The organism is Streptomyces sp. NPDC007901 (genome assembly GCF_042959465.1).
GTDB lineage: Bacteria > Actinomycetota > Actinomycetes > Streptomycetales > Streptomycetaceae > Streptomyces.
The window spans coordinates 1-216,547 of sequence record NZ_JBIBKW010000010.1; the positions used below are offsets into that span (position 1 = coordinate 1).

At 71.1% G+C, this 216,547-nt stretch carries 182 protein-coding genes, 4 tRNA genes and 4 pseudogenes; 100 read left to right on the forward strand and 90 right to left on the reverse strand.

All coding sequences use genetic code 11. From position 1 onward, the window contains the following. The 8 genes and pseudogenes from ACFZDK_RS29725 to ACFZDK_RS29760 form a co-directional block, all read left to right on the forward strand. Positions 1-190, forward strand: a pseudogene (locus tag ACFZDK_RS29725) (transposase); the annotation flags it as partial. A 6-nt stretch (positions 191-196) separates the two neighbouring features. Further along, positions 197-610, forward strand: a pseudogene (locus tag ACFZDK_RS29730) (hypothetical protein); the annotation flags it as partial. Positions 611-751: 141 nt separating this feature from the next. Further along, positions 752-1,048 (forward strand): hypothetical protein, encoded by a 297-nt coding sequence (locus ACFZDK_RS29735; protein WP_390976998.1) that lies wholly within the window; start codon positions 752-754, stop codon positions 1,046-1,048. Further along, on the forward strand, positions 1,041-1,649 hold the full coding sequence (locus ACFZDK_RS29740) for a DUF6879 family protein (protein WP_390976999.1): 609 nt from the start codon (positions 1,041-1,043) through the stop codon (positions 1,647-1,649). Before ACFZDK_RS29735 ends, ACFZDK_RS29740 begins: the two co-directional genes overlap by 8 nt. Further along, positions 1,649-4,117 (forward strand): tetratricopeptide repeat protein, encoded by a 2,469-nt coding sequence (locus tag ACFZDK_RS29745; protein ID WP_390977000.1) that lies wholly within the window; start codon positions 1,649-1,651, stop codon positions 4,115-4,117. Before ACFZDK_RS29740 ends, ACFZDK_RS29745 begins: the two co-directional genes overlap by 1 nt. Further along, positions 4,114-5,028 carry a GNAT family N-acetyltransferase gene (locus ACFZDK_RS29750; RefSeq protein WP_390977001.1) on the forward strand — a complete coding sequence of 305 codons (915 nt, stop codon included), beginning with the start codon at positions 4,114-4,116 and terminating at the stop codon, positions 5,026-5,028. Before ACFZDK_RS29745 ends, ACFZDK_RS29750 begins: the two co-directional genes overlap by 4 nt. Before the next feature lie 13 nt (positions 5,029-5,041). Continuing rightward, positions 5,042-5,500 (forward strand): hypothetical protein, encoded by a 459-nt coding sequence (locus ACFZDK_RS29755; RefSeq protein WP_390977002.1) that lies wholly within the window; start codon positions 5,042-5,044, stop codon positions 5,498-5,500. 103 nt (positions 5,501-5,603) lie between these two features. Then, the gene (locus ACFZDK_RS29760; protein ID WP_390977003.1) at positions 5,604-6,461 is read left to right on the forward strand and encodes a fumarylacetoacetate hydrolase family protein; all 858 of its coding nucleotides are present in this window, start codon (positions 5,604-5,606) and stop codon (positions 6,459-6,461) included. A gap of 124 nt (positions 6,462-6,585) precedes the next feature. Here the strand turns inward: ACFZDK_RS29760 and ACFZDK_RS29765 are convergent, their stop codons facing one another. Together ACFZDK_RS29765 and ACFZDK_RS29770 are read right to left on the reverse strand one after the other, a co-directional pair. Then, positions 6,586-7,086: a heme-degrading domain-containing protein gene (locus ACFZDK_RS29765; protein ID WP_390977004.1), complete on the reverse strand. Its 501-nt coding sequence runs from the start codon at positions 7,084-7,086 to the stop codon at positions 6,586-6,588. Further along, entirely contained in the window at positions 7,086-8,171 is a 1,086-nt protein-coding gene (locus ACFZDK_RS29770; RefSeq protein WP_390977005.1) for a Gfo/Idh/MocA family oxidoreductase, read from the reverse strand. Before ACFZDK_RS29770 ends, ACFZDK_RS29765 begins: the two co-directional genes overlap by 1 nt. Before the next feature lie 48 nt (positions 8,172-8,219). Here ACFZDK_RS29770 and ACFZDK_RS29775 point away from each other — a divergent pair, with 48 nt between their 5' ends. The 6 genes from ACFZDK_RS29775 (at position 8,220) to ACFZDK_RS29800 (ending at position 14,418) form a co-directional block, all read left to right on the forward strand. Next, positions 8,220-9,362 carry an ROK family protein gene (locus tag ACFZDK_RS29775; protein WP_390977006.1) on the forward strand — a complete coding sequence of 381 codons (1,143 nt, stop codon included), beginning with the start codon at positions 8,220-8,222 and terminating at the stop codon, positions 9,360-9,362. Between the two features lie 222 nt (positions 9,363-9,584). Then, positions 9,585-10,568: a hypothetical protein gene (locus ACFZDK_RS29780; RefSeq protein ID WP_390977007.1), complete on the forward strand. Its 984-nt coding sequence runs from the start codon at positions 9,585-9,587 to the stop codon at positions 10,566-10,568. 360 nt (positions 10,569-10,928) lie between these two features. After that, entirely contained in the window at positions 10,929-11,708 is a 780-nt protein-coding gene (locus ACFZDK_RS29785; RefSeq protein ID WP_359215686.1) for an HAD-IIA family hydrolase, read from the forward strand. Between the two features lie 117 nt (positions 11,709-11,825). Continuing rightward, positions 11,826-12,374: a hypothetical protein gene (locus ACFZDK_RS29790; protein WP_390977008.1), complete on the forward strand. Its 549-nt coding sequence runs from the start codon at positions 11,826-11,828 to the stop codon at positions 12,372-12,374. Between the two features lie 12 nt (positions 12,375-12,386). Beyond that, positions 12,387-13,052: a class F sortase gene (locus tag ACFZDK_RS29795; RefSeq protein ID WP_390977009.1), complete on the forward strand. Its 666-nt coding sequence runs from the start codon at positions 12,387-12,389 to the stop codon at positions 13,050-13,052. Between the two features lie 346 nt (positions 13,053-13,398). Continuing rightward, on the forward strand, positions 13,399-14,418 hold the full coding sequence (locus tag ACFZDK_RS29800; RefSeq protein WP_390977010.1) for a glycoside hydrolase family 6 protein: 1,020 nt from the start codon (positions 13,399-13,401) through the stop codon (positions 14,416-14,418). Here the strand turns inward: ACFZDK_RS29800 and ACFZDK_RS29805 are convergent. Beyond that, a complete protein-coding gene (locus tag ACFZDK_RS29805) occupies positions 14,321-15,268 on the reverse strand; it encodes an EamA family transporter (RefSeq protein ID WP_390977011.1) in 948 nt (315 codons plus the stop codon). The two genes, ACFZDK_RS29800 and ACFZDK_RS29805, sit on opposite strands and share 98 nt — an antisense overlap. A gap of 40 nt (positions 15,269-15,308) precedes the next feature. On the opposite strand from ACFZDK_RS29805, the gene ACFZDK_RS29810 reads away from it, so the two are divergent. Then, the gene (locus ACFZDK_RS29810) at positions 15,309-15,815 is read left to right on the forward strand and encodes a MarR family transcriptional regulator (protein WP_390977012.1); all 507 of its coding nucleotides are present in this window, start codon (positions 15,309-15,311) and stop codon (positions 15,813-15,815) included. A gap of 6 nt (positions 15,816-15,821) precedes the next feature. On the opposite strand, the gene ACFZDK_RS29815 is transcribed toward ACFZDK_RS29810, so the two are convergent. The 3 genes from ACFZDK_RS29815 to ACFZDK_RS29825 all read right to left on the reverse strand — a co-directional run bounded on the left by ACFZDK_RS29815 (position 15,822) and on the right by ACFZDK_RS29825 (position 20,256). Beyond that, on the reverse strand, positions 15,822-17,756 hold the full coding sequence (locus ACFZDK_RS29815) for a galactose oxidase-like domain-containing protein (RefSeq protein WP_390977013.1): 1,935 nt from the start codon (positions 17,754-17,756) through the stop codon (positions 15,822-15,824). Beyond that, positions 17,753-19,723, reverse strand: a complete 1,971-nt coding sequence (locus ACFZDK_RS29820) for a glycosyltransferase family 2 protein (RefSeq protein ID WP_390977014.1) — start codon at positions 19,721-19,723, stop codon at positions 17,753-17,755. The genes ACFZDK_RS29815 and ACFZDK_RS29820 overlap by 4 nt, the downstream gene beginning before the upstream one ends. Positions 19,724-20,182: 459 nt before the next feature. Beyond that, positions 20,183-20,256: transfer RNA gene (locus tag ACFZDK_RS29825), tRNA-Lys, on the reverse strand. A gap of 197 nt (positions 20,257-20,453) precedes the next feature. Between ACFZDK_RS29825 and ACFZDK_RS29830 the strand changes: the two genes are divergently transcribed. The 5 genes from ACFZDK_RS29830 (at position 20,454) to ACFZDK_RS29850 (ending at position 25,944) form a co-directional block, all read left to right on the forward strand. Beyond that, on the forward strand, positions 20,454-21,755 hold the full coding sequence (locus tag ACFZDK_RS29830) for a peptidoglycan-binding protein (RefSeq protein WP_390977015.1): 1,302 nt from the start codon (positions 20,454-20,456) through the stop codon (positions 21,753-21,755). Between the two features lie 53 nt (positions 21,756-21,808). Continuing rightward, complete coding sequence (locus tag ACFZDK_RS29835) at positions 21,809-22,939, forward strand: SPFH domain-containing protein (RefSeq protein WP_390977016.1); 1,131 nt, start codon at positions 21,809-21,811, stop codon at positions 22,937-22,939. Between the two features lie 115 nt (positions 22,940-23,054). Beyond that, complete coding sequence (locus tag ACFZDK_RS29840) at positions 23,055-23,660, forward strand: lytic polysaccharide monooxygenase (RefSeq protein ID WP_390977017.1); 606 nt, start codon at positions 23,055-23,057, stop codon at positions 23,658-23,660. Between the two features lie 129 nt (positions 23,661-23,789). Continuing rightward, positions 23,790-24,263 (forward strand): DUF3592 domain-containing protein, encoded by a 474-nt coding sequence (locus tag ACFZDK_RS29845; protein ID WP_390977018.1) that lies wholly within the window; start codon positions 23,790-23,792, stop codon positions 24,261-24,263. Between the two features lie 61 nt (positions 24,264-24,324). Further along, on the forward strand, positions 24,325-25,944 hold the full coding sequence (locus ACFZDK_RS29850) for an AMP-binding protein (RefSeq protein ID WP_390977019.1): 1,620 nt from the start codon (positions 24,325-24,327) through the stop codon (positions 25,942-25,944). Positions 25,945-26,052: 108 nt separating this feature from the next. Here the strand turns inward: ACFZDK_RS29850 and ACFZDK_RS29855 are convergent. The 6 genes from ACFZDK_RS29855 to ehuB form a co-directional block, all read right to left on the reverse strand. After that, positions 26,053-26,126, reverse strand: a tRNA-Lys gene (locus tag ACFZDK_RS29855). 87 nt (positions 26,127-26,213) lie between these two features. Continuing rightward, positions 26,214-26,972 carry an IclR family transcriptional regulator C-terminal domain-containing protein gene (locus ACFZDK_RS29860; RefSeq protein ID WP_390977020.1) on the reverse strand — a complete coding sequence of 253 codons (759 nt, stop codon included), beginning with the start codon at positions 26,970-26,972 and terminating at the stop codon, positions 26,214-26,216. 268 nt (positions 26,973-27,240) lie between these two features. Next, positions 27,241-28,023, reverse strand: coding sequence for an ectoine/hydroxyectoine ABC transporter ATP-binding protein EhuA (gene ehuA, locus ACFZDK_RS29865; RefSeq protein ID WP_390977021.1), 783 nt, complete (start codon positions 28,021-28,023; stop codon positions 27,241-27,243). After that, entirely contained in the window at positions 28,013-28,663 is a 651-nt protein-coding gene (ehuD, locus tag ACFZDK_RS29870; RefSeq protein WP_390977022.1) for an ectoine/hydroxyectoine ABC transporter permease subunit EhuD, read from the reverse strand. The genes ehuA and ehuD overlap by 11 nt, the downstream gene beginning before the upstream one ends. Then, positions 28,660-29,376 (reverse strand): ectoine/hydroxyectoine ABC transporter permease subunit EhuC, encoded by a 717-nt coding sequence (ehuC, locus tag ACFZDK_RS29875; RefSeq protein ID WP_390977023.1) that lies wholly within the window; start codon positions 29,374-29,376, stop codon positions 28,660-28,662. The genes ehuD and ehuC overlap by 4 nt, the downstream gene beginning before the upstream one ends. Continuing rightward, positions 29,373-30,302 carry an ectoine/hydroxyectoine ABC transporter substrate-binding protein EhuB gene (gene ehuB / locus ACFZDK_RS29880; RefSeq protein ID WP_390977024.1) on the reverse strand — a complete coding sequence of 310 codons (930 nt, stop codon included), beginning with the start codon at positions 30,300-30,302 and terminating at the stop codon, positions 29,373-29,375. The genes ehuC and ehuB overlap by 4 nt, the downstream gene beginning before the upstream one ends. Positions 30,303-30,349: 47 nt before the next feature. On the opposite strand from ehuB, the gene ACFZDK_RS29885 reads away from it, so the two are divergent. Then, a complete protein-coding gene (locus ACFZDK_RS29885; RefSeq protein ID WP_390977025.1) occupies positions 30,350-30,844 on the forward strand; it encodes a DUF3830 family protein in 495 nt (164 codons plus the stop codon). A gap of 1 nt (position 30,845) precedes the next feature. Here ACFZDK_RS29885 and ACFZDK_RS29890 read toward each other — a convergent pair whose 3' ends face one another. Together ACFZDK_RS29890 and ACFZDK_RS29895 are read right to left on the reverse strand one after the other, a co-directional pair. Continuing rightward, positions 30,846-32,252 carry an amidase gene (locus ACFZDK_RS29890; protein ID WP_390977026.1) on the reverse strand — a complete coding sequence of 469 codons (1,407 nt, stop codon included), beginning with the start codon at positions 32,250-32,252 and terminating at the stop codon, positions 30,846-30,848. Positions 32,253-32,268: 16 nt separating this feature from the next. Then, on the reverse strand, positions 32,269-33,222 hold the full coding sequence (locus tag ACFZDK_RS29895) for an NAD(P)-dependent oxidoreductase (RefSeq protein ID WP_390977027.1): 954 nt from the start codon (positions 33,220-33,222) through the stop codon (positions 32,269-32,271). A gap of 161 nt (positions 33,223-33,383) precedes the next feature. Here ACFZDK_RS29895 and ACFZDK_RS29900 point away from each other — a divergent pair, with 161 nt between their 5' ends. The 3 genes from ACFZDK_RS29900 (at position 33,384) to ACFZDK_RS29910 (ending at position 36,110) form a co-directional block, all read left to right on the forward strand. Further along, positions 33,384-34,196, forward strand: coding sequence for an aspartate/glutamate racemase family protein (locus ACFZDK_RS29900; protein WP_390977028.1), 813 nt, complete (start codon positions 33,384-33,386; stop codon positions 34,194-34,196). Beyond that, on the forward strand, positions 34,193-34,924 hold the full coding sequence (locus tag ACFZDK_RS29905) for an aspartate/glutamate racemase family protein (protein WP_390977029.1): 732 nt from the start codon (positions 34,193-34,195) through the stop codon (positions 34,922-34,924). Before ACFZDK_RS29900 ends, ACFZDK_RS29905 begins: the two co-directional genes overlap by 4 nt. 88 nt (positions 34,925-35,012) lie before the next feature. Further along, on the forward strand, positions 35,013-36,110 hold the full coding sequence (locus ACFZDK_RS29910; protein ID WP_390977030.1) for an MsnO8 family LLM class oxidoreductase: 1,098 nt from the start codon (positions 35,013-35,015) through the stop codon (positions 36,108-36,110). Here ACFZDK_RS29910 and ACFZDK_RS29915 read toward each other — a convergent pair. Continuing rightward, positions 36,080-37,924, reverse strand: coding sequence for an EAL domain-containing protein (locus tag ACFZDK_RS29915; protein ID WP_390977031.1), 1,845 nt, complete (start codon positions 37,922-37,924; stop codon positions 36,080-36,082). The two genes, ACFZDK_RS29910 and ACFZDK_RS29915, sit on opposite strands and share 31 nt — an antisense overlap. A 372-nt stretch (positions 37,925-38,296) precedes the next feature. Here ACFZDK_RS29915 and ACFZDK_RS29920 point away from each other — a divergent pair, with 372 nt between their 5' ends. After that, the gene (locus tag ACFZDK_RS29920) at positions 38,297-39,520 is read left to right on the forward strand and encodes a M6 family metalloprotease domain-containing protein (RefSeq protein ID WP_390977307.1); all 1,224 of its coding nucleotides are present in this window, start codon (positions 38,297-38,299) and stop codon (positions 39,518-39,520) included. Between the two features lie 92 nt (positions 39,521-39,612). Here ACFZDK_RS29920 and ACFZDK_RS29925 read toward each other — a convergent pair. From ACFZDK_RS29925 to ACFZDK_RS29955, 7 genes and pseudogenes are all read right to left on the reverse strand, one after another. Continuing rightward, positions 39,613-39,686: transfer RNA gene (locus tag ACFZDK_RS29925), tRNA-Lys, on the reverse strand. Continuing rightward, positions 39,677-40,330: pseudogene (locus tag ACFZDK_RS29930) on the reverse strand (bifunctional DNA primase/polymerase); the annotation flags it as partial. The pseudogene ACFZDK_RS29930 and the gene ACFZDK_RS29925, both read right to left, overlap by 10 nt. 73 nt (positions 40,331-40,403) lie before the next feature. After that, on the reverse strand, positions 40,404-40,769 hold the full coding sequence (locus ACFZDK_RS29935; RefSeq protein ID WP_390977032.1) for a hypothetical protein: 366 nt from the start codon (positions 40,767-40,769) through the stop codon (positions 40,404-40,406). A 225-nt stretch (positions 40,770-40,994) separates the two neighbouring features. Then, positions 40,995-42,332 carry an AAA domain-containing protein gene (locus ACFZDK_RS29940; RefSeq protein ID WP_390977033.1) on the reverse strand — a complete coding sequence of 446 codons (1,338 nt, stop codon included), beginning with the start codon at positions 42,330-42,332 and terminating at the stop codon, positions 40,995-40,997. Continuing rightward, positions 42,329-43,918, reverse strand: coding sequence for a hypothetical protein (locus ACFZDK_RS29945; protein WP_390977034.1), 1,590 nt, complete (start codon positions 43,916-43,918; stop codon positions 42,329-42,331). The genes ACFZDK_RS29940 and ACFZDK_RS29945 overlap by 4 nt, the downstream gene beginning before the upstream one ends. After that, complete coding sequence (locus ACFZDK_RS29950) at positions 43,909-45,072, reverse strand: hypothetical protein (protein WP_390977308.1); 1,164 nt, start codon at positions 45,070-45,072, stop codon at positions 43,909-43,911. The genes ACFZDK_RS29945 and ACFZDK_RS29950 overlap by 10 nt, the downstream gene beginning before the upstream one ends. Beyond that, a complete protein-coding gene (locus ACFZDK_RS29955) occupies positions 45,026-45,979 on the reverse strand; it encodes a phosphatase PAP2 family protein (RefSeq protein WP_390977035.1) in 954 nt (317 codons plus the stop codon). Before ACFZDK_RS29955 ends, ACFZDK_RS29950 begins: the two co-directional genes overlap by 47 nt. Before the next feature lie 211 nt (positions 45,980-46,190). On the opposite strand from ACFZDK_RS29955, the gene ACFZDK_RS29960 reads away from it, so the two are divergent. Further along, a complete protein-coding gene (locus ACFZDK_RS29960; RefSeq protein ID WP_390977036.1) occupies positions 46,191-46,787 on the forward strand; it encodes a histidine phosphatase family protein in 597 nt (198 codons plus the stop codon). 143 nt (positions 46,788-46,930) lie between these two features. On the opposite strand, the gene ACFZDK_RS29965 is transcribed toward ACFZDK_RS29960, so the two are convergent. Beyond that, a complete protein-coding gene (locus ACFZDK_RS29965; RefSeq protein WP_390977037.1) occupies positions 46,931-48,355 on the reverse strand; it encodes a hypothetical protein in 1,425 nt (474 codons plus the stop codon). 255 nt (positions 48,356-48,610) lie between these two features. On the opposite strand from ACFZDK_RS29965, the gene ACFZDK_RS29970 reads away from it, so the two are divergent. Both ACFZDK_RS29970 and ACFZDK_RS29975 read left to right on the forward strand, forming a co-directional pair. Further along, positions 48,611-49,027: a hypothetical protein gene (locus ACFZDK_RS29970; protein WP_390977038.1), complete on the forward strand. Its 417-nt coding sequence runs from the start codon at positions 48,611-48,613 to the stop codon at positions 49,025-49,027. Between the two features lie 36 nt (positions 49,028-49,063). Then, positions 49,064-49,930, forward strand: coding sequence for a fused MFS/spermidine synthase (locus tag ACFZDK_RS29975; protein ID WP_390977039.1), 867 nt, complete (start codon positions 49,064-49,066; stop codon positions 49,928-49,930). A gap of 3 nt (positions 49,931-49,933) precedes the next feature. Here ACFZDK_RS29975 and ACFZDK_RS29980 read toward each other — a convergent pair whose 3' ends face one another. Beyond that, positions 49,934-50,464, reverse strand: a complete 531-nt coding sequence (locus ACFZDK_RS29980; RefSeq protein WP_390977040.1) for a hypothetical protein — start codon at positions 50,462-50,464, stop codon at positions 49,934-49,936. Between the two features lie 98 nt (positions 50,465-50,562). On the opposite strand from ACFZDK_RS29980, the gene ACFZDK_RS29985 reads away from it, so the two are divergent. From ACFZDK_RS29985 to ACFZDK_RS30000, 4 genes are all read left to right on the forward strand, one after another. Then, positions 50,563-51,273 carry a response regulator transcription factor gene (locus ACFZDK_RS29985; protein WP_355711391.1) on the forward strand — a complete coding sequence of 237 codons (711 nt, stop codon included), beginning with the start codon at positions 50,563-50,565 and terminating at the stop codon, positions 51,271-51,273. Further along, positions 51,270-52,670, forward strand: coding sequence for an ATP-binding protein (locus ACFZDK_RS29990; RefSeq protein WP_390977041.1), 1,401 nt, complete (start codon positions 51,270-51,272; stop codon positions 52,668-52,670). The genes ACFZDK_RS29985 and ACFZDK_RS29990 overlap by 4 nt, the downstream gene beginning before the upstream one ends. Before the next feature lie 109 nt (positions 52,671-52,779). Further along, positions 52,780-54,258, forward strand: coding sequence for a cellulose binding domain-containing protein (locus ACFZDK_RS29995; protein WP_390977042.1), 1,479 nt, complete (start codon positions 52,780-52,782; stop codon positions 54,256-54,258). Positions 54,259-54,354: 96 nt separating this feature from the next. Then, positions 54,355-54,936, forward strand: a complete 582-nt coding sequence (locus tag ACFZDK_RS30000; protein WP_390977043.1) for an NAD(P)H-dependent oxidoreductase — start codon at positions 54,355-54,357, stop codon at positions 54,934-54,936. A gap of 96 nt (positions 54,937-55,032) precedes the next feature. Here ACFZDK_RS30000 and ACFZDK_RS30005 read toward each other — a convergent pair whose 3' ends face one another. Together ACFZDK_RS30005 and ACFZDK_RS30010 are read right to left on the reverse strand one after the other, a co-directional pair. Then, positions 55,033-55,716 carry a hypothetical protein gene (locus tag ACFZDK_RS30005; protein ID WP_390977044.1) on the reverse strand — a complete coding sequence of 228 codons (684 nt, stop codon included), beginning with the start codon at positions 55,714-55,716 and terminating at the stop codon, positions 55,033-55,035. A 209-nt stretch (positions 55,717-55,925) separates the two neighbouring features. Next, positions 55,926-57,353: a GH1 family beta-glucosidase gene (locus ACFZDK_RS30010; RefSeq protein WP_390977045.1), complete on the reverse strand. Its 1,428-nt coding sequence runs from the start codon at positions 57,351-57,353 to the stop codon at positions 55,926-55,928. Positions 57,354-57,981: 628 nt separating this feature from the next. On the opposite strand from ACFZDK_RS30010, the gene ACFZDK_RS30015 reads away from it, so the two are divergent. From ACFZDK_RS30015 to ACFZDK_RS30035, 5 genes are all read left to right on the forward strand, one after another. Further along, positions 57,982-59,298 carry an extracellular solute-binding protein gene (locus tag ACFZDK_RS30015; RefSeq protein WP_390977046.1) on the forward strand — a complete coding sequence of 439 codons (1,317 nt, stop codon included), beginning with the start codon at positions 57,982-57,984 and terminating at the stop codon, positions 59,296-59,298. A gap of 214 nt (positions 59,299-59,512) precedes the next feature. Then, the gene (locus ACFZDK_RS30020; RefSeq protein WP_355710650.1) at positions 59,513-60,505 is read left to right on the forward strand and encodes a sugar ABC transporter permease; all 993 of its coding nucleotides are present in this window, start codon (positions 59,513-59,515) and stop codon (positions 60,503-60,505) included. 14 nt (positions 60,506-60,519) lie between these two features. Next, positions 60,520-61,440 carry an ABC transporter permease subunit gene (locus ACFZDK_RS30025; protein WP_390977047.1) on the forward strand — a complete coding sequence of 307 codons (921 nt, stop codon included), beginning with the start codon at positions 60,520-60,522 and terminating at the stop codon, positions 61,438-61,440. A 249-nt stretch (positions 61,441-61,689) separates the two neighbouring features. Continuing rightward, a complete protein-coding gene (locus tag ACFZDK_RS30030; protein WP_390977048.1) occupies positions 61,690-63,147 on the forward strand; it encodes a GH1 family beta-glucosidase in 1,458 nt (485 codons plus the stop codon). Between the two features lie 96 nt (positions 63,148-63,243). Then, complete coding sequence (locus ACFZDK_RS30035; RefSeq protein ID WP_390977049.1) at positions 63,244-64,299, forward strand: substrate-binding domain-containing protein; 1,056 nt, start codon at positions 63,244-63,246, stop codon at positions 64,297-64,299. 43 nt (positions 64,300-64,342) lie between these two features. Here the strand turns inward: ACFZDK_RS30035 and ACFZDK_RS30040 are convergent, their stop codons facing one another. The 3 genes from ACFZDK_RS30040 to ACFZDK_RS30050 all read right to left on the reverse strand — a co-directional run bounded on the left by ACFZDK_RS30040 (position 64,343) and on the right by ACFZDK_RS30050 (position 66,447). Beyond that, positions 64,343-64,942, reverse strand: coding sequence for a methyltransferase (locus ACFZDK_RS30040; protein WP_390977050.1), 600 nt, complete (start codon positions 64,940-64,942; stop codon positions 64,343-64,345). Between the two features lie 44 nt (positions 64,943-64,986). After that, complete coding sequence (locus ACFZDK_RS30045; RefSeq protein WP_390977051.1) at positions 64,987-65,781, reverse strand: oxidoreductase; 795 nt, start codon at positions 65,779-65,781, stop codon at positions 64,987-64,989. Between the two features lie 90 nt (positions 65,782-65,871). Further along, a complete protein-coding gene (locus ACFZDK_RS30050) occupies positions 65,872-66,447 on the reverse strand; it encodes a TetR family transcriptional regulator C-terminal domain-containing protein (protein ID WP_390977052.1) in 576 nt (191 codons plus the stop codon). Between the two features lie 199 nt (positions 66,448-66,646). On the opposite strand from ACFZDK_RS30050, the gene ACFZDK_RS30055 reads away from it, so the two are divergent. Continuing rightward, the gene (locus tag ACFZDK_RS30055; RefSeq protein WP_390977053.1) at positions 66,647-68,458 is read left to right on the forward strand and encodes an AAA family ATPase; all 1,812 of its coding nucleotides are present in this window, start codon (positions 66,647-66,649) and stop codon (positions 68,456-68,458) included. A gap of 52 nt (positions 68,459-68,510) precedes the next feature. Here the strand turns inward: ACFZDK_RS30055 and ACFZDK_RS30060 are convergent, their stop codons facing one another. After that, the gene (locus ACFZDK_RS30060) at positions 68,511-69,260 is read right to left on the reverse strand and encodes an alpha/beta fold hydrolase (RefSeq protein WP_390977054.1); all 750 of its coding nucleotides are present in this window, start codon (positions 69,258-69,260) and stop codon (positions 68,511-68,513) included. A gap of 349 nt (positions 69,261-69,609) precedes the next feature. On the opposite strand from ACFZDK_RS30060, the gene ACFZDK_RS30065 reads away from it, so the two are divergent. Then, on the forward strand, positions 69,610-69,819 hold the full coding sequence (locus ACFZDK_RS30065) for an MbtH family NRPS accessory protein (protein ID WP_390977055.1): 210 nt from the start codon (positions 69,610-69,612) through the stop codon (positions 69,817-69,819). Then, entirely contained in the window at positions 69,816-70,490 is a 675-nt protein-coding gene (locus tag ACFZDK_RS30070) for a LuxR C-terminal-related transcriptional regulator (RefSeq protein WP_390977056.1), read from the forward strand. The genes ACFZDK_RS30065 and ACFZDK_RS30070 overlap by 4 nt, the downstream gene beginning before the upstream one ends. Before the next feature lie 112 nt (positions 70,491-70,602). Here the strand turns inward: ACFZDK_RS30070 and ACFZDK_RS30075 are convergent, their stop codons facing one another. The 5 genes from ACFZDK_RS30075 to leuC are packed head-to-tail and all read right to left on the reverse strand — an operon-like array spanning position 70,603 to position 76,035. Then, on the reverse strand, positions 70,603-71,778 hold the full coding sequence (locus ACFZDK_RS30075; protein ID WP_390977057.1) for a LeuA family protein: 1,176 nt from the start codon (positions 71,776-71,778) through the stop codon (positions 70,603-70,605). A gap of 18 nt (positions 71,779-71,796) precedes the next feature. Further along, on the reverse strand, positions 71,797-72,804 hold the full coding sequence (locus tag ACFZDK_RS30080; RefSeq protein ID WP_390977058.1) for a taurine catabolism dioxygenase TauD: 1,008 nt from the start codon (positions 72,802-72,804) through the stop codon (positions 71,797-71,799). A gap of 1 nt (position 72,805) precedes the next feature. Then, complete coding sequence (locus tag ACFZDK_RS30085; protein ID WP_390977059.1) at positions 72,806-74,014, reverse strand: aminotransferase class I/II-fold pyridoxal phosphate-dependent enzyme; 1,209 nt, start codon at positions 74,012-74,014, stop codon at positions 72,806-72,808. Further along, positions 74,011-74,607: a 3-isopropylmalate dehydratase small subunit gene (leuD, locus tag ACFZDK_RS30090; RefSeq protein WP_390977309.1), complete on the reverse strand. Its 597-nt coding sequence runs from the start codon at positions 74,605-74,607 to the stop codon at positions 74,011-74,013. The genes ACFZDK_RS30085 and leuD overlap by 4 nt, the downstream gene beginning before the upstream one ends. 33 nt (positions 74,608-74,640) lie before the next feature. Then, positions 74,641-76,035 (reverse strand): 3-isopropylmalate dehydratase large subunit, encoded by a 1,395-nt coding sequence (gene leuC / locus ACFZDK_RS30095; protein ID WP_390977060.1) that lies wholly within the window; start codon positions 76,033-76,035, stop codon positions 74,641-74,643. Positions 76,036-76,284: 249 nt separating this feature from the next. Between leuC and ACFZDK_RS30100 the strand changes: the two genes are divergently transcribed. From ACFZDK_RS30100 to ACFZDK_RS30135, 8 genes are all read left to right on the forward strand, one after another. Beyond that, positions 76,285-82,050, forward strand: coding sequence for an amino acid adenylation domain-containing protein (locus ACFZDK_RS30100; protein ID WP_390977061.1), 5,766 nt, complete (start codon positions 76,285-76,287; stop codon positions 82,048-82,050). Next, a complete protein-coding gene (locus tag ACFZDK_RS30105; protein WP_390977062.1) occupies positions 82,047-83,285 on the forward strand; it encodes an MFS transporter in 1,239 nt (412 codons plus the stop codon). Before ACFZDK_RS30100 ends, ACFZDK_RS30105 begins: the two co-directional genes overlap by 4 nt. Beyond that, complete coding sequence (locus ACFZDK_RS30110) at positions 83,282-84,010, forward strand: thioesterase domain-containing protein (protein WP_390977063.1); 729 nt, start codon at positions 83,282-83,284, stop codon at positions 84,008-84,010. The genes ACFZDK_RS30105 and ACFZDK_RS30110 overlap by 4 nt, the downstream gene beginning before the upstream one ends. 3 nt (positions 84,011-84,013) lie before the next feature. Then, a complete protein-coding gene (locus tag ACFZDK_RS30115) occupies positions 84,014-85,765 on the forward strand; it encodes an amino acid adenylation domain-containing protein (RefSeq protein WP_390977064.1) in 1,752 nt (583 codons plus the stop codon). Further along, on the forward strand, positions 85,762-86,991 hold the full coding sequence (locus tag ACFZDK_RS30120) for a cytochrome P450 (protein WP_390977065.1): 1,230 nt from the start codon (positions 85,762-85,764) through the stop codon (positions 86,989-86,991). The genes ACFZDK_RS30115 and ACFZDK_RS30120 overlap by 4 nt, the downstream gene beginning before the upstream one ends. 73 nt (positions 86,992-87,064) lie before the next feature. After that, positions 87,065-88,555 carry a condensation domain-containing protein gene (locus tag ACFZDK_RS30125; protein ID WP_390977066.1) on the forward strand — a complete coding sequence of 497 codons (1,491 nt, stop codon included), beginning with the start codon at positions 87,065-87,067 and terminating at the stop codon, positions 88,553-88,555. Beyond that, positions 88,552-89,886 carry an acetyl-CoA carboxylase biotin carboxylase subunit family protein gene (locus ACFZDK_RS30130; RefSeq protein ID WP_390977067.1) on the forward strand — a complete coding sequence of 445 codons (1,335 nt, stop codon included), beginning with the start codon at positions 88,552-88,554 and terminating at the stop codon, positions 89,884-89,886. Before ACFZDK_RS30125 ends, ACFZDK_RS30130 begins: the two co-directional genes overlap by 4 nt. Positions 89,887-89,934: 48 nt before the next feature. Then, a complete protein-coding gene (locus tag ACFZDK_RS30135; protein WP_390977068.1) occupies positions 89,935-90,282 on the forward strand; it encodes a nuclear transport factor 2 family protein in 348 nt (115 codons plus the stop codon). 918 nt (positions 90,283-91,200) lie between these two features. Here the strand turns inward: ACFZDK_RS30135 and ACFZDK_RS30140 are convergent. The 4 genes from ACFZDK_RS30140 to ACFZDK_RS30155 form a co-directional block, all read right to left on the reverse strand. Next, positions 91,201-94,101, reverse strand: a complete 2,901-nt coding sequence (locus tag ACFZDK_RS30140; RefSeq protein ID WP_390977069.1) for a M48 family metalloprotease — start codon at positions 94,099-94,101, stop codon at positions 91,201-91,203. Beyond that, on the reverse strand, positions 94,098-94,709 hold the full coding sequence (locus ACFZDK_RS30145; protein WP_390977070.1) for a hypothetical protein: 612 nt from the start codon (positions 94,707-94,709) through the stop codon (positions 94,098-94,100). The genes ACFZDK_RS30140 and ACFZDK_RS30145 overlap by 4 nt, the downstream gene beginning before the upstream one ends. A 137-nt stretch (positions 94,710-94,846) precedes the next feature. Then, entirely contained in the window at positions 94,847-95,848 is a 1,002-nt protein-coding gene (locus tag ACFZDK_RS30150; protein WP_390977071.1) for a peptidoglycan-binding protein, read from the reverse strand. An 8-nt stretch (positions 95,849-95,856) separates the two neighbouring features. Next, positions 95,857-96,003, reverse strand: a complete 147-nt coding sequence (locus ACFZDK_RS30155; RefSeq protein ID WP_390977072.1) for a hypothetical protein — start codon at positions 96,001-96,003, stop codon at positions 95,857-95,859. A 315-nt stretch (positions 96,004-96,318) separates the two neighbouring features. On the opposite strand from ACFZDK_RS30155, the gene ACFZDK_RS30160 reads away from it, so the two are divergent. Next, positions 96,319-100,065, forward strand: a complete 3,747-nt coding sequence (locus ACFZDK_RS30160) for a hypothetical protein (protein ID WP_390977073.1) — start codon at positions 96,319-96,321, stop codon at positions 100,063-100,065. Positions 100,066-100,320: 255 nt separating this feature from the next. Next, positions 100,321-100,548, forward strand: a complete 228-nt coding sequence (locus tag ACFZDK_RS30165; protein ID WP_390977074.1) for a hypothetical protein — start codon at positions 100,321-100,323, stop codon at positions 100,546-100,548. A 470-nt stretch (positions 100,549-101,018) separates the two neighbouring features. On the opposite strand, the gene ACFZDK_RS30170 is transcribed toward ACFZDK_RS30165, so the two are convergent. Further along, positions 101,019-101,333 carry a hypothetical protein gene (locus ACFZDK_RS30170; protein WP_390977075.1) on the reverse strand — a complete coding sequence of 105 codons (315 nt, stop codon included), beginning with the start codon at positions 101,331-101,333 and terminating at the stop codon, positions 101,019-101,021. On the opposite strand from ACFZDK_RS30170, the pseudogene ACFZDK_RS30175 reads away from it, so the two are divergent. Beyond that, positions 101,319-101,420, forward strand: a pseudogene (locus ACFZDK_RS30175) (phosphate transport system regulatory protein PhoU); the annotation flags it as partial. The gene ACFZDK_RS30170 and the pseudogene ACFZDK_RS30175 overlap by 15 nt on opposite strands. Positions 101,421-101,775: 355 nt before the next feature. Then, positions 101,776-104,796, forward strand: coding sequence for a protease pro-enzyme activation domain-containing protein (locus ACFZDK_RS30180; RefSeq protein ID WP_390977076.1), 3,021 nt, complete (start codon positions 101,776-101,778; stop codon positions 104,794-104,796). 353 nt (positions 104,797-105,149) lie between these two features. On the opposite strand, the gene ACFZDK_RS30185 is transcribed toward ACFZDK_RS30180, so the two are convergent. From ACFZDK_RS30185 to ACFZDK_RS30205, 5 genes are all read right to left on the reverse strand, one after another. Beyond that, entirely contained in the window at positions 105,150-106,493 is a 1,344-nt protein-coding gene (locus ACFZDK_RS30185; RefSeq protein ID WP_390977077.1) for an endonuclease domain-containing protein, read from the reverse strand. A gap of 339 nt (positions 106,494-106,832) precedes the next feature. After that, a tRNA-His gene (locus ACFZDK_RS30190) sits at positions 106,833-106,905 on the reverse strand. 114 nt (positions 106,906-107,019) lie between these two features. Beyond that, entirely contained in the window at positions 107,020-107,622 is a 603-nt protein-coding gene (gene orn, locus ACFZDK_RS30195) for an oligoribonuclease (RefSeq protein WP_351497616.1), read from the reverse strand. Between the two features lie 142 nt (positions 107,623-107,764). Continuing rightward, positions 107,765-108,937 carry a helix-turn-helix domain-containing protein gene (locus ACFZDK_RS30200; RefSeq protein WP_390977078.1) on the reverse strand — a complete coding sequence of 391 codons (1,173 nt, stop codon included), beginning with the start codon at positions 108,935-108,937 and terminating at the stop codon, positions 107,765-107,767. Positions 108,938-109,314: 377 nt separating this feature from the next. Further along, positions 109,315-109,578: a hypothetical protein gene (locus ACFZDK_RS30205; RefSeq protein WP_390977079.1), complete on the reverse strand. Its 264-nt coding sequence runs from the start codon at positions 109,576-109,578 to the stop codon at positions 109,315-109,317. 342 nt (positions 109,579-109,920) lie between these two features. On the opposite strand from ACFZDK_RS30205, the gene ACFZDK_RS30210 reads away from it, so the two are divergent. Together ACFZDK_RS30210 and ACFZDK_RS30215 are read left to right on the forward strand one after the other, a co-directional pair. Further along, positions 109,921-110,448, forward strand: a complete 528-nt coding sequence (locus ACFZDK_RS30210) for a universal stress protein (protein ID WP_355710608.1) — start codon at positions 109,921-109,923, stop codon at positions 110,446-110,448. 154 nt (positions 110,449-110,602) lie between these two features. Then, on the forward strand, positions 110,603-111,169 hold the full coding sequence (locus ACFZDK_RS30215) for a GPR1/FUN34/YaaH family transporter (protein WP_390977080.1): 567 nt from the start codon (positions 110,603-110,605) through the stop codon (positions 111,167-111,169). A 238-nt stretch (positions 111,170-111,407) separates the two neighbouring features. On the opposite strand, the gene glmS is transcribed toward ACFZDK_RS30215, so the two are convergent. Continuing rightward, the gene (gene glmS, locus ACFZDK_RS30220; RefSeq protein ID WP_390977081.1) at positions 111,408-113,225 is read right to left on the reverse strand and encodes a glutamine--fructose-6-phosphate transaminase (isomerizing); all 1,818 of its coding nucleotides are present in this window, start codon (positions 113,223-113,225) and stop codon (positions 111,408-111,410) included. Between the two features lie 20 nt (positions 113,226-113,245). After that, entirely contained in the window at positions 113,246-113,503 is a 258-nt protein-coding gene (locus ACFZDK_RS30225) for a hypothetical protein (protein ID WP_390977082.1), read from the reverse strand. A gap of 165 nt (positions 113,504-113,668) precedes the next feature. Between ACFZDK_RS30225 and ACFZDK_RS30230 the strand changes: the two genes are divergently transcribed. After that, positions 113,669-115,231, forward strand: coding sequence for a fibronectin type III domain-containing protein (locus tag ACFZDK_RS30230; RefSeq protein WP_390977083.1), 1,563 nt, complete (start codon positions 113,669-113,671; stop codon positions 115,229-115,231). A gap of 24 nt (positions 115,232-115,255) precedes the next feature. Here ACFZDK_RS30230 and ACFZDK_RS30235 read toward each other — a convergent pair whose 3' ends face one another. Beyond that, positions 115,256-116,137 (reverse strand): DUF4429 domain-containing protein, encoded by an 882-nt coding sequence (locus ACFZDK_RS30235; RefSeq protein WP_390977084.1) that lies wholly within the window; start codon positions 116,135-116,137, stop codon positions 115,256-115,258. 111 nt (positions 116,138-116,248) lie between these two features. Here ACFZDK_RS30235 and ACFZDK_RS30240 point away from each other — a divergent pair, with 111 nt between their 5' ends. Continuing rightward, positions 116,249-117,832 carry a family 20 glycosylhydrolase gene (locus ACFZDK_RS30240; RefSeq protein ID WP_390977085.1) on the forward strand — a complete coding sequence of 528 codons (1,584 nt, stop codon included), beginning with the start codon at positions 116,249-116,251 and terminating at the stop codon, positions 117,830-117,832. 63 nt (positions 117,833-117,895) lie between these two features. Here ACFZDK_RS30240 and ACFZDK_RS30245 read toward each other — a convergent pair whose 3' ends face one another. The 7 genes from ACFZDK_RS30245 to ACFZDK_RS30275 form a co-directional block, all read right to left on the reverse strand. Beyond that, complete coding sequence (locus ACFZDK_RS30245; protein ID WP_390977086.1) at positions 117,896-119,665, reverse strand: IucA/IucC family protein; 1,770 nt, start codon at positions 119,663-119,665, stop codon at positions 117,896-117,898. Continuing rightward, positions 119,662-120,210, reverse strand: coding sequence for a GNAT family N-acetyltransferase (locus tag ACFZDK_RS30250; RefSeq protein ID WP_390977087.1), 549 nt, complete (start codon positions 120,208-120,210; stop codon positions 119,662-119,664). Before ACFZDK_RS30250 ends, ACFZDK_RS30245 begins: the two co-directional genes overlap by 4 nt. After that, on the reverse strand, positions 120,207-121,484 hold the full coding sequence (locus ACFZDK_RS30255; protein ID WP_390977088.1) for a SidA/IucD/PvdA family monooxygenase: 1,278 nt from the start codon (positions 121,482-121,484) through the stop codon (positions 120,207-120,209). Before ACFZDK_RS30255 ends, ACFZDK_RS30250 begins: the two co-directional genes overlap by 4 nt. Further along, the gene (gene desA / locus ACFZDK_RS30260) at positions 121,468-122,910 is read right to left on the reverse strand and encodes a lysine decarboxylase DesA (RefSeq protein WP_390977089.1); all 1,443 of its coding nucleotides are present in this window, start codon (positions 122,908-122,910) and stop codon (positions 121,468-121,470) included. Before desA ends, ACFZDK_RS30255 begins: the two co-directional genes overlap by 17 nt. Before the next feature lie 127 nt (positions 122,911-123,037). Beyond that, positions 123,038-123,874: a siderophore-interacting protein gene (locus ACFZDK_RS30265; RefSeq protein ID WP_390977090.1), complete on the reverse strand. Its 837-nt coding sequence runs from the start codon at positions 123,872-123,874 to the stop codon at positions 123,038-123,040. A 47-nt stretch (positions 123,875-123,921) separates the two neighbouring features. Then, complete coding sequence (locus ACFZDK_RS30270) at positions 123,922-124,971, reverse strand: ABC transporter substrate-binding protein (RefSeq protein WP_390977091.1); 1,050 nt, start codon at positions 124,969-124,971, stop codon at positions 123,922-123,924. A 163-nt stretch (positions 124,972-125,134) separates the two neighbouring features. Next, positions 125,135-125,986, reverse strand: coding sequence for a putative RNA methyltransferase (locus tag ACFZDK_RS30275; RefSeq protein ID WP_390977092.1), 852 nt, complete (start codon positions 125,984-125,986; stop codon positions 125,135-125,137). 200 nt (positions 125,987-126,186) lie between these two features. Here ACFZDK_RS30275 and ACFZDK_RS30280 point away from each other — a divergent pair, with 200 nt between their 5' ends. Then, complete coding sequence (locus ACFZDK_RS30280; RefSeq protein ID WP_390977093.1) at positions 126,187-126,756, forward strand: hypothetical protein; 570 nt, start codon at positions 126,187-126,189, stop codon at positions 126,754-126,756. A gap of 33 nt (positions 126,757-126,789) precedes the next feature. On the opposite strand, the gene ACFZDK_RS30285 is transcribed toward ACFZDK_RS30280, so the two are convergent. The 4 genes from ACFZDK_RS30285 to ACFZDK_RS30300 are packed head-to-tail and all read right to left on the reverse strand — an operon-like array spanning position 126,790 to position 132,426. Further along, on the reverse strand, positions 126,790-127,950 hold the full coding sequence (locus ACFZDK_RS30285) for an acyl-CoA dehydrogenase family protein (protein ID WP_390977094.1): 1,161 nt from the start codon (positions 127,948-127,950) through the stop codon (positions 126,790-126,792). 5 nt (positions 127,951-127,955) lie between these two features. Continuing rightward, entirely contained in the window at positions 127,956-128,888 is a 933-nt protein-coding gene (locus ACFZDK_RS30290) for a hydroxymethylglutaryl-CoA lyase (RefSeq protein ID WP_390977095.1), read from the reverse strand. Continuing rightward, on the reverse strand, positions 128,885-130,798 hold the full coding sequence (locus tag ACFZDK_RS30295; protein WP_390977096.1) for a biotin carboxylase N-terminal domain-containing protein: 1,914 nt from the start codon (positions 130,796-130,798) through the stop codon (positions 128,885-128,887). The genes ACFZDK_RS30290 and ACFZDK_RS30295 overlap by 4 nt, the downstream gene beginning before the upstream one ends. A gap of 11 nt (positions 130,799-130,809) precedes the next feature. Continuing rightward, complete coding sequence (locus ACFZDK_RS30300) at positions 130,810-132,426, reverse strand: carboxyl transferase domain-containing protein (RefSeq protein ID WP_390977097.1); 1,617 nt, start codon at positions 132,424-132,426, stop codon at positions 130,810-130,812. Positions 132,427-132,513: 87 nt separating this feature from the next. On the opposite strand from ACFZDK_RS30300, the gene ACFZDK_RS30305 reads away from it, so the two are divergent. The 5 genes from ACFZDK_RS30305 to ACFZDK_RS30325 all read left to right on the forward strand — a co-directional run bounded on the left by ACFZDK_RS30305 (position 132,514) and on the right by ACFZDK_RS30325 (position 136,792). Next, positions 132,514-133,107: a TetR family transcriptional regulator gene (locus ACFZDK_RS30305; protein ID WP_390977098.1), complete on the forward strand. Its 594-nt coding sequence runs from the start codon at positions 132,514-132,516 to the stop codon at positions 133,105-133,107. 131 nt (positions 133,108-133,238) lie between these two features. After that, positions 133,239-134,396, forward strand: coding sequence for an acyl-CoA dehydrogenase family protein (locus ACFZDK_RS30310; RefSeq protein ID WP_355710556.1), 1,158 nt, complete (start codon positions 133,239-133,241; stop codon positions 134,394-134,396). Between the two features lie 35 nt (positions 134,397-134,431). After that, the gene (locus tag ACFZDK_RS30315; RefSeq protein ID WP_390977099.1) at positions 134,432-135,331 is read left to right on the forward strand and encodes an acyl-CoA thioesterase domain-containing protein; all 900 of its coding nucleotides are present in this window, start codon (positions 134,432-134,434) and stop codon (positions 135,329-135,331) included. A 9-nt stretch (positions 135,332-135,340) separates the two neighbouring features. Further along, entirely contained in the window at positions 135,341-136,345 is a 1,005-nt protein-coding gene (locus ACFZDK_RS30320; protein ID WP_390977100.1) for a cation diffusion facilitator family transporter, read from the forward strand. 123 nt (positions 136,346-136,468) lie between these two features. Continuing rightward, positions 136,469-136,792, forward strand: a complete 324-nt coding sequence (locus ACFZDK_RS30325; RefSeq protein WP_390977101.1) for a hypothetical protein — start codon at positions 136,469-136,471, stop codon at positions 136,790-136,792. Between the two features lie 106 nt (positions 136,793-136,898). Here ACFZDK_RS30325 and ACFZDK_RS30330 read toward each other — a convergent pair whose 3' ends face one another. Both ACFZDK_RS30330 and ACFZDK_RS30335 read right to left on the reverse strand, forming a co-directional pair. Continuing rightward, entirely contained in the window at positions 136,899-137,687 is a 789-nt protein-coding gene (locus tag ACFZDK_RS30330; RefSeq protein WP_390977102.1) for a phosphatase, read from the reverse strand. Positions 137,688-137,763: 76 nt separating this feature from the next. Next, on the reverse strand, positions 137,764-139,308 hold the full coding sequence (locus tag ACFZDK_RS30335; RefSeq protein ID WP_390977103.1) for a PucR family transcriptional regulator ligand-binding domain-containing protein: 1,545 nt from the start codon (positions 139,306-139,308) through the stop codon (positions 137,764-137,766). A 124-nt stretch (positions 139,309-139,432) separates the two neighbouring features. Between ACFZDK_RS30335 and ACFZDK_RS30340 the strand changes: the two genes are divergently transcribed. The 3 genes from ACFZDK_RS30340 to ACFZDK_RS30350 all read left to right on the forward strand — a co-directional run bounded on the left by ACFZDK_RS30340 (position 139,433) and on the right by ACFZDK_RS30350 (position 143,608). Further along, on the forward strand, positions 139,433-140,890 hold the full coding sequence (locus ACFZDK_RS30340) for a sodium:solute symporter (RefSeq protein WP_390977104.1): 1,458 nt from the start codon (positions 139,433-139,435) through the stop codon (positions 140,888-140,890). 67 nt (positions 140,891-140,957) lie between these two features. Then, positions 140,958-141,926, forward strand: a complete 969-nt coding sequence (gene speB, locus ACFZDK_RS30345) for an agmatinase (RefSeq protein ID WP_390977105.1) — start codon at positions 140,958-140,960, stop codon at positions 141,924-141,926. Next, positions 141,923-143,608, forward strand: a complete 1,686-nt coding sequence (locus ACFZDK_RS30350) for a thiamine pyrophosphate-dependent enzyme (protein WP_390977106.1) — start codon at positions 141,923-141,925, stop codon at positions 143,606-143,608. The genes speB and ACFZDK_RS30350 overlap by 4 nt, the downstream gene beginning before the upstream one ends. 389 nt (positions 143,609-143,997) lie before the next feature. Here ACFZDK_RS30350 and ACFZDK_RS30355 read toward each other — a convergent pair whose 3' ends face one another. Both ACFZDK_RS30355 and ACFZDK_RS30360 read right to left on the reverse strand, forming a co-directional pair. Further along, on the reverse strand, positions 143,998-144,804 hold the full coding sequence (locus ACFZDK_RS30355; protein ID WP_390977107.1) for an endonuclease: 807 nt from the start codon (positions 144,802-144,804) through the stop codon (positions 143,998-144,000). A gap of 133 nt (positions 144,805-144,937) precedes the next feature. Beyond that, on the reverse strand, positions 144,938-147,259 hold the full coding sequence (locus ACFZDK_RS30360) for a glycosyltransferase family 39 protein (protein ID WP_390977108.1): 2,322 nt from the start codon (positions 147,257-147,259) through the stop codon (positions 144,938-144,940). Between the two features lie 194 nt (positions 147,260-147,453). Here ACFZDK_RS30360 and ACFZDK_RS30365 point away from each other — a divergent pair, with 194 nt between their 5' ends. Beyond that, the gene (locus tag ACFZDK_RS30365; RefSeq protein ID WP_390977109.1) at positions 147,454-148,239 is read left to right on the forward strand and encodes a calcium-binding protein; all 786 of its coding nucleotides are present in this window, start codon (positions 147,454-147,456) and stop codon (positions 148,237-148,239) included. Positions 148,240-148,314: 75 nt separating this feature from the next. On the opposite strand, the gene ACFZDK_RS30370 is transcribed toward ACFZDK_RS30365, so the two are convergent. Further along, the gene (locus ACFZDK_RS30370) at positions 148,315-149,340 is read right to left on the reverse strand and encodes an esterase-like activity of phytase family protein (protein ID WP_390977110.1); all 1,026 of its coding nucleotides are present in this window, start codon (positions 149,338-149,340) and stop codon (positions 148,315-148,317) included. 77 nt (positions 149,341-149,417) lie between these two features. Then, a complete protein-coding gene (locus ACFZDK_RS30375) occupies positions 149,418-150,263 on the reverse strand; it encodes a serine hydrolase (protein ID WP_390977111.1) in 846 nt (281 codons plus the stop codon). A 104-nt stretch (positions 150,264-150,367) separates the two neighbouring features. Between ACFZDK_RS30375 and ACFZDK_RS30380 the strand changes: the two genes are divergently transcribed. Beyond that, the gene (locus ACFZDK_RS30380) at positions 150,368-150,853 is read left to right on the forward strand and encodes a hypothetical protein (RefSeq protein ID WP_390977112.1); all 486 of its coding nucleotides are present in this window, start codon (positions 150,368-150,370) and stop codon (positions 150,851-150,853) included. 52 nt (positions 150,854-150,905) lie between these two features. Continuing rightward, positions 150,906-152,048: a pentapeptide repeat-containing protein gene (locus ACFZDK_RS30385; protein ID WP_390977113.1), complete on the forward strand. Its 1,143-nt coding sequence runs from the start codon at positions 150,906-150,908 to the stop codon at positions 152,046-152,048. 277 nt (positions 152,049-152,325) lie between these two features. Here ACFZDK_RS30385 and ACFZDK_RS30390 read toward each other — a convergent pair whose 3' ends face one another. Further along, positions 152,326-154,044: an MOSC domain-containing protein gene (locus ACFZDK_RS30390; RefSeq protein ID WP_390977114.1), complete on the reverse strand. Its 1,719-nt coding sequence runs from the start codon at positions 154,042-154,044 to the stop codon at positions 152,326-152,328. A gap of 190 nt (positions 154,045-154,234) precedes the next feature. Here ACFZDK_RS30390 and ACFZDK_RS30395 point away from each other — a divergent pair, with 190 nt between their 5' ends. Both ACFZDK_RS30395 and ACFZDK_RS30400 read left to right on the forward strand, forming a co-directional pair. Then, entirely contained in the window at positions 154,235-158,035 is a 3,801-nt protein-coding gene (locus ACFZDK_RS30395) for an ABC transporter transmembrane domain-containing protein (protein WP_390977115.1), read from the forward strand. 114 nt (positions 158,036-158,149) lie between these two features. Further along, positions 158,150-158,542 (forward strand): hypothetical protein, encoded by a 393-nt coding sequence (locus ACFZDK_RS30400; protein ID WP_390977116.1) that lies wholly within the window; start codon positions 158,150-158,152, stop codon positions 158,540-158,542. A gap of 1 nt (position 158,543) precedes the next feature. On the opposite strand, the gene ACFZDK_RS30405 is transcribed toward ACFZDK_RS30400, so the two are convergent. Together ACFZDK_RS30405 and ACFZDK_RS30410 are read right to left on the reverse strand one after the other, a co-directional pair. Beyond that, positions 158,544-159,164: a hypothetical protein gene (locus ACFZDK_RS30405; protein WP_390977117.1), complete on the reverse strand. Its 621-nt coding sequence runs from the start codon at positions 159,162-159,164 to the stop codon at positions 158,544-158,546. A gap of 102 nt (positions 159,165-159,266) precedes the next feature. After that, on the reverse strand, positions 159,267-161,060 hold the full coding sequence (locus ACFZDK_RS30410) for a glycoside hydrolase family 3 N-terminal domain-containing protein (RefSeq protein WP_390977118.1): 1,794 nt from the start codon (positions 161,058-161,060) through the stop codon (positions 159,267-159,269). A 480-nt stretch (positions 161,061-161,540) separates the two neighbouring features. Here ACFZDK_RS30410 and aroA point away from each other — a divergent pair, with 480 nt between their 5' ends. Then, positions 161,541-162,791: a 3-phosphoshikimate 1-carboxyvinyltransferase gene (aroA, locus tag ACFZDK_RS30415; RefSeq protein ID WP_390977119.1), complete on the forward strand. Its 1,251-nt coding sequence runs from the start codon at positions 161,541-161,543 to the stop codon at positions 162,789-162,791. 51 nt (positions 162,792-162,842) lie between these two features. Here the strand turns inward: aroA and ACFZDK_RS30420 are convergent, their stop codons facing one another. Together ACFZDK_RS30420 and ACFZDK_RS30425 are read right to left on the reverse strand one after the other, a co-directional pair. Continuing rightward, entirely contained in the window at positions 162,843-163,643 is an 801-nt protein-coding gene (locus ACFZDK_RS30420) for a TIM barrel protein (RefSeq protein WP_390977120.1), read from the reverse strand. Between the two features lie 17 nt (positions 163,644-163,660). Then, entirely contained in the window at positions 163,661-164,596 is a 936-nt protein-coding gene (locus ACFZDK_RS30425; protein ID WP_390977121.1) for a GNAT family N-acetyltransferase, read from the reverse strand. Positions 164,597-164,982: 386 nt separating this feature from the next. On the opposite strand from ACFZDK_RS30425, the gene ACFZDK_RS30430 reads away from it, so the two are divergent. Together ACFZDK_RS30430 and ACFZDK_RS30435 are read left to right on the forward strand one after the other, a co-directional pair. Further along, positions 164,983-165,372, forward strand: coding sequence for a hypothetical protein (locus ACFZDK_RS30430; RefSeq protein WP_390977122.1), 390 nt, complete (start codon positions 164,983-164,985; stop codon positions 165,370-165,372). Between the two features lie 125 nt (positions 165,373-165,497). After that, on the forward strand, positions 165,498-166,733 hold the full coding sequence (locus tag ACFZDK_RS30435) for an FAD-dependent monooxygenase (RefSeq protein WP_390977123.1): 1,236 nt from the start codon (positions 165,498-165,500) through the stop codon (positions 166,731-166,733). 334 nt (positions 166,734-167,067) lie between these two features. Here the strand turns inward: ACFZDK_RS30435 and ACFZDK_RS30440 are convergent, their stop codons facing one another. Then, the gene (locus ACFZDK_RS30440) at positions 167,068-168,114 is read right to left on the reverse strand and encodes a substrate-binding domain-containing protein (protein WP_390977124.1); all 1,047 of its coding nucleotides are present in this window, start codon (positions 168,112-168,114) and stop codon (positions 167,068-167,070) included. A gap of 227 nt (positions 168,115-168,341) precedes the next feature. Here ACFZDK_RS30440 and ACFZDK_RS30445 point away from each other — a divergent pair, with 227 nt between their 5' ends. The 5 genes from ACFZDK_RS30445 (at position 168,342) to ACFZDK_RS30465 (ending at position 172,228) form a co-directional block, all read left to right on the forward strand. Then, positions 168,342-169,499: a Gfo/Idh/MocA family oxidoreductase gene (locus ACFZDK_RS30445; protein ID WP_390977125.1), complete on the forward strand. Its 1,158-nt coding sequence runs from the start codon at positions 168,342-168,344 to the stop codon at positions 169,497-169,499. After that, on the forward strand, positions 169,496-170,647 hold the full coding sequence (locus tag ACFZDK_RS30450; protein ID WP_390977126.1) for a DUF993 family protein: 1,152 nt from the start codon (positions 169,496-169,498) through the stop codon (positions 170,645-170,647). Before ACFZDK_RS30445 ends, ACFZDK_RS30450 begins: the two co-directional genes overlap by 4 nt. Positions 170,648-170,679: 32 nt before the next feature. Continuing rightward, a complete protein-coding gene (locus tag ACFZDK_RS30455; protein WP_390977310.1) occupies positions 170,680-171,477 on the forward strand; it encodes a TIM barrel protein in 798 nt (265 codons plus the stop codon). Positions 171,478-171,557: 80 nt separating this feature from the next. Continuing rightward, on the forward strand, positions 171,558-171,839 hold the full coding sequence (locus ACFZDK_RS30460) for an Arc family DNA-binding protein (protein ID WP_390977127.1): 282 nt from the start codon (positions 171,558-171,560) through the stop codon (positions 171,837-171,839). Further along, the gene (locus ACFZDK_RS30465; protein ID WP_390977128.1) at positions 171,836-172,228 is read left to right on the forward strand and encodes a hypothetical protein; all 393 of its coding nucleotides are present in this window, start codon (positions 171,836-171,838) and stop codon (positions 172,226-172,228) included. Before ACFZDK_RS30460 ends, ACFZDK_RS30465 begins: the two co-directional genes overlap by 4 nt. An 8-nt stretch (positions 172,229-172,236) precedes the next feature. On the opposite strand, the gene ACFZDK_RS30470 is transcribed toward ACFZDK_RS30465, so the two are convergent. After that, positions 172,237-172,530, reverse strand: a complete 294-nt coding sequence (locus tag ACFZDK_RS30470) for a DUF397 domain-containing protein (RefSeq protein WP_390977129.1) — start codon at positions 172,528-172,530, stop codon at positions 172,237-172,239. A gap of 2 nt (positions 172,531-172,532) precedes the next feature. Between ACFZDK_RS30470 and ACFZDK_RS30475 the strand changes: the two genes are divergently transcribed. From ACFZDK_RS30475 to ACFZDK_RS30490, 4 genes are all read left to right on the forward strand, one after another. Further along, entirely contained in the window at positions 172,533-172,802 is a 270-nt protein-coding gene (locus tag ACFZDK_RS30475) for a hypothetical protein (RefSeq protein WP_390977130.1), read from the forward strand. 46 nt (positions 172,803-172,848) lie between these two features. Continuing rightward, positions 172,849-173,928: a MerR family transcriptional regulator gene (locus tag ACFZDK_RS30480; RefSeq protein WP_390977131.1), complete on the forward strand. Its 1,080-nt coding sequence runs from the start codon at positions 172,849-172,851 to the stop codon at positions 173,926-173,928. A gap of 233 nt (positions 173,929-174,161) precedes the next feature. Further along, entirely contained in the window at positions 174,162-174,512 is a 351-nt protein-coding gene (locus ACFZDK_RS30485; protein WP_390977132.1) for a hypothetical protein, read from the forward strand. Positions 174,513-174,989: 477 nt separating this feature from the next. Then, complete coding sequence (locus ACFZDK_RS30490; protein WP_390977133.1) at positions 174,990-175,964, forward strand: helix-turn-helix domain-containing protein; 975 nt, start codon at positions 174,990-174,992, stop codon at positions 175,962-175,964. 14 nt (positions 175,965-175,978) lie between these two features. Here ACFZDK_RS30490 and ACFZDK_RS30495 read toward each other — a convergent pair whose 3' ends face one another. From ACFZDK_RS30495 to ACFZDK_RS30530, 8 genes are all read right to left on the reverse strand, one after another. Continuing rightward, on the reverse strand, positions 175,979-176,944 hold the full coding sequence (locus ACFZDK_RS30495) for a hypothetical protein (protein WP_390977134.1): 966 nt from the start codon (positions 176,942-176,944) through the stop codon (positions 175,979-175,981). Between the two features lie 39 nt (positions 176,945-176,983). Beyond that, entirely contained in the window at positions 176,984-177,499 is a 516-nt protein-coding gene (locus ACFZDK_RS30500; RefSeq protein ID WP_390977135.1) for a peptidase inhibitor family I36 protein, read from the reverse strand. 198 nt (positions 177,500-177,697) lie between these two features. Next, on the reverse strand, positions 177,698-178,087 hold the full coding sequence (gene rbsD / locus ACFZDK_RS30505) for a D-ribose pyranase (RefSeq protein ID WP_390977136.1): 390 nt from the start codon (positions 178,085-178,087) through the stop codon (positions 177,698-177,700). Continuing rightward, positions 178,084-178,986, reverse strand: a complete 903-nt coding sequence (locus ACFZDK_RS30510) for a PfkB family carbohydrate kinase (RefSeq protein ID WP_390977137.1) — start codon at positions 178,984-178,986, stop codon at positions 178,084-178,086. Before ACFZDK_RS30510 ends, rbsD begins: the two co-directional genes overlap by 4 nt. Positions 178,987-179,077: 91 nt before the next feature. After that, on the reverse strand, positions 179,078-181,033 hold the full coding sequence (locus ACFZDK_RS30515) for a substrate-binding domain-containing protein (RefSeq protein ID WP_390977138.1): 1,956 nt from the start codon (positions 181,031-181,033) through the stop codon (positions 179,078-179,080). Next, the gene (locus tag ACFZDK_RS30520) at positions 181,023-182,564 is read right to left on the reverse strand and encodes an ATP-binding cassette domain-containing protein (RefSeq protein ID WP_390977139.1); all 1,542 of its coding nucleotides are present in this window, start codon (positions 182,562-182,564) and stop codon (positions 181,023-181,025) included. Before ACFZDK_RS30520 ends, ACFZDK_RS30515 begins: the two co-directional genes overlap by 11 nt. Next, on the reverse strand, positions 182,561-183,598 hold the full coding sequence (locus ACFZDK_RS30525; RefSeq protein WP_390977140.1) for a substrate-binding domain-containing protein: 1,038 nt from the start codon (positions 183,596-183,598) through the stop codon (positions 182,561-182,563). The genes ACFZDK_RS30520 and ACFZDK_RS30525 overlap by 4 nt, the downstream gene beginning before the upstream one ends. A 124-nt stretch (positions 183,599-183,722) precedes the next feature. Then, the gene (locus tag ACFZDK_RS30530) at positions 183,723-184,334 is read right to left on the reverse strand and encodes a helix-turn-helix domain-containing protein (RefSeq protein WP_390977141.1); all 612 of its coding nucleotides are present in this window, start codon (positions 184,332-184,334) and stop codon (positions 183,723-183,725) included. A gap of 81 nt (positions 184,335-184,415) precedes the next feature. Here ACFZDK_RS30530 and ACFZDK_RS30535 point away from each other — a divergent pair, with 81 nt between their 5' ends. Genes ACFZDK_RS30535 through ACFZDK_RS30545 form a run of 3 tightly spaced genes read left to right on the forward strand, consistent with a single transcriptional unit; the run spans position 184,416 to position 185,785 of the window. After that, positions 184,416-184,988 carry a dienelactone hydrolase family protein gene (locus tag ACFZDK_RS30535; RefSeq protein ID WP_390977142.1) on the forward strand — a complete coding sequence of 191 codons (573 nt, stop codon included), beginning with the start codon at positions 184,416-184,418 and terminating at the stop codon, positions 184,986-184,988. Then, on the forward strand, positions 184,985-185,155 hold the full coding sequence (locus ACFZDK_RS30540) for a hypothetical protein (protein WP_390977143.1): 171 nt from the start codon (positions 184,985-184,987) through the stop codon (positions 185,153-185,155). Before ACFZDK_RS30535 ends, ACFZDK_RS30540 begins: the two co-directional genes overlap by 4 nt. 48 nt (positions 185,156-185,203) lie before the next feature. Next, on the forward strand, positions 185,204-185,785 hold the full coding sequence (locus ACFZDK_RS30545; RefSeq protein WP_390977144.1) for a GNAT family N-acetyltransferase: 582 nt from the start codon (positions 185,204-185,206) through the stop codon (positions 185,783-185,785). Here ACFZDK_RS30545 and ACFZDK_RS30550 read toward each other — a convergent pair. After that, the gene (locus ACFZDK_RS30550) at positions 185,756-186,652 is read right to left on the reverse strand and encodes a 4Fe-4S domain-containing protein (RefSeq protein WP_390977145.1); all 897 of its coding nucleotides are present in this window, start codon (positions 186,650-186,652) and stop codon (positions 185,756-185,758) included. The two genes, ACFZDK_RS30545 and ACFZDK_RS30550, sit on opposite strands and share 30 nt — an antisense overlap. Positions 186,653-186,774: 122 nt before the next feature. After that, the gene (locus tag ACFZDK_RS30555) at positions 186,775-187,557 is read right to left on the reverse strand and encodes a VOC family protein (protein WP_390977146.1); all 783 of its coding nucleotides are present in this window, start codon (positions 187,555-187,557) and stop codon (positions 186,775-186,777) included. A 223-nt stretch (positions 187,558-187,780) separates the two neighbouring features. Between ACFZDK_RS30555 and ACFZDK_RS30560 the strand changes: the two genes are divergently transcribed. Genes ACFZDK_RS30560 through ACFZDK_RS30570 form a run of 3 tightly spaced genes read left to right on the forward strand, consistent with a single transcriptional unit; the run spans position 187,781 to position 191,620 of the window. Further along, a complete protein-coding gene (locus ACFZDK_RS30560; protein ID WP_390977147.1) occupies positions 187,781-190,255 on the forward strand; it encodes a DNRLRE domain-containing protein in 2,475 nt (824 codons plus the stop codon). Then, entirely contained in the window at positions 190,252-190,818 is a 567-nt protein-coding gene (locus ACFZDK_RS30565; RefSeq protein WP_390977148.1) for a hypothetical protein, read from the forward strand. Before ACFZDK_RS30560 ends, ACFZDK_RS30565 begins: the two co-directional genes overlap by 4 nt. Positions 190,819-190,840: 22 nt before the next feature. Continuing rightward, on the forward strand, positions 190,841-191,620 hold the full coding sequence (locus tag ACFZDK_RS30570) for a trypsin-like serine protease (RefSeq protein WP_390977149.1): 780 nt from the start codon (positions 190,841-190,843) through the stop codon (positions 191,618-191,620). Between the two features lie 16 nt (positions 191,621-191,636). Here ACFZDK_RS30570 and ACFZDK_RS30575 read toward each other — a convergent pair whose 3' ends face one another. After that, positions 191,637-192,041 (reverse strand): ATP-binding protein, encoded by a 405-nt coding sequence (locus ACFZDK_RS30575; protein WP_390977150.1) that lies wholly within the window; start codon positions 192,039-192,041, stop codon positions 191,637-191,639. A 180-nt stretch (positions 192,042-192,221) separates the two neighbouring features. Between ACFZDK_RS30575 and ACFZDK_RS30580 the strand changes: the two genes are divergently transcribed. The 4 genes from ACFZDK_RS30580 to ACFZDK_RS30595 all read left to right on the forward strand — a co-directional run bounded on the left by ACFZDK_RS30580 (position 192,222) and on the right by ACFZDK_RS30595 (position 197,038). After that, complete coding sequence (locus tag ACFZDK_RS30580) at positions 192,222-193,058, forward strand: Scr1 family TA system antitoxin-like transcriptional regulator (protein WP_390977311.1); 837 nt, start codon at positions 192,222-192,224, stop codon at positions 193,056-193,058. 8 nt (positions 193,059-193,066) lie between these two features. Continuing rightward, positions 193,067-193,252, forward strand: coding sequence for a DUF397 domain-containing protein (locus ACFZDK_RS30585; protein WP_390977151.1), 186 nt, complete (start codon positions 193,067-193,069; stop codon positions 193,250-193,252). Between the two features lie 29 nt (positions 193,253-193,281). Beyond that, entirely contained in the window at positions 193,282-195,570 is a 2,289-nt protein-coding gene (locus ACFZDK_RS30590) for an ATP-dependent RecD-like DNA helicase (protein WP_390977152.1), read from the forward strand. Between the two features lie 178 nt (positions 195,571-195,748). Next, the gene (locus tag ACFZDK_RS30595; RefSeq protein ID WP_365682336.1) at positions 195,749-197,038 is read left to right on the forward strand and encodes a citrate synthase; all 1,290 of its coding nucleotides are present in this window, start codon (positions 195,749-195,751) and stop codon (positions 197,036-197,038) included. Between the two features lie 556 nt (positions 197,039-197,594). On the opposite strand, the gene ACFZDK_RS30600 is transcribed toward ACFZDK_RS30595, so the two are convergent. The 4 genes from ACFZDK_RS30600 to ACFZDK_RS30615 form a co-directional block, all read right to left on the reverse strand. Beyond that, on the reverse strand, positions 197,595-199,865 hold the full coding sequence (locus ACFZDK_RS30600) for a heavy metal translocating P-type ATPase (RefSeq protein ID WP_390977153.1): 2,271 nt from the start codon (positions 199,863-199,865) through the stop codon (positions 197,595-197,597). 132 nt (positions 199,866-199,997) lie between these two features. Then, positions 199,998-200,237: a cation transporter gene (locus ACFZDK_RS30605; protein ID WP_390977154.1), complete on the reverse strand. Its 240-nt coding sequence runs from the start codon at positions 200,235-200,237 to the stop codon at positions 199,998-200,000. A 73-nt stretch (positions 200,238-200,310) separates the two neighbouring features. Next, the gene (locus tag ACFZDK_RS30610) at positions 200,311-201,261 is read right to left on the reverse strand and encodes a PrsW family glutamic-type intramembrane protease (protein WP_390977155.1); all 951 of its coding nucleotides are present in this window, start codon (positions 201,259-201,261) and stop codon (positions 200,311-200,313) included. A 121-nt stretch (positions 201,262-201,382) separates the two neighbouring features. Continuing rightward, the gene (locus ACFZDK_RS30615) at positions 201,383-202,030 is read right to left on the reverse strand and encodes a TetR family transcriptional regulator (protein ID WP_390977312.1); all 648 of its coding nucleotides are present in this window, start codon (positions 202,028-202,030) and stop codon (positions 201,383-201,385) included. A 264-nt stretch (positions 202,031-202,294) separates the two neighbouring features. Here ACFZDK_RS30615 and ACFZDK_RS30620 point away from each other — a divergent pair, with 264 nt between their 5' ends. Beyond that, positions 202,295-204,529 (forward strand): MMPL family transporter, encoded by a 2,235-nt coding sequence (locus ACFZDK_RS30620; protein ID WP_390977156.1) that lies wholly within the window; start codon positions 202,295-202,297, stop codon positions 204,527-204,529. A 54-nt stretch (positions 204,530-204,583) separates the two neighbouring features. Next, positions 204,584-205,627 carry a zinc-binding dehydrogenase gene (locus ACFZDK_RS30625; protein ID WP_390977157.1) on the forward strand — a complete coding sequence of 348 codons (1,044 nt, stop codon included), beginning with the start codon at positions 204,584-204,586 and terminating at the stop codon, positions 205,625-205,627. 10 nt (positions 205,628-205,637) lie between these two features. Here ACFZDK_RS30625 and ACFZDK_RS30630 read toward each other — a convergent pair whose 3' ends face one another. The 3 genes from ACFZDK_RS30630 to ACFZDK_RS30640 all read right to left on the reverse strand — a co-directional run bounded on the left by ACFZDK_RS30630 (position 205,638) and on the right by ACFZDK_RS30640 (position 208,215). Beyond that, the gene (locus ACFZDK_RS30630) at positions 205,638-205,838 is read right to left on the reverse strand and encodes a MerR family transcriptional regulator (RefSeq protein ID WP_390977158.1); all 201 of its coding nucleotides are present in this window, start codon (positions 205,836-205,838) and stop codon (positions 205,638-205,640) included. A gap of 339 nt (positions 205,839-206,177) precedes the next feature. Continuing rightward, the gene (locus ACFZDK_RS30635) at positions 206,178-207,050 is read right to left on the reverse strand and encodes a helix-turn-helix domain-containing protein (protein ID WP_390977313.1); all 873 of its coding nucleotides are present in this window, start codon (positions 207,048-207,050) and stop codon (positions 206,178-206,180) included. Between the two features lie 238 nt (positions 207,051-207,288). After that, on the reverse strand, positions 207,289-208,215 hold the full coding sequence (locus ACFZDK_RS30640; RefSeq protein ID WP_390977159.1) for a TIM barrel protein: 927 nt from the start codon (positions 208,213-208,215) through the stop codon (positions 207,289-207,291). A gap of 124 nt (positions 208,216-208,339) precedes the next feature. Between ACFZDK_RS30640 and iolC the strand changes: the two genes are divergently transcribed. The 6 genes from iolC to ACFZDK_RS30670 all read left to right on the forward strand — a co-directional run bounded on the left by iolC (position 208,340) and on the right by ACFZDK_RS30670 (position 216,172). Further along, complete coding sequence (iolC, locus tag ACFZDK_RS30645; RefSeq protein WP_390977160.1) at positions 208,340-209,290, forward strand: 5-dehydro-2-deoxygluconokinase; 951 nt, start codon at positions 208,340-208,342, stop codon at positions 209,288-209,290. Then, positions 209,287-210,231, forward strand: a complete 945-nt coding sequence (locus tag ACFZDK_RS30650) for a deoxyribose-phosphate aldolase (RefSeq protein ID WP_390977161.1) — start codon at positions 209,287-209,289, stop codon at positions 210,229-210,231. The genes iolC and ACFZDK_RS30650 overlap by 4 nt, the downstream gene beginning before the upstream one ends. Positions 210,232-210,238: 7 nt before the next feature. Next, positions 210,239-211,054: a 5-deoxy-glucuronate isomerase gene (iolB, locus tag ACFZDK_RS30655; RefSeq protein WP_390977162.1), complete on the forward strand. Its 816-nt coding sequence runs from the start codon at positions 210,239-210,241 to the stop codon at positions 211,052-211,054. Continuing rightward, the gene (iolD, locus tag ACFZDK_RS30660) at positions 211,051-212,928 is read left to right on the forward strand and encodes a 3D-(3,5/4)-trihydroxycyclohexane-1,2-dione acylhydrolase (decyclizing) (protein WP_390977163.1); all 1,878 of its coding nucleotides are present in this window, start codon (positions 211,051-211,053) and stop codon (positions 212,926-212,928) included. The genes iolB and iolD overlap by 4 nt, the downstream gene beginning before the upstream one ends. A 14-nt stretch (positions 212,929-212,942) precedes the next feature. Beyond that, positions 212,943-214,445, forward strand: coding sequence for a CoA-acylating methylmalonate-semialdehyde dehydrogenase (gene mmsA, locus ACFZDK_RS30665; protein ID WP_390977164.1), 1,503 nt, complete (start codon positions 212,943-212,945; stop codon positions 214,443-214,445). Between the two features lie 329 nt (positions 214,446-214,774). After that, complete coding sequence (locus ACFZDK_RS30670; RefSeq protein ID WP_390977165.1) at positions 214,775-216,172, forward strand: amino acid permease; 1,398 nt, start codon at positions 214,775-214,777, stop codon at positions 216,170-216,172. The last annotated feature ends 375 nt before the right edge of the window (positions 216,173-216,547 follow it).

Genomic DNA, 216,547 nt, shown 5'->3' on the forward strand with positions numbered 1-216,547 from the left:
TCGGACCGTCCAGGCCGAACCGGGCACCCCAGGACGTGAGGGACACCGCCCCCGCATCCCCGGACCACGGACACGATCCGTCGGCGCCGGACGCGGCAGGAACGCGGTCGACCAGAACGCCCAACACCGTCCGGGGCGTTCGGCTGAGCACGAATCCTGGCAACAGGACTCACTCCCGCTCAGTCTCTAGGAACGGCTGCTGCAACTGCCCGCGTTCTTCCTCCTCTACCACCTCTTCTCCAACGCGACGATCGGCGGTCGCGGCAACGATCTGCTGTCCCATGTCCTGTGGGGCGCCCCGCTCGGCGGACGGTGGAGCGATGTCCTCGCCGACGGCGGCGCCTTCGGGAGCGGCGGGCTGGTCTATCTGGCGCTGTTCGCGGTGGTCGCCGCCGTTGCCACCTTCAACTTCCTTCGCGCGCGGCGAACGGCGGCGGCGGTGGGCGAGGGGGAGCAGCAGGTGCCGGGGGTCGGCGCGGTCACCAAGGTGATGCCGTTCCTGTCGTACTTCACGCTGTTCACCGTGGCCGTGGTGCCGCTGGCCGCCGCGCTGTACGTGGTGACCAGTACGACGTGGAGCGCGGTGGAGCGGGTTGTGCTGTACAGGTGAGAGGAAAGGAGTGGGGGGCCTGGGGTAAGTGGCCGAAGTACCTTGGAGCTCGCGCCGGCTGACGGTGAATCCATCGACAGTGCGGCGGCGCTTACGCTAAGTTGATACCTCCTGGTATACCGGCGAATACGGAGAGTCGGCATGGGAACCAATGTCTGGCAGCCTGATCCGCAAGCGCCCTTCGCACGCCGGCTCGGCATCGCGCCCACCGATCCAGGCAGCGGTCGCGAAGCCGACGAGACCGGCAGCGGCGGTGAGAGCGGCTGCCCGGAACTCTGGGAACTGGCCAACGGTGACGTCGCCGTGATCGGACGGGACCTCACCGAGAACTACGCCGGAAAACTGCCGCAGGGCGTCAGTGTCAGTGAAGGTGAACGTCTCGTGGTGATCCCCCGGGGAATGGCACGGGCGGCGAAGGCGGACATCCCGGATGCTTGACATGCTGGCGGGCGCCTCGGGTGAACGGCTGCTCGGGGATGCCTATTTGGCCGACTTCGAGGAGCACTTCTGGAAGATCGGCCCATCGGGGTTCTGGAAGCTGGAACGGCTTCAGGGGTTCCTGGAACCCAAGGACGACAGTTGGGTCGCATCCTCCCAGGGCGACTGGCGCACCTCTTTCACCCTGCTGGAGCAGCGCCGTGAGTCGCTCAGCAGGCACTACGACAAGATCCGGGCCCATGGATTCGAGACCTGGCGCATCCGGGTGGTCGAGCCTCCGCTGACCGACTACATGCGCTGGGAGCTGCGCCTTCTACTACTGAGAGACGAACTGGGCGGCTATACGAGGGTCATCGACTCCGGGCGAGTCAAGCAGTTCGAAGCGCATGGGGTGCTCCCCGAGCTGATCACGCTTGGTGACGACGTGATGTACGAACTCCTTTACGACGACAACGGGCTCCAGCAGGGTGGAATCCGTTACTCGCAGCGCGAACTGATCGTCCGTTGCCGGGAGTTCATCCAGCGGTTGTACGGAGAAGGCGAAGACATTCGCGGTTACTTCACTCGCGAAGGGCTTTTGGCCGATTCAGAACAGCATTGATGGAGAATTCACCAGATCCACTGAACGAAGGCTCGAACGAAGACCCGAACGAAGGCCCGCGCGACATCCCGGACAACATTCCTAATAACGTTGAGACCCACTCCGAGTTGTCCGGGTCCGCGCATGACGTGGTGCAGGCCGGGAGTGTGTACGGCGGAATTCACTTCCATGACAGCCCCGGCTCGCAGCGAGTGGTTCCCCGTCAGTTGCCCGGTGACATAGGGGGGTTCGTCAACCGCGGAAGTGAACTCCGTGTGCTTGATGCCATCCTGGACCGGGAGCCGGGTGCTTCGGTCACCACGGGGATCTACGTCATCACCGGGACCGCCGGGGTGGGCAAGACGTCGCTCGCGTTGCACTGGGCGCACAGCGTCCGTGCCCGTTTCCCCGATGGCCAGCTCTATGCGAACCTCCGAGGGTACGACCCGGGCGAACCGGTGAGCGCGGAGCAGGTGCTTGACCACTTCCTGAGGGCATTGGGCGTCACCGCTTCAGCGATTCCGGTGCGGCTGGAGGCGCGTTCCGCGCTCTTCAGGTCGCTGCTGGCCGACCGGCGCGTGCTCGTGGTGCTGGACAACGCCGCGACTGTCAGTCAGGTACGACCGCTGCTGCCGGGAAACCCGAACTGCCTGGTCCTCGTCACCAGCCGGCATCGATTCTCGGGGCTGGTCGCCAGGGACGGCGCACACAGGCTGGTGCTGGACATCTTCGCTGAGCGGGACGCGGTCGAACTTCTGCGCACCGTGACGGCGGGATACCGGACTCCCGACGACGAAGCGGCACTGTCCGAGTTGGCCCACCTGTGCGCTCGACTGCCTCTGGCCCTGAGGATCGCCGCCGAGCGTGCCTCCAGCAGACCGCTGATGCCCCTTGACGAGCTGATTGCCGATCTGCGCGACGAGTCGGCGCTGTGGGGTGCTCTGACCGCCGAAGAAGACGACGAATCCGACGCCGTGCGGACCGTCTTCGCCTGGTCGTACCGTGCGCTGTCCGAGGACGCGGCAAAACTGTTCCGCCTGTTGGGACTGCATCCTGGTCCCGATATCGGGGTGTCTGCGGCGGCCGCGCTCGGCGCCACCACGGTCTCGGCGGCCCGCCGGGTACTTGACGTTCTCGTCGGGGCGCACGTACTCGAACAGCCCGCGCACGGACGCTTCCAGTTCCATGATTTATTACGGATCTACGCCGCCCAGCAAGCGATCCAGCACGAGAGCGCGGAAGCCAGGGACGCCGCGCTGATGCGAGTGCTGAACTACTACACGCTCTCCCTGACCCATGCGATTGCCCGTATCGCCCCACTGGACCGCCTGAGCCCGCATCCCGATCGTCGTGCAGACGCGGTTGTGGAGGAATTCCCCGGCCGTGCCGCGGCATTGCAGTGGTTCGAACAGGAACAGGCCAATCTTGTGTCCGCCGTCCGTGCGGCTGCGGCAACCGGCCACCATGACCTGGCATGGCGTATCGCGGCTCTGCTGCGCAGTGTCTATGTGAGCCGCAACCCGTTCCAGGACTGGATCACCACGGCAGAGATCGGTCTAGCTTCCGCGACGGCCATAGGCGACCGCCGTGGACAGGCGGAGATGCACGACAGCCTGGGCAAGGCGTACCTGCAGTCACAACGACTCGACCAGGCCGAGAGGCACCACATCGAAGCGCTGCGACTGCGTCGGGAGACCGGCGATCGCTACGGTGAAGGGGTCGCCGTCAACGCCCTCGGTCTGCTCGACTGGCGGCGACGGAGGCTGAGCGCGGCCGAGCAGCGTTTCCGAGAAGGACGGGAAATCTTCCGCAGCCTGAACGACCGCCGCTGGGAAGCCCTGGTCCTGACCAACCTGGGAATCGCCCGATACGACGGGCTCGATCTGGACACTGCGGTGCTGGACCTCACCGAGGCGGTCCGTCTCTGCAGGGAGGCGGAGGACCGGGCCTACGAAGGCAACGCGCTGTTCTACCTCGCGATGACGCAACGAGAACTCGCCGAGACCGATGCCGCATCGTCCACCATCAGAAAAGCCCTCGCCATTGCCGAAACCGACAGGCTCACCGCGTGGGGAGCGTTCTGGCTGCTCGAACTCGCCCGAATCCAGTGTGCTCTCGGCGAACCCGGCGAAGCCCTGGTGTCCTGCCAGCAGTCCGCCGTCATTCAGCGGCAGATCGGCGATCGGAACAGGGAGGCCGCGGCGCACGACGGCACGGGCGAGGCTTATCGGAACCTTGGCCGCCCCCTCGATGCGGCCAAGTTCCACCGCATGGCGATCGCCATCTATCGCGAGGTTCAGGACCGCTGGGCGCTGGCGGGCGCACTGGTGAACCTGGCGCTGGTGCTGTCCGGAGAGGACGGCGAGGGCGCGAGGGATGCCGAGGACGAGGCCCGTACCCATGCGACGGAGGCCGCGACGATCCTGGCCGAGTTCGATGATCCCCGCGCACTGCGCCTTCGCGAGACGATTGATGAGCTGAGCCTGTGAACGAGAAAACGGAACTCGACAGAATCGCCGCCCGGCTGACCGCGGACCACAATCTCAGGATGCGCCGGATCGATCCTCGCATTGCCCCTGCTCCAGTGATGCCGGAGCACCACGTAATAGGGACTCTCGCGATCGGGAGAATCCAGGAGCAGCGCTACGACGAGAACGCCTATGCATCCCTCTGGGGTGCGCTGTGCCGCTACATCCTGCACATCCGTGTCGCAGGGCCCGACCCAGGCCCGGCCTTCGATCAGGTGATGGTCGGGCTGCTCGACCGGATCGATGCCGACCCCGACCGGGGCGCCGACCAGGCCGTGACGCTGACCTGGCCCAGCCTCGACACCGCGTGTGCCGCACCGCTGGTGCGGCACGGCTTCGCGCCGCTGACCTCTTTGGTCGTCAAGAAACTGCACCGGCCGGACGATCTCCCCGGCGGCACGATCGTGCGGCCGGCCCAGCGGGACGACCTGGAGTGGCTGGCGGATCAGGCGCACCGGTTGCATCGATTCGAGAACCAGCTGGGGGTGTTGCCGGACCGCCCGGCGTTGCGCGCCCGGCTGCACACGGAACTCGCCGAAGCCATGGCCGACGAAAACTGCTTCATCCTGGTGGCATCGACCGACAAGACCCCGGTCGGATTCATCCAGGGGCAGGTGCCGAGCGGGGCGTGGATCGAACAGCAGATCACCATGAAACCCGCAGGGTACTTGTCCCGGCTGTTCATCGAACCGGCAGCGAGGCGGAAATCGGTCGGCCGCAGTCTGGTCGCTGCGGCACACGACATCCTCCGCGGACACGGAGCAACGGCCGTCATGCTCCACCACAGCCTGCACAACCCGTTCGCCGCCCCCTTCTGGGCGGAGTCGGGATACCGGCCGACCCTGACCACGTGGTCGAAAAGGGTCCACTGAGAAAGGGGGATTCATGGATGCGGAGCTGACGGCTCTGGCCGCCGCGGGTGCTACGACGTTCGTCCAGCAGATGGCAGCGGACACGTGGGCGCAGTCGCGTGATCACATCGTTTCGTTCTTCTCGCGTCGCGGTGTCGACGGGGGCGAAGCAGGCGAAGGAAACATGATCGGCAGCGAGCTGGAGGCCTCACGGCGTGAACTCGCCGTGGCGACGGAGACCGGTGACGAGCAGACCGCGTCGGACGTGGAGGCGGAGTGGCGCATGCGCCTGCGGCGCGTTCTGGCGGCCGACCCGGCTGCCGCCTCCGCACTGACGGCAGTCCTCGCAGTGCTCAGGCCCGACAGCAGCGACCGAAGAACTCAAAAGACCGTGAACGTCCACAACGTCATCAGTGGTGGTGTGCAAAACGAGACCGTGATTCAAGCCGGCAATGTTGATTCGATCAACTTCGGGTCGCAGTCCAGTACGTGAACAGGCTCTTGCCCGCTGCATGCTCTCATTGGAGGATCGACCAGTCCTCCGATGGCTGCACCCATCGGTCGGGCGCCCGCTATCAAGGGAGATGGTGACGACCATGAAGCTGCTGCGAGTCGGTACGGCGGGGTCGGAGCGGCCGGCGCTGCTCGACGCCGAGGGTGTGCTGCGGGACCTGTCGGGGATCGTCGACGACATCGACGGGGCGCTGCTCGCCGACGACGTGGCGCTGGGGCGCGTCCGGGCCGCCGCCGGCGCGGGGGAGCTGCCCGTGCTCGACGCGGCCGGGCTGCGGATCGGGCCGCCGGTGGCGCGGATCGGCAAGATCGTGTGCATCGGGCTCAACTACCACGACCACGCGCGCGAGACGGGCGCCGAGCCGCCGGCCGAGCCGGTCATCTTCTTCAAGGCCGCGGACACGGTCGTCGGGCCGAACGACACCGTGCTGGTGCCGCGCCGGTCCGTGAAGACCGACTGGGAGGTCGAGCTCGCCGTCGTCATCGGGCGGACCGCCCGTTATGTGGCCGACGACGAGGATCCGCTGTCCTATGTCGCCGGGTACGCCGTCGCGCACGACGTGTCCGAGCGGGAGTTCCAGATCGAGCGGGGCGGGACCTGGGACAAGGGGAAGAACTGCGAGACGTTCAACCCGCTGGGGCCGTGGCTGGTGACCGCGGACGAGGTCGGGGATCCGCAGGGGCTGTCGCTGAAGCTCTGGGTGAACGGGGAGCTGAAGCAGGACGGGACGACGGCCGAGCAGATCTTCTCGGTGGCCGAAGTCGTGCGGTACGTCAGCCAGTTCATGGTGCTGTACCCCGGGGACGTCATCAACACGGGGACTCCGGCGGGGGTGGCGCTGGGAGCGCCGGAGCCGAAGCCGTTCCTGCGGGGCGGGGACGTGGTGGAGCTGGAGATCGGCGGGCTCGGTCGTCAGCGGCAGGAGTTCAAGGACGCCTGAGGGGCGGGGGGTTGAGCTGTGCGGGCGGGTGCGGCTGTGTTGTGGTTGCTCGCGCGGTTCCTCCCCCAGCCTTCGGCCGGGGGTACCCCCAGCGCCCCTGGCGGGGCGCTCCGGCTGACGTGCGTTACAGCTTCAGGAAGGTCTCCAGCGCCTCCACCACGAAGCGGTGGTCCTGGAGCTGGGGGAGGCCGGAGACCGTCACCGAGCCGATGACGCCGACGTTCTCGACGTTGATCGGGAACGAGCCGCCGTGGGCCGCGTACGCGTCGGGGTCGAGGCGGGAGGACTCCTCAAAGGTCGTGCCCTTGGCGCGGAAGCGGGCGCCGACCAGGTAGGACGCGGCGCCGTAGCGCTCCACCACCCGGCGTTTGCGGATGATCCAGGCGTCGTTGTCGGGGGCGGAGCCGGGCAGGGCCGCGTGGAAGAGCTGCTGGCCGGCGCGGTGGATGTCGATGGCCACGGGGGCCTGGCGCTCCCGGGCCATCTCCACCAGCAGGGAGCCCAGCTCCCACGCGTCGTCGTTCGTGAACTGCCGGAATACCAGGCGGTGTTCCTGCTTCTCCAGCTCCTCCACCGACGGGGTGAGTTCGGGAGCGGACCTCGGGGTGATCTGCGGGTGGTGCATCAGAGGGTCACCGTCACCTTGTCCCGCGCCGAGCGGCGCGCTGCTTCCAGTACGTCCAGGGCGGCGGCCGCCTCCAGGGCGGTCACCGGGTTGGGGCCCTCGCCCCGCAGGGCCGCGGCCACCCCCGCGTAGTACGCGGGGTAGTCGCCGGGGACAGTGGGGACGATACGGCCGCCGCCGGTGACCGGGGACTCTCCCGCGCCGATACGGCCGTACAGCGAGTCCGGTTCCAGGCCCCAGCTGTCCTCGGTGCCCGGGCGCTCGCCCTCGCGGAGCGCCGCCTCCTGCGGGTCCAGGCCGTACTTGACGTAGCCGGCCTTCGAGCCGAGGACCCGGAAGCGGGGGCCGAGTTGGGCCGCCGTCGCCGAGACGTGGAGGTGGGAGCGGACGCCGCTCGCGTGGGTGAGGGCGATGAACGTGTCGTCGTCGGTCTCGGCGCCTGCCCGGCGGATGACCGACTCGGCGTACACCTCGGTGGCCGGGCCGAAGAGGACCAGGGCCTGGTCGACGACGTGGCTGCCGAGGTCGTAGAGGAGACCTCCGATCTCTTCCGGGTCGCCGGACTCGCGCCAGCCGCCCTTGGGCTGCGGGCGCCAGCGCTCGAAGCGGGACTCGAAGCGCCAGGCGTCGCCCAGTTCGCCGTCCGCGAGCAGCTTCCGCAGGGTCAGGAAGTCGTTGTCCCAGCGGCGGTTCTGGAAGACCGAGAGCAGCAGGCCGCGCTCGTCGGCGAGGGCGGCCAGATCGCGGGCCTCGGCGGCGGTGCCGGCGATCGGCTTGTCGATCACGACCGGGAGGCCCGCCCTGAGGGCGGTCGTCGCCAGCGGCACGTGCGTCTTGTTCGGCGACGCGATGACGAGGAGGTCGAGCTCGGCGGACCGGTCGAACAGCTCGTCGGGCGTGCCGACGGTCCGGACGTCCGGGAACTCGGCCTTCGCCTGCGCCTGCCGCTCGGGGTTCGAGGTGACCACCGTGTCCAGGGCCAGGCCCCCGGTGGCGGCGATCAGGGGGGCGTGGAAGACGGATCCGGCGAGTCCGTAGCCGATGAGGCCGACGCGGAGGGGAGGGGCAGCTGTCATGCGGGTCATGGGTCCCACTTTCGCAACGCTGTTGCCAAAGTGCAAGTGGCGGGGAGAATGGATGGCGTGAACAGGACGAGGAGCGGACCGGGCGGCGCGGCCGGAGCGAATCTGCTGGCCGTACGCAGTCACAACACCGCGCTGGTGCTGGATCTGCTGCGGACGGCGGGCGGGGCCGGCATCAGCCGGCTCGAACTGGCCGAGCGGACCGGGCTCACTCCCCAGGCGGTCAGCAAGATCACCGCCCGGCTGCGGGAGGAGGGCTTCGCCGCGGAGGCCGGACGGCGCGCGTCGACGGGGGGCAAACCGGCCACCGTGCTGCGGCTGGTGCCGGACGCCGGGCACGCGGTGGGCATCCAGCTCGACCGGGACGAGCTGCGGGTCGTACTGGTGGACCTGGAGGGCACGGTCGTCGCCGAGCGGCACACGGCGGTGGACCTGGGCGCCGGGGCGGAGGCCGTGCTGGCGGCGGTCGCGGAACCGGCCGGGGAGCTGATCGGACTGGGGGGCGACTCGGTGCTCGGGGCCGGGGTCGCGGCGCCGGGTCCGCTCGACCACATCCACGGGGTGCTGCACCGGGTCACCGGGTTCCCCGAGTGGGACGGCTTTCCGCTGCGGGACGCGCTCGCGGAGCGGCTCGGGGTGCCGGTCGTAGTCGACAAGGACAGCAACGCGGCCGCCCTCGGACTCGCCGTCGGCGGCGAGCACGGCTCCTTCGCCTGCCTGCTCCTCGGTACGGGGCTGGGCGCCGGCCTGGTGATCGGCGACAGCGTGCACCGGGGGGCGCGCACCGGTGCCGGGGAGTTCGGGCACCAGGTCGTCCAGCTCGACGGGCCGCCGTGCCACTGCGGCAACCGGGGCTGTATCGAGGCGCTGTGCCTGGCGGCGATGGCCCGCGGCGAGACCGGCGAGGCGGCGCGGATCCTCGGCGTCGGGGCCGCGAACCTGGCCGGGCTGCTCGACATCGACCTCGTGCTGCTCGGCGGCCGGACGATCGCGGCCGACCCGGAGACCTTCGTCCACGGCGTCGCCGCCGTCCTCGACGAACACGCCCGCCGCGAGAGCGGCCTCGGCACGACCGTCCCCGTACGCCTCGCCCCCGGCGGGGACCGGGGCGTCGCGGTGGGCGCGGCCCACCTGCTGCTCGCCCCGCTGTTCGGGCGGGCGGAGGGAGGGGCGGGGGAGGTGGCGGCGGGCTGACCGTGAGGGCCGACCGTGGTGGTGGGCCAGCTGGCGGTGGGGGGCGACGGTGGTAGTGGGAGAGCCGACGGCGGCGGGGTGACGGTTGTGGTGAGAGAGCTGACAGCGGCCGAGTGACAGTGGTGGGGAAGCTGTCGGTAGGGGCTGATCGGGCGGAGTTGGTCCCGCTGTGCGGAGTGGCGGCCGGTCGGCCGCGGCCGGGCGCGGCAGGATCACCTGATCATGCGACTGAGCACGTCCCTGTCCCTCCGCGTGGCCGCAGCCGCCGTTCTCGCCCCCGTGTCGTCGGCGGTCGCCGTCCCCGCGGCCTTGGCCATGCCCGCCATGCCCGCCGCGCCCGCTGCCCTCTCCGCCCCCGCCGTCACCGACGCGTCCTGCGCGGGCGCCGACGAGCAGGGCTTCCCCCTCACCGCCCGGATCCATGACGGCCCCTCGACCTACGAGGCCGGTGGCGGATTCGGCGTCTGGTATCTCGACCTCACGAACACCACGCCCCGCACCTGCACCGACGTCCACCCGGTCGTCGTCCTCGCCGACGACAAGAGGGCCCTCAAGCCCGCCCAGACCGAGCTGGAGTTCTACGACGGTCCGAGCACCCGGCCGGTCATGCTGACGGAGACGGACGAGTCGGAGCTGGTCGGCGTGTTCGACGGGAACGACTTCCCGGGGTTCACCATCGCGTCCGGCGCGACCGTCTCGGTCAAGGTCAGACTCGCCGTCGCCTCCGACGCCGTGACGAACGCGGTCACGGTCAACGCGGCCGCCGTCCAGCGGCAGGGGTCGGACGGGCAGTGGGTGGGGGAGTCGAACGACTACCGCTTCGGTATCGGCGAGGACCCCCCGCCCCCTCCTCCGCCACCTCCCACGGGCCCCGCGCCCGCCACCCCGGCCACCCCCGCGACTCCCGCCGACCCCGCCACTCCAGCGACCCCCGCCGACCCCACCGGCCCGGAGGCCTCCGCCACCGCCTCCGCCGTCACCCAGCCCAGCCCCGGGACCGGGACCGGCACCACCCCGGGGACCCCCACCCCCACCGCCGCCCCGGGCAGCGCCCTGCCCTTCGTCGACGAGGCCGCGAAAGCCGGGGAACGCTCCCGCGAACTGGCTCGCACCGGCCTGGGCCTGGCCCACGGGCTGCTCGCGGCCACCGTCGCGCTGCTCGTCGTAGGAGGGAGCGCGGTCCTGCTGGCGCGCGGACGGCGGTGACCCGGGGCCGACACGGAACGCGCCGTCTGCGACCGGGCCACCCGTCCCGGCGCAGCGTGAGGAAACAGGAAGCCGCGGATCACCGCGCGGCCGGTCTGCTCACGGGCGCCCCGCACGGCGAGAACGGCAGCGATCGCGCTCACCAGGCTGATGGACGGCGTCGACGTCTTCCCGCCCGACCGGAACGACATCGACAACAACCTCACGTCGAGACCTGGAAGTCCGCCATCGGCGCCTGACCGGCGCCGGACCGCGGCCGAGCAGGGCATTCCCGTGTGATCGGAGCTGTGTCTAGGCTGGGGGCGCCGGTACGCCGTGGTTCCGGCGCCCTCGCCGTACGCACGCCAGGAGACGCACGACATGGCAGACCGCAAGCCCATCGAGTCATGGCTCACCGACATGGACGGGGTCCTCATCCACGAGGGTGTCCCGATCCCCGGAGCGGACGCCTTCCTGAAGAAGCTGCGGGACTCCGAGAAGCCGTTCCTGGTGCTCACCAACAACTCCATCTACACCGCCCGTGACCTGCACGCACGGCTGCGCCGGATGGGCCTGGACGTGCCGGTGGACAACATCTGGACGTCGGCGCTGGCCACCGCCCAGTTCCTGGACGACCAGCGGCCCGGCGGCAGCGCGTACGTCATCGGCGAGGCCGGACTGACCACCGCGCTGCACGACATCGGGTACGTCCTCACCGACCACGAGCCCGACTTCGTGATCCTCGGCGAGACCCGCACCTACTCCTTCGAGGCGCTCACCAGGGCGGTGCGCCTGATCAACGACGGTGCCCGGTTCATCGCCACCAATCCCGACAACGTCGGCCCGTCCACCGAGGGCGACCTGCCCGCCACCGGCTCGGTGGCCGCGCTGATCACCGCCGCCACCGGCAAGGAGCCGTACTTCGTCGGCAAGCCCAACCCGCTGATGATGCGGGCCGGTCTGAACGCGATCGGCGGGCACTCGGAGACCTCCGCGATGATCGGCGACCGGATGGACACCGACGTCCTCGCGGGCCTGGAGGCCGGGATGCGCACCTTCCTGGTGCTGTCCGGCGTCACCCAGCCGGACGACATCGACCGCTACCCGTTCCGGCCGTCGCAGGTCGTGGACTCGATCGCGGACCTCGTCGAACGGATCTGAGCCCGTCCGACCGGCCGGGCAGGAAACCCGATCTCACTCGTACGGAGCAAGAAGGCGCCCCCCGAGGATGCGGGGGCGCCCGGTGCGGGGGAGCCTCCAGATATCTGGAGGTTCACGATGGGCTCACTACGCCTCACTCTCTGTACCGGACTACTGGCCTGCGTCGCCGGCCTCTCCCCGGCGACCGCCCATGCGGCGGACGGCCAGGGCGTCACCGTGAGCCCGGCCTCCCCGGCCCCCGGCTCCGTCGTGGCGCTGCGGGTGAGCGGCTGCTCGGGTACGACCGGCAGCGCCGCCTCGACGGCCTTCGTCTCGGACGCCCGCCTGGCCGGCTTCGACGGCGCCCTGACCGGCGAGGCCCAGGTCCGCTCCACGACCGGCGCCGGCACCTACACCGTGAAGGTCAGCTGCGCCGGCTCCGTGCTCACCGGCAGCGTCACCGTCGTAGGGCAGCCGTCCCTGTCCTCGCAGGGCGGGCAGCAGAGTCTGCCCTCGCCCATGGCGCCCGTGCGCGCGGGCGGCGGGGGGACCGCCCCGCTCGCCTCGGTGGACTCCCGCTCGGCCGGTCCCGACACCGCGCAGGCGGTCGTCGGACTCGTCCTCGCCGCGCTGGCCGCGATCGCCGTCGGGCTGCTGGGCGCCCGCCGGGGCCGTGGCTCGCGCTGAGGGCGGTACCGCATGGACGACTCCGAACGATCCGCCGGCACCGGACGGCTGCTGACCGGCGTGGCCTGGGCGATCCTGCTGCTCGGGCTCTGGCTGTGGGGCCGCGGGGTGACCGAGGTGCCCGACGGCATGACGGGGGCCACCACGGGCGACGTGGCCGCCGTCGGCCGCCCCGTCGGCGCCGAACTCCCGCCCGCCGCCAAGCCGTTGACCTCGGCCGCGCCCCAGCGCATCGACATCCCGGACCTGGGCGTGCAGGCCCCCGTGGTCGCCCGCGGCCTCGACCCGGAGGGCGGGGTGGACCCGCCGCCCTTCGACCAGCCCGGTGTGGTCGGCTGGTACGGCTCCGGCACCGAACCCGGGGCGGCCGGCACCGCGGTCCTGGTCGGGCACGTCGACACCGAGACCCGGCCCGCCGTCTTCTACAAGATCAGCGCCCTGCACCCCGGCGAGACGGTCCGCGTGGTCCGCGCCGACGGCACGGTCGCCGAGTTCACCGTCGACGACATCAGGGTCCTGCCCCGCGACCACTTCGACGCCCAACAGGCGTACGGAACGCGGGAGTCGGGGCGCGCCGAACTCCGGCTGATCACCTGCGGCGGCACCTTCGACCGGACGACCCACAGCTACACGGCGAACGTGGTCGTCTCGGCGTACCTCACCGGAACCGCCGCATAGCACTCCGCCACGGCACCCCACCTGGCCCGGTCGACGACCCGCTCCCCTGAGACCGCCGACCGGGCCGGTCCTCGACCGCGCGCGCTCGGGCTGCGGGAGTAACCCGGCGTCAGGCGCGGGAGGTCGCAAAGGCAGACCGGAGGCCGGGGCCGCCTGGAATCGACTCTAGAGGGGAACGGACGCCGGGGCCCAGCTCCCCGCCCGTCAACCGTCGAGCGGTGCGGCGCCGGTGCCGCCGTCTCCGCGGGCTGTAACAGCTCGTGGACAACTCTTGGGCGATCTCGTGGCGAGTGCAGCGGTTATGTCACGATTGGGGCCTGGCCAAGTGCACCCAGGGGGGAATTGGATGTACGACAGCAGGGGGGCCCGCTCGTCGGCCTGGGCGTGGGCGCTGGGGGCGGTGCTGCTGCTCGCCGGCTGTTCCTCGGGCGGCGGTGACGACGAGAAGGAGACCGCCGACCCGGGCGCGGCGATCGCCCAACAGCCCAAGGGAGCGGACCCGTTCTGGGTGAACCCCGACTCCAACGCGGCCCGCCAGGTCAAGGCCTACGCGAAGGCCGGCAAGGATTCCGACGCCGAGCAGATCCGCAAGATAGCGGCACAGCCGACCGGGGAGTGGATCGGCCCGGAGAACCCGGAGCAGGAGGCCCGCGGCTTCACCGAGGCCGCGCAGAAGACCGACCGTACGGCCTTACTGGTCCTCTACAACATCCCGCACCGCGACTGCGGCCAGTACAGCCAGGGCGGCGCGGCCGACGGCGACACCTACCGGGCATGGATCGACGGGGTCGCCCGGGGCATCCAGGACCGCCCCGCGACCGTCGTCCTCGAACCCGACGCCGTGCTGCACCTGGTCGACGGCTGCACCCGGGCCCAGTTCGCCGAGGAACGCTACGACCTGCTGCGCGGCGCGATCACCACGCTCAAGTCGCTGAAGAACACCAAGGTCTACCTGGACGCGGGCAACGCCGGCTGGGGCCACCCCGACCAGATCTACCAGCCGCTGAAGCGGGCGGGCGTCGACCTGGCGGACGGCTTCGCGGTCAACGTCTCCAACTTCTACTCCACCGAGGACTCCATCGCCTATGGCAAGCAGCTGTCGCAGAAGGTGGGCGGCAAGCACTTCGTGATCGACACCAGCAGGAACGGCAACGGGCCGTACGCGGGCGGGAATCCGGACGAGCGGTGGTGCAACCCGCCGGGGCGGGCGCTGGGGGAGCCGCCGACGACGAAGACGTCGGATCCGCTGGTGGACGCCTACCTGTGGGTCAAGCGCCCGGGGGAGTCGGACGGGACGTGCAAGGGCGGGCCGCAGGCGGGGGACTGGTGGCCGGCCTATGCCTTGAAGCTGGCGTCGGCTTCCTGACTTCTGTGCGTGCGGGCCGGCCCAGGACGACGCCGGCCAGGACGAGGACCAGCCCGCACAGCTGCCGGCCGGTCAGCACCTCGCCGGCGACCGCGGTGCCGAGGAGTACGCCGGTGAGGGGGTTGAGGAGTCCGATCAGTCCGACCGTGCCCGCGGGCAGGTGTCGTAGGCCGGTGAACCAGGCGACGAAGGCCAGGGCGGTGGCGACCAGGGTGACGTAGCCGAACGCGAGCAGTGCCGTCGGGGAGAGCGCGGGAGGCGGCCCTTCCGCCGCTGCGGCGACCGGGAGCAGGAACAGGCCGCCGGCGGTGAGCTGCCAGGCGGTCGAGGCGAGCACGTCGGTGCCGGCGCTCCACCGCTTGGTCAGGATGTGTCCGAAGGACGACACGAGCATGGCCGCGGCCGAGGCGAGGACGCCCGGCACGCTGACGCCGTCGGCCCCCGTGAGCAGCATGAGGCAGACTCCCGCGAGCCCGATCGCGGCGCCCGCCAGGTGCGCGGTGCCCGGCCGCTCGGACACCAGGGCCCAGGCGATGAGCATCATCGCCAGCGGGGACAGCGCCATGACCGTCGAGGCGATGCTCGTCGGCAGCAGCTGGGACGCGGCGTAGACGAGCACGAAGAACACGCTCACGTTGAGCAGGCCGAGCACCGCGGACCGCCACCACCAGGCACCGCGCGGCCGTTGCCGGCACACGGCCAGCAGGACGAGACCGGCGGGCAGCGCCCGCAGGGCGGCCCCGTAGAGGGGGCGGTCCGCCGGCAGGAACTGGTGGGTGACGTAGTAGTTGGCGCCCCAGGCCACCGGCGCGACCGCGGTCAGCGCCCGCCGGCGCAGAGTAGCTTCCATGGAAGGCAATATAGCTTCCCGGGAAGCTATTATGGAATGCATGGACGAAACGAACGCGCCGGACCGCGTCTCCCTCATCCAGGCCGACTGGCGCCGCGAGCGGCCCGACGTCGATGTCGCCCCGCAGGCGGTGATCGGCCGACTGCACCGGCTGGCCGACCGGCTCACCGAGGAGCTCTGCCTCGTCTACGGCCGCTACGGCCTCGGCGAGGGGGAGTTCGACGTGCTGTGCGCCCTGCGCCGGGCCGGTGCTCCCTACGAACGGGCGCCCGGGGAACTCGCCGCGCACACCATGGTCACCACCGGCGCGATGACGAAGCGGATCAACCGCCTGGAGCAGGCCGGACTCGTCACCCGCCGCCGTTCCGAGGACGACCAGCGCGGCCGGATCGTCGCCCTCACCCGACCCGGCCGCGAACTGATCGACCGCGCGTTCACCGACCACATGCGCAACGAGCGCCGGCTGCTCGACCTGCTGACGCCCGCCGAGGCCGAGACCCTCGAAACGCTGCTCACGACCTGGCTGTCCCGCGTGGAGGAGGGCTAGGGCGCGCTAGGGCACCTTCACCCACTGCGCCTTGCTCGGTGTCCCCTGGTCGTCGTCCACGAACAGCATGTACCACCCCGACTGCACCAGGTTCCGGTCCTTCGGCACGGTCACCGTGATGCTGTTCCCGGAGGTCCTGAAGTCGAGGGCGATCGACCTCTGGTCCACGTCCGTCACATGGGTGGTGGCGCTGGGCCGGATCAGCCGGACCTTCCTGATGGTCGAGGCGTGCGGTGAGGTGAACGTGCCCGTGCCGCCCCGGGCGATGGTCTGCGGACCGCCGCTCAGCGAGGGCCGGGAGTCCCGGTACAGGTAGGGCGGTGTGTAGATCTCGATCCGCTGCTCGAAGACGCCCGGCTTGGTGTTCGCCTTGTCCGCGTACAGCGGGTTGGACCCGAAGAACATGACCCGGCCGTCCGGCAGCAGGATCGAGCCGGAGTGGTAGTTCCGGCCCACCAGCGGATCGGCCACCCGCCTGAACGAGTTGGTGGCCGTGTCGTAGATCCGCGCCTGCTTGATGTCGGAGTCGCCGCGCCCCCGGTAGTCCTCGGAGCCGCCCGACACCAGCACGCTGTCGTCCGGGAGCAACGAGATCTGCGGGTACCGCGTCCCCTTCTCCAGGGAAGGCCCGTCCACGAACTTCGGGTCGGGGTCCTTCAGGTCGATCAGCCGGGTCTTGTCGGTGGACAGCGCGGACTCGCCGACCCCGCCGCCGCCGACCACCATGTACTTCTCGTCCTGGGCCGGCGGCAGCAGCACGGTTCCGGACGTCTCCAGCATGTTCGGGTCGCTCAGCCCGGGCAGTTTGGTGAACGCGTTGGTGTCCACGTCCCAGATCCCGGGGTCGCGGCCCACGTTGTCCGGCCCGTACCCGGCGTTGGAGCCGGAGTAGAAGAGCTTGCCGTTCTCCAGCAGGAACAGCGCGGGGTAGGTCGGGAACTGGCGCTTGTACCTGGTGTACGTCCAGGTCTTCGTCTTCGGGTCGAAGACCTCGTTCTTGCCCGGCACCAGCTGCCCGATGTCGTCGAGCCCGGAGACGCTCAGGATCTTCCCGTCGGACAGGGTCGTGAGCGTCGGATACCAGCGGGCCTCGTTCATCGGGTCGACCTTGATGTACTTCTCGGCGACCGGGTCGAACTCGTAGGCGTTCTTGATGCCCTCGAAGTCCCGCTTGTCCATGCCGAGTTTGTTGGCGATGCCGTAGGTGTTGCGGGCGTCGGCGCCGGTCAGCCCCTGGATGCTGTAGTTGTCCTGGGTGCCGGTCTCGTACCGGGTGCCCTGCTTCGGGGCCTCCACGACGACCCGCGCGTAACCGGGGTTGTTCCGCAGGAACTTCCCGGTCTTGTCGAAGACCTTGGTCGCGCGCGGGATCAGCACCGAGTCGTCGGAGACGAACGTCCTGCCGTTCTGCTTGCCGGTGAACCGGGTGCCCTTGGGCAGGGTCATCGGCTTGTCCGGGTTCTCGTTGTAGAGGATCATGACGCCGCCGGCCTTCTTGACGTCGCCCTTGAGCTTCTCGTACTGCTTGGTGCCGCCCGCGATCAGGATGTTGCCGTCGGCGAGCTGGGTGTGCCCGGTGCAGAACAGGTCGGCCGGGGTGGGCACCTTCTTGATCGTGCCCTTGACCGGGTCCCAGATCCGGCTGTCGTAGATCTTCGCGTCGAAGTTGTCCTGGTTGTTGCCCGAGCCCGCGACGAGCAGCACCTTCCCGGTGTGCAGGAGCACCGCGTGGATCGTGTCCTGGCGGTACTCCTTCGGGAACTCGATGACGTCCCAGTGGCCGTTCTCGGCCTTGTACTCGGGTCTGTTGATCTTGTACTGGTGGTACTGCTCGGTCCCGAAGCGGTACACCCACGGCCCGTTCATCCCGGCCAGGGCGAGAACCACCGCCGTGCCGATCGCGAGACGACGAGCCCGGCGGCGGCCGGCACTGTCGTTCATTCCTTACGTCCCCCCAGTCCGCCGAGCGCGATCCGCATGGTCTGTTCGGTGCCGCCGCCTGGGGGCGGCGCCCAGGCCGGCCGCTGCTGCGGCGCGTGTCCCGCGGGCACGTACCCGGCCGGCACCGCGTCCTCCGGCTCGGCCGGCGCCACGGCCGCCCCGCGCTCCTTGCGCAGCGTGTACTGCCAGGCGAAGATCGGCGAGGCCGTGATCAGCAGCGCCAGCGAGGCCCAGGTGAGCATCGCCGGGTGCGCGTGGCCCTCGACGAAGCCGGCGCCGAGCGAGCCGCCGAAGACGAGGATGAAGAACCAGTGGATGCGGAACGTCCCGAACAGGGTGTCCGGGCTGGCCGACTCGCCCTTCGGCGTGACCACGAACTTGCTCTTGCGGCGCAGCACCGCGTCCATCAGCGAGCGGGCGTAGATCGGCGCGGAGAGGGCCGACATCACCATGCCGGCCACGCCGCCGGAGCCCTCCGGCTCGTGCGGGGAGACGTTGTGCCGGCGGTTCCAGATGTAGAGGCCGATCTGGAGCGCGGAGGCGTTGCCGTAGAGCATCAGCCACACGGTCGGGTCGATGTTCACACCGGAGGCGCCCAGGCCCAGGAACAGCGCGCAGCTCAGTGCCGCCAGGATCCAGTTGAGGGCCGACATCGGGTAGAAGATGATCATCATCGTGTAGTTGAGGAGCCTGCCGGGACCCAGGCTGAACAGGCCCTTCCAGTACTGCTTGAGGATCGTCTCGTACGTCCCCCGGGACCAGCGCAGCTGCTGGGTGAAGAAGTCGGTCCAGGCGTTCGGGCCCTCGCCGACCGCGAGCACGTCCGGGGTGTACACCGAGCGCCACTTCCTCCCCGTCGCGGGGTTCTTGGCGCGGTGCATCTCGAAGCCGGTGGCCATGTCCTCGGTGATCGAGTCGTACAGGCCGCCGATCTGCTGGAGCGCCCGGATCCGTACGGCGTTGGAGGTGCCCACGAACATCGGGGCGCCGTAGCGGTTGCCGGCGCGCTGGATCAGGGCGTGGAAGAGGAACTGCTGGGACTCGGCGGCCTTGGTGACGAAGGTGTCGTAGTTGCCGTAGACCTGCGGGCCGATGACGAAGCCGACGTCCGGGTCGCGGAAGTAGCCCAGCATCCGCTCCAGGTAGTTCGGCAGCGGCACGTGGTCGGTGTCGACGGAGGCGAAGAAGTCGTACTCGTCGCCGTGCGCCTCCAGCCAGGCGTTGTAGTTGCCGTGCTTGGTCTTCGCGCGGTGCGGGCCCTTGGCCTGGTTCCACTTGCCGACGCCCTTGCGGGTGAAGTGGTGCACGCCCAGGCGCGCGCAGACCTCCTTCACCTCCGGATCGTCGCCCTCGTCGAGCAGCCACACGTGCAGCAGGCCCCGGTGGCGCAGCCGGACGGCCGCCTCCAGGGTGCGGGTGACCATGTCGAGGGGTTCCTTGCCGGGCACGAACGTGGTGATGAAGGCGACCCGGGTGCCGGTCTCCGGGACCACCGGGACCGGGTCGCGGGCGACCAGGGTCGCGTGCGCGTTCGACAGCACGTTCATGCAGCGGAAGAACTCGATCAGGCCGATCGACACCAGCATCACGATGTCGAGGGCCGGGAGGAAGTCGTACGCCGGATAGTCCCGCTGGGTCCAGTGCTCGGGCTGCAACAGCCAGGTCAGCAGCACCAGCGAGAGCAGCGGGGCCGCGCCCAGCATCAGCGCGGCGCGCAGGCGGTGCGGCTCCTGGGAGAGCAGTGAGCGGTACTGCACCCGGTACGGCGTGCCCGGATCGGGCTGGGTGAGGGGGCCCGCGAGCCGGCTGTAGTGCTCGTAGTCGTATCTGGGCAGTGTCTTCTTGATCCGGCGCAGGGCGCCGGTCCGGTGTGCGGGCACCCGGAGCTGTGTGGTCTGTGACGGGTCGTACGTCCGCGACGGATCGTGTTCCTGTTCCTGCCGGGCGCCGGTCGGCGTCGACGTCATGAGTCATCCCCCCACACGCAGGTCAGCGCGTGTTTGTCGGTCCCACCGCCCGATCCGGTCCCCCTCGACCCTCGCGGGCGCGTCAATGGCGGGGCACAGTCGCTCCACAGACAATGGACACGGACCGTGACCGTCCGGTTGCATGGTGCCCCCCTCGGCACCGATTCATGACCGGGGCCCCTCACCCCGCAGATCTGGCAACCGGTTACCTACCCCCCAAGTGCCGTGAATCATCCGCACTTTGGACAACCAGGGTTCTACGGTGCTCAGCATGATCGCAAGAGCGAAACACGGTGTTTACCGGTCATACGCGTTCATTGTGGAGCGTGTGGTGATTCTGTGGACCGACCGTGTCGGTTGTTGACAGACAGGGGCAGACGGTACCGAAGTGGCCTGACGCGACCGGTGGGGTGTACGCCAGAAGGCCCCCCGCTGCTGCGGAGGGCCTTCTGCTGTCTGTGCGCCGCCAGGGACTCGAACCCCGGACCCGCTGATTAAGAGTCAGCTGCTCTAACCAACTGAGCTAGCGGCGCTTGCCGACATCGAGAACTCTACCCGACCAGGGAGGGTGCTCCCGACCGCGGAGAGGGCGTAGGCCACCGGGGCGACCCCCGTCGGCCCCCTGCCGTACATCATTCGGACCGTCAGCATGCGCACCGGGAAGACAGTTGGGAAACTGATCAACGTGCACAGTTCCGGACATATCCACCCGAAGTGTGAGGGGAATCGCATGCCGGCCCCGGTATTCGAGGAATTCGACCCCGCGAACGACTGCGAATGCCCCGGATGCGTTCACTGGCGGCGGGTGGGCGCGGCCCCGCTGCCCGGCCGCTTCGGCGGGCATCCGGCCGCCCGGAGCGTCCTGGTCGTGGCCGCCGCCGCGTCCGCCGCCCTCGCCGCAGGCGCCCCCACGGCCGTGGCCCACAGCACCCCGCCCGCCCCCCACCGGCCCGCCGTCCCCGACGACGGCGAGCCCGACACCCCGCAGGGCGCCAAGTCCCCCCTGCACGGCCCGGCCGGAAAGCCCGTCCAGGGCCCGGTCACGACACCGCCCATCACCCGCACGGAGATCATCAACCGCGCCAAGACCTGGGTCACCGCCCAGGTGCCGTACAGCATGACCCTCTACTGGACGGACGGGTACCGGCAGGACTGCTCCGGCTATGTCTCGATGGCCTGGGGCCTGACCGGGAACGAGTGGACCGGCAGCCTCGACCAGTTCGGCGTGAAGATCACCAAGGAGGAGCTCGAACCCGGCGACATGCTGCTCTTCCACAACCCGGACAACCCCGAGAAGGGCTCGCACGTCGTGCTCTTCGGCGGCTGGACGGACTACACGCACACCGCCTACACCGCGTACGAGCAGACACCCCCGCACGCCCGCCGCCAGTCCACGCCCTACGCCTACTGGAGCAACTCCGCCAAGTACGTCCCCTACCGCTACAAGGGCGTGGTCGCGGACCCGGGCGCCTCGGGCGCCGAGGCCGGGAAGGCGGCCGGGCCGTTCCCGGGGGCGGTCTACTTCGGGCCCGGCGCCGACAACAAGTACGTCACCCTGCTCGGCCGGATGCTGATCGCCCGGGGTGCCGGCAGCCACTACACCAAGGGCCCGACCTCGGTCTGGGGCCCGGCCGACCAGGGGGCCACCCGGGCCTTCCAGCTGGCCCAGGGCTGGACCGGCGCCGCCGCCGACGGCCTGCCCGGGCCACGCACCTGGGAACTCCTCGCCACCGGCAGGGGCAGGAACATCAAACCCGCCACCACGGCCACGCCCGCTCCCGCCTCGCACGGGGTCCCGGGCTACCCGGGCAAGAACTACTTCCGCCCGGGCGCGAGCAACGACCACGTCACCCGGCTCGGCAGGCAGCTGGCCGCGAAGGGCTACGGCCGCTTCTACCCCAAGGGCCCGGGGCCGGCCTGGGACGAGGCCGACCGGCGCGCCGTCGAGGCCTTCCAGCGCGCCCAGGGCTGGCGCGGTGGCGCGGCCGACGGCTACCCGGGGCCGGAGACCTGGCGCCGCCTGTTCCTGTGACGAACCCGACGACCACCTGAATGAAGCATCTGGCGCGGAGGCTGGAGGCAGGCATGAGTACGACCACCGAGCACACCCCTGATTCGGACGACCCCCTGGACGACGGGACGCCCGCCCGTCCGGCCCCCCGGCTGATCCAGAACGAGGTCACCACCGAGATCCCCGTCCACCTGCTGTTCCGCGACGACCCCGACCCGGTGTCGGTGCCGCTGCGGCCCGCCGTGGTCGGCCGCCGGCAGGGCACCGGCGAACAGCCCCGGCTGCGCCGCCCGGCCATGACCAAACCCCGGCCGGCCGCCGCCGTCGACCCCGACCTGGTGGAACGCCCCGCCCGGGTGCTGCCCGGCTCGGCCGGGGTGTGCACCGGGCTCGGCGGCGTGGCCGGCGGCCTCGCCACCTCCTGGTGGGCGGGGGTGCTGCCCCCGCTCGCGGTGCACGCGCTGCGCCTTCCGGCGTACGCGGGCGCGGGACTCGGCCCGGCGCAGTGGGCCGCGTACGCCGGAGCCGGCGCACTCGGCCTGTTCGGCTTCGCGGGGCTCACGCGCGGGGTGACCGGCCGCGCCTGGGTGCTCGGCCTCTACGGCCGCTACCGGGGGACGGTGCGGCGCACCGGCCTGCTCTGGGTCAACCCGCTGCTGCTGCGCCGCCGGGTCGACGTCCGGCTGCGGCACTGGCGCAGCGAGGAGATGCCGGCCGCGGACGGCAACGGGGTCGCGCTGCGGGTCGTCGTCCTGGTGGTGTGGCGGGTGCGGGACACCGCGCGGGCCGTGCTCGGGGTCGAGGACCACGAGACGTATCTGCGCGAGTGCGTGGAGGCCGCGCTGGCCCGGGTGCCGGTGGAGCTGCCGGGCACCGCCCGGGGCTCGGTCGAGGTGGCGGGCGACGCGCTGACCCGGCTGGTCTCGGCGGACGCGGCGGGGATCGGCCTGGAGGTGTTCTCCGTACGGCCGGTCCGGGTGGAGTACGCCCCGGAGGTGGCCGGGGCCATGCAGCGCCGCCGGATCGCCGCGCTCGACGCCCGGCAGCGGGCCACCATGCTCACCTCGGTCGTGGACTCGGTCGAGGACACGGTGACCCGGCTGACCATGCGTGGACTGGTCGACCTCGACGACTACGAGCGCAAGGTGCTGGTGCGGGACCTGACGGTGGCGTTCTGCTCGGGGCGCGCGGAGTCCGCGCCGTGATGGGGATGGACACGTCTTCGATATGGACACAGTCAAGTGACGGCAATAATCTGGGACTTGGTCTAGACCTGCACGGCTCGTCAGAACCTCCCCCACGTTCTCCAGGAGCGGCAGCATGCGTAAACGGACCAAGATCTCGGCCGTCGTGCTCGGCGTGGCGACCGCCGGAGCCTTCGCACTCTCCACCGGCGGCGCCAGCGGGCACGGCTACACCGACCTCCCCATCAGCCGGCAGAAGCTCTGCGCCAACGGCACGGTGACCAACTGCGGCGACATCCAGTGGGAGCCGCAGAGCGTCGAGGGCCCCAAGGGCTTCCCGGCGTCCGGCCCGGCCGACGGGCAGATCTGCAACGGCGGGCTGAGCAGGTTCGCCCAGCTCAGCTCGCCGACCACACCGTCGGGCGGCGCCTGGCCGACGACCAGGGTGACGGGTGGTCAGTCGTACACCTTCCGCTGGCAGTTCACGGCGATGCACGCGACCACCGACTTCAAGTACTACGTCACCAAGCAGGGCTGGAACCAGAACCACGCCCTCGCCCGTTCGGACCTCAACACCACCCCGTTCCTCACCGTCCCCTACAACGGCCAGCGCCCGCCGGCCACCCTCAGCCACAGCGGCACCCTGCCGTCGGGGCTGAGCGGTCACCACGTGATCGTGGCGGTCTGGACGATCGCCGACACGGGCAACGCGTTCTATGCCTGCTCGGACGTCACGTTCTGACCGGCGTCGTTCGACGACTGGGTAACACCCGGCTGATCTGAGCTTCGCTTGAGGACCTGCCACTGGTCAGAGGGGTACGTTCCCGCCACACCGGTCAGTCGGACCGGTGTTCGGAAGCGGGGGACTCTCATGGGCCTGATGGAAGCGCTCTTCTACATCCTTCCCGGCATCTTCGTCGTCGTCGGTGTCCTCGGGTTGGTCAAGACGCTGCGACGGTCGAGCGAGATCAGCCGGACGTGGCGTCACGGGCGTACCGCCGAGGCGCGCTGTCTGCGGTCCTACACGAGGACCAGCGGCGGCGGCGGGGACACGTCCGTGACGACCACGCTGCACCACGTCTACGAGTTCACCACGGCCGAGGGGCGGGTCGTCCGCTTCGACGAGGCGCGCGGACGGTCGACCGTGATCGAGGGCGACTTCGTGACCGTGTACTACCTGCCGGAGAACCCCGAGGGCGCGACGTCGCAGCCGCCCGCGCCGGGGAAGCTGGCGGTGGGGACCGGGTGCACGGTGGCGTTCTTCGGGGTGTTCATCGGGTTCGCGCTGGTCTTCATGGGGGTGGCGCACTTCATGTTTTCGGCGGTGGGTGAGTTCGGGCCGTGAGGCCGTCGGCCGGCTGCGGGGCGCTGCACTTCTGACGAGGTGTCAGTTACGCTGCCTCTCCATGGACTCCGAGATACGCACGATCGCTGAAGCAGTGGCCGCGCGATGGGGTGATCAGCGGCCGGGGTTGTGGTGCGGGGAGCGGGTGCTCACCCATCACGAGGTGGCTGGGGGTGCTGCGGCGCGGGCGGCGCTGTTCGCGGATCTGTTGCCGGCCGGTGCCGTGCCGCACGTCGGTGTGCTGCTGGAGAACACGCCCGAGTTCCCGCTGTGGCTGGGGGCCGCCGCGCTCGCCGGTGCCGCCGTTGCCGGGATCAATCCGACCCGGCGGGGGTCCGAGCTCGCGCGGGACATCCTGCACACCGAGTGCCCGGTGCTGGTGACCGAGCGGGCGTGGTTGCCGCTGCTGGCCGGGCTGGAGCTGCCCGGGGTGCGGGTCCTGGTCACGGACGAACCGGAGTACGGTGCGCTGCTCGCCCCCTACCTGGGCGCGTTCCCCGACGCCTCCCGGGCCGTCCCGGCCGATCGGATCCTGCTCTACTTCACCTCCGGTTCCACGGGGGCTCCGAAGGCCGCGCTCTGTTCGCAGGGGCGGCTGGCGGCGGCGGGGCGGTCGCTTGCCGGGCAGTTCGGGGTCGGGGCGGACGACGTGCACTACGTCTGCATGCCGATGTTCCACGGGAACGCGGTGATCGCCGACTGGGCACCGGCGCTGGTGGCGGGCGCCGGGGTGGCGTTGCGGCGGCGGTTCTCGGCGTCGGGGTTCCTGGCGGACGTGCGGCGGTACCGGGCGACCTACTTCACCTATGTCGGGCGTGCGGTGCAGTACATCCTCGCCACCGAGCCGCGCGCCGACGACCGGGACAACCCGCTGCGGCTCGGGTTCGGGACGGAGGCCGGGGCGGTGGACGCGGCGGCCTTCGAGGAGCGGTTCGGGGTGCGGCTGGTGGAGGGGTACGGGTCGTCCGAGGGCGGGGCGGCCGTGCAGTGGTCGGCGGGGACGCCGGCGGGGGCGGTGGGGCGGGCGGCGGCCGGGCTCGTCGTACTCGATCAGGAGACGGGGGAGGAGTGCCCGACGGCCGTCTTCGACTCCGGGGGGCGGCTGCTCAACGGGGAGGAGGCGATCGGGGAGCTGGTGAACCGGGCGCCGAACCCCTTCGAGGGGTACTGGCGGAACCTGGCGGCGGAGGCCGAGCGGCGGCGGGGAGGGTGGTACTGGACCGGGGACCTGTTCTACCGGGACGGGGAGGGCTACCTGTACTTCGCCGGGCGCACCGACGACCGGATCCGGGTCGACGGGGAGAACCTGGCCGCCGCGATGATCGAGAACATCGTGGCGCGGTACGAGGGGGCGGACGCCGTCGCCGTGTACGGGGTGCCGGACCCGGTGACCGGGGACCAGGTGATGGCGACGATCGCCGGTCGGTTCGAGCCGCTGGACTTCGCCGAGTTCCTGCTGGCCCAGCCCGATCTGGGGACGAAGATGGCGCCCCGGTTCGTCCGGGTGGTGGAGCGGATGCCGGTGACGGCGACCAACAAGATCCAGCGGGCGGCGCTGCGGCGGGAGGGGGTGCGGTGCGCCGACCCGGTGTGGTGGCGGCCGCCGGGGGAGCAGACGTACCGCAGACTGACCCCGGAGGACGCCGAAGGGCCCCTCGTGTCCACGAGAGGCCCTTCTTGACGGGGGTGTGGGTGGCGGAGCCCCCACCGCGCGCGGCGCAGCCGCGCAAAAACAGAGATGGCGAGCCAGGTCCGCGCTTTCTGCGGACATGCCTCGCCATCGTCATCGTGCGCCGCCAGGGACTCGAACCCCGGACCCGCTGATTAAGAGTCAGCTGCTCTAACCAACTGAGCTAGCGGCGCATGACTCCCGCCGACCGTGTGAATCTCTTCTCGCGGCTGGCGACGAAGAAAATACTACCTGGTCCGCAGGGGTGCTTTCGACCGGGTTCAGATCGCGAGGGAGAGCAGCACCGGGGCCGCGCTGCGGTTCAGGGCGTCGGCGGCCTGGCGGAGCCGGTGGGCGTGCTCCACCGGCAGGGAGAGGGCCAGGCAGCCCACGGACGAGCCCGCGGTGATCGGCACCGCCGCGCACACCGTGCCGATCGCGTACTCCTGGAGGTCCAGGACCGGGACCGTCGGCGGCTGGGCCGCCAGCCGGGAGAGCAGCAGCTTGTCGCTGGTGATGGTGCGCGAGGTGAGGCGGGCCATCTTGTGCCGGGAGAGGTGGTCGCGGCGGGCGTTGTGGTCGAGCTGGGTGAGCAGGCTCTTGCCGATCGCGGTGGCGTGCGCGGAGGAGCGGAAGTCCACCCACTCGTTGACCGCGGGGGTGGCCGGGCCGGCCGCGTACTGGCCGATCCGCACCTCGCCGTCGACGTACCGGCTGAGGTAGATCGCGGCGCCGACCGAGTCGCGCAGCCGGTCGAGGGTCTGCTGGAGCTGCTCGCCGAGGGCCTGCTCCCGCTCGTGCGCGGAGCCGAGGCGGCGCAGGGTCTCGCCGGTGACGTACGCGCCGTCGGCGACCTGCTCGACGTAGCCCTCGCGGCGCAGCATGCGCAGCAGCGCCGTCAGCCGGTCGGGGTCCAGGCGGGTGAGACGGGCCAGTTCGGTGTCGGTGACGCCGGTGGAGTGCCCGGCCACCGCCTCCAGGACACGGAGAGCGTCCTGGGCGGAGTGGTACGGGGCGGTCGGCTCGTGCTTCAGCGGCACGGTGGTCCCCCTGCGCTCGCTCGGCGATGCTGCTTCGTCAGCACTGCTTGGGCCGCGATCCGGACTGCGGATCCTCTCCACGATAACCGGCAAGAGCCGGAAACGGAGGGGGTGTTGGCGAGATTCCAGCCCTCCCGCCTGCGGCAAAGACCCTCTGGCATATGCCAGGGGAATGCCCCGGCCGCTGGACCTCGGGTGATCGAGCGTTCACTTCCTGTAGTCACGGAGCCACGCGGGGAAACTTTTACGGCGCCGTACCGGGATATATCTACAGCACCGCGCCGAGGAACTCCCGCGTCCGCTCGTGCTCGGGCTCGCTGAAGATCCGCTCCGGCGGGCCCGCCTCGATGATCCGGCCCGCGTCGAACATCAGGACCTGGTCGGAGATGTCCCGGGCGAAGTTCATCTCGTGGGTCACGACCAGCATCGTGATGTCGGTGGTGCGGGCGATGTCCCTGAGCAGGTCCAGGACGCCCGCGACCAGTTCGGGGTCGAGCGCCGAGGTCACCTCGTCGAGGAGCAGCACCTTCGGCCGCATGGCCAGGGCGCGGGCGATCGCGACGCGCTGCTGCTGGCCGCCGGAGAGCTGGGTCGGCTTGGCGTCGGCCTTGTCGGCGAGGCCCACCAGGTCCAGGAGCTCCCGGGCGCGCGCCTCCGCCTCGTCCTTCGGCAGGCCGAGCACGGTCACCGGGGCCTCGGTGATGTTGCGCAGCACGGTCATGTTCGGGAACAGGTTGAACTGCTGGAAGACCATCCCGATCTTCTTGCGGACCTCCCGCAGCTCCTTCTCCGACGCGGGGAAGAGCCGCTGCCCGTCCACGGTGACGGTGCCGGAGTCCGGCTCGGTCAGGGTCATCAGCAGGCGCAGGATCGTGGTCTTGCCGGAGCCCGAGGGCCCGATCAGGGTGACGTGCCGGCCCGCCTGCACGCTGAGGTCGAGCCCGTCGAGGACGGTGTTGTCCCCGAACCGCTTGGTCACCCCTTCCAGGCGGATCAGCTCGGTGGATGTCGTACCGGTGGTACTCGGCTGCTTGCTGGTCTCAACGGACAAGGCGACGCTCCAGGGTGCGCAGGAGAAGGGAGGCGAGGTAGGAGATGACGATGAAGGCGACGCCGATCACCGTCACCGGCTCGGTGAACTGGAAGTGCTGCTGGGAGAAGAGCCGCGCCTGCCCCAGCATCTCCAGCACGGTGATCGACATCAGGATCGGCGTGTCCTTGAGCATCGAGATCACGTAGTTGCCGAGCGGCGGCACGACCCGGCGCAGCGCCTGCGGCAGGATGACCGCGAACCAGGTCCGCCGCGCGGGCAGGCTGAGCGCCGTCGCCGCCTCCCACTGGCCGGCCGGGACCGCCTCGATGCCGGCCCGGTAGACCTGCATGGTGTACGTCGAGTAGTGCAGGCCGATCGCGAGGACACCGGTGGTCAGCGCGGAGAAGGTCAGCCCCCACTCGGGCAGCACGTAGAACAGGAAGAACAGCTGCACCAGCAGCGGGGTGTTGCGCACGAACTCGGTGACCGCCCCGACCGGCCAGCGCACCCACCGGGTCGGCGTCCGCATCAGCAGCGTCCACACCAGCCCCAGCGAGAACGAGATCAGCGAGCCGAGGACCAGCGCCTGCAGGGTGACCGCCAGGCCGTCCCAGAAGTGCGGCATGAACTCGCGTACGGCACTCCAGTCCCATGTCATACGACACCACCGACCCCGGTCGTCTCCCTGCGCTTCACCGCACGCGCCTCACGTTCGTTCCCCGGGTCCTTGCCGATGCCGGCCTTCAGCCGCTTCTCCAGACCGCGCATCAGCCGGGTGATGACGAACGCGATCACGAAGTAGATGAGGAGCAGATACGTGTAGATGTGCGCGCTCTCCTGCAGCGCCAGCCGCACCAGGTTCCCGCTGAACGCCAGGTCGCCCATGCCGGTGATGGACACCAGCGCGGTGCCCTTGAGGAGTTCGACGAGCAGGTTGCAGTAGGAGGGGATCATCTCCGGCACCGCCTGCGGCAGCAGGATCAGCCGCAGCCGCTGCCAGGGCGTGAAGCTGAGCGCGATCCCGCCCTCCTTCTGCGCCGGGTCGACCGCGTTCAGCGCCCCGCGCACGATCTCCGCGCCGTACGCGCCGTACGTCAGCCCGAGCGCGAGGGTGCCCGCCCACAGCGGCACCAGCTGCCAGCCGAAGGCGACCGGCAGCACGAAGAACACCCAGAAGATCATCACCAGCGCCGAGGTGCCGCGGAACACCTCGGTGTAGAGGCCGGCGAGGAAGCGCACGATCCAGTGCCGGTTCGTCCGCGCCACACCCACGACCAGGGCGACGGCCGTCATCAGCAGCCCGCTGAGCACGAGCAGCTGGACGGTGGTCCACACGCCCTTGAGTACGAGTTCCCACAGTCCCGAGGTCATCCGCTCTTGCCTCCCCCGCACAGCTCCTTCGCCGTCAGGTCGGTCATCTCGGCCTTGGTGAAGCCGAACGGCCGCAGGATCCGCAGCAGTTCACCGCTCTGCTTCAGCTTGCGCAGCTCCCCGTTGAAGGCGTCCCGCAGCCGCGTCTCCGCCGACCGGAACGCGAACGCGCCCCCGTCGACCTGCGGTTTGCCGCCCACGAGCGGGGCGAACGGCTCGGTCGCCTCGGCCTTGGCGGACTTCTTGACGACCGCGCGGACGGTGACCGCGGTCCCGGCGAACACGTCGACCCGGCCCGCCTCCACGGCGTTCAGCCCGGCGACCTGGTCCGGCACGATCAGGATGTCGCTCTGTTTGTACCCGGCCTCGACCGCGTGCTGGATCTGGGCGTAGCCCGTCCCCGTGGCGAACTTGGCCTTCTTCGCGACGACGTCCTTGTAGTCGTGCAGTCCCTTGGGATTGCCCTTGCGCACGACGAACGAGTCGAGCATCTGGTAGTCCGGGTCGGCGAAGATCACCTGCTGGCAGCGCTCCGGGGTGACGTACATCCCGGCGGCCACGACATCGAACTGCTGCGAATTCAGTCCGGGAATCAGCGAACCGAACTCGGTCGGCACCGGCTGCACCCTGTCGACCCCGAGCCGCTTGAAGACCGCCTTCGCCAACTCCGGTGCCTCACCGGTCAGATGGCCGTTCTTGTCGATGTACCCGAAGGGGATCTCACCGGCGATACCGAGCCGCACGACCCCCTGGGCGCGCAGCCGTTGCAGCAGGTCACCGCCGTTGTCGGTGGAGGCGGTGGCCACCCGTGTGCACCCGGCGGCGGCGAGTGCGCCGACGGCGGCGACACCCGCGAGCACGGCACGCCTACTTTGTCTGGATTCATACCCAGATGTGTCTATGTCGTTCTCATGTGGTGGAGCCATGGCGGCGCGGCTACCCGGACCCAACCCACTTATGCACCATGGATTGCATGGGCAATCGACACATCGAAGTCTCGCTGGTCGGCCGTGGCGTCACGGCCACCGCCCGCCTCCTCGACGACCGCGCCCCGCTCACCTGCGCCGCCGTCTGGGACGCCCTGCCGCTGGCCGGGGACGTCTACCACGCCAAGTACGCCCGCAACGAGATCTACGCGCTTTTCCCGCCATTCGCCGCGACGGAACCGCCCCTGGAGAACCCGACCGTCACCCCCATCCCCGGCGATCTCTGCTACTTCTCCTTCGCCGGCACCGAGTTGGGCACGAAGGCCTACGGCTACGACCGCGAGGTGCGCGCCGGTACGACGGTGGTCGACCTGGCCCTCTTCTACGAGCGCAACAACCTGCTGCTCAACGGGGACGTGGGATGGGTGCCGGGGATCGTGTGGGGGCAGGTGGTGAACGGCCTGGAGGAGATGGCCGAGGCGTGCAACGACCTGTGGCGCACGGGCGCGGCGGGAGAGACGCTGGCGTTCCGCAGGACATAGCTCACGCCCGCTGCCGCCACCTTTCTTTCTGTGCGGCCACCCCCGCCTCGTACAGGGCGTGGGCGGCCCGCAGGACCAGGTCGTCGCGGTGGCGGGCGGCCACGATCTGCAGGCCGATCGGCAGGCCGTCGGGGTCCGTCCCGACGGGGACCGTCGCCGCCGGCTGCTGGGTCAGGTTGAACGGGTAGGTGAACGGCGTCCAGCCGGTCCACCTGTGGTAGCCCGCGCCCTTCGGTACCTCCGCCCCCGCCTCGAACGCCGTGAGCGGCAGGGTCGGCGTCACCAGCAGGTCGTACCGCTCGTGGAAGAGACCCATCCGGCGGCCCAGGTCCATCCGGACGTCCACCGCCGCGAGATAGTCGAGTGCGCTCAGCCGGGCGCCCCGGCCGCAGATCTCCCGCAGCCCCGGGTCGAGCTGAGCCCGCTGATCGGGGGAGAGGCGCTGGGTCACCCGGGCCGCGCCCGCGAACCACAGCGCGTGGAACGCCTCCACCGGGTCGCTGAAGTCCGGGTCGGCCTCCTCGACGTACGCGCCGAGCCCGGCCAGCTCCGCCACCGCCCGCCGTACCGCCGCCGCGACCGCCGGACGGACCGCCACCTGCCCGCCCAGCGAGGGGGAGAAGGCCACGCGCAGCCCGCGCACCCCCTCACCGAGGGCCGCGGAGAAGGACCCCGGCGCCGGTCCCAGGGCCGACCAGTCCCGGGCGTCCGGAGTTCCGATCACGTCCAGGAGCAGCGCCGCGTCGGCCGCGTCCCGGGTCATCGGGCCCACGTGCGACAACGTGCCGAAGGCACTCGCCGGGTAGAGCGGCACCCGGCCGTACGTCGGCTTCAGGCCGAAGATCCCGCAGAACGCGGCCGGGATACGGACGCTGCCACCGCCGTCCGTACCGAGGGACAGCGCCCCGGCCCCCAGCGCGACGGCCGCCGCGCTGCCGCCGCTCGATCCGCCGGCGGTGCGCGAGGGGTCGTACGGGTTGCGGGTGATCCCCGAGAGCGGGGAGTCCGTCACGCCCTTCCAGCCGAACTCCGGAGTGGTGGTCTTCCCCACGAACACCGCGCCGTGCTCGCGCAGCCGGGCGACCGAGGGCGCGTCCTCGTCCCAGGGCCCGGCCGCGGGGATCGTCCGGGAGCCGCGCAGGGTCGGGTGGCCGCGCAGCAGAAGGATGTCCTTGACGGTGACCGGCACCCCGTCGAGCAGACCCTTCGGCTCACCCCGCCGCCACCGTTCCTCCGCCGCCCGCGCCTGCGCCGGCGCGTCCTCCTCCAGGAGGCGGACGAAGGCGTTGACCTCCGGCTGGATCCGCGCCGCCCGTTCCAGGGCCGCCCGGGCCGCCTCCACCGGGCCGAACTCGCCCGTGCGGTAGCCGTCGAGGAGTCGTCGGGCGGTGAGGTCGGTGAGCTCCATGGGTCCCTCCCGAGAGTCAGTGACCGGGTACGTATCCGCGTTGCTTGTCGACCACGTTCAGCAGAGATCTGCCCGCCGCCCACCGCTCGTACAACTCCACGAACTGGCTGCCCAGTTCGTCCCGCCAGCCGACCGTGTCCCCGCTCATGTGCGGGGAGACGATCAGGCCGGGCACATCCCACAGCGGGCTGTCGGCGGGCAGCGGCTCGGTCGCGAAGACGTCCAGGGCCGCGGCGGAGATCCAGCGCCGGGTCAGCGCCCGCACCAGCGCCTCCTCGTCGACCAGCTGCCCCCGGCCGACGTTGATGAAGCAGGCCGACGGCTGCATCACGCCGAAGCGGTGCTCGTCGAACATGCCGTACGTCTGCTCGGTCAGCGGCGCGGCCGAGATCACCCAGTCCGCGCGGGACATCAGCCGGTCCAGGTCGGCGGGGCCGTGGATGCCGGTGCGCGGGACGCGGCCGACGAGGGCCGTGGTGATGTCGAGGGCCTTGAGCGTGCGGACGATCGCCCGGCCGATCGGCCCGGAGCCGACCACGCACGCGCGCGTGCCGCCCACCCGGCGCGCCTCCCGGTGCCGCCAGGTCCGCTCCCGCTGGAGGCCCAGGGTCCCCGGCAGGTCCTTGGCGACGGCCAGCACCAGCGCGGCCACGTACTCGGCGATCGGCTGGTCGAAGATCCCGCGCGCGTTGGTGACGACCGTGTCGGACGCGGCCAGCTCGGGGCACATCAGATGGTCCACGCCCGCGCTCGCCGTGTGCACCCAGCGCGGCCTGGGGCCCGCGCCGGGCCAGGCCTCACGGACGGCGTGCGAGGCGAAGTCCCAGACCAGCAGCACATCGGCCGACGGCAGCCGGGCCGCCAGGCCCGCCGCGTCCGTGCGGACGATCCGGGCACGGCCGGTGAGCCGCCCCAGCCGCGGCGGCGGGTCGGCGTCGAGGACCAGCAGGGTGGGCACGGGCGGCGTCATTCGGGGTGGTCTCCCGGTGTCCGACGGCGTCTGACATGGGCGGATGGAACGTCTCAGATGCGCGGATTGACCACGCTGGCACCCGAACCTACCTTCGTCAACACGGGCGTATCCGTCGACCGTTACCTCCTCGATCTCCCACGTGAGGCCGGTGACTTCCCATGGATGTCTCCTTTCTGGGCGGACCTCGTCCTCAGCGCGGCGTGGGCGTCGTGGCGCCCTTCGACTTCGCGCTCGACCGCGAGCTGTGGCGCTGGGTGCCGGGCGACGTCTCCCTGCACCTGACCAGGACACCCTTCGTGCCGGTCGAGGTCAGTCTCGACCTGGCCCGGCTGGTCAGCGAGCACGAGACCCTCGGCGAGGCGGTCCGCGCGCTGATGGCCGTCGCCCCCGAGGTGGTCGCCTACGCCTGCACCTCCGGCAGCTTCGTCGGCGGGATCGCCGGGGAGCGCGCGATGTGCGAGGCGATGACCCGGTCCGGCGCGGTGCCGTCCGTGACCACCTCCGGGGCCCTCCTCGACGCGCTGACCGAGCTGGGCGTACGACGGCTCGCGCTGGTCACGCCCTACACCGTCTCGGTGACCCGGGTCCTGGAGGAGTACGTCGCGGAGGCGGGCATACGGGTCGCCGGCTGCGCGTTCATGGGACTGACCCGGCACATCTGGCAGGTGCCGTACCGGGACGTGGTGACGATGGCCCGGCGCGCGGTACGGCCCGGGGCCGCCGACGCCCTGTTCATCTCCTGCACCAACCTCCCCACCTACGACGTCATCCCCCAGCTGGAGGCCGAACTGCGCATCCCCGTCCTGTCGGCCAACCAGGTCACGATGTGGGCGGCGCTGCGCAGGCTGGGTACCCGAGCCGTGGGGCCGTACCAGGCGCTGATCCGTCACGGTGACGACCACCGGGACGCGTCGGCGGCGTCGCCTGACTGGCCCGCACTGCCGGAAGAACAGCAGGAAGGGTGGACATGACAGCGCTCGGACTCCTCTACCCGGGGCACTCCGCCGAGGACGACTACCCCCGGATCGAACAGCTCCTCGGCAGCGACGTCCGGGTGGACGTCGTCCACACCGACATCGGCGAGGACGCGCACCGGGTGGACGCGCTGCGCGAGATGGGCGCCGAGGGACGGCTGGCGGCCGGCGTGGCACAGCTGCGGCTCGCGGGCGCGGACGCGGTGATGTGGGCCTGCACCAGCGGCAGCTTCGTGTACGGCTGGGAGGGCGCCCAGCAGCAGGTCCGCGCCCTCGCCGCGGCCGCCGGGATGCCCGCCTCCTCCACGTCCTTCGCCTTCGTGCGCGCGGCACGGGAGCTCGGGGTACGGCGGGTGGCGGTCGGCGCGACCTACCCGGACGACGTGGCCGCCCTCTTCGCCGACTTCCTGCGGGCCGCGGGCCTGGAGGTGACCGGGGTCCGCTCCTCGGGGATCGTCACGGCGGCGGAGGTGGGCACGTGGGGGGAGGAGGAGGTCCTCACCCTCGCGCGTTCCGCGGACGCGGAGGGCGTCGAGGCGGTGTTGCTTCCGGACACCGCCCTGCACACGGCGGCGCATCTGTCCCTCCTGGAGAAGGCGCTGTCGAAGCCGGTGCTCACGGCGAACCAGGTGACCGTCTGGGAGGGGCTGCGGCTGGCGGACCGGCGAGTGAACGCGCCGGCGCTGGGGGTGCTGTTCACGCGCGAACCGATCGTGCAGGTCTGACCCGGTGGCCGTACCAGGAATAAGCGGAGCCCTCCTCCTGTTATCGCCCCTCAGTACAGTTCACGGCCGCGATCAGGAGGCTCTCACCGTGTCGGCAGACGAGATCCGGGGCATCACGCACGGGACCGCCCCCGTCCCCCTCTCCGTACTGGACCTGGTGACCGTGGGCACCGGCGGTACCGCCACCGACGCCCTGCGCACCAGCGCGGCGCTCGCGCGGCTCACCGAGGCGCGCGGATTCCACCGGTACTGGGTCGCCGAGCACCACTCGATGCCCGGGGTGGCGTCCTCCTCACCGGCCGTGATCCTCGCCCACCTCGCCGCCCACACGGAGCGGATCCGGCTCGGCTCGGGCGGCGTCATGCTGCCCAACCACGCCCCGCTCGTCATCGCCGAGCAGTTCGGCACGCTGGAGGCGCTGGCGCCGGGCCGGGTCGACCTCGGACTCGGGCGGGCGCCGGGCACGGACGGGGCCACCGCCGCCGCGCTGCGCCGCACCCAGACCCTGGGCGAGGGCGCCGACGACTTCCCGCAGCAGCTCGCCGAGCTCACCCGGTTCCTCGACGACGACTTCCCGGACGGGCACCCGTACCGGAGGATCCACGCGATCCCCGGGCCGATCCAGGCCACCACCCCCGGCGGGGTGCAGTCGCCGCACCGGCCGCCGATCTGGCTGCTCGGCTCCTCCGGCTTCAGCGCCCGGCTCGCCGGCATCCTCGGGCTGCCGTTCGCCTTCGCGCACCACTTCTCCGCGCAGAACACCGTCCCGGCCCTCGACCTGTACCGCGAGTCCTTCAGCCCGTCCGCGGTCCTCGACGAGCCCTACGCCCTCATCGGCGTCTCCGTGCTCGCGATGGACGACGAGCGCGAGGCCCGGCGGCAGGTGCGGGCGGGCGCGCTGAACATGCTGCGGCTGCGCACCGGCCGGCCGGGGCTGTTCCCCGACCCGGACGAGGCCGAGCAGCACGAGTTCTCCCCGATGGAGGAGGAGTTCGTGCACTCCTGGACCTCCAACATCGTGCACGGCACCGCCGACGAGGTCCGCGCCGGTCTCGACGACCTGCAGAAGCGCACCGGCGCCGACGAGTTGATGCTCACCTCGCACGCCCACCGCGGCGAGCTGCGGCTGCGCTCCTACGAACTGGTCGCCGACGCCTACGGTTTGCCGACCGGGGTGTCCGCGTAGCTCCGTGTGCCCAGCAGCTCGGAGATACGATCCGGCGCCACCGGCCGGGAGTAGAGCCACCCCTGGCCGGTGTCGCAGCCGATGTGCCGCAGGCGGGAGGCCTGCGCCGAGGTCTCCACGCACTCGGCGGTGACGGTGAGGCCGAGGCGGTGGGCCAGCTGGATCATCGCCTCGACCACGACCTCGTCCGCCGGGTTCGGGCGGTCGCCCGGATCGTCGTACTGGAAGCCCCGGACGAAGGAGCCGTCCAGCTTGAGGACGGAGACCGGGAGACGGCTGAGGTAGGCGAGGTTCGAGTAGCCGGTGCCGAAGTCGTCGATGGCGATCCGGACACCCATGTCGCTGAGGGCCTGCAGGGCCTGGAGCGGCCGGCCGGCCGAGCCCATGACCGCCGACTCCGTCAGCTCCAGCTGGAGCAGGTGCGGGGCCAGGCCGGTCTCGGCCAGGGTCTCGGCCACGTCCGCGACCAGGTCGGAGTCCCAGACCTGGCGGACGGCGACGTTGACGCTGACGAAGATAGGCGGCTCGCCGGGGTGGTCCAGCTGCCAGCGGCGGGCCTGCCGGCAGGCGGTGGTCAGGGCCCAGCGGCCTAGCGGGACGATCGAGCCGTCCTCCTCGGCAATTCCGATGAACCGATTCGGCGTTAGTGTGCCGAACTGCGGATGGTTCCATCGGATCAGCGCCTCGACACCGCGCAGCCGGCCGTCCTCCATGCCCACCAGCGGCTGGTACTCCAGGGTGAACTCACCGCGCTCGATGGCCGGGCGGAGCGTGGAGGAGAGCGCCTGGCGGGTCACGAGGTGGGCGTTGCGCTCCGGGTCGAACAGCGTCCAGCGGGACTTGCCGTCGGCCTTCGCCCAGTACAGCGTCGTGTCGGCGGCCTGCATCAGGCCGGTGGCGGTGGTGCCGGCCGCGTGGCGTTCCACCACCCCGATCGACGCCGACAGCGACAGCCGCTGGCCGGCCAGGTCGAACGGCGCCTGGAGGGCCGCCAGCGCCGACTCGGCCAGGTCGGCCAACTGCTCGGTGCCCGTGGAGTCCTCGACCAGCAGGGCGAACTCGTCGCCGCCGAGCCGGGCCACCAGCGGTGCCCCGGCCCGCGCGAAGCCGGCCTCGTCGGCGACCCGGGTCAGCCGTTCGGCGACGCCGGCCAGCAGCCGGTCGCCGATCCGGTGGCCGAGGGTGTCGTTGACCGCCTTGAAGCCGTCCAGGTCCAGGTAGCACAGGCCGATCCGGCCGGTGCCGCTCTGCTCGTACGACTCCGCCTCCAGCGCGGCCGACAGCCGCTCGAAGAACAACGTCCGGTTGGGCAGCCGGGTCACCGGGTCGTGCATCTGCAAGTGGCGCAGCCGGGCCTGGAGTTCACGGCGCTCGCTGATGTCGGAGACCGAGAGCAGGACGCCCGGTTGTGTCTTCGACAGCGGGGCGATGCTCACCTGGACCCACAGCGAGTGCCCGTCGGGGTGCTTCAGCCGGCGGGTGCAGCGCAGCTTGGCCTGCCGCCCGCGCAGCACCTCGCGGTACGCGTGCCAGGTCCGGGCGTCGGAGGCCAGGTCCACCACATCCGCGGCGACCCGCCCGGTCAGCCCGGCCGGGTCGGCACCGATCAGGGTGCCGAACGCCTCGTTGGCGGTGGTGACATGGCCTTCGCGGTCGACGACGGCCATGGGTAGCGCGGCGGCCGTGAAGGCGTGCTCGTAGGTATTCGGGTCGGTCGTCTCGTCGTACGACTTCTGATAGCTCTTGTCACTCTCTGTGACGGCGGACCGGTCGAGGTCTGCCGCGGGCGTCGGCCCTTCGGAGGTTCCGCTCACCGCTCGCTCCCGCAGTGCACTCGATCTCTGTCCGTGCAGGAAAGTGTGCCGATCATAGAGGCTGGCCCGAGGGCCTTCCAGCCACTGTCCAGTGTCCACGATGAAGCACCGGTTCTGACAGATCGTTTCTGCCCGCACCTGGACGGGTTCTTGAGGCGCCCGGCCACTTGTGACGTTCCGTGAGTGCGTCGGGGTGTCGGCCGTTCGGGTCTCCCCGTGGTGAGCAAGGGGTTCCTCACCCTTCTGGTGCAGATAAACAGGTCATAACGCGACAAACTCACACAGGCTGGGTGGCGGTGTCCCGCGAACCGCCCCGGAGGTCCTTCCGTGCCGCGTCTCCCGCTGCGCAGCACCGCCGCCGTGTCCACCACGATGGCGGCGCTCGTCGCGACGACGATCCTCACCGGACCGTCGGCCGCCGAGCCGTTCTCCACCGCCCCCTGCGCCCTGCCCCGCACCGACGCGCACCACTCCGAGGGCGTCGACACCTGGAACGCGGCCTACACTCGTCCGACCCAGCCGCTTTCGGCCGTGATGGTGTTCCTGTCCTTCCCGGACTCGCCGCCCCGCACCACCCCGGCCGAGCTCGCCGCCGACCACTTCCCGGCCACCAGCCGGTACTACGAGCAGGCCTCCTACGGGAAGTTCACCATCCGGCCGCACCCGCTGACGCACTGGCTGAGGATGCCCCGGCCGTCGGTCGCGTACGGGATACAGCGGGACTGGAGCGTCGCGCTCCGGGCCGCCTACCTGCGGGACGCGTTCGCGGCGGCGGACCCCGAGGTCGACTTCAAGCACTACGACATCGTGTACTTCGTCGCCGACCCGGACGCGCCCGGCGTGGACTCCGACGCCACGAAGGTCGTCAATCTGACCACCCCGGTCCAGGTGGACGGCACGGACGTCCGCCGGGTCGTCACCGTCTTCGAGAAGCATCCGCCGGACCGGCTGGTTCTCGCCCATGAGACCGGTCATGTCTTCGACCTCCCCGACCTCTACCACCGTCCGGTGGACGGCAAGGGCGACTGGGACACCTATGTCGGCGACTGGGATCTGATGGGCAGCCAGTTCGGGCTCGCGCCGGATCTGTTCGGCTGGCACAAGTGGAAGCTGGGATGGCTGGATCCGCGCCAGGTGGCGTGCGTCCGGGGGACCGGGCCGACCCGGCTCACCCTGGAACCGCTGTCCGCCGGGCCGGGCGTGCCGGGCGTGCCGGCGCAGGGCGCGGCGGGCGCACCGGCCTTCGGGCTCGGCAGCGGCACCAAGCTGGCGGTGGTCCGCACCGGGCCGGACAGCGCGCTGGCCTTCGAGGCGCGCGGCACCTCCGGCAACGACAGCGCGGCCTGCCGGGAGGGCATCCTCGTCTACCGGGTCCGTGACGAGACGGCGTCCGGCGGCGGCCCCGTCGAGGTGATCGACGCCCACCCGCACACGGAGGCGTGCTGGGAGAACTCGGTCTACCCGCCGCTGGCCGACGCCCCGGTCTCCCTCGGTGAGACCTTCACGGTGCCGGGCGACGGGGTGAAGGTGGAGGTGGAGGGGCGGACGGCGTCCGGGTCCTGGAACGTGCGGATCACGCCGGGGCCGCTGGAGTGATCCTTGTGGAGTGAGTCCTGGGAGGCGGGTTCGGAGCGCGGAAATGTCGGAAGGCCAAGCTCGCAGGGGCTTGGCCTTCCGGCTACTTCGCGTGCGCCGCCAGGGACTCGAACCCCGGACCCGCTGATTAAGAGTCAGCTGCTCTAACCAACTGAGCTAGCGGCGCCTGCTGACGTCGTAGACCTTAGCATCCTGATCGGCGGGAGGAAAAATCGATATCCGCACGGCCGAGCGGGCCGCCCGGACGGCCGCCCAGAGCAGGATCTCCGGCCCGGGGAGCCACGGGTGCCGGGTGTCCGGGGCGACCAGCCAGCGGGTGTCGGCGGGGACGGGGGACCGGTCCGCGTTCAGCGCCGGGACGGTCACCGCGTCGCCGGTGCCGTGGCACAGCAGCGGCGGTACGGCTTGGCCGCGGCCGCCCCACTCCTCCCAGCCCAGCAGCGAGGGCAGCCGGGCGGCGGTGCCGGGGGCGGCGAACAGGAGCATGCGGCTCCGGAACACCGCGACCGGCCCGGAGCCGGGCCCCTCGTCCCACAGTCGGTCCAGCATGCGGCGGCCGAACAGCGCCGGGGTGTTCACCACGTCGAACGCCGTACCGCAGGGCAGCACGACCGGGGCGTCCGGCCGCTCCTCCCAGAGGGTGAGCGTGCTCCGCGGGTACGTTCCTGCGGAGGCGAGCCAGGCGGCTCCGTCGGGGGTAACCCCGGCCGCGTCGGAGCGGTCGCCGGGGCCACGGAGGGGCGTCTCGTGCGGTGTGCTGCTCGTCGGACTGCTCATGGGGCATTGATACCCATCGTGAGCTGCAGCTCGCCGTGAGTTGCGGAAAACCGGGACGGGATCGGGCGCAGGGGGGTATCTTGCCCGCCTGGCATATGCCTCGCCGCTATACGGGCTCCGCCGACTCGGCCCCCTCCGCCCCCCGCAGCAGGTCCCGGCCGAACTCGACCATCTTCTTCGCGTAGTCCTCGGTCCACTCGGCCCGCTCGGCGATGTCGGCCGGGGTCAGACGGTCGAACCGGCGCGGGTCGGCGAGCTGGGCGGCGGCCATCGCCTGGAACTCCACCGCGCGGTCGGTGGCCACCCGGAACGCCTGGGTCAGCTCCGTCGCACGCGTCAGCAGCGCCCCGGGGTCGTCCAGCGACTCCAGGCCGAAGAAGTGCTCCGGATCGGCGACCGCCTCCACAGGCTCGAAGAGCAGGGGCGCGGGGCGTCGCCGCGGTTCGTTCCGACGCGGCGTGGGCTCCGCCATGTCTGGTCCTCCTCGTACGGTTCGGTGCCAACGGTTCGATGGGCCACCGTCCATTGTCTCGCGCCCGCGCAAGGGGACCCTAGGGCCGATGGATGACTCTGTGCTCGGCCAGATGCGCGAGGACCGCGTGGTTCGCCTCCCAGCCGTCAGGGCTGTGTTCATCGGCCGCCTCCGGCGGCGTGCCGGCCTCCGGCCTGCGAGGGGGCGGGGGCGGTCCGGCGTTCGTCATGGCCGCCAGGCCACCCGATGCTCGGCCAAGTGCGCGAGGACCGCGTGGTTCGCCTCCCAGCCGTCCGGGAACTTCACGAGGGTTCCCAGCTGGACCGGTTCCGTGGAGGGGTAGTCGTCCAGGAGGTCGGTGACGCCGGCTCGGCAGACGACGATGCAGGAGTGGCGGTGGCGGGAGGCGAGGACGCAGAGGCGGCCGGTCTCCAGGTGGAAGGCGGTGGCGTCGGGGCGGCCGGAGAGCGGGTGGAGGACGACCGTGACGTCGTACTCGCGGCCCTGGAGACGGTTGGCCGTGTCGACCGTGACGTCGCTCACGCCCAGCTCCGCCAGGGCCGCGCGGACCGCCGCCGCCTGGTCCCGGTGGGCCGTGCCGACCGCGATCCGGTCGGCGGTGAGGGGCGTGGCGTCCGGGGAGCGCTCGGAGAGGGCCGCGCCGCCCCGGTCGAGCAGCCGTCGTACGACCGTGGCCACCGCCCGGACCGCCTCCGGGTCGGTGCGCGGGGTGTGCCGGGCGGGCAGCTCCAGCAGGCCCCAGCCGGACTCCGCCGCCTCGTCGATCACCCGGTCGGGTCCTGAGCCGTCGGAGGGAACGGCGAACGCGAGGCGGCGGTCGCCGTGGCCGGTGCCGCTGCGGAACGGGGTGTACGGGTAGAACGCGCCGGAGACCAGCGGGGCTGCGGAGGCAGGCAGGCGCCAGGAGACCGGGAGGCGGTGCTGGGGGAGGCCCGGGTTGTGGGCGAGGAGGGTGGAGACGGCGGAGGCCGAGGGGTCGTACGACAGGCCCGCCCACTGCTCGCTGCCCACGATCGCGAACGGGTCCAACTGGCCGGGGTCGCCCACGAACAGCGCCCGTTCGAACAGTCCGGCCACGGCGAGCAGCGAGTCCGAGCGCATCTGGTACGCCTCGTCGACGATCGCGTGCCGCCAGGGCTCGTCCACCTGGACGTGCGCCCACTTCGCGGCGGTGGACAGCACGACCGGCGCCTCCCTGAGGTCGGCCGCCTTCGCCGACTTGCGGACGTTCGGCAGGTCGTCCAGCGCCTTGTCGTACGGGTCGGCGTCACTGCTGTGCAGGCGGCCGACGGGCAGCTCCGGGTTCTTCTCGGCGAGCCGCAGGACGAGGTCGTCGACCTGGGCGTTGGTCTGCGCGACCACCATCAACGGGCGGCCCGCGTCGGCGAGTTCCAGCGCCGCGCGGACCACCAGCGTGGACTTGCCGGCGCCCGGCGGGGAGTCCACGACCACGCCCCGGTCGGTGCCGTTCAGGGTGTCGTGGAGGATCGCGGCGGTGGCGCGGGCGGCTTCGGCGCCCGGGTCGAAGGCGGTGGTCGTCACAGGACGTCCTCCCGGGTCGTCGCGTCGGGGGCCTCCGGCGGGGCCTCGCCGGGCGGCCCGCCGTGTGTCCACGGGGTCGCCTCCGGGTCGGGCAGCTTCGCCCCGCCGCGCTGCTCGTGTTCGAACAGGGTGAAGGTGAGCCGGTCGCCCTTCTCCGGCACGGACCCTTCCTCCGGCTCCTTGCCGCGGCCCATCTTGTCCAGGACGCGCAGCACCAGGATCCCCTCGCCCCCGGACCCGACGAACTCCATGGACTGCGGCTTGCCGCCCAGCGAGCGGTAGGTCTTCGCACGCTCGCCGAGGTGCGGCCGGTCCTCGGTGCGCACGGTCACCAGCGGGCGCGGGCTGGGCCGCTTGCCCTCGCTGTACGCCATGACGACATCGAGGACCTCGCCCGCGAACGCCTCCCCGGCCAGCCGCCGCCCCGCCATCACCAGCGGGTCGTCGAGCGCCTCCTGGGCCTCCAGCCGGGCCTGTTCGCGCTCGCGCGTGGCCAGCTTGTTGGCGGCGGTGACCGCGTCGTCGCGGCGCGGCTGCGGGGGCTCGCCCGCCAGGACGCGGTCCCGGTGGCCGGTGAACGACCAGCGGTCGCGCGTCCACCGCTCCTCGACCCGGGCGCCCTCGGGCAGCCCGCGCAACAGGTCGAGGCCGCGCCAGACCGCGTCCCAGGTGGGCCGGGTGCGGCTCGCGACGAGGTCGCGGATCTCCCGCTCGGCGGCGGTGAGGATCGCCAGCCGGTCGTCGGCCTGCAGACCGTCCTCGGCGGTGGCCAGGGCGGTGCGGGCGCGGTCGTAGCGCTCGAAGGCGGGGGCCAGCAGCTTGTTGTCGAAGGCGGGGTCGGTCGCGGGCCCGGCCGGCGGGCACACCAACTGGCCGTCGCCGTCGCGTGCGAGTTCGGCGTGGCGCGCGGCCGCCGCTCCCGTGCTGCCGGCCGGAGGGTCGAGCCAGGCGAGCAGCGCGCCCAGGTGCTGGTCCTCGATGCCGGACTGGCCGGTCGCCCAGTGCCGGGACAGCAGGTCCGTCATGGCGAGCAGCAGCGAGGAGCCGGGGACGCGGGCGCGCTCGCCGAAGTGGGTGAGCCAGCGGCCGAGCAACGGCACCCGGGGCGGGGCCGGGTAGGGCGCCTCGGGGTCCTGCTCCGCCGTGCGCCGGAACCGCATCGAGCGACCCAGCAGCCGTACGTACTCGATGCCCGCGCGGGCCGGGACGATCAACTGGGGCGCGTCCGCGCACAGTTCGACCTCGACCTTGACCCGCTTGCCGGTCTCCGGATCGGTCTCGGTGCGCTCGGCGGCCTCGACGGCCTCGGCGTAGGAGTCCAGGTACGGCAGGACGACGTCGGCGAGTTCGGCGAGGAAGGCGAACCGCAGGTCGCGGTCGCGCGGCTGGGGTACGACCAGCAGGCGCGGGGCGTCCCGGTCGGTGCCGACGAGCGCGCCGAGCGGGGCCCCGGCCTCACCGGCCGTGGTGAGCGGCACGAAGACGAGGGGGTGCTCGGACACATGCCGGTGGCGGACGGTGGCCGCGGCCTGGGCGGTGCCGGTACTGACGGCTTCGAGGCGGGCCAGGGTGGTGATCAGGGACACGGGACCCCCAGGGCCTCCGCCCGCAGCGCCGCCGCCCTGCGCAGCGCCGCGACCGCCGGGTCGTCGGCGTCGCCGCTCTCGCCCCGGGCCGCCGACAGCACGTCCTCGACCGTGGCCAGGCCGCCCAGTTCGGCGCGGACCGCGCGGCCGAGCGTGGTCACCTCGTCGGCCGCGCGGGACCGCTGCCGGCAGTGGAAGGCCAGTTCGCAGGCGGACAGGCACTCGGGGGCGTAGGTCGCCGGGACCGCCTCGACGGCCGCCGTGAGCTGCTCGGCGGGCAGGTCGGGGGCGAAACAGGTGCCCTCGGGGAGGGCGTCGGCGATGTCCTGGACGCGGGTGAGGCGGGCCAGTTGGCGGGCGGTGACCGCGCGCTGCTTGCGGACGTCCACCGCGGAGGCGGTGGGCAGGTTGGAGAAGTCCTTGGGGCAGACCAGCAGCACGTCGTGGCGCACGCGCGGGGCCGGGTCGAGCCGGGCCGCGACCTCCTCGAGGGCCAGGACGTACACCGCCGCCTGCCGGGCGGCCGCGCCCACCTTCGACGGGTCCGCGGAACCGTCCAGCATCGGGAACGACTTGATCTCCACGACCGTCCAGCTGCCGTCCGGGTGCACCACCACCGCGTCCGGCTCCAGGAAGGCGGGGGAGCCGGCCACCTCCAGCGCCAGCATCGGATGGTCGAGCAGCACCCAGCCGCCGCCCTCGCCACCTTCACCGTCCTCGCCGTGCCCGGCGGCCTCCGCGGCCTCGCGCAGTGCCAGGGCGGTGCGGGCCGTACGGCCCTCGGGGCCGATCGCGGAGAGATCGGGTACGGCGGCGACCTCGGCGGCCCGCCCGGCCGGCTCGGCCCCCGGATCGAGGTGCTCGCGCACCAGCCGCAGCAACTCCACCCCGCCGTCCGCCTTCACCTTCGCCTCGAAGGCGTTGCCCCGGGTCAGCGCGAACTGCGACTGGCCGAAGGCCGACGGCGCGCCGAGGGCGCCCGCCAGCGCGGTCTTGTCCACCCCGGCGCCGTCCAGGATCGCGCGCCGTCTGCACCCCGGGTTCGCGGCGAGCGCGGCGAGGGCGCGCGCGTCGAGGGCCTTGGCGGGGACGTCGGGGCCGCGCAGCTCAGCGAGCCGGTGCCGGAGCGCCGTCCCCCGCGTCCGTGGGGGCAGCGTCCGGTTCGGCTCCGGAGGCGAGCCGGGGCTCGCGCTGCGATGGAATTCGCTCACCCGCCGAAGTCTGGCATCCGGCACTGACAATCGGGGAGCCTGAGCCTTCCGAGCGCGCTGCGACGAGGGAGGCGCGCGGGGTGATCCACCGCCGGACGAGATCGGCGACCCGCATCACGTACGGCGCGAGCAGGAAGCCGGCGCCCATGACGACGGCGCCCGCGACCGCGTCCAGGAAGTAGTGGTTGGCGGTGCCCATGACCACCAGCGCGGTCAGCACCGGGTAGGCCACACCGAGCACCTTGGTCAGCCGGGTGTTGCCGTACCGCCACAGCATCACCCCGCACCACAGCGCCCAGCCGCAGTGCAGGCTCGGCATCGCCGCGTACTGGTTGGTCATGCCGCCCAGACCGCGCGGGGCGCTGGCGTCGCCGCCCCACCAGCCGTAGGAGCTGTACTGGGCCATCGTGTCGACGAACCCGTACTTCGCGTCCAGCAGCCGGGGCGGGCAGGTGGGCAGCAGGGTGAAGCCGATCAGGCCGATGAACGTGGACGTCATCAGCCAGGTGCGGGCCCGGCGGTAGGCCTCGGCGCGCCGGTGGAACAGCCAGACCAGGATCACCGGGGTGACCAGGTAGTGCAGCGAGGCGTACCAGAAGTCGGCCGGTACACCGAGCCACGCCTCGTGCGTGAAGAGCCGGTTGAGCGGATGCTCGGCGTTGAGGCGCAGGTCCTTCTCGATGCGCAGGATCGCCAGACCGTGGTCGACGGCGGTCGCGGTGTCCCCGCGCGCGAGCAGGCGGCCGGCCGAGTAGCAGCCGTACACCAGCAGGATCAACGGCAGCTCGGTCCACCAGCGCAGCCGGGTTCTCGGAGTCACCTCGGTGCCCGGTTTCTCGGTCTGCGGCATCCGACTGCCTCCCCCTTCTCGTCCCTGTCTGCGCGGCGACCGGCGGGCCGACCGTGACACTTTACGTTGCGCGTGTTCCCGCCCATGCGGGGTGCTCAGCCCTCAAAGACGCGGAGAACGCCCACCGGGTTGCCCGTTCCCGGCGCGTTCCCAGCGTGGGTGATGATGGAGGTGTCCCGCTTCCGAATTTCTCCCGAAGGGTTCGTCCTCCATGGCACCGCGCATCCTGCTGGCCCGGCACGGACAGACGCAGTGGTCGCTGTCCGGCAAGCACACCGGCAGGACCGACGTACCGCTCCTGGAGGAGGGGCGCCGGGGCGCCAAGCTGCTGGGCGAGCGCCTGCACCGGCCGCCGCTCGACGGCCTGGCCCACGCCGAGGTCCGCACCAGCCCACTGGTACGCGCGCGTGAGACCTGCGAACTCGCGGGCTTCGGCGACCGCGCGGCCCCCTGGGACACCCTGATGGAGTGGGACTACGGCGCGTACGAGGGCCTGACCCCCGCGGAGATCCAGTCGGCCCGGCCGGGCTGGCTGATCTGGCGCGACGGCGTCCCCGACGGGGAGTCCCTGGCCGAGGTCACCGCGCGGGCCGACGAGGTGGTGTCCTGGGCCCGATCGGCCGACCGTGACGTCCTGGTCTTCGCCCACGGCCACATCCTGCGCTCGATCGGCGCACGCTGGCTGGGCCTCCCCCTGGACTTCGCGGCGCGGATCAGATTGAACCCGACGTCGTTGTCGGTGCTGGGTTGGGCTTACGGGGAGCCGGCCATCGAGAGCTGGAACGATCTGGGGCACTTGGCCGGGTGACCCTGGGTGAGGGGCTGGGGCAGGGCTCGCTTTCAGGCGCCGGCCGGCTGCAGCGCCCCTTCAGGGGCGCGGGGCTGTGTCCATGTGCGGCTCCGCCGCGTGGGCGCGACCAGCCCCCGCTCACCCGCAGTCGAAGCCCGGCCCTACACAACCCTCGGCGTGGACGTGTGGCGGTCCAGGAACTCCTGGACGCCGCTGGCCCGCCGGTGCGGCAACAGCACCCGTGCCGTCCCCGCCAGCATCCCCTGGATCCGCGACGACTGCACCTGGTCCAGAAGGTCGAGCACCCGCATCCCCGCCGTCGCCGCCTCGTCCGGGCGGCCGCCCCGCGCGAGGTCGTCGGCGAGTTCCGCCGTGTACAGCGCGATGTTCCGCGTGAAGTGCGGGTCCTGCAACTCGGCGGCCCGGCGCGCGTGCCGCGCGGCACGCGGCCAGTCGCCCAGCATGGACCAGCACTGCGCCTCCAGCCCCTCCAGCTCGGCCTCCCCGTAGAAGCTCATCCACTCGGGGTCGGACTCCGAGTGGCCCCGCTCGAAGAGGGCCTGGGCGCGGGCCAGCGCCTGCTCGCAGCCGGTGCGGTCGGCGAGCCCCGCCCAGCCGCCCGCCTCGCGCAGCGCGAGGAGCGACATCAGACGGGCCGAGCCCAGCGGGCGCCCGACGCGCTGCGCGGCCTGGGCGGCGCGGACCGCCTCCCGGGGGCGCCCGGCGTCCCGCGCCAGGAACGCCGTGTTGCAGAAGGCGTGCGCCTCCAGCCCCGGGTCCCCGGTCATCCGCGCCGTCGCCAGCGCCTCCGCGTAGTGCGAGCGGGCGTCGTCGAAGCGGCCCGAGTCATGGGCCAGCCAGCCCACCGAGATGGCCAGTTCACCGGCGCCCGAGTGCAATCGCTCGGCGGTCGTCTGCCGGGTCGCGCCCGCGTCAAGGAGCGCGTACGCCGCGCGCAGCGGAGCCGCCGCGCGCCGGTACAGCCCGTCCGCGCCGTGCCGGTCGTCCAGCAGCCGGATCCGGCGTACGGCCTCCTCCAGGGCGACCGCGTGCGAGGACCCGGCGCGGCGCACCGGCCGGTCCGCCGCCACGGCGTCGATCGTGGACCCCAGGGGTCCCAGCGTGGCGGCGGCCACGGTGGCGCCCCCGCCGGTCATGAATAGGCGACGCAGCACGTCGCTCTCCTCGTAGTTGTCGTGCGTCTCGTACGGGTCCCGCGGGTCATACGGCTCGACGGCCCCTTGCGTCTCACCTCCCGTGAGGGAGAGGGGCACGTCCTCCGGCGACCGTGCCCCGCGTCCGCGGACGGACGAACGGGGCGCGAAGCCGAGGTCGGCGAGCGTGCGGCCGGGGAACATGTGGAGGAACACCCGTTCGTACGCGTAGTTCGGGCAGCGGATCTCACCCGCCTCGACCCGGCCGATGTAGCGCGCGTCACAGCTCACCCGCTCGCCGATCTCGCGGGCGGCACGCCGTACCAGCGCGGCGAACTCGGCCGGCGAGTGCCGGCCGCGCACCTGCCGGAAGGCGAGGTTCGGCCGTACCGGCCGATCGGGCTGCGACGAGGTCGCGGTTGACGACGCCATGGCCGGGTCCTCTCGTGCGAACCGTCGAACCATGCCGGACTCATGGTGAGTTGTCCGTGTGGACCCTTGATTCCGGCGGGCAAGAACGTACCTGCTGTGTTGGACCCGTGACGCAGGGTTTAGCTACAAACCGGATATCTCATCCACGATCTGCCATGAACTGCCATCCTTTGCGGCTGACTTCCGCCGTAGCCGTTGACGCCGTGGCGCGTTGGACGTCATGGACTGCAAGAGGGCTGCGTGGTGGAGGCCGGGATGGAGACCAGCCAGAGCAACGATCCTTGTATGCCGCCGCTGACGTCGTCGACGGCGGTGGCGGTGGACGACGCGGGATGCGACCTCGTGACGGTGCCGGCCCGGCAGGGCCTGGAGGCGGTCGACATCCTGCGCCGGGGGGCCGGGGACGCGGTGGGGCCCGTCCTCCACGACGACGGGGGCGACACCCTCGGCTTCGTGGTGCCGGCCGGTACGGCGGAGGGCTGGGACGTCCCCGGCAGCACGTGCACCGAGACCGACGGGCGCGGGCTGCGGCTCAACCCCGAACCGCCGGTCGAGGGCTCCGACTGGTTGCTGCCGCCCGGCGAGGCCGACCTCGCGACGGATCCCGCGGTGCTGCGCCGGGCCCTCGGGGAGGCGGCCCGGATGATCGAGGCCGCGGACAGCTGCCGCTGAATTTCCCGTACGGCCGACGCCTGGGAAAATGACGGAATGGGCAGGACCAGGAACTCACGGCGCGCGGCCAGCGCCGCCGCCGTCGTCGAGGCCGTCGACGGCGGCCTCGCCGAGCTGATACCCGACCCCGACCGGGGCCGGGCTTGGACGCTGCTCATCGACGGCGCCCCGCAGTCCCACGTCGACCTCGACGACCCGGCGTACCTCGACTTCGAGTACCAGCGCCGCCTCGGCCATGTGATCGACCTGCTCGCACCGCCGGGCCGGCCGGTGCAGGTCGTGCACCTCGGCGGCGGGGCGTTCACGCTCGCCCGGTACGTCGCGGCGACCCGGCCCCGGTCCACCCAGCAGGTCGTGGAGCGGGACGCGGCACTGGTCCGACTGGTCCGGCGAGAGCTGCCGTTGGATCCCGGCGCGCGGATCCGGGTGCGGTCCGTGGACGCCCGGGAGGGGCTGCGCAAGGTCCCGGAGGCGTGGGCGGACCTGGTCATCGCCGATGTGTTCAGCGGGGCGCGCACGCCCGCGCACCTGACGTCCACGGAGTTCCTCGACGAGGTGCGCAGGGTGCTGCGGCCGGGGGGTGTCTACGCGGCCAACCTGGCGGACGGGCCGCCGCTGGCGCACCTGAGAGGGCAGATCGCCACGGTGGGGGCGCGGTTCGCCGAGGTGGCGGTGGTGGCGGACGCCGGGGTGTGGCGGGGGAAGCGGTTCGGCAACGCGGTGCTGATGGCGGCCGACGTCCAGCTGCCGGTGCCGGAACTGACCCGGCGCTGCGCTTCCGACCCGCACCCGGGACGCGTCGAACACGGGCGGGCGCTGCGGGACTTCACGGGTGGGGCCGGTGCGGTGACGGACGATATGGCTGTGGCTTCGCCTGCGCCGCCGCCTTCTGTCTTCCGTTAGCGGTCAGTACGTCTCCACCTGCACATGCGGCGGGCCGTCGTGCCACGTGCAGAACACCGAGACGCGGTCCGTGCTTCTGCTGAACTCGATGCGGATCCAGGACTCCGTCTTCCACACCTGCATCGACCAGCCCGTGCCCGGGGTCGCCGAGACGAGCGTCGCGCTGGTCTCGCCGAGGTCGAAGACGGCCCGGCCGCCGTCCGTGTCGTAGGCCTTGACCTGGCCCGAAGCGGAGGCGGAGGCCGTGGCGGAGGGGCTGGGGGCCGTGGTCGGGGTGCGGGAGGCCGTCGGGGCGGGAGTCGCCGACGGGCGGGGCGCGGCGGTCCGTGAGGGACTCGGCGCGCGGGAGGTGGAGGACGCCAGCGGCTTGGAACCCTGGGTCGTCGGGTCGTCGTCCGCCGCCGTGACGGGCAGGGCGCGGGGCGGGTCGTAGGCCGTGCCCGCCATCACCGTGTGGACACCCCACCACGACAGCGTGACCGCCGCGCCCGTGGCGAGCAGCCAAGCCAGTATGTGTACGAGTCCTCTGCGCATCGCGGGCCATACTGCCTCAGCGGTACCGCCGCGCGCACTCGTCCCGAGTTATCCACAGGCCCAGACCAGCGTCCGCCCCATGGCGTACGGTGCGGCGCATGGCAAGTGTGCTCGTGGTCGAGGACGACCAGTTCGTACGCTCGGCGCTCATCCGGCAGCTCGCCGACGCCTCGCACACCGTGCGCAGCGTCGGCACGGCACTGGAGGCGCTGCGCGAGGTCGCCCATTTCCGCTTCGACGTGGTCATCCTGGACCTCGGACTGCCGGACCTGGACGGCTCCGAGGCCCTGAAGATGCTGCGCGGCATCACCGACGTGCCCGTCATCATCGCCACCGCGCGCGACGACGAGACGGAGATCGTCCGGCTGCTCAACGCCGGTGCGGACGACTACCTGACCAAGCCGTTCTCCGTCGAACACCTGTCGGCGCGGATGGCCGCCGTGCTGCGTCGGGCCCGATCCGGCGGAGGTGAGCCGGCGCCGTCCAGTGTGCTGCGGGTCGGCGGCCTGACCGTCGATCCGCTGCGCCGGCAGGCCGAGTTGGACGGAACGCGGCTCGATCTCACCCGGCGCGAGTTCGACCTGCTGGCCTTCCTGGCCGGGCGGCCCGGGGTCGTCGTACCGCGCAAGGAGCTGCTGGCGGAGGTCTGGCAGCAGTCGTACGGGGACGACCAGACCATCGACGTCCATCTGTCGTGGCTGCGGCGGAAGCTGGGGGAGACCGCGGCCCGGCCGCGGTATCTGCACACCCTGCGCGGGGTCGGCGTGAAGCTGGAGCCGCCGGGTGCGGAGAGGGGGCCGGTCCGATGAGATGGGCACTGGTCAAGGTCGCGCTGGCGGTCACCGCGATGGTCGTGGTCGCCTTCGCGGTCCCGCTCGGCCTGGTCGTCAAGGAACTGGCCCGCGACCGCGCCTTCTCCAACGCGGAGCGGGAGGCGGCCGCCGTCGCCCCGGCCCTGTCCATCACCACCGACCGGGACCAGCTGGAGCGGGTGGTGGCCGCGGCCGGGCTGGACGCGGGCATGGCCGTGCACATACCGGCGACGGACGGCGGCGCCGCCGTCGACATCGGGCGGCAGCGCGCCGCCGGCCGGGACATCGCGACCGTGCGGAAGCTGGGGCGGGCCTCCACCACGGAGGTGGCCGGCGGGTCGACCCTGCTGCAGCCCGTCGCGCTGAGCTCCGGGGCCATCGCGGTCGTCGAGGTGTACGTGCCCGAGTCCGAGGTGACCAACGGTGTCTCCACGGCCTGGGCGGTGCTCGCCGCCGTCGGGCTGGCGCTGGTCGTCGGCTCGGTCGCGGTCGCCGACCGGCTTGGTGTGCGGATGGTGCGACCCGCCCGGCGGCTGGTCGAGGGCGCGCACGAGCTGGGCGAGGGCAAGCTCGGATCGCGGGTGCCCGAGGAGGGGCCGACCGAACTGCGGCTGGCGGCCGTCGCGTTCAACTCGATGGCCGATCAGGTCGTCCAACTGCTGGCGAACGAGCGGGAGCTGGCCGCCGATCTGTCGCACCGGCTGCGGACCCCGCTCACCGTGCTGCGGCTGAACGCCGCCTCGCTCGGGGACGGGACCGCCGCCGAGCAGACCCGGGCCGCCGTCGCGCAGCTGGAGCGGGAGGTCGACACCATCATCCGTACCGCCCGGGAGGCCAAGCCGCAGACGGCGGCGATCGGGCCGGGAGCCGGGTGCGACGCGGCCGAGGTGGTGCGGGAGCGGATGGGGTTCTGGTCGGCGCTCGCCGAGGACGAGGGCCGCAAGTGGCGGGTGGCCGGCGTGGACCGGCCGGTGCGCATACCCGTGGCCCGCGCCGACCTGGCCGCCGCGCTCGACGCGCTGCTCGGCAACGTCTTCCGGCACACCGCCGAGGGCACCGCCTTCGCGGTCGACGTGCACAACGCGGAGGACGCGGTGATCGTGCTGGTCTCCGACGCCGGACAGGGCATCCGGGACCCCGAGTCGGCGATGGCCCGGGGGCGGGGGTCCGGGGCGGCCGGGTCGACCGGCCTCGGCCTGGACATCGTGCGCCGGCTCGCCGAGTCGACGGGCGGGGACGTGCGGATCGGCTCGTCGGTGCTGGGCGGCACCGAGGTGCGGATCTGGCTCCAGCTGGACGGCGGGAAGCCGGAGCGCAGTGGCAGGGGGCACCGGGGGTCGATGCGCCGGCGGAGAATGGTCTCGACCTTTAATCGGTCCCGATCCCTTCCTTAAGCGCACCCTAAGATCCCCAACGGCCGCCCCTATCAGGCCGTTTGTCCGAATCCCGGTCGCTAGCGTGCTGCCGCACCCCCCAATTCGGCAGGCGAAGGCAGGCACGCGCATGAGCACACACCGGCGCAGGATCAGTGGCAGAAACAAGGCGATAGGCGGTCTGGTCGCGGCGGCCGTGGTCGGTGGCGGGGCGATCCTGTTCACCGGTATCGCGCAGGCCGCCGGGGTCGGCGCCGCGTACACGAAGACCAGCGACTGGTCGACCGGGTACACCGCGCAGTACGTCGTCACGAACAACAGCGGTGCCAGGGAGAAGGACTGGACGCTGGAGTTCGACCTGCCGGCCGGCGCGAAGCTCAGCTCGCTGTGGAACGCCGAGTACACCGTCAGCGGTCAGCACGTCACCGTGAAGCCGCCGAAGTGGGACACGGACGGTCTGGCGGCCGGCGAGGCGGACACCGTCGGCTTCGTGGTCAACGGCAGCGGGGACCCGACCGGCTGCCGGATCGACAACGCGAGCTGTTCGGCGGACGGCACGGCCACCCCCGAGCCCAGCGGCCGCCCGACGCAGTCCGCCACCCCGACCCCGACCCCGACCAAGACGGCCACCCCCACGGCCACGGCCTCCGCCACCCCCACCGCGACGGCCACCCCCACCGCCTCCCCCACCCAGAGCACCGGTACCGGCACCACCGCCTCCGCCGGCTTCGCCCCGTACGTCGACACCTCCCTCTACCCGGCGTTCGACCTCCTCGCGGCGGCGAACGCGACCGGCGTGAAGAACTACAACCTCGCCTTCGTCACCGACGGCGGCGGCTGCACGCCGAAGTGGGGCGGGGTGACGGACCTGGCGAGCGACGGCGTGGCGTCCCAGATCGGCGCCCTGCGTGCCAAGGGCGGTGACGTCCGGGTCTCCTTCGGCGGCGCGTCCGGCTCCGAACTCGCCACCACCTGCTCCTCGGCGGACGCGCTGGCGACGGCGTACGGCAAGGTGGTGGACGCCTACAACCTGACCAAGGTCGACTTCGACGTGGAGGGCGGCGCGCTGCCCAACACCACGGCCAACACCAACCGCGCCAAGGCCATCGCCAAGCTCCAGGCCCAGCACCCGAACCTGGACGTGTCGTTCACCCTCCCCGTGATGCCCGAGGGCCTCACCCAGGACGGCGTGAACCTGCTCTCCGACGCCAAGGCCAACGGCGTGAAGATCAGCGCCGTCAACATCATGGCGATGGACTACGGCCCGGCGTACAACGGCGACATGGGCACCTACGCCATCCAGGCGGCCACCGCCACCCAAGCCCAGATCAAGAGCGTCCTCGGCCTCTCCGACTCCGCCGCCTGGAAGGCCGTCGCGGTCACCCCGATGATCGGCGTCAACGACGTCTCCGCCGAGGTCTTCAAGGTCGACGACGCCACCCAGCTGGTCGACTTCGCCAAGTCCAAGGGGATCGGCTGGCTCTCCATGTGGTCGGCCACCCGCGACCAGCAGTGCGCCGGCGGTGCCAAGTCCACCGCGGACGCCACCTGCAGCTCGGTCGTCCAGGACAAGAACGCCTTCTCGAAGGCGTTCGCCGCGATCGGCTGACCGTGCCGTGTGGGACGGGTGCCGCGATGTCACAACCGGCGGGGCTGTCTCGTCCCAGGTCCCGGAGACAGACTCCGGGACCGGCAGGAGACGGACATGACCAGGATCGGCATCATCATCGGCAGCACCCGCCCCGGACGCAACGGCGAACAGGTCGCGCGGTGGGTGCGCGACCGGGCGGCCGAACACGTGGGCGACGGAGCGGACTTCGAGCTCGTGGACGTGCAGGAGTACGCGCTGCCGCTGCTGGACGAACCCGTGCCGGCGATGCGGACACCGGGCGCCAGGCCGCACACCCGGCGCTGGGCCGAGCGGATCGGCGGGTGCGACGCCTTCGTCGTCGTCACCCCCGAGTACAACACCGCCCCGCCCGCCGCCCTGACCAACGCCATCGACTACCTCTACGAGGAGTGGGGCGGCAAGCCGGTCGGATACGTGGGCTACGGCGTCTTCGGCGCGGTCATGGCCGTACAGAAGCTGCGCGCGCAGGCGGGGCCGCTGCGGATGGCGGACATCGGGCCGCAGGTGGCGCTGACGCTGCGCGAGGACTTCGTCGACTTCACCGAGTTCCGGCCGCGGGAGGCGCAGGTGGCCGGGGTGCACGGGCTGGTCGACGAACTGCTGGCCTGGGAGCGGGCGCTCGGAACACTGCGCACGCCCGCGCGGGCGGCCGCCTGAACCGGCCTGCACGGACACGACACAACAGGGCAGGGCACGACACGGCGCGGCGTACGCGGAACCACCGCGTACGCCGCGCCGTCGGCACCGGACCGCTCAGAAGATCCCCGGCCCGCCGAAGCCCCCGAACCCGCCCGGGCCGCCGGGGCCGCCCATCGGCGGACCGTGGTGGTGGAAGCCGTCGAAGATCGCGTCGGCCAGGAGCATGCCGCCCACCCCCGCCGCGCCCGCGACCAGGGCCGTCTTCCACCACGGCGTGCTGTACCAGCCGCCGGGGACGGTACGGCCGCCGACCGAACCGCCCGGGTAGTAGTACGGCGTCCCGGCACCCGGGCGGTCCGAGGAGGTGTACGTCTGGCCGCCCACCGTCACCTGCTGCCCCGCCGTCGCCGCGCCCATCGGCGGCAGCGCCGGGCCCGGGTCGAGGCCGAGGGCGGTGCGGGCCGCCCGCATGTAGTGCAGGCCCTCCACCGCGGTCTGGGTCACCAGCGCGTACTGCGCCGGGGTGTACGCCGTCGCCAGCTGGTTCTGTGCCGCGCGATGACGCTCCGCCGCGTCCGCCAGCGCCTGGCGCGCCGCGCGTTCGTCGCCCGCGTCGAGGGTCGCGATGCCCCCGCCCAGCCGGTCCACCCAGCGGGTGGCCTCGGCGCCGGCGTCGGCGGTGAAGTCCTGCTGCGCCGTCCGCCCGGCACCGACCGCGGCCCGCTGCCGGTTCCGGCCGGCGAAGGCCACCACTGACCCGATGACCAGCGCCAGCAGCACCAGCGCGATGAATCCCATGACGTCCTCCGGTGTCCACGAGGATCACTCCATCACCTCGTACCACCCATGAGACGCCCGGGAATGGAGAGCCCGCTGATCGACGCCTGAGCACTCCCTGTGAGCCGGGCACGGCACTCCCCTCCGGCCCCGCGCGGAAGCGCCCCAAAGAGGCGCTGGGGGAGGAACTGCGCGACCGGCCACAACGGCGCCGCAGCCGGACGACGGCGTCAGGCGGCCGCCCTCGCCGGCGGCAGCGTTCCCGTACGGGCCGCCTCCCCGTACCAGCGCGCGCTCGACTTCGGCGTCCGGGCGAGCGTCGTGTAGTCGACGTACACCGCCCCGAACCGCTTCTCGTAGCCGTACGCCCACTCGAAGTTGTCCATCAGGGACCACAGGTAGTAGCCGCGCACGTCCGCGCCGTCGGTGAGGGCGCGGCGGACCGCCGAGAGGTGGCCGTGCAGGTAGGCGATGCGCTCCGGGTCGTGGACGTTGCCGTCGGGGTCGGGCTTGTCGTCGTAGGCGGCGCCGTTCTCGGTGACGTAGAGCGGCAGGCCCGGCGCCTCCCGCGTGTAGCGCATGATCAGCTCGTGCAGGCCCGTCGGGTCGATCGTCCAGCCCATCTCCGTGCGCTCGCCCGGGGTCTGGTGGAAAGTGACGTCGTCGGCGCCCGGCCACGGTGAGTGGGCGCCGGCGCCGTGGCCGTCCGCGCGGGGACCGACGCCGGCGTCGGCCGCCGCCGACACCAGCGTCGGCGTGTAGTAGTTCAGCCCCAGCGCGTCCAGCGGCTGGTGGATCGCGTCGAGGTCGCCGTCCTGGACGTACGACCAGTCCGTCACCGACGCCGTCGCCGCGAACAGCGACGGGGGGTACACGCCGTGCAGGATCGGGCCGTGGAAGACCCCGTTGGCCAGGTCGTCGATGGTGCGGACCGCCACCAGGTCGGCCGGGTCCTGCGTGAGCGGCCGTACCACCGAGGAGTTGAGGCTGATCGCGACCTGGTTGCGGGCCGGCATCACCGACCGCAGGGCCGAAGTGCCCAGCCCGTGCGCGAGGTTGAGGTGGTGCGCGGCGCGCAGGGTGGCCGCCGGGTCGGTACGGCCGGGGGCGTGCACGCCGGAGCCGTAGCCGAGGAAGGCGCTGCACCAGGGCTCGTTGAGGGTGATCCACTGCTCCACCCGGTCGCCGAGCGCCTCGCCGACGATCTGCGCGTACTCGGCGAACCGGTACGCCGTGTCCCGCTCCGGCCAGCCGCCCGCGTCCTCCAGTTCCTGGGGGAGGTCCCAGTGGTAGAGGGTGATCGCGGGCCTGATGCCCTTCGCCAGCAGCTCGTCCACCAGGCGGCGGTAGAAGTCCAGGCCCACCTGGACCGCCGGACCCCGGCCGGTCGGCTGGACGCGCGACCAGGAGACCGAGAAGCGGTAGGCGTTCAGGCCCAGGTCCGCCATGAGCGCCACGTCGTCGCGGTAGCGGTGGTAGTGGTCGACAGCGATGTCACCGGTCTCGCCGCCGGCCGTCTTGCCCGGCGTATGACTGAAGGTGTCCCAGATGGAGGGCGTGCGGCCGTCCTCCCGCACCGCCCCCTCGATCTGGTACGCGGAGGTCGCGGCGCCCCAGAGGAAGGCGGGAGGAAAGGCCTCGGTCGGCGAATCGGGCATGGAAGCGCTCCCATGGTCGGCTTGTCGCCATTATGCATGGGAGCGCTCCCATGGCAAAGAGGTGCCGCCTGGCTCCCGCGGCCCCGCCGGCGGCCCGGGACGTCCGGTCCCCGGTAGGCGCTCCGGAAAGCTCATTGTTCACCTCTCGGCGTCCGGTCCGAGCGTGCCGTGTTCTGGTCCCGGAAACCCCGAGCGCGCGGTGGTGAGCGGCGCAACTCCTGGGGCGTCGATCGCCGTCGCGTCTGTGACCTGCGTGATTCCTGGATGAGGCGGGCTGATGTCGGGCCGGTGAAACCCCCCGGCGCGACACGTTCCCGTGACGTCCGGAACACGCTTGGGCAACAACGCCGTTTTCAAGTCTTGACAGTCGGCCCGACAGGAACCAGTCTTCCGGCATGCCGCGTGGGAGCGGTCCCACGGGTAGCCGGGGAATCTCTCCCGTGTGGAGCGAACCACCCCATGGCCTTTCCCTCTGTCGTCACCGCACCTCGTTGACCAGCACCTTTTCACCGCACGTTGAGTGCTGTGGGCCGGCCGCTGCTCGCACCGAGAGGGCAGGTCCGGATCGCCGGTCCCCGGCGGTCTGTTTCCTGAGATCCCGTTCCCCACTGGAACAAGGAGTAGTGGAATGCGTATCACCCGTACCGGTCGTCGCGGCCGCAGAGCGGCGGCCCTGACCACAACGGTCCTGACCGCCTCGGCGCTGCTGCTGACCGGTTGCAGCAGCGACGGCGACTCGGACGCCTCGGACTCCAACGGGAACATCACTCTCACGGTGGCGGACTTCGGGCAGTTCGGCTACAAGGAGGCCGACCTGTTCGCGAAGTACCACAAGCTGCACCCGAAGATCACGGTGAAGGAACAGACCACCGCCAACGAGCAGGACTACTACCCCAAGCTCCTTCAGCAGCTGAACACGGGAAGTGGCCTGGCGGACGTCACCGGCATCGAGGTGGGCCGCATCAAGGAGGTCGTCGACACCCAGGCGGCCAAGTTCACCGACCTGAGCAAGACGATCAACGTGGACGACTGGGTCTCCTGGAAGGAGAAGCAGGCCACCGCCTCGGACGGCACGGTCATCGGCGCCGGCACCGACATCGGCCCGATGTCCCTGTGCTACCGCAAGGACCTCTTCGACAAGGCGGGTCTGCCCTCCGACCGCGACGCGGTCGCCAAGGCCGTCGCGGGCGGCTGGGAGGACTACCTCAAGCTCGGCGAGCAGTACAAGAAGAAGGCCCCGTCCGGCACCTACTTCATGGACTCCGCGAGCGCCATGTACAACGCGGTCGTCAGCTCCTCCGCGCAGCAGTACTACGACGCCTCCGGCAAGCCGATCTACAAGGACAGCGCCTCCGTGCAGCAGGGCTGGAACCTGGCCGCCGAGGCCGCGTCGAAGAAGCTGACCCACGGTCTGGCGCAGTTCACCGACGCCTGGACGGCGGCGCTGCGCAAGGGCAGCGTGGCGACCGTGGCCTGCCCCGCGTGGATGGCCGGGCAGATCTCCACCAACTCCGGTGACGCCTTCAAGGGCAAGTGGGACATAGCCAAGGCCCCCGGTTCGACCGCGGCCAACTGGGGTGGCTCCTTCCTGGCCGTGCCCAAGAGCGGCAAGCACGCCAAGGAGGCCGCCGAGCTCGTCAAGTGGCTGACCGCCCCGGAGCAGCAGGCCGAGGTCTTCAAGGCGATCGGTGTCTTCCCGTCGAACAAGGGCGCCTATGACCTGCCCGGCGTGAAGAACGCGACGCTCCCGTACTTCAACAACGCGCCGATCGGCCAGATCTACGCGGACGAGGCCAAGACCATCCCCGAGGCGGTGCTCGGCCCGAAGGACGCGACGATCAAGGACACCATCTCCACGCAGATCAACAACATGGAGCAGCGGGGCACCAAGCCCGCCGACGCGTGGAAGGCCGCGACCGAGGCGATCGACAAGGTGATCGGCTGACGACCCGCGGTGCGGGCGGCCCCGCCGGCCGCCCGCACCGCGCGCCGTGCCGTACGAGGTTCCGGTGCCCGGCGCGTGGGTAGGGCGCGCCGGACACCGGCGCGCCGCGTCCCCCGGCCGGGCCCGGTGCGGTGGGAGACCCCGACGTCGCCGTCCGGCCCCGCCCTGTCCCGCCCCCGTTCCCCGGCCGAATCCCCCAGGAAGGAAATCCCCCGTGGCAACGACGACACCCACACGGGGTGCCCCCACCCCGCCCGCCGGCGGCTCCGGTGCCGTGCCGAACGGACGCGGCACCTGGCGCAGCCGGCTGTGGCGCTTCGACGACCTCGCGTCCCCGTACGCGTACATCGCTCCGTTCTTCCTCGTCTTCGGTGCCTTCGGGCTCTACCCGCTCCTCTACACGGGCTGGATAGCCCTGCACCGGGTGGAGATGACGAGCCTCAGTACGTCGGAGTGGGTCGGCTTCGACAACTTCACCAAGATCCTCCAGGACTCGGAGTTCTGGACGGCCGTCACGAACACCTTCCTGATCGGCGTCATCTCGACCGTCCCGCAGCTGCTCGTGGCCCTCGGCCTCGCCCACCTGCTCAACTACAAGCTGCGCGCCAGCACGTTCTGGCGGACGGTCGTGCTCACCCCGTACGCCACCTCGGTGGCGACCGCGGCCCTGGTCTTCGCCCTGGTGTTCCGGGCCGACGGCGGCATCCTCAACTGGGTGCTGCACTTCGTCGGCATCGGCAACACCGACTGGGGCAACGGCGAGTGGACGTCCAAGATCGCCATCTCGGTCATCGTGATCTGGCGCTGGACCGGCTACAACGCGCTGATCTACCTGGCGGCCATGCAGGCCGTGCCGACCGACCTGTACGAGGCCGCCTCCATCGACGGGGCGACCCGCTGGCAGCAGTTCCGCAAGGTGACCATTCCCTCGCTGCGGCCGACGATCCTGTTCACCATCGTCATCTCGACGATCGGCTCCATGCAGCTGTTCGGCGAGCCGCTGCTGCTCCAGGGCGGCACGCTCGGCTCCACCGGCGGCAACGAGCACCAGTACGAAACCCTCAGCATCTACCTCTACAACTACGGCTGGAAGCTGGGGCATCTGGGCCCGGCCGCGGCGGTGGCCTGGGCCATGCTCGCCCTGCTGCTGCTCATCGCCCTGATCAACTTGATCGTCGGCCGGTTCCTGCGCAAGAGCGCGGCCTGACGGGAGCGATATCGATGACCACGACCAGCCCCACCAACACCGCACCGAGCCTCGACCCGGTGCCGCCGGTCGCCTCCCCGGGCAGGAACCGCGTACGCCTCAAGCTCGGCGCGGGGCAGCAGCTCAAGGGCGGCCCCCTCACCTACCTCGCCCTGGTCGTCGTCGGCCTGGGCTCGGTCTTCCCGCTGTACTGGACGCTGGTGGCCGCCTCGCACGACCAGCAGCGGGTCCTCGACAGCCCGCCGCCGCTGCTGCCGGGCGGCAGGCTGTGGAGCAACCTCCAGACCGCCTGGGAACAGGCCCATCTGGGCAAGGCCATCGTCAACAGCGTGATCGTGGCGGGCTGCATCACCGCGGCCACCCTGTTCTTCTGCACCCTGGCCGGCTACGCCTTCGCCAAGATGCGGTTCCGCGGCCGGGGCGCCCTGATGACCGCGGTCATCGCCACCCTGACGATCCCGCCGCAGCTCAGCGTGGTCCCGCTGTTCATGATGATGGCGGACATCGGCTGGGGCGGAAAGCTGGAGTCGGTGATCTTCCCGACCCTGGTCGGCGCCTTCGGTGTCTTCTTCATGCGCCAGTACCTGCTGGAGGCCCTGCCCTACGAACTCATCGAGGCGGCCAAGGTGGACGGCGCGACCAACATCCGCATCGTGTGGAACGTGGTCCTGCCCGCGGCCCGCCCCGCGATGATGGTGCTCGGGATGCTCACCTTCGTGCAGGCGTGGAACGACTTCTTCTGGCCCTTCCTCGCCCTGAACCAGGACAACCCCACCCTCCAGGTCGCGCTCGGCCAGCTCAGCGCCTCCTACACCCCCGACCAGAGCATCGTCATGGCCGGCGCGCTGATCAGCACCCTGCCGCTGCTGCTCGTCTTCGTGATCTTCGGCAAGCAGATCGTCGGAGGCATCATGGCGGGCGCCGTCAAGGGCTGACGCCGGGCGGGCCGCCCGATCCGTTTCCGCCGGTCCGCCCACCGCGTTCCGGCGGTCCGCCCCCGGGCTTCGGGGCGTCCCGCACCGTCCGCCGTCCCGTACGGGTCCGCCCCAGGTGCGGGCCCGTGCCCGGCCGGTGCCCGCGCGACCCGGCCGCCTCCCCGCAGCAGGACCGTGTCCGACCCCCCTTCTCCGCTTCTCTGCCTCTCCCCTTCCCCCTTCTCCACGCCACTTCGGGAGCGTTCTCAGATGACCGCCGTACGAACCGAGACCACTGCCCAGTCGGCCTCAGACACCTCCTTCCCGCCCGGCTTCGTCTGGGGGGCCGCCACCGCCGCGTACCAGGTGGAGGGCGCCGCCGCCGAGGACGGTCGTACGCCGTCGATCTGGGACACCTTCAGCCACACCCCCGGAAGGGTCCGCAACGGCGACACCGGTGACATCGCCGCCGACCACTACCACCGGTACAAGGGCGACGTGGCGCTGATGAAGGACCTCGGCCTCAAGGCCTACCGGTTCTCCGTCTCCTGGTCCCGGGTGCAGCCCACCGGACGGGGGCCCGCGGTCGAGCGCGGCCTGGACTTCTACCGGCGGCTCACCGACGAACTCCTCGAAGCGGGCATCACCCCGGTCGCCACCCTCTACCACTGGGACCTGCCGCAGGAACTGGAGGACGCGGGCGGCTGGCCGCAGCGGGACACCGCGCACCGCTTCGCCGACTACGCCGAGATCACGGCCCGGGCCCTGGGGGACCGCGTCGGGCTGTGGACCACCCTCAACGAGCCCTGGTGCAGCGCCTTCCTGGGCTACGGCTCCGGCGTGCACGCCCCGGGGCGCACCGACCCGGCCGCCACCCTGCGCGCCGCGCACCACCTCAACCTGGCCCATGGGCTGGCGATCGGGGCGCTGCGCGAGAACCTGCCGTCGACCGCGCAGACCTCCATCACCCTCAACCTGCACCAGGTGCGCCCGCTGACCGACAGCGCCGCGGACGCCGAGGCGGCCCGGCGTATCGACGCGGTCGGCAACCGGATCTTCACCGGCCCGATCCTGGACGGCGCCTACCCCGAGGACCTGCTCGCCGACACCGCGCACCTCGTGGACTGGGCGGAGCTGGTGCACGACGGCGACCTGGCCGAGATCTCCCGCCCGATCGATCTGCTCGGCGTCAACTACTACTCGCCGACCGTGGTCTCCGCGGCCGTCGAGGGCGGCGCCGGCACCCGCAACGACGGCCACGGCGCGAGCGACCACTCCCCGTGGACGGGCGCCGACGACGTCACCTTCCATCTGGCCAACGACCAGCTCACCGCGATGAACTGGGCCATCGACGCGAGCGGACTGCACACCTTGCTGACCGGCCTGGCCGCCTCGCACCCGGGGCTACCGCTGATGGTCACCGAGAACGGCGCCGCCTTCGACGACTACGTCTCGCCCGAGGGCCGGGTGAACGACCCGCAGCGGATCGCCTACCTCCACTCCCACCTGGACGCCGTCCGGCAGGCCGTCGCCGACGGAGCGGACGTGCGCGGCTACTTCCTGTGGTCGCTGCTGGACAACTTCGAGTGGTCCTACGGCTACTCCAAGCGCTTCGGCGCCGTCTACGTCGACTACGGCACCCAGCGCCGCATCCCCAAGGCGAGCGCACACTGGTACGCGGAGGTGATCCGCCGGAACGCGCTGCCGAGCGCCGGTGAGCAGGGCTGACCCGGTACGGCCCCGGGGGCGTGACGGGGCCCGGAGCGGCCGGGCCCCGGCTGTTACATTTCCTGGCCTGAGGGCTGCGAACGGAAGGCGGCGACCATGACGGTCAAGGGTGAGCGGGGCCGGGGCACTCGGCGGCCGACCCTGGAGGAGGTCGCCGCCCGGGCCGGCGTGGGCCGCGGCACGGTGTCGCGGGTGATCAACGGCTCGCCCCGGGTCAGCGACGCGACCCGCGCGGCCGTGGAGGCGGCCGTCAACGAACTCGGCTACGTCCCCAACACCGCCGCCCGCGCGCTGGCCGCCAACCGCACGGACGCGATCGCGCTGGTCGTTCCCGAGCCCGAGACCCGGTTCTTCGCGGAGCCGTACTTCTCCGACATGCTCAGCGGCGTCGGTGCCGAACTCTCCGAGACCGAGATGCAGTTGCTGCTGATCTTCGCGGGCAGCGACCGCGAGCGGCGCCGGCTCGCGCAGTACCTGGCCGCGCACCGGGTGGACGGGGTGCTGCTGGTGTCCGTGCACGCCGACGACCCGCTGCCCGACCTGCTCGCCCAGCTGGAGATCCCGGCCGTGATCAGCGGCCCCCGCTCGGCGGAGGAGACGCTGACCTCGGTGGACTCCGACAACTACGGCGGCGCCCGGTCGGCCGTGGAGCACCTGCTGTCCCGCGGCCGCCGCACGATCGCCCACATCACCGGCCGGCTGGACGTGTACGGAGCCCAGCGCCGTGTCGACGGCTACCGCGACGCCCTGCGCGACGCGGGCCGCACGGCGGACGAACTCCTCATCGAGCCGGGCGACTTCACCGAGGAGGGCGGCCGGCGGGCGATGGCCCGGCTGCTGGAGCGCGAGCCCGGCCTCGACGCCGTGTTCGCCGGCTCCGACGTGATGGCGGCGGGCGCCCGCCAGGTGCTGCGGGTGGCGGGCCGCCGTATCCCCGAGGACGTGGCGCTGGTCGGGTACGACGACTCGGCCATCGCGCGTCACATGGACCCGCCGCTCACCAGCGTCCGCCAGCCGATCGAGGAGATGGGCCGCGCGATGATCGACCTGCTGCTGGCCGAGATCGCCGACCGGCGTCCGGCCGCCGCCCGGGGGCTGGAGCGCCGGCACGCGGTACTGCCGACGGCGCTGGTGGCCCGGGCGTCCTCCTAGTTCTCCGGGTGCTCCGGGTTCCCCGGGTGCTCCGGGAGGCAGGTCACTTGGTGGCGTGGGCGGCGGTGTGGCCGCCGACGAGGGGACGGGCCTCCACCTCGGCGAAGCCGGCGGCCCGGAGCCACTCGGTGGCGTGTTTTTGGCGGCGGTCGTCGTCGATCATGGCGTCGTAGGCCTTCTTGAGGAGGAACCGGCGCTGCTCAAGGTTCCAGTCGTGGAGGATCTGGCCCATGACGTGGACGTCGGCCTCGGGCAACGGGTCGGAGAAGAAGTCCCCGCCGTGGAAGGTGAGGCGGCCGGTCGGGCCGTGGGCGGCGACGAACTCCTCGAACACCGGGCCGACGGGGGGAAGTTCGAAGACGGCTCCGGTGATGTCCGGGTGGGAGCGCAGGACGGCGGCGGGCACGGCGGCGAGGGGCGTGCTGACGCCGTTCAGCGTCGCGAAGAAGGGGGCGCCGGTCCGCAGCGCGTCGGTGAGGTTGTCCCAGAAGCCGAAGAGTCGTGCGTTGGCCATCTCCAGGAACACGTCCGCGGAGGACCTGGGGTGCAGGCCCACCTCGGAGGCGAGGGACTCACGGTCGCGGCCGCCGTCGGCCGGCGCGGTGAAGATTCCCAACTCCACCGCGCTGAGAAGCGTCTCCACTTGGATGGGAAGTCGGACCTTGAACAGCAAGTGCCGTGCGGGTCTCAGAGCGTCTTGGTCTGGCCGCCGTCGACGAGGGTCTCCGTGCCGGTGATGTTCGCGGCGAGCGGGGAGGCGAGGAACAGGGCGAGGTCGGCGATCTCGTGCGCCTCGCTGACGCGTCCGGACGTGATGCCCATGCTCTGCGGTACGACGACGTCCAGCGCTTCCTGCGCCGTGGTCCCGGCGGCCGCGGCGGTGGCGTCGGCGAAGCCGCCCGGCGCGGTCCACAACGGTGTGCGGACCGGGCCCGGGGCGATGGCGTTGACGCGCACGCCCTGCGGCGCGAACTCCTCGGACAGCGACTTGTTGAGGTTGGTCAGCGCGGCCTTGGCCGCCGAGTAGTCGACCACCATGGGGAAGGGCAGCCGGGCGTTGATCGAGGTGATGTTCACGATGGCCGCGTCACCCGCCGCGACCAGATGGGGGAGGGCGGCGCGGCTGGCGCGGACGGCGCTGAAGAAGGTCAGGTCGAAGATCCGCTGCCAGTCGGCGTCGTCGACCTTGAGGAACGACTCGCGGGGTTCGGCGGCGCCGAGGTTGTTGACCAGGATGTCCAGGCGCCCGTGGCGTTCCACGGCCCGCTGGACCAGGGTCTCCGCTCCCGCTCTGGTGGACAGGTCGACCGGCACGATCAGGACGTCGTGGTCGGCTGCCAGGGCGGCCAGTTCGGGAGTGGAGGAGCGGCTGCCGGCCACGACCTTGACGCCCTCGTGGGCCAGCTTCTCGACCACTGCCAGACCGATGCCCTTGCTGGCTCCGGTGACGACGGCGACCTTGTCCTTGAGGTGCAGTTCCATGACGACCCCTTTCTGGATTGATCAATACATAATGAGGGTAGGGCGAATCGCGCACGCGGGCGCTGTGGGGCGGGGGTTTTCCGCGGTGTGTCAGTCCAGTGCGCGCATCGCCGTGGACAGGGAGTCCTCCATGAACTCCCTCCCCATGCGTGCTGCGCCGACGATGCGGATCCCCTGGATGAACGTGGTCAGGAACCTGGCCAGTTCCTTCGGGTTCTTCTCGGGGGAGATCTCCCCTCGCGCCTGTGCCCGCTCCAGGGCGCCGGCGAGGAAGGACTCCACCTGCCGGATCGCGGTGCTGACGCGGTCCGTCGCCTGGGGCTGGTCGCCGCACTGGGTGGCGGTGTTGACCACGAGGCACCCGCGCGTGGGGTCGGCCAGGTCCGCCTCGACCAGGGAGGCGAGCATCCTGCGGATCGCGGGCCGGATCTCGGGCGTCCCGTCCAGGGCCGTCTCCAGGTCGCGGCCCTGGAGGGAGGTGTAGCGGTCGAGGGCGCGGAGGTAGAGCTGCTCCTTCGAGCCGAAGGCCGCGTAGAAGCTGCCGCTGCCTATCGACAGTTCCTTCAGCAGGTCCGGCAGGGAGGTCTCGGCATAGCCCTGGCGCCAGAACAGATCCATGGCGCGGTCCACCGCCCGGTCGATGTCGAATTCCCTGTTGCGTGCCATGGGGGCAGCGTAGCGCGCTTTGTGGAATAGTCAATCCACAATGAGGAGCTCGGCTCGCTCGACGGTATCCGTGCAGGTGAGGGTGGGTGCCGTGAGCTTCACGGACCAACGCGTGCCGCCGTCCGCGGCGCAGTATTCTGACCCTCCGGGCAGACCGAGTCCGCAGACCGAGTCCGGGGACCCGGCTGATGGGGGGAACGTGGAGCTCATCGGTCGGGACGATCAGCTGGAGCTGTTGCGCCGGCTGCTGGCCGAGCCGCGGAGCCACGGGAGCGCGGTGCTGGTCCGGGGGGCGCCCGGCATCGGGAAGACGGCGTTGCTCGCCGAGACCGCCGCCCTCGCCGAGGGGCTCGGCCACCGGGTCCTGCGCACCAGCGGTGTCGAGGCCGAGAGCGACATCCCCTACGCCGGTCTGCAGCTCGTCCTGCGCCCGCTGGCCGCAGCTGCCGCCGGGCTCGCCGCGCCGCACCGGCAGGCCCTGGACACCGCTCTCGGGCACGCCGGGGCCGCCGTCCCCGACGTCTTCCTGGTCGGTCTGGCGGTCCTCAACCTGCTGGCCGACGCGGCCGCGGTCGCGCCGGTGCTGGTCCTGGTCGACGACGCCCAGTGGCTCGACGACGCCACCGCCAGTGTCCTGGCCTTCGTGGCACGCAGGGTCGGCACCGAGCCGGTGGTCGTCGGGGGAGCCGCTCGCGACGGCTACCGGTCGCGTCTGAACTCCGACGAACTCACCTCCGTGGCCCTGGGCCCGCTCACCGACGGCCAGGCCGCGGAGCTCCTCGCGGACCGTGCCCCGGACCTACGGCCGACCGTGCATCGCCGGCTGCTGGCCGAGGCCGCCGGGAACCCCCTGGCCCTGACCGAGCTCTCCCGCACCCTCGGCGCCTCGGCCGATCCGCACATCTCCCAACTGCCCCTCACCGAGCGGCTCGAGCGGGCCTTCACCGACCGCCTGGAGACCCTGCCCGACATCACCCGCAGCCTGCTGCGGATCGCGGCCCTCGACGACAGCCCGTCGCTCCCCGAGATCTACCGCGCGACCCGGCAGCTCACCGGCCTGACGGCCGGAACCGCCGAACTCGACCCGGCCGTGCGCGCCCGGCTCGTCCAGGTCGCCGGTACGGAACTGCGGTTCGGGCATCCGCTGATGCGCTCGGCGATCTGCCGGACCATGCCCACCGGCGTCCGGCACGCCGCGCACGCCGCACTCGCCGCCGTACTCGACGACCATCCGGACCGGCGGCTGCGGCACCAGGCCGCCGCGGCCGACGACCCGGACGAGTCGGTCGCCATCGCGTTGGAGGACGCCGCTCACCGGGATGCCCGCCGGGGCGGCATCGCGGCGGCCGTCACGGCCCTCGAACAGGCCGCCGCGCTCAGCGAGGACGCCGACCGCCGGGCGGAACGGCTGCTGCGGGCCGCGGACTTCGCCGTCGAGCTCGGCCGGCCCGAGACCGTGACCCGGCTGCTGGGCCAGGCGCTCACCGGGCCGCTGTCGCGGCGCCGGCACGCCACGGTCGTCTGGCTGCGCGGCCGCTTCGACGAGGGACTGCACAGCCACACCTCCGGCGCCAACTCCCTGACGGCACTCGCCGAGGAGATGGCCGCGGAGGACCGCGATCTGGCGCTGCGGATCCTGTGGAGCGCCGCGCAGTTGTGCTTCTGGTCCGACCCGGGCCCGGAGGAGCGCCGTACGGTCCTGCGGGCCGTGGAGCGGATGGAGCTGGACGAACTCGATCCGTGGCGGCTGGCCATCTGCGCCTACGCCGCGCCGGTCGACCGCGGCGCCTTCGTCCTGGACCGCGCCCGGCACGTCGCGCTGCGGGAGGGCGACGGCGGCCGCGCCTACCGCATGCTGAGCACCGCCTCGGGAGTCCTGGTGCGTGGACGTGCGCGAAGTGCGTGCCGTGAGGCTGACGGATCACGAGGGCGAGGCTCTCCGTCTCCATCTGCGCCTGCCCGGCCCGGCTTTGGCGGCCGGCCGGGCCGCACCTGCCCAAGCGCGTCGTAGGGGGGCGCTGGGACCCCATCCCGTCGATCCGGCGTTTCGCAGACGACGGCACTCAGCCGGCGTCCGACCGGCGCTCCGGCGACAAGAACGCCGAGATCGCCTCGGTGAACGCATCCGGCGCAGCCTTGTGAACCAGATGGCCGACCGGGATGGTGACCAGGCGCCCGGCAGGGATGCGCCGGGCCAACTCCGCAACGCGTTCCTGAGGCACGGGACTGTCCGGGCCGCCAGCCACCACGAGGGTCTCGGCGGCGATCCCGTCGAGACGTTCCAGCCACCGGGGGTCGGGCGCGTCGATCTGTCTTCTGATGGCCAGCACCATGTCCCAGTCGAAGGTCAACTCGCCGTCCGGCCTGGTCGGGGTGGAAGGCTCGCGGGGAAGCGGAACGGCAACGTCCTCCAGGACCATCCGACCCACCCGCCGCGGATGCTCCTGTGCGAGCAGGTAGGCCACGACCCCGCCCATGGAATGCCCGATCAGGTCCACCCGGTCGAGTCCGAGTATGTCCAGGAAGCGGAGCACATCGGCCTGCATGAGTTCCAGCGAGTAGTCTCCCGGCCAGTCGCTCCGGCCATGACCGCGAAGATCGAGGGCATACACCCGCTGACTGCGAGCGAGAGCCTGCGTCACCGCCTCCCAGTCGGTGGCATTCTCGCCCAGCGCATGCAGCAGAACAACCGGCGGCGTATCCGGTGGGCCCGACACCAGATAAGCCAACCGGATTGCCCCGGCACGGACGTGGCGGTACTCGGCCGGGTCGGGATGATATGTGGAAGAGTTCCGCGGAGGATGGATGTTCACGAGCGGCCAAAGTACCATCCCCCGGCGCTGAAAGTCCGCCGCGCCTGCCGCGAAGGCGGCCGAAACACGGGCGACATATTGACCGGCCGAGTGGAGTGAATTATACCGTTCGCCGCGGCGAATTTGAGCAAAGTCGGGAAATCGGAGAGATCGCACAGGATGGCCGCGATTGGGTACATTCCGGTTGTGGAGATCGCTGTTATTCGCGATCAATTTGCCGACTGGCTATTGATCAAGCTGATTGCGCCGGTGCTATCATTCTTAATGCCGTACAAGAGTCGAACGGCGCGACCCCGCGAGAGTCATAGCTGTCACTCGAACCCCGAAGATCAGGGGGAAGGAACCGCACATGCGCAATCCCTTTGATGATCCGAACGGCACGTTCGCTGTCCTGCGCAACGAGGAGAACCAGCACTCACTCTGGCCCGCCGGAAAGGACATACCGGAAGGCTGGTCGGTCGTGCTGCGGGCGGGCACGCGCAAGGAATGCGTCGAATACATCGAAAGAAACTGGGCAGATATCCGACCTGCCGGCCTCGTCCGAACGCTGTCCCAGTGACAGCGGTCGATGAATTCGCGACCGCCGCCCCGATTTCCGCGACGCGAACCGGCCTCATTCGAACTCTGATCGCCGATCACGACCCTATCTCCCGGAAATTCCTCGAGAACGCTCTGCGCGGCGACGAGTTCATCGACGTCCGGGCGACCATCGACGCGCGCGGTCCGGTGGGGCGGTGGCCGCTGCACCGTATATGCGTCGTCGTCCTCAGCCTCAGCCAGGGCGACCTCCTGCTGGGCAAGGTAAGGGAACTGGCGGCGAGACAAATCCGGCCGCTGGTCGTCGGCCTGGACTGGACCAGACGCAATCTCAACGACGTACTCGCCGCAGGCGCATGGGGCTGCCTGGTCAAGGACACCAGGCCGGAAGGTGTATTGAGCGGTGTGCACGCGGTGGCGCACGGCAACCGGGTGCTCTCCCCGACGCTCCTCGAGTTCTGCATCCCGCGCATCGCTTCAGGGTCCCCCCGCGGTGAGGCGGAGTTGCTGCGCCGTCTCACCAAGCGGGAACGAGAGATCCTCGCGCTGCTGTCGCAGGGGATGACCACGTCGGAAGCGGCGAAGCAGTGCGGCGTCTCCACCGCGACTGTCAAGAGCCACGTGTCGCACGCGCTGGCGAAACTGGGTGCGCGCAATCGACTCCAAGCCGTTCTGATGCTGCAAGGGGACTAAGAGCCCGTCGGCCTCGCGCCGTCACGAGCTCATGGTCCGCACACCCTCCTCCCCACCGATGCGGGCCCTCACCTTCGGCAGACATGAGAGCCTCGGCGACACCGCCCGGCCGTCATCGGCTGGCCAGCTCTCTGGCCAGCCGTTCCCGGACCACGCTCAGGTCTTCGCTGTCCGAGCCCGCCCGTTCCGTGACATGCCGCTGGTACATCTCGGTGAACTCCTCGTCGGTGATGTCGATACCCAACTGACCCAGCATGTGCCGCAAGATGGTGCGGCCCGAGTGACGGCCGATGAGCAGGGAACGCTCGCGGCCGAAGCGGGCCGGTTCGACGTATTCGTACGTCGCCGGATTGCTCAGGATTCCCTGCTGATGGATTCCGGCGGTCGTCCCGAAGGCGTAGGTGCCGAAGATCGGCTTGTTTCGGGGTTCGTCCAGGCGGATGATGCGGCGCAGGGCCGTGTACGCCTCGTACATGCCCACGGTGTCGATGTCGGTGTGCACGCCATACTGCTCCCCCTTGTACGCGAGGAGCGCGGCCAGTTCCTCCAGTGGCGTGTTGCCGCCGCGCTCACCGATTCCGCCCAGAGTCACCTGGACCTCGTCGGCACCGGCCGCCAGACCCGCGACCGCGTTGATCAGAGACAGTCCGAAGTCGTTGTGGCAATGGGTGGATACGCGAACCGGACGCGGGACCCACGTGCGGACCTTCCCCACCAAAGCGCCGAACTCATCCGGAGTGGCGCAGCCGGTCGTGTCCGCCAGGATGATGCAGTCGGCGCCGGCGGCGAGGGCGCCGTCGCACAACGCCTTGACCAGGTCGTCGCTGCCCCGGCTGGCGTCCTCGATGCCGACCGAGACATGGCCGATCCCGAGTGACCGGGCGAAGCCGACCGTGTCGGTCACCTCCCGTACGGCCTGCTCCCGGGAGATGCCACGCTTGTGCTCCAGGTGGATCTCGCTGCCCGTGGCGACGAGTTGGACCTCGTGGTTCTCGGTGCCGCCCGCCTCGACGGCGACCTCCACGTCGTGGCGCGTGGTGCGCGAGAACGTGGCCAGCCGGGCGCGCTTCAGCGTCTGCGAGACGAGCCGGGTCGCCTCGAAGTCCCTCGGGGACGAGGCGGGAAAGGCCGCCTCCACGACATCGACGCCCAGGGCCTCGATGCGCTGGGCCATCTCGACCTTCTCGTCCGGCTCCATCGCGTTGCCGGGCGCCTGTTCGCCGTCCCGTAGCGTGGTGTCGACCACGCGGACCCGGCGGGTCGGGCGGTCTTCCGTACTCACTGTCATGACTCTCCTCCGTTGTCGTCAGTCGCCGACCCGGCCGCGCACCCCGTCCACCCAGCTGTCGGCGAGCCGGTCGGCGGTGGCGTGGTCACGGAAGGCGTACGTCTTGAGCAGCCACCTGCTGCGGGCCCGCTCCGGGTCGTGGATCTCCAACCGCTCCCGGTTGTGCAGGCCGTCCTGATTGGCGAAAGTGAAAAAGTCACCGGTGAGGACGCGGTGCCGCTTGCGTTCCGCACGGGCCAGCGCGTTCTTCAGCGAGATGAGCGCGTCCTTGGCCTCCTCAGGGCTGTCGGCGGCCACCGTCGTGTGGGTGTCCAGGTAGCGGAAACTGTGGGAGTTCTCCAGGATGGGGTGCCGCTCGGAGGCGGTGAGGCCACCGTTGCCGTCCCGGGAGACCACGTCGAACGGCGTGACGAAGTACGGCTGTCGAAGCACCGACTGCTCGGCCTCCGTCAGGCGGGCCAGCATGTCGCGGCCCGCCACGAAGCCGGTGTAGACGAGGTCCTGCTCGGGGCAGCGCATGCCGAGCAGAGAGATGAAATCCGCCCGGATCCGGTGTGCGGTACGGTCGTTGTGGTAGACGAGCTCGCCGTCGGTGAAGCCGGTCTGCTTTCCCGCGTACTTGTTGTGGGCGATGACATCGGTGAAGAAGTCGCCGTTGAAACGCGTCGCGTACGCCAGCAGCGGCGTACCGGCCAGCTGGGCGAACAGCTCGTGGAAGGCCTCCGCGACGAACGTGTGCTTCCGCTCGTACTTGTCGCCGACCGGATCGTCGTTGCCCAGCTCCGGTACTTCCTCGTCGATGGGGCAATTGCCCAGAGCGTGCGCGTCGGAGACACCGCCGGCGCGTTCCTCGCGTATCGCCGCGCACACCTCGGGGAGGAAGGCCGGGACGGCGCCGTCGGCGGCCAGCTCCGTGACGGCCCGTGAGAAGGCCGGGTAGTCGCGGTACGGGTGTTCCTCGACGGTCTCCAGAGCCTTCCGGAGGTCGTGTCGCTCGGCATCGGTCAGTACATAGAGGGGCTTCATGTCACATCCTGGTTGAAGGAGCCGGTCGGCCGGGAGCGCGGTCCCGCACAAAGGCGGCCAGGCGTGCGAGGGCTTCTTCGAGAACGCGAGGACCGGCCGTGAATGACACCCGGATGTGCCCCCGGCCGCCAGGTCCGAAGGCCGATCCCGGCGTCACCGCGACAGCCGCCTCGGCGAGCAGCCGCTCCGCGAACTCGTCCCCGTCGGGGATGCCGGTGCCGCTGATGTCGGCGAAGGCGTAGAACGTGCCGGCCGGTGCGGGGCACACCACGCCGACCAGCTCGTTCAGCCTGCGGGTGACCAGCCCGGCACGCGCGGCGTACGCCCGGACCGCCTCCCGCAGCGGGCCCTGTGGTCCCCGCAGGGCGGCCACGCCGCCGGTCTGTACGAACGATCCGGCGCACGCGACCGTGTGCTGATGGACGGCCAGCATCGCGCTGATGATGTCGGGTGGGCCCGCCGCATAGCCGAGCCGCCAGCCGGGCATGGCGTACCCCTTGGAGAAGCCGTTGACGGTCACCGTGCGGTCTGCGCAGTCGGGGCGCGCGGCCATGCTGAGGTGTTCGCCCGAGAACAGGATCTTCTCGTAGATCTCGTCCGTGATGATCAGCAGGTCGTGCTCGGCGGCGAACGCCGCGATCGTGTCCGCCTCAGGCGCGCCGAGCACACGGCCGGTGGGGTTGTTCGGGGTGTTGAGCACAAGCACTTTCGTCCGGGGGGAGACGTGTTCCTCCAGACGGGAGCGCGTGACCGTGAACGCGTCCCGCGCGGACAGCTCGACGCAGACGGGTACGGCGCCGGCGAGCCGGGCCATCGACCGGTAACTGCCCCAGCTCGGCGTCGGGACGAGTACTTCGTCGCCCGGGTCGAGGGTGGCCATCAGAGCGGTGAAGAGCGCGTGCTTCGACGAGGGCGTCACGAGGATCTGGGTGTCCGGGGCGGCCTCCACACCGTTGTCCCGCCGCAGCTTCTCGCTGATCGCCTGCCGCAACTCGGGCAGCCCGCGGCTGGCCGTGTAGTGGGTGAAGCCCGCGAACAGCGCGTCCGAGGCGGCGGCCGAGATGTGCCCGGGAGTGTCGAAGCCGGGGTCGCCGCCGCCGATGTCGAGCACCTCGGTCCCGCGGGCCCGCAGTTCCTTCACCCGGTCGTTGAGCGCGACAGTGACCGACTGCGGGACCGCGGTGCAGCGCCGCGCGACACGTCCGCTCATGCCGCCGTGCCCGACGTCGGCAGGCCGGGCCTGCGAGAGTGCTCGTAGGCGGCGATGTCGTCCACGAACCCGAGCGTGGCGTCGATCTGGTCCAGCCCGGCCAGCAGGCGCGCCCGGGTGTCCGCACCGAGCGTGAAAGTGTCGGTGATCCCAGCGGCGCTCACGCTCATCTCGCGCAGATCCACGGTGATCTCGGTGTCCGGGGCGCCCTCGACCGTCTCCCACAGTGCGTCGACCCGCTCGCGGGGCAGCGTCACCGTGAGCAGGCCGGCCATCAGTGAGTTGGCCCGGAAGATGTCGGCGAACCGGGGGGCGATGACGACCCGGAAGCCGAACTCCTGAAGCGCCCACACCGCGTGCTCGCGTGAGGATCCGGTCCCGAACATCTCCCCGGCGACGAGGATGCTCGCGCCCTGGTGTGCGGGGCGGTTGAGCACGAAGCCGGGATCCTGACGCCAGTCGCCGAACAGCCCGTCGGCGTACCCGGTGCGCCGGTGGGTGGCGCAGTACCGGCCTGGGATGATCTGGTCGGTGTCGACGTTGCTGCGCCGCAGGGGCGCCGCAGTCCCGGTGTGCGCGGTGAAACTCCGCATGGCGGTCACTTGGTCGTCCTCTTGGTCGGCTGGTCACAGATCGCCCGGGGCGGCGAGCCGGCCCGCCACGGCCGTCGCCGCCGCGACCGGCGGGGCGACGAGGTGGGTGCGGGCCCCCGGTCCCTGCCTGCCCTCGAAGTTCCGGTTACTGGTGGACGCGGACCTGACGTCGGCGGCGAGCCGGTCCTCTCCGAGCGAGACGCACATCGAGCAGCCGGCGGCGGCACGGAAGTCCGCGCCCGCACGGGCGAAGACCTCGTCGAGGCCCTCGGCGACGGCCTGCTCCCGCACCCGCATCGAGCCCGGCACGATCACCATCCGCACGCCCTCTGCGACCTTGTGCCCGTCCAGCACCTCGGCGGCCGCCCGAAGGTCCTCGATCCGGCCGTTGGTACAGGACCCGAGGAAGACGACGTCGATCGGCACGTCCCGCATAGCGGTACCGGGACGCAGATCCATGTATGCCAGGGCCCGTTCGGCCGCGGTGCGCAGCACCACGTCGTCGAAGTCGTCCGGGTGCGGCACCCGGCCGTCCAGCGGAACGGTCTGGCCGGGGTTGGTGCCCCAGGAGACATAGGGGCTCAGGCCGCTCGCGTCGAGGGCGATCTCCTTGTCGAACACCGCGTCCGGATCGGAGACAAGGCTCTTCCAATGCGCCACCTCCTCGTCCGGGACACCGCCGCAGCATACGGATCGGAGGTAGTCGGCGGTGGTCTCGTCGGGGGCGACGATCCCCGCGGCGGACCCCATCTCGACGGTCATGTTGCACAGCGTCATACGGGCTTCCATCGACAGTGCCCTGACGACCTCACCCTGGTACTCGACGACATGCCCCTGGCCGGCCGTCGTCCCGTACCGCCCGATGAGCGCGAGCACCAGGTCCTTCGCGGTCACGCCGGCGGGCAGGCTGCCGGTGACGGTCACGCGCATGTCGCGCGGTCTGCGCTTGGGCAGCGTCTGTGTGGCGAGCACATGTTCCACCTGGCTGGTGCCGATGCCGAAGGACAGAGCGCCGAAGGCACCGAGCGTGGTGGTGTGCGAGTCGCAGCAGACGATGGTCATGCCCGGGTGGACGAGGCCGAGTTCAGGGGCCATGACGGCGTAGATGCCCTGCCCGGGCTGCCCGAGCCGGTGGAAGCGGATGCCGAACTCGGCGCAGTTGTCGCGCAGCAGCGAGCGCTGCATCCGGCGGCCCTCCTCGGGGTCGTACCGGTCGACGGCGATCGTCGGCGTGCTGTGGTCCTCGGTGGCGACGGTCAGGTCCGGTCTGCGGACCGTGCGTCCGGCCGCCCGCAGCCCGTCGAACGCCTGCGGTGTGTTCACCTCGTGCAACAGGTGCATGTCGATGTAGAGCAGGTCCTCGTCGGCGTCGCCGGGTCGGACGACGCGGGACTGCCAGACCTTCTGCGCGAGGGTCGTGCCTGCCATGCCACATAGGCCCTTCGGTGCGGAGACGAACGAGGGGAACGAGGGCGAGGGACGGAGGCGTCCCGCGGAATCTCATCGCAGCACGAGCAGGAGCCGACCGGTATCCGACGGCGGTCGCGGTCGCCTCCACTTCCGGACGAACCCTTGCCGCCGGTCGCACTCCACCTCGTCCACCGGCCGAAGACGCGGCCGGACCGGGCTGCCAGGCTCGCCGGACGTTCCGACTCCGGAGATCCGAAAGGGCGAGCGGTGAAAGCGACTGGATACGGCCATGACGGCACGGCGTCCCTGCTCGACGGCTTCCGTTCCTCCGTCCGCCGGTTCCCGGACCGGATCGCGGTCCGCGACGGCGAGCGGTCTCTGACATACGCGGAACTGGACAACGCCGCGGACCGGCTCGCCGCCGGCCTGCTCGCCGGGTCGCCCGGCGGCAGCAACGGCGGCGGCGCCGCGGTCGTGATCTTTCTGGAGCGCGGGGCGGAGATGGTCGTAGCGGCCCTCGCCGCGCTCAAGACGGGCACCGCGTACGTGCCGGTGGACCCGGCCACTCCGCGCGCGCGGGTGGAGCTGATCCTGGCGGACGTGCACCCCGAGGCGGTGCTCTCCTCGCGCGGACTCGCGGACCGATTGCCACAGGGACCGCGGATCGTGTGCGTCGACGAGCCCCACGGCGGGGCGGACCCGGTGCCGGCGGCTCCGGTCGCGCCTTCGGAGTGCGCGTACGTCATCTTCACCTCCGGTACGACCGGCCGTCCCAAAGGCGTCCGGGTCTCGCACCGGAACGTGCTGGACCTGTTCGAGTCCACCGCGCCGCTCTTCGGGTTCGGCTGCGAGGACGTGTGGTCCGTCTTCCACTCGCTCGCCTTCGACTTCTCCGTGTGGGAGATCTGGGGACCGCTGCTCACGGGCGGCCGCGCGGTCGTCGTCCCGGAACACACAGCCAAGGATCCGGCCGAGTTCCGCCGGCTCCTGCGTGCCGAGGGGGTGACGGTGCTCAGTCAGACCCCCACGGCGTTCACCCAGCTTGTAAGGGAGGAACTCCAGCACCCCGACCTGCTGCCGCTGCGCCACGTGGTGTTCGGCGGCGAGGCGCTGCGCTTCTGCGACCTCGCGCCGTGGATGGACAAGTACGGCGACGAACGGCCCGAACTCGTCAACATGTACGGCATCACCGAGATCACCGTGCACGCGACGTACCGGCGGGTGCGGTGTACCGATCTCGACGTGGACGCCAGCCTCATCGGCACACCCCTGCCGGGCTCGCGCATCGTCCTGGTGGACGAGAACCTGGCTCCGGTCCCGGACGGCGTCACCGGGGAGATGGTCGTCACCGGCCCCGGCGTGGCGCTGGGATATCTGGAGCGCCCCGAACTGACCGCCGCCCGGTTCGTCGAACTGCCCGGCGGAGAGCGCGGCTACCGCTCGGGCGACCTCGCCCGGCGGCGTCCGGACGGGGATCTGGAGTTCGCCGGTCGGGCCGATGACCAGATCAAGATCCGCGGCTTCCGGATCGAGCTCGGCGACGTCGAGACCACGCTGGCCAGGCACCCGGACGTCAAGGCCGCGGCCGTCGCCCTGCGCGGGTCATCCGCCGCCGGCGAGCAGAGCCTGGCGGCCTATACGGTCGGCCGGGCCGGCCCGGCCGAACTCCGTGCCCACATGGCTGCTGCCCTGCCCGCGTACATGGTCCCGGCATCGTACACGCGGCTCGACACGCTCCCGATGACCCCGAACGGCAAGCTGGACCGCACGGCTCTGCCGGCACCCGGACAGCAGGACCTCACGGCGGACCGGGCGCCCGCAACGCTGCAGGAGGAGCTGCTGTGCACCCTGTTCGCGCAGGCCCTGAACCGGCCGTCCGTAGGCCCGGACGACGACTTCTTCGAGTTGGGCGGGCACTCGCTGTCGGCCATCAGGCTCGTCAACCGGGTCCGGACGGCGCTGGGTCAGGAGGCCCGCATCCAGGACCTCTTCGAAGCGCGGACACCGGCGGCACTGGCCGAGCGGCTCCGGCCCGGCGAACCACAGCCCGCTCTCACCGCCCGCCCCCGGCCGCCGGAGATCCCCCTCTCCCACGCCCAGCAGCGCCTGTGGTTCCTGCACAAACTTCACGGCGGGTCGTCGGCGTACCACGTGCCGTACGCACTGCGGCTGACCGGTGACGTCGACATCGCCGCGCTCGACGCGGCGCTGTGGGACCTCGTCGCCCGCCACGAGATTCTGCGGACCGTCTACCCGGAGCGCGACGGCGTGCCGTTCCAGCGTGTCCTGGACCGCGGTGAACGCGGCGACACCGGCGGATCCGATGGCGTCCGCCCGTCGCTGACCGTCGTACAAGTGGCGCCGGACCGGCTGGACGAGCGGTTGCTGGAGGCGATGCGACGGCCTTTCGACCTGGCCGCCGACCTTCCGCTGCGCGCTGTGCTGTTCCGCACCGGGGCAGAGGAGAGCGTCCTGCTCATGGTGCTGCACCACATCGCCGCCGACGGCTGGTCGCTGACGGTGCTCTTCCAGGACCTCGCCGAGGCCTACGCCGCGCGGCTGCGCGGAGCGGCCTCCGACCGGGAGCCGCCAGCCGTGCAGTACGCGGACTTCGCACTGTGGCAGCGGGAACTCCTGGGCGACCCCGCCGACCCCGGCAGCCTCGCCGCCCGGCAGACCGCGTTCTGGACCGAATACCTGGCGGGCGCGCCCGACGAACTGGACCTGCCGGCCGACCGGCCGCGCCCGCACGAGACGGAATTCCGCGGCGGCATCGTCCCGTTGACGATCGACACGGCACTGCACGCCCGGCTGGCCGAGCTGGCCCGAGCGAGCGCCTGCACGAGCGGCATGGTGCTGCAGGCCGCGGTCGCCGGGCTGCTCACACGGGTCGGGGCCGGCACCGATCTGCCGATCGGCGTACCTGTCGCGGGCCGAACCGACGAGGCGCTCCACCCACTGGTGGGCTTCTTCGTGAACACCCTGGTCACCAGGACCGACACCGCCGGCGATCCCTCCTTCGCCCGGCTCCTCGGCCGCGTCCGGGAGAGCAGCCTCGCCGCCTACACCCACCAGGAGTTGCCGTTCGAACGGCTTGTCGAGGCGCTCAACCCCGAGAGGTCCTCCAGCCGCCACCCGCTGACCCAGGTCGTCGTGGGCGTTCAACCGGCCGTCGCGGCGGGCCTGGAGATCCCGGGGCTCACGGTCGACGCCCGGCCGGTCAGCGACCACCCGGCCAAGTTCGACCTGGCGGTGAGCTTCGAGGAACGCCGGGGCCCGGACGGGGAACCGCAGGGCATCGACGGCACCGTGGTCTACAGCACCGATCTGTTCGACCACGGCACCGCCGAGCGGCTCACCCAGCGGCTGCTGATGTTCCTGGACGCCGCGACGGCCCGGCCCGAGATCCCGATCGGGCAGATCGACATCCTGGGCGAGGACGAGCGCAGGCGCCTGCTCGTGGAGTGGAACGACACGGCCGCCCCACCGCCAAAGAGCCCGACCGTGGCGGCCCTGTTCGAGCGTCAGGCGGACCGCACCCCCGACCGCCTGGCCCTGATACAGGGCGGAACCCGCTGGACGTACCGCGAACTCGACGAGCACGCGAACCGCATAGCCCACGTCCTACGCGGGCTGGGGGCGGGGCCGGAAGGCATGGTCGGCCTCTGCCTGCCCCGCGGCCCGCAGTTCGTGGCCGCCGTACTCGGCGTGTGGAAAGCGGGAGCCGCCTACACCCCGTTGGAACCGGGGCACCCGCCGGCCCGCCGCGTCTACATGCTCACCGACAGCGCCGCCTCGGTCCTGCTGACCACGGAGGAACTCGGGGCGGACATGGACCTGCCGAAGACCGTCGAACGCGTGTGCCTCGACCGGGACCCGCGCCCCGCGTGCGCTCCCACGCACCGGCTGCCGCTGACGACGAACGGCCGCAACCTCGCGTATGCCGTCTACACCTCGGGCTCGACGGGCCGTCCCAAGTGCGTCCTCCTGGAACACCGCGGGGTGGTGGGCAGGCTGCGGGACGCCGTCGACTGCTTCGGCCTGACCGCGGACGACGTCAACCTGCAGGTCATCTCACTGGGGTTCGAGGTTCCGGTGCGGGAGATCTTCGCCCCGCTGTCCGTCGGCGGCGCGGTGGCGCTGCTCCCGCCGGGCGGCGAGCGCGATCCGGCGACGGTGGTCCAGGTGATCCGGGAGGCCCGCCCGACCGTCGCCATCTGCGTCGTCCACTCGCTCCTCGAGGCACTCCTCGCGTACGCGCCGGACCCCGCGGACCTGGCGTCGCTGCGCCTGGTCGGGACCGGCGGCGAGGTCCTCCGGCCCGCCGAGGCCGACGTGATCATGAACACGTGGGGCTGTGAAGTGGTCAACCAGTACGGCCCGACCGAGACCACGATGATGGCCTGCGTCCACACCGTCGAGCCGCAGGACCTCCGCGGCCGCATCCCGGTCGGCCGTCCGCTGGCCGACACCCGGGTGTACGTGCTGGACGACGCGCTCGCCCCGGTTCCCGTCGGAACACCGGGCGAGGTGTACATCGCGGGATCCGGCCTGGGCCGCGGCTACCTCAACCAGCCCGGTCTGACGGCGGCGCGGTTCATCGCGAACCCCTATGGGCTGCCGGGCGAGCGGCTCTACCGGACGGGCGACACAGCCCGCTGGCGGCCGGACGGGACCCTGGAATTCACCGGGCGCGTCGACGACCAGGTCAAGGTCCGCGGCTTCCGGATCGAACCGGGCGAGATCGAGACCGTCCTGACCGCGCACCCGAAGGTCGCCGCCACCGCGGTGATCGTGCGGGAGGACCGGCCGGGCGACAAGCGGCTGGCCGCGTACGTGGTGCCGGCCGGTGAGACGCCCGGGACCGGCGAGCTCCGGGACCACCTGGCCGCCCGGCTGCCCGAGCACATGATCCCACCGACCTTCACGGTGCTCGACGCGTTGCCACTGCGGCTCAACGGCAAGCTCGACCGCGACCTGCTGCCGGTGCCCGACGCCACGAGCCTGGTCAGCGCGCGTCCGCCGCGTACCCCGCAGGAGGACATCCTGTGCCAGCTGTTCGCCGAGGTCCTCGGCCTCCCCGAGGTCGGCATCGACGACGACTTCTTCCAGCTGGGCGGGCACTCGCTGCTTGCCGCCCGGCTGATCAGCCGGGTACGCGACGTAACGGGCACGGAACTGGCCATGAGCAGCCTCTTCGCCACGCCGACGGTTGCGGGCCTCGCCCAGCGGCTGGGCTCCGGAAGCAGCCGGGACTCCCTGCGGGTCATCCTGCCGCTGCGCCCGCACGGCGCGCGGGAGGCGGTCTTCTGCATCCATCCCGGAGGTGGCCTGAGCTGGAGCTACGTGGGGCTGCTGCGGCAGATCCCGCCCGAGTTCCCGGTCGTCGGAGTCCAGGCGCACGGACTGCTCCACCCGGACGAGATGCCCGCCACCATCGAGGAGATGGCTGCGGACTACATCCGGCGCATCGAGGAGATCCAGCCCGAGGGCCCGTACCACCTGCTCGGCTGGTCCCTCGGAGGCATGGTCGCCTTCGAGATGGCGGTGCAGTGGCAGGCCCGGGGCGCGAAGACCGGAATGCTGGCGCTGCTCGACTGCTACCCCGGCATGCCGGACCACTTCCGCGTCGGCGACCAGACGATGCTGCGCTCGCTCCTCGACCCGGAGAACCCCCAGGCCATCCCCGAGGAGGGGTCCGTCGAGCTGGGCCGCGCCCTGGAGATCGTCAAGAAGGACACGGGAGCACTCGCCGGCCTGACCGAGCCGCAGATCGTGGCGCTGCTGCGCACCATGGCGCACAACCGCCGGATCGTGCGTGCCTACGAACCCGGCCGGTACACGGGCGATCTGCTGTTCTTCCTCGCGACAGAAGGGCGGGTCGAGGGCGCGCCCACGGCGGACGTCTGGCGGGAGTACATCGACGGGAAGCTGGTCTGGCATCCCGTCGACGCGGTCCACATCACCATGGCCCATCCGAAGCCGCTGGCCGAGATCGGCCGCATCGTCACCGAGGAGCTGAACAAGCGTTGAAAGCCCATTTCGCGGTCCTGCGGGACCGGTCGGTGCTCGCTCTGCTCAGCGCCCGCTCGATCTCCCTGCTCGGCAACGCGATCATGCCGGTCGCGCTGGCCTTCGCCGTCCTCGGCATGCCCGGCGGCTCGGCGACCGTGCTCGGCGCGGTCCTCGCGGTGCGGATGGCGACGCAGATCCTCTTCGTGCTGGTGGGCGGGGTGATCGCCGACCGATTCCCGCGGCAGCGGGTCATGGTCGGCGCCGACCTGGTCTCGGGCGCGGTCCACACGGGGCTCGCCGTGCTGGTCGTCAGCGACTCGGCGACCCCGGTGCGGCTCGCCGCCCTGGCCGCACTGAGCGGGGCCGCCGCCGCCCTCTTCGAGCCCGCTTCCCGCTCGGTGATGCCCCAACTGGTCGACGGCGACGGCCTGCAGTCCGCCAACGCGCTGCTGAAGCTGTCCATGCGCGGCGGCAGCATAGTCGGCGCCGCGCTGGCCGGTGTGCTGGTTGCGGCCGTGGGAGCCGGGTGGACGTTGCTGGTGGACGCGGGCACGTTCCTGGCGTCGGCGGCGCTCCTGTCCCTGGTGCGGAAAGTTCCGGCGGCCGCCGGCGGGCCGTCCAGGACGGTGCTGGCGGCGCTGCGCGAAGGATGGCGGGAGTTCACGGCGCGGCAGTGGGTGTGGGTGATGGTCGGTCAGCTGGCCTTCGTCAACGTCCTCCTCGCCGGCTCGTTCTACGTGCTCGGTCCCGTGGTGGCGAAGGAGGAGTACGGCGGCGCACCCGGCTGGAGCGCGGTGCTCACGACGCAGGCCGTCGGGTTCGTGCTGGGAACCATGGTGGCCATGCGGATCCGGCCGGCTCATCCGGTGCGGGTCGCCGCGCTCGCCACCGTCGGCTTCCCCCTGTCGCTGTTCTTCCTCGCGGCCGAGGCACCTCTGGTCGCCGTCTGCGTCGCCACTTTCGCGGCGGCCATCTGCATCGACATATACGAGGTCATGCTCGACACCTCACTCCAGCAGCACATCCCGCCGGAGGCCCTGTCCCGGGTGATGGCCTACGAATCCCTGGGCACGCTCGCGCTGGTGCCGATCGGCGCCGCCGTCGTGGGCCCGGTCTCGGCGGGCATCGGGGTCGGGCCGACGCTGTTCGGCACCGCCGCACTCATCGTCGCCGCGGGCCTGCTGGCCCTGCCGCTGCCCTCCGTGCGTGCCGTACCCCCGGCACCGGCCCGTGACCTCGAAGGAGCACGATGACCGGGTTCCCGCCCTGGCTGCTGCGCCGACCCGCTGAGGATGCCACCGCGCGCGTGTTCTGCTTCCCGTACTCGGGAGTGGGCGCCTCGATGTTCAACCGCTGGCCGCGCTGGCTCGACGGCCCTGGCGGCACCGAGGTGTGCCCGATCCAGCTGCCCGCCCGGGAGAACCGCATCCGCGAGCCGCACTTCCAGACCTACCAAGCCCTGGCGGAGGACCTGGTCACCCCGCTCCTGCCCTACTTCGACCGGCCGTTCACGTTCTTCGGCCACTGCGCCGGTGTCCTGCCCGCGTTCGAGGCGGCGCTGCGGCTGCAGCAGCAGGGGATGCCCACGCCGGCACACCTCGTCGTGTCCGCGCAGGCCCCACCGCACCACTGCCCGCACGACCGCTTCCTCGGCCTCGACGACACGCAGCTCGCCGCTGAACTGGCCGCAATCGTCACGGCCCGCGGCGGCGAACCCCATCCGCTGCTCATCGAACTCACCCTCTCCGTGCTCCACCAGGACCTGGAGAGCAACCGGGTCTACCGACGGCGGCTCACGGTCCTGCCGAACACCCGGATCACCGTCGTGAACTGGTCCTCCGACCCGGAGGTCGACCTGTCCCTGCTGCGCGACTGGAAGGGATATGCCGCCGAGGTGCGGTTTCGCGAACTGCCCGGCGGCCACTACGCGTTCCTGTCCGCCCCCGACGGACTGCTTGCCCTTCTCCAGGAGGCCTGACCCGTGAACACCGTCGTCTCCGTCTTCGCCGAACGTTCCCGCACGGCGCCGGACCGGCCCGCCGTCGGCACGCTCACTTACGCGGAGCTCGACGCGCACACCAACCGACTCGCACATCAGCTCATCGCGGCCGGCGTCCGCCCGGGCGACGTCGTCGGCGTCCTGTCCGGGCGTTCACCGCAGACCGTGGGCATGCTCCTGGCAGTCCTCAAGGCGGGCGCCGCCTACCTCGCGCTCGACCCACGCCAGCCTCCGGCGCGGCAGGACGGGATGCTCGCCGACGCGGGGGTACGGGTGCTGCTGGCGGACGAGGCCCCGGAACCGGGCCGCTTCCCGCACTGCCGGGTGATCAGCCAGGTCGACACGTCGGCGCCCGAGAGCGCCGTAGCAGTGCCCGTCGGACCCGAACACCTCGCATACGTCGCCTACACCTCCGGGTCCACCGGCCGCCCCAAGGGCGTCTGCGTGCCGCACCGGGCGGTGGTGCGGCTGACCGTCAGTTCCGACATCCTCGACGTGAGAGCCGACGACACCTTCCTCGCCTTCGCGCCGGTCGCTTTCGACGCCTCGACACTGGAGATCTGGGGGGCTCTCCTGAACGGCGCCCGGCTGGCCGTGGCACCCGCGGGCGACCTCACGGTGCCCGAGCTGCTGGACTTCGTACGCACCGAGCGGGTGAGCGTCATGTGGCTCACCGCCGGGCTCTTCCACCTCGCGGTCGACGCGGGCCTGCCCGACCTGCCCTCGCTGCGCCGGCTGCTGGCCGGCGGCGACGTCCTGTCACCGTCCCACGTGAACCGCGCGGTCCGCGCCCTGCCGGGGACCACCGTCGTCAACGGCTACGGACCGACCGAGAACACCACGTTCACCTGCTGCCATCCCGTACGGGAACCGGTCGGAGCGACCGTGCCGATCGGTACGGCCATCCGCGGCTCGACGGTCTATCTCCTCGACGACGAACTACGGCCGGTGCCCGACGGGGAGGTCGGCGAGGTGTACGCGGCCGGCGCCGGCCTCGCCCACGGCTACCTGGGCAGCCCCGCCGCCACCGCCGCCCGGTTCGTCGCCGATCCGTTCGGCGGCTCCGGCGAACGCATGTACCGGACCGGGGACCTGGCCAGATGGGTGGCCGACAGGCTGGAGTTCGCCGGCCGGATCGACGACCAGGTGAAGATACGCGGGTTCCGCGTCGAACCCGAGGAGATCGTGTCCGTCCTCTTGGCACACTCCGGCGTCGCACAGGCCGCGGTCGTCGTCCAGGGCACACCGCCGGGGGAGGAGGCGGGCGCGCAGGCAGTGCGGGAGCGCAGGCTCGTCGCCCACGTCGTGACGACGACGGACGCGTCGGTGCTGGAACTGCGCGGCTGGCTGGCGGAGCGGCTACCGGACTACGCCGTCCCGTCGGTGATCCTCCCGGTGGACGCCCTGCCTCTGACCGCGAACGGCAAAGTGGACCGGGCCGCCCTGGAGAACGCGGGCTCCTGCGCGCGTCCCGACGTCAACTCCCCTTACCGGGAACCGGAGACGGCGCTCGAAAGGGCGATGGCCGACCTGTGGGCCGACCGGCTCGGTGTGGCCGGCGTCGGCGCGGACGACGACTTCTTCGAGCTGGGCGGGCACTCCCTGCTGGCCGTACGGATCATCGACGAGCTGCGCCGGGGGTACGGCGTCGAGGTCTCGCCGCTGGACTTCTACCTGAATCCGACTCCGGCGGGGCTGGCCGGCACGGTCGAGAAGGGGTTGTCGACGCCATGAGGATCAACGCCGGGCCTCCGCGGGCCGTCACCCTGGACGGAGCCGACCTGTTCGACCCGCACTTCCACAGCGAGGGCGATCCGCACGCCGTCTGGGCGTACATGCGGGAGCACGCCCCGCTGCACCGTCAGACGCTGCCCGACGGACGCGCCTTCTGGTCCGTCACCCGGCACGTCGACGCCTGCCGGGTGCTCGGCGACCACCGGGAGTTCACCTCCGCGCGCGGCAGCCTGCTGGCCCAGTTGGGCACGGCGGACGCGGCGACCGGCCGGATGCTGGTCGCCACCGACCCGCCGCGCCACACACAGCTGCGCCGCCCGCTCAACCGGCTGTTCTCGGGCCCGGCTCTGCACGCGGCGGAGAACAGGATCCGCCGTGCCGTACGTACCGTGCTCGCCCCGGCGGCCCGGGAGGGGCGCTGGGACCTCGCCCGGCGGGCGGGGCTGCTGCCCATGGCCGTCGCGAGCGCCCTCATGGACCTGCCGGAGGAGGACGGGGAGCGGCTGCTGCACTGGACCGGCATGGCCGCGGCGCCCGAGGACCCCGCCTACCGGGTGGCCGGCGCGGGCACCACGCTCGCCGTCGCCCACCACCAACTGTTCGCGTACTTCGCCGAACTGGTCGCGCGGCGCCGGGGCACCACCGGCGAGGACGCGATCCGGCTGCTGCTGACGATGCGCGCGGACGACGGCCCGCTGTCGGACGAGGAGGCCGTCGTCAACTGCTACAGCCTGCTGCTCGGCGCGAACGCGACGACCCCGCATGCGGTCGCGGGCACGGTGCTGGCGCTCATGGAGCACCCGGAGCAGTACGCGGCCGCGCGCGAGGACCGCTCCCTGGTGCCCGGACTTGTGGAGGAGGGGCTGCGCTGGACGTCGCCCGCCAGCAGTTTCCTGCGATACGCGGTCGTGGACGCTGAGCTGAGCGGCGGTGTCGTACGGCCCGGCGACGCCGTGGCGGTCTGGGTCGGTTCCGCGAACCGTGACGAACGCGTCTTCACGGACCCGTACCGGTTCGACATCCGGCGGACCGGGAACCGGCACATCGCCTTCGGCTTCGGCCCCCACTACTGCCTGGGTGCCGCAGTGGGCCGGCTCACCCTGCGCCTCTTCTTCGAGGAGGCCGTCGACACGGTCGAGGAGTTCCGGTCCGCGGGCCCGCCGCGTCATCTGGTCTCGAACTTCATCGCCGGACTGGCCGAGCTGCCGGTGCGCACACGGCCGTGAAAAGCCTGAGGCAGCCCTGCCGGAACCCGCGGCGGCACCGGAGCAGCAAGCAGTCATGGAAGCAGGAGGAACGATGCAGTCCGATGCCGACCGGATCACGGCGGTGCTGTGCGAGATTCTCAGCGGTCGGCTGGAGGGCCAGCAGATCGGTCCGGACGACGATTTCTACGCGATGGGCGGCGATTCCCTGACAGCTCTGCTGGTGGTTGCGGACGCCGGCGAGCGGGGCGTGTCCCTGCAACTGCGGGACCTGCTCTACCACCCCACAGCGCGCGCGCTCGCCGCCCACCTGGCCGGCCCGGCGGACGAGCCCGCCGGGCCGGTTCCGTCCGCCGTCCGGCTCACGCCCGCCGACCTTTCCCTGTTGCCGGCCGGAGTCAGCGAGGCGCTGCCCGCGTCCGCCCTCCAGATCGCCATGGTGTATCTCTGCGAGAGCAGCGAGGACCCCGAGTTGTACCACTCGGTGATGGACTGGGAGGTCGCCGGAGCCTTCGACGAACCCCGGTTCCGGTGGGCCCTGACGGGACTGTGTGATCGGCACCCCGCGCTGCGCTCGTCGTTCGACCTCGGAACGTACGCGGTGCCGGCGCAGCTGTTCTGGTCGTCGGTGGAGCCACCGTTGGTGTTGGGAGCTCCGGCGGAGCGGCCGAACTCCCTCGACTGGGGCGCTGCACCATTGTTCAGGTGCCACGTCGACGTGCTGGACGGCGCGTTCCGGGTGACGCTGGCCGTCCATCACGCGCTGGTCGACGGCTGGAGCCTGGGCCGGCTCATCGTTGACCTGCTGTCGCTCTATCAGGGCGAGCCCCTGCCCGCCCGGCCCGACGGGGTCGAACGTGCCTTCATCGAGGCCGAGTTCGCGCAGTCCTCGATCCCGGAGGCCGCTGAGTTCTGGGCCCGCCAGACGGCGCCGTCCCTGCTGTTTCCCGAGCGGGGCAGGTTCAGCGGGGCGGCGGACGCGCGCGACGCCGTCGGGTTCCCGCTGCCGGCCGCGCTGGTGCGGGATCTGACGGCGGCGGCGAAGCGGCTGCGGGTACCGCTCAAGTCACTGGTACTGGCCGCCCATGCGCGTTCCTTCGCGGAGCTGACCGGCCGGACCGAGGTGGTGACCGGTCTCGTGATGAACACCCGGCCCGAGCTGCCGGGTGCCGACCGGGTGGCCGGCCTCTACCTCAACACCCTTCCGGTACTGGTCCGTGCCCGGGGCGGCTGGGAAGAGCTGGCCACCGCGGGCCTGGTGGCCGAGCGCAGTGGCAGCCGGTACCGCGCATACCCGTTGGCGCACCTCGAGAACCGGCTCGGCCGCCCGGCCTTCGACGCCGTCCTCAACGTCACCAACTTCCGCGTCTACCGCGAGCTCGACCGGCTCACCGGTCCGAAGACAGGCGCGTGGCGGCTGCGAGGCAAGCCGAGCTTCCCGTTCCGGGTGGACGTCGAACTGGACGGCATCGCGGGCGGTGACCGGGTGGTGGTCGCCTTCGACCCGGACCTCGTACCGCCCTCCACGGCCCGGCGGTACGCCGACCTTTTCGAACGAGCGCTCACGGAAGCGGTGGACGCGTGACGCGCGGGCGGCCCCGGCTGGCCGTTGTGTACGACGACGGCGCGGTCTCCCCCGGCGAGCTGGGCGTGGGCCTGGCCGACACGGCGGACGCCGTCTTCCTGGTCCCCGACACCCCGCACGTCGCGGCGATGCTCCCGGTCCTCGAACAGCTCGGCGCGGTCCACTCCCTGACGGGCGACCCCGCCGGGGACGCCACACTGATCCGCCACCTCGCCCCGGACGGTGTCACGACGTTCAGCGAGTTCATGATCCGCACGACAGCCGGGCTGGCAGCGGCGGCAGGATTGCCGTACCACCTGCCCGACACGGCGCTGCTGCTCACCGACAAGGCGCTCCAGCGGGCGGCGCTGCGCCGGGCGGGGGTCGACGACGTCCGCAGCGCGCGGCTCGGCTCTCCCGCGGACTGGCCGAGCGCGCTGGCGGCGGTCGGACTGCCCGCGGTGATCAAGCCCGTACGGGGCGCGGGCAGTCGGCACACCCACCCCGTGTACGACAAGCAGCAGGCAGCCCGCCTCGTGTCAGAGGTGTTCGCGCAGCTGCCCGCCGCTCCGGAGGGCGGCCCCCGGCTGGTTGTGGAGGAACTCCTGCCGGGGCGTCCCAGCGCGCCGTTCGGCGACTGCGTCTCGGTGGAGAGCCTGTGCGCACCCGATGGGATCACGCATCTGGCGGTGTCCGGGAAGCTGCCGCTGGTACGGCCCTTCCGCCAGCCGGGGCGGTTCTGGCCGCACCACCTCCCCGATACCGACGAGCGGGCGGTCCTCGCCCTGGTGACGGGTGCGCTGACGGCCCTGGGGGTACAGCACGGTCTCACCCACACCGAGGTCAAGCTGACCCCGGCCGGGCCGCGGCTCATCGAGGTGAACGGCCGGCTCGGCGGCCACGTCAACGGGATGGCCCGTACGGCCTGCGGGGTGGACCTGGTCCGGGCGGCCGCCCGGTACGCCCTCGGCCGCGACCCCGGGTTGGCGCCTCTGCGTCCCGATCGCGTGCACTTCCAGCACAACGGGCTCGCCCCCACGAAGCCATGCCGGCTGCTCGGCGTCCACGGCGCCGCGCAGCTCCGCAGGAGGGAGGGCATCAGCGGCTACCGCACCTTCGTCCGCCTCGGAGAGCAGCTGCCCGGGGGTGTGATGACGCACGAGCTGGATGTCATCTGGGGCGTGGCCGACGACCACGACTCGATGGTGCGGCTCATCGAACGTGCCCTGGAGACCCTGAGCTACGAGTTCGCCTTCGCAGACGGCCGACGGACCGTGAGTGCCGCCTCCTGCGGTGCCTGGCAGGACGCGGTGCCGAGGGAGTCGGAACGAACGATGCAACGAACGCAGTGACGCATGCAGTGCCGAACCGAGAAACGAACGAGGCCCGAGGAGAGGCTCATGACCACGTCCCCCGTGACCGCCCTGCTCGCCATCATCGACGACGAGCGCTGGGAGGACCTGCCGACCGTGCTGGCCGAGGACTGCGTGATCGAGCGCCCGGGAGCCGCCCCCTTGACGGGGCTCGCCCGGATCGAGCAGTTCTACCGGCACGAACGTCCCGTCGCCCAGGGCCTGCACAAGATCGAGCGGATCGTCGCCGAGGGCGAGGCCGCCGCGTGCTGGGGCACCTTCACCGGGACGGGGCGGGACGGGAGTGCCATCGTGGCACGGTTCGCGGACACGTTCCTGCTGGAGGCGGGCAGCATTCGGCACCGGACCACCTACCTGCACGGGCCCGCTCACTGACACCCGTCCGGAGTCACCTCGTCATCAGCGGCAACTCTCGGCGCTGGAAGAACTGCTGAAATCCCCTGAGCGCAGACAGGGTTGAAGATGACGAAGGCTCCGTGAACGTGTCGACCCTCAGGTGATCAGCCGAGCGACGACTTAGACCGGCTGGGGCCCGTAACGAGAAGGCTTCTGCTTGGGTCGGCTCTCCGAACCTCTCGGACTGCCACGAACGGCCGCGTCCTCCATGGAGCCGGCGGACCCGGAATCTCGCCGTGCCGTCCTTGCGGACCCGATACCTGATGGTTCGCCATGGGCCCGGACCGCAGATCGAAAACCCGGCCGTTTGGCCAAGCCAAGTGACCAAAGGGCCCCTGCCCCGCGTTTCCGCAGGTCAGGGGCCCTTGAGTAAGGGTGAGTGACGGGACTCGAACCTGTTTCGTATCCCTATCGTGACCTGCGCCTTTGCTGTACATGTGGGCAAATCCGGGCATGCGGGTGACGGGTGATGACGTTGGATGACACTGTGCGGCGTCTGGTTTGGCCATGGCCAAACGCTCCTGTTGAGGACGGCGGGTGCGCGTGAAGCGTGGGGTTCGTGTCCATGCGTGCCGCCTGCCGGTGTTACCTGGCCGGTGTTCTTGGGTGGCTAGGAGCGGACGCGGGCGGAGGGCCTGTCACTGTCGGCGGACGAGCGGCCCCGCGAGAGTTCGCACATCGTACGCACGGGGGCCGAGTTGGCGTGACTGACCGAGCTGGACCAGGAGTCGGCCGAACAGCTGGTGAACCGGGCCAGGGCCGAGGGGGTGAACCTGGTCCGTCAGGTATTGCGCTTCGGCCCCTTGGCAGCCGGGCCCGGTGTCCGGGTGAGCGTCAAGGTGGGTGCGCTGTGACACCCAGCGCCGCAGCCCACCGTCTCCCTGGTTGCCGGTGCGGTCACCGGCTTCGATGGGCACCGGCTTGCGCGGTCACCTGGGGGAGGATGGTGCGCAGACGGTCAGCGACGCCGAGGATCTCTTCCATGCTCTTGACGTAGAGGTCCTGCTTCCCGTCGTCGATGGCTCTCCGACAGTCTGCGCCGATCACCCGGGCCTGCGCCAGCAGCGTCGGCCACCGTTGCTCCAGAGCAGGGTCGGGCAGAGGAAAGTAGGCGCCGAGCTGCTGGGCGGTCGTCCGCAGTCCGAGGCAGTGCGGGAGTATGACGCGGGCCGCATAACCGCGGTCGGTGAGGGCTCTGTCGTCCTCAAGGGCCGTCATGATGCCCAGGAGTTCGCCGGTCATCGCGGTCAGGAGCTTCCTCCCTCCGAGACGTAGCCATGCGTCCGATTCGAGGGTGAGTACCTCCGCGGACGGCGTGGTGGTCTGTGCGGGAGCCAGGCTCTCACGGGTCAGCGAAGTGCGGACGCCGGAGTGTCCGCCGGCGTCGAGGGGGAAACTCGCTGCGGTGCTCAGCGTGAGGGCGGCCAGGCAGATCACCGCCACCGCGGCCTTGCGGGTCGGACCGTTGAGCCGGGCGGGATTCCGCGGAGGACGGAGAGGCGAGCGCCGGCCGCGGTCACCGGTGCCCGGGCGCATCGCTCTCAGCAGCTGACGGGTCGCCATGGCGGCCACGGCGGTAAAGGCGGAGACGAACACGGCCAGTCCCAGAACGAGCGGCAGCACCACCTCGGTCAACGGCCAGGCCCCCTCGGGCGTCCAGGCGCAGGTGGTGCGCAGCGTGGCCAGGCCGCTCACGCAGCCATCGGCCGAGATCAGCAGGAAGGCGACGGTGACGCCGGCGAGTCCCGTCACCCCGGCGGCCGCGGCGGCGGCCGGCACCGGGATCCGGGGTGTCGCCGCACTGGTCACCGCTGCCGTGGCCACGACCACCCCGATGAGTACCACGACGAGCCATGTCACCAGCAGCAGGACCTGCTGGCCCAGCAGCTGGCCGGTCGGTGGCCGCACGGCGTGCAGCCGGGCCAGCACCACGACGACACCCAGACAGGCGCTGCCGGCTCCGAGGGCCGCGGCCAGGGCGAGCCGTCGGAGAGACGGCAGCCGCCCGGCCTGCCACAGGGTGTCTTCCCCCGGCGGCAGCGCACGGATCACCCACGTCGGTGTGCTGGCCGTCGCCCCGCCCGCCCACGCCAGCAACGGCAGCGCCCACAGGGCTGTCACCGCCCACAGCAGTGACGTGTCCGCCTCCCACGGCATGACGACCGACATCACCACGGCGATCGCCGTGAGCGTGCTTCGGCCGAGGGCGGGACCCGGCAGATCCTGCTGGAGTGCCGCGCGGATCGCCGACTCCGAGTACGGCCAGCCCGCCGCGAAGAGCTTGCCACTGCTCTGCCACCAGGCGTACGACATGGCGAAAACGACCAGCGTGGCCAGAAGACCCAGGGCGAACACAGGCCGCAGGCTGCGTCCCCGCCAGCAGCGCAGTACGAGGTCGGCGAACTGGGCCGTCCAGCAGGTGACCACCACACTGATGACGACGAGCAGTGCGAACACCTCGGGGTGTCTGGGCAGCACACGCCACCCGGAGACGCTGCCGGTCAGTACCTCCCCGAGGGCGAGCCCCACCCCCAGCCACCACCCGGCGCGCAGACCCGAGGCCGCTCGGCCGCCCGTCAGCACAACTCGGGCCGCGGCGCGCCACAGGGTCACGCCGACCGTCGCCGCGATCAGACCAGCGACCGTGTCCGCCGCCAGCCGGACCATCCACCCGGTTCCGAACCCGTACAACTGTCCGGCGCAGATCGACGCGGTCGCGCCGGTGAGGAACAGAGTGAGCGCGGAGGAACGGAACAGCTCCTGCGTGTCGCCGAGCGCCCGTCTGCGCCGCTCCCAGTCGGGATGGCTCCGCCACATGGAAACGAAGGCCCAAAAAGCCCTACCGAGCCTTCCGCGGTCCCGGTTCGCCCCGTCGGTCTCGCCGAGCCAGCCCGCCGGGTCGGCCCCCCATCGGATGGCGTCGGCGTCGGCGTACAGCTCGCGTGTGCGCAGGATGTCGGCGCGGGCCAGAAAGACGAAAGCGATCATGGCGGCTGTTGCCACCATGTCGCGTGAGGTGGCCACCAGCGACGGGGCGCCGAACACCGCCGACGACAGCGACACGTGCAGGGACAGCCCTGTCCAGACCGCGTAGCCCGGAAGGACGGTGAAGAGGAAGACGCGCCACAGGGCCACCGTCGCGTAGGTGATGTCGACGTCCCGGTTGCGGATGTGCGCGAGCTCGTGCAGCACCACGGCGCGGAACCGCAGCGGATCGCGGTGCCTTACCGCTACGAGGCCGCCGTGCAGGCAGACGACATGGCGGCGCCACCGTCCGAAAACCACGGCACTCGCAGTGCGTGCTGCGGGGGCCACGGCGAAGCGCGGCTGTCGGGTGAGGCCGGCGACATCGACGAGTTCGTCGAGGACGGCGAGCAACTCGCCGTGCCGGTCGATCGCCTCGACCAGTACGAGCCTGCGGTTGCGTTGCTTCCACCAGGGCAGCGTCCAGTACAGGGCAACGGCGACCAGCACGAGTACCGTCACGGCGGACGGCACCAGCCAGGGGGAGGCGTGCGGGACGAAGCGGTCCAGACATGCCCGGAATGCCTTGTCCGCCCTGACCGTGGCCAGGCCAACGCCCAGGTAGTCGCCGTGCGGATCAGCTCCGGCGGCCAGGGCGCAGCCCACGGACATATTGCGGGGATCGGTCAGCGATTGACTGATGGCCGACGCCACGGTGGCACTGCTGGTCAGGAACAGCACGATGAGCAGGATGAACCGCGGACCGGTGCCGGCCCCGAGGAGGCGCTCGTCCACTCGGCCGGAAGGGAATAACGGCGCCGCGTCCGCGCTCATGTGCGGTCTCCCCCGTCCGGTCCGCGCCCGTCTTGAGGCCCGGCGTCCGCCGGGGCGGTGGGGTGCGGGCCCGCGCCGCCGTCCGGGTCCCGTTCGGCGCTGTCGACCTGTTCCTGTTCCGCGGGTAGTACGAGCCGGGCCACGACACGTTCGGCGAGCGCCTCGGCCGCCCCGCGTTCCAGACCGCTTTCGGCGGCCAGCTGAACCACCCGCAGACGTACGGCTTCGAGCTGCCCCGGTTCCAGTGGAGGCAGCATGCGTGGCGCCGTCGGTCGGCGCCCGATCCGGCGCAGCCACAGCCTCGAACGCCGGCCGGCGGCGGCAACACCGGCGGAGACGATCTGACGTGCGGCTTCGTCCAGTGCCATCCACACCACGGGGGTCACCAGAGCGGCGGCCTCACCCAGTCCGAATCCCAGTGGATCGCGGTCCTGCCCATTCGCAAGTCGCCGCAAGGCGGTGTCGTCGTCCACCAGGAGGAGCCCGTCGAGCAAGATCAGCTCATGCGGCGCCAGCTCGTTGACGATCACTCGGACGACTTCCCGCACCGGCGTCCCAACAGCCGTTTCCGGTCCCCCGTTCACCGCATCCCCCGTCATCACGTCCATGCGCCAAGTCCCTTCAAGGTACTGCGGGGGGAACATCCGGCATGGCGAATTTCCCTGGCTGTCCGCGTTCTTCACGTAATCCGAACCGGCCTCGACCGCCGGTGCCGGGCACCTGAGGGGTGCCCGGCACCGAACGGTCAGAAGGCTCCCGCGTTCAGTGCCTTCTGGAGTTGGGCGGTGGTGTTGGTGTCCCAGGTGTCCTGGGGGGTGAGGCCGAGGTGCTTGTTGAGGGCGGTGATGGTGTCGGGTCCGGTGACGCCGTCGGTGGTGACCTGCAAGTACGCTTGCAGGGCCTTGACGGTCAGGGGACCGAACGCGCCGTCGACGTCCAGCCCGGCCCCGCTCTTGCTGTTGAGGATGCGCTGCAGGGCGGCGCAGGTGGCGGGTCCGAACTCGCCGTCCACGGTGAGCAGGCCGGCCGGGGCGACGAGTGCTTTGGGCTTGATGACGCCGGTGTGTCCGGAGAGGGCGGCCTTCATCACGGCGGCGGTGTGCGGGCCGTACTCGCCGTCCACGGTCAGCTTGTGCTTCGTCTGGAAGGTGCGGACCGCCTTGTCGGTGGCGGCGCCGAACTGTCCGTCGACGGTGAGGCCTGCCTTCTGGACGGTGTTGAGGTTCTTCTGCAGGGTCTTGACGGCGTTGCCGGTGGAGCCCTTGCGCAGGATGCCGTCGTGGCTGGGCATGGGGGCCGCACCGTCGTAGGCGGGCCGACCGTAGCCGACCACGCAGGCGCGGCCGCGGATCCGGCGGCGGAAGGCGTCGGAGGTGTTGCCCTCCAGAGTGGTGATGGTGCCGTTGGAGTGGACGGCCTCCACCAGGCCGACGTGGTCGATGCCGTTGATGGAGCGGCCGCCGGAGAAGTCGAAGAAGACGACGTCGCCGGGGCGGACGCCGCCGAGACCGTAGTGCCAGCGGCCGTGGGCCTGGAAGGCGCGGGCGTGGGCGGTGGTGAGGGCGAACTTGCCCATGACGGCGGTGAGGTTGTCGGAGTGGGCGGCCTCGTAGCTGATGGACATGTCGCACCACGGGCCGGAGAAGCCGTACCAGGAGGTGATGTTGTTGTGGTTGGAGCCGGGCGGGTGCTCGGTGGTGCCGAGCAGCTTGCGGGCGGCGGCGATCATTCCGTTTGCGGTTCCCATGGCTGGTGTCAGAGCTCCATGTCGTCGGGGAGTGCGTCGAGGTCGGAGGTGACCTCGTGGGTGGGGTCCTGGCTGACGCCGGTCTGGTCAGGGTCGACATCGAAGACCCCCGCGCCGCCCTCCGGGTAAGGCGGCGTCTGCTCGTTCTCGCTCATGAACGCTCACTCCTTTCGCTTTCTCGGTCGTCGGCCGCCGGGCCACGCGTTTGCACCGGAGATCAGTCGAGCTCTCCGGCGGCCGGCGAAGAGGCTTGGCGACCGCCTTGCACCACCGAGTTCAGCGGGCCGGGAATTGAATGGGCAGCCGCCTTCACCAACCTGATCAATGACTGAACTGCAGCTCACAAGGGGGGAGTCCGGCTGCTGGCCAAAGAAGGCGCCTGTGGTTTGCCCTTGCGTCACGGGCGCGCGTAACTTCACGAGCCACAGCGCCGCGTCCACGGGGGAAGCGGGGCAACGGGGGTGTTGTCGATGGCGGGGCGTCCGGAGAGTCCGCTCGACCCGAGCGCCGGGCCGGCGCAGCGACTTGCCGCCGAGTTACGCAAACTCCGCGCGCAGACCGGAAACCCGACGTACCGGGTGATGGCGCAGCGCGCGGGCCAGGGGGCGAGCACGCTGTCGCAGGCGGCTGCGGGTGAGCGGCTGCCGACGCTGCCGGTCGTGCTGGCCTACGTGCGTGCCTGCGACGGCGATGAGGCCGAGTGGGAGGCGCGGTGGCGTGAGGCTGCCGCGGAAGCGGCGGCCGAGCCGCGCACCGAGGGCGAGGACGCTGAGCCGCCCTACCGGGGGCTGGCCCGTTTCGAACCCGGAGACGCCAACCTGTTCTTCGGCCGAGATGAACTCACCGACCGGCTGTTCCAGCTCACCTCCTCACTCCGGTTCACGGCGGTGTTCGGCCCGTCGGGCAGTGGCAAATCCTCCTTGCTGCGTGCTGGCCTCATCCCCCGTCTCCGCGACCCGGCCGCGGCCGGCCCGCGGCCGGCCGCGCTGCGCGTACTCACTCCTGGTGAGCATCCTCTGCGCAACCACGAGCAGCGCCTGATACCGAAGGACACGGACGGCGACACGTGGATGATCGTCGACCAGTTCGAAGAGCTCTACACTCTCTGCCCCGATCCGGCCGAACGCGACAAGTTCATCGACCGCCTCCTGGTCGCCATCGACCCGGCGAGTCGGTTGCGCGTTGTCATCGTCGTACGCGCGGACTTCCTCAGCCGCTGCGCCGAACACTCTTCGCTGACCGCTGCATTGCAGGACGGCACCCTGCTGACTGGTCCGATGAGCCGTGACGAACTGCGTGAGGCCATCGTCAAACCCGCCCAGGCCTCGGGAATGATCGTGGAACGATCCTTGACCGCGCGCATCCTCGACGAGGTCGAAGGCGAGCCCGGGGCCCTGCCGCTGATGTCGCACGCCCTACTGGAAACCTGGCGCCTCCGTAAGGGCCGCGCCCTCACCGAAACAGCCTACGAGGCAGCCGGTGGTCTGCACGGCGCTATCGCCCGCACCTCCGAACATCTCTACACACGGCTGGCGCCGAGCCAGGCCGACGTGGCCCGACGGCTGCTTCTGCGGCTGGTCATCCCAGGAGAGGGTGTCCCGGACACCCGCCGTCCTGTGAGCCGGGCTGAGCTCGACCAGCTCGTCCCTGGAGACCGGGACGAGGTCTTGGAGCGCATGGCCAGGGCTCGCCTCATCACGCTGGACGGCGAGACGGTTGACCTGGCACACGAGGCGCTGCTCACGGCCTGGCCCCGGCTACAGGGCTGGATTCAGGAAGACCGGCAGCGGCTGCTTCTGCATCGCAAGCTGACCCAGGACGCGCGCGCCTGGGGGGACCTTGGACGGGACCCGGGCGCGCTGTACCGGGGCGTACGGCTGGCCGCAGCCCAGGAAGAGTTCCTCTCCAGGGGGCGAGCTGACGAACTCACCCCGCTGGAACGCGAATTTCTGGTCGCCGGTCGCGCGGCCCGTGACAGGGAACGCCGGCGGTTGCGTACGTTCACCGCTTCTTTGTCGCTGCTACTGGTGCTCGCCCTGGTGGCGGGAGTCGCGGCCTGGCAGCAGAGCAGCGAGAGTGACAGGCGCCGGGCGGAGGCCACGGCCCGACGGATCGCCTTCCTCGGGGACTCGCTGCGCAGCACCGACCCGGTCTTGGCCATGCGGCTCAGTGTCGCTGCTTGGCGGATCAGTGCCACCACGGAGACCAAGGGGGTGCTGTTCGCAGCGGACACTCAGCCGGAGCGCGCTGTCTTCCGTCTACCGGAGACCCGGACCAGTGACGATCCGTTCCTCAGCGCCGATGGCAGGACGGTGGTCATGGCGGACGGCAACCGGGTACTGCGCTGGAACGTCGCCACACAGCGACCCTCGGGGGAGATCCGGATGTCCGCCGACGACAGCCTGGCGGATGTGTCCTCCGACGGTCACCGGCTCCTCATATACCGGGGAGATGGGACGCTGCAGGTCCGTGATGCCTACTCGGGTGCCGCGGTCGGTAGGCCGTTCCAGCTGGGAGACGACGTCTCCGACGTGGAGCTGGGGACCGGCGGCAGGACCCTGATCGCCACGGACGACAAGTCCGTGCAGGTGTGGGACATCCAGCGCCACCGGCTGCTGCTGAGAGCCGAGTCCTCGGAAGTGCAGCAGTCACTCGTCAGTCCCGACGGTCAGTTGATGGTCCTGTGTACGGGCTTGTCCGGGACGTTGAAGGTGTGGGACATCGCCGACCGACGGCGGCTGCGGGCACCGTGGGTGCGCACAGCCGGACGCAGCGCATGCGAAGGTAACCATCTGGCCTTCGGCGGCGGATACCTGGCGGCCACCGCCGACAACCGGATACGCCTCTGGGACACCGCCTCGGGCCGAAGACATGACTTGCCGAAGCTCTCTCAGGACGATCCGTACGAGCTGGCATTCAGTGCGGACGGCAGGTACCTGGCCGTGACCGGTTCCAGGACGGTCGCCCTGTGGCGGGTTGGCGGTACCCCGCATCTGGTCCTGCGGTACACCCTGCGCAATGAGCAGATCCAGGACGTGCGGATCGACCCGGAAGCAGGGGTGATCCGCTATCTGGTGCGGGCCGGAAGCCAGCCCTCCGCGATCAGGACCGTCGCCTTCGACACCGTGGCTGACACACACTGGCATCAGCACGCCACTACCTATCACGCGAGGTTCAGTCCGGACGGGCGGCTCATCGCCACCGTCCGGCTCGTCAGAAACGCGGCCGAGTTTGAGCTGCGCCCCACGACCGGAGACCGCGGTACCCGTCTGCCGTCGGCGCATTGCGAGTCCGACGACGAGGGGGACGAATGCATCGTCCACATGACGTTCAGCACGGATGGTTCCGCATTCGCCTACGGAACCGAAACGGTAGACGGACCGTCGTCGCGGCGCTGGCCGGAGCGGATCAGGGTCTGGGACACCCGGAGGACGCAAGAGAGCTCATCCATGGACATCACGCCTGAGGACCCGGACGAACCCCTCGGCGACGACTTCGTACTCGGCCCCGACCCGCACTCCCTTCTGGTCTACCGGTCTGACGCGGACGTGTGGGAGCGGTGGGACCTGCGCACGGGAGACCGGGTCGCGCATCACCGTATCGGGCTACGCCGCTATCTGTCGCACTCGTACGACGCGTCACATTCCATGGCCCTGCGGCCCGACGGACGGCTTCTGGCGACCGGCTATTCCGCGCTCGTCGCGCTCCCGTCCGGTCGCTCCGCCGTTCGCGAGCTGGGGAACGGGGTGTCCACTCTGCCGCAGTTCAGCCCGTCCGGCGACCGGCTGGCCGTCGGTGACGACATGGGCTGGGTGTCCGTCTGGGACAAGGACGGCCGACGGCGCACCGCGGAACTCGCGGGCACACTGGCCAGGGACTTCACCGACGAACCGGAGGACGTCACGGCTTTGGCCTTCTCCCCCGACGGGAGTCTTCTCGCCGTCGGCGGGGCCAGCGGGACCATCAGTCTGTGGGACGTCGACTCCGGCCAGCCTATGGGATCCACCCTGCCGACCTCCGGAGACCGGATCCTTGCTCTGTCCTTCACCCACGACGGCCGGACCCTCCAGGTTGCGGGAGAGCACGTATCGCTGCGGACGTATCCCGTCGACCCGCAGCGCATCGCCGTCAAGGTCTGCGAGCAGGCAGGCGGGGGACTTACACGAGAGCAGTGGCGGACGTACCTTCCTGAGCTGGCCTATCGGGACGTGTGCTGAAAGAGCTCACTCTGGAGGAGGCCCAACAGGTCATCCCGCTCTATCACCCGGTCTGGAGTAAGGCCGATCCCGAGGACGTCGCCTGCGCCGTCCGGCCAGCCGCGCCTCGAGCAACGGCACATCCGACCCCTGCCCATGCGGCACCGCGATGGTCTGCGGCACTGGCCCGCCCCGGTGGTCAGGTGTCACCGAACTCTGCAGCAGTCCCGACCGCAGCTGAGGTGGCTCGGCTGCCGGCCCCCGACAACGCGGCGAGTGTGCCGGAAGACCGGCGCGCGGCACATGGCCCATGCGGTGCGCGAGCCACTACTCGAACGCGTCACCCTGTCCGGCGAGTTCTTCGCGCCGTTGATGGCCGCAGCCGTCTGTGACCCCGACCCCAGCTTCTGCTGGTGGTTCATCGAGCCCGCGCTCTACGCGTTCGGGCACTGGCGAGCATCGATCGGCGTGATGACCTGCCGATGGACGGCCCCATGGCTCTGATCAGAACCCGTCACTCACCGGTGGATCAACGCAGGAATATCACACGGTATGCGACTGGGCGTATACGTTAAGCGAGGTTCCATACGGACCTACGGCTATCGTTCCTTCCTGGGCGACTCGAATCCCGGGTGTATGGGCCGTGGTTCGGCCGTGGCCAAACGGCAGAGAGGCCCGTGACCTGCGTTTCCGCAGGTCACGGGCCTCTCTCGTGGGGTGAGTGACGGGACTCGAACCTGTTTCGTATCCCTATCGTGACCTGCGACTTTACTGTACGGGTGGGCAATTCCGGGCATACGGGTGACGGGTGATGGTGTTGGATGACGCTGTGCGGCATCCGGTTTGGCCATGGCCTAACGCTCCCGTTGGGGACGCTGGCTGGGCGTGAAGCGCAGGGTCCGCGCCCGTGCGCGCCCCCTGCCGGATGAGGGATCCGGATTTACTGAGGCTGCGCGACCGCATCTGAACGCGCCTCAGTGGGCTGTCAGGCCGGCGTCGGTGAAGCGCCGCATCGGTGAGGACCTGCCACGGTGCTGCTCGCGCAGGTCGCGCAGGTCGTGCAGGCGCCGGGCGAACTCCTCGGGGGCGCCCGCCCGGTCGTGGACCTCGCGGAGATCCTTCAGAAGGGTGACGGCGTCGTAGGGGCCGGGCTGCTTCTGTGCGATCAGGTGGGCGATGTCCTGCCAGGCTTGCTCGGTGTTCTCGGCCGGGCGGTCCGGGGGGCTCTCGCGGGCCAGCTGTATGGCCCGGCGGGCCTGGCCGCCGACCTGTGACGCTTCGCCGACCATGCCGTCTCCATCGCCGGCCGCGTGGTCTACCTGGTCACCGGCGAGCACGCGGACGACCTGGCCACCGAACTGTCCACAGCGCCGTGAGTTGGTCGGCCAGGACCGGGCCGCGGGGGAGGCCGCTACGGCCGTAGCCCCGGCTCCCGCCCGGGTGGCGGGGTGGCGGGGTGGCGGTGCTGCTGATCCCGCACCGCCACCCCGCCGGCATTCCAATGGGTACCGCACACGCTCGCCCTGCGGTGGTGACGTAAAGATCCGCTCATGGTTCTCGGGCGAACAGAGACAATAACTGTCTTGTCCTGATAAGAAATGCGCACGCTTCGGCTAAGAGGGATGGCTGCTGCGCGCCTTGTGACGCGGATGCGCCTGTCGGCCCGAGTGACGCTTCGACCGCCGTCACGGCTATAGGCGTGACGGCGCGTCAGTTTCTAGGAGATTCTGCATGGCCAAGAAGGTCCACGCCGCGCCGGGACGTCCCGGGCGCGCGGCAGCCAAGACCGGCAGACGGGCCAGGGCGATCACCGCGGCTTCCGCCGCTGCCGTCGCCCTCATAGCCGTCACTGGCACCGCCAGTGGAGCGGTCGCCCAGGGGGGAGGGGCCGGATCGGCCGCACCCAAGCGGATAGGGACGGCGCCGCGTGTCCCGGCGGGTGCGGCGGTGACCGGCGAGACCGCGTCGGGAACCAGGCTGCACCTCAGCGTGAACCTGGCTCCGCGTGACCGGCAGTCGCTGGCGGACTTCGTCACCGCGGTGTCCACGCCGGGGAACGTCCAGTACCACCATTACCTGGCCAAGGGGCAGTTCGCCTCGGCCTTCGGTCCTACGCGGGCCACCATCGCGGGAGTCTCGCGGGCGTTGAAGGCGGCCGGTCTCTCTCCCGGCAAGGTCAGCCCGGACGGCCTGTCCATCCCGGTCACCGCCACCGTCGCGCAGGCGTCCGACGCCTTCGGTACCGGTTTTCGCAACGTCCGGCTCAAGGACGGCACCACCGACTACCTCAACACCGCGGCCCCCTTGTTGCCTGCGGACGTGGCGTCCTCGGTGACCGGGATCGTCGGCCTGAGCAGCATCAACACCGTCAGCAGCCACCACTCCGCGGTGCGTCGCGCAAGCAGGCACAGCTCTGCCACCGCCACCGCCACCGTCTCCGGACGCGGTGCGCGTACGGTGACCCCCCACACGTACACCCCGGCACTCTGCGCCGACTTCACCGGCTCGGGCCTGACCGACGGCACCGACTACTACAGCCCCGGCAAGCTGGCCGGCGCCTACGGGATGACCAGCTCCGCCACCGCCGGTGCCGGGCAGACCGTGGCCGTGTTCGAGCTGGAGAACGTCGACGCCGGCAGCATCGCCGCGTACCAGTCCTGCGTCGGCACCAGCGCCTCGGTGTCCAACGTGTACGTGGACACGACGGCAGGGGCCGGCGCACCGGCCACCGACGGATCCGTCGGTGTGGAGTCCGCGCTCGACATCGAGGACCTGATAGGCCTGGTGCCCGGCGCCGCCATCATCGACTACCAGGGGCCGGACGCCGCGTCCGCGACCGACCAGAACGTGCTCGACGTCTACCAGCGGATGGTCACCGACGACCAGGCGCAGGTCATCTCCACCAGCTGGGGTGAATGCGAGGCGGTCGAGAGCAGCGCGACCGCGAATGCCGAGAACACCATCTTCGCGGAGGCCGCCGCCCAGGGCCAGAGCGTCGTCGCCGCCTCGGGCGACGACGGCTCCAGCGACTGCTACCGTGCGACCGGCTCCACGGCCAAGGCCGTCGACGACCCCGCGAGCCAGCCCTACGTCACCGGTGTCGGCGGCACCACGATGACCACCTCGGGCAGCACCACGACCCAGACGACGTGGAACAACGCCTCCGGCGGTACCGGTGGCGGCGTCTCCTCGCGCTGGGCTCCCGTCGTCTACCAGGGCGGTGTCGCCACCACCACCAAGCGTGCCGTTCCGGACGTCTCCGCTCTGGCGGACCCGGCCGACGGGTATCCGATCTACTTCCAGGACGACAGCCAGTCCTCCAGCCCCGTCCCCGGCCTCGTCGGCGGCACCAGCGGTGCGGCCCCGACCTGGGCCGCCGCGATCGTCCAGGCCAACGCCGGCACGACCTGCCAGACCAACGGCCGGGTCGGCTTCCTCAACAACGCCCTCTACAAGGCCGCACGGAGCAGCTACCCGGCGAACTTCTGGGACGTCACCAGCGGCGACAACTCCGTATACGCCACCGGCTACCCGGCGGCGGCCGGCTACGACGAGGTGACCGGCCTGGGCTCGCCCAAGGAGGCCGGCCTGACCACAGCGCTCTGCGCGGCCAAGGGCACAGCCGCCACGGGCGCCTCCACGTTCCACGCGCTCAGCAGCCCCAAGCGCCTGCTGGACACCCGCAACGGCACCGGCTGGGGCCTCAGTTCCATCCCGACGACCAAGCCCCTGGTCGCGGGCGGCACCGCCCCGGTCAGGATCGAGGGCGCCGGGGGGATCCCCAGCAGCGGCGTGACCGCCGTGGTACTCAACCTCACGGTCACAGGCACCACCGGCGCGGGCTCGCTGATCGCCTGGGCCGACGGCACCAGCAAGCCGACGACCAGCAACCTCAACTGGACCGGCGCGAGCCAGACCATCGCCGCCTCGGCGACCGTCCGGGTGGCGGGCGACGGCGTGGTGGACCTCTACACGAGCAGCAGCACCCACCTGATCGCCGATGTCCAGGGCTACTACACCAGCGGTACCAGCGGCTCGAAGTACACGGCCTTGAAGCCGGCCCGCCTGCTGGACACCCGCTCCAAGGTCGGCATCTCCACCACCACCAAGATCTCCAACGCGGTGATCAGCCTCAAGGTCCGCGGCCATGGGGGCGTGCCCACCGCCGCCACCTCCGTGGTGCTCAACCTGACGGCCACCCAGACCGTCGGCGGGGGCTACCTGGAGGCCTACCCCGAAGGCGCCACCCGCCCGACCGCGTCCAACGTCAACTGGTCGGCCACCGGGACCACCATCCCCAACCTGGTGGCCGTGCCGATCGGCAGCGACGGCAACGTCAGCATCTACGTCCACGGCACCAGCCACGTGATCGCCGACGTCTCCGGCTACTTCTCCACCAGCGGCTCGGCCTTCCACACGGTCACCCCGCTGCGCCTGCTGGACACACGTCAGACGACGGCGCTGGGCGCCGGCAAGACGCTGGCCCTGCAGATCTCTGGGCGCGACGCCATCCCGTCCACCGGCGTCAAGGCCGTCGTGCTGACCGTCACCGTCACCGGCACCACCGGTAGCGGCTACCTCACCGCCTGGGCCGACGGCGGCAGCCGTCCGACGGCCTCCAACCTGAACTGGGTGCAGGGCAAGACGATCGCCAACCAGGTCATCGCGCCCGTCGGCTCCGACGGCAAGGTGGACCTCTACACCAACAGCACCACCAACGTGATCGCAGACGTGGCCGGCTACATCAGCTGACGCCCACCGACGACACGACCGCGATGCCCCGCCGACCATGCCGGACGACGGGGCATCGTTGCACTCAGGGATGCGTGTGCTGCGCTCTTCGATCACGCGGGTTGTCAGTCGTCATCCATGGCGTTTCGTGCGCCGGGCAGTCGCCGTTGTCGAAAAGCGGAGTACCCGGGGAGGCAGAGGGCAGGTGAGTGTCTGGGCGGGCTTGTCGTTTCGGACGCCGAGGAGTCCGGGCAGCCGTCGCTGAGGCTCGTGCAGATGCGGGGCCACCGCTCCCGGCTTCGTCCACGACGGACCGATCGACTCATCGAAACACCGGAAGCGACCCGTGGATCTTCGACGGCTCCGGTGCCCGTTCAGAACAGTTCCAGGTCCTCGCCGCTGGTGTCCGCGACGACTGGCCGGGGCTGGGCGGGGAGGCCGTCCAGTCGGTCGGGACCGGCCTCGGCGGCCACGGCGGGGGCTGTCTCGGCCAGCCAGGCACGGAACCGGTCGGCGGCTTCGCGGTAGGGGACTTGGGCCAGGACGCGGTGCTCGCCGGAGGGGCAGAAGTCGACGGTGACGGTGAGCAGGCAGGATCGGGGCGTGTTCTGACTGCCCGTCCAGGACACGCGCAGGACACCGCAGGGCTTGCGTCCGCGGGGGGCGCGGTGGGTCGGGCGCAGTGATCGGCAGGCTATGTGGGCGGTCCACGCGGCGAGGTGCGGCAGGGGCAGGGTGGTGCGTGCGCGGCAGCCGGGGCAGCGGTGCCAGTGGCGGAGCCAGTCGTCGGTGTCGGTGTGGAAGAGGCGGGTGTAGCGGTTCGCCACGCGGATGTCGTTGCTGTACAGGTGGTCGGGGCGTTCCAGGGTGTTGCAGGACTGGCAGAGGGGGGCGCGGACGTAGCCGTGTTCGTGGCAGTGGTCGAGCACGGTGGCGGGCGCGGTGCGGCAGACGGCGCACGCCCACCCGGCCACCCTGCGGGAGGTGCCGGGCTTCCTGGTGAGTACCGAGTACAGCTGGCCTTCCAGCTCTTTGTCGTACGGGCGTGGTGAGGCGGTGGGTCCCTCGGGGCTCGTCGTCTGCCGACCGTCGGCGTCTCGGGCCCGCCGGGGGCGGGAGGGCGGGTCGGTGACGGCTGCGCTCGCCTGGCGGGTCCGCGCGGCTTGCACCCACCGCGTCTCGGCGTGCTCGGCCGAGTCCAGCAGCCTGACCACAGCGCGCGGCAGCCACCACGTGCGCTGCGTCCCGTCGCGGGTCTGCTCCACGAGTATCTGCCGCCAGTCGATCCCCGCCAGATGGGAGGGCCTGCCGTCTTCACGTCGTGCCGCCGGCCCGGGGCCGCCCGACTCCTGCAGTTCCTCCGCGATGCGTCGGCGCCAACGCAGCTGCGTTTCCTCGTTGCGTCCCTGCCTCGGCGCTCCACCGAACGGGCCGATGCGGACCAGGTCCTGCCGGTCCATCCCCACCGCGTTGAGTTCCGCGGCCGCCCGGCGCACCTCATCCTCCGGAACGTTCCACTGACCGCCGCTCGCCCTCACCGTCGCCACCGCATGGTCGCCGAGCAGGACGTACCCCACCCAGGCGCGGGCAGGAGAGCGGGTGAAGGCCCCAGAAGCCGTCGGCACGGCACCGTCGGCCGTCAGGCCGACCCACAGAGCGTCCGCGGCGGCCAGGGTGATCAGGCCGTCCGCGCGACCTGGCCTGACACGCTCTGACATACCGACAGGCTAACGGCCTGCAACGAGCCGAGGAGCCTGCTTGGCTGCCGGCCCCCGACAACGCGGCGCGCTTCTCAACCATGCACGGACGGGCGCGGACGCGGGAACAACTGCAGGCCGGCTTCAGGATCCCGTCACTCACCGGCGGATCGATGCACAGAAACAGCACAGTCTGCGACTGGATGCATGCGTTGAGTGAGGTTTTATATGCGGACTTACGGCTATCGCTTCTTCCCTGGCGACTCGAACCCCGGGTGCATGGGCCGCAGTTCGGCCGTGGCCAAACGGTAAACAGGCCCCTGATCTGCGTCTCCGCAGGTCAGGGGCCTGTCGTGCAAGGGTGAGTGACGGGACTCGAACCCGCGACATCCTGGACCACAACCAGGTGCTCTACCAGCTGAGCTACACCCACCACGACCGGTGGTCATTCTGTGGTCTTTCCGACCGGCCGAGAAAAAGTGTACAGGGTCCGAAGGGGTGCTCGCGCACGGCTTTACCGGGGTCCCTCCGGAGACCTCCTGAACGGCTATTCCGCAGGCAGGACGTGCTTGGCCGCGATCGTGCGTGCGGTGTCGGAGTCCGGGCCGGGCTGGGGTACGAAGATGGCCTCGCGGTAGTAGCGCAGCTCGGCGATCGACTCGCGGATGTCGGCGAGGGCGCGGTGGTTGCCGTTCTTCTCCGGGCTGTTGAAGTACGCCCGCGGGTACCAGCGCCGGGCGAGCTCCTTGACGCTGGAGACGTCGACGATCCGGTAGTGGAGGTATCCCTCCAGGGCGGCCATGTCCCGGGCCAGGAAGCCGCGGTCGGTGCCGACGGAGTTTCCGCACAGCGGGGCCTTGCCGGGTTCCTTGACGTGTTCCCGTACATAGGCCAGGACCTGCTCCTCGGCCTCGGCGAGCGTCGTGCCGCCGGCCAGCTCGTCGAGCAGGCCGGACGTGGTGTGCATCTGCCGCACCACCTCCGGCATCGTCTCCAGTGCCTTGGCCGGCGGACGGATGACGATGTCCACGCCCTCGCCGAGCACGTTCAGCTCGGAGTCGGTGACCAGTGCGGCCACCTCGATGAGCGCGTCGTCGGACAGCGAGAGGCCGGTCATCTCGCAGTCGATCCACACCATGCGATCGTTCATGCGACCACCCTAAAGCTGACGTCGGCGTTTGGGTGCCCCCGGTACGGCCCCGAAGGCGCCGGGGAGCGGACGTCGTGCTCGGTGGGTGGGTGAGGATGTGACGCCGCCCACCCGAACCGGTCGGGTGGGCGGGACGGTCACCTCAGCTGCCCGTGCGCGGGCCCGGCAGGCTGGCCGACAGGCCTACCGCTGCTGACCTGCGGGTCTGCATCGGCAGTACCCCCTCGGGGTACTGGACCGGCAGCGGACCCGCCGGCGGCAGCGGGGCCGGTTCCGGGGCCTCGGGGCGGTCGGACTGCGGCCGGCGGGCCCGGTAGGCCGCCCGGTACGCGGCCGGGGACGAGCCCAGCTGGCGCCGGAAGTGGCCGCGCAGGGCGACGGGGGAGCGGAAGCCGCAGCGGCCCGCCACCTCGTCCACCGAGTAGTCCGACGTCTCCAGGAGGCGCTGCGCCTGGAGCACGCGCTGGGTGATCAGCCACTGGAGCGGGGCGCTGCCGGTCAGGGACCGGAAACGGCGGTCGAACGTCCGGCGGCTCATGTACGCGCGTGCCGCCAGCGTCTCCACGTCGAACTGCTCGTGGAGGTGCTCCAGTGCCCAGGCGACGACCTCGGCGAGCGGGTCGGCGCCGATCTCCTCTGGTAAAGACCGATCGAGGTAGCGCTCCTGACCGCCGGAGCGGCGGGGCGGGACCACCAGGCGCCGGGCGAGCGCACCGGCCGCCTCGTTGCCGTGGTCCGTCCGCACGATGTGGAGACAGAGGTCGATTCCGGCCGCCGTACCGGCGGACGTCAGGACGTCGCCGTCGTCCACGAAGAGCTCTCGTGGATCGACGTGCACCGACGGATAGCGCTTGGCCAGCGTCGGCGCGTACATCCAGTGGGTGGTGGCCGGGCGGCCGTCCAGCAGGCCGGCGGCGGCCAGCACGAACGCGCCCGTGCACAGCCCGACTATGCGGGCCCCTTCTTCATGCGCGCGGCGCAGCGCGTCCAGCGCCTCTTCGGGCGGCGGCGCGGTGATCGAGCGCCAGGCCGGTACGACGACCGTGCCGGCGCGCGCGATCGCCTCCAGGCCATGCGGCGCGGTGAGTTCCAGGCCCCCTGTGGTCCGCAGCGGGCCTTCCTCGCCTCCGCACACCAGCAGTCGGTAGCGGGGTACGCCGGCGTCCTGGCGGTCTATCCCGAACACCGACAGCGGTATGGAACTCTCGAAGATGGGGCCGCCGCTGAACAGCAGCACCGCGACGATCTCCTTGCGGCGTCGCCCGGACAGTTTCCGGGCCGCGGCTTCCGGCGCGGCAGTGGAGTCGTGGCTCATCCTGCTAAGCCCCCCTCGGTGGTCGCGGCTCCTCGGTTGTGTCGCTCCTGCACGTTTCCCCTCGGTCCTGCACGAGTCCCCCGCCGTAAGACGTCAAGATCGAATCTACTGGTTTCCGCGGTCTCGCGTTGACCAGTTCGACACGCCGTCGATTGTCGACATGACAACTTGGCGTGAAGCATTCGATCACGAAGCGTTGCACTCACGGGCCGTGCAGGGAAGTGCGCCTCGTCGCAGTGGCCAAACCGCATAGGGTGCGAGGGGTCTCCCGGACCCTTTCCGTGCAGGTGGAACGGGGGTTTGGGGGTGGTGGGGGTGCCTCTTGCGCAGGGGCGGGAAGTTGGCTGAAAAGAAGCGTTCCCGTGCGCGGAAACCGGTCAGTCGACCGGTGTACTGCCCTTGCTGTGACGTCCGCCTCCCCGGACCGTCGCACCGCGCTCCGAGAGGCGCAGCAGGAACCGGCACGCGGTGGTGACGGCGGCCAGGCCGAGGGCGGTTCCGGCGGCGCCGGCCGGCGAGGTGCCGTACCAGAGGAGGACCACCGGGACGAGGACGCAGGAGAACGCGGCCCAGCGGACCACGTCGCCGGCGGTGTTCGGGGCGGGGCGTGATGCGGGGGCGGTGGGGCGCCGTCCGGACATGGTCGTACTCCCTGTCGTACTCCCTCGTGGTGCACTCGTACCGTGATCAACGCGTGTTCGAGCGGTCGGTCACCGTGCGTGGGCGTCCGGCCTGTCCGAATCCTGTGCAAACCGCCTGTACGGGGCAGCAACCATTGCGTTACGGGCGCGGCTCGTGCATGCTCCCTGGAACCCCTAACCGACTCCGGGGACTGCCCCCTACGGAGAGTGCGCGGGATCTGGGCTGAGGAGGCGTGCCGCCGTACCCTTGGGGGTATGGGGTTGGGAAGATGTTTCCCGGACACAGCTCCGCCGCACACTGTCGTCCCTCCCCTACACAAGGATCCCAACGCCGAGACAGCCATGGCCGGTCACGAATTCTTCGATCCAGCGGACCGCAAGCGGCCGGTCGCCGACCCCACGGCGGCCGATGCGCTGGCGGCGGAAGAGTCACGTCCTTCCTGCGATCCCGCCTTCAAGCACGGGGTGGTCGTCGGTTTCGACGGTTCCACCTCCAGTGAGCGCGCCCTCGCCTATGCGATCGGGATGGCGCACCGCTCCCGCACAGGGCTGATCATCGTCCATGTCGCCAACCGACTGCCGACCACCGTGTGGGCCGGCTGCGAGCCCCCCGTCTTCGTCGACGTGCCGGACCACCGCACCGAGGTGCTCGGTCTGGAACTCGCCTGCGCCGACTACCTGTCCGAGGTGCCCTGGATCCTCGTCGAGCGCGGCGGTGACATCTGCCACGAACTCGAAGAGGTGGGGCGGGAGTACGAGGCGGACGCGATCGTCGTGGGGTCGACCCACGGGATCGTCGGCCGGATCTTCGGCTCCGTCGCCGGACGGCTCGCCAAGCGGGCCAAGCGGCCCGTCGTTGTCATTCCGTAACTCCCCGTTCTCCCAGGTGAGATGTGCCGTGGGGACGGTCCGGCTCCCTTCGTGCAGTGCCTGAGATTTCTGGCGTGCAGAGGTGTTTGTGCCCTTGTGAAGGGCATATATCGGTCACCGCGCACAACTGCACACAGCATGAAGGGAGCCCGCCGTGGACAATGACGTCTCCGCGGGAAGCGGAACCACTACCGTGGCCGGCCGACTCGCCCTGGGAATCACCCTGTTGGCGTTCGGTCTCGGCACCACCGGCGTGATCGACGACGTCACCACGTCCGACGCCGTGTCAGTCGCCCACTACGTGGGCGGAGTCGCCCTCTTCCTCGTCGGCCTGCTGGCCTTCCGTGACCGTGACGCCGTGAACGGCACGGGCTATGTGGCCCTCGGCGCCCTCTGGTTCACCTGGGCCGTCTCGTCCGGCGGCCATGCCTCGGCCAACGGCGCCGGGCTCTTCCTGCTCCTCTTCGCCCTCGTGGCCCTGTCGTTGACCCTCGCGGGCGGGGACCAGCTCGGACAGGCCATGCACGCGCTGCTGTTCCTGGCGATGCTGCTGCTCGGCGTCGCCGCGTTCGCCGACAGCTCGTCACTGACCAAGGTCGGGGGCTGGGTTGCGGTGGCGTCGGGGGCGGTGGCCTGGTACGCCGCGACGGCCGCGCTCGCGCACTGGCCGACGGTGCTTCCGGGGCGGGCTGCCGGCCGGGGGGTGACGGCCCACGGCTGAAACGGCAGCCGACGCCGGGGAGTTGGGCGTCCCCGGCGATCCAATGAGCGGACCCCTCCGTGGTTTGGTGGCACACGTGGGGGTCCGTTCGGTTTCGTCGGCCCGTGCAGGTGCGTGGGGGCGGGCCGCGCAGTTCCCCGCGCCCCTGAAGGGGCGCTCGCCCCTGGTCTTTTAGGGGCGCGGGGAACTGCGCGAGCAACCCCCACGCACCCGCACAGTCAACGCGACCGGATGACCCCTACTCCACCGTCACCGACTTGGCCAGGTTCCGGGGCTTGTCGATGTCGCGGCCCAGTGCCTTCGCCGTGTGGTACGCGAGGAGCTGGAGAGGGATGCCCATGAGGATGGGGTCGAGTTCGTCCTCGTTCTTCGGGACGACGATCGTGCGGTCGGCCTTCTCCTGGTGCTGGTGGGCCACGGCGAGGATCTTGCCGCTGCGGGCCTTGATCTCCTCCAGGGCCGCGCGGTTCTTCTCCAGGAGGTCGTCGTCGGGGACGATCGCCACCGTGGGGAGGGCCGGCTCGATGAGGGCCAGCGGGCCGTGCTTGAGCTCGGACGCCGGGTAGGCCTCCGCGTGGATGTAGGAGACCTCCTTCAGCTTCAGGGAGGCCTCGCGGGCCACCGGGTAGCCCCGGACGCGGCCGATGAAGAGCATCGAGCGGGCCTCGGCGTACTCCTTGGCCATCTGCTCGATCTCCGCCTCCTGGGCGAGGATCTCCGAGATCTGGGCCGGCAGCTTGCGCAGGCCCTCGATGATCCGCTTGCCGTCGCGGACCGAGAGGTCGCGGATCCGGCCGAGGTGGAGGGCGAGGAGAGCGAACGCCACCGTTGTGTTCGTGAAGCACTTGGTGGAGACCACGCAGACCTCCGGGCCCGCGTGCACGTACGTGCCGCCGTCCGCCTCCCGTGCGATCGCCGAGCCCACCACGTTCACCACGCCCAGCACCCGCGCGCCCTTGCGCTTCAGCTCCTGGACGGCGGCGAGGACGTCGTACGTCTCACCGGACTGGGAGACCGCGATGTAGAGGGTGTCGGGGTCGACGACCGGGTTGCGGTAGCGAAACTCCGACGCCGGCTCGGCGTCGGCGGGGATCCGGGCCAGCTCCTCGATCAGCTGGGCGCCGATCATGCCCGCGTGGTACGAGGTGCCGCAGCCGAGGATCTTCACCCGGCGCACGGCACGGGCGTCCCGGGCGTCGAGGTTGAGGCCGCCGAGGTGCACGGTGGAGAAGCGGTCGTCGATCCGGCCGCGCAGCACGCGGTCGACCGCGTCGGGCTGCTCGAAGATCTCCTTGTGCATGTAGGTGTCGTGGCCGCCCATGTCGTACGACTCGGCCTCCCACTCCACGGTGGTCGGCTCGGCCGTCGTCCGGGTGCCCTCGGTGGTGTACGTCCGGAAGTCGTCGGCCTTGAGGGTGGCCATCTCGCCGTCGTCGAGGGTCACTATCTGGCGGGTGTGGGTGACCAGGGCCGCGATGTCCGAGGCGACGAACATCTCCTTGTCGCCGATGCCGAGGACCACGGGGGAGCCGTTGCGGGCCACCACGATCCGCTCGGGGAAGTCGGCGTGCATGACGGCGATGCCGTAGGTGCCCTCGATCACGCGCAGCGCGTGGCGGACCTTCTCCTCCAGGGTCTCCGCCTGGGAGCGGGCGATCAGGTGGGTGAGGACCTCGGTGTCGGTCTCGGAGAGGAACACCACGCCGTCCGCCTCCAGCTTGCGGCGCAGCTCGGCGGCGTTGTCGATGATGCCGTTGTGCACGACGGCGACCTTCTGGTCGGCCGACATGTGCGGGTGGGCGTTCACGTCGGAGGGGGCGCCGTGGGTGGCCCAGCGGGTGTGCGCGATGCCGGTGGTGCCCTTGAAGCGCGCCGGGACCTTGGCCTCCAGGTCCCGGACCCGGCCCTTGGCCTTCACCATCTTCAGACCGCCGGACTTCGGCGTGGTGACGACGATGCCCGCCGAGTCGTAGCCGCGGTATTCCAGCCGCTGGAGGCCCTCCAGGAGGAGGGGGGTGACATCGCGCTTACCGATGTATCCGACAATTCCGCACATATATAGGTGTTCCGTATTCCTCAGCCGTAGACGATGCGGCGCAGCTGCCGGAGGGTGAGCTCCGGCGGGGCGACCGCCCTGTACTTCAGATCCGCCGCGATCCGGTCGAAGATCTCCGTGTTCACCAGGCCTTCCGCCTGGAGTTCGCGGTGGCGGCGCCGGACGTAGTCCCCGGCCGGCTCGTCGAAGTAGGCGAGCACGTCCTGGATCACCCGCAGCGCCTCGCCCCGGCTCAGGGGCGTGGACCGCGCCAGATGATCAACGAGTTCGTCGTGCACCCGGTAGATCCTGGAGTACCGGCGCCGGTTTCGCAAGAATCCTGCCCGATTCCGGGCAACGGCCTGTTGAATCTCTTATGGGGCTCTGTTCGTAACCTGTCCATCCTGTGTCTTGCGCCACGTTGCTTGTGGAGACGATTTTCAGACGCCATGGACATTCCTCGTATGGGCGTACCCGATGAGCTCGCCGACCGCAGCATGGCCGAGCAGCACGAGTACCTCCGCGCCAAGTTCTCCCGGCGCTCGATGATCAGAGGCGGCGCCGTCACCGTCGGCGCCATCACCGGCGGTCAGTTCGTTCTGGGCGGCACCGCCCAGGCCGCCGTCCCCACGCAGTCCTCCGCCCCCGCTGCAGAGCAGGTCGACGGCTCCCTCGTCGCCCCCTTCGGCCGCCACCTCGCCTTCGGCAGCGACGCCAGCACGGAGATGACGATCTCCTGGCAGGTGCCGGTCTCCGTGAAGAAGCCCTTCGTGCGCATCGGCGCCCACCCCTGGGACCTCTCGCGCAAGATCGACGCCGAGATCCGCACCCTGTACACCCCGGCCGGCGTCGGCGCCAGCGGCGACCACACGCAGTACTACGTGCACGCCAAGCTGAGCCACCTGCGCCCCGGCAAGACCTACTACTACGGCGTCGGCCACCAGGGCTTCGACCCGGCCGAGGCCCACCTCCTCGGCACCCTGGGCACCTTCACCACCGCGCCCGACTGCAAGACGCCGTTCACCTTCACGGCCTTCGGCGACCAGGGTGTCAGCTACCACGGCCTGGCCAACGACGCCCTGATCCTCGGCCAGAACCCCAGCTTCCACCTGCACGCCGGCGACATCGCCTACGCCGACCCGGCCGGCCAGGGCAAGTCCGCCGACACCGGCTTCGACTCGCGCACCTGGGACCAGTTCCTCGCCCAGACCGAGTCCGTCGCCAAGTCCGTGCCGTGGATGGTGTCGTACGGCAACCACGACATGGAGGCCTGGTACTCGCCCAACGGCTACGGCGGCGAGGAGGCCCGCTTCACCCTGCCCGACAACGGACCGGACAAGGCGAACCTGCCCGGCGTCTACTCCTTCGTCTACGGCAACACCGCGGTCATCTCGCTCGACCCGAACGACGTCTCCTTCGAGATCCCGGCCAACCTCGGCATCTCGGGCGGCACCCAGACCACGTGGTTCGAGGGCCAGCTGAAGAAGTTCCGCGCCTCGAAGGACATCGACTTCATCATCGTGTTCTTCCACCACTGCGCCTACTGCACCTCCACCGCGCACGCCTCGGAGGGGGGCGTGCGCCAGGAGTGGGTGCCGCTGTTCGAGAAGTACACGGTGGACCTGGTCATCAACGGCCACAACCACCAGTACGAGCGCACCGACGTCATCAAGGGCAACACGGTCGTCAAGAAGCTCCCGATCGGCGAGACCGCGTACTCCGACACCGAGGGCGTCGTCTACGTCACCGCGGGCGCGGCCGGCCGCAGCCTCTACGCCTTCACAGCCCCCGACTCCTACGAGGGCCACCTGAACGAGGTCGACTCCGTCGCCTCCTTCATCAACACCAAGGATGGCAAGGTCAACGAGACCGTCGCCTGGTCCCGGGTGCGCTACCTCAACTACTCGTTCCTGCGCGTCGACGTCGAGCCCGCCTCGCGCGGCCGCTACGCCAAGCTGAACGTGTCGGGCATCGCCGAGACCGGCGACCGCATCGACCACTTCACGGTGGCCCGCAAGGCCAAGTAGTCGCCGAACAACGGCAGGCGGTCCTCACATCTGCTTGAGGACCGCCTGTTTGGCCCTCGCGAACTCCGCGTCCGTGAGCACCCCCTCGCGATGCAGCTCACCGAGTGCGCGCAGCCGCCGCAGCAGCGCGTCGTGATCGGCCTCGGACGCCATCGCCGTCTCCGGCTTCTGCGCCACGTCCGCCGCCACCTCCGCCCCCACGGCCGTCGCCGGATGCGGCAGCCGCGCCTGCACCGCCGCCGCGACCAGCGCCATCAGCGGATCGCGCTTGAACCCCCACAGCTCCACCGCGTTCGGGTCGTACTTGGCCCGCGTCCGGGCCGGCGCGCCGCGCACCCGGAACCGCAGATGGCCGTTCTCCAGCCCGGCCGACGGCTGCCACTCCACGCCCAGGATGTCCGCCAGGGTCAGCGTCCGCGGACCGGCGGCGGCCTTCGCGTCCTCCGTCTTCCAGTTCCACTCCAGCCGCACCCGCTCCCCGTCGAACGACGCCGTGCCGTCCCCGGCGGACACCGACAGCGGCAGCTGCGGCCCCGGCAGCAGGTACTCGCTCACGGGTGTGCTCGGCACCCGCTCAAGGAGCAGCGCGTCCCGGACCTCCTCCGTGAAGTACTCGGCAACCCCGTACCGGTCCGACTCGACCGTCAGGTGGTAGGGGTCGTGGGGTTCGGCGAGGCGGCCCCCGGTGGCGTGCAGCAGCGGGTCGGCGCCGTCCCGCAGCCGCAGCCTCAGCCGCCCGGACTTCCGCCCCTGCTCGAACGAGATCCCTGCCAACGCCCCCAGCGGGACGACCAGTTCACCCAGCGTCCGGCGCAGCACGCTCACGTTCTTGTCTCGCCCGGGAGTCAGCCGCAGGGCGTCCGAGTCGAAGGCCCAGATGCCGTCCTTCTGGATGATTTCCGCCATGGAGGGATTGTTCCACCGGATCTGCGGGAGAGTGGTCTCGACCAATTCGGTCCGTCAGGACCACCACCGAAGGGAGCGCATGTGAGACGGCACCACAGCACGACTCCCCGTATGGCCCGCATCCTCGGGTCCCTGCTGCTCGTCGCGGCGACCGGCGCCTTCACGGCCGGCGCGACCCCGGCGGCGTCGAGGTCCGCGCCGCACTCCGCACCGACCCCGCTCGACCGGGTGATTCCGGCACCCGCGTCCGTCACGGCGGGCGGATCGCCGTACCGCATCACCCGTGACACCGCCATCCGCGTCGACGGCTCGCGCGACACCCGCCGGGTCGCCGAGTACCTCGCGGACATCCTCCGGCCGTCGACCGGCTACCGGCTGCCCGTCACCACCCAGGGCCGCGAGGGCATCCGACTCCGGCTGGCCGAGGGCCCGTTCGGCGCCGAGGGCTACCGGCTCGACAGCGGCCGTGACGGTGTCACCCTCACCGCCGCCGAGCCCGCCGGCCTCTTTCACGGCGTGCAGACCCTGCGCCAGCTGCTCCCGGCGGCCGTCGAGAAGGACACCGTGCAGCCCGGCCCCTGGCTGGTCGCGGGCGGCACCGTCACCGACCGGCCGCGCTACGCCTACCGCGGCGCGATGCTCGACGTCTCCCGGCACTTCTTCACCGTGGCCCAGGTGAAGCGCTACATCGACCAGCTGGCCCTCTACAAGATCAACGAACTGCATCTGCACCTCAGCGACGACCAGGGCTGGCGCATCGCGATCGACTCCTGGCCCCGGCTCGCGGCCTACGGCGGCTCCACCCAGGTCGGCGGCGGCGCGGGCGGCTTCTACACCAAGGCCGACTACCGGGAGATCGTCCGCTACGCGGCCTTGCGCCATCTGGAGGTCGTCCCCGAGATCGACCTGCCCGGCCACACCAACGCGGCCCTCGCCTCCTACGCCGAGCTCAACTGCGACGGCACGGCACCCCCGCTCTACACGGGCACCGAGGTCGGCTTCAGCTCGCTGTGCGTCGGCAAGCCGGTCACGTACGACTTCGTGGACGACGTGATCCGTGAACTGGCGGCCCTCACCCCCGGCCGCTACCTCCACATCGGCGGCGACGAGGCGCACTCCACCCCCCACGCGGACTACGTGGCCTTCATGGACCGGGTGCAGCCGATCGTCGCGAAGTACGGCAAGACGGTGATCGGCTGGCACCAGCTGACCGGCGCGCACCCGGCCGCCGGGACCCTCGCCCAGTACTGGGGCCTGGACGACACCGCCGCCGACGAGAAGGCCCAGGTGGTGGACGCCGCCCGGCACGGCACCGGGCTGATCCTCTCGCCCGCCGACCGGGTCTACCTCGACATGAAGTACACCGAGGACACCCCGCTCGGCCAGGACTGGGCGGGTCTGGTGGAGGTGAAGCGGTCCTACGACTGGGACCCGGGCACCTATCTCGCCGGGGCGCCCGGTGCGGCGATCAGGGGCGTGGAGGCGCCGCTGTGGACCGAGACCATCGTGACGGACGCCGACCTCGACTACATGGCGTTCCCGCGGCTGCCGGGCGTCGCCGAGCTCGGCTGGTCGCCGGCCGCGACCCACTCCTGGGACGCCTACAAGGTGCGGCTCGCCGCCCAGGCCCCCCGCTGGGACGCGCTCGGCATCGCCTACTACCGCTCCCCGCAGGTGCCCTGGCCTGCGAAGTAGGCTGAGAGGAAAGGACGACGGGCTCCCCCGAGGACCGTACTCGGGGGAGCCCGTCTGCCTGGATCAGAACCCCGCGACGGGATTTTTCAGGGTTCCGACCAGCTGGAGGGCGCCCGACGGGTCCGCCAGGTCCACCATCTGCCGGTTGTCGCGCAGCTGGAGCCGGTTGAGGCAGGACAGCGCGAACTCGGGCGCGAACATGTCGTACCGCGCGAACTTCTCGGCGAGTTCGGGCGCCGACTCCTGGTACTCGCGGGTGACTTCGGCGACCGTCCGCCAGAAGTCGTCCTCGTCCAGGACCCCGTCGGCCGCCAGGTTCGCGGCGAGGAAGCGGAAGAAGCAGTCGAAGACGTCCGTGAAGATCGACAGCAGCTTCATGTCCTCCGGGACCTCGACACGCAGCCGCTCCACCGTCGGCGGCAGCACCGCGTCCGGGTCCATCACCGCGATCTCCTCGGCGATGTCCTTGTAGACCGCCCGCCGGACCACGCCGTCCTCCAGCACCAGGATGACGTTCTCGCCGTGCGGCATGAACACCAGGTCGTAGGCGTAGAAGCTGTGCAGCAGCGGGGTGAAGTACGCCTGCAGATAGGCCCGCAGCCACTCGGTCGGCGCCAGCCCGCTCCGCTCGACCAGCGCGGCCGCGAAGGACGCGCCCTGGTGGTCCACATGGAGGAGGGAGGCCATCGTCGCGAGGGACTCGCCCTCCCGGAGGGACGCGACCGGGCTCTCCCGCCAGAGCGCGGCCAGCATCTTCCGGTACGGCGAGTAGCGGTCGGTCGCCTTCTCGTACTCCAGGTGCCGGTAGCCCACGGCCGCCCGCTCCCGGATGATCGACAGGCCGGTGGACCTGAGCACCGGGTCGTTGTCGATGAGCTGGGCCAGCCAGTCGTTGATCGCCGGGGTGGCCTCCATGTAGGCGGCGGAGAGCCCGCGCATGAAGCCCATGTTGAGGACCGACAGGGCGGTCTTCACATAGTGCTTCTCGGGGTGGGAGCTGTTGAAGAAGGTCCGGATGGACTGCTGGGCCAGGTAATCGTCGTCGCCCTCGCCGAGGCACACGAGGTGGCCGCGGGCGACCTCGGCGGCGAAGGTGACGGTGAGCTTGTTCCACCACTGCCAGGGGTGGACCGGGATGAGCAGGTAGTCGGCGGGGTCCAGGCCCCGGTCGCGCAGGACGCCGTCGAACCGCTCGACGGTCGCCCCGCCCAGCTCCTCCCGCACGAACGACTCGTACGTGATCCCCACCCCCGCCGTGAACGCGGCCCGCGACCGGTGGGCGGCCAGCCACACCAGCCGGACCGGGCTCGCGGTCTCCGGGGCGTACGACAGGTACTCGTGGACGCCGAAGCCGAGCCGGCCGTTGTTGGCGACGAAGCAGGGGTGGCCCTCGGTCATCCCGGTCTCGATCGCCTGGAAGCCGGAGCGCGCCAGCTCGGCGGCCGGGACCTGGGGCTTGGTGAGCTTGTAGCAGGTGCCGGAGAGGGTGGAGGAGATCTCCTCCAGGTACACCGGCAGGATCTCGTCGCTCAGCCCCAGCGACTTCCTCAGCTCGATGAAGAAGTCCAGCGCGGCGAGCGGGAGTTCGGCGCCGTCGCGGGTACGGCTGATGGAGCCGACGTCCACCTGCCAGTGGTCCAGGGCGCGCCGGACGGCGGAGAAGCGGTAGCGGGTCAGCCCGTCGTCGCTGCGGACGACGTACGACGGCCCGTCCGCCTCCGGGGTGATCAGGCGCTCGTGGGCGAACTCGGCGAGCGCCTTGCGTATGAGCAGCCGGTTGGCCTTCTCCCAGCGCTCGGGGGACAGGTGGGCGACCGCGTCGGCGAGCGTCATGCGGCGGCCACCGCCTTCTCGAACCGCTCCCGTGTGCAGAAGCTCAGCAACGCCTTCTTCTCCGGCTTCCGTATCTCCCGTACGGGCATGAACCCGACGGCCTCGTTCAGTGCGTGCACGGCCGTGTTGCGCACGTCCGGCTCGACGACGATCCGGCGGGTCGCCGGGTCCTCGAAGAGACGGGCGACCACGGCCGTGATGACGGCCCTGGTGAAACCGTGCACGGGCGTGTCGGTGGCGGGGGTGAGGAAGTGCATCCCGACGTCCCCCGGCTCGGGCTCGTACAGCCCGACCAGTTCGCGGTGGGCCGGGTCGTAGTACTCCATCAGGAAGGCGGGCGCGCCGTCCGCCCCGATCCCCAGCAGCGCGTGGTGGTGCTCGTCGGCCGCGATCTCCATGTACGCCCGCTCGACGTCCTCCAGTCTCGCGTCCCGCATCATCCAGTAGGCCGCCTTGGGGTGGGTGACCCAGGAGTGCAGGAGGTCGGCGTCCTTGAGCGGGTCGAGGGGCCGGAAGGCGAAGGTCAGGGTGGCGGTGGTGCTCATACGGAGAACTCCTGGAAGGCGATCGTCTTCTCCACCGGGTAGTACTCCGAGCCGAGCAGCTCGCGGATGATGTACGCGTTCCGGTAGGGGCCCATGCCCAGGTCGGGGCTGGTGATGCTGTGGGTGTGGACGCCGGCGTTCTGGAGGAACACGCCCCGGCCGGTGACGTCGATCGCGTAGTTGCGGGCCACGTCGAAGTTGCCGTGCGTGTCGTAGCGCAGCCGGTCCCGGACCGGCCCGAGGAACTCCGGCTCGGCGTACTTGTAGCCGGTGGCCAGGACCAGGCCCTGGGTCTCGATCTCGTACTCCTTGCCCTGCTCCTCCTGGCGGAGCGTGAGCGTGTAGCTGCCGTTGTCGTGACCGGCCGCTTCGAGCGAGGAGTTGGTCAGGAGTCTGGTCGGGACCGGGCCGCCGAGGTTCTTCTGGTAGAGCAGGTCGAAGATCTCGTTGATCAGGTCGCCGTCGATGCCCTTGAAGAGGCCCTTCTGCTCGGCGGTGAGCCGGTAGCGGGTGTTCTCGGGGAGGGCGTGGTAGTAGTCGATGTACTCGGGGCTGGTCATCTCCAGCGTGAGCTTGGTGTATTCGAGCGGGAAGAAGCGGGGGGAGCGGGTCACCCAGTTCAGCCGGTAGCCGTGGACGTCGATCTCGCTGAGCAGGTCGTAGTAGATCTCGGCGGCGGACTGGCCGCTGCCGACCAGCGTGATCGACTCCTTCGACTGCAGCTCCTCCTTGTGCCGCAGGTACTGGGAGGTGTGGATGAAGTCGCCGCCCAGGCCCTGGCAGGCCGCCGGGATGTGCGGTGGGGTGCCGGTGCCGAGGACCAGGTGACGGGCGCGGTACGTCTCCCCGGCGGCCGTCGTGACGAGGTACCGCCCGTCCTCGTACCGGACCTCCGTCACCGTCGTGCCGAAGCGGACGTTGGTCAGCCGGTTCGCGGCCCAGCGGCAGTAGTCGTCGTACTCGACCCGCAGCGGGTAGAAGTTCTCGCGGATGTAGAACGAGTACAGACGCCCCTTCTCCTTCAGGTAGTTCAGGAAGGAGTAGGGGGAGGTGGGGTCGGCGAGGGTGACCAGGTCCGACATGAACGGGGTCTGGAGGTGGGCGCCGTCCAGGAACATGCCGGCGTGCCACTCGAAGTCGGGCTTCGAGTCCAGGAAGACGCCGTCCAGTTCGGCGATCGGCTCGGTGAGGCAGGCGAGGCCGAGGTTGAACGGGCCGAGCCCGATCCCCACGAAGTCGTAGGTCTTGCTCGGGGTTTCAGGACGCGCGGTCAAGGGACTCTCCCAGGTACTGCTCGGCGTGGCCGGCGATCAGATCGAGGACGGCGGCGATGTCCGCCGTCGTGGTCTCGGGGTTGAGCAGGGTGAACTTCAGGTAGTGGCGGCCGCCGACCTTGGTGCCCGCGACCACGGCGTCGCCGGAGGCGAACAGGGCCTTGCGGGCGTACAGGTTGGCGCGGTCGATCTCGGCCGGGTCGGTGACGGCGGCGGGGATGTGGCGGAAGACCAGGGTGGACAGGGACGGCTCCACGACGACGTCGTAGCGCGGGTCGGCCGCGAGCAGCTTCCAGCCCTCGGCCGCCAGGTCGCAGACCTCGTCGAAGAGCTCGCCGATGCCGTCGGCGCCCATGGTGCGCAGGGTCATCCAGAGCTTGAGGGCGTCGAAGCGGCGGGTGGTCTGCAGGGACTTGTCGACCTGGTTGGGGATGCGCTCCTGCACCATCCGGCGCGGGTTGAGGTACTCCGCGTGGTAGGTGGCATGGCGCAGGGTGGCCGCGTCCCGGACCAGCACGGCGGACGAACTCACCGGCTGGAAGAAGGACTTGTGGTAGTCCACGGTGACCGAGTCGGCGCGCTCGATGCCGGCGATCCGGTCCCGGTGCTTGAGGGAGGCGAGCAGTCCGCAGCCGTAGGCCGCGTCGACGTGCATCCACACGCCGTACTGCTCGCACAGCTCGGCGATCTCCGGCAGCGGGTCGATGGAGCCGAAGTCGGTGGTGCCGGCGGTGGCGACGACCGCCATGGGCACCAGGCCGTCGTTCTTGCAGCGCTCCAGTTCGCGGGCGAGGGCGACGGTCTGCATCCGCTTGTCGGTGCCGACGGGCACGGAGACCACCGCATCCTGGCCCAGGCCGAGCAGTTTCGCCGACTTCTTCACGCTGAAGTGGCTGACCTCGGAGGCGAAGATCCGCAGGTCGGCCAGGGAATCGGCCTTGGCCTCCTCCCGCGCGAGGAGCAGCGCCTGGAGGTTGGACTGGGTGCCGCCGGAGGTGAACACCCCGTCGGCGGCCTCGCCGAGGCCGATGCGGGCGGTCGTCCAGTCGATCAGTTTCCGCTCGATGAGGGTGCCGCCGGCCGACTGGTCCCAGGTGTCCAGGGAGGAGTTGACGGCGGAGAGCACCGCCTCGCCGAGCACCGCCGGGATGACCACCGGGCAGTTGAGGTGGGCGAGGTAGCGGGGGTGGTGGAAGTAGACGGCGTCCCGGAGGTAGACGTCCTCCAGTTCGTCCAGGACCGCGGTGGTGTCGTGCAGCGGGCGGTCCAGGTCGATGGCGTCGATGGCGGGGGCGAGGGCGTCGACGGTGACACCCGTGAACGGCCGGTCGGTGGTGGCGAGTTTGGCTGCCACCCGCTCTACTCCTTCGGTCACGGAGCGGCGGTAGTGCTCCGCGGTCAGGTCATTGAGCAGGTGCGAGCGCATGAGGGGGGCCTCCGGGACGATCCGTGCGGGGGAGGGGAGCGATCGACTCCACTTAGGTTAGCCTAACCTAAGTAACGCGAGCGAAACGCTGCCCCTCCCGTGACAGCCGTCACGTCGGCGGGTGTAACTACTCGCCCGCCGCCCGAAGCTGTTCCTCCGTCAGCCCCTGCCGCCAGTACCCGACGAAGGTGACCCGGCCCCGGTCGATCTCCCGCTCCCCGACGAGGTGCCGGCGCAGCTCCTTCACCCGCCCCGACTCGCCCGCGATCCACGCGTAGGGCCGCTCGCAGGAGGGGAGTTGGGCAGCCCGGATCTCCCCCACGGCATCGCGGCCGCCGACCAGCCAGGTGATCTCCGCGTCCGCCGCGGTGGCCACGTCCTGCACGTCCCCGGCGTGCGGCACCTCCAGCCAGGCGCGGACGCGCGTGCCGGCGGGCAGGGATTCGAGGATGGCGGTCGCGGCCGGTACGGCGGTCTCGTCGCCCCAGACCAGCACCAGATCGGTGTCCTCGGGCGGCCGGAAGCGGATCGCCCGGTTGTCGGCGATCGCCGGGCCGAGGAGGACGACCCGGTCCCCGGCGCCCGCCCGCGACGCCCAGCGGGAGGCGGGTCCGGCGGGGATGGCGGCCCCCGGCTCGACCCCGTGCAGCACGAAGTCGATGTCGATCTCGTCGGGGTCGCGGCGCAGCGCCCGGAGCGTGTACGACCGCATCACGGCCCGTACGTCGTCCGGCAGTTCCCGCCACCCCTGCCACCACCTGTCGCCCAGCTCGATCGGCACGGCGGGCTCGGTCCGGCCCTCGGCGGGGAGGAACAGGGAGAGGGACTGGTCGCGTCCATGGGAGTGGAAGTGCGCCAGATCGGCACCGGCGAAGGTGACCCGGACCAGAGACGGACCGAGCCGCCTCGTCCGTACGACCTGGAGGGAGAAGAAACGGAACGGGGCGGCTACGGCCGTCGTCATATGAGCTCCTGAGGGTCAGGAAGTTGTACGAACGTGGAGCGGGAGGGTCAGCTGACCTTCTTCGCCGTCTCGATCGCCTTGGCGAGGTTCTCCACCATCGCGACGCACTTGTCGTAGGAGAAGATCGGCTCGGGCGAACGCGGGATGACCTGACCGGCTTTGACCGCGGGGAGCTTCTTCCAGGTGGCCTGGGTGATGTCGGCCGGCTGGATGGTCGCCGTACGGTCGTCCATCATGATGATGTCGGCCTGGTACTTGTCGACGTTCTCCCAGCTCAGCGACTCGTACCAGCCGCCGCTCGCCTTGAGTACGGACGCCGAGGGCTCCACGAAGTTCACGCCGAGGGCCTTGAAGTACTCCAGGTCCACGGAGAGGTTGGAGCCGGAGACGTAGAACAGGTCCTGGGCGGCCGAGCCGGCGAGCACCTTGATGTCGGGGTGCGCCTTGGCGGCGGCGCGCAGCCGGGAGGACGCCTCCTCGAACCGCTTCTTCGCGTCGGTCACCTTGCTCGCCGTCAGGTCCGCGCCGAGCGACTCGGCGAGGGCCCAGACGCGCTGGAGCGGGACGGTCAGCTGGCGGTCGTAGGCCGAGATGCCGACGCTCGGGGCGAGCTTGGCGATCTTGTCCTTGGACTCGTCCGGGACGTACCAGAGGGTGCCGGCGCCGTCGAACATCGTGGTGATGAGGACGTCCGGGGCGAGGGCCGCGTACTTCTCGACGTTGAACTGGCCCCACGCGTTGCCAAGGACGGTCAGCTTGCTGACGTCCATGTCGCCGGCCTGGACATCGGCTTTGCCGTCCTTCGTCTTCGTCGGGCCGAAGACGCCCTTGACGTCGATGCCGTAGTCGTACAGCGCGGCGGCGACACCGACGAACGCGACGATGTCCGCCGGGACCTTGTCCAGCTTCACCGTGGTCCCGCGGTCGTCCTTGAACGTCCAGGGACCGGACTTGGCGGCGGCCGTCGTCTCCTTGTCCGAGGAGCCGCTTTTCGCGTCGTCGTCCCCACAGGCCGCGAGCGCGGCGCCGAGACCGAGGGCGCCGCCCGCGGCGAGGATGCCACGGCGGGTGAGGTGGGCTGCTCTGACGTTGGACATGGCTGTGGCTGCTTTCGGACGTGCGGAAACACCGCCGGACAAGTCGTTGCTTAGGTTAGCCTAACCTCAGATCTTGTCCAGGGGTGCCCCGGCGCCGCCCGCGCAAGCCAGGCTCTATGAACCCAACTCGCCTACCAGCGACTTCTGTTGGCGTGCCGGGTCGTCACCGGGGCCGGTAGGCGGTGGCCAGCACGGAGACGGTGACCCGGTCGGGCAGACGGCCCCCGTCGTCCAGCTCCGCACGGCTCACGTGGTGTGCGCTCGGCGTCATCGCGACCAGGCCCAGGGCCTCTTCGCGGGCCAGGGTCGCGAGGTACTCCACCGGCTCGGTGGCGGCGACGGTGAAGAAGGGGTCCAACGAGCGGTGCAGGCGCTGTTCCTTGGCCGGGTCGACCGTGACCATCGTGGGCAGCCGTGCCCGCAGCTCGGACAGGTGCCGCCCGGTGGGGCGGACCACGACCAGCCGGCCGGTCGGACGGAGCACGCGGTGGAACTCGGCCGGATTGCGCGGGGCGAACACGTCCAGCACGACATCGGCGACCGCGGTGCCCAGCGGAAAGGGACGGAAGACGTCCCAGGCCGCCGCGGCGGCCCGGTCATGGGCGCGGGCAGCGGCGCGCAGCGCACGCACCGACGTGTCCAGGCCCAGACCGCGAGCACCGGGCAGCCGGTCGAGCACCCCGGCCAGGTAGTAGCCCGTGCCACAGCCCGCGTCCACGACCGTGGCCGGCTCGGGCGCGGAGCCGGCCGCCAGCCGGGTCACGACGTCACGGACGGGCGCGTAGCTCCCGGTGGACAGGAACCGCTCCCGGGCACGGGCCATGGCCGCGTCGTCGCCGCTGGTGGCGCGGCTGCCCGCCAGCAGACCGGCGTAGCCGTGCCGGGCGATGTCGAAGGCATGGCCCGCCGGGCAGCGCAGTGCGCCGCGGTCGGGGCACAGCCGGCGCGTGCGGCACGCAGGGCAGCGCAGCAGGTCGAGGCAGCGGGTGAGGGCAGGGGGAAGCAACCCGGGCACGAGGCGCTCCTGACAGGGGTGAAGGGAAGGGACCGTGCCTGCGCGCACCGGGAGAAGCCGCTGCTGGTTCACACGACAGGCACACCGAGGAGGGCGACGCCGACGGGCGTCACCCTCGACGACTTCCGATCACAGGAAGCAGTAGTGCGGGGTGCTCGTGAATGCCACGCGGTGAGTCTACGAGCTCAGGCTCCGGCGACGTGACGACCCTTGATACCCGCCCCTCGGCGTGCTCACCTTGTGCCGTGACCTACGGCTGGAGCAGACGTTCGCTCGCCGTCCTCTTCGTGGTCTGCGCGGGGGCGCCGGTGGCGCTCGTCCTCGACGCCGCCACGGGGTGGAGCCGTTCGGCGATCGGCACACCGACATGGGCGTCGTGGACGATCGCGGCGCTCGCGATCTGCGTCGGTCTGCCGTTCGCCTGGGCCGCCACCCCCTTCGGTACCCGGGGCGCGACGAACCTCCTGCTCAACGCCTACCGCCGCGAGGGGCTGGAGGCCACCGAACGGCAGCACCTGTCCAGACTGTCGTCCCGAAGGGCCGGTCTCCAGCTGTTCAACCTCGGCCTCGCCCTCGAACGGGCCGGCGACCAGGACGGCGCCCAGGCGGTCTACCGGCGCGCGGCGCACCACGGCTACCCACCGGCCATGGTGCGCCTGGCATACGTCCTGAGCCTCCGGGGCGAAGAACCCGAGGCCCGGAACTGGTACCGCCGCGCAGTGGAGGCCGGATACCCGCTGGACCCACTGCAGGAGGCGGACGGCGAGTAGCAGGCGCCTGACGAACTGCTGCCCCTGGCCGCCTCAGCTCACCAGCCCCAACTCTCGTGCGATCAGCATCCGCTGGACCTCGCTCGTGCCCTCGCCGATCTCCAGGATCTTGGAGTCGCGCCACATGCGGGCCACCGGGTACTCGTTCATGAAGCCGTAGCCGCCGTGGATCTGGGTGGCGTCGCGGGCGTTGTCGACGGCGATGGTGGAGGAGTAGAGCTTGGCGAGGGCGGCTTCCTTCTTGAAGGGGTCGCCGGAGACGAGGCGGGAGGCCGCGTCGCGCCAGGCGAGGCGGGCCGTGTGGGCCTTCATCTCCATGTCGGCGATCTTGAACTGGATGGCCTGGTTGGCGCCGATGGGGCGGCCGAAGGCGTGGCGTTCCTTCGCGTACCGCACGGATTCGTCGACGCAGCCCTGGGCGAGGCCGGTGGCGAGGGCCGCGATGGCGATGCGGCCCTCGTCGAGGATGCGCAGGAACTGGGCGTAGCCGCGGCCCTCCTCGCCGAGCAGGTTGGCGGCGGGGACCCGGACGTCGGAGAAGGACAGCTCACGGGTGTCGGAGGCGTTCCAGCCGACCTTGGAGTAGGGGGCGGCGACGGTGAAGCCGGGGGTGCCGGAGGGGACGATGATCGAGGAGATCAGCGGCTTGCCGTCGGGCTTGCGGCCGGTGACCGCGGTGACGGTGACCAGACCCGTGATGTCCGTCCCCGAGTTGGTGATGAAGCACTTGCTGCCGTTGATCACCCACTCGTCGGTGGCCGGGTCCAGGCGGGCCGTGGTGCGGGTGGCGCCGGCGTCGCTGCCGCCGTCCGGCTCGGTGAGGCCGAAGGCACCGAGGATCTCGCCGGAGCAGAGCCGGGGGAGCCACTCCTGCTTCTGCTCCGCAGTGCCGAACAGGTGCAGGGGCATCGCGCCCAGCGACACCCCGGCCTCCAGGGTGATCGCCACCGACGAGTCGACGCGGGCCAGTTCCTCCAGGGCGATGCCGAGGGCGAGGTAGTCGCCGCCCATCCCGCCGTACTCCTCGGGGAACGGCAGCCCGAACAGGCCCATGCGGCCCATCTCGCGGACGATCTCGTAGGGGAACTCGTGGCGCTCGTAGAAGTCGCCGATCTTCGGCGCCACGACGTCGTGCGCGAACTCCTCCACCGTGCGGCGGAGTTCTTCCAGTTCGGGGGAGAGGCGGTGGTCCATGGTCGTCACTCCTGGTGGGAGAGGGCGCGGACGGTACGGGACGGGCTGGGTCGGCCCAGTTGTTCGGCCATCCACACGCTGGTGGCGGTGAGGCGGCCGAGGTCGACTCCGGTCTCGATGCCGAGGCCCTGGAGCATCCAGACCAGGTCCTCGGTGGCGAGGTTGCCGGTGGCGGACTTGGCGTACGGGCAGCCGCCGAGCCCGCCGGCGGACGCGTCGACGGTCGTCACGCCGTGTTCCAGGGCCGCGTAGGTGTTGGCGAGCGCCTGGCCGTAGGTGTCGTGGAAGTGCACGCCGATGACGTTCGTCGGCACGCCTTCCTCGTTGAGGAGGGAGAGCAGTTCGAGGACATGGCCGGGGGTCGCGACGCCGATCGTGTCGCCCAGGCTCAGCTCGTCGCAGCCCATGTCGCGCAGGGCCTTGCAGACCCGGACCACCTGGTGGAGCGGGACGGCTCCCTCCCAGGGGTCGCCGAAGCACATCGAGACATAGCCGCGCACGTGCGCGTCGGCCTCCTTCGCCTGCCGGACGACCGGGTCGAAGACGGCCAGGGACTCGTCGACCGTGCGGTTGAGGTTGGCCTTGGCGAAGGACTCGGTGGCGCTGGCGAAGACCGCGATCCGGCGGGCGCCGAGGGTCAGGGCGCGGTCCAGGCCGCGCTGGTTGGGGACGAGCACGGGGAGGGCGACGCCCGGCAGGTCGCGGACCCGCGGGAACAGGTCCTCCGCGTCCGCGAGTTGGGGCACCCACTTGGGGTGCACGAAGCTGGTCGCCTCGATCGTCGTCAGGCCCGCGTCGGCCAGGCGGTGCACGAACTCCGCCTTGACGTCGGTGGGGACCGTCGACTTCTCGTTCTGCAGGCCGTCGCGGGCGCCGACCTCGTGGATCCGGACCCGGGCGGGAAGGTCGGTCGCCGGTACGACCATGGGGAGTGTCATGTGGCGTCCTCCACCGGGTTGATGACGGCCAGCACCTGGTCCATGGCGACCGTGGCACCGGGTCTCACGTCGAGTTCGGCGACCGTGCCGGCGTGCGGGGCGGAGATGACGTGTTCCATCTTCATCGCCTCCACCACCAGCAGGCTCTGCCCGGCGGTCACCTCGTCCCCGACGGCGACCTTCACCACGGTCACCGTGCCGGGCATCGGCGCGGTCAGGGAGTCGGCGCCGGCGTGCGCGGTGCCGTGCAACGAGGCGGCGACCGGGTCGTGGTCGCGGACCTGCCAGGCGTCACCGTCGCGGCCGATCCAGTCGGCGGCCCGGCGGAAGGTGTGGCGGACGCCGTCCAGCGTCACCGACACCCGGTCGGCGGTCACGGTGTGCGTGCCGCGCGGGACGTACTCCACCGGGTCCTGCACCCGGAGGTGGAAGCCGACCGGCTTGGGGGTGCCCCCGAGACGCCAGCCGCCGGGCACCGAGAAGGGGTCCGTCCAGCCCTCGCGGGCGGGCCGCAGCGCCTCCAGCCGGACGGCCGCCGCCGCCTCGTACACCTCGTCCGGTACGTCCGTGGAGACCAGGTCGTCCACCACCCGCTCGACCAGCCCCGTGTCCAGCTCGCCCGCCACCACCGCCGGATGGGCGAGCAGCCGGCGCAGGAACCCGGCGTTGGTCTGCACGCCCAGCGTGACCGTCTCCGCGAGGGCCGCGCGCAGCTTCCGGAGCGCGGTCTCCCGGTCCGGGCCGTACGCGATCACCTTGGACAGCATCGGGTCGTACAGGCTGCCCACCTCGGTGCCCTCGCTGAGCCCCGAGTCGGTGCGGACGCCGTCGCCGGACGGTTCGTCCAGCAGAAGGACCGTGCCGCCGGTCGGCAGGAAGCCCCGCGCCGGGTCCTCGGCGCAGATCCGCGCCTCGACCGCGTGCCCGCTGAGCGTGATGTCGCCCTGCCCGTACGGCAGTCGCTCACCCGCCGCCACCCGCAGCTGCCACTCCACCAGGTCGAGGCCGGTGACCAGCTCGGTGACCGGGTGCTCCACCTGGAGGCGGGTGTTCATCTCCATGAAGTAGTACGACGAGGGGTCGCCGCCCGGCACGATGAACTCCACCGTGCCCGCGCCGACGTACCCGCACGAGCGCGCCGCCTGCACCGCCGCCTCGCCCATCGACGCCCGCGTGGCCTCGTCCAGGAGCACGCTGGGCGCCTCCTCGATCACCTTCTGGTGCCGCCGCTGGAGTGAGCACTCGCGCTCGCCGAGATGGACGACGTTCCCGTGCCTGTCGGCGAGGATCTGGATCTCGATGTGCCGGGGCCGGTCGATCCACCGCTCGACGAGGAGCGTGTCGTCGCCGAAGGAGGCGCGGGCCTCGCGGCGGGCGGCGGCGATCTCCTCGTCCAGCAGCGTCAGGTCCCGCACCAGCCGCATGCCCTTGCCGCCGCCACCGGCGGAGGGCTTGAGCAGCACGGGTGCGCCCAACTCACGGGCAGCAACGGCCAGTTCGGGGTCACGGCCGCCCGGCACCACCGGCACCCCGGCCGCCGCCACCGTCTCCTTGGCCCGGATCTTGTCGCCCATCAGCGCGATCGCGTCGGCGGACGGGCCGATGAACACCAGTCCCGCCTCCTCGCAGGCCCGCGCGAAGGCGGCGTTCTCGGCGAGGAAGCCGTAGCCGGGGTGGACCGCCTGGGCGCCGCTCGACCGGGCGGCGCCCAGCAGCCGCTCCACCGACAGATAGCTCTCGCCCGCCGGCGCCGGACCGATCCGTACGGCGGTGTCGGCCTCCCGGACGTGCCGGGCGTCCGCGTCGGCGTCGGAGTACACGGCCACCGAGCGCACGCCCAGCGACCGCAGCGTACGGATGACCCGGACGGCGATCTCGCCCCGGTTGGCCACGAGTACGGTGTCGAACACGAGTCCCCTCCTCACATCCGGAAGACGCCGAACTGGGGCTCACCCAGGGGCGCGTTGCCACAGGCCGTCAGGGCGAGTCCGAGCACCTGCCGGGTGTCCAGGGGGTCGATGACCCCGTCGTCCCAGAGGCGGGCCGTCGCGTAGTAGGCGTTGCCCTGGCGCTCGTACTGGGCGCGGACGGGCGCCTTGAAGGCCTCTTCCTCGTCGGCGGGCCAGGACTCGCCGCGCGCCTCCAGCTGGTCCCGCTTGACCGTGGCCAGCACGCTGGCGGCCTGCTCGCCGCCCATGACGGAGATCTTGGCGTTGGGCCACATCCACAGGAAGCGGGGGGAGTACGCCCGGCCGCACATCGAGTAGTTCCCGGCGCCGTACGAGCCGCCGACCACCACCGTCAGCTTCGGCACGCGCGTGCACGCCACGGCCGTGACCATCTTGGCGCCGTGCTTGGCGATGCCGCCGGCCTCGTAGTCCTTGCCGACCATGAAGCCGGAGATGTTCTGCAGGAACACCAGCGGGATCCCGCGCTGGTCGCACAGCTCGATGAAGTGGGCGCCCTTCTGGGCGGACTCGGAGAAGAGGATGCCGTTGTTGGCGACGATGCCGACCGGGTGGCCGTGGATCCGGGCGAAGCCGGTGACCAGGGTCTGCCCGAACTCGCGCTTGAACTCGGCGAACCGGGAGCCGTCGACGACGCGGGCGATGATCTCGCGGACGTCGTAGGGGGTGCGGGAGTCGACGGGGACGGCGCCGTAGAGGCCGTACGGGTCGACCTTCGGCTCGACGACCGGGGTGACCTCCCAGGGCAGGGCGCGCCGGGCGGGCAGGGTCGCGGCGATGTTCCGGACGATCCGCAGCGCGTGCGCGTCGTCCTCGGCGAGGTGGTCGGTGACACCGGAGACCCGGGAGTGGACCTCGCCGCCGCCCAGCTCCTCGGCCGTGACGACCTCGCCGGTGGCGGCCTTCACCAGTGGGGGGCCGCCCAGGAAGATCGTGCCCTGGTTGCGGACGATGACCGCCTCGTCGCTCATGGCCGGGACGTAGGCGCCACCGGCCGTGCAGGATCCGAGGACGGCCGCGATCTGCGGGATCCCGGCCCCCGACATCCGGGCCTGGTTGTAGAAGATCCGCCCGAAGTGGTCGCGGTCGGGGAAGACCTCGTCCTGCATGGGCAGGAAGGCCCCGCCGGAGTCCACCAGGTAGACGCACGGCAGCCGGTTGTCGAGGGCGACCTCCTGGGCCCGCAGATGCTTCTTCACGGTCATCGGGTAGTACGTGCCGCCCTTGACGGTGGCGTCGTTGGCGACGATCACGCACTCGCGCCCGCTCACCCGCCCGATGCCGGCGATCACGCCGGCCGCCGGGGCCGCCCCGTCGTACATCCCCTCGGCGGCCAGCGGGGCCAGCTCCAGGAAGGGCGAGCCGGGGTCCAGCAGGGTGTCCACCCGGTCCCTGGGCAGCAGCTTGCCGCGTGCGGTGTGCCGGGCCCGGGCCTTCTCACCGCCGCCCAGCGCCGCCGCGGCGAGCCTGCCGCGCAGTTCCTCCACGAGGACGCGGTGCGCCTCCTCGTTGGCCCGAAAGGCCTCCGACGCGGGGTCCGCCGCGCTCGTCAGCTCCGGTGCCTGGTCCATGCCGCGATCCCCTCATTCTTGTTAATGAGCGTTAACGCATTTCCCTCAGGTTAACGACCGCTAACCTCCCTGTCTAGAATTGCCCTCATGGTCACGAGAACCGACGCCCCGACCCGTCGCGAGCAGATCCTCAAGGAGGCCGCCCGGCTCTTCGCCGAGCGCGGCTTCCACGGTGTGGGCGTCGACGAGATAGGCGCGGCGGTCGGCATCAGCGGGCCCGGTCTCTACCGGCACTTCGCGGGCAAGGACGCGATGCTCGCGGAGCTGCTGGTGGGGATCAGCGGGCAGCTGCTGACGGGGGCGAAGCGGCGCCTGGCGGAGGCCGACGGGGTCCCCGCCGAGGAGGTCCTCGACTCCCTCATCGAGGGGCACATCGACTTCGCCCTCGACGACCGTCCACTGATCACCCTGCACGACCGGGAACTGGACCGCCTGCGCGACAGCGACCGCAAGCTCGTACGGCAGCTGCAGCGGCAGTACGTCGAGCTGTGGGTGGAGGTCCTGCGCGCGGTCTACCCGGCCCTGGCGGAGCCCGCGGCCCGCTCGGCGGTGCACTCGGTCTTCGGCCTCCTGAACTCCACCCCGCATCTGGGCCGACCGGGTTCCCTGCCGGGGCGGGGCGTGACGGCGGTCCTGCTGCACCGGATGGCGAGGGGGGCGTTCGCGGCGGCGGCCGAGTGACCGGCCCTCCCCGGCGTGACGAGCGTTACGCCCGTCCCCCCTCTCGCACCCTGGACCCATCCGCCTACCCACCGGTACGGTAATGCTCTGAGCAAGCGCTTAGACAGATGGACGTGCCTGGAGGTGGCGGCGTGCGCCGTACGTTGTTCAACGAGGATCACGAGGCGTTCCGGGAGACCCTCCGCGCCTTCATCGAGGCCGAGGTCGTACCCGTGTACGACGAGTGGTTCGCGGCCGGCCAGGCGCCCCGCGACTTCTACTACAAGCTCGCCGAGCTCGGCGTCTTCGGCATCCGCGTCGACGAGGAGTACGGCGGCGCCGGCATCGACTCCTACAAGTTCGAGGCCGTCCTCTACGAGGAGACCGCCCGCGCGGGCGTCGCCTTCGGCGGCTCCGGTGTGCACGTGCTGCTCGGCCTGCCCTACCTCAAGCTGCTGGCGACGGACGAGCAGAAGAAGCGGTACCTGCCGAAGTTCGTCTCCGGCGAGGAGATGTGGGCCATCGCGATGACCGAGCCGGGCACCGGCTCCGACCTCGCGGGCATGAAGACCACCGCCAAGCTCAGCGAGGACGGCACGCACTACGTCCTCAACGGCGCCAAGACCTTCATCACCGGTGGCGTGCACGCCGACCGCATGATCGTCTGCGCCCGCACCTCCGCGCCGACCAAGGAGGACCGCCGCCACGGCATCTCCCTGTTCGTCGTGGACACCAAGGCCGAGGGCTACTCGGTCGGCCGCAAGCTCGACAAGCTGGGCCTGAAGACCTCCGACACCGCCGAGCTGGCGTTCGTCGACGTCAAGGTCCCCGTCGAGGACCTCCTCGGCGAGGAGAACAAGGGCTTCTACTACCTCGGCCACAACCTCGCCTCCGAGCGTTGGGGCATCGCCTTCGGCGCCTACGCGCAGGCCAAGGCCGCCATACGCTTCGCCAAGCAGTACGTGCAGGAGCGGGTCGTCTTCGGCCAGCCCGTCGCCGCCTTCCAGAACACCAAGTTCGAGCTGGCCGCCTGCCAGGCCGAGGTGGACGCGGCCGAGGCCGTCGTCGACCGCGCCACGGAGGCCCTCGACGCCGGTGAGCTGACCCCGGCCGAGGCCGCCAGCGCCAAGCTGTTCGCCACCGAGGTCGCCCACCGCGTGATCGACCGCTGCCTCCAGCTGCACGGCGGCTACGGCTTCATGAACGAGTACCCGATCGCCCGCCTGTACGCGGACAACCGCGTCAACCGCATCTACGGTGGCACCAGCGAGATCATGAAGACGATCATCGCGAAGGACATGGGCCTGTAAGGTCCCCGCAATTACCGGCAAGTAGAAAAGGTGCCATGAACCAGGCACTGAACGATCTCCTCGATCTGCTCGACCTGGAGCAGATCGAGGAGAACATCTTCCGCGGCCAGGCCTCTTCCCGGGCCGGAGTCGTCCCACGGGTCTTCGGCGGACAGGTCGCGGCCCAGGCGCTGGTCGCCGCCGGGCGCACGGTCCCGGCGGACCGGCACGCCCACTCCCTGCACGCGTACTTCCTGCGGGCCGGCGACCCGGGCGCGCCCATCGTCTACAACGTCGAGCGCATCCGCGACGGCCGCTCCTTCACCACCCGGCGCGCGGTCGCCGTCCAGCACGGCCGCCCGATCTTCGCCCTCTCCGCGTCCTTCCAGCTGTACGAGGACGGCCTCGACCACCAGGCTCCGATGCCGCCCGCGCCCGACCCGGAGTCCCTCCCCACCTCGGCCGAGCGGCTGCGCGGCTACGACCATCTGCCGTCCGCCGTGGTCGAGAAGTTCCTGGAGGCCCGCGAGGCGATCGACCTGCGGTACGTCGACGAGCCGCCGTACGGGAAGTTCGGCGAGCCGCGCGAGCCGCACAGCCAGGTCTGGTTCCGCACCAACGGCAAGCTCGACGACGACCCTCCCCCAGACTCCGTCTGGGGGGACCCCCAGCTGCACGTCGTCCTCGCCGCCTATATCTCCGACATGACCCTGCTCGACTCGATTCTGCTCGCGCACGGCCGCGGCGGCTGGGCCGTCGGGGACGTGGTGGGCGCCTCGCTGGACCACGCGATGTGGTTCCACCGGCCGTTCCGCGCCGACGAGTGGCTGCTGTACGACCAGGAGTCGCCGTCCGCGCACGGCGGCCGCGGGCTCGGCCAGGCCCGTATCTACACCCAGGACGGTTCACTGGCCATTTCCGTGATCCAGGAGGGTGTGGTCCGCGTCCCCAGGTAAGACTGGGGCATGGCCCAAGCCCAGCAAGTCCAGCAGGCGGAACAAGCCCGGCCGAGCGGCGGCGAGAGCACGGGCACGGTGATCGTCGCCGCCCTCGCCAACCTCGGGATCGCGCTCGCCAAGGCGGTCGCCGGGGTCATCAGCGGCTCCAGCGCGATGCTCTCCGAGGCGGCGCACTCGGTCGCCGACACCGTCACCGAACTCCTCCTGCTCACCGCCCTCAAGCGCAGCGAGAAGCCCGCCGACGAGGAGCACCCGCTGGGCTACGGCCCCGAGCGGTACATCTGGGCCATGCTCGCCGCCGTCGCCACCTTCGTCGGCGGCGCGGTCTTCTCCCTCTACGACGGCATCCACACCCTGGCCGAGGGGGAGAAGCTCGGCGACCCGCTCGTCTCGTACATCGTGCTCGCCGTCGCCTTCGTGCTGGAGGGGTACTCGCTGCGGACGGGGCTGAGGCAGGCGCGCGGCGAGGCGGCCCGCTTCAAGGCGCCGTTCAAGCGCTACCTCCGCTACACCCCCGACACCGCCGTGAAGGCCGTGGTGCTGGAGGACTCGGCCGCGCTCGTCGGGCTGGTGCTCGCGGCCGGCGGCCTGCTCGGCGGGCAGCTCACCGGCTCCGGCGTCTGGGACGGCCTCGCCTCCCTCCTCATCGGCCTGCTCCTGCTGTACGTCGCCTGGGTGCTGGGCCGGTCCAACGCCGAGCTGCTCATCGGACGGCCGCTGCCGAAGCCGGTACGGGAGCGGATCCGCGCGGAGCTGCTGGAGTCCGAGCACATCGTGGCCGTACTGGAGCTGACCACGCTGGTGCAGGGACCGGACGAGGCGCTGGTCGCCGCCAAGGTGGACTTCCGGGACGTGTCCACGGCCGCCGAGATCGAGTGGGCGTGCGAGCGGGCCGAGCAGCGGCTGCGGGCCGCGTTCCCGGCGATCGGCCGGGTGTATCTGGACCCCACTCCGGGACCCACTCCGGGACCCACTCCGGGGCCTGCGACCTCGGAGGATCACGGTCGGTGATCTTCCGAAATGCCGTCCGGTTTATCCGATATTAAGCTCTATGAGTGAAATGCCGCACAGTGCATGTGCCGCATAGCGGACGTGCCGCGTAGCGGACGTATGTCCGGCAGAAAGGTATTTCCCATGCGAGTACAGCGCGCGAGGCGTCTCGCCGCGATGTCCGCCGCCGGCCTGCTGCTGGCCGGTGGTGCCGCGATCGGCGCCGCGGGTACCGCCTCGGCGGCCCCCGCCTCCACTCATCAGAACGTCGTCACCGGCGGCTTCGGCTGCAACAACTCCCGGTTCGGCGGATTCAACAACGGCTGCCGCTTCGGCAACTTCGGGTTCGTCCCCGTCGTACCCGTCGTCCCTGTCGTGGTCGTCCCCACTGTCGTCAGCGGCGGCTTCGGCGGCTTCGGCGGCTTCGGCGGGTTCGGGTTCGGCGGGATCAGCGGGTTCGGATTCTGAGCCGGACCGAACGTAGACAGACCGGAGACCTGAGGGTCTAGGGCCAGGCCACGATGTGCGGCTCCCGCTTCCGGGGGCCGCACATCGGTCTTCCGTCTTCCGTCTGTCAGGCCAGTCCCGCCTCGGCCAGCAGATACGCGGTCATCGGGTCGTAGTAGCGCGGGCTGAGCACATGGTCGTCGAGCGGTACGGCGACCTGGAGGGTGCCCTCCGACTCGGCGAGGAACAGCGCCGGGTCGTTGCAGTCGGCGTAGCCCACCGAGTCCAGGCCCGCCTGGGCCGCGTAGCCCGCCCAGCCGTGGTCGGCGACGACCAGGTCGGGCAGCGGCCGGCCCTCGCGCTCCAGGCCGCCCAGGATGGCCTTCATCGGCTCACCGGAGTGGGTGTGCCACAGGGTCGCCCCGTGCTCCAGCACCGCCACGTCGGCGAACTGCATGACATAGCCCTCGTCCGTCTGCAGCCCGTCCGGGATCACCACGATCTCGCAGCCGGCGGCGCGCAGTGCGGCCGCCGTCGCCCGGTGCACATCCAGCAGACCGCCCGGGTGACCGGTCGCGAACAGTACCCGCTGCCTGCCCTCGGCCGCCTTGCGCAGCCGCGCGGCCAGCCGGTCAAGGCCGTCCACGGTCAGCTCGGGGTCGATGGTGTCCTGGCCGTACCGGTACTCGGCGTCGTCGTTCACCCCGACCCGCTCGGCCATCACGGCCAGTACGTCCTGCTCGTCGGTCCAGCGGTCGCCGAGTTCCAGTCCCAGCCACCAGTTGCGCTCGCCGTTGGCCAGCTTGCGGTAGTGGAGCAGGTTGTTCTCGCGGGGCGTGGCGACATCGCCCGCGATACGGGTCTTCACAAGGTGCTCGACGAGCTCGGCGCGGCTCGGTGTCCCGGGTATCGGCATGGCTCCATTGTGAGGCAGGGCGCTGTGCGATTTCCCTGCGTATCGCCCGCTGGGACGTGGGTCACTCACGCCCGACTCACTCCTGGCGGAGGGCGAACCACAGCTCCATCCGTACGTCGGGGTCGTCGAGTTCGGCGTCGAGGAGCGCGGTGCAGCGGGCGATGCGCTGGCGCACGGTGTTGCGGTGCACGGACAGGGCGACCGCCGTACGGTCCCAACTGCCGTGCAGGGAGAGCCAGGTGCGCAGGGTCTCGGTGAGCGCGGGGTGCTCCGCGAGGGGGCCGAGGAGGGCGCGGGCGTGGGCCTCGGCCTCGGCCTCCGGGACCAGTTGGGCGAGGCCGGGGCGGGAGGCGTGGCGGACCAGGGGGGCGCGGGTCGCGAGGGCGCGGGCGAGGGCGCGGGCCGCGTGAGTGTCGGCGGCCGTGAGCTGTTGTGCGGGTACGGGGGTGCTGATGCCGAGGGTCCAGCCGGGCTGGGGTTCGGGTGCTCGGTCCGCAGGGAGCAGGATTCGGACGATTTCCCCTTCGGGGTCGATGAGAGTCGAGCCCAGCGAGGCGCCGAGCGCGGTGGCGGCCAGGAGATCGGGCGGGTGCGGGCCGGTGGGGGCTGGTCGCGCCCCGCGGCGAAGCCGCATATCGGCAGGGTCCCGCGCCCCCGGGTGGGGGCGGTCCCGTTGGTCGTATGGGCAGGCATGTACGACGAACCATCGGTCGTCCTTGCCCAGGAGCGGTGCCACCTCCTCTGGCGTGCCGCCCAGCAGGAGTCGTACCAGGGCGCTCGTGCGCGCCACGCCCGAGCCGCTCTGCTGCTCCCCGGTGAGGAGGGTGAGGAGGACGGCGGCGACGGAGGCGATGGTGTGGTCGCCGGGTTCGCGGGACGGGGTGGCGACGCCGAGGACGAAGCCGGTGCCGAGGGCGTAGGCGGCGAGGTGGGTGCCGGCGGTGGCGTGGGTGGCGGAGGTGGGGGTGCCGGGGCCGGACGGGCGGACGACGTCCGTGAGTTCGGCCAGTGAGCCGGGCACCGGCGCCGCCGGCTCGCGGCCCGCCGACGCGATCTTTGTGCCCTCGGGGCCGTACAGGGCCGTCCAGGCGCCGAGCCGGTTCGCCAGCTGGCGGAGGACCGCGGGGACCGGGTCCGGGCGGGACGCGGCGGACGCGAGGCTCTGCTGGGCCTCGGTGACCCGGCGCAGTTCGGCGAGGCGGGCCTGGGCCAGCAGCTGCCAGACGGCGCGGGCGACGGCGGTGAACGGGGTCTGCGGCGGGACCTCGATCAGCGGGAGGTCGTAGCGGTCGCAGGCGGCGACCAGGGCGCGCGGGACCGTGTCGTGGACGGGGGCGAGTCCGAAGCCGAGGGCGGCGCCGCCCGCCGCGACGATCCGGGAGACGTAGTCGTCGAAGTAGGTCCCTGAGCCGGCCGCCTCCGGGATGTGCACCCCGGCCGTCAGCAGCAGCTCGCCGCCCAGCAGGTACGGGTACGGGTCGGCCATCTCCGAGGTGTGGGCCGCGTGGATCACCAGGGAGGGGTCGGACGGGCCCGCGATCAGGCGCAGGGCCAGGTCCTCGCGGGCCAGGAGTGCCGTGAGGGGCACGGCGGGCGTGGGGGGAACGGTGGGATCCGGCATGGTGTGCGTTCCATCCCTGCGGTGGGTCTCGAATGGATGAAACGTACACTTCGCAGTCGCTTTCCGGCCACCTACTGTCGATGCACGTCGTCCGACTCCGTGCACGCGATTCGAGGGAGGTCCCATGGCCGTCGACTACACAGTGATCGTGCTCTATCTCGCCGGGATGCTGGCCATGGGCTGGTGGGGCATGCGCCGCGCCAGGTCCAAGAGCGAGTTCCTGGTGGCCGGGCGCCGGCTCGGGCCCGCCATGTACTCCGGCACCATGGCCGCGATCGTGCTGGGCGGCGCGTCCACCATCGGCGGGGTCGGGCTGGGGTACCAGTACGGGCTGTCCGGTGCCTGGATGGTCTTCACCATCGGCCTGGGCCTGCTCGCCCTGTCGGTCTTCTTCTCCGCCCGGATCGCCCGCCTCAAGGTGTACACGGTCTCCGAGATGCTCGACCTGCGCTACGGCGGCCGGGCCGGGGTCATCTCCGGCGTGGTCATGTGGGCGTACACGCTCATGCTCGCCGTCACCTCGACCATCGCGTACGCCACGATCTTCGACGTCCTCTTCGACATGAACCGGACCGTCGCGATCATCCTCGGCGGCTCGATCGTCGTCGCCTACTCGACGCTCGGCGGCATGTGGTCGATCACCCTGACGGACATGGTCCAGTTCGTGGTGAAGACCATCGGCGTGCTGCTCCTGCTGCTGCCCATCGCGGTGGTGAAGGCGGGCGGCTTCGGCGCGATGAAGGCGAAGCTGCCGACCTCGTACTTCGACCCGCTGGGCATCGGCGGCGAGACGATCTTCACGTACGTGCTCATCTACACGTTCGGCATGCTCATCGGGCAGGACATCTGGCAGCGGGTGTTCACGGCCCGCAGCGACACGACGGCGAAGTGGGGCGGCACGGTCGCGGGCACCTACTGTCTGGCGTACGCCCTCGCCGGTGCGGTGATCGGTACGGCCGCCAGGGTGCTGTACCCGAAGCTGGGCAGCCCGGACGACGCCTTCGCGACCATCGTCAAGGACGAACTCCCCGTCGGGGTGCGCGGGCTGGTGCTGGCCGCCGCGCTCGCCGCCGTGATGTCGACGTCCTCCGGCGCCCTGATCGCCTGCGCGACCGTCGCCAACAACGACATCTGGTCGCGGCTGCGCGGGAGGACGAGAACCGACGACCACGACGAGGTGCGGGGCAACCGCGTCTTCATCCTCGTCATGGGGATCGGGGTGATCGGCACGGCGATCGCGCTCAACGACGTCGTCGAGGCGCTGACGGTCGCCTACAACCTGCTCGTCGGCGGTCTCCTCGTCCCCATCCTCGGCGGACTGCTGTGGAAGCGCGGCACGGTCCAGGGCGCGCTCGCCGCCGTGACCGTCGGCGGTCTCGCGGTGATCGGCCTGATGGCGGGCTACGGCATCCTCGCCAACGAACCCGTCTACTACGGCCTGCTCTCCTCCCTCGTCGCGTATGTCGCCGTCTCCCTGGTGACGAAGCCGACCGACGCGGCCGTGCTGGCGAACTGGCGGGAGCGGCTCGCCGGCCGGGGCGCCTCCGAACTCGTGTCCGAACCGGTCCCGGCCCACCAGTAGAGTCGTAGCCAGAAGCAGTGCATAGCGGTACGTACGCGACGAAGCGTAGGAAGCAGGCAGCACCCCGATGAGCAGCAACGAGACACCCCGCGGACCCGTCGACTCCTCCCGGGTCCCGCGGTACGCCGGCCCCGCGACCTTCGCCCGGCTGCCCCGCCTCGACGAGGTCGGCACCGCCGATGTCGCCGTCGTGGGCGTGCCGTTCGACTCGGGTGTCTCGTACCGGCCGGGCGCCCGCTTCGGCGGCAACGCCATCCGCGAGGCGTCCCGGCTGCTGCGCCCGTACAACCCGGCGCAGGACGCGTCCCCGTTCGCGCTGGCGCAGGTGGCGGACGGGGGCGACATCGCGGTCAACCCCTTCGACATCAACGAGGCGGTCGAGACCGTCGAGGCGGCCGCGGACGATCTCCTCGGCACCGGCGCCCGGCTGATGACGCTGGGCGGCGACCACACCATCGCGCTCCCGCTGCTGCGAAGCGTCGCCAAGAAGCACGGCCCGGTCGCGCTGCTCCACTTCGACGCCCATCTCGACACCTGGGACACCTACTTCGGCGCCGAGTACACCCACGGCACCCCGTTCCGGCGGGCGGTCGAGGAGGGCATCCTGGACACCTCCGCCCTCTCCCACGTCGGCACCCGCGGTCCGCTGTACGGCAAGCAGGACCTGACCGACGACGAGAAGATGGGCTTCGGCATCGTCACCTCGGCGGACATCTACCGCCGGGGCGCCGACGAGGTCGCCGACCAGCTGCGTCAGCGCATCGGCGACCGCCCGCTCTACATCTCGATCGACATCGACTGCCTGGACCCGGCGCACGCCCCCGGCACCGGGACGCCCGAAGCGGGTGGTATGACGTCCAGGGAACTCCTGGAGATCCTGCGCGGGCTGGCCGCGTGCAACCTCGTCTCGGCGGACGTCGTCGAGGTGGCCCCCGCGTACGACCACGCCGAGATCACCTCGGTGGCGGCCTCGCACACGGCGTACGAACTGACCACGATCATGACCCGACAGATTGCCGAGGCGCGCGCGAAGTGACCCACGACCACGACCTGGTGCTCCGCCCGACCGAGGCGCAGACGGCCGCAGCCCTGAACCCGCCCGCCGGCCGCAACGGCGGGGACCTGGTCGTGGAGACCCTCGCCGGGCTCGGCGCGACGACGGTCTTCGGCCTGCCCGGCCAGCACGCCCTCGGCATGTTCGACGCCCTGCGCCGCTCGTCGCTGCGCTATGTCGGCCTGCGGGTGGAGAACAACGCGGGCTTCGCGGCGGACGCGTACGGCCGGGTGACCGGCGAGGCGGCCCCGCTGCTCCTGTCGACCGGCCCCGGCGCGCTGACCTCGCTGGCCGCGCTGCACGAGGCGGCCGCCGCGTCCGCGCCGGTGCTGGCGATCAGCAGCCAGATCCCCACCGCGGGCCTCGGCGGCGGCCGGCACGGCTATCTGCACGAACTCCCGGACCAGTCGGCCTCCTTCCGGGGCGTGGTGAAGTCGGTCCACACCGTCCGCACCCCGTCCCAGATCCCGTCCGCGATCGCGGCGGCCTGGAAGTCCGCGCTGACGGCCCCGCACGGCCCGGTGTGGGTGGAGATCCCGCAGGACGTGCTGCTCGCGGAGACGACGCTCCCGGTCGTGACCGCGGTGGACGCCACCCCGGACGAGCTGTCCCCGCGCCCCGAACTGACCGCGGTGGCGGCCGATCTGCTCTCCCGCGCCGCCCGCCCGGCGATCATCGCGGGCGGCGGAGTGGTCCGGGCGGACGCCTCCGGCAAGCTGCTCCAGCTGGCCGAGAAGCTGAACGCCCCGGTCGTCACCACCTTCGGCGGCAAGGGCGCGTTCCCCTGGAACCACCCGCTGTCCCTCCAGTCCTGGCTGGAGGACCGGCACACCACGGACTTCCTGGAGGACGCGGACGTCCTGCTCGTGGTCGGCTCGGGTCTCGGTGAACTCTCCTCGAACTACCACACGTTCGCCCCGCGCGGCCGGGTCGTCCAGATCGAGGCGGACCTCGGCAAGCTGGAGTCCAACCACCCCGCGCTGGGCATCCACGCGGACGCCCGCCTCGCGCTCCAGGCGTTGCTGGAGACGGTGGCGGACCGGCCCGACGCGTCCGCGCCGACGCGGGTCCGCGAGGTCCTGGCCAAGGTCTCCGCACGCATCGCCGCACAGGAACTCACCCTGGAACAGGACGTGCTGGCATCGGTGCGGCGCGCCCTGCCCGCCGGGTCCCCGTCCTGCTGGGACATGACGATCCTGGCGTACTGGGCATGGTCCGCGTTCGACGCCCACGCCCCGAACCTCATGCACTCCGCCCAGGGCGCCGGCGGTCTCGGCTACGGCTTCCCGGCGGCCCTCGGCGCGGCCGCCGCCGACCCGACCCGCCCGGTGCTGGCGGTGTCGGGCGACGGCGGAGCCCTCTACTCCATCGCGGAACTGGCCACGGCGACCCAGTACGACCTGCCGGTCACCTGGCTGATCATCGACGACGGCGGCTACGGCATCCTGCGCGAGTACATGACGGACACCTTCGGCGAGGCCACGGCGACCGAACTGCCCCGCCCCGACTACGTGGCCCTGGCGGAGTCCTTCGGCGTCCCGGGGGTGCGGACGACCCCGGAGACCCTGGAGACGGACCTCGCGAAGGCCCTCGCCACCCCCGGCCCCTCGGTGGTCGTACTCCCGGCCCTGCTGCGGATGTTCGCGCCCACGCACCTGGGCTAGGCGGACGTCAGCAGGCCCCCGCCCCCACCCCGTCGATCCGCCCCCCGAAGTCGCCGCGGTACTGGGAGCGCCAGTCGCCGTTGAAGAGAGGCCGCGCTTCTCCTGCGGGCTCCAGTTGAGGAAGCAGGCGCGGGTGGAGGCGACGAAGGAGCCGACGTTGTCGTGGAGGTTCGGCGGCATGTCGCGGTACCCGCTGCGCGCGGTCCACTCCCAGTAGTCGCCGCCGAAGCCCTCTGGGGCTTCACGGGACTCTCCGGAAACGGGAGGTGGACAGGCCCCGGCGGGACTGCCGGGGCCTGTCCATGCTCGGGCGTGATCACCTGGACACGCCCGAGTCCAAGATCGACTTCGCCTGTGTGAGGGAAGTAGCAGGACCGGGCCCAAGGGGCCTACCAGATCGCGTCGACCCACTCCGGGTGGTCGATGAACGGGTTCCGGTTGTGCTGGTAGGTGCTGTAGATGACGTCGTTGCGGTTCTCCTCGAAGGAGTCCGGCGGGTCCTCGTCGTTCCACTGCTTGAGGATCGAGAGCTTGCCGATGTACGGGGTGGAGCCGTTGTTGACCTTGTCGTCCGGCTCCAGGTCGGCGAAGCCGTCGTCGCCCTCGTAGCGCACGGCCATGTAGAGGATCATGCGGGCCACGTCGCCCTTGACGGCGTCGCGCGGCTCGAAGGAGTCAGAGTCGACCTTGCTGCCGCCGCTGTTGGTGAAGGTGGAGCCGCCCTCGTCGAAGTCGAGGTTGCCGCGCTTGCCGTTGACCGCCACGTCCTCGGGACGGATGTGGTGCAGGTCCGTGCCGGGGCCGGTGGAGGTGGTGAGGTCGCCGTGCGAGATCGCCCAGACGTGCTCACGGTTCCAGTCGCCGCTGTCCCCGCCGTTGAGGGACTTGCTGCGGGAGATGCCCGAGTACAGCAGGATCACGTTGCTGCTGTTGTTCGGGTCCTGGTCGGTCTTCTTCAGGGCGTCCCAGAGCGCCGAGTACGACAGTTTGGTGACGTTCGCGCTGATGATCGTGTGCAGGGACGACTTGAGGCTCGTCCCCGTCTTGCCGATCGCGTTCTTGTAGTACGTCGAGTCGTACGCGGTGGTCGTGGCGGCGGCCGGGGTCGCCGTCAGGGCCGGGGCGGTCAGGCCCACCAGGACGGCGGCGGTGGCCAGGGCCACCGACTTCCAGCGCCGTATACGTGTCGCCGGCATAAAGACTTTCCCATCTACGCGGGTTGACGAGGCGGCAAGAGGAGGGTGACATGGACATGAGGACGTGCAGGTAAACGGGATGTAAAAAGAGACCCCCGACCGTGTGGTCGGGGGTCTCGGCTGTGCCGGTGTGTCAGCTGACGTCCGACGGGTCCAGCCGGTAGAGCGTCGAGGTGCTGCTCTGGGAGGACGAAGACGAGGACGACTTCGAACTCGACGTGGCGCTCTTGCCGTACGCGCTCTCCTTGACCGCGGTGCCGTGCTTCTGCACCCAGGTGTTCACGGCGGAGCTGACGGAGTTGCCGCCGCCCATGCCGCCGCCCATCCCGCTGCCGCCGATCTGGATGTAGTGCAGCTTGCCCGCCTTCACCAGTTCCTTGAGCTTGGCGACGGTCATCGCGTTGTCGGACCCGGTGAAGCCCCACATGGAGATCACGGGCTCCCGCGTGCTCAGCTCGATCTGCGCCGCGGACTGCGAGTTGGAGACGGCCAGCAGCCAGGTGGCGCCGTCCTTGTGCTTCTTCAGGTAGGCGATCAGGTCGCTGTCGACGCCGCCGCCCATGCCGCCGCCCATACCGCCACCGCCGCCGAAGCCGCCGCGCGTGGTGCCGGTGCCGGTGCCCGAGCCGGGCATCTCACCCGTGCCGCCGGGCAGTTCACCGGTGCCGGTGCCGCCGCTCGGCAGTTCGCCGGTGCCACCGCCGGGCGTCGTCCGACCGTTGCCGGTGCCGCCGGGAGCCTGGCCGCCCATGCCGCCGCTCGGGGCCTCGCCGTTCATGCCGCCCGGGAAGCCGCCGCCCGTCTCGCCGCCGGCCTGGCTGTTCTGGCCGCCGCCCTGCTGGGTGCCGCCCGGCATCTCGCCGCCGCCCGGGAAGCCGCCGCCACCCCGGTTGCCGCCGCCCATGCCGCCACCGCCGCCGAAACCGCTCCCCGTGGACGGGCCCGCGGTCGGGTTCGTACCACCGCGCATCCCGCCGCCGCTGTCACTGCCGAACGGCACCGACGCCGCGTACGCCGTCGGACCCGCGAGCGCCGCGATCACGGCCGCCGCCAGGGAGGCCGTCAGCAGCCGGGCCCTGTTGCCGGACCGGAAGAGGATCATGCCCACGATGCCGGCCACGGTCAGCACGCCGATCGTCGGCCACAGCCAGGTGTTCCAGCCGGAGGCCCGGCGCAGCAGGACGATCGCCCAGATGCCGGTGACGCCGAAGGCGGCCGGGAGGACCCAGATCCACCGCTTGTCGGTGCGGAACGCCTGGAGCAGCATCGCGCCACCGCCGCCGCAGAGCACCGCGATGCCGGGGGCGAGCGCGGTCGTGTAGTAGGGGTGCATGGTGCCCTGCGCGGTCGCGAAGATCACGTAGTGCAGCAGGGTCCAGCCGCCCCAGAGGACCAGCGCCATGCGCTTCAGGTCGGTGCGCGGGGCGCGGCCGCACAGCACCAGGCCGCCGATCAGGGCGATCACGGAGAAGGGGAGCAGCCAGGAGATCTGGCCGCCGAGGATGTCGTTGAACATCCGGCCGAGGCCCGAGGAGCCGGAGAAGCCGCCGCCTCCGCCTCCGCCGCCCCCGCCGTTGCCCTCGCCGCCGAAGACGCGGCCGAGACCGTCGTAGCCCATGATCAGGTCCCAGGCGGAGCCGTCCGTGGAGCCGCCGATGTACGGGCGGTCGGCGGCCGGGACCAGGGAGACGGCGATCGCCCACCAGAAGCTGGAGACGGCCAGGACGACCGCGGCGAGCGCCAGGTTGACGGCCCGCTTCGCCCAGGAGGCCTTCGACGCGTACAGGTAGAGCGCGAAGACGGCGGGGAGCGCGATCCAGCCCGCGAGCAGCTTGGTGTTGAAGGCGAGACCGAAGCAGGCCGCCGAGCCGAGCAGCGGCAGCAGCTTCTCGTCACGGGTGGCCCGGAACGCGAGCGCCGCGCCCGACACCATCAGGAAGACGAGGAGGGTGTCGGGGTTGTTGTCGCGGTTGATGGCGACGGTGATCGGGGTCAGCGCCAGCACCAGCGCGGCGACGGTCGCCGCGCCGTGGCCCCACACCCGCTTCACGGTGGAGTGCAGGATGTAGATCGTGGCGAGCGCCAGGGCGATCATCGGCGCCATCATCTGCCACGTGCCGAAGCCGAAGATCCGGCTCGACAGACCCATGACCATGGTCGCGAGCGGCGGCTTGTCGACGGTCAGGAAGTTGCCCGGGTCGAGCGAGCCGAAGAACCAGGCCTTCCAGCTCTCCGTACCGGCCCAGACGGCGCCGCTGTAGAAGGTGTTCATGTCGGAACCGGAGAGGTTCCAGGAGTAGAGCACCGCCGCCAGGATCAGGATCGCGATCAACGCGGGGAGCGACCAGCGCGGTGCCTTGTCCGGCAGGGGATCCGCAGGGGTCGCCGTGGGCGGGGCCCAGTCGGGGGACACGGGCGTGTGCGTGTGGGGGGTGGGGTCGGTGGCAGATGTCACCAGCCCAACGTGCAGCGGGGCCATGAGGGAACGCTGTGCTGACCCTGGGAGCAGCCTGTGGGTGGGTGAGATGTGGGTAAGAAGCGCCCGGGCCGCTCACCCCTCGGTAATCAAGTGGTAAAACGTTGGCCAAAGCCGTAGGCTCCCGGTGCTCGACCAGACCGGTCGAACAGCGACTTCCGGGGGGAATGTCCATGCGCGCGACCACGCGCCTCGCCCTGCTCAGCACCAGCGCCGCACTCGTCGCCACCGCGACCTGTGCCACCGCCGCCCAGGCGACGGACGGCGGAGCGGGCAACATCACGATCGACAAGGTCGTCGTCAACGGCGGCAAGCCCGTCGTGGTCGGCACCACCAGGGTGGTGTCCGCCAAGGTCTCCGTGACCGCGTCCGACGACTCGGGCATCGCCGAGACCACGTACATCTACGCCGTCGGCCCGAAGCCGAACTACGCGCAGATCTGGTACGACGACGGCGACATCACCTGCGTCAAGGCGAGCGCCACCACCTCGACCTGCACCGGCACGCTGACCTTCGACCCGCAGGCGACGACGGGCTTCGTCAACAACGCCGCGGCGGCCACCTGGAACCTCTCCACCCTGGTCTCCGCCAACGACTTCGACTACATCCACCGGGACGCGGCCACCACGTTCAAGGTGCAGCGCCAGTCGTCGCTGACGGTCAACGCCGCGCCGGAGCCGGTGAAGAAGGGCAAGACCCTCACGGTCACCGGCAAGCTCTCCCGGGCCAGCTGGGACGACAACAAGTCCCACGGTTACGCCGGCCAGTCGGTGAAGCTGCAGTTCCGCAAGAAGGGCAGCACCACCTACACCACGGTGAAGACCGTCAGGACCAGCTCGACGGGCACCCTGAAGACGACCGTCACCGCCGCCCGCGACGGCTGGTTCCGCTACAGCTTCGGCGGTACGGCGACGACCGCGCCGTCCACCGCGACCGGCGACTACGTGGACGTCCGCTAGCCGCGCGGCGAGTGCGTCGCACCGGGGGTCGCTCCTGCCCAGGGCGGGAGCGGCCCCCGGTGGTGTGCCGACGGGTCAGCGCACGCGGACCGACAGCCGGTAGAAGCGGGTCGTCTGGGCGGCGTTCTGGTTGTCGTCGCTGACCAGGAGGACCTTGTAGCAGCCCTTGTCGTGGCCGGTGACGACCATGCCCTCGATGTTGTCGAGGAGCGGGTTGGGCTGCGGCTGCTTGGCCGTGGCGCCCAGCGACGGGCAGCTCGCCATGTCCGTCAGCAGCGTCTTCTTGACCAGGCGGACGCCCGCCTGTCCCGTCAGGTTCTCGATGCCGCTGGTGTCCGTGGCGTGCCGCGGGTCGGCGAGGAAGAGGCGGACGGTGTTGCCGACGCCGGAGGTGAAACCGCGCTCCAGGACGAGCAGACGGCCGTCGGGCAGTGCCTGCACCTCGGGGACGCCGAGGATCGGGTCGTCGGTGCGGTAGGCGTACTGGGCCGACAGCCTGAAGTGGTTGTCCTTCGTGCGCTGCCAGGTCTGGAAGCGCACGATCCCGGCGGTGTCCCCGGAGAGGGCGTACTCCATGGAGGCCAGCAGGGTGTGACCGCCGTTCAGCAGGGTCAGGCCCTCGAAGGTCTGGTTGGAGGTGGCCCACCCGGCGGGGGAGACCAGCAGCGAGGACGGCACGGGCAGCCGGTCCAGGATCCTGCCGTCCGCCGAGTAGCGGCGGATCGACGGCTCGGTCTCGGAGGTGATGAGCCGGGTCCCGTCCCGGTCCACGACCAGGCCCTCGGAGTCCAGCGCGGCGCCCTTCTCGTCGGCGAGCCCGACGACCGACTTCGGCGCGAGCGTCCTCGCGTCCAGGTCGAAGAGGTAGGACCGGTCGGCGAGGGCGGCCAGGGAGCCGTCCCTGTCCACGGCGAGCGCGGACAGGTTGCCGACGAAGTAGCCGCCGAAGGTCGTCTTGTCGAGGGCGTCGGAGAAGCCGTCGAGGGAGACGGACGTCGAACAGGCGTGGTTCGTCGTGGCGTTGGCGGGCCCGGCGGCGGACAGACAGGTGGCCGCCGCCAGGCCGGCGGTGACGGTGGCGAGTACGGTTCGCAGGCGCATGGCCGTCACCGTAGGGCGCCGCGGTGACGGCGTGGAGACCGCCCCGTGAAGGGCAGGGTCGATTTCCGGCCGTCGCCTCAGGAGGCCGCGAGGTCCTTGTGGATGACCTTCGAGACGGCCTGGATGGTGTTGATCCCGTACTGCATCGTGCTGTTGTCGTGGGTCAGCACGGTCATCTGGTAGTCGTGGCCGCCGCCCTTGAAGGTGCCGAGGCTGTGCACCCGCCAGCCGTGCGTGGAGCGCTGCAGCCAGCCGTTCTTGACGTGCACGGAGACCCCGGACGGGACGCCGTACGGGGTGCCCCAGCGCTGGGACGAGACGACCTGCCCCATCAGCTTCAGGATGTACGCCCGGGAGTTGTCGCTGAGCACCGTGTTCTTGGCGGTGACGAGCGCCAGCAGCTTCTGCTCGTCGCGCACGTCGATCTGGGTCAGGCCCCAGTAGCCGTTCGTACCGGGAGTCGTCTGCGTCATCCCGGCGGCGCTCAGGAAGCCCTTGATCTTCGTCAGGCCCTGCTGCTTCCACAGCTTGGTGGTCGCGTCGTTGTCCGACTTGGTGATCATGGCCTTGGCGAGCGTCTGCTCGGTGGTGGTCAGGTAGCGGTTGTGCTTCTTCGCGTCCCACAACAGCGTGGCCAGGACCGTCACCTTGACGGTGCTGGCCGAGTCGTAGTGCGTGGTGGAGCGGAGCGTGCAGGTCGTCTTCGTCGAGCGGTCGTACAGGCCGACGGCGATGGTCCCCTTGCGGTTCGCGATGGCCGTGGTGATGTCCCTCTTCAGCTTCGTGGCGAGCGCCGCCTTCGTCGACGTGCAGCTGACGGTGGGCGCGGCGGCCGAGGCGGGCGCGGCGACGGCCACACCGGCTATGAGAAACCCGGTGCCGAGCGCGGTGGCGACCAGCCCTCTCCTTCGTCTGTGAGTCATACCCCCGTTGACACACGGATTCGCACGAATGGTTGTACGAGCGGTCAGGGCTTTAGGGAACCGTCACCTGCGCCGACCGTCTTCGCCGGGCGAGGATGGGGCCCATGAGAATCCCGAGTGCGCTATCCGCTGCCACGGTTGTGCTGTTCGCCGCCGGGTGCAGCGGCCCCGGCCACGCCACACCCGACCGCGCGGCCTCCTCGCCCGCCCCGGTGACGAGGACGCCGGCCTCCGTCGCCGGAACGTCGGCCTCCGTCGCCGAGGCGCCTGCGTTCCCCGATGGCGAGGTCGTCGCCCAGGCGGCGAACGCCACCGGGGGCCGGGAGATGGAGATCAAGGGTGGCGTCGGCAGCGGCATCCTGTCCGTCCAGGTGCTCTGCGAGGGCAAGGGCGAGCTGACCGTCGCCGTCGACCCGGTCGGCGTGAACTTCCCGTTCGCCTGCACCGCAGGCGAGGTCAACAGCATCGACAACGAGTTCAACATGAAGCGCCCCCACACGCCGGGCACGGTGCGGGTGACTGCGTCGGCGGGCGTGCGGTGGGCGATCACCGTCGGGCACCAGGACGGGTCCGGTCGGTCGAGTTCCTAGTTGTGAGCGCACGGGTTCACCGGGTTCGGCCTTGCTCTAGGATCCGTCGGCTATGGGGGGATCTCTTCGCGGCCGGTGGAGCCTGGCTCGTGCCGCTGTCGTGGCGTCGTCCGTGCTGGCCGTGATCGCGGTACTGGGCTTGGTGCTCCTGGTTCTTCCGGGGCTGATGGTCAAGCACGACCTCGGAGGCGGCCACCTCGCGGCAGCGGACCGGTTGAACGCGGTGAACAACGTGCGCACCACGCTTCTGCAGGCGCTCGGCGGTGCGGTCGTCCTGTTCGGCGCCTATGCCACCTGGCGGCAGGTGCGCGTCAGCCAGGACGGGCTGAACGCGACCCGGGAGGGGAACATCACCGACCGCTTCAGCCGGGCCGTGGACCAGCTCGGCAGTGACAAGCTGGACGTGCGGATCGGGGGCATCCACGCACTGTGGCGCCTCGCGGACCATTCCGACCGCGACCACGAGGCGATCGTCTCCCTCATGGCGGCGTATCTGCGCACCCACGTGCCCTGGCCGCCGCAGGAAGCCTCCGGTCCGGCGGCGGACGTGTCCGTCAACTCGGTGCTTCCGTTGGAGACCCGCGCCGCGGATGCTCAGACGGCGCTGACCTGCCTCGGGGTCCTGTACCAGGATCGCCGTCCGGAGTGGCTCAACGTCAGCCTGACCGACCTGCGCCGAGCCGACTGTGACGGACTGTGGCTGCACGGGGTCAACTTCGACGGCGCATGCCTGGAAGCGGCGAGCGTCTACCAGGTCAACCTGAGCGGGGCGTCACTGATCGCCGCCAACCTGCGGCATGCCGAACTCGGCACCTCGATTCTCCGTCAGGTCCGCTGCCTGCAGGCCGATCTGCGTGGCGCGCGCCTGGTCAAGGCCGACTTGAGATCGGCGGACTTCTCCCGTGCGGACCTGCGGGAGGCGAATCTGCGCAAGTCCTGTGCCCAGGACGCCGTGTTCGCCGGTGCGGATCTGCGGCTGGCCGACCTCCGGGGTTGCGACCTCGGTAACGCCGACCTGCGAGGGGCGAGACTGGAAGGCGCCATGGCGAGCGACCTCACGATCTGGCCGACCGGCTTCGACGCTCGAACAGCCGGCGTCGTCGTTGCCGCGGACCCCGGCGCCGAACCGGACAGTCCGCTGCCGGCCGCCGCGCTCACGAGGCAAGTCCCGCCGCTGCAAACCGACCTGGCGTAGGGAGCTCAGGGAGCACGCAACGCCCTCGCCTCCGGCGTGGAGAGGTACCCCGTGCGCGTGATGCGGTGACCCATGGGGCGACTCCGTTCTGCAGCGATCTGCTCACGGATTGGGGCGGGCGTGGCCCTGACCCAGGGCTACGGCGAAGGAGGACGGGCACCATGACTGACCGGATACAGCAGCCCCAATGCCGACAACTGCCTCGAAGTCCTCGACCACCACCCCGCCGGCATCCCGCCGCATGGCTCGCGTTCGTCGCGGCCGTGAACACCACTGTCTAGAGATCGAGGACGACCTCGCCGGCCGGTGTGGCGCAGCAGACCAGGGCCGTGCCGGGCTCGGGGAGTTCGAGGGGTGGGGTGGTGTAGGTGACGTCGCCTGTCACCAGCGGGGTGACGCAGGTGTGGCAGACGCCGGTGCGGCAGGACCAGCGGGTGGGGATGGAGCAGGCTTCGGCGAGTTCGAGAAGCGAGGCGCGGGCTGGTGACCACGGGGTGGCGAGGCCGCTGCGGGTGAAGGTGACGAGGGGACCGGTGCCCTGGGGACCGGGTGGCTGGTGCGGGCGTACCGGGGCGGTGGCGGTGACGCCGGGATTGACCGCGGCGAGGGCGCCGAACCGCTCCGTGTGGATCCGCTCGGGGTGCAGGCCGTGGTCGCGAAGGTGACCGCTGAGGTCGTCCATGAAGGCGGTCGGCCCGCAGAGGTAGGCGTCGGCGTCGGCGGGGATGCCCAGAGCGGTGAGGGAGGCGGCGGTGGGGCGGCCCCGGGTGACCCGGGCGTCGCCGGGAGGCGGGGGCTGTGAGGTGTAGTAGATGTGCTCGTGTGCGTGGGGGAGCCGGGCCAGGAGGGCGTGTGCCTCGGTCGCGAAGGCGTGGTGGGCGCGGTCGTGGGCGGTGTGGATCCACCACAGGGGACGCGGATCCCGGATGGCGGCGAGCCGGTGGAGCATCGCGAGCACGGGAGTGACGCCGATGCCCGCCGAGGCGAGGACGACCGGACCGGTGCCCTCGTCGAGCACGAACGTGCCGCGCGGGCCGGCGACGTCCACCAGGTCCCCGGCGCGCAGCCGGGCGTGGATGTAGCCGCTGACTTTCCCCTGGGGCTCGTGCTTGACGCTGATCCGGTAGGTGCCCTCCTCGGAGCCGGCGGCCGAGGACAGGGAGTAGCTGCGTATCTCGCGGGCCGCGCCGCCTACGGCGAGGCGCAGGGAGAGGTACTGGCCGGGGCGGCCCTCGGGAAGGGGCGTGCCGTCGGTGGGGCCGAGGTGGACCGAGGAGACGTCGAGGGTCTCGGGGACGATACGGGCGACACGCATCGGCCTGAAGCCCGGCGGCCCCGGCTCGGGACCGGGCTGCCTGGCGGCGGCGAGTTCGCGGAAGGACTGCTGCCAGCCGGGGCTGAGGGCGGGGATGCGCAGGGCGGTGCGCAGCTTCGCGGGGTCGCGGCCGGGCAGGTAGAGCAGCGCGTCGGCGTCGGCGACGCTGAGTTCTCCCGGGCCCCTGCTGACGAGGGTGATGCCGTCACCGGCCTGGACCCGCCCCTCGGTGATCACCCGCAGGTAGAAGCCGGGACGGTGGTGGGCGACCAGGAGGGAGGCCATGGCGGGCTCGCCCAGGCGCATGCCGACCCGGTAGCAGGTGACCCGGGGCTGGGTCACCTCGAACTCGGCTTCGCCCACGCGGTACCGGTCGCCGATGCACACCTCGTCGTCGGGCAGGCCGTCGACGGTGAAGTTCTCCCCGAACATCCCGAAGGCCAGATCGTCGCGACCGAGTCGCTGCCGCCAGTACTCGTAGGACTGCAGCTGGTAGACGAGCACGGCCCGGATCTCGCCGCCGTGCCCGGCCAGGTCGCCCTGGCCGTCTCCCTCGACGTTCAGCCGCCGCACCATACGGCGGCCGGGCACGGGCGACTTCCACGCGCCGGTGCGGACGGTCCTGCCCTGCCAGGAGACGTCCACGGGCATTCCCACGTTGACGGACAGCAGCTTCGCCATGCGGACCTCCTGCGGTGCCCGTCTCCGATGCTTCCGCACAAAACGCCCGGCGCAAGTCGGACGACCCCCGGCCGTGTCCCTGCCGTCGGCCGCCCGGGTCCCCATCCCCGGAATTGTTGCGGAGGGATGAAATCCGCTTCGTTCCGTGTTGTGGCCATGCGGAAGACCAGGGCGAACGAAGGGCACCCGCGTGGCAGCGCAACAGGGGGAACGGCGGCAGGGCGGCTGGGCGCGCAGGCTGGCGGGGTACGCGTGGCGGCATCCCAGGGACGTCGTGCTGGCGCTGGGGTCCTCGCTGGCCGGTATGGCCGTGCTGGCCGTCGTACCGCTGATCACCAAGGTGATCATCGACGATGTGATCGGTGACCACAGCCGGAGCATGGGGCCCTGGGCCGGCGCACTGATCGGCGCCGCCGTCCTCGTCTACGCGGCCACCTTCGTCCGCCGCTACTACGGCGGCCGCCTCGCCCTCGACGTCCAGCACGACCTGCGGACCGAGATGTACGACACCCTCACCCGGCTCGACGGACGGCGGCAGGACGAGCTGTCCACGGGCCAGGTGGTGGGGCGCGCCACCAGCGACCTCCAGCTCATCCAGGGGCTCCTCTTCATGCTGCCGATGACCATCGGCAACGTCCTCCTCTTCCTGATCTCCCTCGGGATCATGGCCTGGCTGTCGCCGCCGCTCACCCTGGTCGCCCTCGCCGTCGCCCCGGCCCTGTACTGGATCGCCAAGCGCAGCCGCAGCAAGCTCCACCCCGCCACCTGGTACGCCCAGGCCCAGGCCGCCGCGGTGGCCGGCGTGGTCGACGGCGCCGTGAGCGGGGTGCGGGTGGTCAAGGGCTTCGGACAGGAGGAGCAGGAGACCGGGAAGCTGCGGGAGGTCGGGCGGAAGCTGTTCGCCGGGCGGCTGCGGACGATCCGGCTGAACAGCAGGTTCACCCCGGCCCTGCAGGCCGTGCCCGCCCTCGGGCAGGTCGCCATGCTGGCGCTCGGCGGCTGGCTGGCCGTCCGCGGTCACATCACGCTGGGCACCTTCGTCGCGTTCTCCTCCTACCTCGCCCAGCTGGTCGGCCCGGTCCGGATGCTCGCCGTGGTCCTCACCGTCGGCCAGCAGGCCCGCGCCGGCACCGAGCGCGTCCTGGAGCTGATCGACACCCGGCCGACCATGACCGAGGGCACGAAGACCCTGCCCGCCGACGCGCCCGCGACCGTCGAGTTCGACGACGTGTCCTTCGGCTACGACCACGAGCGCCCCGTCCTCCAGGGGCTCAGCTTCGAGATCCGCCCCGGCGAGACCCTCGCCGTCGTCGGCTCCTCCGGGTCCGGCAAGTCCACGGTCTCCCTCCTGCTGCCCCGCTTCTACGACGTCACCCACGGCGCCGTCCTGGTCGGCGGCCACGACGTCCGCGAGCTCACCCTGGACTCCCTGCGGGCCGCGATCGGCCTGGTGCCCGAGGACTCGTTCCTCTTCTCCGACACGGTCCGCAACAACATCGCCTACGGCCGTCCCGGCGCGACCGAGGACGAGATCCTCGCCGCCGCCCGCGCCGCCCAGGCCGACCGTTTCGTCGCCGAGCTGCCCGAGGGCTACGACACCAAGGTCGGCGAGCAGGGCCTCACCCTCTCCGGGGGCCAGCGCCAGCGCGTCGCCCTCGCCCGCGCCCTGCTCACCGACCCCCGTCTGCTCGTCCTCGACGACGCCACCTCCGCCGTCGACGCCCGCGTGGAGCACGAGATCCACGAGGCCCTCGCGCACGTCATGCGCGGCCGCACCACCCTCCTCATCGCGCACCGCCGCTCCACCCTCAACCTCGCCGACCGCATCGCCGTCCTCGACGGCGGCCGGCTCGCCGACATCGGCACCCACGACGAACTCCAGGAGCGGTCCGCCCTGTACCGGCGGCTGCTCACCGACCCCGACGAGCTCGGCGGGGTCTCCCCGGGACACGCGCTGCCCCTCGAACCGCGCGAGGACACGTCCGTACGGGACGAGCTGGACGCCGAGTTCGACGCCGAGCGCGGCGTGACCCCGCGGCTGTGGACCGGCGACCGCACGCCCCGGGACCTCGCCCTCGCCGGCACCCCGGCCACCCCCGAACTCCTCGCCCAGGTCGAGGCGCTGCCCCCGGCGACCGACGTCCCCGACATCGACGAGGCCGGCGCCGTACGCCCCGAGGACTCCTACGGCCTGCGCCGCCTGCTGCGCGGCTTCGGCGCGCCCCTGCTCGTCAGCCTCGGCCTGGTCGCCGTGGACGCCGGCATGGGCCTGCTGCTGCCGGTGCTGATCCGGCACGGCATCGACCAGGGCGTCACGAAGATGGCGCTCGGCGCGGTCTGGGCGGCCGCGCTGCTGGGGCTGCTCGCGGTGCTCGTCCAGTGGTCGGCCCAGATCGGCGAGACGCGGATGACCGGCCGCACCGGCGAACGCGTCCTCTACTCCCTCCGGCTGAAGATCTTCGCCCAGCTCCAGCGACTCGGACTCGACTACTACGAGCGGGAGTTGACCGGCCGGATCATGACCCGGATGACGACGGACGTCGACGCCCTGTCGACGTTCCTGCAGACCGGGCTGGTCACCGCCTTCGTCTCGGTCGTCACCTTCTTCGGCATCATGGTCGTCCTGCTGGTGATCGACGTACAGCTCGCGCTCGTCGTCTTCGCCACCCTGCCCCCGCTGATCATCGCTACCTTCTTCTTCCGCCGGGCGAGCGTGAAGGCGTACGAACTCGCCCGGGAGCGGGTGTCGGTGGTCAACGCCGACCTCCAGGAGTCGGTGGCGGGCCTCAGGATCCTGCAGGCCTTCCGCCGCGAGGGCGACGGCTCCCGGCGCTTCGCGGAGCGCAGCGAGAGCTACCGCCAGGCCCGTATCCGGGGCCAGTGGCTGATATCGATCTACTTCCCGTTCGTCCAGCTGCTGTCCTCGGTGGCCGCCGCGAGCGTGCTGATGGCGGGCGCCCACCGGGTCGAGGCGGCCACCCTCACCACCGGCGCGCTGGTCGCCTACCTCCTCTACATCGACCTGTTCTTCGCGCCCGTCCAGCAGCTCTCCCAGGTCTTCGACGGCTACCAGCAGGCGACCGTCTCCCTCGGCCGCATCCAGGAACTCCTGCGCGAGCCGACGTCGACCAAGGCCGCCGACCGGCCGCGCGAAGTCCCGTCCCTGCGGGGCGAGATCGCCTTCGAGGACGTGCACTTCGCGTACGGCTCCGGCGACGAGGCGGAGGAGGCCCTGGGCGGCATCGACCTGACGATCCCCGCCGGGCAGACCGTCGCCTTCGTCGGCGAGACCGGCGCCGGCAAGTCGACCCTCGTCAAGCTGGTCGCGCGGTTCTACGACCCGACGGGCGGCCGGGTCACGGTCGACGGCACCGATCTGCGCGCCCTCGACCTCACCTCGTACCGGCACCGGCTCGGCGTCGTCCCGCAGGAGGCCTACCTCTTCCCGGGCACCGTCCGGGACGCCATCGCCTACGGGCGGCCCGAGGCCACCGACGCCGAGGTGGAGGCGGCGGCCCGCACGGTCGGCGCCCACGAGATGATCGCCACCCTCGACGGCGGCTACCTCCACGAGGTGGCCGAGCGCGGCCGCAACCTCTCGGCGGGGCAACGGCAGTTGATCGCCCTGGCCCGCGCCGAACTCGTCGACCCCGACGTGCTGCTCCTCGACGAGGCGACGGCGGCCCTGGACCTGGCGACGGAGGCCCAGGTCAACCTGGCCACCGACCGCCTGGCCGGCCGTCGTACCGCCCTCCCGTCGCCCGACCACCACCCCTCAACGAGCGCTTACGCGCGCACCACTCTGATCGTCGCGCACCGCCTGACCACCGCCGCCCGCGCCGACCGGGTGGTGGTCATGGACCACGGCCGGGTCGTCGAGGACGGCACCCACGACGCGCTGCTCGCCCGCGACGGCCGGTACGCCGCGCTGTGGCGCACCTTCATCGGCCAGGCAGGGGAACCGGAGGAGCCGGTGGGCGCGGCCCGCTGAGCCAGCCGCCCGAACGCCTGTCTGACGGCCGTGCAACCATCCGACATACGTCGTGCGTCCGTACCTCAGTACGGTCATGGTTCGTGTACAGCTGAGGTACGGGAGGGGACGACTGTGGACAGTGGTGCGATACGGCGGCGGCTGGCGCTCGGCGTGGCCGTGCTGGCCGCCTCCGGGGCGCTTGCTCTCGTGGCACCGGCCCAGGCTCAGGCCGTGACCGCGGCCGGCTGTGCCGGACGCGAGGTACGGACCCTGCCCTTCGCCACCGGCACCGTGCACATCTACCGGCAGGGCGGCTACGTCTGCGCCGTCACCCTCCCCAAGAGCACCGGTTCCAAGCGCGTCATGTCCGTCAGCGTCCAGGCCCGCGGCAACCGCCCGGTGGTCGACAAGGGCAAGTACCGCCACCGCGCGGGCCCGGTGACCGTGCACGCCGGACACCGGTGCGTGTGGGTGAAGGGCGCGGTGGGCCGCAGCTCGGTGAGCTCGGGCTGGATCCTGTGCTGAGCTAGCGCAGCCGGCGGGCGCAGCCGACCGGCCGTTCGCCGCCGAGCTGGACGTAGAGGGCGGTGGACTCCGGGCACCGCGCCCGCGCGGTCACGGCCGCCACCACCTCGTACTGCGGGGCGCGCTTGCCCGAGCCGTCGCAGGCGGTCTCCCGGACCTGGCCGTGGCCCGAGCCGTAGACGCAGTCGCCGACGATGGTGCGCGGTCCGCCGCCCCCGCCGGGGTCCCCGGGGTGCGGCGGCTCCAGGCCGCGCATGCAGGCGTAGCCCTGCGGGATCGTTCCGTCGCCGTCCTCGTCGCCGCTCGCGCGCTGGGCGCTGATGTGCAGCACGAAGTCGGTGGTGGCCGGGCACGGCGGTCCGTCGGCGACGCTCCCGTCGTACCGCGCGACGACCCGGGCCGCCGCCCGCTCGCTGGTGCAGGGCACCTCGGTGAAGCTGGCGGTCCCGAACGAACTGCACTCGCCGACCGCGAGGAACTGCGTGCCGTACCCGGACACCGACCCGCTCGCCGTCGACCGCGCGCTGCCCGCCGGGGTCCCGGACGAGGACGACCGGCACCCGGCCGCCGGCAGGGCGACGGCCAGTGCCACCAGAACCCCCGCCCATCGTCTCCTGCGCATACCGACCCCCCTGCCAGCGTGGCCCGCGAGCAGGGCCCACGCCAGCCGTGTGGGAGGCTTTCCGCCTGTTGGGGGTGTTACGCCCGGTTCCGCGGCGTACGTCTAGTACGTCAGCCCGTGGCCGATCGGATACAGCACCTGCGCCGGATCGTCCGCCCGCTGCACCGGCACCGGCAGCCTGCCTCGCGGCGCCACCCGGCCGGCGATCACCCGGGCCGCGGCGCGCAGTTCGACGTCGGTCCAGGAGTAGCTCGCCAAGAAGGCCTTCACGGTGGGTAGTTGGGCGGCATCGTACGGATTGCGGACCGCCACGGCCACCACCGGCCTGCCGGTCGCGACCAACCGCTCCACCAACCGCTGCTGTTCGCCGCCCGCCGTGACGTTGTACGTCCCGACGACCACCGCGTCCGCGTCCCGCGCCGCCGCGACCGCCTTGTCGACGGTCGCCGCCGAGGGTGCCGTGCCGGTGGACAACGCCGTGGCGGTGAAGCCGAGTTCGGTGAGGGCGGTGGCGAGCACGCCGGTGGGCGGGCCCGTCGTACCGGACGGAGAGGCCGGGTCGGCGCCGACGACCAGCAGCCTGCCGTGCGTCGCGCGGGAGAGGGGGAGCAGGCCGCCCTCGTTGACCAGCAGGGTGGTGGTGCGCTCGGCGATCCGGTCGGCGGCGGCGAGATGCCGGGCCGTGCCGACCACCCGGCCGACGTCCTTCGTGTTCACGTACGGCCGGTCGAGCAGCCCCAGCCGGGACTTCAGCCGCAGGATCCGGAGGATCGATTCATCGAGCCGGGACTCGGTCAGTTCCCCGCCCTGTACGGCCTTCAGGACGGCGTTCCAGGCGATGTCCAGGGTGGGCGGGTTGAGGAGTTGGTCGACCCCGGCCTTGAGGGCGAGCACGGGCACCCGGTCGTCGCCGTACTTCGTGCGGACCCCTTCCATGCCCAGCGAGTCGGTCACCACGACCCCGTCGTAGCCGAGTTCCTCGCGCAGGATGCCGGTGAGGACCGGATGGGACAGGGTGGCCGGGTCGCCGGAGTCGTCCAGCGCCGGGAACTGGAGGTGCGCGGTCATGATCGAGTCGATGCCCGCCTTGACCGCCGCCCGGAACGGGACCGCGTCCAGCTTCTCCCACAGCTCCCGGCTGTGCGTGATCACCGGGAAGCCGGTGTGGCTGTCCACGGCGGTGTCGCCGTGCCCCGGGAAGTGCTTGGTCGTGGCGGCCACCCCGGCCGCCTGATACCCCGCCACCTCGGCGGCGACCAGCGCCCCGACCGCGTCCGGGTCGGCACCGAAGGACCGTACGCCGATGATGGGGTTGGCCGGGTTCACGTTGACGTCGGCGTCGGGGGAGTAGTCCTGCCGGACCCCCATCGCCCGCAACTCCGCGCCCGAGATACGGCCCAGGGTGCGGGCGTCGGCCGCCGAGCCGCCCGCCCCGATCGCCATCGCGCCCGGGAAGAGGGTGGCGGGTTTGCCGATCCGGCAGACGGCGCCGTGCTCCTGGTCGGTGGCGATGAGCACCGGCAGACCCCGTGGCTGCGCCAGCGAGGCCCGCTGGATCCCGTTCGACAACTCGGCGATCTGCCGCGGATCCCGGGTGTTGTGCGTCCACGTGAAGTAGATGATCCCGCCGACCCGGTACTTCGCGACGAGCTCGGCGGCGGTCCGCACGCCGATCTCCTCGAGGTTGGCATCGATGTCCACCTGGTCGGGATCGGTCGCCGAGTGGCCGTAGACCCGCATCACGAACAGCTGCCCGACCTTCTCCTCAAGAGTCATCCCGGAGATCAGCGAGCGGAGCTTCTTGTCGTCGGAGCCGAGGGCGTACGCACTGGCGCCGACGGCCAGTCCCGCGGTGACACCCGCGGTCGCGGCCAGGAGGGTGCGTCTGGAGGGCACGTGCGCTCCTTCCGGTGGAGTACCGCTGAAGGAAACTTCCGTGAAGCACCACTATCCGGGAAGTTTCTTTCCGTCAAGGGACTGCACGGTAACCGGAAAGGGGCCGCCATCGGCGCATTGGAGGGGGGCACGTCGATGGCGGCGGGCCGGCGGCCGTGGTCCGGCGGAGAGGGTAGGTCAGCGATCGCAGCCAGCGGCGAGGGCCGACACCGCACCACGGAGACTCTTCCGACAGCCTGCGGGTTGGACGGACGGAGAGGGGAGGGGGTTCCCGGCGGGCGGCGCATTTCCGCAATTCGGGAGGCGTGAGCTGGAAGTTGCGTCAGGGGCAACGCGCCCCGTAGGGGCGCGGGGCTGTATCGATGTGCGGCTCCGCCGCGTGGGCGCGACCAGCCCCCACCGACCCGCACCCGAGGAACAACCCGTTCCACCTGATGGAAACCCCCGCACAAGAAACCCCCATCCGGCGATCATGGGCGAATGCCCCCCGTCGACATCCCCGGTTCCAAGTCCGTCACCGCCCGCGCCCTCTTCCTCGCGGCCGCCGCCGACGGCGTCACCACCCTCCTGCGCCCCCTCCGCTCCGACGACACCGAGGGCTTCGCCGAGGGCCTGGTCCGGCTCGGCTACCGCGTCGGCCGCACCCCGGACGCCTGGCAGGTGGACGGCCGCCCGCAGGGCCCCGCGCTGCCCGCCGCCGACGTCTACTGCCGCGACGGCGCCACCACCGCCCGCTTCCTGCCCACCCTCGCCGCGGCCGGCCACGGCAGCTACCGCTTCGACGCCTCCGAGCAGATGCGCCGCCGCCCCCTCGCCCCGCTCACCCGCGCCCTGCGCGACCTCGGGGTCGACCTGCGCCACGAGGGCGCGGAGGGACACCACCCGCTGCGGATCGAGGCGGCCGGCGTCGAGGGCGGTGACGTCACCCTCGACGCCGGGCAGTCCTCGCAGTACCTCACCGCGCTGCTGCTGCTCGGCCCGCTCACCCGCAGGGGCCTGCGGATCCGGGTGACGGACCTGGTCTCCGCGCCGTACGTGGAGATCACGCTCTCGATGATGCGGTCGTTCGGGGTGGAGGTGGCCCGGGAGGGGGACACCTTCGTCGTCCCGCCCGGCGGCTACCGGGCAACGACCTACGCGATCGAACCCGACGCCTCCACCGCGAGCTACTTCTTCGCCGCGGCGGCCGTGACGGGCCGTGAGATCACCGTCCCGGGGCTCGGACAGGGCGCGCTCCAGGGCGACTTGCGGTTCGTGGACGTGCTGCGGCGGATGGGCGCGGAGGTGGTGGTCGGGGCGGACCGGACGACCGTCCGGGGCACCGGCGGACTCCGGGGCCTGACCGTCACCATGCGCGACGTCTCCGACACCATGCCCACCCTCGCGGCCATCGCCCCCTTCGCCGACGGACCCGTCCGGATCGAGGACGTCGCCAACACCCGGGTGAAGGAGTGCGACCGGCTCGACGCCTGCGCGGAGAATCTGCGCCGGCTGGGCGTCGGGGTCAGCACGGGCGACGACTGGATCGAGATCCGCCCCGGCACCCCCGCCCCCGCCGAGATCAAGACCTTCGGCGACCACCGCATCGTCATGTCGTTCGCGGTGACCGGCCTCCGCGTGCCGGGGATCTCCTTCGACGACCCGGGATGCGTGAAGAAGACCTTCCCCGGCTTCCACGAGGCGTTCGGGGAGCTGGCCGCCGGGTGGGGAATCTCGTCCGACGGCGGGTGAGCGGGTTCGTGCGGTGAGCCGGTTCGCTCGCCGAGCCGGCTCTGCGCGGCGTTACGCCGACTCGTTGAGGAGCCGTGCCAGGTGCTCCCGGCCCGCCGCCAGCAGCCCGGGCAGCGGGGCGGCCGCCTCGTACCAGCGCTTCTCGTACTCCCAGCACAGCCAGCCGTCCCAGCCGTGCCGGGAGAGGATCTCGACGCAGTCGGAGAGCGGCAGGATGCCGGCGCCGAGCGGGAGCGGGGTGGTGTCGTCGGCCGAGGCGATGTCCTTGACCTGGACGTAGCCGAGGTGTGGTGCGAGGGCCGCGTAGGTCTCGGTGGGCTGCTCGCCGCCCAGCCAGGTGTGCATGACGTCCCAGAGCGAGCCGACCATGCGGTGGCCGACCGGGCCGAGGATGCGGATCGCGTCGGCACCGGTGCGGTGCGAGTCGTGGGTCTCCAGCAGGACCCGTACCCCGAGGGCGGAGGCGTCCTCGGCGACGGTGCCGAGCCGCCGGGCGGCGATCGCGTCGGACTCGGCGGCGGGCAGCGCCGGGTCGGCGCCGGGGAAGACCCGGACGAAGGAGGCGCCCAGGTCGTGCGCGAGCTGGAGGAGCCCGCGCGTCTCGTCGAGTACCGGGCCGTCCTCGCCGGGGGCCGCGAGGCGCGCGTACCCGGCGACGCCCAGCACCTCCACCCCGGCCGCCTTGAACTCGGCGGCCACGTCGGCCCGCGCGGCCGGGCCGAGGCCGGGATGGACGGGCTCTTCGGGATGGGCGCGCAGTTCGACGCCGTGGTAGCCGTGGGCGGTGGCGAGCGCCAGCACGTCCGGCACCGGCAGACCGGGAACCCCGAGGGTGGAGAAGGCGAACCTCATGCTCACCAACCTACTTCTCACTCGCCGGTTCCGTGCAGGTCCAGCCGCCAGTCCTGACCGACCAGATCCTTGCCGAAGGAGCGGTGCGGTTTCTCGGCGGTGAGGACGAAACCGTGCCGCTGGTAGATGTGGCGGGCCGAGGACAGGATGTCGTTGGTCCACAGGACCAGGTCGCGGTAGCCGACCCCGCGCGCGAACGCGATCACGGCGGTGACCAGCCGGTCGCCGATGCCGAGCCCGCGGGCCTCCGGTTCGACCAGCAGCAGCCGCAGCCGCGCGGTGCCCGGGGCGTCGTCCCGTACGCACATCACGCAGCCCACCGGCCGTCCCGCCCGCTCGGCGATCCAGGTGCGCTCCAGGTGCGGGTCGTGGTCCTCGGCGTAGTCGGCGACGATCCGGGCGACCAGGCCCTCGTAGTCGGCGTTCCAGCCGTACTCGGAGGTGTACAGGGCGGCGTTGCGCTGCACGATCCAGCCCAGGTCGCCGGGGTGCGGCTCGCGCAGCACGACCTCGCCGGCGTCGCCGGGGGCGTGCCCGTCGCCGAGGAGCGTGCGGATGGTGCGCATGGCCTCGGCGAGGCGGGGCCGCTCGCCGGGGTCGACGGCGCCCAGCAGGGTGCCGACCGAGTCCCGGGCCCGCTCGTCGAGCAGCTCGGCGGCGGTCCGGCCGTCCGGGGTGAGGGAGACGCGCCGGCGCCGGGGGTCCTTCTCCGAGGCCGAGCGCTCGATCAGTCCGGCCTCCTCGAACTTGTTGAGGATCCTGCTCAAGTACCCGGCGTCCAGCGCGAGATCGGCCCGCAGGTCGGCCGCGTCGGTGTCCGCGGAGTGCGCGAGCTCGTACAGCACCCGGGACTCGGTGAGGGTGTACGGGGCATACAGGTGGCGGCCGTAGTCGAGGGCGCCGATGAGGTTGGTGTAGAAGCGGTTGAAGGCGCGGATGTCCTGGACGGTCATGGCTGGCCCCCGATGGTTGACTGAGTCAGAGATACCGCGCCTCCGAGGCTATCCCGGCACCCCGCCCGGCCGGAAGCCATCGGCCCGAACGGCGGCTCCGCAGGCTTTACTTGTTCTTTTTTGCCTGGGCCTGGTCCTGCTTTTGACTTCGTCGCGCCAGCGCCGTAGGTTTATACACGAACGTCACTTATGTCCGTTTCAACTTCGGATGTGACGTGGTCCGCCGGAGAAAACCCGTGCGGTGCGGAGAACCGGCATCGAGGGCGGCGGACGCGCTCAGAGCTGCGCGCAGGCTCTGGAGCGCACGCGGAGCGGCCACTGCGCGGCCGCCGTAACTCAACCACACCCTCGGAGAGGGGCGAAAAATGCGCGCGCACACCACACGGATGAAGAGGGTTGCCATCGCTGCGATTTCGGCACCCATCCTGGCACTCGCTGCCGGGGCCGGAGTCGCCAGTGCGGCCAACCAGTCTGCGCCTGACCACGTCGTCTCCTACCAGGACGACGGTGGCGGTGGCGGTGGCCACGGCGGTGGCGGTGGCGGTCACGGCGGTGGCGGCGGTCACGGTGGCGGCGGCTACGGCGGCGGTCACGGTGGCGGCGGCTACGGCGGCGGTCACGGTGGCGGCGGCTACGGTGGCGGCGGCTACGGCGGCGGTCACGGCGGCTGGGGCGGGGGCTGGGGCGACGACGACGATTACGGCTGGGGCGGCGGCCACTACGGTGGCGGCGGCTGGGGCGGCGGTGGCTGGGGCGGCGGTGGCTGGGGAGACTGAGCCAGGCCACAGCGTTTGACGCTCCCTGACAGCAAAAGGTGGATCCGGGTGCCCGACCCCTCGGGCACCCGGACCCATGCATCAGAACCCGTCCTGGAGGCGGTGACCGGATGAGGATCGTGTGCGTGGGCGGAGGCCCGGCCGGACTGTACTTCTCGATCTCGGCGAAGCTGCGGGACGCCGGACACGAGATCATCGTGCTGGAGGCGGACCCGCCCGAGGCCACCTACGGCTGGGGCGTCGTCTACTGGAGCGACCTGCTCGACATCCTGCACCGCAACGACCCCGAGAGCGCACGCGCGGTGAGCGCCGGCTCGGTGCTCTGGCAGCAGCAGGAGATCCGTCTGCACGGCAACCGCCACGACGGCACCGCCTACTTCGGCGGCTACGGCTACAGCATGGGCCGCGCGTCCCTCCTCGACATCCTCACTCGGCGCGCCCGCTCCCTCGGCGTGGACGTACGGCACGGGGAACGGCTCGCCGACCCCGCCGACCTGCCCGACGCCGACCTGATCCTGGCCGCCGACGGCGCGAACAGCCGGATCCGGCAGAGCCGCGCCGAGCAGTTCGGCCCGCGTACGCAGACCGGCCGCAACCCCTACATCTGGCTCGCCACCGACCGGCAGTTCGACAGCTTCGTCTTCGCCTTCGAGCAGACCGAGGCGGGCTGGATCTGGTTCCACGCCTACCCCTCGTTCAAGGGGGTCAGCACCTGCATCGTGGAGTGCTCCCCGCAGACCTGGCAGGGCCTCGGCCTCGACACGCTCGACGAGGAGGACGCCGTACCCCTGCTGGAGAAGATCTTCCACCGCGCCCTCGACGGCCACTCCCTGATCAGCAAGTCGCGCGGCGCACCGGCGAAGTGGCAGTGCTTCACGCACCTCGCCAACCGGACCTGGGTCGACGGCAGCGACCCCGGCCGGCCGGTCGTCCTGGCCGGCGACGCCGCCCACACCACCCACTTCACGCTCGGCTCCGGCACCCGGCTCGCCATGATCGACGGCATCATCCTGGCCGAGGCCCTGAAGGGCTTCCCGGACCTGCGCATCGCCCTGCGCGAGTACGACAAGCGCCGCCGCACCGAACTCCACCCCGTCCAGGCGGCCGCCCGCACCAGCATGGCCTGGTTCGAGCAGCTCGACGACTACCTCGACCGCGGCCCCGTCGACTTCGCCTACGCGATGGCGGTACGCCAGGGCCACCAGCCCCCCTGGCGTTACCAGACCCACCTCGCCACCCAACTCAAACCGATACGCCGAGCCCGCCGCGCCTACGACACCGGCACCCGCTGGTACCAGGACCGCAAACGCGGCGCAGCCCCCCTGCCCCTGCTGAGCCGGTCCCCGCAGGCCGGCCTCTGACGGGTTCCGCCGCGGCGGGGCCGGGGCAGTCGCCGACGGGTACCGCTGCGGTGGAGCGGGCGGCGCGCGGTGCGGCGCCACCGCTTCCGCCAAGGGAAACCGGCGGCGCCGACGCCTTCCTCTGCGGCGGAAACCGGCAGCGCCGACTGCCTCGCCCGCGGCGGGAGCGGCGCAGGCGCCGGCGGCTCCCGCCGCGTCGGGAACAGGCCGTGCGGCCGGCCTTCGCTGCGTCTACGGCGACAACGGGCCGTAGCGGCGGTGTGGGGGCCGGAGAGGGTGGTCGGGGGCACCTGAGCCGCGCCCCCGGTGCCCGAGTCGGCACCGGCACTGAGGGTCAGGTGCGGGGTACACCCGAGGACCCCCGCACCATCAACTCGCCGCGTACCGTCGCGATGCCTCCCGGTGGCGGCTCCTCGCGGCCCATGGCGATGCGTCCGGCTCGTGCCCCCGCCTCCGCGAGCGGCAGCCGCACCGTCGTCAGTGACGGCACCACGTCGATGCTGAAGGGCAGGTCGTCGAAGCCGGCCACGGACACGTCGGCCGGGATCCGCAGGCCCGACTCGCGCAGCGCGGCGCACGCGCCGAGCGCGACGGAGTCGTTCGCGGCGACCACCGCGGTGAGCGTCGGGTCCCGGCGCAGCAGCTCCAGCGTGGCCTCGTACCCCGCCCGCCGGTCGTAGCGGCCGTGCACGGTCCAGCGCGGGTCCTCCTCGATGCCCGCGTCGGCGAGCGCGGCCCGGTGGCCCTCCAGGCGGTGCCGGGTGGTCGTGCGCTCCTCGGGACCGGCGATGTAGCCGAGCCGCCGGTGGCCGAGCCCGATGAGGTGCTCGGTCAGCTCCCGCCCGCCGCCGCGGTTGTCGAAGGTCAGGGCCACCGCGTCGGTGTCCGGCGCCGGCGGCCGCCCGCACAGCACCACCCGGGTCCCCGCGTCCGCCAGCTTGCGCAGCTTCGCCGCCACCGCCGCCGCGTGCGGCGCGTTCTCCATGGCCCCGCCGGTCAGGATCACCGCCGCCGCCCGCTGCCGCTGCAGCAGGGTCAGATACGTCAGCTCCCGCTCCGGGGAGCCCCCGGTGTTGCAGACCACCGCCAGCCGCTCGCCGCCCGCACGCCCGCCGGGACCGCCGATCTCGGCCTGGATGGCGCTTGCCATGATGCCGAAGAACGGGTCGGCGATGTCGTTGACGAGGATGCCGACCAGATCGGAGGTCGCCGCCGCGAGCGCGCTCGCGGGGCCGTTGAGGACGTAGTCCAGCTCGTCCACCGCCCGCAGCACCCGTTCCCGCGTGGTCGCCGCCACGGGGTAGTTGCCGTTCAGTACGCGCGACACCGTCGCGGGCGAGACCTGGGCGCGGGCCGCCACGTCCGCCAGGGTCACCGTCATCTCGTCGTCCTCCGGTCGCGCATCTCGTCGTACGTCTTCGTACACAGCCTGATCAAAGGAAGCCCCCTTGCCGAGCAGACCATAAGGCCATTCACTCCTGTTGTTCGCCCCCTCGAACAACTCGACCCCATCACGGTCTTGTACAGACCAGTGGTGAAAGGCTAGCTTCAGACTGTATAGAAAGCGCTTGCTGCGTTGCTGAGACGCACGCGGACGAAGGGAACCACGTGACACGCAAGACGGTGCGGGTCGCCATGAACGGCGTGACCGGACGCATGGGCTACCGCCAGCACCTCGTCCGCTCGATCCTCGCCCTGCGCGAGCAGGGCGGTCTCGACCTCGGCGACGGCACCGTGCTGTGGCCGGAACCGGTCCTCGTCGGCCGCCGCGAGCACGCGCTCCGCGAGATCGCCGACCGGCACGGTCTGTCCGGCGAGCACATCGCCACGGACCTCTCGGCGGTCCTCGCCGACCCCACCATCGACATCTACTTCGACGCCCAGGTCACCTCCGCCCGCGAGGAGGCCCTCAAGCAGGCGATCGCCGCCGGGAAGCACATCTACACCGAGAAGCCCACCGCGACCGGCCTCGACGGCGCCCTGGAGCTCGCCCGGCTCGCGCACGCCAAGGGCATCAAGCACGGCGTCGTCCAGGACAAGATCTTCCTGCCCGGCCTGCTCAAGCTGAAGCGGCTCATCGACGGCGGCTTCTTCGGCCGCATCCTCTCCGTCCGCGGCGAGTTCGGCTACTGGGTCTTCGAGGGCGACTGGCAGAGCGCCCAGCGCCCCTCCTGGAACTACCGCGCGGAGGACGGCGGCGGCATCGTCGTCGACATGTTCCCGCACTGGGAGTACGTCCTGCACGAGCTGTTCGGCCGCGTGAAGTCCGTCCAGGCCCTCACCGCCACCCACATCCCGCAGCGCTGGGACGAGAACGGCAAGCCCTACGACGCCACCGCCGACGACGCCGCCTACGGCATCTTCGAACTCGACGGCGGCGCCATCGCCCAGATCAACTCCTCCTGGGCGGTCCGCGTCAACCGCGACGAACTCGTCGAGTTCCAGGTGGACGGCACCGAAGGCTCAGCGGTCGCCGGCCTGCGCAACTGCCGTGCCCAGCACCGCAGCGCGACCCCCATGCCGGTCTGGAACCCGGACATCCCGGCCACCTACGCCTTCCGCGACCAGTGGCAGGAGATCCCCGACAACACCGAGTTCGACAACGGCTTCAAGGCCCAGTGGGAGCTGTTCCTCAAGCACGTCTACGCCGACGCCCCCTACCAGTGGGACCTGCTGGCCGGCGCCCGCGGCGTACAGCTCGCCGAGCTGGGCCTGAAGTCCTCCACCGAGGGCCGCCGCATCGACGTACCGGAGATCGCGCTGTGACCATTCAGCTCCCCTCGGCGGGCGGCACCCTGCGGACCTACGAACCCCGCACCGAGCCGCTCGCCGTCACCCCCGGCACCCCCTTCACCTCCCGTACGGTCTTCTCGGCGGCGCACGTCGTCGCCGACCCGTTCGCCGACGTGTCCCCCGACTCGCCCGCCGCCGTCGACTGGGACGCCACCCTCGCCTTCCGCCGCCACCTGTGGTCCCACGGGCTCGGCGTCGCCGAGGCGATGGACACCGCCCAGCGCGGCATGGGCCTGGACTGGGCGGGCGCCGCCGAGCTGATCCGCCGCAGCGCCGCCGAGGCGAAGGCGGTCGGCGGCCGGATCGCCTGCGGCGTCGGCACCGACCAGATCACCGGCGGCACCCTCGCCGAGATCCGGGCCGCCTACGAGGAGCAGCTCGCGCTCGTCGAGGAGTCCGGCGCCCAGGCCATCCTGATGGCCTCGCGCGCCCTCGCGGCCACCGCCTCGGGCCCCGAGGACTACCTGGAGATCTACGGCCACCTGCTCCGCCAGGCCACCGAACCGGTCGTCCTGCACTGGCTCGGCCCGATGTTCGACCCGGCCCTGGAGGGCTACTGGGGCTCCACCGACCTCGACGCGGCCACCGACGTCTTCCTGGACGTCATCGCCGCCCACCCCGACAAGGTCGACGGCATCAAGGTCTCCCTGCTCGACGCCCAGCGCGAGATCGACCTGCGCCGCCGCCTCCCGCAGGGCGTCCGCTGCTACACCGGCGACGACTTCAACTACCCCGAGCTGATCGCGGGCGACGACCAGGGCTTCAGCCACGCCCTGCTCGGCATCTTCGACCCGCTGGGCCCGCTGGCGGCCCAGGCGGTCCGGATCCTCGACACGGGCGACACGGCGGGCTTCCGCGCCCTCCTCGACCCCACCGTCGAACTCTCCCGCCACCTCTTCCAGACCCCCACCCGCTTCTACAAGACCGGCGTGGTGTTCCTGGCCTGGCTCGCCGGCCACCAGGCACACTTCACCATGGTCGGCGGCCTCCAGTCGGCCCGCTCCCTGCCGCACTTCGCCCGCGCCTACGAACTCGCCGACGGCCTGGGCCTGTTCCCGGACCCCAAGCTCGCCGAGGAACGGATGAAGACCCTGCTCGCCCTGTACGGAGTCAGCCAGTGACCGGCGACCTCTCCCGCTTCTCGATCAACCAGATGACCGTCAAGCAGCTCTCCCTGCCCGAACTGGCCGACGCCTGCCTGGACCTGGGCGTCCCGGGCGTCGGCCTCTGGCGCGAGCCGGTCCAGTCCTACGGCGTCGACGCGACCGCCAAACTGCTGCGCGAGGCGGGCCTGACCGTCACCACCCTCTGCCGGGGCGGCTTCTTCACGGCGATCGACCCCGCCGAACGCGCCGCCGCCCTGGCCGACAACCGGCGGGCGATCGAGGAGGCCGCGACCCTCGGCACGGACACCCTCGTCCTGGTCTCGGGCGGCCTCCCGGCCGGCTCCAAGGACCTGCACGGCGCCCGCGAACGCATCGCGGACGCCCTCGCCGAGCTGGGCCCCTACGCCGAGCAGCACGGCGTACGCCTCGCCATCGAGCCCCTCCACCCCATGTACGCCGCCGACCGCTGCGTGGTCTCCACCCTCACCCAGGCCCTGGACCTCGCGGAACGCTTCCCCGCCCACCAGGTCGGCGTCACCGTCGACACGTACCACATCTGGTGGGACGACCAGGCCCCCGCCCAGATCGCCCGCGCCGGCGTCGGCAACCGCATCCACACCTTCCAACTCGCCGACTGGACCACCCCGTTGCCCGAGGGCGTCCTCAACGGCCGCGGCCAGATCGGCGACGGCGCGATCGACATGCGCGAGTGGAAGGCCTACGTGGAGGCCGCCGGCTACACCGGCCCCATCGAGGTCGAACTCTTCAACGACGGCCTGTGGGCGAGGGACGGCCGGGAGGTACTCGCGGAGACGGCGGAACGCTTCCTGACCCACACGGCGTAGTCCGGCGCGGCGGCCGAAGAAGCGAACCTGCTCTCCGGCCGCCGCCGCACGGTGACGTATACGTACCGTATACTCGGCGCATGTCCGACGTCATGATCCGTGTGCCCGCCGAAGTCCGTGACCAGCTGGCCGCCGTGGCCGAGGCGCGAGGTACCAGCCTCCGTGCCCTCATGCAGGACATCGCTGCTCAGACGCTGACCCCCGAGCAGATCAGGGAACGGGCCGACCGCACGCGCGCGCTGCTTGCCGAGCGCTTCGGGCACTACGTTTCGGACGAGGAGTCCGCCGAGATGCGGCGCAAGATGCGGGAGGCCGCCGCCGCACACCGTGCCACCTCGGCCGGGACGGAGCCGAACCCTTGAGCTGGACCGAGCACTACGTCCTCGACACCCCCACCCTCCTGGCGATGGGAGGCGACAAACAGGTCTCCGGCCTGATCCATGCCGCTGCCGCCAGTGACGACATGCGTCTGTGGGTGCCCGTCCTGTGTCTCCTGGAGGCGGAGCGTCAACGTGCCGGGATCGTTGACCACGTGGGCGTGCTGGTCGACGTACTCCATCTCGTCGACGACGACTACTCCATGGCGGTCACCGTCGCAGAACTGCGCCGTGCGGGTGTCGACCTCGGTGTCTCCGCCGCTGTGCACACCGCGCGCCCGAACCAGACGCTCCCCATGGGCGGCCTGATCGCCTCCGTAGCGCCGGATCCGTACGAAGGACTCGGCGTCGGGGTGATGGACCTGAACCGCTGAGCGGGGCGTCAGCCACTGATACGCCCGTCCCGCACGGCCCCGACGAACGCGGCCCAGCCGTCCGCCGAGAAGACCAACGCGGGGCCGCTGGCATGGCCACGGGCTACTTCGAGGCATTCACCCTGGTCACCGCCGCTATAGCTGGACTTGTGCCAGCTGGTGACGGTGTGCTCATGACCCGGCTGGTCGAGCCGTTGCTCCGGCTCCTCCTGCCCGCTCGCGGACGACGGCGCCGCAGGCCGGTCGTACCGCTCGCGCACACGTACCCGTACTCGTGCCCGTATGCCGGCCGCGAAGCTCACGCATGAGCGGGCGCCTGCTTCCGTGGACCGGCGCGGACGGCAAACCCGGTCATCTCGTGGGCGACGGGACCGGATACGTCTCCCGGCTCGCCGACCGGATCGAGAGCATGCACCTCGGCATGGCGGGCGAGCTGCTCGACCACGCGGCCGAACTCCTCGCCGAGCAGAGGCTGACTGCCGAAGAACTCCGTTGTCTCGCGCGGAGGCTGAGCGAATCGCTGCGGGACGTGAAGCGTGTCGCCGAGAGCAGGGGTGCGCGGTTGCCGGGTTGACCCTCGACCTTGTGCAGGGCCCAGAGTGCGGGGTGTGGAGAACGACATGCGCAGTATCGGGGAGATGGCCCGCGACAGCGGCCTCGGCGTGAGCGCCCTGCGGTTCTACGACCGTGCCGGTGTGCTGGTCCCGGCCTGGGTGGATCCGGTGAGCGGATACCGCTGGTACGAGCCCGGGCAGCTGGAGGAGGCCCGGCTGCTGGCCCGCCTGCGCCGGGCCGGGATGCCGCTGGCGGACATCCGGCTGGTGCTGGCCAGTTGGTCCGGCGCGGACACCGATCTGGTCCGGGAACTGCTCAAGGCGCACCTGCGCCGTCTCGAACAGGGGCTGTCCGATGCCCGCGGCGAGTTCTTCGCGCTCCGCGCACTACTCGATCACCGGGAGAATGTCATGACCTCGCTCCGTACCGCCTCCGTCCGCCTGTCCGTCGCCGCGCCGGAGCTGGCAGCCGCGCTGGACGCGGTTCGTTTCGCGGTGAGCACCGATCCCGAGCTGCCGATGCTCGGCGGGGTTCTGTTCGACATCGAGGGCGAGAGCCTTCGTGCCGTGGCCACCGACCGGTACCGAATGGCGTTCGCGCGAGCCGGTGTCGCCGGGCACGACGGGGGCCGGGTGCAGGTCGTCGTGCCCACGCCGCTTGTGGACGCGATGCGGCCGCTGCTGGACGGCGAGGGGGCCGTGGGGCTCTCCGTCGACGGTGACCTGGTGACGCTGGAGGGCGGAGACCGGCAGGCGGCCGGCCGCTGCCTCGACCACGACTTCCCCGACTACCGCCGTCTTCTGCCCCGGGCCGACGGCCGCCGCACCGTCGTCGAGGTGTCGGCCTTCCGGCACGCTCTGGAGACCGGTCCTGTCCGCTCCGGAGAGGCCGGGGCGCCTGATCTGAGCGTGCTCAGGGTGGAGGGCGGCGGAGTGACCCTCTGCGCCGATGTCGACGACGCCGATGTCCACGAGGACCCGAACCGCGTCGCCGTCAACCGTGACTTCCTGCTGGCCGCGCTGGCCGCCGGGGCCCGTGACCGACTGGTTCTGGAGTTCGGCGCGCCCACGGCGCCGATCGTGATCCGCCGGCCCGACGACGAGGGTGCCTTCTCGCTCCTGATGCCGGTCCGGCTGGAGGACTGACGGCACCTGTGTGAGGACTTCTTCACACAGGTCTCTCTTATGTTCCCTGTTCAGGGTTCTCCACCCTTTTCGATTTGCTGTGTTTCACCTGTCGGTTCGGGTTTTTTCCATTCGGCCGGAACCGCATCTGAACTGCTCGTGTCTATAGAGTTCGAGTCAGCCGCAAGGGTGAGCAAATGACCTGGGATTGCGGTTGGAAAAGGCAATTCGAATTCAAGGAGTTTCCTGTGAACATGCGTATCGCCACTGTTGCCGTGGCTTCCGCCGCGCTCGTCGCCGCCGGTGCCATCGCCGCTGTCGCCGCCCCGGCTCCGGCTCCGTCGATCACCGTCAAGGCGAGCGCCACCGCCGTCAAGCTGGGCGATGTCGTCACCTTCGCCGGCAAGGTGGACGGGCTCAAGGACGGCAGCAAGGTGACCCTTCAGGTGAAGGACGGCAAGAAGTGGGTCTCGCTGCCCGCGACGGCGAAGGTCGCCAAGGGCGCCTACAAGCTCGACGACAAGTTCGACAAGAAGGGCGTCGAGGTCCTGCGCGTCAAGGACGGCAGCGCCGTCTCCAAGAACGTGTCCGTCACAGTTCGCTGAACCAGCCCTGAGAGCCTGCCCCACCCCGTCCGATCCGGGGTGGGGCAGGCCCTGTGGATCTTAGGGAGCCTATGGGCCGCCTGTCTTTGCCGTTTCCTTAGATTGTCCTTAATCGACACGCTCACGCCGACGCGCGCAGGGGGATCGAGCCGGTTCCAGGAGGGGCCGTCCGACCGCTGCGGAAAAATCTTGAACCGGCGTACAACCCTCCCCCCACCCCGCCGGTCTACTTGGCATCAGGGCTTTCGGAGGGGGATCCGGGGGGATCGCGGGGGTTCTGATACGGAGGGGAAAGCCGAGGGGGTTCGATCGACGGATCGGGCCCCCTCGAAGCATGTCCGGGAGGCGTGTGCGGGGAGCGTGTTCCGGAAGTGCGTGCGGGCGCCGGTGCGACCGGTTCTTGAGTTGCCCCTGACAGTCGGGTGGCGCAGGCTGCTCTCTGGGCGGGACGGCTGTTCGACTCGGGGGGCGCTTCTCGTGCTGCGTATCCACTTCACGTCTCAGGATCTGGCCCGGGTCCGGGTGGCGAGCGCCCCCGACCCGCTCTGGGAGATCGCCTGCAGCCTGCACCGCCTGCAGACCTCACGGGGCCGCTGGGCGTACGCCGACTGGTACCGCGAGACCCGGGAAACCCTCGCCGGCTCCCCGCTCGGCGTGGCCGTCCGCCGGCTGCTGGTCCCGGTGCTGCCCCGGGCCCGCTACATGCCCGACTTCCTCACCCCGCCCGAGGCCGCCGACGGCCTGGACCGCGGGCTCACGGCGGTCGTGGACACCCCGCCCGCCCGGGTCGCCCTGGAGATCCGGATGCTGGACAGGGTCACCGGCGCTCCCGGTTGGGCACCCCGGCTGATGGAACGAGAGGCCCGGGAGGAACTGGCCGGACTCCTGCGCGCCTACCACGAAGCGGTCATCGCACCGCACGAGAGCCGTATTCACGCCATGGTCGCCGCGGAGCGCGCCCTGCGTGGCCGGGACGCCCTCGCGACCGGACTCGACGGACTGCTCGCCGGCCTGTCGCCCGCGATCCGATGGCACTCGCCGGTCCTGCACGTCGACTACGTCGAGGACCGCGACCTGCACCTCGCGGGCCGCGGACTGCGCCTGGTCCCCTCGTACTTCTGCTGGCAGTCGCCGGTCTCCCTGGCCGACGAGACCCTCGGGCCCCTCCTGGTCTACCCCCTGCAGGGCGACCGTCGCGCCGTCCCCGGCCGCCCGCCCGACGCCTCGCTCGTCGCCCTGCTCGGCCGGACCCGGGCGGCCGCGCTGCGGTCCCTCGCGCTGGGCGCGACCACCTCCGAACTGGCCCGGTTCCTGGGGGTGTCGGCGCCGACGGCCACCCATCACACCACCGTGCTGCGCGACGCCGGCCTGGTCGTCAGCCGACGCCACCACAACACCGTGCTGCACACGCTCACCCCTCTGGGCGCCGCCCTGCTCCGACCGCGGGCGTGACCGTCCGGGGAGTCTCATGCGCGGTGCAGGGCCGCCGCCCGGGCCAGGGCCCGCTGCCGGTTGTGCCAGACCTCCTCCAGGCGGGCCCGGGTGCGCGCGGGCTGGTCGCGCAGGAACGCGTCGCGCTGTGCGGCGCCCGTGCGGCGCAGGCCGCTCGCCGCGTCGCAGCGCTGATCGGCCGCTGCGGCGGCGCGCTGCTCACGCGCCAGTTTCGCGGCGCTCGCCCCCTTGACGGCCTCGGCCTGCAGCGACTGGATCAGCGCGGCGGGGGTCTTCGCGGCCCGGCCGGTGCCGGCCATGCAGCGCTGCCACCGCTTCAGGGCCTTCTGGTAGGCGGGGGCGGTGGCCAGGTACCGCTCAAGCATCTGGTCGACGTCCTGCGGTACGAGGGTGTCCTCGAGGGCGGCCCGTACGGTGCCGTACAGTCCGGCCCGCGCCCGGGCCAGGCAGCCGCCCGTGGGGTAGGTCCCGCTCGACCCGCTGGGCAGGGTCAGCGCCGCCACCTGGCCGGCGGGGCCGTCGAGGGCGGCTGTGTAGTGGGTCTGCGCGGCGGCGGACAGGGAACGGACGTACCGGTCCTGTGCCGTGGGGCCGTCGTTCATCCGGCCGAGCGCGGTGGAGACGCCGTAGCCGGGGGCCGAGCGGGAGCCGATGGAGTCGGCCGTGGTCGCCCCGGCGGGCGGCTGCGGGCCCGCGCTCGTGACCAGGTAGCGCAGTCCCCGGTCGCGCATGCAGCGCTGGGTGAGGATCTGCAGGGCGCCGAAGAGCTGCCAGCGTTGGCGCAGGGCGTCGGCGTCCGAGGTGAGGACGGTGGCGGCGTGACCGGACTCCCGCGCCGCCGGCGCAGCCTCGGCGGATGCGGCCGTGCTCGGTCCGGTGCACGCGGTTGCGGCGGCACAGACCAGGCTCACGGCGAGGATCAGCAGGGGCAGCAGGCGGGACGGTGTGCGCCCGGTACGGCGGCGCGAGAGCTCTGTCATGGGTGATCGCCCGTCATCGGGTGGCCGGAGCGTTCCCGGTCAGCAGAGTGAGGTCCAGTAGTTGCTGCTGATCGAGTCGTTGAAGGCGGTGTTGCCCGAGTTCGGCCAGACGAGGTTGGCGAAGTTGCTGTTGGACCAGTCCTTGGGCAGGCAGGCGGAGTATCCGGTGTAGCCGGTGCCGTTCCACACCTCGACGCCCAGGCCGCTGGTGCCGTGGTTGTACCCGGACGAGGCGCAGTTGTTCCACGTGCCGCTGGCGCAGGTGGAGTGGCTGTAGTCGCCCCAGTTGTCGTTCGCGCCGGAGAACTTGCCCGGTCCGTCGCCGTAGCCGGAGTTGACCCAGAAACAGAAGTAGGTGCTCGGGCAGTCCCCGATGGCCTGCGGGGAGACCTCGTCGGAGGAGGTTCCCTGGGCCGCCTGCGGTGCGGCGGCGGCCGGCCTGGCGACCGGGGCGGTGTGGGCGTCCGCGGCGGCGGCGCTGCCGGGAAGGGAGAGGCCGAGGAACACGGCCAGAGCGGTGGCGGCGAGCGCCGCGGCTAAGCGGAAGGATCTCATCGGGGATTCCCTCTTTCTCGGGCTGTTGGCTTGCCGAAGTTCGCTCCTCGGGACACAAGGGGCGATTGCAACGGTTGTGAGCGATCCTGCCAACAGGGACAGAGAGGGGCCATCACGTTTCACCGGGATGAAAAGTCCCAGGTGCGGAGCGGGAACCCGTTGCTCCGCACCCACCTTGAGCTCCGTTCGGGCCCGGCCCTAGAAGAACACCCCGCACCGCAGCAGCACGTTCGCGTACGGCCGGGCCTCGCCGGTCCGTACGATCAGGCGGGCGTCCGCCGACAGGTCCTTGAGGTGTTCGTGCGGGACCAGCGCCAGGTCGGGGAAGTGGCCGTGCAGGAGCTTCGCGGCGGCCGGGTTGGCCGCGCGGATCTCGGTCGCCGCCGTCGCGCCCTCGACGACGAGTTCGGCCAGCAGCCCCTCCAGCACCTCCGCGAAGGACGGCACCCCGGCCCGGAAGGCGAGGTCCACGACCCGCGGCCCGTGCGGGATCGGCATCCCGGCGTCGCAGACCAGCACCCCGTGCCCGTGCCCCAACTCGGCCAGCGCGCCGGAGAGATGACGGTTGAGGATCCCCGCCTTCTTCACAGCGCGTCGACCTCCGCCGTCGTCGGGTACGACTCCTGCGCGCCCCGCTTCGTCACCGCCGCCGCCCCGACCCGGGCCGCGTAGGCCGCCGCGTCGGCGAGCGGCTCGCCCGTCCCGAGCCGTACCGCGAGGGCCGCCGTGAACGCGTCCCCGGCACCTGTGGTGTCGACGGCGTCCACCTTCACGGAGGGGACGTGCGCGACGCCGTCGCCGTCGGCGACCAGCGCGCCCTCCGCGCCCAGTGTCACCACCACCGACCTCGGGCCCTTCGCGAGCAGGATCCGCGCCCAGTCGACCGGGTCCTCGCTCACGCACGCCTCGCCGAGGATCACCTTCGCCTCGTGCTCGTTGACGATCAGCGGGTCGCAGGCCGCCAGGATCTCGCCCGGAAGGGGCTGCGGCGGGGAGGGGTTGAGGACGAAACGGCTGTCGGGGGCCAGGTTCCGTACGACTTCGAGCACCGTCTCCAGCGGGATCTCCAGCTGCGTGGAGACCACCCGGGAGGCGTGGAAGAGGCACGCGGCGGAGCGTATGTCGGCCGGGGTGAGCTTCGCGTTCGCGCCCGGCGAGACCACGATGCTGTTGTCGCCGGTGGGGTCCACGGTGATCAGCGCGACGCCCGTCGGCGCCCCGCCCACCAGCACGCCCACGGTGTCCACCCCGGCCGCCCGCTGCGAGTCCAGCAGCAGCCTGCCGTGCGCGTCGCCGCCGACCCGGGCCAGCAGGGCGGTGCGGGCGCCGAGCCGGGCGCCCGCGACCGCCTGGTTGGCGCCCTTGCCGCCTGGGTGCGTGGCGAGATCGCCGCCGAGCACCGTCTCCCCGGCGGCCGGACGGCGTTCGACGTCGATCACCAGGTCGGCGTTGGCCGATCCCACGACCAGGAGGTCGTAGTCGTACATCACGTGACTCCCTCTGCACATGATGCGCATGACGCGCATGAATCGAGGCGGCCGGGCCTCAATTCAACAGCCCGGCCGCCTCCTTGGTGGCTCAGCCCGTGAACCCGGCCACGTTGTCCTTGGTGATCACCTTCACCGGGACCTTGACCGCCGACTCGACCTTCTTGCCCTGGATCGCCTTGAGCGCGTTGTCCACGGCGATCTTCCCGAGCTGGCTGGGCTGCTGGGCGACCGAGGCGTACATCGTGCCCTTCTTGACCGCGGCCAGGCCGTCCGGGGTGCCGTCGAAGCCGACCACCGGTACGGACGTGCCGGCCTTGGAGCCCAGCGCCTTGATCGCGCCGAGCGCCATCTCGTCGTTGGCGGCGATGACGCCCTGGACGTCCGGGTGGGCCTGGAGCAGGTTCGACATCACGTCGAGGCCCTTGGTGCGGTCGAAGTCGGCGGGCTGCTGGGCGACCACCTGGATGCCCGGGTAGGCCTTGAGACCGTTCGCGAAGCCCTGCGCCCGCTCCCGGGCGGCGGAGGTGCCCGCCTGGCCCTGCAGGATCACGATCTTGCCGTGGCCGCCGAGCTTCTCGGCGACGGCCTTGGCGGCCAGCTCGCCGCCGGCGATGTTGTCGGAGGCGACCAGGGTCGCCGTTTTCGCGTTGTTGACGCCCCGGTCGACGGCGACGACGGGGATGTCCGCCTTGTCGGCGGCCTGCACGGAGTTGCTCGCCGCGTCCGAGTCGACCGGGTTGACGATGATCGCGCCGAGGCCCGAACTGGTGAAGTTCTGCAGCTGGTTGGCCTGCTGCGAGGCGTCGTTCTGGGCATCGGTGACGGTCAGGTCCACGCCCTGCTTCTTCGCCTCGGCCTGGGCACCGGACCGGATCTGCACGAAGAAGGGGTTGTTGAGGGTGGACAGGGACAGGCCGATCTTCGGGTTGGCGGAGGAGGAGCCGGTGTGCAGGAGCGAGGTCGCGGCGACCAGCGCCACGGTGACGACCGCCGCGAGCGCGTACGTCCCGGCCTGCCTGCCCTTGTTCCCGCCGGTACCGGCGGCGAGCGGGGTGGCCCCGGCCTTGCGGCGGACGGTGTCCAGGAGGACGGCGAGCGCGATGACGACGCCGATCACGACCTGCTGCCAGAACGCGGACACGTTCAGCAGGTTGAGGCCGTTGCGCAGCACGGCGAGGATCAGCGCGCCGATGAGCGTCCCGGACGCCTTGCCGGTGCCGCCGGCCAGCGAGGCGCCGCCGATCACGACCGCCGCGATGGCGTCCAGCTCGTAGCCGTTGGCGGCCTGCGGCTGCGCCGAGGAGAGCCGGGCGGCGAGCACGACGCCGGCGACGGCCGCGAACAGCCCGGACAGCGCGTAGATGGCGAGCTTCTGCTTCGAGACCCGCAGCCCGGACAGCCGCGCGGCCTCCTCGTTGCCGCCGATCGCGTACATCGAGCGCCCGATGTAGGTCCGGCCCAACACGAAGGCCGCGATCAGCCCCATGACGATCATGACCAGCACGGGCACCGGCAGCCAGCCGCCGAGGGTGTCGCCGAGGTGCGAGACGGAGTCGGGGAAGGCGATCGGGGAGCCCTCGGAGATCACCAGCGACAGACCGCGTGCCACCGACAGCATCGCGAGCGTCGCGATGAACGGCGGCAGCTTGCCGTAGGCGATCAGGAAACCGTTCACCAGACCGGCCGCGATGCCGGTCGCGACGGCCAGCACCACGGCGAGGAACACCGGCACGCCGTGCTGGGTGGCGCTCCACGCCAGCACGGTGGCCGACAGGGCCGCCACCGAGCCGACCGACAGGTCGATGCCCGCCGCGACGATCACGAAGGTGACACCGAAGGCCAGGATGGCCGTCACGGCCGCCTGGACGCCGACGTTGAGCAGGTTGTCCGTGGTGAGGAAGTCCCCGGACAGTGCCGACATGGCGATGACCAGGGCTATCAGCGCGGTGAGCGCGCCGTTGTCCAGGAGCAGCCGGCGCACGCCGGCGGCGCCGGCGGTGCCACCGCCGCCCGTGGTGCGGGTCTTGAGCGTGTCAGTGGCCACGAGCGGCCTCCTTGCCGGTCTTGTCGGTCGTGTCGGTCGAGGTGGGGTTGCTGACGGCGAGTGCCATCACGGAGTCCTGGGTGGCCTGGTCGGCGGAGAGTTCGCCCGCGATCCGGCCCTGGGCCATCACCAGCACCCGGTCGCTCATGCCGAGGACCTCGGGCAGATCGCTGGAGATCATCACTACGGCGGCCCCCGCCGCCGTCAGCTCGTTGATCAGCTGGTAGATCTCGACCTTGGCGCCGACGTCGATACCGCGCGTCGGCTCGTCGAGGATCAGCACCTTGGTGTCGGCGAGCAGCCACTTGCCGATGACGACCTTCTGCTGGTTGCCGCCGGACAGCGTCCGCACGTGCTGCCCCAGCCCGGCCATCCGCACACCCAGCTGCCCGGCGATCCGCTCGGCGGCCACATGCTGGCCCTTGAGGTCGACGATCCCGGCCCGGGTGGCCTTGCGCAGCGTGACCAGCCCGAGGTTCTCCTCCACGGAGGCGTCGAGGACCAGCCCCTGCCCCTTGCGGTCCTCGGGCACGAGCCCGATCCCGGCCGTCATGGCCGCGTTGACGTCGGACCGGCGCAGCGCCGTACCGGCGACCTTCACGGCCCCCTTGTCGTACGGATCGGCCCCGAACACGGCCCGTACGACCTCCGTACGACCCGCACCCACGAGCCCGGCGATCCCGACGACCTCCCCCGCGTGCACCTCGAAGCTCACGTCGTGGAAGACGCCGTCCCGGGTCAGCCCCTCCACGGACAGCAGCGCGGCACCGGTCTCGGCGCGCTCCCTCGGGTACTGCTGTTCGATGGACCGCCCGACCATGAGCCGTACCAGCTCGTCCTCGGGCGTGGTGGCCGGCACCTGCCCGACCGACTTTCCGTCCCGGATGACGGTCACCCGGTCCCCGAGAGCGGCGATCTCGTCCAGGTGATGGGTGATGAAGACGATCCCGACCCCGTCCGACCGCAACTGCCGGACGATCACGAAGAGCTTCTCCACCTCCTCCGAGGTGAGCACGGCGGTCGGCTCGTCCATGATGAGCACCCGCGCGTCCAGGCTGAGCGCCTTGGCGATCTCGACCATCTGGAGCCGGGCGATGCCGAGTTCACGGACCCGCGCGCGGGGCGAGACGTTGACTCCGACCCGCTTCAGCAGGACTTCGGCATCCGCCTCCATCCGCTTGCGGTCGATCATCCCGTAGCGGCGCGGCTGCCGCCCCAGGAAGATGTTCTCGGCGACCGTGAGGTCGGGGACCAGGTTGAACTCCTGGTAGATGGTGGCGATCCCGAGGCGCTCGGAGTCCTGCGCACCGTGGATGCGCACCTCCTCGCCGCTGGCCAGGATCCGCCCCTCGTCGGGCGTGTAGGCGCCGGAGAGCATCTTGATGAGGGTGCTCTTGCCCGCGCCGTTCTCACCGAGGAGCACATGGACCTCGCCCCGGCGCAGATCGAAGTCGACGCCGTCGAGCGCGATCACGCCGGGGAAGGACTTCCGTATACCCTCGATGCGCAGCAACTCGTCCGGGTTGCTCACGTCGTGCTCCTTTGCACTGGGGAGGGGGACAGCTCTGGGGGAGCCGGCTCACCGCACGAGCGGCGTACGACGAGCCGGGCGGGGAGGGTGACGGACTGCGGAGTCCGGCCCTCGATACGGTCGATCAGGGCGCGTACGGCGGCCCGGCCCAACTCGCCCGTGGGCTGGGCGATCGCGGTGACCGGGGGGTCGGTGTGCACGAACCAGGGGATGTCGTCGAAGGCCGCGAGTGCTATGTCACACGGCACCCGAAGCCCCCGTGCCCGCACCGCGTCCAGCGCGCCCAGCGCCATCAGGTTGTCGGCGGCGAACACGACCTCGGGCGGCTCGGGCAGGTCGAGGAACCCCTCGGTGACCCGCCGCCCGCTCTCGGCCTGGAAGTCGCCCTGCCCTATGTAGGCGTCCGGGAGGGGGACGCCGTACTCGGCGAGGGCCTCCCGGAAGGCCCGCACCCGCTCGCTGCCGGTGGTCGTGGCGGCCGGACCGGCGATGATCGCGAGCCGGCGGTGCCCCAGCCGGTGCAGATGCGCGACGAGGTCGCGGATGGCGGCCCGCCCGTCCGCCCGCACCACCGGCACCTCGACGCCCGGGATCCACCGGTCGACGAACACCATCGGCGTCCCGCCCCGCGCCGCCTCCAGCATCAGCGGCGAGCCGCCGTCGGTGGGGGACAGGAGCAGCCCGTCGATACGGCGGTCGAGCAGGGTCCGTACGTGGTGGTCCTGGAGCTCCGGCCGCTCGTCGGCGTTGCCGATGATCACGCTGTAGCCGTGCGCGCGGGCCTCTTCCTCGACCGAGCGGGCCAGTTCCGTGAAGTACGGGTTGAGCACGTCGCTGATGACCAGGCCGAGGGTGTGGGTCTGGTCGGTGCGCAGGGAACGGGCGACGGCGTTCGGCCGGTAGCCCAGCGCCGCGACGGCCGCCAGGACCCGGGCGCGGGCGTCGTCGCTGACCGACGGATGGTCGTTCAGGACCCGGGACACCGTGGCGACGGAGACGCCTGCCTCGGCGGCGACGTCCTTGATGCTCGCCATCGCCGCTCCACCTCCTCGTGGAATCGATTACACGCGCTTGCGTAACCAGGATTGGAATCGATTACACGGCTGGGCGGCAAGAGGGGAGAGGTGGCTGAAATCCAATCGTGACCCTCGCGGTGGGTCAGTCGGTGTCCGCCTCCGCCTCCGCGTCTGCATCCGCGGGCTCGGCCTCCGGCAGCGCCGGACGCTCGGTCGGATAGAGCCCGGCCGCGAAGCCGTACACCACGTCGCCGGTGCGCGGGAGCTGCGCGTAGTCGTTCGCGAGCTCCAGGACCCGTGCCCAGAAGTCGAGGGCCTGCTCCCGGGGGATCCGTACGTACCGCACGATCGAGGAGAGCTGGTCCGCCTCGTGCGCGGGGGCCGACTCGGTCGCGGCAGTGGCGAGATCGTTGGTGCAGTAGGGCGCCGTGCCCCCGTCGTCGGCCGGGCTGATCCTGCCGACGCGGAAGATGCGCGCGGTGCGCCCGTAGTAGCGCTCCTCGATGGCCCGTACCCGGCGGGTCCGCACCACCTTCAGCAGCTCGGCGTCCACCAGCACGCTCACGTGGTGCGCGATCGTGCTCTTGGGGCGGTCGAGCGCGGCGGCGAGTTCGGTCACGGTCGCGGCGCGTTCGAGGAGCAGTTCGAGGATGGCGTCGCGCAACGGGCCGGCCAGTGCGCGGAGCTGGGCCGGGGCGGTCACGACCGCGATGTCGGCGAGGTCGTAGTCGGGGAGACGGGTATTGTTCGACACTCCTCGATTATTCTAAACTTCCGGATCGTTCGCCACCGGCAGGTGGCCGCGCAGACAAACCGGCACGTAGGGAGTTCGGGCATGGCAGAGGTCGTACTGTTCCACCACGCGCAGGGGCTCACCCCCGGGGTCGCCGCGTTCGCCGACGAACTGAGGGCGGCCGGCCACACCGTCCACACGCCCGACCTCTTCGAGGGCCGCACCTTCGGCTCCCTGGAGGAGGGTCTCGGCCATGTCGAGCGGATCGGCTTCGGCGAGCTCACCGAGCGCGGGGTCCGCGCGGCCGACCCGCTGCCGAGGGACGCCGTCTACGTCGGCTTCTCGCTCGGCGTGCTGCCCGCCCAGAAGCTGGCGCAGACGCGGGCGGGCGCGCGGGGTGCGCTCCTGGTCCATTCCTGCATCCCGGTCTCGGAGTTCGGCGCGGCCTGGCCCGACGAGGTGCCGGTGCAGGTCCACGCCATGGAAGCCGACCCGTTCTTCGCCGAGGACGCCGACGCCGCCCACGCCCTCGTCTCCGAGCGCGCCGACGCGGAGCTGTTCCTGTACCCCGGCGACCGGCACCTCTTCGCGGACAGCTCGCTGCCGGACTACGACCAGGACGCCGCCGGGCTCCTGACCCGGCGGGCGGTCGACTTCCTCAGCGCCCGGACATGACGCGCGACGAGATACGCGACGGCGCGCTCCTGCTCCTCGTCGCCCTCATGGAGGGTTCCCTGATCGCCGCGGGGAAGCTTCCCCCGGCCTGGGCGATCACCATGTCCGCCCTCTACCTGGTGTTCCTGGCGGCCTACGTGCGCGGTCTCGTCCGCGGCCGACGGTGACGCACCCGACCGCCGCGACGAGCTGACGGCGTGCGATAGCTTGCCGCCATGACCGGACTCGGACCCGTCACCTGGCCGCCCGCCCCGATCAGGACGGATCGGCTCGTGCTCCGCGAGTCCGCCGCCCGGGACCGGGCGGCGTTCGTCGAGCTCTTCGCCTCGCCGGAGGTGGGCGCCTACACGGGCGGCCCCCGGCCGCGCGAGGAACTCGAACGGGCGGTGCCCGAGGTGCCCGGGCGGCGCCCCGGCTGCTTCGTGGTCGATCTCGACGGGGCGATGATCGGCATGGTCACGCTCGACCGGCGCGACGCGGCGCGTCCGGGTCACGTCCGTGCGCATTCGGACGCGGGTGCGGACGCGGGTGCCGGGGAGGCCGAACTCGGATATCTGTTCCTGCCCGAGGCGTGGGGTCACGGCTACGCCGCCGAGGCGTGCGCGGCGGTGCTCGACTGGTGCGCCGGCGAACTCCCCGGTGAGCCGGTGGTGCTCTGCACCCAGACCGCCAACGACCGCGCGCTGCGGCTCGCGCTGAAGCTGGGCTTCACCGAGGCAGCACGGTTCGAGGAGTACGGCGCCGAGCAGTGGTTCGGCGTACGACGCTCACCAGCGCACCGCTCCGAAGTCGACTGACCGGGGCCGGAGTTCACCGGTGCGGACCGCCAACTGCCGTAGCCGCGCGGTCATCTCCTCGTGGGGCAGACGGCGGCGGTCGCCGTGCCCCGGCAGCAGCCATTCGAAGCGGAGCCGCCCGGCGGCCCGGGTCAGGGACGCGGCCAGTTCACGGACGGAGAACCAGGTGACGCTGTCGGCCACCTCCAGGTCCGCCGTCGTACGGGACCAGTAGAAGCTGTCGCCGCTGAAGCAGTACCGGTCGTCGGCGAGGTAGAGCACGCTGCCCCGGGTGTGACCGGGGAAGGGGAGGGCGAGGACCCCGTCCGCGACCTCGGCCGGTTCGGTGCCGCGCAGCACCCGGTCGGCGTCCGGGGCGGCGTCGAGATCGCCCTCGTGGATCCACAGCCGGGCGTGGAAGCGGTCGGCGTACCGGCGGCCGTGCGCGGCGTGGTCGCGGTGGGTGAGCAGGACGTCGGTGACACGGCCCAGCGCCTCGTAGCGCGTGGCGAGGGCCGGGCTCCAGCGCGGGGTGTCCACCATCATCGACGTGCCGTCGGGGCGGTGGAGGAGATAGGAGTTGGCGCCGGCCGTGTGCGGGGAGTTGTGCCCGCACAGCCGCACGGTGTCGTCCAGGGGGAGCGGGAAGGGGTCCCGGGCCGCGTCCAGCCGGCCGCCCGGGGGACGGACGGACCGGGTGGGGCAGGCGTGCGCGGCCGCGTGTAAGCGCCCGGTCTCCGTGGCGTCGCGTGGCTGGCGCAGTACGACCGAGCGCCCGCCGGCCTCACCGATCAACCCCGGTGCGAGCTGCCGCGCCACATCGCAGTTCGTGCAGCGCCCGTCCACCTGCCAGCCGTGTCCGGCCTGCTCGACCTGTTCGTTTCCCATGGTCCGTCCCCTTCCGCGTTCCGTGCCGCCGGTCACCTCAGAGGTAGCCCGGGCGGCACGGAAAGCGGAAGGGGGGCAGGACCTGGTGCTTACGGCAGGGGGCTGCTCTACCGGGCGGCTGCCTACATCGGCTTCGGCTTGAAGACCGCGAAGACGGCGCCCTGCGGGTCGGCGACCACGGACATCCGGCCGGCCATCATCTCGAACGGCGGGGCGAACACCGTGCCGTTCCGCTTGACCAGCGCGTCCACGGTGGAGTCGACGTCGTCGACGGCGAAGTAGGTCAGCCAGTGCGGCGGGGTGCCGGGCCGGTCGTCGCCGAGGCGGGCGGCGCCGCCGACGCCCCGGTCGCCGACGTTCAGCGACCAGTAGTTGCCGCCGGCGCCCTCCATCGGCTGGATCTCGATGCCGAAGGCCTCGCCGTAGAAGCCGGTGGCGGCGGGTACGTCGCTGGTGTTCAGCTCGTTCCAGATCAGCGCGCCCGGCTCGTTGACCAGCCCCGCGCCGTGGAAGTCACCCGGCTGCCACACCCCGAACACCGCGCCCTGCGGGTCGGCGGCGATCAGCATCCGGCCGAGGCCGCCGACGTCCATCACCGGGGCCAGCAGGGTGCCGCCCGCCGAGACGATCGTGTCCTGGGTGGCCTGCGCGTCGGTGCTGGCCAGGTAGGTGGTCCACACGGTAGGCGGCTCCGGCTGCCCCTCGGGGGCCATGGCCGCGCCGATGCCGGCCACCGGCTTGCCGTGCAGCGTGCAGACGGCGTACCCGCCGAACTCGGCCTCGCCGACCGAGCCCTCCCAGCCGAACAGGTCACGGTAGAAGTCCAGCGCCGCCTGCTGGTCCTTCGCCATCAGATCGACCCAGCACGGGGTGCCGGTCGGGTACGGAGCAGTGATCTCGGGCATCTCCAGGTCTCCCCTGCGCGCGGTGAAGTCCCCCGCCGCCCACCATCACCGCCCGCGGCGGATCCCGCCACCCGAGGGGGGAGGTTTGTGACGCTCGGGGTCACGGTTGCGCGGACGGCCGCGTGGTCGGCAGCTCCAGCCGCCCCCGGGTCGCGCCCAGCACGACGGCCGCCGCCAGCACCGAGGCGAGCAGGAAGGCGTGGCCGGTGTTCTCGACCGTGGCGTGGACTCGACCACGTGGGCCGACCCGAACGGCACTTTGACCACCGAGGTCTTCCAGGAGCCGATCCGGGTCCGCCAGGACGGCGCCTGGACGCCTGTCGACACCACGCTCGCCGACACGGGAGCCGCGGTCACACCCGACGCGACGGTGGCGGACCTGAACCTCTCCGACGGCGGGACAGGCCCCTTCGCCAAGGTGGCGGACGGCGGGACCTCGCTGGCCCTCTCCGTCGGAGGCGACCTGCCGTCGCCGACCCTGGACGGGAACACGGCGACGTACGCCGGCGCTGTCTCCGGTGGCGACCTGGTTGTGACAGCACTGCCCGGCGGATTCTCCGAGCAGGTCGTACTCCACGAAAGGCCCGATGGTCCCCTGACCATCCGGATGCCGCTGACCACATCTCAAGGTTTGCAGGTCTCTCAGACCAGTTCCGGCCATCTGCTGTTGACCGACGCGAGCGGTAGAACGGTCGCCGATGCCCCGGCCCCGCACATGTGGGACTCGGCTGTCGACCCCGCCTCCGGGCTCGCCGCGCACGACGCCCCGGTCACTTCCCGGATCGAGAACACCGACGAGGGCCAGGTCCTCGTACTCACCCCGGACATGAGCTTCCTCGACTCCGCCGACGTCAGCTATCCGCTGACCATCGATCCGACCACCACCCTGGCGGTCAGTACGGACACCTGGCTGGAGAGCCCCAACTACACCGACTCGCAGCGCTCTTCGGAGGAGCTACGGGTGGGCACGTACGACGGTGGCACCCACCGGGCCCGCGCCTACCTGAAGTTCGACGTCGACGACATCGTCGGCTCTCACATCGTGGACACCGACCTGTCCCTGTACTCCTACTGGTCCTCCACCTGCTCCACGTCCGGCTCCGGCATCCGCGTCCGCCGGGTCACCTCCGACTGGGACTCCTCGGCCGTCACCTGGGACACGGTACCGACCGTGACCGGGACCGGAGAGGTGACCAACACCGGGGCGCACGGGTATTCCTCGTCCTGCCCCGCCGCCTACAGCCACTGGGACATCGACGCCATCGTGCAGGCATGGGCGGACGGCGCCCCCAACTACGGCATCCAACTGCGCGCGGTCGACGAAACCGACTCCCTGACCTGGCGGCGCTACCGCTCCGCGAACTACGTCTCCGGGGACGACGCCGAGGAACCGCATCTGACCATCACGTACGAGGACTCCGAGCTCGCGGGCATCACTGACTCGTCGAGCCTCACCACTCCAGTGGTCAGCAGCGGTACGGTCAAGGACGCCGGCGGAAACGTGGCGGCCGGTGCGGACGTGGTGCTGTACGCCTGGCCGGACAACGAGTCGGACGACGCCCTCGAAGAAGGGGACTCGGTGAAGCTGCAGCCTGTCGCGAAGGCGGTCTCCGACAGCAGCGGCGGGTACATGCTACGGGTGGCCTCTGCTTCCGCGCTGACTGCGCAGGCCGCGGCGGACGGCACGGTGAACTTCGAAACCGTCGCCTACTCCGGCAGCCGGCAAGCGGTGTTCAACTTCCCGCGCACACTGGTCACTTCGTCGAGCGCTACGGCGTACCTGGCGGCGACCACAGCCGCGGCCACCTCGGACACGGATACCACTTCCATCGCCGACACCACCCCCGTGGTCGCCGACCTAGTGCTGGACAACACGCTGTCCACCTCCGAGTACTCAAGCTCCACCGTCGATGCCAGCAACGGCGTCGACGAGGAGAGCAGTTCGGCACCCGAGTCCCTGACGGACGATCCGGACAGCGCGACCGCCTCCGCTGCCGACGACACCGCGGCGGCCGAATCCGAAACGAGCGACACAACCACCGACGCGGGCGTCGCCAAGGCCTGCAACGGCACACTGGTGAAGAAGCTGGGGGCGAAATGGGTGATCGCCGGCCAGACCTACAGCGCCACCTCGGGTGTGAAGCACTCCTTCTCCTACAGCAAGGGCGCGGACAGTTCGCTGGGCGTCGGTGTATCCGCCTCAGGCACCTACGGCAGCTTCACCAGCGGTGGCTCGATCTCCAAGTCCAGCTCGATCTCCGTGGAGTACCCCACCTACGGCAATAACAGAGGCGTCTACTACAAGACCGAGTACAGCTACGGCAAGTACCTGGTGGCCTGCCAGAGCCCCGGCCGGGGATCCCCGGTCACCCATCACTACGAGGTGCGCGCCAGGGGCTACTACGGCGGCGCGAAGACGAGTACGGCCTACATCCCCACCGCCAAGCACTGCGCTTACTACCAAAAGGACACCGAGTTCACCCGGACCACCTCCCGCGCCATCACCTGGACCGACGGCGCCAGTCTCGCCGATGTGATCGGCATCGACTTGTCGGCCGAGACCGGTTACTCCAGCGACGCGACGGTGGATTACAGCTTCAACGCCAACCGCTACCTCTGCGGCACCGGCGGAGCGCCGGGCGGTAGCCATCCGTACAACTTCGTCGCCACCACCACGAAGAGCGGGCACACCCGATGAACGTAAGGCAGTCGCTGCCGGCTCTCACCCTGCTCGCGGCGCTGGTGACAGGCTGCTCCTCGGTCGATCAACAGGATTCCACGGACGGACCGTTGAACGGACCCGGCTATGCCGACGCCGGATCAGGCGAGGTGTGCATTCCGGCGAAGACGGGCGGCAGCATCGCCGTCGGCGGGGACGAGCTGCACAACTACGGCAGCAAGGCGGTCGTAGTCGACAAGATCACGCTGAAGAAGGCGAGCGGTCTACGACTGGTCGAGTCGGTCATCGTGTCCAACTCGACGGCCTTCATCGGTTACGGCCACGGTTGCCCCCCCGATCCCGAGGCAATCGACCAACCCGGCATCGACTGGGCCCACCGCCGCAAGGCCGTGGGAGCGACCATCGCCCCCCAATCGGAGAACGCGAAAGTCGCGAACAACCTGGTCCTGCATCTCCAAGTCACCGCCACCTCCGGGGTGCACATGGCCGGGATCCTGGTCCACTACCACGTCGGGGACTCCACCTACGTATGGCACAACGTGATGGGCCTGACCGTGGAGACGAAGAAGAAGAAATGCTGAACCGCCGATGCCCCGTCGCTTCATGACGAGCATCCCGGCAGCGGTGATGATGATCCTCATCGGCCTGCTGCCGGGCGGCTCGACGGGCCTCGCTTCGGGCGCCCGGCCCTCGGGTTCCGGCACCGACGCGGTCGTGGCCTTGGTCAACGCGTCCTCCCCTGCCGGGAATCTCTTCAACGGCCAGTTCTGCGGCGGCGTCCTGGTCGCCCCCACCCTGGTACTCACCGCGGCCCACTGCGTACGAGACAGGCGGCCCGCCTCTGTGGACGCCGTCGTCGGAGCCGACAACCTGTGCCGCGGCGCGCCCGTCCCGGGTCAGCGGCTCCACGTCCGCATGGCTCTCCTGCATCCCCGCACGCCACAAGGGCAGGCTGTAGACGCCGCGCTCCTGGTACTGGCAGGCAGAGCCACCGCCGCGCCTGCCCACCTGGCGGACGCGAGCGACCAACCTCCAGCCACAGGTATCGAGTTCGGCTGGGGCCGTGACGGCTACGGAGGGGTTGCCCCCTGCCGTCGCACCTCCGTGCCTCTACGTTTCGTACCCGGCGAGCGATGCACACGCGCCCAGCTCAACCTGGACATCGCCCCCAACCCCAGCTGGCAGCTGTGCGCCGTGCCGACCGCCGACGCCACTCGCAACACCTGCACGGGCGACTCGGGCAGCCCGGTCCTCGCTATGAACGCGGTGTGGGGTCTGGTCAGCTGGGGCCCCAGCTGCCGTATCGACGACGTGGGCGTCTATGTGAGCGGTCCCGCGCTCAGGACCTGGGTGACCGGGACCGACCGCACAGTCGAGCAGTAGTCAAGGGCCCCGGTGGTTACGCCGCGGCCAGCTCGCACCACACGTACTTGCCCCGGTTCCCGTACCGCGACAGCGGCTGCCAGCCCCACAGATCCGAACAGGCCCGTACGAGCGCCAGCCCTCGCCCCTCCTCCAGGTCCCCGAGCCGCTGCAACGGCACGGGGGGCTCCGGCGGTTCCGGGTCCGCGTCCCACGCGCCGATACGGAGGGTGCCGGGAGGCGACCAGCGGACGCGGAGAGCGGCGGGGCCCTTCGTGTGCCGTACGGCGTTGGAGACCAGCTCGGTGGCGAGGAGTTCGGCGACGTCGAGGAAGCGGGCGAGTCCGTGCGCGGTGAGGACCAGCCGGAGCGTGTGACGGCTGACGGTGACGGCGCGGAGGTCGTTGGGGATGGTGAGGGTGTACTCCCAGGCTTCGGGCATGCGTCATCAACTCCGGTGGCTGTGGGGGAGATTCACGCGCGGTGGCGTTGCCGCAGCCGTCATGGCAGGACGGAGTGGTGCACTTCCGCTGCGTGTGCGTTGCGTCACTGACGGTATGGGTAGTCTGTTACCCGCGGCAAGTTGGTCGTGTGAACTGTCCCCAAAAGAGGAGTGCAACTCATGGTCCAGAGGCGGGAGCCGACGGCACGTCAGGTGCGCCTGGGGAGTGAACTGCGCAGGCTCCGCGAGGCGGCTGGTCTGACCGCTGCCGAATCAGCAGCCCTACTCGGGGCGAACAGGGCCCAGATCAGCCACATCGAACTGGGTCTCACGGGCGTCAGCGAGCAACGGGTGCGCCGACTGGCATCCCATTACGCCTGCACGGACGGGAAGTTCGTCGAAGCGCTCGTCGAGATGGCCAACGAGCGGACGCTCGGTTGGTGGGAGGAGTACCGGGGTCGCCTGCCCACGTCGTTCCTGGACCTCTCCGAACTGAACCACCATGCGTCGTTCCGGCGTGACGTCGCGATCCTGTACGTACCGGGCCTGTTGCAGACGGAGGAGTACGCCCGTGCCGTCTTCTCCGGCAGGATCCCTGAACTCACCGACGAGGAACTCGAGTTGCGTGTCCGCCACCGCTTGGCGGGTCAGGAGATCGCCATCCCGTACGAGCTGGTGATCCACGAGTCGGCTCTACGGATCAGGGTCGGCGACCGCGCGGCCTCCCGGGCGCAATCCGTCAAGCTCCTGGAGCTCTCCGAAGACGAGAACATCACCGTGCGGGTCATTCCCTTCGACTTGGACGGTTTCTCCAGAGCCGCCAGCACCATGACGTACGTGGGCGGCGCCGTACCGAAGCTGGACACGGTTGTGCGTGACGTACCGCACGGGTCGGCGTTCATCGATTCCGAATCACAGCTCAGCGCCTTTCGAACGCGCTTCCGTAAGGTGGAAGCCGTGTCGCTCGATACCGAACGATCGCGCGACTTCGTCAACCGGCTGCTGAAAGAGCTGTGAGGCACCTCATGGACAACTGGCGGAAGTCGTCCTACTCGGGTCCGGACGACGGCAACGAGTGCGTGGAAATAGCCACGGGCCCCACTCGGATCGCCGTCCGCGACTCCAAGGCCCCCACCCGAGCCATCCTCACCTTCCCCGCCTCCGCCTTCGCCCCCTTCCTCCGAGCCCTGAAATCCATACCTCGTCCCTGACTGTCAGACCCCACCGGTACCGTCGGTTCATGGCTGACCAGGCGGGGACCCCCACAGGCGAACGACGACTCGCCACCGTCGAAGGCGTGCTCGAACGCATCACGTATGCCAATGAGGAGAACGGCTACACGGTCGCCCGTGTCGACACCGGCAGAGGTGCCGGTGATCTCCTCACGGTCGTCGGGGCGCTGCTCGGCGCCCAGGTGGGGGAGTCGCTGCGGATGGAGGGCCGGTGGGGGTCGCATCCGCAGTACGGGAAGCAGTTCACCGTCGAGAACTACACGACCGTGCTGCCGGCCACCGTGCAGGGGATGCGGCGCTACCTGGGGTCGGGGCTGGTCAAGGGCATCGGGCCGGTCTTCGCCGACCGGATCACCCGGCATTTCGGTGTGGACACCCTCCGGATCATCGAGGAGGAGCCGAAGCGGCTGATCGAGGTGCCGGGGCTCGGGCCGAAGCGGACGAAGAAGATCGCCGACGCCTGGGAGGAGCAGAAGGCGATCAAGGAGGTCATGCTCTTCCTGCAGACCGTCGAGGTGTCGACGTCGATCGCGGTGCGCATCTACAAGAAGTACGGTGACGCGTCGATCTCCGTGGTGAAGAACCAGCCTTATCGGCTCGCCGCCGATGTGTGGGGCATCGGGTTCCTGACCGCCGACAAGATCGCCCAGTCGGTCGGGATTCCGCACGACAGTCCGGAGCGGGTGAAGGCGGGGCTGCAGTACGCGCTGTCGCAGTCCGCCGACCAGGGGCACTGCTACCTCCCGGAGGAGCGGCTCATCGCGGACGCGGTGAAGCTGCTGCAGGTCGACACCGGTCTGGTCATCGACTGCCTCGCCGAGCTGGCCGCACCGCCGGAGGACGGCGAGGATCCCGGTGTCGTACGGGAGAAACTCCCCGGCCCCACCCCCGACGCCGAACCCGTCACCGCCGTCTACCTCGTCCCCTTCCACCGGGCCGAAGTCGCCCTCGCCGCCCAGCTGCTGCGGCTGCTGCGCACCGGCGACGACCGGATGCCGGCGTTCCGGGACGTCGCCTGGGACAAGGCGCTCGCCTGGCTGAAGGACCGTACGGGCGTGGACCTCGCCCCCGAGCAGGAGGCCGCCGTCCGGCTCGCGCTGACCGAGAAGGTGGCTGTCCTCACCGGCGGGCCGGGCTGCGGCAAGTCGTTCACCGTGCGGTCGATCGTGGAGCTGGCGCGGGCGAAGCGGGCCAAGGTGGTGCTGGCCGCGCCCACCGGGCGGGCTGCCAAGCGGCTCGCCGAGCTGACCGGCGCGGAGGCGTCGACCGTGCACCGGCTGCTGGAGCTGAAGCCCGGCGGCGACGCGGCCTACGACCGGGACCGGCCGCTCGACGCCGACCTGGTGGTGGTGGACGAGGCGTCGATGCTGGATCTGTTGCTCGCCAACAAGCTCGTCAAGGCCGTGCCGCCCGGCGCGCACGTCCTCTTCGTCGGCGACGTCGACCAGTTGCCCAGCGTGGGGGCCGGTGAGGTGCTGCGGGACCTGCTCGCCGAGGAGAGCCCCATCCCCGCCGTCCGGCTCACCCGGGTCTTCCGGCAGGCGCAGCAGTCGGGGGTGGTGACCAACGCGCACCGGATCAACGCGGGACAGCAGCCCGTCACCGACGGCATGAAGGACTTCTTCCTCTTCGTGGAGGACGAGACGGAGGAGGCGGGGAAGCTGACGGTGGACGTCGCCGCCCGGCGGATTCCGGCCAAGTTCGGGCTCGATCCGCGGCGGGACGTGCAGGTGCTCGCGCCCATGCACCGCGGGCCGGCCGGGGCGGGCACGCTCAACGGACTCCTCCAGCAGGCCATCACCCCCGCCCGCCCCGACCTGCCCGAGAAGCGGTTCGGCGGGCGGGTCTTCCGGGTCGGCGACAAGGTCACCCAGATCCGCAACAACTACGAGAAGGGCGAGAACGGTGTCTTCAACGGCACCGTGGGCGTGGTCACCTCGCTCGACCCGGTCGACCAGCGCCTCACCGTGCTCACGGACGAGGACGAGGAGGTGCCGTACGACTTCGACGAACTGGACGAACTGGCCCATGCCTACGCGGTGACCATCCATCGTTCCCAGGGAAGTGAATATCCCGCCGTGGTGATCCCGGTCACCACCGGAGCGTGGATGATGCTCCAGCGCAACCTCCTCTACACGGCCGTCACCCGGGCCAAGCAACTGGTCGTCCTCGTCGGTTCGCGCAAGGCGATCGGGCAGGCGGTGCGCACGGTGTCCGCAGGCCGGCGCTGTACGGCGCTCGACTTCAGGCTCTCGACACCACGCATCACAAAAAATGATCGATCAAATGAGTCGTGAAGGTCACAAGGCTCTTCCAGATGGGGAAACAAGGGGGCAGGATGAGCAGGTTGGCGGCACTGAGTGCCGCCGATAGGCCCAATGGTCGACCCCGAGTGCACTCTCCTGAGCCAAATGGGGGATGGTAGAGACAGTCAGGGCACCTCGAAGATGAGGCACTACGTCGGTGAGGGAAGACGTGAGCGACAACTCTGTAGTACTGCGGTACGGCGACGGCGAGTACACCTACCCGGTGGTCGACAGCACCGTCGGCGACAAGGGCTTCGACATCGGGAAGCTCCGGGCGCAGACCGGCCTTGTGACCTTGGACAGCGGCTACGGGAACACCGCTGCCTACAAATCCGCCGTCACCTACCTCGACGGCGAGGCGGGCATCCTCCGGTACCGCGGATACCCCATCGAGCAGCTGGCCGAGCGCTCCACCTTCCTGGAGGTGGCCTACCTGCTGATCAACGGTGAGCTGCCGACCGTGGACGAGCTCACCACGTTCAAGAACGAGATCACGCGGCACACGCTGCTGCACGAGGACGTCAAGAACTTCTACCGGGGCTTCCCGCGCGACGCGCACCCGATGGCCATGCTGTCGTCGGTCGTCTCGGCGCTGTCCACCTTCTACCAGGACAGCCACAACCCGTTCGACGAGAAGCAGCGCGACCTCTCCACCATCCGGCTGCTCGCCAAGCTTCCGACGATCGCCGCGTACGCGTACAAGAAGTCGGTCGGCCACCCGTTCGTCTACCCGCGCAACGACCTCTCCTACGTGGAGAACTTCCTGCGCATGACGTTCTCGGTGCCGGCGCAGGACTACGAGCTGGACCCGGTCGTCGTCTCGGCCCTGGACAAGCTGCTGATCCTGCACGCGGACCACGAGCAGAACTGTTCGACGTCGACGGTCCGCCTGGTCGGCTCCTCGCAGGCGAACATGTTCGCGTCGATCTCCGCCGGTATCTCCGCGCTCTGGGGCCCGCTGCACGGCGGCGCCAACCAGTCCGTCCTGGAGATGCTGGAGGGCATCCAGGCCAACGGCGGCGATGTCGACTCCTTCATCCGCAAGGTGAAGAACAAGGAGGACGGCGTCCGCCTGATGGGCTTCGGCCACCGGGTCTACAAGTCCTTCGACCCGCGCGCCAAGATCATCAAGTCGGCCGCGCACGACGTCCTCTCCGCCCTCGGCAAGTCCGACGAGCTGCTGGACATCGCGCTGAAGCTGGAGGAGCACGCGCTCTCCGACGACTACTTCGTCTCGCGCAACCTCTACCCGAACGTCGACTTCTACACGGGCCTGATCTACCGCGCCATGGGCTTCCCGACCGAGATGTTCACGGTCCTGTTCGCCCTCGGCCGCCTGCCGGGCTGGATCGCCCAGTGGCAGGAAATGATCAAGGAGCCGGGTTCCCGCATCGGCCGTCCGCGCCAGATCTACACGGGCGTCGTCGAGCGCGACTTCGTGCCGGTCGAGGAGCGCTGAACGCGCCGCTAGCCACACGGGCATAGCAGAAGGCGCCCTGGAGCGCCGGTCCCCCCACGGGCCGGCGACCAGGGCGCCTTCCCGTGTCCCGGTGCGGATTCCCCCCACGGGATCCGGCCGGGCGCTCGGTACGGCAGCGCCTGAATCGCTGCTTTGAGCACAACGAGCAGAACTCGCCGTACTACATCCAGTGATGCGGTGCGATCTGCCGGGACCCGTACGGCACGGGAGGGCCGCTCAAAGCTTCCCGTCGTACGTGCCCCGGCAACGCATCTCTGAGGAAGTCCCCCAAGACATCCCCAGATGCCAGGTCAGCGCCCCCCAAGACGCATCTCTGACATCGCCAACTTAGACCTTCGAACCCCTTCGATGGTTACGTTCACATCACTGTGATCTGCGTCTCTTGCATATGTCCGTTAGATGCGCAAGAGCCCCGATACAGCGATCGGAGCTCAAGCGTAAGGATGATGCACGAGCCTTGTGAAGAGCTTATGTGAGGTGCGCGTTGGACTCTAGGGGGACCGTGACATCCAGTGCGGCGAACCGGCGGTAACTTTCACCGGAAGGTGCGCAGCCGCAGACTGTTGGTCACCACGAACACCGAGGAGAAGGCCATCGCGGCCCCCGCGATCATCGGGTTCAGCAGTCCGGCGGCGGCCAGCGGGAGCGCGGCCACGTTGTAGCCGAAGGCCCACACGAGGTTGCCCTTGATGGTGGCGAGGGTCCGCCGGGAGAGCCGGATCGCGTCCGCCGCCACCCGCAGGTCGCCGCGGACCAGGGTCAGGTCGCCGGCCTCGATCGCCGCGTCCGTCCCCGTGCCCATCGCGAGCCCCAGGTCGGCCGTGGCCAGCGCCGCCGCGTCGTTGACGCCGTCGCCGACCATGGCGACCGTCCGCCCCTCGTCCTGCAGCCGCCGTACGACCGCCACCTTGTCCTCGGGCAGTACCTCGGCGACGACCTCGTCGATCCCCACCGTCCGCGCGACCGCCTCGGCCACCGCCCGGTTGTCCCCGGTCAGCAGCACCGGGGTGAGCCCGAGCGCGCGCAGTTCACGGACCGCCTCGGCGCTGGTCTCCTTGACCGTGTCGGCGACGCCGAGCACGCCCCGGACCTCGCCGTCCCACCCGACCAGGACGGCCGTACGACCCTCCTGCTCGGCCCGGGAGCGCGCCCGGGCCAGCTCCTCGGGCACCTCGGCGGTGGTCTCGGCGAGCAGCCGCCCCACGGTCACCTCGCGGCCCGCCACCCGCCCGCGTACGCCCCGGCCGGGGACGTTCTCGAAGTGCTCGACCGCGGGCAGCTCCCCGACCCGCTCCGCCGCCCCCGCGGCGATCGCCCGCGCCACCGGATGCTCGGAGGCGTGTTCGAGCGCACCGGCGAGCCGCAGGACCTCGTCCGCGTCGGCGCCCTCGGCGACGTACACCTCCTGAAGGCTCATCCGCCCGGTGGTCACCGTTCCGGTCTTGTCGAGCACGACGGTGTCCACCCGGCGCGTGGACTCCAGCACCTCGGGACCCTTGATGAGGATGCCGAGCTGCGCGCCCCGCCCGGTGCCGACCATCAGCGCGGTCGGCGTGGCCAGGCCCAGGGCGCACGGGCAGGCGATGATCAGCACGGCGACGGCGGCCGTGAACGCGGCGGCCGTGTCGCCGGTGACGCCGAGCCAGACCCCGAAGGTGGCGAGCGCGATCAGGATGACGGCGGGCACGAAGACGGCGGAGATCCGGTCGGCGAGGCGCTGCACCTCGGCCTTGCCGTTCTGCGCGTCCTCCACCAGCCGTGCCATCCGCGCGAGCTGGGTGTCGGCGCCGACCCGGGTCGCCTCGACGACCAGCCGCCCGCCGGCGTTCACGGTCGCGCCCGTGACGGCGTCGCCGACGGCCACGTCCACCGGGACGGACTCGCCGGTCAGCATCGACGCGTCCACCGCGGACGCGCCCTCGGCCACGGTCCCGTCCGTGGCGATCTTCTCCCCGGGCCGTACGACGAACCGGTCGCCGACCGCCAGGGACGCCACCGGGACCCGCACCTCACGGCCGTTCCTCAGGACGGCCACGTCCTTGGCGCCCAGCTCCATCAGGGCCTTGAGGGCCGCGCCGGCCCGCCGCTTGGAGCGGGCCTCGAGGTAGCGGCCGAGCAGGATCAGCGCGACGACCCCGGAGGCCACCTCCAGGTAGATGGTGGACGCGCTGTCCATGCGCGAGACGGTGAACCGGAACTCGTCGTGCATCCCGGCCATGCCCGCGTCGCCGAGGAACAGCGCCCACAGCGACCAGCCGAACGCGGCGAGCGTGCCGACCGAGACCAGGGTGTCCATGGTGGCCGCGCCGTGCCGGGCGTTGGTCCAGGCGGCGCGGTGGAACTGCCAGCCGCCCCAGACGACCACGGGAGCGGCGAGCATCAGCGACAGCCACTGCCAGTTGTCGAACTGCAGCGCCGGAACCATGGCGAGCAGCACGACCGGGGCGGCGAGCAGCGCGGAGACCAGGAGGCGGTGGCGGAGGGCGGCGAGTTCGGTGTCGGGAGCTTCCCCGTGGGTCTCCTGCGGTTCCGGCGGCGCCGGGGGCGCGGGCTCCTCGGCCGTGTAGCCGGTCTTCTCGACCGTGGCGATCAGGTCGGCGACCTGTACCCCCTGGGGGTAGCTGACCTTGGCCTTCTCGGTCGCGTAGTTCACGGTGGCGGTGACGCCGTCCATGCGGTTGAGCTTCTTCTCGACCCGGGCGGCGCAGGAGGCGCAGGTCATCCCGCCGATGAGCAGCTCGACCTCGGCGGTGTCGGAGGCCGCCGGCGGAGCTATCGGTGTCTGTGCGGTGGTGGTGCTGGTCATGTCCGGACTCCAGACAACGGACCGGGCCGTACGGATCCAGTATCAGCTGGTCGGCGCGGCCCGGCGGAGAGATACGTTTCCGTCGTACGTACTGGTCGTACTGCTCGTGGTGCTGTGCGTGCCTTCCGGCCGTCAGGCGCGGCCGGCGAGCTCGAAGCCCGCCTCGTCGACGGCGGCGCGGACCGCCTCCTCGTCGAGCGCGGCCTCGGAGACGACCGTGACCTCGCCGCTGGCCGCGACGGCCGTCACCGAGCTGACGCCGGGGAGCTGGGAGATCTCGGCGGAGACGGATCCCTCGCAGTGTCCGCAGCTCATGCCGGTCACCTGGTAGACGGCGGTCACGGAGCCCGTGGTGTCGGTCTGGACGGTCATGTCGTTCTCCTCGTCGAGGCGTGTGGGGCCGATGGGGCCCACGAGGGAACCCCACTGTTTTCACACTATACCCCTAGGGGGTATTTCTCCAAGAGGGGTCCCGGCGCGCCAGCGAACGCACCCAGGCGATGCCGAGCAGTGAGACGAGGACCAGCAGACCGACCGAGAAGAGGGTGAAGAGGTGCTCCTGCTGCGCGGTGGGGCGCGGGATGTACCCCTCGGCGAACAACTGCCGGTCCAGGCCGGCGCCGGCCAGCCGGGCCACCAGCCAGATCGCGATGCCGTGTGTGGAGTCCCACAGGGCGTGCAGCAGGGCGACGCCCAGGTAGGCGGTGACGACCGGGGCGGTGAGGCGGAAGCGGCCGTTCGGGCGGCGGAAGGAGAGCAGCGCGGCGCCCGCGATCGCCGTCCACAGGCCGTGCCCGAAGGGGGCAAGCACCCCGCGCAGGATCTCCGTCTCGATCAGCGCCCGCAGGTCGATGCCCTCGGTGGAGACGGCCGCGTTGAACGCGTATCCCGCACTCTCCAGCGCCGCGAAGCCGAAGCCGACGGCGGCGCCGAGCACCAGACCGGCCCGCAGGCCCCGGATCCCGGGCAGCCGGCGCAGTACGAACACCAGCGCGCCGAGCTTCACCGCCTCCTCGATCAGGCCGACGGAGACGAACATCCCCCAGGAGGGGCGGACCAGGTAGAACTCCGCCACCGACGCGCCCAGTACCCCGAGCGTGCCGCCGGTCAGGAAGCAGCCGAGGATCGCGCTGACCCCGAGGTCACGGCCGTGCCGCTCGTACGCCCACAGCACGAAGGCCACCGGCACCAGAAAGCTGCCGAGCAGGATCAGCGTCGGCAGCAGCGTGGTGTTCCGCGTCGCGTACGTCACCACCGCGGTCGGCGCCCACAGGCCGAGCCCGCCGCCGAGGCAGCGCTTCCAAAGGCCCGCGCGGATACGGGGGTACGGCGGTGGCGGCTGCTGCGGACCGGGGATGCGGGCCTGCGGCCGGCCGGGCTGCGGAGAGTGGATCACGGCGGGTCCCCTTGGTGCTCCTGCGGCGCCTGCGACGGCGAACTGGTGTGATTTACCCGCACTCTAGGCAGATGCGTTGTATGTCGCAGTTCGGGGACGGCGGCCGCCGGGGCGGACGGGGTCAGTGCGCGGGCTGTCCCAGGCGGTCGCCGACCAGGGGGTCCAGGTAGCGGACGAGGACGTCCTTGGTCTCCTGGACGTACGCCTCGCGCTCGGCGCCCTCGTGGCCGAGGGCCAGTTCCAGCCCCGCCTTGTAGACGCCGAGGCAGACGTGCGCGGTGCGCCTGACGTGGGCCCGGTCGGTGTCGGGCGGCAGGAGCGAGGTGAGCAGATCCTCGATCCGGCCGACCAGGGTCGCGTGCAGGGCGTCGTGCGCCTCGGTGATCCCGCCGGGCACGTCCGGGCCGTGCATCAGCGTGAAGAACACGGGGTGTTCGGTGTTGAAGGTCATGAAGCGGTCCACGGCGGCCCCGACCGCGTCCGCGAGCGGGGTGGCGGGGTCGACCGGCGCGAGCGCCTCGCCGTAGGTCTCCCGCATCTCGTGCACGAGACGGTCGCCCATCTCGATCGCGATCGCTTCCTTGTTCGGGAAGAACTGGTAGAGCGTGCCGGGGGAGACGCCGGCCTCGCGGGCGATGGCGTTGGTGCTGGCGGCCGTGTAGCCCGTGGCGCAGAAGACCGAGGCGGCGGCGTCCAGCAGTTGCTGGATGCGCCGCTCGCCGCGGGCCTGGCGGCGGCGCGGCTGCTCCTTGCCCGGGGTCCCGGGCATCTCCGGGTTCCCGGGCTTCGCGGGGCTCTCCGGACGCTCGGGGCTCTCCGGCTTCTCGGGCTTGTCGGGCACGCGTTGTCCCCAGCTTCTCGGTGCGCGATTGACAAACACGAGCGGTCGCTCGCATTCTGGTGAAACGCGAGCGATCTCTCGTGTTTTTCAGTCTAGACGGCAATGGCCGACCCATGCTGCCTTGTGCGCGGAGCGGATGCGTACCGACGCGTACCCGGTGAGCAGGGGTCACGGTGAAGGGGACACCGCGAAATGACCGAAGTCAACAAGCCCTCGGAGCCCGGGGGCGGGGCCCGAGCGGGCGGCTGGACCAGGTTCGTGACCGCCCGGCCCCGGCTCTCCCTGCTGCTCGCGCTGGTGATCACCGCGCTCGCCGTGCTGGCCGGCAGCGGGGTCGCCGACCGGCTGGGCAGCGGCGGCTGGGAGGACCCGGCCGCCGAGTCGACGTACGCGACGAAGGCGCTGGAGCGCGAGTTCCCGGACTCCCAGCCGAACCTGCTGCTCCTGGTGGACACGCGCGGCGCCTCCGTGGACACCCCGGCGGTGGCCGTCGAGGCGAAGTCGCTGGCCGCCCGGCTGTCCGGGGAGAAGGGCGTCACCGGCGTCGGCTCGTACTGGCAGACCGGGTCACCGTCCCTGCGCGCCGGGGACGGCCACGAGGCGCTGATCGCGGCCCGGATCACCGGTGACGAGAAGGCGGCGGCCGACACCCTGGACCGCATCGCCCCGCACTACCGGGGCGCGCACGGACCGGTGACGGTCAGGGTCGGCGGCATGGTCGCGGTCCGCCACGACATGCAGACCATCATCAAGGAGGACCTGGCCCGCGCCGAGCTGATCGCCCTGCCCATCACGCTGATCCTGCTGGTGATGGTCTTCGGCAGCGCGATCGCCGCCCTGCTCCCGCTGGGCATCGGCATCGTCGCCATCCTCGGCACCAACGCGGTGCTGCGCGCCTTGACCTCCGTCACGGACGTCTCGGTCTTCGCGATGAACCTGACCACGGCCCTGGGCCTGGGCCTCGCCATCGACTACGCCCTCTTCATCGTCCGCCGCTTCCGCGAGGAACTCGACTCCGGCGCCGACCCGTTGACGGCGGTCGGCACCACCCTGCGCACGGCCGGCCGCACGGTCCTGTTCTCGGCGCTGACCGTCGCGGTCTCCCTGGCGGCGATGCTCGTCTTCCCCCAGTACTTCCTCCGCTCCTTCGCCTACGCCGGCATAGCGGTGGTCCTCCTCGCCGCGGCGGCCGCGCTGATCCTGCTCCCGGCTGCGCTCATCCTGCTGGGCCACCGGGTCAACTCGCTGGACCTGCGCAGGCTGTTCCGCCGGGGCGCGCGGTCCCGGCCCGCCGGCGCCGAGGGCACGGCCTGGGCGCGCACCGCGACCCTGGTGATGCGCCGGGCACCGCTGTTCGCCGTCGTCACCACGGCCTTCCTGATCACCCTCGGACTGCCCTTCGCGGGCGTGAAGTTCGGCACGGCGGACGACCGCCAGCTGCCGTCCACGGCCGAGTCCCATGTCGTCCAGCAGCACATCCGGGAGGGCTTCCCGGGCAACCCCGGCGGTGACCTGGAGGTCCTGGCCGAGGGCGGGGCGACGCGGGCCCGGTACGCGGCCTACAAGGAGCGGGTGGCCGCCCTGCCCGAGGTGGCCTCGGTCTCCGGCCCCCTGGTCAAGGGCGACTCCGCGTACTTCGCGGTGCAGCCGAAGGGCGAGTCGGTGGACGAGGACGCCCAGCGCCTGGTGGGCGACCTGCGCGCCCTGAAGACGCCCTTCGACACAAAGGTCACCGGAACCGCGGCCGTCCTGGTCGACTCCAAGCACGCGATAGCGGACCGCCTGCCCTGGGCGGCGGCGTTCATCGCGATCGTCACCCTGTTCCTGGTCTTCCTCCTCACCGGCAGCGTCCTGATCCCGGTCCAGGCGGTCCTGCTGAACGCCCTCAGCCTCACGGCGATGTTCGGCGCGGTGGTCTGGGTCTTCCAGGACGGCCACCTCTCCGGCCTGCTCGGCTTCACCAGCCCCGGCTCCATTGAGACCACCCTCCCGGTCCTGATGTTCTGCGTGGCCTTCGGCCTCTCCATGGACTACGGCGTGTTCCTGCTCTCCCGCATCAAGGAGGAGTACGACAGGACCGGCGACCACGAGCGCTCGGTCCGCCTCGGCCTGCAGCGCACGGGCGGGCTGATCACCGCGGCGGCCGTCATCCTGGCGGTGGTGATGGTGGCGATCGGGACCTCCCGCGTCACCAACACCAAGATGCTCGGCCTCGGCATCGCCCTCGCCGTCCTCATGGACGCGATGGTCGTCCGCAGCCTCCTGGTACCGGCGATCATGCGGCTCACCGGCAAGGCGACCTGGTGGGCACCGGCTCCCCTGCGCCGCTTCCACGAACGGTTCGGCTTGAGCGAGGGCGACGAAAACGCGCCCCGAAAGGGGCGCGAGGAACTGCGCGACCAGCCCTCCTCAACCGTCAGTGTCTGATCCGACCGCGGCCGCGACGCCTACCCTTCCCGGAGTCATCCGAAAGGAAGCCGCATGCGAGCCGTCGTCCTCGACCACTACGCCACGCCCCCCGAAGTACGAAACGTCCCCGACCCCCGCCCGGCCCCGCACGGCGTGGTCGTCCGGGTGGCGGCCACCGGCCTCTGCCGCAGCGACTGGCACGGCTGGATGGGCCACGACCCGGACATCACGCTCCCGCACGTCCCCGGCCACGAGCTCGCCGGCGTGGTCGAGGCGGCCGGCCCCGGGGTGACCGCCTGGCGCCCCGGCGACCGGGTCACCGTCCCCTTCGTCTGCGCCTGCGGCGGCTGCCCCTCCTGCGCGGCCGGCGACCAGCAGGTCTGCGAACGCCAGACGCAGCCCGGCTTCACCCACTGGGGTTCCTTCGCCCAGTACGTGGCCCTGGACCACGCCGACGTGAACCTGGTCGCGATCCCGGACGACATGGCGTACGCGACGGCGGCCTCCCTGGGCTGCCGCTTCGCCACCGCCTTCCGGGCGGTGGTGCAGCAGGGCAGGGCCGCGGCGGGGGAGTGGGTCGCGGTGTACGGCTGCGGGGGCGTGGGCCTGTCGGCGGTGATGATCGCCGCCGCGTCGGGGGCCCGGGTGGTAGCGGTCGACGTGTCACCCCAGGCCCTGGACCTGGCAAGGAAGTTCGGCGCGGTCCACTGTGTGAACGCGGCGGACACCGCCGACCCGGCGGCGGCGGTCCGCGACCTCACCGGCGGCGGCGCCCACCTCTCCCTGGACGCCCTCGGCTCACCGGCCACCGCCGCGGCCTCGGTCAACTCCCTGCGCCGGCGCGGCCGGCACGTCCAGGTGGGCCTGCTGCCGTCCCCGGACGGCACCACCCCGCTGCCGATGGCCCGTGCGATCGCCCTGGAACTCGAACTCCTCGGCAGCCACGGCATGGCGGCCCACGCCTACCCCGCCCTGCTCGAACTGGTCCGCGCGGGCACCCTCCGGCCCGACCTCCTGGTGACCTCGACGATCACCCTGGACGCGGCACCGCAGGCGCTGGCGGCGATGGGCACGGCACCGGGGGCGGGGGTGACCGTCATCGAACCGTGGGCCTGAGCCCGCCCCCTCAGGCCTCTCTGTGGCCTCGGTTGCCGGGCCGGGAGGCCACCCAGGCACGGACGGTGTCGGCGTACCAGTAGGGCTTGCCGCCCTCGACATGGTCGGGCGGGGGGAGCAGTCCGTGCTTGCGGTAGGAGCGGACGGTGTCGGGCTGGACCCGGATGTGTGCCGCGATGTCCTTGTAGGACCAGAGCCTTCGGTCGGTCATGAGAGGCACCTCCCTGCGCGCGTCGCGGCGGCGACCGGGGGCGGTCGTCGGGGGAGCCGGGCGCTGCGCTGGCGATCACAAAGCCTGTGCCCGGTGAACGACGGAGCGTGACCGTGGGCAAGCGGCTGTGTGCCGGGTGTGACCGAGAACCCGCGTAGGCGCGACATGTGTGACACAAGAAGGGTGTTTGTGACACAGCCGGGGCAAAGGCGCACGCCGGTTCATCGGCGAGGCACGTTGACACGGCGAACACCCGGGGCACCGGGGTACCAGGGACACCGGGGGACGCGGGGACGGGCCGGACCCGCTGCGCCAGGTCCGGCCCGCCTGCTTCCCCCGTCAAACGGCCGTGCGATCAGCCTGCACAACCCCGCCCCGGCCGGTCTTGGAGAAAACCGCACTCCGGCCGTTCGCTCCCAGCACGAGACTCGTCGCCGCCCCCGACACCCGGTCGGCCGTCGCCGGCGACGCGGCCGAGGCGGCCCGGGCCGCCATGAACTCCCCGGGCGCGTAGCCGGTCATGGCCTTGAACTCGCCGCTGAGATGGGCCTGGTCGTAGAAACCGCAGAGGGCCGCCGTCTCGGCCTGGCTCCGCCCCTGCGCCAGCATCCGCCGCGCCCGCTGCAACCGGAGCACCCGACCTGCCGCCTTCGGCCCGAGCCCGATCTGCTCCCGGAAACGGTTCTCCAACTGCCGTACGCTCCAGCCGACTTCGTCGGCGAGCCGGGGTACCGGCATCGCGCCCCCGCTGCGCCGCAGCGCCGACCAGGCGCGGGCCACCCGTTCCGAGGCGACGCCGCCCGCCCGTATCCGGCGCGACAGCACGTCGTCGACCAGCCCGAACCGCTCCGCCCACCCGGGCAACGAGCCCAGTGCGGCGGCGAGTTCACCCACCCCGCGACCGAGCAGGTGCGGCAACTCGTCCGGATCCACCGACCGGTTCGTCAACTCGTACTGAGGAGTGCCGAAGAGCGCGAACGCGGCCCAGGGCGCCAGCAGCACCTCGACCCCCGCGAACCGCCCGCTGTGCTCGCCGAGGGCGGGAGTGGTCGTCAGCCCGTTGTAGAGGGAGACGAGGTCCGCGGGCGGGCGGCCGGCGCGGGAGATCCGTATCGGGGCGTCGAAGCCCAGCAGCAGGGTGACCGCGCCGATCGGGGTCTCCAGCCGCCGCCGCGGCCCGGCGAGCGCGAGCCGGATCCCGCGATAACTCATCACCCCGGGCCTGAGCCGGGGATGGGGCAGGGCGGTGGCGAACTCCCAGCTCCCACCGGCCCCTTGCCCCTTACGAACCTGCAGGCTTCCCGAAGCCACGGCCCCATGCTACGAGGGCCCACCGCAACCCCCTAGGGGCGCGGCGCTGTATTGATTTGCGGCTCCGCCGCGTGGGCGCGACCAGCCACACACAACCCGCACGCGCGAAGCACAGGTCCTGCCACCCACCAGGGCGTCCCTACGCCCCGCAGGACCTCAGGAACGCCCGAGTCCGCCGGGCGATCGGCCCCGGCGTGTCCGGCTCGCACGGGTACATGTCCTGCTCCACGATCGCGAACAGCTCCACGCCCAGCTTCTGCGCGGCGGTCAGCACGGGAGCCAGCTCCGGCACGCCCTTGGGGGGTTCGCACATCACGCCCTGGGCGACGGCCGGCCCGAACGGCGTCCCCTTCGCCCGGACGTCGGCCAGCACGGCCGGGTCCACCTGCTTGAGGTGCAGGTACCCGATCCGCTCCCCGTAGGTCTCGATGAGCTTCACGCTGTCCCCGCCGCAGTACGCGTAGTGCCCGGTGTCCAGGCACAGCGACACGTCGTCGGAGTCCGTCCCGTCCAGGAACCGGACGACGTTCTCCTCGCTGTCGATGTGGGTGTCGGCGTGCGGGTGCACGACGATCTTCAGCCCGTACCGCTCGCGCACCTCCCGGCCGAGCCGCTCGGTCAGCGAGGTGAGGTTCCGCCACTGGTCGGCGGTCAGCTCGGAGGACTCCAGGACCTCACCGGTCTTGTCGTCCCGCCAGAAGGACGGGATGACGACCAGGTGCTCGGCGCCCATCGCCTGGGCGAGCACCGCGTTGTCGGCGACGTGCGCCCACGTCTTGTCCCACACCGCCTCGCCGTGGTGCAGCCCGGTGAAGACCGTGCCGGCGGACACCTTCAGGCCGCGCCGTGCCGTCTCCTCGACGAGCACCGCGGGATCGGTCGGGAGGTAGCCGTACGGACCCAGCTCGATCCACTCGTAGCCGGAGTCGGCGACCTCGTCCAGAAAGCGCTGCCACGGCACCTGAGCAGGGTCGTCGGGGAACCAGACGCCCCAGGAGTCGGGCGCGGAACCAATCCGGATACGGGACAGCGAGGATTGCGGGGACCGCGGTGACAACGTAGTCATGGCCGCCAGCGTGCGGCTCGGAAGAAAGCCCTGTCAAGGGTGGTCCGAATGTCTGGACAAAACATTGACAGGGCTCGGGGTGCGGGGCTACAAACCGGGGGAGAGCCGTGACGAAGGGAAGCCGATGGCGTACGACCTGATCACCATGGGGCGGATCGGAGTGGACCTGTATCCGCTCCAGACGGGTGTCCCGCTCGCCCAGGTGTCGTCCTTCGGCAAGTTCCTCGGCGGTTCGGCGACGAACGTGGCCGTGGCCGCGGCCCGCCTCGGCCGGAGCACCGCCGTCATCACCCGCACCGGGGAGGACGCCTTCGGCGCCTACCTGCACGAGGCCCTCCAGGGCTTCGGGGTCGACGACCGCTGGGTCACCTCCGTGCCCGGCCTGAACACCCCGGTGACGTTCTGCGAGATCTTCCCGCCGGACGACTTCCCGCTGTACTTCTACCGGCAGCCCAAGGCCCCGGACCTGGAGATCGACGCCCACGAGCTGGACCTCGACGCCGTCCGGGACGCCCGGATCTTCTGGATCACCGGCACCGGCCTGAGCGAGGAGCCCAGCCGTACGGCGACCCTCGCGGCCCTCGCCCACCGTGCCAAGGCCGGCACCACGGTCTTCGACCTGGACTGGCGGCCGATGTTCTGGAAGGACCCGGAAGCGGCCCGCCCCTTCTACGTCGAGGCGCTCAAGCACACCACCGTCGCCGTCGGCAATCTCGACGAGGTCGAGGTCGCCACCGGCGTGCGCGAGCCGCAGGCCGCCGCCCAGGCACTGCTGGACGCGGGCGTCGAGATCGCGGTCGTGAAGCAGGGCCCCAAGGGCGTCCTCGCCGTCAACCGGGCCGGCGACTCCGCCGAGGTCCCGCCGCTCCCCGTCACCGTCCTCAACGGACTCGGCGCCGGAGACGCCTTCGGCGGCTCCCTCTGCCACGGCCTCCTCGAAGGCTGGGACCTGGAGAAGATCATGCGGCACGCCAACGCGGCCGGTGCCATCGTCGCCTCCCGCCTGGAGTGCTCCTCCGCGATGCCGACCCCGGACGAGATCGACGCCGCGCTCGCCGCCGGAGCGGTGCTGTGAGGGCCGGCCGCGTCGCGGGCGCGCACCACGACGGCGGAGCCCCCGCCCCCGCCAAGGAGACGACCGTGGACATCGCCGCCCTCGTCCACACCCGCACCCACCACCCCGAGGCCATCGCCGAGGCGGCCGCCCGAAGAAGCCGCCGTCCGCTCCTCAACGAGGACGGCAAGCTGATGATCGTCGCCGCCGACCACCCGGCTCGCGGCGCCCTCGGCGTCGGCGGCGACAAGCTCGCCATGGCCAACCGGGCGGAGCTGCTGGAGCGGCTGTGCCTGGCCCTGTCCCGGCCAGGCGTCGACGGCGTCCTCGCCACCGCCGACATCCTGGACGACCTGCTGCTGCTCGGCGTCCTCGACGGCAAGGTCGTCATGGGCTCGATGAACCGCGGCGGCCTGCAGGGCGCCCGCTTCGAGCTCGACGACCGGTTCACCGGCCACCGCGCCGAGGACATCCAGCGCCTCGGGTTCGACGCCGGCAAGCTGCTCCTCCGCATCGACTACGACGACCCGGGGTCCCTGACCACCCTGGAGTCCACGGCCCGCGCGATCGACGACATGGCCGCACGCCGGCTGCCGGTCTTCGTGGAGCCGTTCATCAGCCGCCGCACCCCGGAGGGCAAGGTCAGGAACGACCTGTCCCGGGAGGCGGTCACCCGGTCCATCGCCATCGCCTCGGGCCTGGGCGGGAGTTCCGCCTACACCTGGCTCAAGGTCCCGGTGACGGACAACCCCGACGACATGGCCCAGGTCATGGAGACGTCGACGCTGCCCGCCGTTCTTCTGGGCGGGGAGGTCGGGGACGATCAGGACGGTGCCTACGAGAAGTGGCGCAGCGCCCTGCAACTCCCCACCGTGCGCGGCCTGGTGGTCGGCCGCTCGCTGCTGTACCCGGCGGACGGCGACGTGGCCGCCGCCGTGGACACCGCCGTCGGACTGCTGTGAGGCCCTGATGACGACGAACGAGCTGCACCTGAGCAAGGGTTCGACCGCGAACGCCCAGTACGTGCTCGACATCGACCCCAAGCGGGCCGGTTGGGCGCACAGCAGCCTCCGGATCGTCGAACTGCCGCCTGGTGGTACCCACTTGTTCACCACCGGGGACAGTGAGTGGATCGTGCTTCCGCTGCAGGGCGGTTGTACGGTGCAAACAGAGGGAAACGAGTTCCAGATCCTGGGCCGGGAGAGCGTGTTCAGCGGAGTCTCGGACTTCGTGTACGTGCCCCGGGACGCCCAGGTCCAGATCGCCTCCGGCGCGGGAGGCCGCTTCGCCCTGGCAGGAGCGAAGTGCGAGCGACAACTCCCCGCCCGCTACGGCCCCGCGCCGGAGGTCCCCGTCGAAGACCGCGGCAGCGGCACCAGCGCCCGCCAGGTGCGCAACTTCGCCTCCGCGGACTCCTTCGACTGCGACAAGCTCATCGCCGTGGAAGTCATCACCCCCGGCGGCAACTGGTCCTCGTACCCGCCGCACAAGCACGACGAGCACCGGCCCGGCGAGGAGTCGGAGCTGGAGGAGATCTACTACTTCGAGATCGACGGACCGAACGGTATCGGGTACCAGCGCGTATTCCCCTCCCGTGAGGGCGGTACGGACGTCCTCGCCGAGGTCCGCTCCGGCGACGCCGTGCTCGTTCCCGACGGATGGCACGGCCCGTCGATCGCGCAGCCCGGGCACGACATGTACTACCTGAACGTCATGGCGGGTCCGGGAGCGACGCGGGAGTGGCGGATCTGCTTCCACCCGGACCATACGGAGGGTTACCGATGACGATTCGGTCGACCGTCGCGCAAGCGCTTGTCCGCTTCCTCGCCGTCCAGTTCACCGAGCGGGACGGCGAGCGCCGCCGCCTGATCGGCGCCACCTGGGGCATCTTCGGCCACGGCAACGTGGCCGGCCTCGGCCAGGCACTCGTCGAGTACGCGGACGAGATGCCCTACCACCAGGGCCGTAACGAACAGGCCATGGTGCACGCGGCCGTGGGCTACGCGCGTCAATCGAACCGGCTCGCCACGCACGCGGTCACCACCTCCATCGGCCCCGGCGCCACCAACCTCGTCACCGGCGCCGCCCTCGCCACGATCAACCACCTCCCGGTCCTGCTCCTGCCCGGCGACGTCTTCGCCACCCGCCCCGCCGACCCGGTCCTCCAGCAGCTCGAAGTCCCGTACGCGGCCGACGTGTCCGTCAACGACTGCCTGCGCCCGGTGTCGAGGTTCTTCGACCGCATCAACCGCCCCGAGCAGCTGATCCCCTCCGCCCTGGCCGCCATGCGGGTGCTCACCGACCCCGTCGAGACCGGCGCCGTCACCCTCGCCCTCCCGCAGGACGTGCAGGCCGAGGCGTACGACTGGCCGGAGGAGTTCTTCGCCGAGCGGGTGTGGACCGTACGACGGCCCGGCGCCGACCCCGTCGAACTCGCCGCCGCCGCACGGGCGATCAGGAATGCCCGCAGGCCCCTCGTCATCGCCGGCGGCGGGGTCCGCCACAGCCGCGCCGAGGCCGTCCTCGCCGAGTTCGCCGAGGCCACCCGCATCCCGGTCGCCTCCACCCAGGCGGGCAAGGGTTCCCTGTGCTGGGACCACCCGCAGGACGTCGGCGGCGTAGGCCACACCGGCACCGCCACCGCCGACGAGCTCGCCCGCACCGCCGACCTGGTGATCGGCGTCGGCACCCGCTACACCGACTTCACCACGGCCTCCGGCACCCTCTTCGAGAACCCGGACGTCCGCTTCGTCAACCTCAACATCGCCCCTTACGACGGCCACAAGCTCGCCGGCCTGCCCCTGGTCGCCGACGCCCGCGGTGCCCTCGCGGAACTGACCGAGGCACTGGTCATGCACGAGCACCGGGTCGCCGACTCGTACGTCACCGAGTACACCGAGGACAAGGAGCGCTGGGAGCAGCGCGTCGACGCCTGCTACGAGGCCGACGAGCCCGATGTCCGGCCGACCCAGCCGCAGGTCCTCGGCGCCCTCGACGCGCTGGTCGACGAGACGGACGTGCTGATCAACGCGGCCGGCTCGCTCCCCGGCGACCTGCACCGGATGTGGCGGGCGCGCTCGCACGACCAGTACCACCTGGAGTACGGCTACTCGTGCATGGGCTACGAGATACCGGCCGCCATCGGGGTGAAACTCGCGGCGCCGGAGCGGAACGTGTGGGCGCTGGTCGGCGACGGCACGTATCTGATGATGCCGACCGAGATCGTCACCGCCGTGCAGGAGGGCATAGCCATCAAGGTGCTGCTGGTGCAGAACCACGGCTACGCCTCCATCGGCGGCCTCTCCGAGTCGGTGGGCGGCGAGCGGTTCGGCACCGCGTACCGCTTCCCCTCGGACGACGGCACCTTCACGGGTGCCCCGCTGCCCGTCGACCTGGCCGCCAACGCGGCCAGCCTCGGCATGCGCGTCCTGCGCGCGAAGACCGTCCGCGACCTGCGCACGGCGCTCGCCGAGGCGCGGGCCGCCGACACTCCCACATGTGTCTATGTGGAGACGGAAACGGCCGACACTGTGTCGGGCCCGCCTCCCGCGCAGGCCTGGTGGGATGTACCTGTGGCCGAGACCGCGACCCGATCCTCCGCGGTCAAGGCACGTGAGCTCTACGAACGGCACGTCTCCACCCGACGCCGCCATCTGTGAAGGAGTAACCGGTCATGACGAAGATCGTCAACCACTGGATCGGCGGCAAGTCCGTCGAAGGCACGTCGGGCAACTTCGGGCCGGTCACCGACCCGGCCACCGGCGCGGTCACCACGAAGGTCGCGTTCGCGTCGGTCGACGAGGTCGACGCCGCGGTCGCCACCGCCAAGGACGCGTACCTGTCCTGGGGCCAGTCCTCGCTGGCCAAGCGTACGGAGATCCTGTTCCGTTTCCGTGCCCTGCTGGACGCGAACCGGGACGCGATCGCGGAGCTGATCACCGCCGAGCACGGCAAGGTGCACAGCGACGCTCTGGGCGAGGTCGCGCGCGGTCTGGAGATCGTGGACCTGGCGTGCGGTATCAACGTGCAGCTGAAGGGCGAGCTGTCGACGCAGGTCGCCAGCCGCGTCGACGTCTCCTCGATCCGCCAGCCGCTGGGCGTGGTCGCGGGTATCACGCCGTTCAACTTCCCGGCGATGGTCCCGATGTGGATGTTCCCGATCGCCATCGCGACCGGCAACACCTTCGTCCTCAAGCCGTCGGAGAAGGACCCGTCCGCGTCGGTCAAGATCGCCGAGCTGCTGGCCGAGGCCGGGCTGCCGGACGGTGTCTTCAACGTCGTGCACGGTGACAAGGTGGCCGTGGACCGGCTCCTGGAGCACCCGGACGTCAAGGCGGTCTCCTTCGTCGGCTCGACGCCGATCGCCCGCTACATCCACACCACCGCCTCCGCCAACCACAAGCGGGTGCAGGCGCTGGGCGGCGCGAAGAACCACATGCTGGTGCTGCCGGACGCGGACCTGGACGCGGCGGCCGACGCGGCGGTCTCCGCGGCCTACGGCTCGGCGGGCGAGCGCTGCATGGCCATCTCGGCCGTGGTCGCCGTCGGGTCGATCGGTGACGAGCTGGTGGAGAAGATCCGCGAGCGCGCCGAGAAGATCAAGATCGGTCCCGGCAACGACCCGGCCTCCGAGATGGGCCCGCTGATCACGGCCGTGCACCGCGACAAGGTCGCCTCCTACGTCTCCGGCGCCGCGGCCGAGGGCTGCGAGGTCGTCCTGGACGGCACCGGCTACACGGTGGAGGGCTTCGAGGACGGCCACTGGATCGGCATCTCGCTCCTCGACAAGGTGCCCACCAGCGCCAAGGCCTACCAGGACGAGATCTTCGGCCCGGTCCTGTGCGTCCTGCGTGTGGAGTCGTACGAGGAGGGTGTGGCGCTGATCAACGCCTCGCCGTTCGGCAACGGCACCGCGATCTTCACGCGGGACGGCGGCGCGGCCCGCCGCTTCCAGCTGGAGATCGAGGCCGGCATGGTCGGCGTGAACGTCCCGATCCCGGTCCCCGTCGGCTACCACTCCTTCGGTGGCTGGAAGGACTCGCTCTTCGGCGACCACCACATCTACGGCAACGACGGCACGCACTTCTACACCCGCGGCAAGGTCGTCACCACCCGCTGGCCCGACCCGTCCGAGGCCCCCGCGGGCGTCGACCTGGGCTTCCCCCGCAACCACTGAGAGTGACCGCTTGACCCCGTTGAGGCCGTCCGGATACCGGACGGCCTCAACTTTTTTGTCAGCCGAGCTGCGGTTCCCGTTTCGATGGGATGAAACGGGTGACTTAAGTTCTTTGCGTTCATGACCTTCGAAAGCAAGGTCATGTGAAGCAGGGTCTTGATGATTGCCTCGCTGAGGCACTCGACCCTACGAAAGTGATGTGAGGTCCATCGCTTTAAGGGTGCGGAATCCGAAGGTAAACGGCCATTGACGCCACGGTTTTCGTCGGGGTTCCATGCAGCACGGCCCAACCGCCGGAGGCATCCGCACGAGTCGATCGGAACCGCCGCATGACCGACACGCTCCGCCCTGTCGAGAACGCCGTCGCAGAGGCGTCCGACAGCCCCAAGACGCTCAAGCGCTCCATCGGAGTGGTAGGCGGCACCCTCCTCACCCTCTCCTGCGTCACACCGGCCTCCACGCTCTTCGTGGTCGTCCCCGACCTCTTCGGCTCCCTCGGGACCGCCACCGCCCTCACGATCGCCATCGGCTCCCTCCTCTGTATCGCCGTGGCCTTCTGCTACTCGGAGCTGGGCACGCTCATCCCCAGCGCGGGCGGCGAGTACGCCATGGTCTCGACGATGGCGGGCCGCCTCGCCGGCTGGCTGGTCTTCGTCCTCTCGCTCCTGGTCGTGATGATCGTGCCCCCGGTGATCGCGATGGGCACGGCCGACTACCTGTCCCCGATCGTCCACCTGGACCCGGCCATGACCGGCGCCGGCGTGATGCTCCTCGCCACCCTCGCGGGCCTGCTCGACCTGCGGGCGAACGCCTGGATCACCGGCATCTTCCTGGTCCTGGAGGTCATCGCGGCGGGTGTGGTGGCCGTGCTGGGCTTCTCCCACAGCCACCGCGGGGTCGGCAGCCTGACCTCCATGCAGGTGGCGGACACGGGGGGCCACACCACCACGGTCACCGCCATGCTCGTCGTCTCCGGCCTGGCCATCGCCCTCTTCGTCACCCAGGGCTTCTCCACGGCGGTCTACCTCTCCGAGGAACTGGAGAACCCGCGCCGCAACGTCGCCCGCACGGTCCTCGCCACCCTCGCGATCTCCACGGTGATCATCCTGGTGCCGGTGGTCGCGATCACCATGGGCGCCACCGACCTCAAGGCCCTCACCGGCGGCGACATCAGCGCCATGGTCACCGCCTGGTCCAACTCCGCGGTCGGCACCTTCGTCAGCCTCTGCGTGGCCCTCGCGATCATCAACGCGGGCATCGTCATGGTCATCCAGAACTCCCGCGTGCTGTTCGCCTCGGCCCGCGACAAGGCCTGGCCGGCCCCGGTCAACAGCGCCCTCTCCCGCCTGGGCCGCTTCGGCTCCCCCTGGGTCGCCACCCTCGCGGTCGGCGTCCCCGGCGCCCTGCTCTGCTTCGTCAACCTGGACACCCTGTACGGCGTGACGGGCGTCTCGGTGACGGGCATGTACCTCCTGGTCGCCGTAGCGGCCCTGCTCTCCCGCCGGGGCCACCACAAGCACACCCCCGCCTGGCGGATGCCGCTCTGGCCGGCGATGCCGATCCTCCTCATCGCGGTCCTCGCCTACATCCTCACCCAGCAGGAGACGACCTACCTTCTCTGGACCGGCGGCATCACAGCGGTGGCCACCCTCTACTGGGCCTTCTACCTCCGCCCCCGCAAGGACACCCACTGGGTGGTCTCCATCCCGGAGGACGCCCAGGCTTGAGCGGACCCACCGTCCGGTCCGGCGCCGCCGTAATCCGCCGTCGTGGCTGATCGCCGTTGTGGCGGTGCTCGGTGGGGCGGCGGTGGGTTGTATGGGCCGACGAGAGCAGCCAACCCCCGGGGGCGCGGGGAACTGCGCGCTCAGCCCCCACCGGGCCGGCGGGGACCCACCGTCGGGTCCGGCGCCGCCGTAATCCGCCGTCGTGGCTGATCGCCGTTGCGGCGGGATCGGGGTGGGGCGGCGGTGCTCGGTGGAGCGGCAGCGGGTTGTATGGGCCGGCGAGAGCAGCCAACCCCCGGGGGCGCGGGGAACTGCGCGCTCAGCCCCCACCGGGCCGGCGGGGACCCACCGTCGGGTCCGGCGCCGCCGTAATCC

Coding starts and splice junctions, on each gene's coding strand:
- ACFZDK_RS29735 (WP_390976998.1), top strand. CDS start 752: ATGGGAACCAATGTCTGGCAGCCTGATCCGCAAGCGCCCTTCGCACGC.
- ACFZDK_RS29740 (WP_390976999.1), top strand. CDS start 1,041: ATGCTTGACATGCTGGCGGGCGCCTCGGGTGAACGGCTGCTCGGGGAT.
- ACFZDK_RS29745 (WP_390977000.1), top strand. CDS start 1,649: ATGGAGAATTCACCAGATCCACTGAACGAAGGCTCGAACGAAGACCCG.
- ACFZDK_RS29755 (WP_390977002.1), top strand. CDS start 5,042: ATGGATGCGGAGCTGACGGCTCTGGCCGCCGCGGGTGCTACGACGTTC.
- ACFZDK_RS29760 (WP_390977003.1), top strand. CDS start 5,604: ATGAAGCTGCTGCGAGTCGGTACGGCGGGGTCGGAGCGGCCGGCGCTG.
- ACFZDK_RS29765 (WP_390977004.1), bottom strand. CDS start 7,086: ATGCACCACCCGCAGATCACCCCGAGGTCCGCTCCCGAACTCACCCCG.
- ACFZDK_RS29770 (WP_390977005.1), bottom strand. CDS start 8,171: ATGACCCGCATGACAGCTGCCCCTCCCCTCCGCGTCGGCCTCATCGGC.
- ACFZDK_RS29775 (WP_390977006.1), top strand. CDS start 8,220: ATGGATGGCGTGAACAGGACGAGGAGCGGACCGGGCGGCGCGGCCGGA.
- ACFZDK_RS29780 (WP_390977007.1), top strand. CDS start 9,585: ATGCGACTGAGCACGTCCCTGTCCCTCCGCGTGGCCGCAGCCGCCGTT.
- ACFZDK_RS29785 (WP_359215686.1), top strand. CDS start 10,929: ATGGCAGACCGCAAGCCCATCGAGTCATGGCTCACCGACATGGACGGG.
- ACFZDK_RS29790 (WP_390977008.1), top strand. CDS start 11,826: ATGGGCTCACTACGCCTCACTCTCTGTACCGGACTACTGGCCTGCGTC.
- ACFZDK_RS29795 (WP_390977009.1), top strand. CDS start 12,387: ATGGACGACTCCGAACGATCCGCCGGCACCGGACGGCTGCTGACCGGC.
- ACFZDK_RS29800 (WP_390977010.1), top strand. CDS start 13,399: ATGTACGACAGCAGGGGGGCCCGCTCGTCGGCCTGGGCGTGGGCGCTG.
- ACFZDK_RS29805 (WP_390977011.1), bottom strand. CDS start 15,268: ATGGAAGCTACTCTGCGCCGGCGGGCGCTGACCGCGGTCGCGCCGGTG.
- ACFZDK_RS29810 (WP_390977012.1), top strand. CDS start 15,309: ATGGACGAAACGAACGCGCCGGACCGCGTCTCCCTCATCCAGGCCGAC.
- ACFZDK_RS29815 (WP_390977013.1), bottom strand. CDS start 17,756: ATGAACGACAGTGCCGGCCGCCGCCGGGCTCGTCGTCTCGCGATCGGC.
- ACFZDK_RS29820 (WP_390977014.1), bottom strand. CDS start 19,723: ATGACGTCGACGCCGACCGGCGCCCGGCAGGAACAGGAACACGATCCG.
- ACFZDK_RS29830 (WP_390977015.1), top strand. CDS start 20,454: ATGCCGGCCCCGGTATTCGAGGAATTCGACCCCGCGAACGACTGCGAA.
- ACFZDK_RS29835 (WP_390977016.1), top strand. CDS start 21,809: ATGAGTACGACCACCGAGCACACCCCTGATTCGGACGACCCCCTGGAC.
- ACFZDK_RS29840 (WP_390977017.1), top strand. CDS start 23,055: ATGCGTAAACGGACCAAGATCTCGGCCGTCGTGCTCGGCGTGGCGACC.
- ACFZDK_RS29845 (WP_390977018.1), top strand. CDS start 23,790: ATGGGCCTGATGGAAGCGCTCTTCTACATCCTTCCCGGCATCTTCGTC.
- ACFZDK_RS29850 (WP_390977019.1), top strand. CDS start 24,325: ATGGACTCCGAGATACGCACGATCGCTGAAGCAGTGGCCGCGCGATGG.
- ehuD (WP_390977022.1), bottom strand. CDS start 28,663: ATGACATGGGACTGGAGTGCCGTACGCGAGTTCATGCCGCACTTCTGG.
- ehuC (WP_390977023.1), bottom strand. CDS start 29,376: ATGACCTCGGGACTGTGGGAACTCGTACTCAAGGGCGTGTGGACCACC.
- ehuB (WP_390977024.1), bottom strand. CDS start 30,302: ATGGCTCCACCACATGAGAACGACATAGACACATCTGGGTATGAATCC.
- ACFZDK_RS29885 (WP_390977025.1), top strand. CDS start 30,350: ATGGGCAATCGACACATCGAAGTCTCGCTGGTCGGCCGTGGCGTCACG.
- ACFZDK_RS29890 (WP_390977026.1), bottom strand. CDS start 32,252: ATGGAGCTCACCGACCTCACCGCCCGACGACTCCTCGACGGCTACCGC.
- ACFZDK_RS29895 (WP_390977027.1), bottom strand. CDS start 33,222: ATGACGCCGCCCGTGCCCACCCTGCTGGTCCTCGACGCCGACCCGCCG.
- ACFZDK_RS29900 (WP_390977028.1), top strand. CDS start 33,384: ATGGATGTCTCCTTTCTGGGCGGACCTCGTCCTCAGCGCGGCGTGGGC.
- ACFZDK_RS29905 (WP_390977029.1), top strand. CDS start 34,193: ATGACAGCGCTCGGACTCCTCTACCCGGGGCACTCCGCCGAGGACGAC.
- ACFZDK_RS29920 (WP_390977307.1), top strand. CDS start 38,297: ATGGCGGCGCTCGTCGCGACGACGATCCTCACCGGACCGTCGGCCGCC.
- ACFZDK_RS29935 (WP_390977032.1), bottom strand. CDS start 40,769: ATGGCGGAGCCCACGCCGCGTCGGAACGAACCGCGGCGACGCCCCGCG.
- ACFZDK_RS29955 (WP_390977035.1), bottom strand. CDS start 45,979: ATGCCGCAGACCGAGAAACCGGGCACCGAGGTGACTCCGAGAACCCGG.
- ACFZDK_RS29960 (WP_390977036.1), top strand. CDS start 46,191: ATGGCACCGCGCATCCTGCTGGCCCGGCACGGACAGACGCAGTGGTCG.
- ACFZDK_RS29965 (WP_390977037.1), bottom strand. CDS start 48,355: ATGGCGTCGTCAACCGCGACCTCGTCGCAGCCCGATCGGCCGGTACGG.
- ACFZDK_RS29970 (WP_390977038.1), top strand. CDS start 48,611: ATGGAGACCAGCCAGAGCAACGATCCTTGTATGCCGCCGCTGACGTCG.
- ACFZDK_RS29975 (WP_390977039.1), top strand. CDS start 49,064: ATGGGCAGGACCAGGAACTCACGGCGCGCGGCCAGCGCCGCCGCCGTC.
- ACFZDK_RS29980 (WP_390977040.1), bottom strand. CDS start 50,464: ATGCGCAGAGGACTCGTACACATACTGGCTTGGCTGCTCGCCACGGGC.
- ACFZDK_RS29985 (WP_355711391.1), top strand. CDS start 50,563: ATGGCAAGTGTGCTCGTGGTCGAGGACGACCAGTTCGTACGCTCGGCG.
- ACFZDK_RS29990 (WP_390977041.1), top strand. CDS start 51,270: ATGAGATGGGCACTGGTCAAGGTCGCGCTGGCGGTCACCGCGATGGTC.
- ACFZDK_RS29995 (WP_390977042.1), top strand. CDS start 52,780: ATGAGCACACACCGGCGCAGGATCAGTGGCAGAAACAAGGCGATAGGC.
- ACFZDK_RS30000 (WP_390977043.1), top strand. CDS start 54,355: ATGACCAGGATCGGCATCATCATCGGCAGCACCCGCCCCGGACGCAAC.
- ACFZDK_RS30005 (WP_390977044.1), bottom strand. CDS start 55,716: ATGGGATTCATCGCGCTGGTGCTGCTGGCGCTGGTCATCGGGTCAGTG.
- ACFZDK_RS30010 (WP_390977045.1), bottom strand. CDS start 57,353: ATGCCCGATTCGCCGACCGAGGCCTTTCCTCCCGCCTTCCTCTGGGGC.
- ACFZDK_RS30015 (WP_390977046.1), top strand. CDS start 57,982: ATGCGTATCACCCGTACCGGTCGTCGCGGCCGCAGAGCGGCGGCCCTG.
- ACFZDK_RS30025 (WP_390977047.1), top strand. CDS start 60,520: ATGACCACGACCAGCCCCACCAACACCGCACCGAGCCTCGACCCGGTG.
- ACFZDK_RS30030 (WP_390977048.1), top strand. CDS start 61,690: ATGACCGCCGTACGAACCGAGACCACTGCCCAGTCGGCCTCAGACACC.
- ACFZDK_RS30035 (WP_390977049.1), top strand. CDS start 63,244: ATGACGGTCAAGGGTGAGCGGGGCCGGGGCACTCGGCGGCCGACCCTG.
- ACFZDK_RS30045 (WP_390977051.1), bottom strand. CDS start 65,781: ATGGAACTGCACCTCAAGGACAAGGTCGCCGTCGTCACCGGAGCCAGC.
- ACFZDK_RS30050 (WP_390977052.1), bottom strand. CDS start 66,447: ATGGCACGCAACAGGGAATTCGACATCGACCGGGCGGTGGACCGCGCC.
- ACFZDK_RS30065 (WP_390977055.1), top strand. CDS start 69,610: ATGCGCAATCCCTTTGATGATCCGAACGGCACGTTCGCTGTCCTGCGC.
- ACFZDK_RS30075 (WP_390977057.1), bottom strand. CDS start 71,778: ATGACAGTGAGTACGGAAGACCGCCCGACCCGCCGGGTCCGCGTGGTC.
- ACFZDK_RS30080 (WP_390977058.1), bottom strand. CDS start 72,804: ATGAAGCCCCTCTATGTACTGACCGATGCCGAGCGACACGACCTCCGG.
- ACFZDK_RS30085 (WP_390977059.1), bottom strand. CDS start 74,014: ATGAGCGGACGTGTCGCGCGGCGCTGCACCGCGGTCCCGCAGTCGGTC.
- leuD (WP_390977309.1), bottom strand. CDS start 74,607: ATGCGGAGTTTCACCGCGCACACCGGGACTGCGGCGCCCCTGCGGCGC.
- leuC (WP_390977060.1), bottom strand. CDS start 76,035: ATGGCAGGCACGACCCTCGCGCAGAAGGTCTGGCAGTCCCGCGTCGTC.
- ACFZDK_RS30110 (WP_390977063.1), top strand. CDS start 83,282: ATGACCGGGTTCCCGCCCTGGCTGCTGCGCCGACCCGCTGAGGATGCC.
- ACFZDK_RS30120 (WP_390977065.1), top strand. CDS start 85,762: ATGAGGATCAACGCCGGGCCTCCGCGGGCCGTCACCCTGGACGGAGCC.
- ACFZDK_RS30125 (WP_390977066.1), top strand. CDS start 87,065: ATGCAGTCCGATGCCGACCGGATCACGGCGGTGCTGTGCGAGATTCTC.
- ACFZDK_RS30135 (WP_390977068.1), top strand. CDS start 89,935: ATGACCACGTCCCCCGTGACCGCCCTGCTCGCCATCATCGACGACGAG.
- ACFZDK_RS30140 (WP_390977069.1), bottom strand. CDS start 94,101: ATGAGCGCGGACGCGGCGCCGTTATTCCCTTCCGGCCGAGTGGACGAG.
- ACFZDK_RS30145 (WP_390977070.1), bottom strand. CDS start 94,709: ATGGACGTGATGACGGGGGATGCGGTGAACGGGGGACCGGAAACGGCT.
- ACFZDK_RS30150 (WP_390977071.1), bottom strand. CDS start 95,848: ATGGGAACCGCAAACGGAATGATCGCCGCCGCCCGCAAGCTGCTCGGC.
- ACFZDK_RS30155 (WP_390977072.1), bottom strand. CDS start 96,003: ATGAGCGAGAACGAGCAGACGCCGCCTTACCCGGAGGGCGGCGCGGGG.
- ACFZDK_RS30160 (WP_390977073.1), top strand. CDS start 96,319: ATGGCGGGGCGTCCGGAGAGTCCGCTCGACCCGAGCGCCGGGCCGGCG.
- ACFZDK_RS30170 (WP_390977075.1), bottom strand. CDS start 101,333: ATGGTCGGCGAAGCGTCACAGGTCGGCGGCCAGGCCCGCCGGGCCATA.
- ACFZDK_RS30180 (WP_390977076.1), top strand. CDS start 101,776: ATGGCCAAGAAGGTCCACGCCGCGCCGGGACGTCCCGGGCGCGCGGCA.
- ACFZDK_RS30185 (WP_390977077.1), bottom strand. CDS start 106,493: ATGTCAGAGCGTGTCAGGCCAGGTCGCGCGGACGGCCTGATCACCCTG.
- orn (WP_351497616.1), bottom strand. CDS start 107,622: ATGAACGATCGCATGGTGTGGATCGACTGCGAGATGACCGGCCTCTCG.
- ACFZDK_RS30200 (WP_390977078.1), bottom strand. CDS start 108,937: ATGAGCCACGACTCCACTGCCGCGCCGGAAGCCGCGGCCCGGAAACTG.
- ACFZDK_RS30205 (WP_390977079.1), bottom strand. CDS start 109,578: ATGTCCGGACGGCGCCCCACCGCCCCCGCATCACGCCCCGCCCCGAAC.
- ACFZDK_RS30210 (WP_355710608.1), top strand. CDS start 109,921: ATGGCCGGTCACGAATTCTTCGATCCAGCGGACCGCAAGCGGCCGGTC.
- glmS (WP_390977081.1), bottom strand. CDS start 113,225: ATGTGCGGAATTGTCGGATACATCGGTAAGCGCGATGTCACCCCCCTC.
- ACFZDK_RS30230 (WP_390977083.1), top strand. CDS start 113,669: ATGGGCGTACCCGATGAGCTCGCCGACCGCAGCATGGCCGAGCAGCAC.
- ACFZDK_RS30235 (WP_390977084.1), bottom strand. CDS start 116,137: ATGGCGGAAATCATCCAGAAGGACGGCATCTGGGCCTTCGACTCGGAC.
- ACFZDK_RS30240 (WP_390977085.1), top strand. CDS start 116,249: ATGGCCCGCATCCTCGGGTCCCTGCTGCTCGTCGCGGCGACCGGCGCC.
- ACFZDK_RS30245 (WP_390977086.1), bottom strand. CDS start 119,665: ATGACGCTCGCCGACGCGGTCGCCCACCTGTCCCCCGAGCGCTGGGAG.
- ACFZDK_RS30250 (WP_390977087.1), bottom strand. CDS start 120,210: ATGAGCACCACCGCCACCCTGACCTTCGCCTTCCGGCCCCTCGACCCG.
- desA (WP_390977089.1), bottom strand. CDS start 122,910: ATGCGCTCGCACCTGCTCAATGACCTGACCGCGGAGCACTACCGCCGC.
- ACFZDK_RS30265 (WP_390977090.1), bottom strand. CDS start 123,874: ATGACGACGGCCGTAGCCGCCCCGTTCCGTTTCTTCTCCCTCCAGGTC.
- ACFZDK_RS30270 (WP_390977091.1), bottom strand. CDS start 124,971: ATGTCCAACGTCAGAGCAGCCCACCTCACCCGCCGTGGCATCCTCGCC.
- ACFZDK_RS30285 (WP_390977094.1), bottom strand. CDS start 127,950: ATGGACCACCGCCTCTCCCCCGAACTGGAAGAACTCCGCCGCACGGTG.
- ACFZDK_RS30290 (WP_390977095.1), bottom strand. CDS start 128,888: ATGACACTCCCCATGGTCGTACCGGCGACCGACCTTCCCGCCCGGGTC.
- ACFZDK_RS30300 (WP_390977097.1), bottom strand. CDS start 132,426: ATGGACCAGGCACCGGAGCTGACGAGCGCGGCGGACCCCGCGTCGGAG.
- ACFZDK_RS30305 (WP_390977098.1), top strand. CDS start 132,514: ATGGTCACGAGAACCGACGCCCCGACCCGTCGCGAGCAGATCCTCAAG.
- ACFZDK_RS30315 (WP_390977099.1), top strand. CDS start 134,432: ATGAACCAGGCACTGAACGATCTCCTCGATCTGCTCGACCTGGAGCAG.
- ACFZDK_RS30320 (WP_390977100.1), top strand. CDS start 135,341: ATGGCCCAAGCCCAGCAAGTCCAGCAGGCGGAACAAGCCCGGCCGAGC.
- ACFZDK_RS30325 (WP_390977101.1), top strand. CDS start 136,469: ATGCGAGTACAGCGCGCGAGGCGTCTCGCCGCGATGTCCGCCGCCGGC.
- ACFZDK_RS30330 (WP_390977102.1), bottom strand. CDS start 137,687: ATGCCGATACCCGGGACACCGAGCCGCGCCGAGCTCGTCGAGCACCTT.
- ACFZDK_RS30335 (WP_390977103.1), bottom strand. CDS start 139,308: ATGCCGGATCCCACCGTTCCCCCCACGCCCGCCGTGCCCCTCACGGCA.
- ACFZDK_RS30340 (WP_390977104.1), top strand. CDS start 139,433: ATGGCCGTCGACTACACAGTGATCGTGCTCTATCTCGCCGGGATGCTG.
- speB (WP_390977105.1), top strand. CDS start 140,958: ATGAGCAGCAACGAGACACCCCGCGGACCCGTCGACTCCTCCCGGGTC.
- ACFZDK_RS30355 (WP_390977107.1), bottom strand. CDS start 144,804: ATGCCGGCGACACGTATACGGCGCTGGAAGTCGGTGGCCCTGGCCACC.
- ACFZDK_RS30365 (WP_390977109.1), top strand. CDS start 147,454: ATGCGCGCGACCACGCGCCTCGCCCTGCTCAGCACCAGCGCCGCACTC.
- ACFZDK_RS30370 (WP_390977110.1), bottom strand. CDS start 149,340: ATGCGCCTGCGAACCGTACTCGCCACCGTCACCGCCGGCCTGGCGGCG.
- ACFZDK_RS30375 (WP_390977111.1), bottom strand. CDS start 150,263: ATGACTCACAGACGAAGGAGAGGGCTGGTCGCCACCGCGCTCGGCACC.
- ACFZDK_RS30380 (WP_390977112.1), top strand. CDS start 150,368: ATGAGAATCCCGAGTGCGCTATCCGCTGCCACGGTTGTGCTGTTCGCC.
- ACFZDK_RS30385 (WP_390977113.1), top strand. CDS start 150,906: ATGGGGGGATCTCTTCGCGGCCGGTGGAGCCTGGCTCGTGCCGCTGTC.
- ACFZDK_RS30390 (WP_390977114.1), bottom strand. CDS start 154,044: ATGGCGAAGCTGCTGTCCGTCAACGTGGGAATGCCCGTGGACGTCTCC.
- ACFZDK_RS30405 (WP_390977117.1), bottom strand. CDS start 159,164: ATGCGCAGGAGACGATGGGCGGGGGTTCTGGTGGCACTGGCCGTCGCC.
- aroA (WP_390977119.1), top strand. CDS start 161,541: ATGCCCCCCGTCGACATCCCCGGTTCCAAGTCCGTCACCGCCCGCGCC.
- ACFZDK_RS30420 (WP_390977120.1), bottom strand. CDS start 163,643: ATGAGGTTCGCCTTCTCCACCCTCGGGGTTCCCGGTCTGCCGGTGCCG.
- ACFZDK_RS30425 (WP_390977121.1), bottom strand. CDS start 164,596: ATGACCGTCCAGGACATCCGCGCCTTCAACCGCTTCTACACCAACCTC.
- ACFZDK_RS30430 (WP_390977122.1), top strand. CDS start 164,983: ATGAAGAGGGTTGCCATCGCTGCGATTTCGGCACCCATCCTGGCACTC.
- ACFZDK_RS30440 (WP_390977124.1), bottom strand. CDS start 168,114: ATGACGGTGACCCTGGCGGACGTGGCGGCCCGCGCCCAGGTCTCGCCC.
- ACFZDK_RS30455 (WP_390977310.1), top strand. CDS start 170,680: ATGACCGTCAAGCAGCTCTCCCTGCCCGAACTGGCCGACGCCTGCCTG.
- ACFZDK_RS30460 (WP_390977127.1), top strand. CDS start 171,558: ATGTCCGACGTCATGATCCGTGTGCCCGCCGAAGTCCGTGACCAGCTG.
- ACFZDK_RS30475 (WP_390977130.1), top strand. CDS start 172,533: ATGAGCGGGCGCCTGCTTCCGTGGACCGGCGCGGACGGCAAACCCGGT.
- ACFZDK_RS30480 (WP_390977131.1), top strand. CDS start 172,849: ATGCGCAGTATCGGGGAGATGGCCCGCGACAGCGGCCTCGGCGTGAGC.
- ACFZDK_RS30485 (WP_390977132.1), top strand. CDS start 174,162: ATGCGTATCGCCACTGTTGCCGTGGCTTCCGCCGCGCTCGTCGCCGCC.
- ACFZDK_RS30495 (WP_390977134.1), bottom strand. CDS start 176,944: ATGACAGAGCTCTCGCGCCGCCGTACCGGGCGCACACCGTCCCGCCTG.
- ACFZDK_RS30500 (WP_390977135.1), bottom strand. CDS start 177,499: ATGAGATCCTTCCGCTTAGCCGCGGCGCTCGCCGCCACCGCTCTGGCC.
- ACFZDK_RS30510 (WP_390977137.1), bottom strand. CDS start 178,986: ATGTACGACTACGACCTCCTGGTCGTGGGATCGGCCAACGCCGACCTG.
- ACFZDK_RS30525 (WP_390977140.1), bottom strand. CDS start 183,598: ATGGCGAGCATCAAGGACGTCGCCGCCGAGGCAGGCGTCTCCGTCGCC.
- ACFZDK_RS30535 (WP_390977142.1), top strand. CDS start 184,416: ATGGCAGAGGTCGTACTGTTCCACCACGCGCAGGGGCTCACCCCCGGG.
- ACFZDK_RS30540 (WP_390977143.1), top strand. CDS start 184,985: ATGACGCGCGACGAGATACGCGACGGCGCGCTCCTGCTCCTCGTCGCC.
- ACFZDK_RS30545 (WP_390977144.1), top strand. CDS start 185,204: ATGACCGGACTCGGACCCGTCACCTGGCCGCCCGCCCCGATCAGGACG.
- ACFZDK_RS30550 (WP_390977145.1), bottom strand. CDS start 186,652: ATGGGAAACGAACAGGTCGAGCAGGCCGGACACGGCTGGCAGGTGGAC.
- ACFZDK_RS30555 (WP_390977146.1), bottom strand. CDS start 187,557: ATGCCCGAGATCACTGCTCCGTACCCGACCGGCACCCCGTGCTGGGTC.
- ACFZDK_RS30565 (WP_390977148.1), top strand. CDS start 190,252: ATGAACGTAAGGCAGTCGCTGCCGGCTCTCACCCTGCTCGCGGCGCTG.
- ACFZDK_RS30570 (WP_390977149.1), top strand. CDS start 190,841: ATGACGAGCATCCCGGCAGCGGTGATGATGATCCTCATCGGCCTGCTG.
- ACFZDK_RS30575 (WP_390977150.1), bottom strand. CDS start 192,041: ATGCCCGAAGCCTGGGAGTACACCCTCACCATCCCCAACGACCTCCGC.
- ACFZDK_RS30580 (WP_390977311.1), top strand. CDS start 192,222: ATGGTCCAGAGGCGGGAGCCGACGGCACGTCAGGTGCGCCTGGGGAGT.
- ACFZDK_RS30585 (WP_390977151.1), top strand. CDS start 193,067: ATGGACAACTGGCGGAAGTCGTCCTACTCGGGTCCGGACGACGGCAAC.
- ACFZDK_RS30590 (WP_390977152.1), top strand. CDS start 193,282: ATGGCTGACCAGGCGGGGACCCCCACAGGCGAACGACGACTCGCCACC.
- ACFZDK_RS30600 (WP_390977153.1), bottom strand. CDS start 199,865: ATGACCAGCACCACCACCGCACAGACACCGATAGCTCCGCCGGCGGCC.
- ACFZDK_RS30605 (WP_390977154.1), bottom strand. CDS start 200,237: ATGACCGTCCAGACCGACACCACGGGCTCCGTGACCGCCGTCTACCAG.
- ACFZDK_RS30615 (WP_390977312.1), bottom strand. CDS start 202,030: ATGCCCGGGACCCCGGGCAAGGAGCAGCCGCGCCGCCGCCAGGCCCGC.
- ACFZDK_RS30620 (WP_390977156.1), top strand. CDS start 202,295: ATGACCGAAGTCAACAAGCCCTCGGAGCCCGGGGGCGGGGCCCGAGCG.
- ACFZDK_RS30625 (WP_390977157.1), top strand. CDS start 204,584: ATGCGAGCCGTCGTCCTCGACCACTACGCCACGCCCCCCGAAGTACGA.
- ACFZDK_RS30630 (WP_390977158.1), bottom strand. CDS start 205,838: ATGACCGACCGAAGGCTCTGGTCCTACAAGGACATCGCGGCACACATC.
- ACFZDK_RS30635 (WP_390977313.1), bottom strand. CDS start 207,050: ATGAGTTATCGCGGGATCCGGCTCGCGCTCGCCGGGCCGCGGCGGCGG.
- ACFZDK_RS30640 (WP_390977159.1), bottom strand. CDS start 208,215: ATGACTACGTTGTCACCGCGGTCCCCGCAATCCTCGCTGTCCCGTATC.
- iolC (WP_390977160.1), top strand. CDS start 208,340: ATGGCGTACGACCTGATCACCATGGGGCGGATCGGAGTGGACCTGTAT.
- iolB (WP_390977162.1), top strand. CDS start 210,239: ATGACGACGAACGAGCTGCACCTGAGCAAGGGTTCGACCGCGAACGCC.
- iolD (WP_390977163.1), top strand. CDS start 211,051: ATGACGATTCGGTCGACCGTCGCGCAAGCGCTTGTCCGCTTCCTCGCC.
- mmsA (WP_390977164.1), top strand. CDS start 212,943: ATGACGAAGATCGTCAACCACTGGATCGGCGGCAAGTCCGTCGAAGGC.
- ACFZDK_RS30670 (WP_390977165.1), top strand. CDS start 214,775: ATGACCGACACGCTCCGCCCTGTCGAGAACGCCGTCGCAGAGGCGTCC.